Source organism: Dyella amyloliquefaciens (assembly GCF_004296575.1).
GTDB lineage: Bacteria > Pseudomonadota > Gammaproteobacteria > Xanthomonadales > Rhodanobacteraceae > Dyella > Dyella amyloliquefaciens.
On the sequence record NZ_SAYT01000006.1, the window covers coordinates 55,026 to 246,346 of the forward strand.

Annotated in this window: 144 protein-coding genes (1 of these 144 only partly in view); 44 read left to right on the top strand and 100 right to left on the bottom strand. The window is 64.8% G+C overall.

Annotated elements, in window-relative coordinates; genetic code table 11:
• The 11 genes from lpxB to pyrH form a co-directional block, all read right to left on the bottom strand.
• Positions 1-778 carry the 5' portion of a lipid-A-disaccharide synthase gene (gene lpxB, locus EPB08_RS15180; protein WP_130620094.1) on the bottom strand. Its footprint begins 431 nt before the window's first position, so the window shows 778 of its 1,209 coding nt (coding positions 1-778); the start codon lies at positions 776-778; its stop codon lies off the left edge, out of view.
• Between the two features lie 76 nt (positions 779-854).
• Complete coding sequence (lpxA, locus tag EPB08_RS15185; RefSeq protein WP_130619963.1) at positions 855-1,628, bottom strand: acyl-ACP--UDP-N-acetylglucosamine O-acyltransferase; 774 nt, start codon at positions 1,626-1,628, stop codon at positions 855-857.
• Positions 1,625-2,098, bottom strand: coding sequence for a 3-hydroxyacyl-ACP dehydratase FabZ (fabZ, locus tag EPB08_RS15190; RefSeq protein ID WP_130619964.1), 474 nt, complete (start codon positions 2,096-2,098; stop codon positions 1,625-1,627). Before fabZ ends, lpxA begins: the two co-directional genes overlap by 4 nt.
• Positions 2,091-3,119, bottom strand: a complete 1,029-nt coding sequence (gene lpxD / locus EPB08_RS15195; RefSeq protein WP_130619965.1) for a UDP-3-O-(3-hydroxymyristoyl)glucosamine N-acyltransferase — start codon at positions 3,117-3,119, stop codon at positions 2,091-2,093. The genes fabZ and lpxD overlap by 8 nt, the downstream gene beginning before the upstream one ends.
• Before the next feature lie 119 nt (positions 3,120-3,238).
• A complete protein-coding gene (gene bamA / locus EPB08_RS15200; RefSeq protein ID WP_130619966.1) occupies positions 3,239-5,683 on the bottom strand; it encodes an outer membrane protein assembly factor BamA in 2,445 nt (814 codons plus the stop codon).
• 205 nt (positions 5,684-5,888) lie between these two features.
• Complete coding sequence (rseP, locus tag EPB08_RS15205) at positions 5,889-7,235, bottom strand: RIP metalloprotease RseP (RefSeq protein WP_130619967.1); 1,347 nt, start codon at positions 7,233-7,235, stop codon at positions 5,889-5,891.
• A gap of 22 nt (positions 7,236-7,257) precedes the next feature.
• The gene (locus EPB08_RS15210; RefSeq protein ID WP_130619968.1) at positions 7,258-8,448 is read right to left on the bottom strand and encodes a 1-deoxy-D-xylulose-5-phosphate reductoisomerase; all 1,191 of its coding nucleotides are present in this window, start codon (positions 8,446-8,448) and stop codon (positions 7,258-7,260) included.
• Complete coding sequence (locus EPB08_RS15215) at positions 8,445-9,263, bottom strand: phosphatidate cytidylyltransferase (protein WP_130619969.1); 819 nt, start codon at positions 9,261-9,263, stop codon at positions 8,445-8,447. Before EPB08_RS15215 ends, EPB08_RS15210 begins: the two co-directional genes overlap by 4 nt.
• A gap of 12 nt (positions 9,264-9,275) precedes the next feature.
• A complete protein-coding gene (uppS, locus tag EPB08_RS15220; protein WP_130619970.1) occupies positions 9,276-10,019 on the bottom strand; it encodes a polyprenyl diphosphate synthase in 744 nt (247 codons plus the stop codon).
• A 22-nt stretch (positions 10,020-10,041) separates the two neighbouring features.
• Positions 10,042-10,599: a ribosome recycling factor gene (frr, locus tag EPB08_RS15225; RefSeq protein ID WP_130619971.1), complete on the bottom strand. Its 558-nt coding sequence runs from the start codon at positions 10,597-10,599 to the stop codon at positions 10,042-10,044.
• Between the two features lie 287 nt (positions 10,600-10,886).
• Entirely contained in the window at positions 10,887-11,609 is a 723-nt protein-coding gene (gene pyrH / locus EPB08_RS15230) for a UMP kinase (protein ID WP_130619972.1), read from the bottom strand.
• A 120-nt stretch (positions 11,610-11,729) separates the two neighbouring features.
• Between pyrH and EPB08_RS15235 the strand changes: the two genes are divergently transcribed.
• Positions 11,730-12,317 carry a hypothetical protein gene (locus tag EPB08_RS15235; protein ID WP_130619973.1) on the top strand — a complete coding sequence of 196 codons (588 nt, stop codon included), beginning with the start codon at positions 11,730-11,732 and terminating at the stop codon, positions 12,315-12,317.
• Between the two features lie 61 nt (positions 12,318-12,378).
• Here the strand turns inward: EPB08_RS15235 and tsf are convergent, their stop codons facing one another.
• Both tsf and rpsB read right to left on the bottom strand, forming a co-directional pair.
• Positions 12,379-13,257 carry a translation elongation factor Ts gene (tsf, locus tag EPB08_RS15240; RefSeq protein ID WP_130619974.1) on the bottom strand — a complete coding sequence of 293 codons (879 nt, stop codon included), beginning with the start codon at positions 13,255-13,257 and terminating at the stop codon, positions 12,379-12,381.
• A gap of 58 nt (positions 13,258-13,315) precedes the next feature.
• Positions 13,316-14,206 carry a 30S ribosomal protein S2 gene (rpsB, locus tag EPB08_RS15245; RefSeq protein ID WP_130619975.1) on the bottom strand — a complete coding sequence of 297 codons (891 nt, stop codon included), beginning with the start codon at positions 14,204-14,206 and terminating at the stop codon, positions 13,316-13,318.
• Between the two features lie 331 nt (positions 14,207-14,537).
• Here rpsB and map point away from each other — a divergent pair, with 331 nt between their 5' ends.
• The 8 genes from map (at position 14,538) to EPB08_RS15285 (ending at position 24,474) form a co-directional block, all read left to right on the top strand.
• A complete protein-coding gene (gene map, locus EPB08_RS15250) occupies positions 14,538-15,305 on the top strand; it encodes a type I methionyl aminopeptidase (RefSeq protein ID WP_130619976.1) in 768 nt (255 codons plus the stop codon).
• Positions 15,306-15,996: 691 nt separating this feature from the next.
• Positions 15,997-18,645 carry a [protein-PII] uridylyltransferase gene (glnD, locus tag EPB08_RS15255; protein ID WP_130620095.1) on the top strand — a complete coding sequence of 883 codons (2,649 nt, stop codon included), beginning with the start codon at positions 15,997-15,999 and terminating at the stop codon, positions 18,643-18,645.
• Positions 18,646-18,777: 132 nt separating this feature from the next.
• On the top strand, positions 18,778-19,605 hold the full coding sequence (gene dapD, locus EPB08_RS15260) for a 2,3,4,5-tetrahydropyridine-2,6-dicarboxylate N-succinyltransferase (RefSeq protein ID WP_130619977.1): 828 nt from the start codon (positions 18,778-18,780) through the stop codon (positions 19,603-19,605).
• Positions 19,602-19,958, top strand: coding sequence for a Spx/MgsR family RNA polymerase-binding regulatory protein (locus tag EPB08_RS15265; RefSeq protein ID WP_130619978.1), 357 nt, complete (start codon positions 19,602-19,604; stop codon positions 19,956-19,958). The genes dapD and EPB08_RS15265 overlap by 4 nt, the downstream gene beginning before the upstream one ends.
• A gap of 13 nt (positions 19,959-19,971) precedes the next feature.
• Complete coding sequence (locus EPB08_RS15270) at positions 19,972-20,469, top strand: DUF2165 family protein (RefSeq protein ID WP_130619979.1); 498 nt, start codon at positions 19,972-19,974, stop codon at positions 20,467-20,469.
• Positions 20,470-20,485: 16 nt separating this feature from the next.
• A complete protein-coding gene (locus EPB08_RS15275; protein ID WP_130619980.1) occupies positions 20,486-21,547 on the top strand; it encodes a VIT1/CCC1 transporter family protein in 1,062 nt (353 codons plus the stop codon).
• 59 nt (positions 21,548-21,606) lie between these two features.
• The gene (gene dapE / locus EPB08_RS15280; RefSeq protein WP_130619981.1) at positions 21,607-22,743 is read left to right on the top strand and encodes a succinyl-diaminopimelate desuccinylase; all 1,137 of its coding nucleotides are present in this window, start codon (positions 21,607-21,609) and stop codon (positions 22,741-22,743) included.
• 81 nt (positions 22,744-22,824) lie between these two features.
• A complete protein-coding gene (locus EPB08_RS15285) occupies positions 22,825-24,474 on the top strand; it encodes a M20/M25/M40 family metallo-hydrolase (protein WP_130619982.1) in 1,650 nt (549 codons plus the stop codon).
• Between the two features lie 119 nt (positions 24,475-24,593).
• On the opposite strand, the gene EPB08_RS15290 is transcribed toward EPB08_RS15285, so the two are convergent.
• The 3 genes from EPB08_RS15290 to EPB08_RS15300 all read right to left on the bottom strand — a co-directional run bounded on the left by EPB08_RS15290 (position 24,594) and on the right by EPB08_RS15300 (position 26,886).
• Positions 24,594-25,274: a zinc ribbon domain-containing protein gene (locus EPB08_RS15290; protein WP_130619983.1), complete on the bottom strand. Its 681-nt coding sequence runs from the start codon at positions 25,272-25,274 to the stop codon at positions 24,594-24,596.
• A 100-nt stretch (positions 25,275-25,374) separates the two neighbouring features.
• Entirely contained in the window at positions 25,375-25,848 is a 474-nt protein-coding gene (locus EPB08_RS15295) for a hypothetical protein (RefSeq protein ID WP_130619984.1), read from the bottom strand.
• A 54-nt stretch (positions 25,849-25,902) separates the two neighbouring features.
• Complete coding sequence (locus tag EPB08_RS15300; RefSeq protein ID WP_130619985.1) at positions 25,903-26,886, bottom strand: OmpA family protein; 984 nt, start codon at positions 26,884-26,886, stop codon at positions 25,903-25,905.
• A 509-nt stretch (positions 26,887-27,395) separates the two neighbouring features.
• On the opposite strand from EPB08_RS15300, the gene EPB08_RS15305 reads away from it, so the two are divergent.
• Complete coding sequence (locus tag EPB08_RS15305) at positions 27,396-28,274, top strand: hypothetical protein (RefSeq protein WP_130619986.1); 879 nt, start codon at positions 27,396-27,398, stop codon at positions 28,272-28,274.
• A gap of 559 nt (positions 28,275-28,833) precedes the next feature.
• Here the strand turns inward: EPB08_RS15305 and EPB08_RS15310 are convergent.
• The 3 genes from EPB08_RS15310 to EPB08_RS15320 form a co-directional block, all read right to left on the bottom strand.
• Positions 28,834-29,952: a hypothetical protein gene (locus EPB08_RS15310; protein WP_130619987.1), complete on the bottom strand. Its 1,119-nt coding sequence runs from the start codon at positions 29,950-29,952 to the stop codon at positions 28,834-28,836.
• Positions 29,953-30,090: 138 nt separating this feature from the next.
• Positions 30,091-32,508 (bottom strand): penicillin acylase family protein, encoded by a 2,418-nt coding sequence (locus EPB08_RS15315; RefSeq protein WP_130619988.1) that lies wholly within the window; start codon positions 32,506-32,508, stop codon positions 30,091-30,093.
• A 66-nt stretch (positions 32,509-32,574) separates the two neighbouring features.
• Complete coding sequence (locus tag EPB08_RS15320; RefSeq protein WP_229238374.1) at positions 32,575-33,342, bottom strand: phosphodiester glycosidase family protein; 768 nt, start codon at positions 33,340-33,342, stop codon at positions 32,575-32,577.
• 138 nt (positions 33,343-33,480) lie between these two features.
• On the opposite strand from EPB08_RS15320, the gene EPB08_RS15325 reads away from it, so the two are divergent.
• Both EPB08_RS15325 and EPB08_RS15330 read left to right on the top strand, forming a co-directional pair.
• Complete coding sequence (locus EPB08_RS15325; RefSeq protein ID WP_130619989.1) at positions 33,481-33,969, top strand: NUDIX hydrolase; 489 nt, start codon at positions 33,481-33,483, stop codon at positions 33,967-33,969.
• Positions 33,966-34,373, top strand: coding sequence for an NUDIX hydrolase (locus EPB08_RS15330; protein WP_130619990.1), 408 nt, complete (start codon positions 33,966-33,968; stop codon positions 34,371-34,373). Before EPB08_RS15325 ends, EPB08_RS15330 begins: the two co-directional genes overlap by 4 nt.
• Positions 34,374-34,934: 561 nt before the next feature.
• On the opposite strand, the gene EPB08_RS15335 is transcribed toward EPB08_RS15330, so the two are convergent.
• From EPB08_RS15335 to EPB08_RS15350, 4 genes are all read right to left on the bottom strand, one after another.
• Positions 34,935-37,019, bottom strand: a complete 2,085-nt coding sequence (locus tag EPB08_RS15335) for an FUSC family protein (RefSeq protein ID WP_130619991.1) — start codon at positions 37,017-37,019, stop codon at positions 34,935-34,937.
• A gap of 84 nt (positions 37,020-37,103) precedes the next feature.
• The gene (locus EPB08_RS15340) at positions 37,104-37,859 is read right to left on the bottom strand and encodes an N-acetylmuramoyl-L-alanine amidase (protein WP_130619992.1); all 756 of its coding nucleotides are present in this window, start codon (positions 37,857-37,859) and stop codon (positions 37,104-37,106) included.
• Between the two features lie 118 nt (positions 37,860-37,977).
• Positions 37,978-38,541, bottom strand: a complete 564-nt coding sequence (gene efpL, locus EPB08_RS15345; RefSeq protein WP_130619993.1) for an elongation factor P-like protein EfpL — start codon at positions 38,539-38,541, stop codon at positions 37,978-37,980.
• A 129-nt stretch (positions 38,542-38,670) separates the two neighbouring features.
• Positions 38,671-39,432, bottom strand: a complete 762-nt coding sequence (locus EPB08_RS15350) for an SDR family oxidoreductase (RefSeq protein ID WP_130619994.1) — start codon at positions 39,430-39,432, stop codon at positions 38,671-38,673.
• 706 nt (positions 39,433-40,138) lie between these two features.
• Here EPB08_RS15350 and EPB08_RS15355 point away from each other — a divergent pair.
• The 3 genes from EPB08_RS15355 to EPB08_RS15365 all read left to right on the top strand — a co-directional run bounded on the left by EPB08_RS15355 (position 40,139) and on the right by EPB08_RS15365 (position 61,587).
• The gene (locus tag EPB08_RS15355; protein WP_130619995.1) at positions 40,139-40,885 is read left to right on the top strand and encodes a SapC family protein; all 747 of its coding nucleotides are present in this window, start codon (positions 40,139-40,141) and stop codon (positions 40,883-40,885) included.
• A 69-nt stretch (positions 40,886-40,954) separates the two neighbouring features.
• Positions 40,955-59,920 carry a filamentous hemagglutinin N-terminal domain-containing protein gene (locus tag EPB08_RS15360; protein WP_130619996.1) on the top strand — a complete coding sequence of 6,322 codons (18,966 nt, stop codon included), beginning with the start codon at positions 40,955-40,957 and terminating at the stop codon, positions 59,918-59,920.
• Positions 59,921-59,928: 8 nt separating this feature from the next.
• Positions 59,929-61,587: a ShlB/FhaC/HecB family hemolysin secretion/activation protein gene (locus EPB08_RS15365; protein ID WP_165418517.1), complete on the top strand. Its 1,659-nt coding sequence runs from the start codon at positions 59,929-59,931 to the stop codon at positions 61,585-61,587.
• Positions 61,588-61,593: 6 nt separating this feature from the next.
• Here EPB08_RS15365 and EPB08_RS15370 read toward each other — a convergent pair whose 3' ends face one another.
• The 15 genes from EPB08_RS15370 to EPB08_RS15440 form a co-directional block, all read right to left on the bottom strand.
• Positions 61,594-62,169: a GNAT family N-acetyltransferase gene (locus EPB08_RS15370; protein WP_130619998.1), complete on the bottom strand. Its 576-nt coding sequence runs from the start codon at positions 62,167-62,169 to the stop codon at positions 61,594-61,596.
• Positions 62,166-62,633, bottom strand: coding sequence for a GNAT family N-acetyltransferase (locus EPB08_RS15375; RefSeq protein ID WP_130619999.1), 468 nt, complete (start codon positions 62,631-62,633; stop codon positions 62,166-62,168). The genes EPB08_RS15370 and EPB08_RS15375 overlap by 4 nt, the downstream gene beginning before the upstream one ends.
• The gene (locus EPB08_RS15380; protein ID WP_130620000.1) at positions 62,627-63,226 is read right to left on the bottom strand and encodes a YdeI/OmpD-associated family protein; all 600 of its coding nucleotides are present in this window, start codon (positions 63,224-63,226) and stop codon (positions 62,627-62,629) included. The genes EPB08_RS15375 and EPB08_RS15380 overlap by 7 nt, the downstream gene beginning before the upstream one ends.
• A 9-nt stretch (positions 63,227-63,235) precedes the next feature.
• Positions 63,236-63,721: a GNAT family N-acetyltransferase gene (locus EPB08_RS15385; RefSeq protein WP_130620001.1), complete on the bottom strand. Its 486-nt coding sequence runs from the start codon at positions 63,719-63,721 to the stop codon at positions 63,236-63,238.
• On the bottom strand, positions 63,718-64,986 hold the full coding sequence (locus tag EPB08_RS15390; RefSeq protein ID WP_425598265.1) for a metal-dependent hydrolase family protein: 1,269 nt from the start codon (positions 64,984-64,986) through the stop codon (positions 63,718-63,720). Before EPB08_RS15390 ends, EPB08_RS15385 begins: the two co-directional genes overlap by 4 nt.
• A gap of 115 nt (positions 64,987-65,101) precedes the next feature.
• Positions 65,102-65,482, bottom strand: a complete 381-nt coding sequence (locus EPB08_RS15395; RefSeq protein WP_130620003.1) for a hypothetical protein — start codon at positions 65,480-65,482, stop codon at positions 65,102-65,104.
• A gap of 42 nt (positions 65,483-65,524) precedes the next feature.
• Positions 65,525-66,286, bottom strand: coding sequence for a LytR/AlgR family response regulator transcription factor (locus EPB08_RS15400; RefSeq protein WP_130620004.1), 762 nt, complete (start codon positions 66,284-66,286; stop codon positions 65,525-65,527).
• On the bottom strand, positions 66,283-67,548 hold the full coding sequence (locus EPB08_RS15405) for a histidine kinase (RefSeq protein WP_130620005.1): 1,266 nt from the start codon (positions 67,546-67,548) through the stop codon (positions 66,283-66,285). Before EPB08_RS15405 ends, EPB08_RS15400 begins: the two co-directional genes overlap by 4 nt.
• A gap of 134 nt (positions 67,549-67,682) precedes the next feature.
• Positions 67,683-68,312, bottom strand: a complete 630-nt coding sequence (locus EPB08_RS15410) for a GIY-YIG nuclease family protein (RefSeq protein WP_130620006.1) — start codon at positions 68,310-68,312, stop codon at positions 67,683-67,685.
• An 82-nt stretch (positions 68,313-68,394) separates the two neighbouring features.
• Positions 68,395-69,294, bottom strand: a complete 900-nt coding sequence (locus tag EPB08_RS15415) for a hydroxymethylglutaryl-CoA lyase (protein ID WP_130620007.1) — start codon at positions 69,292-69,294, stop codon at positions 68,395-68,397.
• Between the two features lie 77 nt (positions 69,295-69,371).
• Complete coding sequence (locus tag EPB08_RS15420; protein ID WP_130620008.1) at positions 69,372-71,369, bottom strand: ATP-binding protein; 1,998 nt, start codon at positions 71,367-71,369, stop codon at positions 69,372-69,374.
• Positions 71,370-71,612: 243 nt separating this feature from the next.
• Positions 71,613-72,131: a cupin domain-containing protein gene (locus tag EPB08_RS15425; protein WP_130620009.1), complete on the bottom strand. Its 519-nt coding sequence runs from the start codon at positions 72,129-72,131 to the stop codon at positions 71,613-71,615.
• A 91-nt stretch (positions 72,132-72,222) separates the two neighbouring features.
• Entirely contained in the window at positions 72,223-72,615 is a 393-nt protein-coding gene (locus EPB08_RS15430) for a VOC family protein (RefSeq protein WP_130620010.1), read from the bottom strand.
• A 45-nt stretch (positions 72,616-72,660) separates the two neighbouring features.
• Positions 72,661-73,446 carry an enoyl-CoA hydratase/isomerase family protein gene (locus EPB08_RS15435; RefSeq protein ID WP_130620011.1) on the bottom strand — a complete coding sequence of 262 codons (786 nt, stop codon included), beginning with the start codon at positions 73,444-73,446 and terminating at the stop codon, positions 72,661-72,663.
• Positions 73,447-73,566: 120 nt separating this feature from the next.
• Positions 73,567-74,658, bottom strand: a complete 1,092-nt coding sequence (locus tag EPB08_RS15440) for an MBL fold metallo-hydrolase (protein WP_130620012.1) — start codon at positions 74,656-74,658, stop codon at positions 73,567-73,569.
• Positions 74,659-74,965: 307 nt separating this feature from the next.
• Between EPB08_RS15440 and EPB08_RS15445 the strand changes: the two genes are divergently transcribed.
• Genes EPB08_RS15445 through EPB08_RS15455 form a run of 3 tightly spaced genes read left to right on the top strand, consistent with a single transcriptional unit; the run spans position 74,966 to position 77,339 of the window.
• Positions 74,966-75,211: a FeoA family protein gene (locus tag EPB08_RS15445; protein ID WP_130620013.1), complete on the top strand. Its 246-nt coding sequence runs from the start codon at positions 74,966-74,968 to the stop codon at positions 75,209-75,211.
• Positions 75,208-77,043, top strand: a complete 1,836-nt coding sequence (gene feoB, locus EPB08_RS15450; protein ID WP_130620014.1) for a ferrous iron transporter B — start codon at positions 75,208-75,210, stop codon at positions 77,041-77,043. Before EPB08_RS15445 ends, feoB begins: the two co-directional genes overlap by 4 nt.
• On the top strand, positions 77,040-77,339 hold the full coding sequence (locus EPB08_RS15455; protein WP_130620015.1) for a DUF6587 family protein: 300 nt from the start codon (positions 77,040-77,042) through the stop codon (positions 77,337-77,339). Before feoB ends, EPB08_RS15455 begins: the two co-directional genes overlap by 4 nt.
• A gap of 44 nt (positions 77,340-77,383) precedes the next feature.
• Here EPB08_RS15455 and EPB08_RS21155 read toward each other — a convergent pair whose 3' ends face one another.
• Entirely contained in the window at positions 77,384-78,340 is a 957-nt protein-coding gene (locus EPB08_RS21155; protein ID WP_205746365.1) for an SRPBCC domain-containing protein, read from the bottom strand.
• A complete protein-coding gene (locus EPB08_RS15465; RefSeq protein WP_130620016.1) occupies positions 78,337-78,705 on the bottom strand; it encodes an ArsR/SmtB family transcription factor in 369 nt (122 codons plus the stop codon). Before EPB08_RS15465 ends, EPB08_RS21155 begins: the two co-directional genes overlap by 4 nt.
• Positions 78,706-78,804: 99 nt before the next feature.
• Here EPB08_RS15465 and EPB08_RS15470 point away from each other — a divergent pair, with 99 nt between their 5' ends.
• Complete coding sequence (locus EPB08_RS15470; protein ID WP_130620017.1) at positions 78,805-78,984, top strand: hypothetical protein; 180 nt, start codon at positions 78,805-78,807, stop codon at positions 78,982-78,984.
• A 27-nt stretch (positions 78,985-79,011) separates the two neighbouring features.
• On the opposite strand, the gene agaR is transcribed toward EPB08_RS15470, so the two are convergent.
• Genes agaR through EPB08_RS15485 form a run of 3 tightly spaced genes read right to left on the bottom strand, consistent with a single transcriptional unit; the run spans position 79,012 to position 82,009 of the window.
• Entirely contained in the window at positions 79,012-79,821 is an 810-nt protein-coding gene (agaR, locus tag EPB08_RS15475) for a transcriptional repressor AgaR (protein ID WP_130620018.1), read from the bottom strand.
• Complete coding sequence (locus EPB08_RS15480; RefSeq protein ID WP_229238363.1) at positions 79,818-81,077, bottom strand: amidohydrolase family protein; 1,260 nt, start codon at positions 81,075-81,077, stop codon at positions 79,818-79,820. The genes agaR and EPB08_RS15480 overlap by 4 nt, the downstream gene beginning before the upstream one ends.
• Positions 81,078-81,091: 14 nt before the next feature.
• Positions 81,092-82,009: a class I fructose-bisphosphate aldolase gene (locus EPB08_RS15485; RefSeq protein WP_130620019.1), complete on the bottom strand. Its 918-nt coding sequence runs from the start codon at positions 82,007-82,009 to the stop codon at positions 81,092-81,094.
• A gap of 94 nt (positions 82,010-82,103) precedes the next feature.
• On the opposite strand from EPB08_RS15485, the gene EPB08_RS15490 reads away from it, so the two are divergent.
• From EPB08_RS15490 to EPB08_RS15505, 4 genes are all read left to right on the top strand, one after another.
• Positions 82,104-83,273: an SIS domain-containing protein gene (locus tag EPB08_RS15490; RefSeq protein WP_229238364.1), complete on the top strand. Its 1,170-nt coding sequence runs from the start codon at positions 82,104-82,106 to the stop codon at positions 83,271-83,273.
• Positions 83,270-84,196 carry a carbohydrate kinase family protein gene (locus tag EPB08_RS15495; RefSeq protein ID WP_130620021.1) on the top strand — a complete coding sequence of 309 codons (927 nt, stop codon included), beginning with the start codon at positions 83,270-83,272 and terminating at the stop codon, positions 84,194-84,196. Before EPB08_RS15490 ends, EPB08_RS15495 begins: the two co-directional genes overlap by 4 nt.
• Complete coding sequence (locus EPB08_RS15500; protein ID WP_130620022.1) at positions 84,193-85,125, top strand: 1-phosphofructokinase family hexose kinase; 933 nt, start codon at positions 84,193-84,195, stop codon at positions 85,123-85,125. Before EPB08_RS15495 ends, EPB08_RS15500 begins: the two co-directional genes overlap by 4 nt.
• Before the next feature lie 212 nt (positions 85,126-85,337).
• Positions 85,338-87,278 (top strand): enterotoxin, encoded by a 1,941-nt coding sequence (locus EPB08_RS15505; RefSeq protein WP_229238365.1) that lies wholly within the window; start codon positions 85,338-85,340, stop codon positions 87,276-87,278.
• A 558-nt stretch (positions 87,279-87,836) separates the two neighbouring features.
• On the opposite strand, the gene EPB08_RS15510 is transcribed toward EPB08_RS15505, so the two are convergent.
• On the bottom strand, positions 87,837-90,845 hold the full coding sequence (locus tag EPB08_RS15510; protein WP_229238366.1) for a TonB-dependent receptor: 3,009 nt from the start codon (positions 90,843-90,845) through the stop codon (positions 87,837-87,839).
• Positions 90,846-91,748: 903 nt separating this feature from the next.
• Between EPB08_RS15510 and EPB08_RS15515 the strand changes: the two genes are divergently transcribed.
• On the top strand, positions 91,749-93,914 hold the full coding sequence (locus tag EPB08_RS15515; RefSeq protein WP_130620024.1) for an alpha-N-acetylglucosaminidase: 2,166 nt from the start codon (positions 91,749-91,751) through the stop codon (positions 93,912-93,914).
• Positions 93,915-93,975: 61 nt separating this feature from the next.
• Here EPB08_RS15515 and EPB08_RS15520 read toward each other — a convergent pair whose 3' ends face one another.
• A complete protein-coding gene (locus EPB08_RS15520) occupies positions 93,976-95,583 on the bottom strand; it encodes a carboxyl transferase domain-containing protein (RefSeq protein WP_130620025.1) in 1,608 nt (535 codons plus the stop codon).
• Between the two features lie 389 nt (positions 95,584-95,972).
• On the opposite strand from EPB08_RS15520, the gene EPB08_RS15525 reads away from it, so the two are divergent.
• On the top strand, positions 95,973-99,020 hold the full coding sequence (locus tag EPB08_RS15525) for a TonB-dependent receptor (protein ID WP_229238367.1): 3,048 nt from the start codon (positions 95,973-95,975) through the stop codon (positions 99,018-99,020).
• 143 nt (positions 99,021-99,163) lie between these two features.
• Here the strand turns inward: EPB08_RS15525 and EPB08_RS15530 are convergent, their stop codons facing one another.
• The gene (locus EPB08_RS15530; RefSeq protein WP_425598263.1) at positions 99,164-99,436 is read right to left on the bottom strand and encodes a hypothetical protein; all 273 of its coding nucleotides are present in this window, start codon (positions 99,434-99,436) and stop codon (positions 99,164-99,166) included.
• Between the two features lie 147 nt (positions 99,437-99,583).
• Positions 99,584-100,768: an acetyl-CoA C-acyltransferase gene (locus tag EPB08_RS15535; RefSeq protein WP_130620026.1), complete on the bottom strand. Its 1,185-nt coding sequence runs from the start codon at positions 100,766-100,768 to the stop codon at positions 99,584-99,586.
• Positions 100,769-100,973: 205 nt separating this feature from the next.
• Between EPB08_RS15535 and EPB08_RS15540 the strand changes: the two genes are divergently transcribed.
• On the top strand, positions 100,974-103,793 hold the full coding sequence (locus EPB08_RS15540) for an autotransporter serine protease (RefSeq protein ID WP_130620027.1): 2,820 nt from the start codon (positions 100,974-100,976) through the stop codon (positions 103,791-103,793).
• 636 nt (positions 103,794-104,429) lie between these two features.
• Here EPB08_RS15540 and EPB08_RS15545 read toward each other — a convergent pair.
• The 32 genes from EPB08_RS15545 to EPB08_RS15700 all read right to left on the bottom strand — a co-directional run bounded on the left by EPB08_RS15545 (position 104,430) and on the right by EPB08_RS15700 (position 138,417).
• Positions 104,430-105,587 carry an isovaleryl-CoA dehydrogenase gene (locus EPB08_RS15545; RefSeq protein ID WP_130620028.1) on the bottom strand — a complete coding sequence of 386 codons (1,158 nt, stop codon included), beginning with the start codon at positions 105,585-105,587 and terminating at the stop codon, positions 104,430-104,432.
• 119 nt (positions 105,588-105,706) lie between these two features.
• Positions 105,707-107,860: a YccS family putative transporter gene (gene yccS, locus EPB08_RS15550; RefSeq protein WP_130620029.1), complete on the bottom strand. Its 2,154-nt coding sequence runs from the start codon at positions 107,858-107,860 to the stop codon at positions 105,707-105,709.
• Positions 107,861-107,967: 107 nt separating this feature from the next.
• On the bottom strand, positions 107,968-108,411 hold the full coding sequence (locus EPB08_RS15555; protein WP_130620030.1) for an excinuclease: 444 nt from the start codon (positions 108,409-108,411) through the stop codon (positions 107,968-107,970).
• Positions 108,412-108,482: 71 nt separating this feature from the next.
• Positions 108,483-109,211, bottom strand: coding sequence for a 3-oxoacyl-ACP reductase FabG (gene fabG / locus EPB08_RS15560; protein ID WP_130620031.1), 729 nt, complete (start codon positions 109,209-109,211; stop codon positions 108,483-108,485).
• Between the two features lie 11 nt (positions 109,212-109,222).
• Positions 109,223-109,669 carry a hotdog family protein gene (locus EPB08_RS15565; protein WP_229238368.1) on the bottom strand — a complete coding sequence of 149 codons (447 nt, stop codon included), beginning with the start codon at positions 109,667-109,669 and terminating at the stop codon, positions 109,223-109,225.
• The gene (locus EPB08_RS15570) at positions 109,669-110,856 is read right to left on the bottom strand and encodes a beta-ketoacyl-[acyl-carrier-protein] synthase family protein (protein WP_130620033.1); all 1,188 of its coding nucleotides are present in this window, start codon (positions 110,854-110,856) and stop codon (positions 109,669-109,671) included. The genes EPB08_RS15565 and EPB08_RS15570 overlap by 1 nt, the downstream gene beginning before the upstream one ends.
• Positions 110,853-111,575 (bottom strand): class I SAM-dependent methyltransferase, encoded by a 723-nt coding sequence (locus tag EPB08_RS15575; RefSeq protein WP_130620034.1) that lies wholly within the window; start codon positions 111,573-111,575, stop codon positions 110,853-110,855. Before EPB08_RS15575 ends, EPB08_RS15570 begins: the two co-directional genes overlap by 4 nt.
• Positions 111,572-112,045, bottom strand: a complete 474-nt coding sequence (locus EPB08_RS15580) for an acyl-CoA thioesterase (RefSeq protein WP_130620035.1) — start codon at positions 112,043-112,045, stop codon at positions 111,572-111,574. The genes EPB08_RS15575 and EPB08_RS15580 overlap by 4 nt, the downstream gene beginning before the upstream one ends.
• Entirely contained in the window at positions 112,035-113,003 is a 969-nt protein-coding gene (locus EPB08_RS15585; protein ID WP_130620036.1) for a lysophospholipid acyltransferase family protein, read from the bottom strand. The genes EPB08_RS15580 and EPB08_RS15585 overlap by 11 nt, the downstream gene beginning before the upstream one ends.
• Entirely contained in the window at positions 112,996-113,595 is a 600-nt protein-coding gene (locus EPB08_RS21290) for an ApeI family dehydratase (protein WP_130620037.1), read from the bottom strand. The genes EPB08_RS15585 and EPB08_RS21290 overlap by 8 nt, the downstream gene beginning before the upstream one ends.
• 17 nt (positions 113,596-113,612) lie before the next feature.
• Positions 113,613-114,158 (bottom strand): COG4648 family protein, encoded by a 546-nt coding sequence (locus EPB08_RS15595; RefSeq protein WP_130620038.1) that lies wholly within the window; start codon positions 114,156-114,158, stop codon positions 113,613-113,615.
• On the bottom strand, positions 114,146-114,415 hold the full coding sequence (locus tag EPB08_RS21295) for a phosphopantetheine-binding protein (protein ID WP_130620039.1): 270 nt from the start codon (positions 114,413-114,415) through the stop codon (positions 114,146-114,148). Before EPB08_RS21295 ends, EPB08_RS15595 begins: the two co-directional genes overlap by 13 nt.
• Positions 114,412-115,206 carry a lysophospholipid acyltransferase family protein gene (locus tag EPB08_RS21165; protein ID WP_229238369.1) on the bottom strand — a complete coding sequence of 265 codons (795 nt, stop codon included), beginning with the start codon at positions 115,204-115,206 and terminating at the stop codon, positions 114,412-114,414. The genes EPB08_RS21295 and EPB08_RS21165 overlap by 4 nt, the downstream gene beginning before the upstream one ends.
• Entirely contained in the window at positions 115,182-115,922 is a 741-nt protein-coding gene (locus tag EPB08_RS15610; RefSeq protein WP_130620040.1) for a beta-ketoacyl synthase chain length factor, read from the bottom strand. Before EPB08_RS15610 ends, EPB08_RS21165 begins: the two co-directional genes overlap by 25 nt.
• Positions 115,919-117,175: a beta-ketoacyl-[acyl-carrier-protein] synthase family protein gene (locus EPB08_RS15615; protein WP_130620041.1), complete on the bottom strand. Its 1,257-nt coding sequence runs from the start codon at positions 117,173-117,175 to the stop codon at positions 115,919-115,921. Before EPB08_RS15615 ends, EPB08_RS15610 begins: the two co-directional genes overlap by 4 nt.
• Positions 117,172-118,398 (bottom strand): beta-ketoacyl-ACP synthase, encoded by a 1,227-nt coding sequence (locus EPB08_RS15620; RefSeq protein ID WP_130620042.1) that lies wholly within the window; start codon positions 118,396-118,398, stop codon positions 117,172-117,174. Before EPB08_RS15620 ends, EPB08_RS15615 begins: the two co-directional genes overlap by 4 nt.
• A gap of 31 nt (positions 118,399-118,429) precedes the next feature.
• Positions 118,430-120,727 (bottom strand): MMPL family transporter, encoded by a 2,298-nt coding sequence (locus EPB08_RS15625; RefSeq protein WP_229238370.1) that lies wholly within the window; start codon positions 120,725-120,727, stop codon positions 118,430-118,432.
• Between the two features lie 59 nt (positions 120,728-120,786).
• Positions 120,787-121,395 (bottom strand): LolA family protein, encoded by a 609-nt coding sequence (locus EPB08_RS15630; RefSeq protein ID WP_130620043.1) that lies wholly within the window; start codon positions 121,393-121,395, stop codon positions 120,787-120,789.
• A complete protein-coding gene (locus tag EPB08_RS15635; RefSeq protein WP_130620104.1) occupies positions 121,383-122,168 on the bottom strand; it encodes a glycosyltransferase family 2 protein in 786 nt (261 codons plus the stop codon). The genes EPB08_RS15630 and EPB08_RS15635 overlap by 13 nt, the downstream gene beginning before the upstream one ends.
• Positions 122,169-122,187: 19 nt before the next feature.
• Positions 122,188-122,457, bottom strand: coding sequence for an acyl carrier protein (locus EPB08_RS15640; RefSeq protein ID WP_205746366.1), 270 nt, complete (start codon positions 122,455-122,457; stop codon positions 122,188-122,190).
• A 388-nt stretch (positions 122,458-122,845) separates the two neighbouring features.
• Complete coding sequence (locus tag EPB08_RS15645) at positions 122,846-123,949, bottom strand: Glu/Leu/Phe/Val dehydrogenase dimerization domain-containing protein (RefSeq protein WP_130620044.1); 1,104 nt, start codon at positions 123,947-123,949, stop codon at positions 122,846-122,848.
• 332 nt (positions 123,950-124,281) lie between these two features.
• A complete protein-coding gene (locus tag EPB08_RS15650) occupies positions 124,282-126,243 on the bottom strand; it encodes a glycoside hydrolase family 127 protein (RefSeq protein ID WP_130620045.1) in 1,962 nt (653 codons plus the stop codon).
• Between the two features lie 163 nt (positions 126,244-126,406).
• A complete protein-coding gene (locus EPB08_RS15655) occupies positions 126,407-127,612 on the bottom strand; it encodes a glycoside hydrolase family 27 protein (protein ID WP_130620046.1) in 1,206 nt (401 codons plus the stop codon).
• Positions 127,613-127,647: 35 nt separating this feature from the next.
• Positions 127,648-129,057: an amino acid permease gene (locus tag EPB08_RS15660; RefSeq protein WP_130620047.1), complete on the bottom strand. Its 1,410-nt coding sequence runs from the start codon at positions 129,055-129,057 to the stop codon at positions 127,648-127,650.
• Positions 129,058-129,259: 202 nt separating this feature from the next.
• Positions 129,260-131,014 carry a DUF885 domain-containing protein gene (locus tag EPB08_RS15665; RefSeq protein ID WP_130620048.1) on the bottom strand — a complete coding sequence of 585 codons (1,755 nt, stop codon included), beginning with the start codon at positions 131,012-131,014 and terminating at the stop codon, positions 129,260-129,262.
• 121 nt (positions 131,015-131,135) lie between these two features.
• Positions 131,136-132,344, bottom strand: coding sequence for a M24 family metallopeptidase (locus EPB08_RS15670; RefSeq protein ID WP_130620049.1), 1,209 nt, complete (start codon positions 132,342-132,344; stop codon positions 131,136-131,138).
• Complete coding sequence (locus EPB08_RS15675) at positions 132,341-133,936, bottom strand: aldehyde dehydrogenase (NADP(+)) (protein WP_130620050.1); 1,596 nt, start codon at positions 133,934-133,936, stop codon at positions 132,341-132,343. Before EPB08_RS15675 ends, EPB08_RS15670 begins: the two co-directional genes overlap by 4 nt.
• A gap of 1 nt (position 133,937) precedes the next feature.
• Positions 133,938-134,843 carry a dihydrodipicolinate synthase family protein gene (locus EPB08_RS15680; protein ID WP_130620051.1) on the bottom strand — a complete coding sequence of 302 codons (906 nt, stop codon included), beginning with the start codon at positions 134,841-134,843 and terminating at the stop codon, positions 133,938-133,940.
• 2 nt (positions 134,844-134,845) lie between these two features.
• Positions 134,846-136,132, bottom strand: coding sequence for an NAD(P)/FAD-dependent oxidoreductase (locus tag EPB08_RS15685; protein ID WP_130620052.1), 1,287 nt, complete (start codon positions 136,130-136,132; stop codon positions 134,846-134,848).
• On the bottom strand, positions 136,125-136,370 hold the full coding sequence (locus tag EPB08_RS15690; RefSeq protein ID WP_130620053.1) for a 2Fe-2S iron-sulfur cluster-binding protein: 246 nt from the start codon (positions 136,368-136,370) through the stop codon (positions 136,125-136,127). Before EPB08_RS15690 ends, EPB08_RS15685 begins: the two co-directional genes overlap by 8 nt.
• On the bottom strand, positions 136,367-137,479 hold the full coding sequence (locus EPB08_RS15695) for an NAD(P)/FAD-dependent oxidoreductase (RefSeq protein WP_130620054.1): 1,113 nt from the start codon (positions 137,477-137,479) through the stop codon (positions 136,367-136,369). The genes EPB08_RS15690 and EPB08_RS15695 overlap by 4 nt, the downstream gene beginning before the upstream one ends.
• Positions 137,476-138,417 carry a 4-hydroxyproline epimerase gene (locus EPB08_RS15700; protein WP_130620055.1) on the bottom strand — a complete coding sequence of 314 codons (942 nt, stop codon included), beginning with the start codon at positions 138,415-138,417 and terminating at the stop codon, positions 137,476-137,478. Before EPB08_RS15700 ends, EPB08_RS15695 begins: the two co-directional genes overlap by 4 nt.
• A 141-nt stretch (positions 138,418-138,558) precedes the next feature.
• On the opposite strand from EPB08_RS15700, the gene EPB08_RS15705 reads away from it, so the two are divergent.
• Complete coding sequence (locus EPB08_RS15705; RefSeq protein WP_130620056.1) at positions 138,559-139,305, top strand: AraC family transcriptional regulator; 747 nt, start codon at positions 138,559-138,561, stop codon at positions 139,303-139,305.
• Between the two features lie 68 nt (positions 139,306-139,373).
• Here the strand turns inward: EPB08_RS15705 and EPB08_RS15710 are convergent, their stop codons facing one another.
• Complete coding sequence (locus tag EPB08_RS15710) at positions 139,374-139,730, bottom strand: YXWGXW repeat-containing protein (protein WP_130620057.1); 357 nt, start codon at positions 139,728-139,730, stop codon at positions 139,374-139,376.
• Between the two features lie 141 nt (positions 139,731-139,871).
• On the bottom strand, positions 139,872-140,195 hold the full coding sequence (locus EPB08_RS15715; protein ID WP_130620058.1) for a YXWGXW repeat-containing protein: 324 nt from the start codon (positions 140,193-140,195) through the stop codon (positions 139,872-139,874).
• Between the two features lie 174 nt (positions 140,196-140,369).
• Here EPB08_RS15715 and EPB08_RS15720 point away from each other — a divergent pair, with 174 nt between their 5' ends.
• The 6 genes from EPB08_RS15720 (at position 140,370) to EPB08_RS15745 (ending at position 149,439) form a co-directional block, all read left to right on the top strand.
• Positions 140,370-140,999, top strand: coding sequence for a TetR/AcrR family transcriptional regulator (locus EPB08_RS15720; protein ID WP_130620059.1), 630 nt, complete (start codon positions 140,370-140,372; stop codon positions 140,997-140,999).
• Complete coding sequence (locus EPB08_RS15725; protein WP_130620060.1) at positions 140,996-141,925, top strand: alpha/beta fold hydrolase; 930 nt, start codon at positions 140,996-140,998, stop codon at positions 141,923-141,925. The genes EPB08_RS15720 and EPB08_RS15725 overlap by 4 nt, the downstream gene beginning before the upstream one ends.
• A gap of 210 nt (positions 141,926-142,135) precedes the next feature.
• On the top strand, positions 142,136-145,603 hold the full coding sequence (locus tag EPB08_RS15730) for a methylmalonyl-CoA mutase family protein (RefSeq protein WP_130620061.1): 3,468 nt from the start codon (positions 142,136-142,138) through the stop codon (positions 145,601-145,603).
• Positions 145,604-146,445: 842 nt separating this feature from the next.
• Complete coding sequence (locus EPB08_RS15735) at positions 146,446-147,117, top strand: glutathione S-transferase family protein (RefSeq protein ID WP_130620062.1); 672 nt, start codon at positions 146,446-146,448, stop codon at positions 147,115-147,117.
• Between the two features lie 505 nt (positions 147,118-147,622).
• Positions 147,623-148,330 carry a polysaccharide deacetylase family protein gene (locus EPB08_RS15740; protein WP_130620063.1) on the top strand — a complete coding sequence of 236 codons (708 nt, stop codon included), beginning with the start codon at positions 147,623-147,625 and terminating at the stop codon, positions 148,328-148,330.
• A complete protein-coding gene (locus tag EPB08_RS15745) occupies positions 148,327-149,439 on the top strand; it encodes a glycosyltransferase family 4 protein (protein WP_130620064.1) in 1,113 nt (370 codons plus the stop codon). Before EPB08_RS15740 ends, EPB08_RS15745 begins: the two co-directional genes overlap by 4 nt.
• A 235-nt stretch (positions 149,440-149,674) precedes the next feature.
• Here the strand turns inward: EPB08_RS15745 and EPB08_RS15750 are convergent, their stop codons facing one another.
• Positions 149,675-150,142, bottom strand: coding sequence for a nuclear transport factor 2 family protein (locus EPB08_RS15750; protein WP_130620065.1), 468 nt, complete (start codon positions 150,140-150,142; stop codon positions 149,675-149,677).
• A 387-nt stretch (positions 150,143-150,529) separates the two neighbouring features.
• Here EPB08_RS15750 and EPB08_RS15755 point away from each other — a divergent pair, with 387 nt between their 5' ends.
• Positions 150,530-151,846: a Xaa-Pro dipeptidase gene (locus EPB08_RS15755; RefSeq protein ID WP_130620066.1), complete on the top strand. Its 1,317-nt coding sequence runs from the start codon at positions 150,530-150,532 to the stop codon at positions 151,844-151,846.
• A 76-nt stretch (positions 151,847-151,922) separates the two neighbouring features.
• Here EPB08_RS15755 and EPB08_RS15760 read toward each other — a convergent pair whose 3' ends face one another.
• The gene (locus EPB08_RS15760; RefSeq protein WP_130620067.1) at positions 151,923-152,138 is read right to left on the bottom strand and encodes a hypothetical protein; all 216 of its coding nucleotides are present in this window, start codon (positions 152,136-152,138) and stop codon (positions 151,923-151,925) included.
• A gap of 1 nt (position 152,139) precedes the next feature.
• Here EPB08_RS15760 and EPB08_RS15765 point away from each other — a divergent pair, with 1 nt between their 5' ends.
• From EPB08_RS15765 to EPB08_RS15780, 4 genes are all read left to right on the top strand, one after another.
• On the top strand, positions 152,140-152,409 hold the full coding sequence (locus EPB08_RS15765; protein ID WP_130620068.1) for a hypothetical protein: 270 nt from the start codon (positions 152,140-152,142) through the stop codon (positions 152,407-152,409).
• Positions 152,410-152,604: 195 nt separating this feature from the next.
• On the top strand, positions 152,605-154,473 hold the full coding sequence (locus EPB08_RS15770; RefSeq protein ID WP_130620069.1) for a glycoside hydrolase family 2 protein: 1,869 nt from the start codon (positions 152,605-152,607) through the stop codon (positions 154,471-154,473).
• Positions 154,474-154,688: 215 nt separating this feature from the next.
• Positions 154,689-154,913, top strand: coding sequence for a hypothetical protein (locus EPB08_RS15775; protein ID WP_130620070.1), 225 nt, complete (start codon positions 154,689-154,691; stop codon positions 154,911-154,913).
• Between the two features lie 56 nt (positions 154,914-154,969).
• The gene (locus EPB08_RS15780; protein WP_130620071.1) at positions 154,970-155,404 is read left to right on the top strand and encodes a hypothetical protein; all 435 of its coding nucleotides are present in this window, start codon (positions 154,970-154,972) and stop codon (positions 155,402-155,404) included.
• Positions 155,405-155,485: 81 nt separating this feature from the next.
• Here EPB08_RS15780 and EPB08_RS15785 read toward each other — a convergent pair whose 3' ends face one another.
• The 8 genes from EPB08_RS15785 to EPB08_RS15820 all read right to left on the bottom strand — a co-directional run bounded on the left by EPB08_RS15785 (position 155,486) and on the right by EPB08_RS15820 (position 168,969).
• Entirely contained in the window at positions 155,486-156,331 is an 846-nt protein-coding gene (locus tag EPB08_RS15785) for a sulfotransferase family protein (protein WP_130620072.1), read from the bottom strand.
• Positions 156,332-156,379: 48 nt separating this feature from the next.
• Positions 156,380-157,387, bottom strand: a complete 1,008-nt coding sequence (locus EPB08_RS15790; RefSeq protein ID WP_130620073.1) for a LacI family DNA-binding transcriptional regulator — start codon at positions 157,385-157,387, stop codon at positions 156,380-156,382.
• A 16-nt stretch (positions 157,388-157,403) separates the two neighbouring features.
• Positions 157,404-160,109 carry a glycosyl hydrolase 2 galactose-binding domain-containing protein gene (locus EPB08_RS15795; protein ID WP_229238371.1) on the bottom strand — a complete coding sequence of 902 codons (2,706 nt, stop codon included), beginning with the start codon at positions 160,107-160,109 and terminating at the stop codon, positions 157,404-157,406.
• A 4-nt stretch (positions 160,110-160,113) separates the two neighbouring features.
• Positions 160,114-161,502, bottom strand: a complete 1,389-nt coding sequence (locus EPB08_RS15800; protein ID WP_130620074.1) for an APC family permease — start codon at positions 161,500-161,502, stop codon at positions 160,114-160,116.
• 161 nt (positions 161,503-161,663) lie between these two features.
• A complete protein-coding gene (locus tag EPB08_RS15805) occupies positions 161,664-164,864 on the bottom strand; it encodes a TonB-dependent receptor (protein WP_130620075.1) in 3,201 nt (1,066 codons plus the stop codon).
• A gap of 189 nt (positions 164,865-165,053) precedes the next feature.
• Positions 165,054-167,390, bottom strand: coding sequence for a beta-N-acetylhexosaminidase (locus EPB08_RS15810; RefSeq protein ID WP_130620076.1), 2,337 nt, complete (start codon positions 167,388-167,390; stop codon positions 165,054-165,056).
• Positions 167,387-168,430 (bottom strand): glucokinase, encoded by a 1,044-nt coding sequence (locus EPB08_RS15815; protein WP_130620077.1) that lies wholly within the window; start codon positions 168,428-168,430, stop codon positions 167,387-167,389. Before EPB08_RS15815 ends, EPB08_RS15810 begins: the two co-directional genes overlap by 4 nt.
• A gap of 314 nt (positions 168,431-168,744) precedes the next feature.
• Entirely contained in the window at positions 168,745-168,969 is a 225-nt protein-coding gene (locus EPB08_RS15820) for a hypothetical protein (protein WP_130620078.1), read from the bottom strand.
• 642 nt (positions 168,970-169,611) lie between these two features.
• Between EPB08_RS15820 and EPB08_RS15825 the strand changes: the two genes are divergently transcribed.
• Complete coding sequence (locus EPB08_RS15825; protein WP_165418518.1) at positions 169,612-171,267, top strand: GH35 family beta-galactosidase; 1,656 nt, start codon at positions 169,612-169,614, stop codon at positions 171,265-171,267.
• Between the two features lie 238 nt (positions 171,268-171,505).
• On the opposite strand, the gene EPB08_RS15830 is transcribed toward EPB08_RS15825, so the two are convergent.
• From EPB08_RS15830 to EPB08_RS15850, 5 genes are read right to left on the bottom strand one after another with little or no spacing between them, the layout of a single operon-like run.
• Positions 171,506-172,363, bottom strand: a complete 858-nt coding sequence (locus EPB08_RS15830; RefSeq protein WP_165418519.1) for a MurR/RpiR family transcriptional regulator — start codon at positions 172,361-172,363, stop codon at positions 171,506-171,508.
• Between the two features lie 10 nt (positions 172,364-172,373).
• Positions 172,374-173,696 carry a peptide MFS transporter gene (locus tag EPB08_RS15835; RefSeq protein WP_130620081.1) on the bottom strand — a complete coding sequence of 441 codons (1,323 nt, stop codon included), beginning with the start codon at positions 173,694-173,696 and terminating at the stop codon, positions 172,374-172,376.
• A gap of 23 nt (positions 173,697-173,719) precedes the next feature.
• Positions 173,720-174,736 carry a dipeptide epimerase gene (locus tag EPB08_RS15840; protein ID WP_130620082.1) on the bottom strand — a complete coding sequence of 339 codons (1,017 nt, stop codon included), beginning with the start codon at positions 174,734-174,736 and terminating at the stop codon, positions 173,720-173,722.
• Between the two features lie 11 nt (positions 174,737-174,747).
• Positions 174,748-176,748, bottom strand: a complete 2,001-nt coding sequence (locus EPB08_RS15845; protein WP_130620083.1) for a serine hydrolase domain-containing protein — start codon at positions 176,746-176,748, stop codon at positions 174,748-174,750.
• 29 nt (positions 176,749-176,777) lie between these two features.
• Positions 176,778-179,093, bottom strand: coding sequence for a TonB-dependent receptor (locus tag EPB08_RS15850; RefSeq protein WP_130620084.1), 2,316 nt, complete (start codon positions 179,091-179,093; stop codon positions 176,778-176,780).
• A gap of 352 nt (positions 179,094-179,445) precedes the next feature.
• Between EPB08_RS15850 and EPB08_RS15855 the strand changes: the two genes are divergently transcribed.
• Positions 179,446-180,348, top strand: coding sequence for a patatin-like phospholipase family protein (locus EPB08_RS15855; protein ID WP_130620085.1), 903 nt, complete (start codon positions 179,446-179,448; stop codon positions 180,346-180,348).
• Positions 180,349-180,511: 163 nt separating this feature from the next.
• Here EPB08_RS15855 and EPB08_RS21090 read toward each other — a convergent pair whose 3' ends face one another.
• The 4 genes from EPB08_RS21090 to EPB08_RS15870 all read right to left on the bottom strand — a co-directional run bounded on the left by EPB08_RS21090 (position 180,512) and on the right by EPB08_RS15870 (position 185,833).
• Positions 180,512-180,670, bottom strand: coding sequence for a hypothetical protein (locus EPB08_RS21090; RefSeq protein ID WP_165418520.1), 159 nt, complete (start codon positions 180,668-180,670; stop codon positions 180,512-180,514).
• A gap of 257 nt (positions 180,671-180,927) precedes the next feature.
• Entirely contained in the window at positions 180,928-182,298 is a 1,371-nt protein-coding gene (locus EPB08_RS15860) for a phenylacetate--CoA ligase family protein (protein WP_165418521.1), read from the bottom strand.
• A 530-nt stretch (positions 182,299-182,828) separates the two neighbouring features.
• Positions 182,829-183,512: a Fe2+-dependent dioxygenase gene (locus tag EPB08_RS15865; RefSeq protein WP_130620086.1), complete on the bottom strand. Its 684-nt coding sequence runs from the start codon at positions 183,510-183,512 to the stop codon at positions 182,829-182,831.
• A gap of 11 nt (positions 183,513-183,523) precedes the next feature.
• Positions 183,524-185,833, bottom strand: coding sequence for a TonB-dependent receptor (locus EPB08_RS15870; RefSeq protein WP_165418522.1), 2,310 nt, complete (start codon positions 185,831-185,833; stop codon positions 183,524-183,526).
• 360 nt (positions 185,834-186,193) lie between these two features.
• On the opposite strand from EPB08_RS15870, the gene EPB08_RS15875 reads away from it, so the two are divergent.
• The 4 genes from EPB08_RS15875 to EPB08_RS15895 all read left to right on the top strand — a co-directional run bounded on the left by EPB08_RS15875 (position 186,194) and on the right by EPB08_RS15895 (position 191,072).
• Positions 186,194-186,880: a response regulator transcription factor gene (locus EPB08_RS15875; protein ID WP_130620107.1), complete on the top strand. Its 687-nt coding sequence runs from the start codon at positions 186,194-186,196 to the stop codon at positions 186,878-186,880.
• Positions 186,877-188,130 carry a sensor histidine kinase gene (locus tag EPB08_RS15880; protein ID WP_130620088.1) on the top strand — a complete coding sequence of 418 codons (1,254 nt, stop codon included), beginning with the start codon at positions 186,877-186,879 and terminating at the stop codon, positions 188,128-188,130. The genes EPB08_RS15875 and EPB08_RS15880 overlap by 4 nt, the downstream gene beginning before the upstream one ends.
• 357 nt (positions 188,131-188,487) lie before the next feature.
• Positions 188,488-189,207 (top strand): hypothetical protein, encoded by a 720-nt coding sequence (locus tag EPB08_RS15885; RefSeq protein ID WP_130620089.1) that lies wholly within the window; start codon positions 188,488-188,490, stop codon positions 189,205-189,207.
• An 836-nt stretch (positions 189,208-190,043) separates the two neighbouring features.
• A complete protein-coding gene (locus EPB08_RS15895) occupies positions 190,044-191,072 on the top strand; it encodes an OB-fold protein (RefSeq protein ID WP_205746367.1) in 1,029 nt (342 codons plus the stop codon).
• Positions 191,073-191,321: the final 249 nt, after the last annotated feature.

The window sequence follows — 191,321 nt, forward strand, 5'->3', positions numbered from 1 at the left end:
GCAGCCGTGGGGCGTCGTCGCCGTTGGCGTCGCCCATCAGGGTTTTCAGCGTGGCGTGCACGCGCTCGTTGGCGGCAGGCACGATGACACGCAGTCCCGGCATTGCGGCGGCCACCTTGCGTGCGGCATCGATGAAACTCTTGCCCAGTTGCTTGATCTCCGATGCACGACTGCCCGGGAGCACCGCCAGCACGGGCACGTTGTGCGGCAACTGCAGGAAATCACGTGCGCCGGCGCGATCGGACACCATGGCGAAGCGATCCGCCAGCGGGTGTCCGACGAAACGGGCATCGACGCCATGCCGCGCGTAAATCGGCGGCTCCATCGGGAACAGGCACAGCACGCGGTCAGCGCTGCGACCGATCTTCTCCGCGCGTTTCTCGCGCCACGCCCAGACCGACGGGCTGACGTAGTGCACGGTGCGCAGGCCTGCTTCACGCAGGCGCTTCTCCACGCCGAGGTTGAAATCCGGCGCATCGATACCGACCACCACTGCAGGCTTTGCCGCGATCAGGCGGGCGACCAGTTCCTTGCGCAGCCGCAGCAGGCGCGGCAGGTGTGAGATCACCTCGACAAAGCCGAACAGCGACAGCTCCTTGATGTCGTACCAGGACTCGAAGCCGGCCGCCTGCATGCGCGCGCCGCCGATGCCGATGAACCGTGCATCGGGATAACGGCGACGCAAGGCGACGATGAGATCGGCGCCGAGCTGGTCGCCGGAGTCTTCGCCGGCGATCAGGGCAAGGAGGGGAGCGTTGGCCGACTCAGCGGGAGGCATCATGAAAGCTCGGGATCAAAGGCAACCTCCGTCTCGATGAGCTGGCGGGGAACGAAGCCGCCGCCAGCCACCCGTGTCAGCGTGCCAGCGAGCGCTCGCTGCGGTCGAGGAACTCGAGCATGGCGCGGACGTCTTCACTGTCCGCTGCCTGCGACACCAGCTGTTCGCGCGCATCGGCCAGCGTGAGGCCTGCCATGTACAGCGTGCGGTAGGCGCGCTTGATGGCGGAGATGCGCGAGGCATCGAAGCCGCGGCGCTTGAGGCCTTCGCTGTTGATGCCACGCGGGCGTCCGCGCTGCTCGTTCGCCATCATCACGAACGGCGGCACGTCCGAGCCGAGCAGGCAGCCCATGCCGATGAAGGCGTGCGCGCCGACCTTGCAGAATTGGTGTGCGCCCGAGAAACCGGCCATCACCACCCAGTCACCCACTTCGACGTGCCCGGCGAGGGCGGAGTAGTTGGAGAACACCGTGTTGTTGCCGATCTGGCAGTCGTGCGCGACGTGCACGTAAGCGAGCAGCCAGTTGTCGTTGCCGATCCGCGTGACACCGCCGCCATCACCCGTGCCACGGTTGATCGTGACGAATTCGCGGATCTGGTTGCGATCGCCGATCACCAGCTCCGTGCGCTCGCCCTTGAACTTCTTGTCCTGCGGCGCGCCGCCGAGCGAGGCGAACTGGCTGATGTGATTGTCGTTGCCGATGCGCGTCGGGCCCTCGATCACCACGTGCGGTCCAATCACCGTGCCTTCGCCGATGTGCACGTCCGCACCGATCACGCTGAACGCGCCGATGCTGACGTTGTTGGCGATGACGGCAGACGGATCGATCTGCGCGGTGGGGTGGATCATTTCTCCGACCTCGCGGCGCACATCAGCTCACAGCTGGCCACTTCCTTGTCACCGACCATGGTGCGCGCTTCGAACAGACCCATGCTGCGCAGCAGGCGCTTGAGCGTCACTTCGAGGCGCAGCTGGTCGCCCGGTACTACCGGGGCATTGAAGCGCGCGTTGTCCACCTTGGCCAGGTAGAACAGCGGGCTGCCGGTGTTGCCCTTCAGGCGGCTGGAAATTTGAGTGAGCAGGCCGGCGGCCTGCGCCATCGCCTCCACGATCAGCACGCCCGGCATGACCGGGTGGCCGGGGAAGTGACCCTGGAAGAACGGCTCGTTGATGGTGACGTTCTTGAGGGCCACCACGCTCTTGTCCGGCACCAGCTCGATCACGCGATCGACCAGCAGGAACGGGTAGCGGTGCGGCAGCAGTTGCTGGATGTGTTCCACAGTCACCGGAAGATGGAAGGGCACGGTGAGGTCACTCATTGTTGTTGTCCTTCTCCAGCGCCGAGAGCCGGCGCACGTATTCGTCGAGATGCTTGAATCGGGCCGCATTGCGGCGCCACAGTCGGTTTTCCTGCAGCGGAACGCCCGAGGAATATTCACCGGCCTCGCGTATGGAGTGCGTGACCAGGCTCTTGGCGGTAATGGTAACCCGGTCGGCCACTTCCAGATGGCCCAGCACCCCGGCGTTGCCGCCAATCATGCAATAACGGCCGATCTTGGCGCTGCCGGCCACCGCGGCGCAGCCGGCCAGGGCGGTGTGCGCGCCGATAGTCACGTTGTGGGCGATCTGGATCTGGTTGTCCAGGCGGACGTCTTCTTCCAGCACCGTATCGTCCAGGGCGCCGCGGTCAATGGTGGTATTGGCGCCGATCTCGCAATCGTCGCCGATGCGCACGCCACCCAGCTGGGGCAGCTTGATCCAGTGGTCGCGATCAAAGGCAAGGCCGAAGCCGTCCGAGCCGATCACGGCGCCCGGGTGGACCAGTACGCGCTTGCCGAGGGTGACGCGGATCACCAGGGTGACGCGCGCGACCAGTCGCGACTGTGCGCCGACCGTGCAGTCCGTGCCGATGATGCAGTGGGGACCGAGGATCACCCCGTCCTCCACCACCGCGCCGTCTTCGATGACGCAACCGGGGCCGATGCTGGCGGTGGGCGCAACGCGCGCGGTTGGCGCCACCACGGCCGAGGGATGGATGCCCTGGGGCGAGGCCGGCAGCTGCTCGAACAGCGCGGCGATCTTGGCGTAGGCCACGTAGGGGTCGCGCGCCACCAGCGCGGCGGCGGGGCTATCGGCGACGTTTTCCTCGCGCATGACCACCACGCCGGCACGGGTGGCGGCGAGCTGCGAGGCGTACTTGCTGTTGGAAAGGAAGCTCAGCTGGCTGGGGCCTGCGCCGGCCAGCGTGCCCACGCCATCGATGACCCGATCGCCTTCACCATGGAAGGCGAGGCCGAAGCGCTCGGCCAGCTCGGACACCGTGGTTTTGAAAACGCTCATGCTTGGCTCCCTGCAATCGGGCCATTGTAGGGGGAGGCGTCACCCGACGCATAAAAAAAGAAAGCGCGGCAGGGCCGCGCCTTCTTTCCGAGGGCCATTCCAGGCCGACGGCTAGACCATTAGAACTGGCTGCCGAAGGTGAACTGGATGCGTTCCTCGTAGTGGCTGTCGTCAGCCTGCGTGCGCAGGGGCACGGCGAAGTTGATGATCAGCGGGCCGATCGGAGCCTGCCAGTGCAGCGAGACACCGGTGGAGACGCGCAGCGTCTTGGCGGTGAAGCTCTGGTAGTCCTGGTAGGCGTTGCCGACGTCGACGAACCACGACACGCGTGCCGTGTTGATGTCCTTGAGGAACGGCAGCGGCAGGTACAGCTCGGCCGTGCCCAGCACCTTGAACGCACCGCCGATCGGCTGCGCGTAGGAGTAGTAGCCGCCCGTACACGTACCGTCCTTGTTGGGCAGGATCGGCGAGCCGTCGGCGTTCGTGCCGGTACACACGCGGGGACCGAGCGTGTTGTCCTGGAAGCCGCGAACGTCGCGCACACCACCGGAGTAGTAGTTCTCCCAGAACGGGAAGGTGACCGGGTCGCCCGCCTTGAAGCTGGTGCCGCCGTCGTAGTCGAACGTCTGGCCATAGGCCTTGCCGTAACCGACCTGGCCGTCCAGGTACAGCACGAAGCCCTTGCCGATCGGCCAGTAGTGGTTCGCTTCACCGAAGATCTTGTAGTACTGCACGGTCGAGCCCGGCAGCGCGATGTCGGTCGACAGCGAGATCATGCCGCCGCGCGTGGGTGCCCAGTAACCGTTGCGGGTGTCATGGGTCCAGCCGATCGTGGCGTCCCAGGTATGGATGGTCTTGTGCCCCAACGCATTCTGGTAGTCGATCATGATCTGCGGCGAGTAGTTCACCGTCGTGACGGCACCCGTCGTGTCGATCACGTCGTACGCGAGATTGATCTTGTTGCTGCTGATGCCCAGGCCGGTACGGATGTTGTCCGTTTCCGAGATCGGGAAGCTCAGGAAGCTCGAGAACGACTTCATCGAACTTTCGTAGTTCACGAAGTCGCTGTTGGTGTTCGCGTAGTTGCTCTTGGTGTAGCCGGCGTTGTAACCGATACCCACGCCGCTGTCGGTGAGGTACGGGTTGAAGTAGCTCGCGTTGATCGAGGTGGAGTAGTCGCTGCGCGACGCGCCCACGGTGAAGCTGTCACCCGTGCCGAGGAAGTTGTTCTGCGACACCGACGCGGACAGGATGATGCCCGAGTACTGCGAGTAGCCCACGCCGAACATCAGGCTGCCGGCGGACTGCTCTTCCACCTTCGCGGTCAGGTCGACCTGGTCCTCGGTGCCGGGCACCAGGGCCTTGTCGATGGTGACGGTCTTGAAGTAGCCCAGGCGCTGCAGGCGGATCTTCGAACGGTCGATGGCAGGCTGCGAGAACCAGCTGCCTTCCAGCTGGCGCATTTCGCGGCGCATCACATCGTCTTCCGTGCGGGTATTGCCCTGGAAGATCACGCGGCGCACGTACACGCGCTTGCCCGGTTCGATGTAGAGCGTGAGGTCGACGGTGCGCTTGTCCTTGTCCAGCTTCGGCACCGGCGTCACCTTGGCGAACGCATAACCGATGCTGGCCAGGATGCTCTTGATCGAGTTGGTGCTGGCTTCGATCGCCTTGCGGTTGAAGGTGTCGCCCTTGTGCACGTACACCAGCTGGTGCAGCGATTCTTCCGGCAGGATCAGCTCGCCGAGCAGGTGCACGTCGGAGATGGTGTAGATGTCGCCTTCCTTCACGCTGGCGGCGATGTACATCGTGCGCTTGTCGGGGGCGATGGTGACCTGCGTGGAGTCCACGCCGAAGTCGGCGTAGCCGCGGTCCATGTAGTACGACTGCAGCTTCTCGAGGTCGCCGCTGAGCTTTTCGCGCGAGTACTGGTCGTCCTTGGAGTACCAGGACAGCCAGTTGGACGTATCCGACTCGAAGCCCGTGCGGATGTCCTTGTCGGTAAACGCCTTGTTGCCGACGATATTGATTTCCTTGATCTTCGCGACCTTGCCTTCGCGGATCTCGATATCGATGGCGACGCGGTTGCGATCGAGGTTGGTCACGTGCGGATCGACCGACACGTTGTACTTGCCTCGGTTGTAGTACTGGCGCACCAGTTCCTGCTGCACGCGATCCAGCGACAGGCGGTCGAAGGTTTCACCTTCCGACAGGCCGATCTCCTTCAGGCCCTTGCGCAGGTCCTCTTCCTTGATGTCCTTGTTGCCGCGGATGTTCAGCTTGGCGATCGAGGGGCGCTCGATCACCTTGATGACCATGATGTCGCCTTCGCGGTCGACTTCCACGTCGCTGAAGAACTTGGTCTGGTACAGGGCACGAATGGCGCGCTGCGCACCGTCGTTGGTCAGGCGGTCACCCTTGTTGATGGGCAGGTAGTTGAGCACCGTACCCTGGGAAATGCGGCTGAGGCCGTCGATACGGATATCGGAAACGACGAACGGCTCGAAAGCGAGTGCGTTGGCGGACAGTGAGGCAAGCAAGATCAGAGCGGCGATACGCTTCATCGTCGATTCCGTTGTTTATTATTCCGATCAGGCGGCCCGGAAGCCGCCCCGATCAATGCGTGAAGCCAGGACGAGCCCAGCCTTGAAAGGGTGCTTGCATCTTCCCCGGATGCAGCGGGTCAACCATCGCTCTGTGCCTGCGGCTTACACCGCAGGTACGTCTTGCCCCCGGACACAGCGCGACTCTCGACAAGGTCAGCGCGCGTCACGAGGGCAGGAAGCGATGGATGTCGTTGTAGAAAGCCAGTCCCATCAACGTAAACAGCAGGATCAGGCCGACATACTGACCGGCCATCATTGCGCGTTCGCTTAAGGGGCTGCCCTTGACCAACTCGATAAGGTAATACAGCAGGTGACCCCCGTCCAAGACGGGGATCGGCATGAGGTTGAGAACAGCCAGGCTGAGCGACACCAGCGCCAGGAACTCGATGAACCAGGTGGCGCCCATGCTGGCCGAGGCATTGGCCACCTGGGCGATGCCGATCACGCCGGAAAGGTTCTTGGTGGAGGCCTGCCCGCTGAGCATCTTGCCGATCATGTTGAAGATCGAGGCAGCGCGGTCCCAGGTGGTGCTGAGGGAGGCGCCGAAGGCCTTGACCGGCCCATAGCGCACCAACGCCTCTTCGGGCTGCGGCGGGCGGATGCCGATCAGCCACTGGGCGGGATGGCCCTCGTAGGATTTCTTGATGGCGGTGATCGTCAGCGTCTTGGGCTGGCCGGCGCGTTCGATGGCGACGGTCAGCGTGGGCGACTTGGCGGCTTCATCGCGCACCAGTTCGCCGAAGGCTTCGAAATCCGCCACCGGCTTGCCGTTGACGCTCAGCAGGCGATCGCCGCCCCGCATGCCAGCCGCCTGGGCCGGATCGCCCTCGGCGACGATGGCCGCGATGGCGGGCAGCGGCGCGGGCTTGAGGCCCAGCTTGTCCAGGTACTGGTCGATGCCCTGGCCAGCCGGCAGCTCCTGCAGCGGCAGTACCACGTGGCGCTCGGCGCCGTCGGTGCCACGCACGTCCATCGGCAGGGGTTCGCGACCCAGCATGGCGTTGGCCACGGCATCCAGCGAATCGCTCCACGTCGCCACCGGCTTGCCGTCGATACGCAGCACGCGATCACCCTGATGAATGCCGGCCTCGGCCGCCAGGCTTTGCGGCGTAGCGGTCACCAGCGGGGCGAAGTCCGGCTTGCCCAGCATGAACATGAGCCAGAAAGCGACGATGGTAAAAATCAGATTGAAGGCAGGGCCCGCCGCGACGATCGCGATGCGCTGCCATACCGGCTTGCCGGTGAATTCCTGGCCGGCGAGCGCAGGGTCGACGTCGCCTTCGCGGGCGTCGAGCATCTTCACGTAGCCGCCGAGCGGAATCACGGCCACCTGATATTCGGTGCCGTCCTTGCCGATGCGCTTCCAGATGGCTTTGCCGAAGCCCACCGAGAAACGGAGGACCTTGACGCCGCAGCGGCGGGCGACCCAGTAGTGGCCGAATTCGTGAAAGGTCACCAGCACGCCAAGCGTGACCAGCAACCAAAACACGGATCCAAGAAGAGTATTCATCGGTAAGAGCTTATCAGGCTTGTCAGCAGGCGTTGCGGAGAATGCGGCGTGCGGCTTCGCGGGCCGACCGGTCGCGTTCATTCAGAGTCTGGACATCGACCACAGCTTGCGACGGCAGTTCCGCAAGAACGCTCTCGACAAGATCGGCGATGCCGAGGAAGGGCAGGCCACCGGCCAGGAAAGCTTCCACCGCCACCTCGTTCGCGGCATTGAGGATCGCGGGAGCGTCCCCGCCGGCACGCAGCGCCTGGAAAGCGAGCGCCAGGCAGCGGAAGGTGCCCAGGTCCGGCTGCTCGAACGCCAGTGGCGCGGAGGAGGCGAGATCGAGCGGCGATACGCCGGCTGCCACGCGGTTGGGCCAGGCCAGCGCATGGGCGATGGCGGTGCGCATGTCGGGGTTGCCCAATTGCGCAAGCACCGAACCGTCGACGTACTCCACCAGCGAATGCACCAGGCTTTGCGGGTGCACCAGCACGTCGATGCTGTCCGGTGTCGCACCGAACAGATGATGTGCCTCGATCACCTCGAGGCCCTTGTTCATCAGCGTGGCCGAATCCACCGAAATCTTGCGACCCATCACCCAGTTCGGGTGCTTGCAGGCCTGTTCCGGCGTCACTCCGGCAAGTTCGGCGCGTGTACGGCCACGGAACGGGCCACCGGAAGCGGTGAGGATCAGGCGGCGTACGCCATGGCCCTTCAGGTCCGGCCGGCCGCCCGGCAGGCACTGGAAGATGGCATTGTGTTCGGAGTCGACCGGAATCAGCTCGCCGCCGCCGACCGCCAGGGCCTCCAGCAGCAGCGGCCCGGCCATCACGATGGATTCCTTGTTGGCGAGCAGCAGGCGCTTGCCCGTGCGGGCAGCGGCCAACGTGGAATCGAGGCCGGCCGCGCCGACGATGGCGGCAACCACCGTGTCGCACAGCGAGCCCGACACCGCGGCAGTGATCGCGTCGTGGCCGCTCGCGATATCGCAATTGACGCCTGCAGCCGCGAGACGACGGGCAAGCTCGCCCTCGAGCGCAGCGTCTGCGATGACCGCGAGATCCGGGCGATGCCGCACGCAAAGTTCAGCCAGTGCCGCGACATTGCTGTGCGCGGTCAACACGGTGGCGCGGAATCGCTCGGGGTGACGTGCGATCACATCGAGCGTGCTGCCGCCAATGGAGCCGGTGGCTCCCAGGACAGCTACCTTGCGAAGTGCGGTACTGCTCATAGGCCCAACAGCAACTTGCCTGCGGCGAAGACGGGCAGGGCGGCGAACACGCTGTCGAGGCGGTCAAGCAGGCCGCCATGGCCCGGGAACAGGTTGCCCGAATCCTTTACGGCGGCGTGGCGCTTCATCAGGCTTTCCAGCAGGTCGCCCACGATGGAGGCGATCACCGTCAGCACCGACAGCACAAGCAAACCGACCAGCTTGCCGCCTTCGACACCGAGCATCATTCCGCCGGCCACGGTGACCAGCGCGCCGGCCACGAAAGCACCATACACGCCGGCCCAGGTCTTGCCCGGGCTGATGGTGGGGGCGAGCTTGCGGCGGCCGAACATGCGGCCACTGAAGTAGGCGCCGATGTCGGCGGCCCAGACGATGAACAGGGCAAGCAGGGTCCACCAGTGGCCGTTCTCACCGGAGCCGTGGATGGACACCACCGCCACCCAGGCCGGCACGATCACCAGCAGGCCGGCGCCCAGTTTCATCAGGCAGTTTTCGCGCGTCGGTGCTGCGCCGAAGGCGAAGTGGCGCAACCACTGGCCGACCACGATCCACCAGGCGACGCCGATACCCATCACCGCAGCCCAGCCGATCGTGCCGAGGGCGTACCAGCACAGCGCAAACAGGATGGCCGTGAGCACCAGCAGGCTGATACGCGGCGCGACCTCCTTGAGGCCCGACAGTCGGGTCCACTCCCACATCGCCGCAAGGAAGGCGATGGCGACGATAGGGGCAAACAGCCAGATCGGCGTCAGCAGGATCAGTGCGATCACCAACGGAGCGAGCAGCAAGGCGGTGAGGGTGCGCTGAAGCAGCATGCGGTTCCTTGGTTAACCCTTTTTCTGGGCGACTTGTTCGCCGGTCTTGCCATAGCGGCGTTCGCGGCGGGCGTAATCGTCGATGGCGTTCGTGAGACACGCCTGATCGAAGTCAGGCCACAGGGTATCGGTGAAATGCAGTTCTGCGTAGGCCAGCTGCCACAAAAGGAAGTTGCTCACGCGGCATTCGCCGCCAGTGCGGATGAACAGATCCAGCGGCGGCAGCTCGGCGAGGCACATCCAGTGGCCCAGCAGCTTCTCGTCGATCTCGTCGGCACGCAGTTCGCCACGAGCTACGGATTCGGCAGCCTTGCGTGCCGCCTGCACGATATCCCAGCGGCCACCGTAGTTCACGGCGATGTTGAGGTGCAGTGCATCATTGCCGGCCGTGCGCGCCATCGCGCCCAGCATGCGCTGGCGCAGGCCGTTGTCGAAGGCGTTGAGGTCGCCCACGAAGCGGATGCGCACGCCGTTGCCATGCAGCTCGTCCACTTCCTTGTCGAGCGCGCGCACGAACAATTCCATCAGCGCGCCGACCTCGTCCTCCGGACGTTTCCAGTTCTCGCTGGAGAACGCGAAGAGGGTGAGTACCTTGACGCCCTGGCGCAGGCAACCTTCGACCACGTTGCGTACGGCCTTGCGGCCTGCGTTGTGGCCAAAGGTGCGCGGTCGGTGGCGAAGTTTTGCCCAGCGGCCGTTGCCATCCATCACGATGGCAATGTGGCGCGGTATCCGCGCGGAATCGGCGCTGGTCATGGTGAGAGGTCGATGACGCTCCTCAGAGCGCCATCAGCTCCTCTTCCTTCTGCTTGACGACGGCATCGACGTCCTTCACGAAGCGGTCGGTGAGCTTCTGGATCTCGTCCTCGGCCTTGCGCTCGTCGTCCTCGGTGATCAGCTTTTCCTTGAGCAGATCCTTCACCTGCTGCATGGCGTCGCGGCGCACGTTGCGGATGGCGATCTTCGCTTCCTCGCCTTCATGCGCCACGTGCTTGGCCAGCTCGCGGCGACGCTCTTCGGTGAGCGGCGGCATGTTGAGGCGGATGGTGGTGCCGGCGGTATTCGGCGTGATGCCGATATCCGAGGCCATGATGGCCTTCTCGATCGGCGCCACCAGGGTCTTCTCGAACGGGGTGATGATGATGGAGCGCGAATCACCCAGCGCGACCGTGGCCACCTGGTTCAGCGGCATGTCTGAACCGTAGTAGGGCACCTTGATGCCATCGACCAGGGCGGTGCTGGCGCGACCTGTGCGCAGGCGCACCAGGCTGTGCTTGAGCGAGTCGATGCTCTTGCCCATGCGGGTCTGGGCATCGTTCTTGATGTCGTTGAGCATGGGTACACCCCTTGAACCGTGCAAGCCCGCGAGTATAGCAGGGGGCTATGGGGCATTGGGGTTTGGCTCGTCCGCGTATCCCTGCCGGGGTCATGCAAGGCTGGTTCGTGCGGGGGAGGGAGGATGCGGGTGAACCGTCGGGGGCGATGGCGGTGAGGGTACCCGCGGTGGCGCTTTACCCCGGCTCGGCTCCGATGTTGCACTACGGCAAGAATGCCCCTCACCCCAGCCCTCTCTCCCACGGGGACTAGCTTCGCGTCGCCCAAGGGGGAGAGGGAGCAAGGGGCTCAGTTGTCGGAGACGATGGTGCCGATCGATTCGCCCTGCATGAGGCGCATGAGGTTGCCCCCCACCGTCATGTCATAGATGCGCAGCGGCATGTGATGGTCGCGGCACAGTGCGATGGCGGCGGTGTCCATCACGGCCAGCTTGCGCTCGATCACCTGGTCGTAGGTGAGGTGGTCGTAGCGGGTGGCGTCGGCGTGGCGGTGCGGGTCGGCGGTGTAGACGCCGTCGACCTTGGTGGCCTTGAGTAGCAGGTCCGCGCCCACTTCCACCGCACGCAGCGCGGCAGCCGAATCCGTGGTGAAGAACGGGTTGCCGGTGCCGGCGGCGAACAGCACGATGCGGCCCTTTTCGATATGGCGGATCGCGCGGCGACGGATGAAGTCCTCGGCGACGTCGTGGATCTGAATGGCGCTCATCACGCGGGCAAAACCGCCGCGACGTTCGATGGCGTCCTGCATGGCCAGCGCGTTCATCACGGTGGCGAGCATGCCCATGTGGTCGCCGGTGACGCGATCCATGCCCGCGGCCGCGAGGCCTGCGCCACGGAAGATGTTGCCGCCGCCGATGACTACGCCGATCTGGATGCCGGCCTTTTGTACTTCGATGATTTCGTCGGCCAGGCGGCCGATCACCTTGGGGTCGATGCCGTAGTCGGCCTCGCCCATCAGGGCTTCACCGGAGAGTTTGAGCAGGATGCGACGATATTTAAGCGGTGCGCTCATGGGGTCTCCGGATTGTGTGATGCAAACCGCCGCATTGTAGCGACAGCGACGCATGCCTGTAAGACTTGCGTGGCTTAGCGGTTAGCATCGAGTGCATTTCCAGGGGCAGGGAGGCTGGTCATGGGTTGGCGCACGCATTACTTCGGCAACGAGAACCCGACGCTGGGTCGCCGCGTCGTTCACCATTCGATGATTGCGGTGCTGGCGCTTGCGGCCTACGGATACTGGAACGATTTCATTCCGGACGACTGGTTGCCCTGGTGGGGCCTGGGTGTGTCGGCCGTACTTGCCGCCCTGTTGACGGGGTGGCTGGCGTGGCGGCTCCTCTGTAGCCCCCGGCCCGGGTACGCGGTTGGCCGGTCGGAGCTGGTGCTGCTGTTGCCGCTGACCTTCGCGGCCGCCGGTGGCTTCCTGTGGATGGCGCTGGTGCATGGGGCCGCAGGCGCCTACACCCGGCTGTTCGGCGTGACCCACGCGGAAGTGGTGACGCTGCGGCTGGAGCGCCAGTACGGACGGCAGTGCCATTACCAGGCCGAAGGTTGGCGCCTGGAGCAGGCCATGCCTGGCCATCTATGCGTCCGTTCGTCCTACTACGCATCTTTCCCGGGGCACCGGGTCGAGATGGAATTGCGCGGCCAGCGCAGCCTGTTCGGCTTCAACGTGTCGGGCACGCATCATCGCGCGGACCTGGATTCGGGCCTGCGTTGATCAGACAACAAAAAAGCCGCGGTTTCCCGCGGCTTTTTCGATGTTGCATGAAGCGAGGTACTTAGCCCTGCATCGCCTTGGCGACTTCGGCCAGGTAGTCTTCCTGCACCTTCTCGATGCCTTCGCCCACGGCCAGACGAACCACGGCCACGACGTCAGCGCCTTCCTTCTTCAGGACGTCGCCCACGGTGGTGTTGGTGTCAAGCACGTACGGCTGGCCGACGAGGGTCACTTCCGACACGATCTTGTTGATCTTGCCCGAGATGATCTTCTCGAGGATCTCGGCCGGCTTGGCCTTGTCCTTCTCGGTCATCTGGCTCAGCGCGATTTCCTTTTCCTTCGCGACGAACTCGGCCGGCACGTGCTCCGGCTTGATGTGCGGCGGGTTCATGGCGGCGACGTGCATGGCGATGCCCTTGGCCAGCTCTTCCGAGCCGCCCTTGAGTGCCACGATCACGCCGATCTTGCCGCCGTGCGAGTAGGTGGCCAGCGGGCCATCATTCGCGACGCGAGCCACGCGGCGCACTTCGATCTTCTCGCCGATGGTGGCGGTCTGGGCCTTGGCGGCGGACTCGACGTTGTCGGCGCCCGGGAAGGCGGCAGCCTTGGCGGCGTCGATGTCGGCAGCGCCCGAAGCCAGCACGGCAGCGGCGATGTCGTTGGTGAACTGGATGAAGTTCGGCGCCTTGGCGACGAAGTCCGTCTCGCTGTTCACTTCGACCAGCACGGCCTGGCCGTTGGCCTGGGCGGTGGCGATGCGGCCTTCGGCGGCGACGCGGTCAGCCTTCTTGTCGGCCTTGGCCAGGCCGGTCTTGCGCAGGTATTCCACAGCGGCGTCGATGTCGCCGTTGTTCTCGACCAGCGCCTTCTTGCAATCCATCATGCCGGCGCCGGAGCGCTCGCGCAGTTCGCTAACCAGTTTTGCGGTGATAGCAGTCATCTGGGTTCCTCAAAAGCTTTGATGCGCCCCGACCCTTGCGGGCCGGGGCAGGTAAGGCTTACTCGCCGTCCGACGACTCGTCGTTGCGGCCGCCGCGGCCACCGCGACCACCGTCACGACGCGGCGCGCCAGCGCCCTTCTTGGCCGGGCCGCGGTTGTTGCGGTCGTCACGGCGCGGGGCAGCCTTGCGCTCATCCTTGGCGATCGGGTTGCCTTCTTCGTCGAGTTCGACGAATTCGTTGGCGTCGCCCTGGGCGGCAGCCGGCGCAGCGGCCTTGCCTTCCAGGATGGCGTCAGCGGCAGCGCGGGCGTACAGCTGGATGGCGCGGATGGCGTCGTCGTTGCCCGGGATGGCGTAGTCGACCAGTTCCGGGTTGTAGTTGGTATCGACCACGGCGATGACCGGGATGCCGAGCTTCTTGGCTTCCTGCACGGCGATGTCTTCATGACCGATGTCGATGATGAAGAGGGCGTCCGGCAGACGGTTCATGTCCTTGATGCCGCCCAGCGAGTTCATCAGCTTGTCGCGCTCGCGACGACGGGCCAGCACTTCGTGCTTGACCAGGCGGTCGAACGAACCGTCGGTCTCGGCGGCTTCCAGTTCCTTCAGGCGGGCAACCGACTGCTTCACGGTGCGGAAGTTGGTCAGCATGCCACCGAGCCAGCGGGCGGTGACGAACGGCATGCCGGCGCGTGCGGCTTCTTCGGCCAACGGCTCACGGGCCGAACGCTTGGTGCCGACGAACAGCACGGTGCCGCGCTTCTGCGCGATCGCCGAGAGGAAGTTCATCGCATCGGTGAAGAGCGGCAGCGTCTTCTCGAGGTTGATGATGTGGATCTTGCCGCGGGCGCCAAAGATGAACGGGGCCATCTTCGGGTTCCAGTAACGGGTCTGGTGACCGAAATGCACGCCAGCTTCGAGCATCTGGCGCATGGTGACTTGTGCCATGGGTAAAACTCCGATTGTTGGGCCGGCTAGGCCCAGGGGTTGGGACCTCCACGCATCCCCGACTTCGACCCCGGCAACCCGTATGATGTGGAGGGTTGGCCAAGGCACCCCGAAGGCGGTGCCGATACGTGTGTGGCGATTTAAGTGTCCAATCAAGGACTTGTGGGGCTTGTGCCGCAACGCGGTTACAATCTCCCTCGCTTTGCGACTACCGCATTTGCCCGTTGAAACGGACAGGTCGGGTCAGCAAAACTTCGAAATTGTAGCCGGTGCGCCGGCAGCGCGGCAAGTTGCTGGATTTCCGGACAACTGCCGCCATATGAGCAGAGCTATGGCAGTTACCCTCAAAACCCCCGAAGACATCCAGTCCATGCGCGACGCCGGCAAGCTGGCCGCGGAAGTTCTGGCTATGCTCAAAGAGCACGTGAAGCCCGGTGTCACCACCGAGGACCTGGACCGGCTCGCCTATGAGCACATCACCAAGGTGCAGAAGGCCATTCCCGCCAACGTGGGCTACAACGGCTTTCCCAAGACCCTGTGCACCTCGGTCAACCACGTGATCTGCCACGGCATCCCGAGCCCGGCCAAGGTGCTGAAGGACGGCGACATCATCAATCTCGATGTCACCGTCATCAAGGACGGCTGGCACGGCGACACCAGCCGCATGTATTTCGTCGGCACCCCTTCGGTGCTGGCCAAGCGCCTGGTGGACACCACCTACGAGGCGATGATGCACGGCATCCAGGCGGTGCGCCCGGGCGCGACGCTGGGCGACATTGGCGCGGCGATCCAGAAGCACGCGGAGGCCGCAGGTTTCTCGGTGGTCCGTGAGTACTGCGGCCACGGCATCGGCAAGGTCTACCACGACGAGCCGCAGGTGCTGCATTACGGCCGCACGGGCACCGGCCTGGAGCTGAAGAAGGGCATGACCTTCACGGTCGAGCCGATGATCAACGCCGGCAAGCCGCAGACCAAGCAGCTGCCGGACGGCTGGACCGTTGTTACCAAGGACCATTCGTTGTCGGCGCAGTGGGAGCACACCATCGCGGTGACGGATGACGGGTTTGAGATTTTGACGCCTTGGCCGGATGCGGCGTGAGGTTAGGTTATGGGAAGGGTCGCTTCGGCGGCCCTTCTTTTTTTCGGATGTGCGTGGCGTTTTCGCCAACGCTGTGACCTTTGAAAGCTCACTCTGTGCACGACAGGCGCATCAGGCGCCTCTCTGGGTGCGAGCTGTGGCTCCCTCTCCCTGCGGGAGAGGGGTGGGGAGAGGGTGCGGGTCTCGCCTCCGCCTTCAACCAAGCTGGGAACCAAGGCTCGGCTTCTCCTTGATGCGCTACCGCTAGCTGGCCGCCTACGACCGAAGGAAGTCCCCGCGGGACGCGGCGGGCGTTTTGATCTCCTGCCGGCGACGCGCAGCTAGTCCCCGTGGGGAGCTCGAGTCACTTTTCTTTTGCTAGCCCAAAAGAAAAGTAACCCAAAGAAAATGGCCTGAAGAGCTGGCAGCGTTATGCAAGGAAGAGCTTTGAAGGATCCTGGGCCCGGATTGCGACCGCCTCCGCCGCCAACTCGTGGCTACTCCGCAACGCGCCATGGCGCTGAGGACTTAAGGCCGCTTTGAGCATCGCCCCGGTCCTTCACTTGCCCCTCGCCCTTTTGGGGAGAGGGTTGGGGGGGGGGGCGGGCTTCCGTCGACATCCAAAGCTTCTCCTCCAATTTCATCACCACATGACTGCTTCTAGCCGCTATGCATGGCAGACTTGCTGCACTGCCACACGCGTCCGCTGACCATGCCCGTCGCTCCGATCGTGCTGCCTCCGTTGCCTCGACTGCCTCTCGCCGTGCCGCGTTCGGGAGTGTCGAGCGATGCGCGTCGGGCCTTGCGTCAGTTGCTCGGGGACGTGAATCGCTCGCTGGCCACGGCATTCCGTGATGGCGCCGATGCCACCGCGTTGGCCCATCGACGCAGCGAGTCGGTGCAGCGCATCGTGGTGCATGTTTGGACGGCTTGCCTGGGTGACGTGAACGATGCGGCGCTGTTCGCCGTGGGCGGTTTTGGTCGCGGTCTGTTGTTTCCCCATTCCGATGTCGACCTGTTGGCGCTGGTCGGACCTTCCGAGCCGGCGCGATTGCGGGCGCTGGAGCAATGCTTCGCCACGTTGTGGGATATCGGGCTCAAGGTCGGGCACGCGGTGCGCGATCTCGCGCAATGCCGTTCGCTGGCAGCACAGGATGCAACCGTCTTCACCAGCCTGCTGGACGCGCGGCGACTGGTCGGTGATGCCGCGATGGAGGAGGGGCTCAAGGCGATCATCAATGATCCGGCGCTGTGGCCGCCCGCTGCCTATCTCAAGGTGCGACTGGCTGAGCGCGATGCACGCCACGCCCGCTACAACGACACCGCCTACAACCTGGAGCCAAACCTGAAGGATGGCCCGGGCGGTTTGCGCACGCTCGATTCGCTGCGCTGGCTCGGACGGCGCCTTGCGCACGCGGACGATTTCGACGACATGGTCGCCGAAGGGTTGCTTGATCCGGCGGAGAAGGATTCGCTGGAACAATCGGAAGCCACGCTGCGCCGTTATCGCTTTGCGCTGCATCTGGAAGCGGGGCGCGCCGAGGAGCGCCTGCTGTTCGACTACCAGCGCGCCTTGGCAGCCAGCCTCGGGTTCCGGGACGAGCACGAGAAAAACCTCGGCGTCGAGCAGTTCATGCAGGGCTATTACCGCGCTGCCAGCCAGGTGGAACGGCTGGGCGTGCAGATTGCCGAGCGCTTCGAGGAAATGCTGGAGCCGCCGACCGATCCCCGGCCCGTGGGCGAAGACTTCGTCCGCTACGGCAGGCGTATCGCGGTGCGCGACCCGGATATCTTCATGCGCCGGCCCGCTGCGTTGGTGGAAGCCTTCATCGCGCGGCTTGGCGAGCCGGGCATCACCGGCTTTACGGCCGAAACGATGCGTCGCATGCATCAGGCGTCGGCCGTGCTGGATGGTTCGCTGGCCGACGATCCGGAAGTACTGGCTGCATTTCATCGCCTGTTGCGCCTGGGAGCGCCGGCGGTGGAGGCGATGTGGCGCATGAATCGCCATGGATTGCTTGCCGCGATCCTGCCGGCCTTCGGCAAGGTATTCGGTCGCATGCAGTACGACCTGTTTCACGTCTACACGGTGGACGAGCACACGCTGCGCGTCCTGCGCAACATGGCGCGCTTCGCCGATCCGACGGCAGCTTCCGAGTTTCCCATCGCCTGCGGCATCTGGCCGAACCTGCCCAAGCCGGAACTGCTGCTGCTTGCGGGCCTGTTCCACGATATTGCCAAGGGGCGTGGCGGCGACCATTCCGTGCTGGGCGAAGAAGAGGCGCTGGCATTTGGTCGTCGGCTCGGGCTGCCGGAGGAAGACACGCAGCTGGTGGCATGGCTGGTGCGCTGGCACCTGTTGATGAGCACCACGGCGCAACGCCAGGACATCACCGACCCCGACGTGGTGCAGCGTTTCGCCGAGACCGTCGGCGACGCCGAGCGACTGGACTATCTCTACCTGCTGACCATCGCCGACATCATCGGTACCAGCCCCAAGCTATGGAACGGCTGGAAGGACCGCCTGCTCGCGGACCTCTATACGGCCACACGCTATGCGCTGCGCAGCGAAGACGAATTGCCGTCCGATGCCGCAGCGCGCGTGGCCGCCTGCCGTGAGCAGGCGTCGGCCATCCTGGCGAAGGAGGGGTACGACCTTGAGGCATGCACGCGCGCCTGGCGCGGCTTCCCGGAGCAGAGCTTCCTGCGCCATCACCCCGAGCAGATCGCCTGGCAGACGGCGGCGATACTCGGGGCCAAGGGGGCGACGCCGCTCGTGGCGGTACATCCCCAATCGGTGCGTGGCACGACGGAATTGTTCGTCTACACGCCCGACCGCGATGGCCTGTTCGCCGCAGTGGCGATCATGCTCGATCGCCTGCATTTTTCGGTGATGGAGGCGCGCATCCTGAGCTCCTCCACGCGCATGGCGCTGGATACCTTCCTTCTGCTGGAGGCCGATTCGCAGCAGCCGGCCTCGCCCGAGCGTGCCGAGGAACTGAAGCAGCGCCTGCATCGGGCCCTGTCGCAGCCCGGTCACGTGCACCAGCCTTCGCGACGCAGCATGTCGCGTCATCTCAAGCACTTCCAGGTGACGCCGAAAATCTCCTTCAGCACGGTGAGCGGTCGTACACGCCTGGCTCTGGTCTGCAGCGATCGTCCGGGCCTGCTTGCCGCCGTGGCGCAGGCCATGTTCGAGGCCGGCGTACGCGTGCACGATGCACGCATCGCCACCTTCGGCGAGCGCGTGGAAGACTTCTTCCTGATCACCGACCGCCACGATGCGCCACTGGGCGTCGTGCTGCAGGACCGCCTGCTGCATGCCTTGATGGATCGGCTGGGAACGAACAAGGCGGCCTGACGGCGCGTGGTCCAAGGTGGCGATGCGCTGGGGAAGGCTTGCCACGTGAGGCTCATTTCCCGGGTTTTCGACTGCTCTTTACGGCCCCCCATGTATTAGCATTCACGGGTATCCATAAGCCCGCGAATATCCATGCAAAGCATCGAGTCCCTCATCGATGACGCCTTCGAGCGTCGCAACGAACTTACCCAGGCTGAAGTCGAGACGCATCTGCGCCCGGCGGTCGAGCAGGTCATCAACCTGCTGGAATCCGGCGAGCGTCGCGTGGCCGAGCCTGACGGCCAGGGTGGCTGGACGGTGAACCAGTGGATCAAGAAGGCGGTGCTGTTGTATTTCCGCATCAACGGCAACCAGGTGGTCGACGGTGGTCCGGCGCTGGCGTTCGACAAGGTGCCGCTGCGCTTTGCGCATGGCAACGATGCCGAACTGCAGGGCCTCGGCGCCCGCGTGGTGCCGGGCGCGCTGGTGCGTCGCGGTGCGCACGTGGCCAAGGACGCCGTGCTGATGCCGAGCTACGTGAATATCGGCGCCTACGTGGGCGCGGGCACCATGGTCGACACCTGGGCCACGGTGGGCTCCTGCGCGCAGATCGGCGCGGGCGTGCATCTGTCCGGCGGCGTGGGCATCGGCGGTGTGCTGGAGCCGCTGCAGGCCAACCCGACCATCATCGAGGACAACTGCTTCATCGGTGCGCGTTCGGAAGTGGTCGAAGGCGTCATCGTGGAGAAGGGCAGCGTGATCGGCATGGGCGTGTTCCTGGGCCAGTCCACGCGCATCTACAACCGCGCCACCGGTGAAGTCAGCTACGGCCGCGTGCCGGCGGGCAGCGTGGTGGTGGCCGGCAGCCTGCCGTCCAAGGACGGTACGCACAGCCTGTATGCCGCGATCATCGTCAAGCAGGTGGACGAGAAGACGCGCAGCAAGACTGGCATCAACGAACTGCTGCGGAGCGCCGAATGAGCGTGACCCTGTACGGCCTGACCACCTGCGATACCTGCCGCAAGGCACGCAACTGGCTCGATCGCTTCGAGGTGCCGTACAGCTTCGTCGACTACCGGGCAAACCCGGTAGCGGCGACCACGTTGAAGACGTGGGCGCAGCAACTCGGTGGCTGGGAGAAGCTGGTGAACAAGTCCTCGACCACGTGGCGCAACCTGTTGCCCCAGCGCAAGAACCCGGGCAGCGACCCGGAGTGGACGCTGCTGCTCAAGGAGTACCCGGCCCTGGTGCGTCGTCCGGTCGTGCTGCAAGAGGACGGGTCGGTCAGCGTCGGCTTCACCGACAACGGCTTCAAGAAGCTGTTCGGACGCTGAGGGGAGGCGCTCCATGGTGGTGCGCCTTTCCAAGATCCTGCTGATGGCCGCCATCGCGCTGTGGCTGGCGCTGGTGGCCTTCGGCAATCTCACCGACTACGGCAGCAACTGGCCGTTCGTGCAGCACGTGCTGTCGATTGACACGATCTTTCCGGGCGCGGCCATTCACTATCGCGCGATCACTTCACCTTGGGCGCAGCGCATGGCCTACGCGCTGATCATCGCGGTGGAAACCGTGGCGGCGGTGCTGTGCTGCCTGGGTGCGTGGCGCCTGTGGCGAGCGCGCACGGCGGGCAGTGCGACCTTTCATCGAGCCAAGCGGCTTGGTGTGCTTGGCATCACCACCGGCATGTTGTTGTGGCTGGGTGGCTTCATCGCCGTAGGTGGCGAGTGGTTCGGCATGTGGATGTCCACGCAGTGGAACGGGCTCGAGGCGGCCTTCCGCTTCGTGGTCGTATTGTTGATCGCGCTGGTCCATCTGGGCCAACGCGAGGAAGAACTGGACGAATGAATCAAGGGGAAGCGGGATGACCACGCACCGTGCACGGCGTTTCCGCAGCAACCTGCGCATCGAGCGCGACAACGCCGTGCTCTACGGACGGCTGGCCAAGCTGGCGCGCAACGAGCGTCTCGCCAAGGCCTATCGCCGCATCGCGGATATCGAGCAGACCAATGCGGGTTTCTGGGAAGCGAGGCTGCAGGAACACGGCGAAGCCGTGCCGCCGGCCCGCACCGGTTTGCGCGTGCGGGTACTGAGCTGGCTCGCTGCGCGCTTCGGCACCGAATTCGTGATGCCCACGGTGGTGCGCATGGAGCATGCCGATCACCTGGCCACGCCGGTGGATCGTCAGGGTCAACGCAACCATTTCGCCGACGATGCACTGCCCATGCCGCACGGGCGGCATGCCACCCAGAGCGGCAATACGCTGCGCGCGGCGGTATTAGGTGCCAATGACGGGCTGGTCTCCAACACCAGTCTAGTGATGGGCATGGCCGGTGCTTCGACCGGCGACCACGCCGTGCTGCTGGCGGGCCTGGCCGGCCTGGTGGCCGGCGCCTGCTCGATGGCATTGGGTGAGTGGCTGTCGGTGAACAGTTCGCGCGAGTTCTACCAGGCACAGATCACCGAACGCGCGGAGCGCCTGGCCGTCGCGCCCGAGGATGGCATGCACTACCTCGCGCGCACCTATCGCGACAAGGGCCTGGATGCCAACGCCGCCGATGCGCTGGCCAAGCACCTGCTGGATACGCCGCGCGCTGCACTCGACACCATGGTGCGCGAGGATCTCGGCGTGGATCCGGGTGACCTCGGCGGCTCGGCGTGGAGTGCGTCGATCTCCTCGTTCTGTCTGTTCGCCTTCGGCGCGATCTTCCCGGTCGCACCGTACTTCGTGCTGCATGGCGCGCAGGCGTTGGAGGCGAGCATTGCCTCGACCTTCGTCGGGCTGGTGCTCATTGCGCTCGGCACGTCGCTGTTCACCGGTCGAAGCCTGATGTTCTCGATCGCGCGGCAGGTTGGCATCACGCTGTCAGCAAGCGTCATCACCTATCTCGTGGGGCACTTGCTGGGGGCGGCGATCACCGGCTAGCGAACCGTGCACCCGACGCTTGTTATGCTGTCGCAACCGCTTTCCCCGATCCGTACGCCATGACCGAAGTACTCGAACTTGCCTGTGACCTGATCCGCCGCCGTTCGGTCACGCCGGATGACGCCGGTTGCCAGACGCTGCTGGCGGAACGCCTGACGCGGGCGGGTTTCCATTGCCAGTCGCTGCGCTATGGCGAGGTCGACAACCTGTGGGCGACGCATGGCGAAGGCGAGCCGACCCTGATGTTCCTTGGACATACCGACGTAGTGCCGACGGGGCCGGTGGATGCCTGGGCGAGCGATCCGTTCGAGCCGGTGATCCGCGATGGACGTCTGTATGGCCGTGGCGCGGCGGACATGAAGGGCTCCGTGGCGGCCATGGTGGTGGCGCTCGGGGCGTTTGTCGCGGCGCATCCGCACCATCGCGGACGCGTCGGGCTGTTGCTCACCAGCGACGAAGAAGGCCCCGACAACCTCGATGGCGTGCGTCGCGTGGCAGAGCATTTTCGTGCCAGCGGTGAGCGCATCGACTGGTGCGTGGTGGGCGAACCGTCCTCGAAGGAGCGCCTGGGTGACCTGATACGCGTGGGACGGCGTGGCTCGCTTTCCGGCACGCTGACCGTGCGCGGCGTGCAGGGGCATGTCGCCTATCCGGAGAAGGCCAGGAATCCCATTCACGCCTTCGCACCGGCACTCACCGAACTCGCCGCCGAACGCTGGGATGAAGGCAACCAGGATTTTCCGCCCACCTCGTTCCAGGTCTCCAACCTCAACTCAGGCACGGGTGCGAACAACGTCATTCCTGGCGTGCTCACCGCAATGATCAATTTCCGCTACAGCACGGCGAGCCGTGCCGAAGACCTGCGCGTGCGCGCCGAGGCGATCCTCGAGAAGCACGGCCTCGACTGGCAGATCGAGTGGTCGCTTTCCGGCGAACCTTTCCTGACGCCGCCGGGTGGTGCCGTGCGGGATGCGGTCATCAAGGTGTGCAGGGAGCTGTGTGGCATCTCACCCGAGGAAAGCACCGGCGGTGGCACCTCCGATGGCCGATTCATTGCGCCGCTCGGAGTAGAGGTGGTGGAACTCGGACCGGTGAATGCGACCATCCACAAGGTGGATGAATGCGTGACCGTGGCTGACCTCGAGAAGCTGCCATCGCTCTACCTGGCCGTTTGCCAGATGCTGTTGGGCCGATAACCCACGGGTTTACCCGGGCACCTCGCCATGGCAACCTCGTGGCATCGTGGACTTCAAGAAGTCCGCTTCACGGGAACTCCCATGCCTCGCACGCTTCTCGTTGCCGCGCTTGCCGCGACGTTGTCAGTCACCGCTTTTGCCGCCACCCCCTCGAGCGAGCAGGCCGGTCTCACGCAGATCCGCGAAACCGATCTGCGCGCCGACATCGGCTTTCTCGCTTCGGATGCGCTGCAGGGCCGGCTCTCGTTGCAGCCTGGTGACGATGCTGCCGTGCAATGGATTGCTTCGGAGTTTGCCAAGGCTGGTTTGAAGCCCGTTGCCACCGATGCGCAAGGGCAACCCAGCTACCTGCAGGCCGTGCCGCTGATCGAGTATCGGCCGGATGCCAATGCCACGCGACTCACCCTGAAGCGAAACGGAAAGAGCGTGGAATGGAAGAATCCCGACGTGTCGGGTTCGTTCCCTGAAGATCGCGATGTCGATGCGCCGCTCGTATTCGCCGGTTACGGCATCACGGCGCCCGAACTGGGTTACGACGATTACGCGGGCCTGGATGTGAAGGGCAAGGTCGTGGTCGTGTTTGATCACGAACCCCAGGAGAAGATGGCCAGCTCCGTCTTCAATGGCACCGGCAATACGCGCTACGCCACCAGCTATGTGAAGATACTGAACGCCCAGGAGCACGGTGCGGTCGCGGTGTTGCTGGCTCCCGAACCTTCGCACAATCATCCTTCCGCCCAGGAAATCCGGGCGCGCATCGGCCACCATGCCGAACATGCAGCGAATCCGATTCCTGCACAGGCGCTGGTGGACAGCCCGCTGCACATTCCCAGCATGGTGATTTCCTCGGCGGTGTCCGAGCAATTGCTGGATATCGGCAGCCAGACGCCGATGTCGCTGCAGAGTGCGATCGACAAGGATCTCAAGTCGCGTTCCGAACCGTTGCAGGGCAGCACCATCAGCCTGCACCTGCACAACAGTTCGCGACGCGAGGCCACGACCTGGAACGTGGTCGGGTTGGTCGAGGGCAGCGATCCGAAGCTGGCACCGGAGACCATCATCATCAGTGCTCACCACGACCACGATGGCGAGAGTGACGGCAAGATCTGGCACGGTGCGGACGACAACGCCTCGGGCACGGTCGGCGTGGTGACGCTGGCGCGTGCTTTTGCGGCGAATCCCGCCAAGCCCAAGCGTTCGATCCTGTTTGCGGTGTTCGCTGCGGAAGAGCGCGGCTTGCTGGGTGCCTACTACATGGCCGCTCATCCGTTGCGCCCGCTCGACACGACGCGCGCGATGATCAACTTCGACATGATCGGGCGCGATGAGAAACCCAGCCAGCAGACCGATGGCCTGATCGACGTGCCGGCTGATACCAGCAACCGCCTAAACCTGATCGGTGCGGCCTACAGCCCGGACTACCAGCACACGGTAGCGAAGCAGAACGAACAGGTCGGGCTGGTGCTGGATGATCGCTTCGATCACGAGTACGCGCTGAACGTGTTCTTCCGCTCCGACCAGTTCCCGTTCGTGCTGCACAACGTACCGGCGTTCTGGTGGTTCACCGGCTTCCATCCGGACTACCACCACCCCAGCGATACCGCCGAAAAGATCGACTATCCGAAGATGGCGAAGATCCTGAAGCTCGCTTACCTCAGCGCCTGGCAGTTCGCCGACGAAGCGACGCCGCCGCGTTTCGTGTCGCATCCGGGTAACACGCCGAGCCATTGAAAGACCTGGGCGCCACCCCTCCGTAGCGCGGTGATGACGACAGTTTCATCGGGGTGAGTATTCCGCTAGTACGCATCGCGCATTTTAAAAATGCGCGATGCGTACAGCTGCTAGGCAGGTCACGCCTTTGCCAGGGGCGCGCCGGCTCGCTCGCCGCACTCGGGGCAGAAGCGGCTTCCTACGGGGAGCTTGGTGTGACAGCCGCCGCATTCGTCCTGCGCGGCGAGGTGGAATCCACAGCCCGGGCAGAACTTGCCGCCGCGCGCTTCGCAACCGCATTGCGGACACACCAGCTGCTTCGCAGTAACGACGTCGACCTGGCTGGCTTGTCCCTTGCCGTACTCGCGTGCATTTTCAGTGGCGGCTTCGAGTTGGCCCTGGTGACGTGCCGCCTGCACTTGCGTGGACAGGTCGGGGGCGCAGGTCTGGCATAGGCCGCTGTCCGTGCTCCAGCAGCGATCGCATACGTAGTTGTGGCAGCGCGCACAGCGATGGAAATGCCCCTGGGCCGCGCCGATCGCCTCCTTGAAGGCTTCGTCACGCGAACCACCCCAGCCAGCCTTGGCCAACCCCTCGACAGCGTTGTCCAGTCCATTGCCGAGCCCGCCCAGCAGGTTGCTGGCAAAGTTGCCGATCTCCCGCACCCAGCCGGATGCCTGGCCACTGCGGTAAGGAGCAAACGGCGAGCGCCATGTGTCGCTGCACGACTGGCAATAGAACTCGAACTGGAAACCCGATCCCGTGCCGGACTGCTGGCTGAGATCGCGGTAGTTGGTTGAGAAATGAAGATCGTCGCTCATCGGTCCCTCGTGGCGTGCCGGCCTGCGAACGCCGGAACGCGCATTTTTGGCCAGGCCGCTGCTTCGTGCAGAGTAGCCATGGCAACAGTGGCGCGTTGGTTCAGTTGTCGTCGACGCCGAGTTCGGCCATGTGCTTCTGGACGAACGTGATGTTGGCCGGATTCACCAGGGCGTCGCCGTCACTCTTTGATTTGGCGCTGCCGTACTTCACCGTCATCACTGCACCTAGCGTGGCGGCACTGGCCAGCACGTATTCGTGTGAAGTGAGCCCATGCGACTTCAGGATGTCGTGCGCCGCCGGCTGTGCATCCAGTGCCGCGGCCGACTCGTCCATAGAATGCGCGCCGGGCTTGAAAGGGCTCAGCTCGACCCCCTTGGCCTCGGCTTCCTTGCTTGCGGCGAGTATCTTGTCGACCACGGCATCGGTGATGACGTACTGCCGAACGGCCGTCTTATCGGAAGGGGTGAGCGCGTGGGACGAGATGCCTTGGCCAAAGGCATAACCGGCAGGGAGCAGCAACAGCGCCAGCGCAGTGCTCTTGAAGAAGGATTTCATCGTCTTGATGCAGTTCATGGGATTTGTCTCCAGGACTTGGCCTCAGTAGATGTGGGGAAATGGCTCGCGGCGCTACTGCGCCACCAGCTCGACACGACGATTCTGCGAGCGCCCCGCGTCGTCGCGATTGCTGGCCACCGGCGCATAGGACGCCACGCCCTTGGCAGCGACGCGCTGGCTGGCGATGCCATAACGTGTCGTCAGTGCCCTGGCGACTGCCTCGGCACGCTTCTGCGAGAGCGCGAGGTTATGGTTAAGTTCGCCCGTGTCGTCGGTATGGCCGACGATAAACACCTTGAGGGACGCCTCATCCTTGAGCAGCTGGGCCATCTGGCCGAGTGTGGCGTCCGAATCCGCGGTCAGGTCGGCGCTATCGGTCGCAAAATGAATGCCGTAGAGCGCGATATGTCCCTGCCGGCTCAGGCCCTGGCTCATGGCTTTTGCGTCGACGGAAACCTGGCCCGCAGCCATTGCCTGCGCCTCGACGACCTGTAGCAGGATGCCCGTGGGTTGGTGCTCGTCGGCCTGCGCGACCAGCAGCGAGACATCGACGCGGCCCTCAGGACGATCCAGTCGGGCAGTAAGCTGCCGCATATCGCCGTCCACGGCATACAGTACCCTGCTCATGGCGTTTCGCGCATGCATGGGATCGAGCAGTGGTTGTATCTCGCTGTCGGAGAAGTCCGCGCCGTTGCCGCAGGACTTTCCCGCACATTCGAAGCGCGTCTTGAAGCCCGCATTCGCCATGGCCTGCGCAAAATTGCGATAAACCTCGATGACTGACTTGCCTGCCGGCGCTTCGTACGCGATGCGCGTGATGCGCCCTTCGGCCACGTCGGATGCTGCGAACCGGCGGGACGTGCCTGGCTTGATGGGGCCGAGTGGCAGCAGCGCCTTGTCGTAGGAAACCTGCTGGTAGCCGATGATGCTGGAGCCTGCAAAGCGCGTCATCAATGGATGGTCGTGTGCATCGGGAATGTCGGAAGCCTTGGACTCGCCTGTTGAGCACACCGCCAGTGCGATGACGAAGGTCGTGCGACGAGCGATGAACATCATGTATCCCTGCTCCTCATGTCCATAGGTGCGTAACCATAGCGGAGTCGTGAGTTATTGAAAGATCGCATGGATGGATCGCATCGAATCGTTCATCGATGTGAATATCGTGCGCACGAGCAAACATTCCTACTTTCGTGTCAGAGAATTCCTACCCTGTTTTCGCAGATCAAATCACGCTTCTGGGCACTGCTGCTGCCTGTTCCAGGAAGCAAACATCTGGATTCGTTAGATTGCTCGCCGTTGAAAGAGGGTGCGTCGCTTTCAGCGCTTGCGTGGTCGGAAGGCCGATACAGGGGCGCTCGCCTCTTTGATCCTTAGTGGATCGGACTCGTCAAGGCGAGCATGGCCTACTCGCGGCGCGATCGCGGAAGTATCTTCAGTCCCTATGGGTAAGTGCGCCTGTTCGACGCGTCGCGTTCCGTGCGCTGGGAAGTGGTCGCGAGTTACGGCATGGCGGCGGCCTGTGCCAATTAACCGTACGAGCCCTGTTCATGCAATCGAGGAAATCCATGCAGCATCGTTCCCTGACTTCGTTGGCTTCCGCACTGCTCACGCTTCCCCTGGTGGCATGTTCGGCCAGTGGCAACCATGATGCTGGCGCCGGGGAGACGAAGGGAGTGGCGTCCGCGACCCCGCCGATCCATGTCACCCAGACCATGGTGGTGCTGCGTGATGGCCAGCCCGCCAGCGAGCAGAACTATCGCCAGGCGCTGGCCGACTGTCGCAAGGGGCCGTTCCGTACCCAGGCGCTCAGCGAAGATGTCGTGGGAAAGCTGGGGCGTACGTTCTACGACGTGTGGTACCAGGGCGCGCGCATCGCCGAGCATGCGGATCGCTGGGATTTTGAAACTTCGGGCACTTGCCAATTCAAACCCGTGCACGGATCGACGCTGGCCATCATCAAGCCTGGCGAAGCAGTGACGATCGATCTGATCAGCAAGACCGGCACACGTCAGCCTTCGGATGGCGTGGTGCGCGAAACGCGGGCCGGCGAAGCGGGCGGCAGCATCTCCAAGCCTGCCAATGGCGACGATGATGCAGCGCTTCGAGCCGCGGTGGCGGCGCAGTTGAGCAAGCAGGGGCAGGGTGACCTGATGGCTCGCCCGGCGGGTACCGATCATGCCGCGGGACAACCGTGCCAGCGCCTTGATCAGCCTGGCATCGGTGAATCATGCGTATGGAGCGGCGGCAGCCAATGGGGCTTCTCTGCCGATGCCGTTGACGATACCGAGGGCATGAACGGCCGAGTCGACAGCATCCTGCTTTGGCGTCAGCCGCCGCAGGGAACGGGCAAGCAATGGACCACGGAAACGATGACGGTAGGCGAAGCGATCGACGGCAAGGTGTTCGAGGTGCCCGCCGGCATGGCGGTATCCACCGCGAACTGAAGCCGGAATTTCCTGGGAGGGAATGATGGAAGCGAATCGTCGAATCATGCGACGCGAGTAATCAGGATCGAGGTATCGTAAAAGGACGGCGCCTGATCGAATTGGCGGCGGCCTTCATCGTGCTCGTGCCACTGGCGGCAGGCGTGATGCTGCTTGGCCAGTATCCATCGGTCGCGTGACGATGCTCGACCCGCAACGCCTCTGCTGGAATTTCGGGTTCCCGTGCCAGGCATTGGAATCCAGGACCATCGCCGGAAGGCAGGCTATGGGCTGGCGATACACCGCCCCGCTGAACGCGCTGGTCCCCATGGCACCGACCAGGGCGAGTTCTGGATCGACCCTGTAACAGGCGTGCTGCTCGCATTCGATGCCCGCGATCTTGCAGAACGCCATTACCGCATGCAGACCGTGATCTTCGAGCAGGTCACGCTAGATGACTGCGTGCTGCGATGTCCGGGAGCGTGACGTTGCCCACCGGACGCCGGAACACTCAGCTATCACGCCTGCGTTTGGCAGGCGTGACGGCTTTCTTGCTCGAGTCGAGCTCAACCGGGTCGCATCAGCTGCCGGTGAAGTATGGGCCGACCATCAACTTGTCGTTGCCCAGGATCGACATGACGTCGCCATTCGGCTGGAGATAGTCCAGGCGTTTGGGCGCTTCGTCGGATGCAGCGGATGCGGTATCGCCGGGCGGCATGTCTACATTGTCGTGACGCCCGCTGAAGGTCAGCGCGAGCATCTTGCCAAGCTCGATGCCGCCATCGTGCAAGGCCTGTTTGAGTGCGACGGCATCATGATCTCCCCAGGCCCTTGCATACTCATAGGCAAGCTGGCTCGCGTCCCACGCCGGGCTCTTGGCCGCGACGAGATTTTTCTTGTGTTGCTCAATTCTGTCCACCAAGGCGCGCCTGCGCTTGGCCACCGTGGCATCGAAGCGTGGCTGCTTGTTGAGGTCATCGATCTCCGCATCAATGGCTGGCTGGTTCCATTGGGCATTTTCCTCGGCGATCATCCGCTCCGTGTCGGCGGGCGTCTTGTCGGCGATGTGCAACGACTGGGATTGGAACACCAGGGTGTTGTGGAAGACGGGCTTGTGACGCCAGTCGCTGCTGCCACCAACCTGCTGATGGAACAGTTCTACTTCGGCCAATACGACCACATGCGAGAAGTCTGTGCTCAGCGCGAACCGCGGGTGAATGGTCACCCAGGAGGTGATGTCCTGGGAGGGTTCGGTTTTTTTCGCATCGGCGACGACTTGGGTCGTGCCCCCTTCGAGCCAGGCAATGTCGCGGGTCGATTCCAAGACGGCCTGCTGAAGCTGCTCCGGTAGGGCAGAGCCCTTGCTCACCTCACGCAGGCGGGCGATATGTTGTTCGGCGAACTTGTGGTTACCGGCCTTTTCTGCGGCGGAGACGAACGCCATACCCAGCGCTCCGCCCGCGACGTTGACACCGATGCCGCTCCAGCTCATCGGGTACGCCGGTGTGAGTGTTGGCGTGGCGTTACCGTTGATGCCGGCATAGAGCGCTTCGACGGCCGTCTGATCCATGACGAGGAGCATCGGCGTCTGCTGCAGACCGGTCACGTAACTTGCATTATTGACGTCGCCTGCGTGCGCGTTGTGCGGCAAGGCGACTGCGCCAGCGAGGCAAAGACTCGCCAGTAACTTTCGATGCATGTGGATTCCCCCTGAAATTCGGGGGATGAGAAATCGCCTGGCATCCAGGGATACCGGATCGGCGTTGGCAACACCCCCCGACATTGCCAACGCCGCGCGAAAACCATTCAGCGCGTGAGTACCTTCATGACCGGGCTTCTATCTCGTAGGCATCAGCGTCAGCGTGTGCTGGTCCGGGCCCGGTAGCAGCGGGGTGGGGCGTCCGTTCACCCAGTCTTCCTCGCCAGCGCCATGGTAGGGCGAGAGGGGATGACCGCTCTGTCCGCCCGGCATGTGCAGGATGCTTTGCGCTTCGTGGCCGGGCATTACGTCCAGGCGTTCGGAAGCGCCAAAGCCCGGGGATACGACACGCGGCATGTTGTGGTCGCCGGCCACCGGTTCATCGGGCATGTCGAGGAAATGCCCGATGAAGGAGGGCAGGGCGCGCGACAATGGGTTGCGAATCTGCGTGCGGTTGTACTCACCCCAGCTACGCGCGGCGAGGCCGCCCGGTTGCTTGCCCAGTTCGTCCACCACGTCGTGCGCGGCGGCGTTGAGCAGGGCGTTCCAGTTGGGGTACTTCGGATCGAGCAGGTTGGCGGGACGATCGCGCAGCATGGCCCACACCGCGGCTTCCGCGTCGATCATGCCGGGCCAGGCGAAGTCGTCGTACTTGGCTTTCACCTGTGCCACGAAGGGCGCGAGCACGGCTTCCTTCACTTTGTCGCGGAAGGCTCGCACCAGGCGGTAGTCCACGCTGTCGATGGCGGCGCGGCCGCTCCAGTTGGCGGTGAGCTGGCGCAGCTGTTCCAGGCCGGGGTCATGCGTGCCGGCCAGCGTGTCCTGCAGCAATCGCTGCCAGCGCGTGAGCAGCACCGCGCGATTGTCGAGCTGGATGTCGAGCAGGTTGCCCGGCGTGAAGCTGTTGCGGCCGCGCAGGTCGTCGCGGATCTGCTGCGCGCGCGCGCCGAGATCGTGGCCGCCATTGCCCAGCAGTTCCAGTTCCTCACCGTCGACCGTGCGGTTGTTTGCCGTCCACAGGCGGCCGTCGGAGGGATCTTCGATGCGCGGATACTGCGCTGCGTCGGCGCAGCCCATCCAGCCGGTGTCAGGCGTCGACCAGTCCGCGGGGCGCTGTGGGTCGAAACCCTTGCGCAGCGGAATGCAATTGCCGGTGATGGTCCAGCCGATGTGGCCGGCGGCATCGGCGGCCAGCAGGTTTTGCGGCGGCATGCCCATGGTGGAGGCGAGATCCAGCGCCGCGCGCATGTCGCCGGCGTGTTCGAGCTGCATCACGCTGACGTTGTAGCCGCGCGGACGATCACCGATCCAGGCCAGCGCCAGCGGCGTGCCGTCGGTGTCCTTGCCCATGATCGGTCCCCAGCGCGTCATTTCCACTTTCAGCGTGTGGCTGGGTGCGTCCTTGATGCGGATGAACTCGTCATGCGCCTCGATGCTGGCCCAGCCTTCGGGCACCTTGTAGCGGGTGGCATCGTTCGGATCGCGCTGCACGCGCACCCAGTCCAGCCAGTCGCCATAGCTGTTGGTGAAACCCCAGGCCACCTGGCCGTTGGAACCCACCACGAGCGCCGGTGTGCCGGGCAGGGTCACGCCATTGGCGTCGCGCTGGCCGCCGGGCGCCGTCGGATCGGGATAACGCAGGCGCGCGCGGAACCAGATGTTCGGCACGCGCAGGCTCAGGTGCATGTCGTCGGCGAGGATGGCCGCACCGTTCTCGGTGAGGTTGCCGGACACGGCGAAGTTGTTGCTGCCGGGACGCGGCTGGTCCAGTGCAGGCAGCAACGCGGCGGTGAGTGCGGTGTTGTCTGCGCGTGTGGTGGGCAGCGCATGGCGAAGGTCGAACACGTCGGCCCCGGGGACTACCGGCGGACGCGAGAGATCGCCCTTGAGCGGAGCCTCCCAGTCGGGGTCGGGCGACAGCAGGAAGTCCGCCACCGGCGCAGGCACGGCGGCGCGCAGCTCGGCCATGTGCAGCTCGCGATCGTTGCGGCCGTCACCGTTGAGGTCCAGGTACATCGCCGCAATCACCAGGAACGAATCCTCCGGACGCCAGGGTTGTGGCTTGGTGTTCAGCAGGAAGTATTCCCACGGCTTCACGTGCAGGTGGGTAAGGCCGGCGTTGACGCCCGCCGCATACAGGTCGAGCGTGTGCTTCTGCTCAGGCGGCAACGCGGCATACGCGGCCTCGGCCACGGCACGCAGACGGTGCCGACGATGGTTGATGTCGGTGTCCAGCGCCTTGGCGCCCACCAGTTCGGAAAGCTCGCCGGCGGGCAGGCGGCGCATCAGGTCCATCGCGAAGAAGCGCTCCTGGCCATGCACATAGCCCAGCGCGTAGCTGATGTCGTCGCGGCTCTTGCCCTGGAAGGTGGCGGTTCCCAACGCGTCGCGGGTGATCGCGACGGCGTCGCCGAGCTCGGCAACCCGGACTTCGCCATCGAGCCGTGCGCGGCTGCCAGCAAGCAGGAACCAGACCGCCGCAAGTGCGCCAACGATCAGTATCAGCAAAGTGCCAAGAAGGTAACGAAGCCAGCGGAAACGTCGTGGTTGGGTCATGGCGCGTGCTGCTCGATCCGGTGGTGGTGATGAAGGAATGATCCGGGCGGCGCAGGCGCGCCCGGATCAGGGTGTAGGTTGGGAGAACACGGCGAATATGCCTGCGTAGGGCTTCACCATGAAGGTGGGTGCGCCGGCATAGCCTTCGCCGTCCACGTAGAACTGCGAGATGGTGCCGTCCAGGTACAGCGCGTCGCGGCAGCCCAGTTCCTCCTTGAACAGCCGCGCAAAGGTATGGAAGTTCACCGGCGCCTCGCTCACCGCAAACACCACGTGATGCGGTGTCTTCGCGCACACGCCGCTGCGCCACTTGAGGCTGTTGGAGTCGTCGATGAACTGGTCGTTGAGCTTGCCGTCGATCACCAGCATCGGGCCCGACTGGCTGGCCCATTGCGCGGCCTTGGCGTCGGCCTTGAAGGCCTCGCTGGTACGCACGGCAGCGTGGCCATCGGGATAGACCGCAAACACGCCATTGGGCAGCAGCGAAAAGTTGCCCGATGCCGGGTTGCCATGGGCACGGTTGAGCGGCACCACGGTCTTGCCGTTCTCCACGTACAGGCCAAGCGGAGCGTTCTGGCGATCGTAGATGCCGGCATTGGCCGCGAACAGCATGCGGCGCCCGTGCGACATGCCCCACTGGCGCAGCGCGTTGATGGTGCCGTAGGGCTCGCCGTTCTCGGGGTCCTTCCAGTGCAGGCTGAGCGTTTCGCGGCGCAGGTCCACCCTTACCACGCGGAAGTTCTGGCCTTCGAAGACTTGTTCGCTGCTGTCCACGGCACGTGCCTGCCGGTCGCAGCCGGTCAGGCCGCCAAGCAGCATGAGCGGCACCAGCATGGGCCAGGGCAGGCGGCGAAGCAGCGGACGTCGGTTCGGTGACGTGGGCATACCGTGATGGTCGCCGGGCGAGTGCGATGGACGCAAGCCCGGGCGCAGCATGTTTTAAACTCTTGCTTTTCCCCGGTGTCCGCGCCCATGCCTTACACGCCTATCGTTGCCACGCTCGGTTACGTGCTGTCGCCCGATCGTCGGCAGGTACTCATGATCCATCGCAACTCGCGCCCGGACGATATGCACCTGGGCAAGTACAACGGCCTGGGCGGGAAGATGGAGCCGGGCGAGGACATCGCCGCCTGCATGCGCCGCGAGATCCTTGAGGAGGCGGGCATCACCTGTGAGTCGATGTCGCTGCGCGGCACGCTCAACTGGCCGGGCTTCGGCAAGCACGGCGAGGACTGGCTGGGTTTCATCTTCGTGATTGATCGCTACAGTGGCACGCCTCACGAGGGCAACCACGAAGGCACGCTGGAATGGGTGCCGCTGGACCGGCTGATGGAGCTGCCGATGTGGGAGGGTGACCGCCACTTCCTGCCGCTGGTGTTCGACGAGGACCCGCGTCCGTTCCACGGCGTGATGCCGTACAAGGATGGGCGCATGCAGTCCTGGGCGTATTCGCGGTTGTGAGTGAAGCCCGGCTGATCCGCATTGTTGCCGCTGTCATCCGCGACGCGGAAGGGTGCGTGCTGATGGTGCGCAAGCGTGGCGCTCAGGTTCTGCAGCAACCGGGTGGGAAGCGTGATCCCGATGACGTGGATGATCTGCATACGCTGGAGCGCGAGCTGCACGAGGAACTGGGCTGCCTGATGCGACGCGACAGTGCGCGCTGGCTGGGGCGCTTCAGTGCGCCAGCCGCCAATGAGCCGGGGCATGTGGTGGAGGCAGAGGTGTACGAGGTGCGCGCTGAGGGGCCGTTCGTGGCGCAGGCGGAGATCGAGGAGATTCGGTGGGTTGATCCGCGCGAGCCTGGTGATGTGCTGATCGCCAGATTGAGCAGGGAGGAGATCTTGCCGTTGCTGGTGGGGACGTAGATGTTTGGTGTTGCGTGAGCCATCGGTAGCCCTCGTATTTCCATCAAGCTCGCGCATTTGCCTCGCAGCGGTGCAAGCCAGGATGAACGAGTGGGGACGCTGTTGGCTGGCGAGTCATTTGGCAGGTCCGCGGTCGCGCACTGGGTGCGCTCCTACAAGTTGAGGCCGCGGCTACAGGTTTCGCCCGGCGATGAGCCGCGTAGCGGCTCGAGCCTGTATCGGGTCCCTTATGTCCCGAGCGGTCGGGAGGCGGATCAGCCCGAAGGGTGGCCGGCAGGGATGCCGGCCAGTGGATCGTCAGGGCAGGACGCCCTGTCGATCCACCCCGCCTCCCGGCCGCGCCCCCGTCAGGGGCGGGATATCAGGGTCGCCTTTCTCTTGGTTACTTCTCTTTGGCGAGACAAAGAGAAGTAACCCGCTCGCCGGCAGGCGAGTGGAAGCCCGCCGCAGGCGAGCACGCTGGCGGAATCGCCGGACAGGTGCCGAAGGGCTGCTCCAAGGGAGTTGTAGGCGGCGTTGACTGAATCGCGGTAGCGCTTCAACAAGATCGAGGCGGACGGATCACACCGTCGCCGCCGACCGATGCCGATTGCGCCCAGTGATATGCGCCAACGTATTCACGTTATCCACCAAGCGATCGCTGATACGCATGAGCAGCTCGGCGGCCTGCCGATCCTCGGCCATGTTGAGCAGGGCGGTATAGGTACGCTGCAGCGCGCGCAGATCCGGCAGGCGCTCGGGCGTGCGCTGCATGCGCAGGGCCGAGGCGATTTCGTGCAAGGCGGAGGAGGTGTGGTCGACGAAGGCGCACATTTCCACCGTCTCGGGCAGGTTGTCGTGATCGTCGATCAGGGCTTCCAGCGTCATGGCCGTGCGTGCGAGTCGATTGCCGTTGGCGAACAGTGCGCTCGCCAGTTCCAGCAGCGGCTGCGGCGTGCCGGGTTCCGAGCGCATGCGATCGAGTGACGCCTGCGCGTTGCTGCGCGCGGTACGCGCGGCCGTGCGCGCCTCGCGGCGGCCGTCGCGTCGCTCGGGGCGCGCAAGGGCGTGCAGGTAATCCGCGTACGCATCCAGCATGTCCGACAGCGCGGCGCGTGCGCGGCCGCGCTCCCAGGTGGGCCACAGCACGTAGGCGAGCAAGGCCATGCCGCTGCCGAGCGCGGTGTTGATGACGCGATCCATCACCGCGTCGCTGGAGTTGACGCCTTCCAGCGACAGCAGGATGACTACGGTGCCGGTCAGTGCCGACACCGCCACGCCGTAGTGCGCCGTGGCGAGATAGCGGAACGACATGCACAGCACCGCCATCAGCGCGATATGCGCCCAGATGTCGTGCGGCGTGATGTGCAGCAGCGCGGTGGTGAGCAACAGGCCTAGCACGGTGCCGACCACGCGCAGCAGGCCGAAGTTGAAGGTGGCGGCGAAGTCCGGGCGCAGCACGATGGCTGCCGTCATGGGCAGCCAGTAGCCGTGGGGCAGGGCAAGCTGGCGCGCGACGAACAGCGTGGCGGTCAGCGTGATGGCGCTGCGCACGGCATGGCGGAACGCCACCGAGTGCGGCGTGATATTGGCCCGCAAGGTGGCGCGGGTGGAGCTGCTGCGCAGCGCGGCGGGTAGCGGGGTCTCGTCCGCGGCGGCACGGAGTTCGCCCCGGCTGCCGGCCCAGTTCGCATTACGCACGGCGGCGGCCAACTGGCCGGACAGGGCGTGGATATGCGTGGCCAGTCCATCCGCGTTGCCGCCGTCGCCCAGCAGCGCATTCTCGCTGGCTTGCAGGGTTTGCAGCGCCCGCTCTGCCTGCGTGGGAGGCTCGCCGGCCTCCAGCGCGTCGGCGATGGCTGCGAGCACGCGCGCGGCATCGTTGCGGAACATCGCGTGGATGGAAGGGCTGGCGCGCAGCTCCGCCATCGCCGTGAGTTCCAGGCGGATGCGCTCAGCCAGTTCCAGCAGCACGCCGAACGCTTCCATGGCGCGACCACGCGCGTGGTGGCGGCCGAGCAGCGTGTGCTGCAGCGTGGTCATGGCATCGGTGAGGGCCGGTACGTCGGCGTCGTCATGAGCCTGTTGCCGTGCCAGCGACGACATGCCCCGGTACACGGCCGCCAGCGCATGGCGCTCCGGTCGGTAACGCTGCAGTGGCCATGCTGCGACAGAGAACACGGTGAGCAGCAAGCCGCCAGCGAAGATCAGGCTGGCCGCGCCGATGGCTTCGTGCAGGGGGCGCGGCGTGGCAGCGGTGACCACCAGCAGGATCATGCTGGTCATGCCCACGCGGGTCATGTCGGGGCCGAACACCACCAGCAATCCACCGAAGAATCCGAACGCCGCGGTGGCGATCAGCATCGGCACCAGCTGATCGCCGATCAGGAATCCGATCAGCGAGGCCAGTCCTGCCGCCAGCGAGGCGAGCAGCAGCCGGGCCATGCGTTGCCGGTAGGGGCCGGGCTGGTCCGAGAACATGGTGTCCAGCGCACCCGCCGCGATGCCCAGGCCGATGCCCGGATGCCCGCTGACGAGGCCGATGACGAGCGGCAGGATCACGGCGGCCGTATTGCGGATCACCACGCGCACGGGCACGTCGGGTCGCTTGGTCGTCAACAAGCTGTCGACCACCGTGGCACGCAGGGAATATCCGCTCGAGGACATGACGCTTCGTTCGCTCCTAAACGATGCCGCCATTCTGCCCCAGGGTGCCTGAAGCGAACGCGACGAATCCGGCAGCGGGCTTGCTCAATCGCCCCCGGCACCGAGTTGCCGCGACAGCGCGTAGAGCACGCGCAGATCCTGCGCATCCAGTTCGTTGCCTTCCATGCCACGGAAATGGTGGTGGAACGAATGCACCGTGGCGGCCCGGTCGTCCAGCGGATAGCCGATCAGCCCCAGCGCCATCCATGGATCGAAGCCCGGCGGCGGGTCGGCCAGCACGCCCCGTGGCCACAGGCCAAAGCCGGCGTCGGCGAGCTGCTGCCACGGGAAATGCGGACCGGGGTCGTCCTTGCGGCCGGGAGCGAGGTCCTCATGGCCGATGATCTGGGTGCGCGGAATGCGCAGGCGATCGGTGAGGTCGGCCAGCAGGCGCAGCAGGCTGTCGATCTGCGGTCGGGTGAAGGGCGAATGGCCGTCGTTGTCCAGCTCGATGCCGATGGACGCGGAATTGACGTCGGTGATGGTGCCCCAGTGTCCCGCACCGGCGTGCCAGGCGCGCTGGTCGTCGGCCACGAGCTGGTAGATGCGACCGTCGTTGCCGACCAGATAGTGCGAGCTCACCGGGCCGCCGCTGTTGGCGGTGCGCAGCGTCTGCAGGGCCTGCTCGGCCGAATGCTCGTCAGTGAAATGGATCACGATCAGCACCGGGCGGCGCTGGTCGAAGTTGGGCGAGGGCACCCAGCGGGCCATCGGGTTGCGCACCGGCGCAGGCGCGCAGGCGCTCAGCAAGGCGAGCATCAGGGTGGACAGCAGCGCAAGCCGGGCATGGGAGGGCAGCATGGCGGTCACGTCGCAGGGGAATAAAGCGAAGCTGCCGCACCCAGCGGGCGAGGTCAAGCCAAACGAAAACGGCGCCGGGAATGCCCGACGCCGTCGTCGCTGCGAACGATGGGATGGATCAGGCGCGGCCGGCGAATTCGCCCGTCAGCGTGTTCACCCACACCTTTTCTTCGTTGGTGATGTACTCGGGCACCTGGATCTCGATGCCGGTGTTGAGCTTGGCTGGCTTGGTGCGCTTGGTGGCGCTGGCGCCCTTCAGCTCCGGCGCGGTGTCCACCACGATCAGCGTCACGCTGGTCGGCACCTGCAGGCCTACCGGCGCGTCGTCGATTACCTGCACGTAGTAACCCTCGACGCCTTCCACGATGTAGCCGGCGTTGTCGCCCACCAGCTCGGGGCCGAGCGTGTACTGCGTGTAATCCTCGTTGTCCATGAACACGTAGGCGTCGCCGTCCATGTACGAGAAGTTCGCGGCGCGGCGCAGCAGGTCCATTTCCTTGAGATCGTCATCGGCGCGCAGGCTCAGGTCGAACTTGCGGCCTCCGGGGATCGAATACATGGTGAAGCGGAAGGTGACGTTGCCGCCACGTGCCGTCGGCGAGCTGCGCTCGATGTCGCGCACCTGGTAGACGGTGCCGTCGTGTTCGACCACGTTGCCTTTCTTGACGTCGGAAGCTTTCATGGATGTGAGACCAATGGATGGAAACGTTTCGTGTTCGTCATCCCCGCAAAAGCGGGGATCCAGTGACTTTGGCGCCTGAAAATGAAAGGCGCCGGATACCTGCTCTCGCAGGCATGACGGTTGGGAGCATTACTTCGGCTGCAAACGCACCGCGCCATCGAGGCGGATGGTTTCGCCGTTGATGTAACGGTTGCCGAGGATGAAGGCCACGGTGTTGGCGAACTCTTCCGGCTTGCCCAGGCGTGACGGGAACGGAATCGAGGCCGACAGCGACTCTTGCACCTGCGGCGGCATGCCGTCCACCATCGGCGTCCAGAAGATGCCCGGTGCGATGGTCGCGACGCGAATGCCGAAGCGGGACAGCTCGCGGGCCATCGGCAGCGTCATGCCGACCACACCGCCCTTGGAGGCGGAATACGCGGCCTGGCCGATCTGGCCTTCGAAGGCGGCTACCGAAGCGGTGTTGATGATCACGCCGCGCTCGCCGTCTTCACCCGCCTCGTTCGCCTGCATCAGGTTGGCAGCGGCCTTGGCCACGTTGAAGCTGCCCACCAGGTTCACCATCACGGTGGTGGCGAAGGTGTTCAGCGGCATCGGACCTTCCTTGCCGAGCATGCGGCCGGCGCCCAGGATGCCCGCGCAGTTCATCACGACGTTGAGGCCACCCATGGCCTGGTGGGCGGCGGCGACGTTGGCGCTCACGCCCTCTTCGGAGGTGACGTCGGTGCGGTAGAAGTGACCGCCCAATGCCTTGGCCGCTTCCTGGCCCTTTTCCTCATTCACGTCGAACAGGGCGACCGTGCCGCCGTTGGCGACCAGAAGCTGCGCCACCGCGTGGCCGAGACCGGACGCACCGCCGGTGATGATCGCCTTGACCTGATTGAGCTGCATGAGAAATCTCCGGGCGCTTTAGGGCAAAACGTTGATTGTACCGTTGGGCATCGAATGCCGGTACGAGAGCGGGCAAGCGCCGCCGCCGGCCCCGCTAATTCTTGCGCTAATCGCATGATCTTGTGGGAATTTTTTCGTTGGCAACGCGGGCGGGCAATGCCAGAATGCCTCCGGTCGAAATGTGGGCTGTTTGGCATTTCGTCCGTCGCACGCATCCGTCCACCGGATGGCGACAGGGGGCAAGACCGCAGTAACGCCACGGGCTGTATGTCCGCGTCCGGCCATGATCGGGCGTCGTGGCGTGTGTGCATCCACCGGCCGCAGCAGGTCCGGTAAGCCAGTCCAGCAAGACATGACCGGATGCTTCCCGGTGATGTGCATGACTCCAGGCAAGGGCGGCATGGCCGCCAACGGCAACACAGATCGGTGCAGCAAGGGGCTGTGCCAGGCAAAGGGCAGGACCGGGTCCATCCATGCGTGCAGGGGTACGCGGGACGGCGCCGGGGAACGTGCAGTAGCCGGTCGATCGCGGCCGGTGATGTTGCGGGATGTCGCGTTGCAATCGGGTCGTCGGCCATTGCCTGCCTCGTGCAGGCATCTACAGGGGAGTAGTGATGGAGCACAGGGGTTGCCTGCGTCCGGCGAACGGGACGCATCCCACGATTGACCATGGCTTGCCGGGCAGTCTCACGGTCCGGGGGCGCGCATGAAGCAGCTACTCATCTATGACCGGCCGATCGCGCTGAACCGCCACCAGCATCGGCACCTGCGCATCAAGCCGTCACTGTCGGACTACCAGTTCGCCAGCAAGCTCAATTCGGTACCGCTCACCGTCACCGAATTTGGCGACGCGCTGCGCGACTACCCCATCGTGTTTGCAGGCAGCCCGGACAACGCTTCCATGCCGGTGGCGCTGCTCGGCCTTACGCAGGCCGAAAACCTGTTCGTCCAAGACGATGGTCTTTGGGATGCCGGCACTTATGTGCCCGCCTTTTTGCGCCGTTATCCGTTCGTGGTGGCTGATCAGGATCAGGCCGACAACTTCGCGGTGTGCGTGGACGGATCCTTCCTCAGCGAGGAACCCGACGCCGTGGCGCTGTTCGACGAAAACGGCGCGGATACGCCGGCGCTCGCGCAGGCGGTGAAATTTCTCGCCGACTACCAGCAAGCGGTGGCACGCACGCGCGCCTTCATGGAGCAACTGCGCGAGCACAAGTTGCTGGTCGACAAGGCGATCCACGTCGATCGCAAAGGCGTTGCGCGGCAATCGCTCAACGGCTTTTGCATCGTCGACGAAGCGCGCCTCAACAAGCTCGGCGCACGTGCGCTGGAAAAACTTTCACGTACCGGCGCACTTGGACTTGCGTATCTGCAAGTGGCTTCGCTCGGCAATGTGAAGCGTTTGGCCAGCCGGCTCGACGCGCGTTCGCAAGTGCCTTCCCCGCTGCATTGATTGCGAGCCCGGGCACGCACCGCGTGCCCGCGCCCGTCCTCGCACGTTTACCGCCATACGGTCAGTGCCATGAGCCATCGCATCGTTTCGAAGAATCCGGCCAACCCACGTTTGCATGGCCTGGAGAAGATGTCATTGCGAACCCTGGCTACCGCCGTGTGCGGTGCGCTGGGCATGGGCTTGTCTTCGCAGGCATTGGCGGCGGGACCATCGACACTGGTCACGGTGGCCAACGGGCAGGGCCACACGCTCAATAATTTCACTGCGAGCAACATCCAGACCACCAAAAACGGCAACAGCAACACCATCAACATCGCGCCGGTCCAGCCCAACAACAGTACCGGCAGCGTCGCCTTTGGTTCGTATGGCGATTTCAATGTCGCCCAAGGCGATACGGTCAACTTCACTCTGCCGCAGAACGCCACCAGCGTGGTCAACCTGATCTGGGGCGAAAGCACCAGCAAGGCGGCGCAGATCGACGGCACGGTCAACAGCTACCTCTATGGGAAGAGCGGCACGAGCTATGGCGGCGCGGTGTATTTCGCCGACCCCAACGGCATCGTGATTGGCGCGTCGGGCGTATTGAACGTCGGCGCGTTGTCGTTGAGCGCGCCCACCGCATCGTTCATGCAGAACGTGCTGATCGACGCCAACAATATCGGCACCGCGGGCGCCACCAGGGCCAATCTCGATGCGCTGCTCGGGGGGCAGAACACGGTGACGACGCCGGCGACCACCACATCGCCTTTCACCGACTCCAAGAATCCGACCAATCTCAACGGCAACGCGCCGACCAGCACCACCACCTCCACGGATGCGAACGGCAACACCACCACCGACTACACCTACGTCAGTGGCAATGTCAGCACGCGAGTGGTGGTGTACGCGCCCAAGAGCGGCAGTACCACCTACACCATCTACACCACGACTGCCGAGACGGTGAATGACACCGCCGCGGCCAATGCCTGCGCGTCGGGCAACAGCGCGATGATCTGCGTGGATGGCGCCATCCATGCCAACAATGCGGTGCGCATCCACGCCACCACCATCGACGTAAGCGGCACGATCACCGTTTCGGGAGCCGGCAGCGATTTCCTCGCCACGGCGGTCAACCTCGACGGCAATGGCGCACCGACGCAAGTGGAGCAGGATGGCAACACCATCCGCCTGATCGCCGAGGACAGCAACGGCAGCTCCGGCGGCGGCGACGCGCAGGCCAACGCGGCGGTCAGCGTGAGCGGCACGCTCAGCACCGGCAACGGGACTTACCCGAAGTCGGCCACGCCCGCGCCGAGCCAGGACAGCTGGGGTGAAATCGCCCTGACTGCCAACGTCGCCAGCAACTCCGACTACGCCACCGGCAGCGAGATCAGCACGCTGGAAAGCGCCGGCAAGAACGTGGCGGATGGCGCCCTCCTGATGCTGGACCAGGGCACCTTCAACAGCAGCACGCCGAACCAGATTATCGACAACCTGGTGCCGTCGACGTCCCAGCTGGCATCCGATGCGATGGTCGCGGCCAATGTGGCGGCCGGCAAGCTGGGCGTGCAGGTGGCGTTTGCGCGCTCCTTCAGTACGGCCAATGTCGAGTTGTCGAAAGGCGCCAACATCAATGCCGGCGGCGACGTGCTGCTGCAATCGGGCAGCACCACCGAAACCAGTGCCAATGTCACCGCGGCGACGACCAGCGGTTCCAGCCCGCTTTCGGCTGCCGGCTTCTACGGCGCGGTTTACAGCAAGGCCAATGCCCTGGTGGATTCGGGCGCCATTGTGACCAGTGGCGGCAACGTCACGGTGAAGGCCACCACCGACAACTCGATGGCGGTCACGGCCAGCAGCACGGCCACCGGTAGCAACAGCGTGGTCGGCGCCACGGTGGCGTGGACCCAGGCGGCGGTGGATGCCAATGCGCAAGTCAACGGCACAGTCACGGCCAACGCGCTGAATATCGGCGCACACAACTCCAACGATTTCGACACCGAAGCGAGTGCTTCCACCAGCAATGCCAGCGGTTCCGGTTCCATTGGCCTGGCCGGTGCGGTCAGCCGGCAGACGATCGCGGCCGATGCTTACCTGGGCAGCGCGCCGACCATCAACATTGGCGCAGCCGGCAACATCACCATTGCGGCCGAAACCGACACCACCAAGAACAACACCAGCGCATCGACCGGCACCACGGCGCCGACGCCAGCGGAAAGTCCGTCGCCTAGCCAGAGCGAGCAAGGCGAAGGCGGCGATCTCACCAATACGATGGGCAATGTGACCCAGAACGCCGATGGCAGCGGTTCGGGCAAGGGCCTGGGCAGCGACTTGCCGTTCAAGATCGGCTCGGCCGTGGCGTGGACCGACAGCAGCAACACTGCCACCGCTTCGACTGCGCCGAACCTGGTCATCGCCACAGGCGGCAACCTCGCGATCCAGGCCATCGTGAGCAATGCCGGCATCCACAATGGGGCCGACAGCGAAACCTCCTCTGCCGAAGATGCCGGCAGCGAAGGCGCCAGCTCCACATCGGGTTCGAGCGGTGGCGGTTCCTCCTCCGTCAACGTCTCGGCCGCCGTCGCCTACGCCAACTACCAGAACAGCGCCGATGCCGAGATCGGCAGCGGCGACAAGATCACGGCGCAGAACATCGGCGTGAACGCGCAGGTCGTCGTGCCATTCGATTTCACCTTTGGCCTCGGTAGCCAGGTTTCGTCCGATCTTTCCGATCTGGAGAGCATGGGCAACAGCCTGGATGCTTTCGAGCAGGGCCTTTCCGATCTCAACACCCTCAAGAGCACGGTGAAGGGTTTGCCCTCCACCATCATGAACGGGGTCAGCGGTTTTGCCGGCGCGGCCGGTGATGGCAGTACCGTCACCGTGGGCGGTTCGGTCAACTACTTCGGCATGAGCAACAGCAGTCGCGCCTGGGTCGGCAGCGGCAGTTCGCTCACTTCCACTGCCGCGACGCCGGCCAGGGGCGGCAACGAAAGCTGGACCAGTTCGCTCGACTGGCTGACGGGGGCGGTCAACGATCAGAACATTGCCAACAGCACCACGCCCGCCGATCCGGGTGTTACCGGCACGGGTGCCGAAGGCAGCAGTACCTTTACCTGGAGCAATTCCGTCGATGTGCTGGCCGGCACCCACGTGGCGGCGTTCAACCTGGTGGGCGACCTCGCGCCGTGGGCCGACAAGGCTGCAAAGGCGGCCATCGGCGGCGCGTTCAACTACGGCGGCTATGCCGACAGCGCAACCGCCGGCGTGGATTCCCAGGTCGCGATCACCAGCAACAACATCGTGGCGGTCAATGCCACCAGCGCAGATACGTTATTCGTGCTGAGCCCCACTTCCGGCCAGGGTGGTTCGGCCGCGATCGAAGGCATGGTGGCGCTCACCGATGTAAGTGATGCCACGCACGCCACGCTGAGCGGCAGCGACACCGTGAATGCATCCGCGCTGGACGTGAATGCCACAAACCCGGTGATGGTGTGGTCGCTGGCCGGTGCGTTGTCGAAGGCTGGCAGCGGTGCGGTGGGCTTGAGCGTAGGGATCAACGACATCACCACCAGCACGGTGGCGAGCATTGGCGATAACAGTGGCGACGAAGTTCCCGCGCCCACGCTTCCGCCCGCGCCGACACCGGCGGAAACGGGCGGCACCATCACGGTCAACAGCCTGGCTGTGCAGGCCAACACCAGCGGCGAAGCGGGCGGGTTGAGCGTGGCCGGCTCGTACGTGAGTTCGCCTGCGCCTGCGCCAGCCCCTGCGCCGAGTCCGGCTCCCGCGCCGGCCCCTGCGCCAGGCAGTGGCCTGCTCAGCATGCTCAAGGGTGTGTCCTCGCTTGCCGACAAGTTGCGCGGCGGCGCGGAGACATTCCAGAGCGCGCTGGACAAGGTGGATGAAATCAGTGGCGAAGGCGCCACGATCGAGAGCGATCTGACCGGCTCCAGCTCCAGCTCGAGCTCCGGCAGTTCGCTGCTGGACGACGCCAGCAGCAAGCTCAGCACCATCTCCAGCGGCCTGAGCGCGGTGTCCAGCGCAAGCTCCGGTTTGCAGGGCATCGTCGGCAAGCTTGGTAGCCTGAACAAGAAATCGAGCGGTACGCCCAGTTCCAGCTCGGGTTCCAGCTCGAGCTCCAGTGCCACCTTCGGCATTGGCATATCCGGCGCGGCCAGCGTGGACATGGCCAGCCTCAGCACGCAATCGGGCGTGGATGGCGTCACCGTCACCGTGCCGGCCAGCACCACCGCCGGCAGCCCGCAGGTGGACGTCGTGTCGACCAACGACGCGCAGTTGTACAGCGCGGCCGGCAGCGCTGCGATCGTGCGCGCGCAGAGCGGCAACACCAATGCCGGCATCGCCGGCACGGTCGCGTACTCGAACGTGGCCGACACCACCACTGCCATCATCGGTGACCACGGCAGCAGCGATGCCACCCAGGTCAATGCCGGCAATGTCGCCGTGCAGGCGGTGGACAACAGCATGCAGGTGGATGCCGGCGTCGGTGTGGCGGCCGCACTGGGCGGCAGCGGCACGGACGTGACGCTGGCCGGCTCCGTATCGATCGGCGCCTCGCATAACCAGACCACGGCGTCGATCGATGACGCCACCTTGACCGATCCGAACGGAACCACCACCGCCGATGGCGTGCAAGTCACGGCCTACGATGCCTCGGAAATCGGCATCGGTGCCGGCGCCCTGAGCTTGAGTACGGGCAGCGGCACCAACGTCAATGGTGCGTTGAGCCTCACTTACGCGCAGATCAAGGACAACACCAACGCCAGCGTGGACGACGGCGCCAGCATCAGCAACTACGGCAACTTCTCGCTGAATGCGCTGGACAGCGCGCAGATCATAGCCGTGGCTGCCACCGGCAGCCTCGCCACCGGTGGAAAGGGCGTGAGCGTCACCGGCGCCGTGACCTACAGCGATGTGCAGAACGGCACCGTCGCCAGCGTCGACAACGGCGCGAGCGTGAATACCAACGGCAATATCGCCGTGCAGGCCGAAGCGGTCGATCCCACCAGCGCGTTGGTGAGTTCGCTCAACCTGCCCACGCCGCAGCCGGCAACCAGCTACTACGATTTCAGCGGCGGCGCTTTGCAGTCGAACATCGCCAGCGCGAACAGTGCGAGCCAGAACGCCGACAGCAACGCCAACGCGCAGGCCGGTCTCACCGCCTCGACCACCACGTCCGGGCCGAACAGCACGGGGCTTGGCAGCTCGATTATCGCTGTGGCCGGCGACGTCAGCGCCGCATCCAACGACGTGGGCATGTCGCTGGCCTACAGCAACATCGCCAATACCCATCAGGTGGTGATCAACGGCGCCAGCCTCACCGCCAACGGCGGCACGCTGAACCTCAACGCGCAGGACAACACGCGCGTCATCGATTTCGCCCTGGGCGTGGCGGGTTCTGCCGGGCCATTCGCTGGCCTGGGCAGCGCCACGGTCAGCACCATCGCCAACCACGACGAAGTGCTGCTCGGTCCCAACAGCGACGAAGCCAGCGGTCTCGGAACCGGCGCGACTTCGCTGAGCGCCAACATCATCAACGCCAGCGCGACGGACAAGTCGGCCATCTACAGCCTGGCCGGCAGCGTGGGCGTAAACACCCAGGGTGTCGCGGCCGGCGGCGCGGTCACCTACAACAACATCGGCAACACCATCGCTGCGGAAGCGACCAACGTCGCCTTCACCACCAACGGCGCCGACACCCAAGCCTCCGCCACCAACCCCGTCTACGACCTCGGCCTGCAGGCCAGCAACAACGCAAGCATCATGGCTGGTGCGGTGGCCGGTTCGTTCGGTTCGGAAGTCGCACTCAGCCTCTCCTTCGGTTGGAACCAGACCAGCAACACGGTCGATGCAAGCCTCGTCGGCGGCTCGCTCACCAATCTCGCGCAGGGCGGTGGCAGCGCTGGTGCGCAAGGCACACTCGGCATCACCGCGACCGACAACGCCACCATCCAGGCGCTGTCCGGCGCGGTGGCCTTTAGCGGCAGCGCGGGCGTAGGGGCCGCCGCCAGCGTGCAGGAAATCGGCGATAGCACGCAGGCCTGGCTGCAGAATGCCAGCCTGCAAACAAATGATGTCACCGTCAACGCCAGCACCACCGCGACCGAACAGTCCATCGCGCTCGGTGCAGCGATCGGTGGCGACGGCTCGGGTGCGGCGTCGGTGGCCTACAACTGCATCGGCAGCGGCGGTGTCAGTGATGGCAATTGCGCCGGCAGCAGCGCCGGCAATACCGGCACGCTGGCGGCCGTCAGCGGCATCACCGGGGCAGGCGGCGCGGGCGCCGCGGTGATCGGCAATACGCTGAACGTCAGTGCCGTCGACAACAGCAACATCAGCACGCTGGCAGTGGATGTGTCCGACGCCAGCGGTGTGGCGGTCGGCGCATCGGTCGCCGTCAGCGGCATCGGCACGACCACCTCGGCCAGCATCGGCACGGCGGCGCCGGCCAGTGGCAGCGACAGCACGCTTACCTTGCTGGACGTGGGTAATCAGACCAACGTCACAGCCACATCCAGTGCCAACATCGAATCGCTGGCGGTGGGTGCGTCCGGTTCAGGAGATGCGAGCGTGGCCGGATCGGCCTCCGCCAACAGCATCGACAACACCATTCGCGCCAGCATGACCAACGTGTCCACGGGCACGGCAGCCGATCCGCTGGTGGCGACCAGCGGCAACGTCACCACGATCCAGGCCACCAATAGTGCGCAGATCGGCTCGCTGGCCGGCGCGCTGGTCGATTCCGGCAGCGCGGCGGTTGGCGCGGCGGTGGCGGTGAACGACATCAATACCAACACCACCGCTGCATTCGATGGCGATGGTGGCACGCCCACCAGCACGATTGGCAACGTGGGCAACTGGTACCAGACCGGTTCGCTGCAGGTGGAGGCCACGGCGAGCATCCCGAGCAAGACCAGCGGCCTGTTCGGCGGTTCCAGCAGCCTGGCCAGCGACAACGCCAACATCCAGACCATCGCGGTGGCCGCGGGCCTGGCGGGCGGCGTGGGCGTGTCCGGATCGGTCGCGGTCAACCAGATCGGTGGCAATACCAGCGCCTACGTGGACCAGGACGCCAATGTCGTGGCCAACCAGAACGTGGGCGTGCTGGCGTCCAGCAACCAGGGCATCAACGTGTATGCCGGCGCGGCCGGGCTGGGCGATTCGGCCGGCGTGGGCGCGGGTGTGGTGGTCAACACACTCAACAGCGGCACCACCGCCTACATCGACAACAGTGACGTCAACGCTTATGCCAACGGCGCTGCGTTGAGCGTGGCCGGCGGCACGACCGCCAACACGATCACGCTGCCCGACAGCCTCACCGGCACGCTCAGCACCTCGACCGGCACCACCAGCAACATCAGCACGCCCGATCCGGATCTGGACAGCGCGACGACATCCGTCAAGGGCGTGGCCGTCTCTGCCAGCAACGAGCAGCATGCCTTCACCCTGAGCGTGGGCGTGGGTGCGGGCAGCGGTATCGCCGGTGCGGCCGAAGTGGGTGTCAACCAGATCGGCGGCACCACCAGCGCGTACATCGATGATGGTTCGCTCATCAATGCCCTGAAGGACACCGCCACCGAGTCGCAACAGTCGATCAACGCCGCGCAGCAGGTTTACGTCAACGCCTATAACGCGCAATACGCGGCCAATTATCTCGCCGCTGTAGCGGCCAGTGGCGGCATCGCCGTCAGCGCCGCCGCGCCGGTCAACACCTTCAACGGTGACACCAAGGCGTACATCAACGCCTCGACGGTCGATTCGCAGGCCAGCCAGCAAGGCACGGTGGTGCAGGCCGACAGCTACCAGTGGTCGCTGAACAACCTTGGTGCGGCGTCTGTAAGCATCGATGATTCCGCCAACCTCACCGGCGCCGTCTCCTTGTTCAGCGCCAGCACCGACGCGTATATCAATGGCGGCAGCATCAGCGCCAGCAACGTCAGCGTGCTCGCCAATTCGGCCATCCAGAGCTCGCAGATCGGCGGTGCGCTGGCAGTGTCCGTGGGTGAACTCAGTGCGGCAGGTTCCGGCATGGCGCTGGTCAACATCGACAACGCCGAGACCTCCGCCGAAATCACCAACGTGCAGAGCTTCGCCGACGGTGGCGCTGCCACGGTGCAGGCCACGTCCAGCAATACGGCCGACGCGCTTGGCGAGCAATTGGCCGGCGGCCTGTGGGCGGGCCTGGCGGGTACCGCGGGGGTGGACATCCTGGGCAACACCACCACCGCGCTGGTGCAGAACAGCACGCTCGCGGTGGGCGGTACGCTCAATGTCACCGCCAACGACACGCAGAACGTGGCCAACAACCTCGGTGGCATCGGCATCGGCGCGGCCGGAGTGGGCGGTGGTGTCGACGTGACGCTGTTGCAGACGCACGTGGATGCCAACATCGACGACAGCAGCGTCACCACGAATTACGGCAACGCCGCCAGCGGCGTGAATGTCTATGCCAACTCCGCGCTGAGCGTGAACAACCAGACCACCAATATCGCCGCTGGCGCGGCAGGCGTGGGCGTGTCGGTGGGCGTGCTGATCGCCGGGTCCGGCGATGCCATTGCCAACAACGGCAACCTGTCATGGCTCAATGGGGGCTCGGGTACGCCCAGCGCTTCCAGCAATGGCCAGAGCCAGCAGCAGGTTACGCTGGCCGACGTCGACCAATTCGGTAGCCAGGGTTCGCTCAGTGGTACCGACGCCAACGGCAATGCGGTTTCCTACAGCAGCCTGGGCGTGAACAACGCCAGCGCGGTCAACAGCAGCGGCAATTTCAGCAGCGCCTGGGCCACGGCGATGGGCAGTGCCAGCAATGGCATCACCGCGCGGATCACCGACGGCAGCCAGATCACCACCAGCGGCAACGTCAACGTCGCCGCCAACGTCACCGACAGCACCAGCAATACGGCCGGCGCGGGTGCCGGCGGCGCGGCGGCGATCGGTGTGTCGGTGGCCTATACCGAACTGGACAACCAGGTTGGCGCGCTGGTGGACAACACCAGCAAAATCTCTGGCGCCAGCACGGTGGCCGTGCAGGCGGGCATCGCCGATGGCGCGGGCGGCAGCGCGGCCTACACCGCGATCAGTACTGGCCAGAGCGCGGGCAATGTCACCGTGGGTGCGCTTGGCATCAACGTGGCGGTCGCCGATAGTGAGATCAACAACAACGTGCTCGCCGAAGATGCCGGCAACATCGCCGGCAGCGGCACGCTGGGTATCCTGGCCGGGGACAGCAGCACCGCCTCGGCGGGTAACAGCAACCCCACCGTCAACGTGGGCATCGGCGTCGCCGCCGGCACCATCCAGGACACCGCCGATCGCCACGACAACATCCTTGCGTCGCTGGACGCCGGCGCCACGGCGAGCGGCTTCGCCAGCCTGACGGTAGCCGCCACCGACAACGGCGGCGCCACCGCACAGGGCGTGGCCGGCACCGGAGGGATCATCTCCGGCGACGGCGCGGACATCACCGCCAGCGACACCAGCACCGTCAGTGGCAGCATCGGCGTCAACACGCTGGCCGGCAGTAGTTCGGCAAGTATCTTCCCGGGTTACAGCATCGGCTCGGGGCTGGTGACCACGCTGTCGGGCGTGGGTGCGACCAAAGTGAAGGCCGATGCTGCACCGACGTTGTCGGCCAGTGCGCAGACGACCACCATCGGCGTGGGCATTTCGATTGGCGTGAACAACGTCAAAGCCACGGCATCGCTCGACAGCAGCGCCGTGGTGGGGTCGTCAGGCTCCGACGTGCAGTTCACCAACGCGCCGGCGGGCAGCACGCTCAACGTCACGAGCGACTTCGCGCCGACCCTCTCCGCATCTTCCACCGGCAACAGCGGCGGCATCGTGGCCGTCGATGCCTCCGATGCCACAGCCAGCAGCAGCGGCAGCAATCGGGCCGAAATCGGCAGCGGGGTCATGCTGCCGCTGTTGGGCAGCGTGTCGATCGTGGCTGACAGCACGCCGGTAGCCTCCGCCCATGCCAACGGCGTGGTCGCCGGTGGTTTCATCGGCGGCGGCTTCAATGCCAATGCCAGTTCCGACGAAACCACCACGGCGTCGCTGGATGGCAGCCAGGCCAATGTGAGCGAGATCATCAGGAACGCCACCACCGGCGTTACCTATGCGGGTGCCACCGAGCTGACCAGCCTGGGCATCGTCGCCGACAGCACCGACACGAACGACGCCGCCGTCAAATCGGGCAGTGGCGAGCTGGTTGGCGGCGTGGCTTCCACGGCGACGACGGCCGCGCTGTCCAGCTCCAGCGCCACGCTGGGCGCAAACCAGTACCTGACGATGGGGGGCGAGTTCAACCTGGTCGCCAACACCCAGTACATCTACGGCGTCACCGCCGACTCGAGCAATGGTGCGGTGGTTGGCGGCAGCGGCGCCTATGCCAACAACCTCGCCGGCGCCTCGGGAACCACCGCGGCGGCGAGCATCGGCGGCAACACGGCGGTGGTGTCGGGCGGCGACCTCAACGTGATCGCCGACACCACGATGAGCGCCGATACCAGCAATGGCGGCGCTACCAGCGGTGCGGGCGGTTTGTTCGTAGGCACGGCCGCCAAGGTGGACAACACCTTCCTTGCCAACAACGCCGCGCTGATCGGCAACGGCGATTACCTCGCCACCTACGGTTACGAGACGAGCAGCACGTTGAGCAGCATCAACGTGATCGCCTTCAGCACCATCCAGAACGTAGACGACCAGGCCAGCATCACCATCGGTGGCGCGGTGCCGGTCGCCAATCCCACCACCAACTTCACGGGTACGGTGGGCAACACCATCGATATCGATGGCAACAGCGCGCTGAGCAGCTACGTCGTCAACGTCGGCACCTACGCGATGATGGGGGCGATGAACACGGCGATCGGCAACTCGTACGGCCTCGCCGGCGTTGCCTCGGCCAGTTCCACCACCAGCCTCACCGCGAGCCAGTCGGTCAACGTCGGTACCGACGGCAATGGCACCGTGTCCATTGCCAGCATGGACGACAGCTACGTGCTGGCTGGCGAAGATTTTGGCGACGGTAGCCTGGCCACCGAGCTGAATGCCCAGCCCGTGGCGCAGGCCTACGTGCGCGGGCTCATCGCCATTCCCTCGGCTTCGGCCACGGCCAATGTCCTGAGCAATGCCTCGCTGACACTGGGTGCGGGCAGTTCGGTCACCAGCGATGGCGACGTGAATATCGGCAGCATCAACGGCACGCTCACGGCCCACCCCGACAGTGAGGGCCATGGCTACGAGCTTGGCTTCATTCCGGTAACCAACAGCGACAACAGCACCAGCGTCGGCGGCAGCGCCAACACCGTCATCAACGGCAACGTGGTGGCCGGTACGGGTGGCGACCTGCTGATCAACATCGACGCCAGTGGCAATCTCACCAGCAATGCCATCGCCTATGCCGTGGATACCGGCAGCGGCTTCGCCACCGCCGGCGGCACGATCAGCGGCACGCCGAGCGCCGTCACGTTCGCCGCGCAATGGGTCAACGACTACAACGAAACAGCCCCGGGCTCGACGGGCAGCGTCACGGCGTGGGAACTCGGCGGTTCGGCCAGCGACGTCCTTGGCGTGCCGCTCAGCGTGCGCGGCGGCAATGTCTATCTGTTCGGCGGCAACGGCACCAGCGCCAACACGGGAGGCATCAGCGGCAGCGGATCGGTCATGGCCAACCCGGCGCCGTCCATCACCATCAACAATGCCAGCACCGACACCTTGGCGCTGTCTGGCATCGACGTCAGCTTCGGCCTCAGCGGCACGGTGTACGAGAACAACGCCAACACCAGCGGCACGACCAGCATCGGCGGCGTCAGCATCACACAAGCGCCCAGCGACGCGCAGCCCAATATCACCGTCAACAACACCTACAACGGCACGTTGTCGCCGAGTCAGAACACGCCGGACATCATGGTCAACGGGGTCATCCAGGATTTTGGTGGCAACGTCAGCCTGAGCACCAGTGAAGGTTCGATCACCACGAATGGCATCTATGCCAATGACGTGTCGATCTATGCGCCGCGTGGCGACGTGACCTTCAATGCCAACCCGGCGTTCACCGGCGGTGACCCGGCTGGCGCGCTGGACAGTTCGGCAAGCTGGCTCTTCACCAACATCCTCGGGCCGGATTTCTTCAACACCGGCAGTGCCGCGACCGGCTCCTGGGACGCGGACAAGGTGGCGGCGGCGATCATGGAGTCGGTGTACGCGCCCAACTCGACCAGTACGGCAACGCTCAATGCCGCGCTGATGACGTACGGTGGCGGCACCCCGGTACCGTTTTCGAACTATCAGGGAACGTTCCAGGCAACGCCGATCATCACGATCGGCAACTGTGCCGGGTTCTCGTACGGGGGCAGCACCTGCAACGGATCCGGCGATTCCGGCATCGGTTATGGCGTGATCGGCGAGGGCCCCGGCGGCGCCGGCTACACGCCGATCGTGCCGTGGATCGCGCTGGGCGTTTCGGGCACCAACGTGCAAGGTGTCTCCAGCAGCTGGGGTGCGGGCCAGAAGATGCCCTCGTCGCAGTCGCAGACACTGACGGTGAATGCGGGTGCCAATGGCTACATCGACTTCGATTCGTCCTACACGGTGGGTCAGTCCGGTGTATGGACGGTGCAGACGCAAACGGGCCTCAACGATTTCCTCGCTGCATATTCGAGCAACAAGGGCACTCCGCTGTATGCATACAACGCCGGTAGCAGCAGCTATGCGGCTTACCAGGAGTCGGTAAGCAATGGCACGCTGGCGCTGACCGATGGCACCGGCAATACGCTGTACTACTACAACAGCAGCAACAGCAGCTTTGAGCCCTTGCTGGGCCTGGTGCAGTCGGCCGGCTCCAGCCGGCTCATCGGCGCCAGCTACAACCTCAACCAGAAGCAGATCGACCTCGATAGCGTCGAGGCCACCGGCGGTGGCCAGGCCACGCTGATCGGCCATGTGGTGAGCACGGGCGGCGGCAGTATCACCGTCAACAGCGGCTATGGCGAAGTGCTGGTGGACAACACCACCGGCCTGCCATTGCAGGTGAACAACATCGACACCGGCAAGGCATCGCCGGGCATGGTCACCATCGAAGACTATTCGCAGCTGATCGGCAGTTCCAAAGTCCCCAGCACCACCTGGTACGTCAGCGTGGACGGCGGCGCCACGCAGACGTTCACCAACAACCCAAATGCCTACAACAGTGCGCAGAGTGGCGTGACATCGACGCTGGAAGCGGCGTCTAACGTGCCCAGCATCGTGGAAGCATCCAATGTCAGTGGCGATGCCATCTATGCGCTGACGGAGAATGGCGGGGCGTTGACCAGTTATGCCCCGGCCCAGGGCCAGTATTACAACTACGGCATGTCTGCCACCGTGTTCCGTCCAACCTCCGGATTGCCCTACGCATACACCGGGTCGAGCAGCAGCACGGACTGGTCGTTCTACAACGCACAGACCGGCAAGGCCGAGAACGGCGACCAGGCGTGGACGCCGTATTCCGGGTTCTCCACCTCGGCGAACGTGGCACTGAACAACGGTGCGCAGTGGGCCGTGGGTATTTCCGGCAGCACGAGCAATCCCGTGCAGTCGATCTACGCAGGCGGTTGGGCGGTCTTCCACGGATGCGGCGGGGGCCTGGGTTCAGGGTGCAACTACGGCACCACGGCCACCGTCTATGACGACGACACGACCTGGTACTCCTCCAAGAACCCCGGTGGTTACGGATCGGCCTGGAATTTCCTGTATCCCGACTACGGCCGTCTCAGCATCAACGTCACCCAATCCGCCTCGCTGCCGATTGCGGTGAATTTCGCCACCTCCACCACCAACCGCGTGGAGATCGACTCCAACGCCAATATCCTGCTCAACGGTGTCATCTCCAACACCAACAATCCGGTGCAGAACGGCAACACCGCGGCGGGCGTGTCGGCCCTGCCGGACACGCTGCTGGTCGCCACCAACGGCGGCAACATTCTCAATACCAATCCGCAGCAGCAACTGATCTGGACGCATGACCTGGCCATGATCACCGAAGGCGGCGGCAGCATCGGCACGTCGTCCAGGCCGATCAACGTGCAGATCACCGGTTACGGCAACACCGATACCGGCAATGGCGGTGTGGTCGATACCGGCAATGAGACCACGGTCGTGGCGGTGACCGACGGTTACACCAAGGCCAGCGCAAGCCCGGACGGTGGCAACGACGGCAGCATCCATCTCAACATCAATTCCGGCAGCAGCAACCAGCCGATCCTGGCCGTTGCCGGCGGCAAGGGCACGCAGGTCTACGGCGACGTCGACATCACCAGCACCGGTTCGCTGGTGAGCACCCGAGGCCCCGGCGTGATGATTCCGGGCATGGCTTACCTGGGCTGCCTGCCGGCCGACATGGCCAGCGGCGGCGCCTGCACCGCGGACGCCACGGTGCAGGGTGCGATCGGCGGACAGGAGGATATCGTCGGCGACGCGGTGAGTCTCACCAGTCAGTTGGGCAGCATCGTGGGCTCGCAGACCATCAACGGCAGCGTGACCAGCGACCGGCCACTGATGGTGCAGACCCACTTCTCGGCCGGCTCGGTTGATGCGCTCAATCTCACGGCCGCCGGCGACATCGATGTCGCCAACGATGCCGGCGACTACGAAGTGGGTAGCGTGGTCTCGCAGCATGGCAATGTGACCATGGATGCCGAGAAGGGCGGCATCTACGACGCCAGCTCGCTGTCTGCTTCGGCGACGCTCAACCCCACGCAGGAAGAAGCGCTCTGGCAGCGCTTCGGTCTGGTATCGGTGGATACCAACGGCAATGCCATCAACGGACCTACCGCAGTGGGCCAGGCGATCACCAGTCAGGTGAACGCAGCCTACAGCGAGTACGTCGGCCTCATGGCCGAAGGCAGCTACAGCAACGGCAACTACACCTTCAACAAGACGCCGACGATGGGTCTGTTGCAGTCGTACTGGGCCCTGGTGGTGCAAGCCAGCAACGGCACGATCAGCGCTTCGGCCACGCCGGACCAGATCGACGTACAGAACTATCTGGCCAGCCGCATCGCCGGCGATATCTCGCTGTTCGGCCAGTGGATCAGCACTTCCAGCGCGAGCTGGAATACGCAGGGTGAATTCACCAACCCCGGCGGCGGCTACGTGTTTGCGCTTACGTTGGCGCAGCAACAATCGCTGGCTTCGCAGTCGTGGAGCGAGAACGCCTTGCTGTACAGCCTGAGCAGCGCCGGCATGCTCGCCGCGCCCAGCACGGGTGGCGCGGGATCTGGCCTCACCACCACCACGGTCGGCACCAACTTCACGCCCAATATCAGTGGCGTGAACGTGACACTGCTGGCTAATGGCAAGAACAGCGGCCTCGGCCAGCTGGGCACGCCCATCACCATCGACGAAAGCGACCTGGCCACGCTCTACAGCACGGGTACGCTCGTCAACACGCTCGACAACGGCAACAATCCGGGCGTGTTGCAGGCATTGGCCAGCGCCAGCACGCCCGGCGACATCACGGTGTATGACACCAATCACAACGTGATCAGTGGCCAGCAGCTGGCGCAACTGGCGGCCAACGCCACCTTGTCCAGCGTGGGTGCCACGGCCGGCGGCACCACGATCGGCTCGATCGTGATCACGCAGATCGATCCGCTGTTCGTCGATGTGACCGGCGATCTGGCCGGCAAGGCGAATGGCGCGGTTTACATCCAGGCGCAGGGCAACCTGGCGCTGGCCACGCAGCAACAGGGCGACCAGAGCTTCCAGCTGACGGGCCTGAGCTCCGGCCTGGACATGAACCTCACCGCCACCGGCGGCATCCAGGCCGACCCGGGCACCGCATACTTGCCAAATGCCAAGGCGTTGCTCAGCGTCGGCGGCAACCTGACCATCGCGGCCAACAACAATGTCGGCTTCGACAGTTACGGTCTGGATGCGCTGCCGGTCTTCATCACGGGCACGCTCAACAAGGGCTCGGCCGGCGGCAACCTCGCGCTGGAACAGACCGCAGGCGACCTGCTGGTGAACCAGGCCGTAGCCAACGACGACGTGCTGCTGCAGTCGCGCAACGGCAGCATCTACTCGATCAACAACGTCACCAGCGTCGCGGGCAACCAGATCACGTTCGACGCGCTGGACAATGTCGCCTTCAACAGCACGCCGACCGCCGCTACGCCCACCCTGGGGGCGCTGTGGGTGCAGGAAACAGGCAGCAAGCCGCTGCTCTATGCCACCGCAACCAACGGCATCGTGGACATCGCCACGGACACCGGCGATCTCAACGTCGGCACGATCCAGAGCGCCGGCGAGATCACGTTGCTTTCCACGACGGGAAGCCTCGCCGCGCAGCAGCTGACTTCCAGCGATGCGGGCGTCGACGCTACCGGCTATCTGGATGCCAGGTTCTACAACGTGCAGGCAGCCGGTGGCGTGGTGCTCAATGCCACCACGGGTGCGCTGACCACCACCGGCACCATCGCCAGCAGTGGCACGCAAGCCCTCGGCGGCAGCAACCCGGGCGACGACGTGGACCTCAACGGTGCCACCGGCGTAACCATTGGCGGGGATGTTTCCACCGGCAACGGCAACATCAATGCGACGCTGACCAACCTCACGGATACCGGTACGCTGGAGACGGGGCAGGGTGCTGCGTTGAGCGCGACCGGCGGCAATGTCGCCCTGAGTGCCGCGCAGACCGGCGATACCGTGCAGATGGGCAGCGGCAGCAGCATCACCGCCACCGGTACCGCAACGATCACTTCCGGAGGCAATGTCGTACTTGGCCTGGTGCGCAGCACCGATGCCAGCGATACCCCATCCATCAGCATTGCGGCCGCTGGCAGCATCCAGGGCAATGGCGACACGCTGAATGTGGAAGAACTCGCAGGCGGAAGCGTGTCGTTGCAATCGGTCAACGACATCGGCAGCGCAACGAGTCCGCTGGTCGTGTACATGACCCCGGGTGCGCTCGATGCCACCAGCACGCAAGGCAGCATCTATATCAACGCGCTCGGCAACCTGAACGCACAGAGCATCAGCGCCAACCGCAACGTCGTTCTCGCGGTGGCCGATGCGCTGGACTTCACGCAGATCACCGCCGGTGGCAACGCCACGCTCACGGCCGCAACCATCGATGGCAGCAACCTGACCGCCGGCGGCGCCGTGCAGACGAACAGCACGGGCGCGACGACGCTGGGCACGGTGGCCAGCGGTGGAGATCTGACCGCGATTGCCGGGACCGATCTCACGGCGACCACGGTGAGCAGCGGTGGCAACACGGCCCTGACCGCCACCAGCGGCACGCTGCAAATCACCGGCTCGTTGACCAGCGGCGGCGACACTGCGCTCACCGCCGGTAGCGACATCGGCGTCAACGCGCTGACGGTGGGCGGCACGCTGGTGAGCAATAGCGGTGGCGACACGACGATCACGCAAGGGACGGTGACGGGCAGCAGCCAGTTCACCGCGGGCGGCGACCTCGCCCTGGGCGACTTCACCGGCGGCGACAACCTCACGGCACACGCGGCCGGTTCGATCGGCTTCGGCTCGCTGCTGTTGACCGGTGGTTCGTTGCAGGCCCAGGCCGGCGGCGATCTCGACGTAACGCAGCAGCTCAACGTGCAGCAGGGCGGTGCGACCTTGGGAGCGGGCGGCAACATGTCGCTCGCCGCGGTAACCGTGGCTGACAACCTGGTGGCCCATGCGGGCGGCACGCTCAATGCCGGCAGCCTGCAAGCCGGCGGCGAGGCCACTCTCACCGCGGGCGGCGCGATGAGCCTGTCCAATGTGCAGGCCGGCCAGGATCTGACGGCGCAGGCGGGCGGTTCGCTGCAGGCGGGCACGCTCAGCGCCGGCGGCAACGGCTCGCTGCAGTCCGGCACCAGCATGACGCTGGGTGGCGTCACCACCGGCGGCAATCTCGACATGCTGGCGGGTCAGCAACTCGCCTTCAACGCACTCGACGCCGGCGGTTCGGTGTCCGGCCGGTCGCAGCAGGCAGGCATCCAGGGCAACAGCGTGCAGGCGGGTGGCTCGATCCAGTTCGTAGCGCCGGGTGACATCCGCGTGGGTGCGCTCAACGCCGGGACGGACGTCAGCCTGCAGGCGGGTGGCATGGTGGTCACCCAGACCATGGCGGCTGGGAACAACGTGACGGTGCAGTCCGGTGGCGATGCCGACCTGTACTCGACCACGGCGGGTAATACGCTGGACGTGGACAGCGGCGCGGCGATCAACATGCACGATGGCACCGCCGGGCACAGCATCAGCCTGGCCGCGCAGCAGCTGGGCTTCACCTGGCTCACCGCGCCGGACAGCATCACCCTGCTGGCGCGCGACGGCAGCATCCTGGGTGCCACGCTGACCACGCGTGATGCGTTTGTCGCGGCCAACGGGGATATCCAGCTGGATGCTGCATTTATCGGCGACCGCATCAACCTGCAGGCGAACAACATCAGCGCCACCGTGACACAGACCACCAGCGGCCAGCCGCTGTATTCGGTGCTCACCGGCTACCAGGGCGGTGTGGCGGGCCGGATTGTGGTGACCGCGGATGCGCCGCAGGACTGGATGATCGATCGCCTGGCCGCCGTCAACGCGGCACTGGCCACCACCGCGCCGAACGTGGACATCAGCTCGGCGCACATCGAGCAGACCATGTCGGTCAAGACGCCCGACGCCTACGTGTGGATGAACGAGCACAGTGCGATCCTGGTGCCGGCCACGGTGCAGCTGATGCAGCCGACCTACGACTTCCAGCTGCACCAGGATGGCGTGGCCACGCTCACCGATGCCTTCATCGTCCGCTACAGCTTCGGCGACGACACCACCACGCCCAACTACGTGGCGCCGCACGACTGGCTCGCGCCGAACTATCTGGGCGAAAGCGCGCTGCGCTTCAACGGCCGCATGCTTACCGACCAGACCGATGACCGTGGTGGCGACCAGGTCGATCAGCACCCAACGCCCGTATGGACCCACACCGACCCCAGCCAGCTGGTGCGTCCGGTGGATGTCCAGGAGGCGGCAGTCAATATCAATGCTCCGGAATGAGGCGATACATGCAGGGATACAGGGGAACGGCGCCATGGCGCCGCGTGGTGATGAGCGCGGCGCTGGCAGCGGGATGCAGTAGTGGAATCCTCGGCGTAGCCCAGGCACAGACACAGTCGCAGGTGACGCCGAGCACGTTGCAGAACGATGCCCAGCGCCAGCAGCGCTATTACCAACAACAACAGACACCACCGCCGGTGCAGCAGACGGATCCGCTGCAGCAGCCGGCCGCGCCGGCGGTTGGCGCGGCCAACGCGCACACGACGGCGCGCTTCGTGCTCAAGCGCGTCGAGTTCACGCCCTCGGCCCTGCTAAAGCCGGCCGACCTGGCGGCGGCGGTCAAGCCGTATGAGGGCAGGGAGGTCGATGGCGCCAAACTCGCGCAGATGCTCGATGCAGTGAACAACCTGTATCGCGCGCGCAAGATCACCACGGCACGTGCATTGTTCAAGAACCAGCCGGTGGTCGATGGCGTGGTACACGTGGACCTGATTGAAGGACGCCTGGGCAAGGTGGCCATCAAGGGCAAGCGGCATGTCAGTGACCACTACCTGGCCAAGCGCCTCGACCTGAAGGAAGGCGAGGTGGTCGACGCCGAGCAGTTGCGCGACAAGCTGGTCACGCTCAACCGCACCACCGACCTGCAGGCACAGGCGGTGCTGGTGCCGGGCGCCTCGCGCGGGCTCACCGACGTCCAGCTGGACGTGCAGGAACCAAGCCGCTGGGCGCTGGATGCCTTTGTCGACAACGGCGGCGTGGACAGCACGGGGCGCAACCGCGTCGGCCTGCAGGGTCACCTGTACAGCCTGTTTGGCATCGACGATATGCTGGACGGCAACGTGGCGCACTCCAGCGGCGGCAACGACGGCTCGGTGTCCTACTCGGTGCCACTGTTCCCGAACAACGGGCGGCTGGGCGTCAGTTACTCGCACAGCCAGATCAACGTGATCAACCAGGCGTTCCGCAACATCGACATCCAGGGCACCTCGTCGGTCACCTCGCTCAACTACAACCAGCCGTTGATCGCGACCCTGGACTGGCTGTTCAGCGGCATCGGCTCCTATTCCATCACCGACTCCAACACACATATCAGCGGCCAGGACATCGCTGACACGCGTACCAATGCCTGGACCCTGGGCGCCAGTCTGGCGCACCAGTCGGACGGGCAACGCTGGGGCGCCACCCAGCTTTTCACGCGCATACGTTCCGACGAGCCCCTGCTGGGCAAATCGGACTTCACGATCGCCCCCGGCAGCGCTTATTTCATCCAGCGGCTGTGGCAGTCGCGCTGGGCCTTGCGCGCAGACCTGGGCTGGCAGTTCAGTGCCACCGGCAACCTGCCCTCGGCCAACTTGTTCCAGATCGGCGGTCCGGGCAGCGTGCGTGGCTACGAGCGTGGCGTGCTATCGGGTGCCCGTGGCTACTACGCGGATCTCGAGCTGCATCGCTCCGTGGGCGAACGGCTGGACCTGTTCGGCTTTGTCGACCATGGCCAGGTGTCCTCGTCCTTCCCTGGCAACCAGCAGATCAGTGGCGCGGGCGTGGGCGGCAGCTACTCCTACCGCTGGATTACCGCCTCGGCCGACGTGGCCAAGCCCTTTGTGACGGTGATTCCCGATCAGGACAGTGTGCGCTTCGACTTCCGCCTGACCGCGCACTTCGACTGAACCTGGTCAGCTGTTGATTTGCTGCAGAAGCGCGGTCCAGGCCGCGCTCTCGCGTAGCGTGGCGAATGGGATGACCGGCGTGGGGGGCGTGGTCGGCGGCTGCAGTTCCTTCTGCCACACGCCCACGTCCCACCATTGGCCCAGCTTGTAACCGCTGCTGCGCCATACGCCGGCGGGGGTGAAACCCATGGCGTCGTGCATCGTGACGCTGCTCTTGCCGGGCAGGGTGATCACGCCGACGGCCTGGTTGATGCCCTGCAATTGCATGGCATCGAGCAGGAAGCCGTAAAGACGGCGAGCGATGCCGCGGCGGCGTGCATCGACATGGACGTAGATGGACGTTTCGGCAATCCAGTCGTACGCAGCGCGTTCGCGGAAGCGGCTGGCGTAGGCGTAGGCCAGTACGCGGCCGGCGTCTTCCCAGACCAGCCAGGGATAGTGCTGCAGGCGGCTGACGATGCGCCCGCGCATCGCCTCCACACCGGGCAGGTCGTTCTCAAAGGTTTCCACGCCATGCAGTACCGAGGGCGTGTAGATATCGTGGATGGCCTCGGCGTCGTCGGGGCGGGCGATGCGGATCATGCGAGCGACTTCTCCATGCAGATGCTGCGGGGGTTGGCGCGATGATCGCCGAACGGCGGGCAGCGGCGGTAGCCGGCGCGTTCATAGAGTTCGAGCGCCTCGGTCTGCGCCGTGCCGGTTTCCAGGCGAATCATCGTGTTGCCAGTGCGCCGTACCTCGCGCTCCAGCGCCTCGAGCAGCTGCTTGCCCAGGCCGAGGCCGCGGCATGCGGGCAGCACGTACATGCGCTTCACTTCCACGTAGTCCGCGTGCCGTACACAGGCGCCACAGGCCACGGGCGTGCCATCGACACGCGCAGTGAGAAAGGTGACGTTGGGCGGCGTGAGCTCATCCACCGACACCGGATGGATATTGCTGGTCGGATACAGCTCGGTGAGATAGCCGTCCAGTTGCCTGATCAGGGGGCCGATGTCGGCGGCGGTCGGGTCGTCGACGTGGAACTGCAGAACGGGCGGTTTCAACATGACTCGTACTTCCAGTTGCGACGCTTGCCTTCGGCCAGCCATTCCAGGGTCGTCACCAGGCGCTTCTGGCGCGTGGCATCCGTCTTGGCCTCGTTGATCCAGTCGATGTATTCGCGCTGGGCGCCCGGTGGAAAACCTTCGAAAGTCTTGCGCGATGCGGCGTGCTTGCGTTGCACGAATGCGGCGGCCAGATCGTCGGGGACCACCGCCGGCGGTTTGGCCGATGGGTTGCGCTTCGGTTTCACGCCGCCATCGATCAGCGACATGGCCTTCTTCACGTGAGCGACCAGTGTCTTCTGCGTGGGCAGGTCTTTCAGCGTCCCGATCTTGCCGAACTGCCCCATGCCGTTATCGCCGGCCTCGCTCGCGACATCCTTGTGCAACCAGAAGCCGAAGCTGCAGTGCTGCTTGAAGGCGGCCATGTTGCACAGGAGCGATCCCTTGTAGCTGAAGAACGGCATGCTCCATTTCAGGCCTTCCTCCACCTCGGGGCAGGCCTCGTGGACGACATCGCGCAGGTGTTCCAGGATCGGCTGAGCGAATGGCGCGGCCTTGGCGATGTACACGTCGACGCGGGGATCACGGCTGGCCACGATGGCACCTCACAGCTCGCGGATGAAGAACTGGTCGCAACTGAAATGACCGGTGCCACCCATGGGAGCACACAAGGTGGTAAATCCGTGTCGGCGGTAGAGCGCCTGCGCCGCATCCATGCCGGTCAGCGTCTCCAGGTAGCAGCGACGGAAGCCTTGCGCGCGCGCCGCGTCGAGACAGCGCAGCATCATGGCGCTACCGGCGCCGATACCGCGCGCTTCAGGCAGGAAGTACATCTTGCGTAGTTCGCAGACATCCGCATCGCCGCCTTCCAGCGGCGCTACGCCGCCACCGCCGATGACGACGCCGTTCCGTTCCACCACGAAGTACGCGCTGCGTGGCCGCCCGTAGGCCTCGTGCATGGTGTCCACTTCCGCATCGTGGATGGCGAAGCCCGGGCCATCGGCGCCGAATTCCGGCATCACGGCACGGATGATGCGGGCCATGGCGGCGTTGTCGCGCGCCTCGATGGGACGGATCAGGTAATCGCTCATGGCGTGTTCTGCGGGGTGCGGTAGATGGTGCCGTCCTTCATCACGAAGGCGGTCTGCTTGAGATCATCGATATGCGTGGTGGGGTCACCGGTGAACGCGGCGAGATCCGCGCGCAGGCCAGGTGCGATGCGCCCGAACTTGTCCTGCTGGCGAAGAATGCGCGCGGCCACGTCGGTGGCGGCATGCAGGGCCTGCGGCGCGGTCATGCCGTCGCGCACCATGTTGGCCGGCTCGCGCCAGTTGTCGCCGTGGGTGAACACGCCCACGTCGCTTCCGTTGCCGATGGTGACGCCCAGCTTGAGCGCCGTGCGGAAGGCGCGCTCGGCTTCGCGCATGCGAGCGGTCGGCTCGCTCTGGCCGGGTACATAGTGTTCGAAATATTGCGCGGTGGCCTCCACGGCGGTAAGCGTGGGCTCGTATGCCACGCCGCGCTGCTTCATCAGTCGGAAGGTGGACTCGCTGGCGCCGTAGCCGTGCTCGATGCTGTCCACGCCGGCTTCCACCGCGAGATGCACGCCCTCGTCGCTGGAGGCATGCGCGGCCACCGGGCGTCCGGACAGGTGCGCGGTGTCGACGATGGCCTTCATCTCCGCCAGCGACAGGGTCGGCTGCGTGCTGCCATCGCTGCCGACGCGATAGTCGGCATACAGCTTGATCCAGTCGGCGCCGTGGCCGGCCTGTTCGCGGGTGGCGCGAATCGCCTCATCCACGCCGCTCACTTCCTGTGCGCCGCCGGGAAGATCGATATCAGGACGGAAGCCGCGTGGCCCCGGCCCGTAGCTTGCCGTCGCGACGATGGCGCGCGTGGCGATGAACAGGCGTGGCCCGGGAATCATGCCTTCGTCGATGGCGCGCTTGACCGATACGTCGGCAAACCCGGCACCCTCGGTGCCGAGATCGCGCAGGGTGGTGAAGCCGGCCATCAGCGTGGCGCGCGCGTGCGCGGCGGCCTCCAGCGTGCGGTAGTCCTGCGGCTCCTTCAGCACCTGATCGTTCCACAACGTTTCGTTGTAGGGATGCAGGAAGACGTGCGAGTGCAGGTCGATCAGGCCAGGCGTCAGCGTGGTGCCGGGCAGGGCGATGCGCTGGGCTTTGGCCGGTGCGTTGATGCTGTTGAGCGGGCCGGCGGCGGAAATGACCCCGTCATGCACCAGTACGGCCCAGCCCGCATGGGCAGCATCACCTTCGGCCGTCCAGACCCGATCGGGAACCAGCAGGACATCGCCCTTTGCTGATGCCGCCAAGGTTGCCGACGGGCCCGCCATCAACACGGCGGCCAGCACGCCACTCCACACTTTCCAACGATTCCACCGCATCACGGGTCCCCGTACGTCGAAGACCCGATTCTAGCGAGGTCCCGCGCGCCGGGGCGAGGTGACTTCAGGGGGAGGGCGTGGCGCTGGCGATGGCGGCGGCGAGTGGCGCGCAATCGCCGTCCGGTGCCGCCGTGGCGGCGACGCAGCTGCGGAAGCCCGGCGGCAGCGAGGTGAAGGTCATGGTGTCGCCTTGGCCCACGCTGAACTGCTTGGGCGGTGACGGGCAGGCGGCGCTGGCCGGGGCACAGTCGTCGGCGATCACGGTGTAGTGACACTGGCCACTCTCGCTGCGCAGGCAGCGGAAGGTAGCTAGCTGGCCGATGACGTGTACCTGGCTGTAGACCACGTCGTGGCCGTTGGCGATGGCATGCACGACGACCGTGCGTCCTCGTTCGCAGCCGGTAAGGCAAAGCAGCAGGCAGATCGAAGCAATGAACTTGTTCATGATCATCTCGTGCGCGATGGGGTGCGCGTCGTGGACGGGGGCTTACATGTTTCGGAACAAAGCCATGAACGGCTGGCTGACCACCAGCGTCTCGGGCCGCTGCTTGAGGCGCAGCGTGCCCTTGCCGGTGTCGTCGCGGACGATGGATGCCACGGCGCGCAGGTTGACGATGGTGGAGCGATGAATCTGCTTGAACGTGTTGGGGTCGAGCACGGCGGCCAGTTCACGGATGGGCGTGCGCAGCAGCGCTTCGCCCTCGGCAGTCATCGCCACCGTGTACTTGTTGTCCGCGCGGAAGTAGGCGACGTCGTCCACCATGATCAGGCGCGTTTCGCGGCCGTTGCTGGCGGTGAGCCAGGTGAGCGGCGATCGACCGGAGCCGCTGTTGACGCTCAGGTCGCGCAGCAGGGCGGCGAGTGCGGAAGCATCCGGCGCCTGCGTGGCGCGCATCTTGATGCGCTGCACGGTGGCGGCCAGGCGCTCGGTCGTGATGGGCTTGAGCAGGTAGTCGATGGCGCCGCGCTCGAACGCATCCACGGCGTACTGGTCATAGGCCGTGGTGAACACCACCTGGGTGTTGGGACTGGCTTCGCTGGCGGCGGCAGCCACTTCCAGGCCGCTCAGGCCCGGCATGCGGATGTCCAGGAAGGCGACGTCCGGGCGATGCTGGTCGATGGCTTCCAGCGCGCTGGCACCATCCTCGCATTCGGCAACGATCTCCAGCTCGGGCCAGGTCGTCGCGAGCAGTTCGCGCAGCGCCTTGAGCAGCAGCGCTTCGTCTTCGGCGATGAGGGCCGTGGTCATGATGAGACCTCCGCATTGTCCTTGGCCGTACGTACCGGAACGATGATGGTGCTGGCGACGCCCTCGGGCGCATTGGTCACGACCGACAGCGAGGCTTCGGGACCGTAGATCAGGCGCAGGCGTTCGCGCACGTTCTTCAGCCCGATACCCGTGCCGCCCGTCGCGCCGGTGAAGCCCAGTCCGTCGTCCGCCACGGTGATCGCCACCTTGCCGTCGTCGCGAAGTGCGCGGATCCATACCGTGCCACCGCCGGGTTTGCGCTCGAGGCCGTGCTTGATCGCATTCTCCACCAGGGTCTGCAGCATCATCGGCGGCAGCGAGATGGGGCGCAGCACATCGGGCACATCGATCTCCAGCGCCAGTCGCGGACCCATGCGCAGCTTCATGATCTCCAGGTAGGCCCGGGTGCGCTCCAGCTCGTCGCCCACGGTCGACAGCGCGTCTTCGGTCAACGGCAGCGAGTGGCGCAGGTAGTGGATCAGGTGACCCAGCATCTGGTCGGCCTGGGCAGGATCGGTGCGCGTGAGGTATTGCGCGCTGGCGAGCGTGTTGTAGAGGAAGTGCGGTTCCACCTGGGCATGCAGCAGGTTCAGGCGGGCGACGGTGCGTTCCTTCTCGCTTTCCGACTGCGCGGCGCGGGCTTTCTCGTGGCGGCGCTTCTCGGCGACGCGACGGGTGATGGCCCGGATAATCGCCTCGGCATTCTCCAGGTTGGTGCCATCGTCCACGCGGAACCAGTCGCTCCATGCACCGGCTTCGGGTTCGCAGATCAGTGTCACGCTGCTGATGCCGTCGCCCGGCGTCACCGTGGCGAAAATCTGGTTGCGCAGGTGTCCAAACCAGGTTCCGGGGTCCAGACGTCCAAATGGACGGTGGCCGTAGGTGATCGGCCGCTGCACCTTCGCACGAACCTGCAGGCTGTCGCGTGCGCTTTCCACTTCTTCGGTACGTGGAAGCTCGCGTATGGCGGCATCGAGCAGGTCGAACGACTCGTCCGCATCGAAGGGAATTTCCACGCGGCGGCGCTGGCGGTTGCCCAGCGTGTCGTCGTCGACGCGACCGGCCACAAGTCGCACCCGTCGCAGGTGCGATACCGCGCCGGTGACCACCATCAAGAGGGCGATGAAGATCAGCAGTACGACCGTGCCAGCCATGTCGTGATGGCGAAACGGCGGGCTGTCGGCGAGCACGAGCGCCACGAACAGCAGGACCAGGAACCAGGCCACGACCAGTCGAGCAACGAACAGCAGGCTCTTGAACACGACACTACCCTGTGAAATGGCTATGGACGGAGCATACCCAGCCCGGCTGCCGACGGAACCCGCTTCGCGATGAAACGGGCATCCCGGCGACGAAACCGGGAAACCATGGGACGAAAATCGACAGGGAGCGGGCGCTAGGAGCGGTAGAGCGCCCGGTGCGCGCCGTAGCGGTACCACTCGGCGACGGCATCGGGCAGCAGGTCGGCCAGTGGCAGGCCCATGGCCTCGCACATGGCCAGCGTGTCCAGCAGCGCCAATTCCAGGGGCCCCGGGCCCGACAAGGCCGCGTGTTCACGCTCAAGCCTGGCCTCGGCCAGCATCCGTTCGCTCCAGTCGTAAAGCGCGTCCGCTCGCTGCGAGAGCTGGTCCGCAAGCCAGGGGCGCAGAGGACGATGCAGCGTCAGCCCTTCATCCAGGGCAAGTTGGTAAGCCCGCGCGGTGACTTCTTCGCCGATGCCGCGATACCACTCGGTGTGCCCGGCGGCCGCAACCGGCACGACCAACGGAGCGGGTGCACGCTGCTCGATCCACGAGGTAAGAAACAGACGCTCGATGCGGCGCGCCTGCGCCACGCGGTCCACTTCGATCAACAAGCCACGCTCCAGATCGAAGAACTCGAAGAAGCGCCGGTGCAGCGTGCGAAAGCGCTCCAGCGGTTCGCGCGAGAAACCGATCTTCAGCAGGTCTTCGTCGCGACAGGGCAGCACGTACACGTAGGCGCGCCCGCGCGAAGCGAAGCGCGGTTCGGTGAATGCCTCATCCATCGCAAGAGGGCAACGTTTCGTGGCGGTGTGGAGGGGAGGGCATGATGTACCCAGTCCGTCTCACCGCGCCGGACGCGTCACGTCAGGCGGCAGTGCGTGCCCGCGTCACGCGGCTCGCCGTTTCCTTGTGCAACTGGCCCGCGAGCCAGGCACCGGTGGCGATCAGGATGTCCAGGTCGATGCCGGTGTGCATGCCCATGCCGTGCAGCATGTACACCACGTCCTCGCTGGCGACGTTGCCAGTGGCGCCCTTGGCATACGGGCAGCCGCCCGTGCCGGACACGGCGCTGTCCACCACGCGCACGCCTTCCTCGAGGCAGGCCAGGATATTCGCGAGCGCCTGGCCGTAGGTGTCATGGAAATGCACGGCCAGTGCGTCCATCGGCACTTCCTGTGCCACGGCATGCAGCATCGCGCGTGCCTTGGCCGGCGTGCCGACGCCAATGGTGTCGCCCAACGAAACCTCGTAGCAGCCCAGTTCGTGCAGGCGGCGCGCCACGCGCACCACGTCGCTTACCGGCACCTCGCCCTGGTAGGGACAGCCGAGCACGGTGGAGACATAGCCCCGTACCTTCACGCCATCGGCTTTCGCGCGGGCGAGCACCGGCATGAAGCGCTCGATCGACTCGTCGATCGATGCATTGATGTTCTTCTGGTTGAACGCTTCGGAGGCGGCGGTGAACACCGCAACCTCAGTGACGCCCACTGCGCGGGCGCGCTCATAGCCCTGTTCGTTCGGCACCAGCACGGGAAAGCTCACGCCCGGCACCTTGCGGATGCCCTGGTAGACCTCCGCCGCATCCGCCATCTGCGGCACCCACTTGGGGCTGACGAAGCTGGTCGCTTCGATCGACTGCAGGCCGGTGCTGGACAGGCGATCGATCAATGCGATCTTCACATCGGTCGGCAGCAGCGTCTTCTCGTTCTGCAGGCCGTCGCGTGCACCGACTTCGACGATGCGTACGTGGTTGTTCGTGTTCATGGTCAAAACCTGGCTCGCTGGAGGTACTGGCAGTGTGGAAAATGCGTGGACAGTGCTGCGTTTCGGCCGCCTGAGATTCAGTCGGCGAAGCGCACGAGCACCGCATCCGCTTCGACGAAATCGCCTTGTGCTGCTCCGATGCTGGCGATGGTGCCGGCGCGTGGCGCCTTCAGGGCCAGCTCCATCTTCATGGCTTCCATCACCAGCAGTTCCTGGCCTTCTTCCACCGCATCACCCGCACTGGCTTTCACCAGCACGATGCGGCCTGGCATGGGGGCCACGACCTGGTTGCCGCCACCGCTTTCCTTCGATTGCCAGGCGAAGGCGGGGGCGCGCTCGAAGGTGTGGCGATTGCCATCGGCATCATGCACGGTGATGCGCGAGGCATCGACGCGCACGGGAGCGCGCAACGACTCGCCATTGAAACGCGCGCTGAGCGTGGCGTTATCGCGGCGTGCGCCGCGGACCTCGGCGCTGTCCTCGCCATGATGCAGGCGATAGTCGCCAGCGTGGCCGTAGGCTTCGACTTCGTAGCGCTGACCATGCAGCGACAGCGCCACGATGCGCTTGCCGGCGTGGCCGACGCGCCACGCGTCTGCACGTGCCCAGGGTGAGTAGGGATCGGAACCTTGGGTGGATCCCGCAACGACGGCCTGTTCCTCGTCCATCAGAGCGGCGATGGCCGCGGCAAACAGCACACTGGCATCAGGTGCCGCATCGCCCGCCAGGAACTCCGGCAGATGACGATCGAGGTAGCCGGTATCGATGCGCCCCTCGACCACGACGGGGTGACGGGACAAGCGCTCGAGGAAGGCGATATTGGATTTCGGGCCGACGATCTCACTGGCCATCAAGGCGTCGCGCAGACGCTGCAGGGCCTGCGGACGATCCTGGTCCCACACGATCAGCTTGGCGATCATCGGGTCGTAGAAGATCGTCACGGTGTCGCCTTCGATCACGCCACCGTCGAGGCGCACATGGCGCGATGGCGTGGGAAGTTGCAGCTTCAACAATTTGCCGGAGCCTGGCAGGAAATTCTGGTCGGGATCCTCGGCGTACAGGCGCACTTCGATGGCGTGGCCGCGCGCGTGGATCTGGTCCTGCGTCAACGGAAGCGCCTCGCCCGCGGCAATACGCAGCTGCCATTCGACCAGGTCCAGGCCGAGCGTTTCTTCGGTGACCGGATGCTCCACCTGCAGGCGCGTATTCATCTCCATGAAGAAGAACTCGCCGTCCTGTCCCACGATGAATTCCACCGTGCCGGCACCGACATAGGCCACCGCCTGAGCGGCGGCCACGGCGGCGGCGCCCATCGCCGCGCGACGCGCGTCGTCGAGGAAGGGCGAGGGCGTTTCCTCCAGCACCTTCTGGTAGCGACGCTGCGCCGAGCACTCACGTTCGTTGAGGTGGATGACGTTGCCGTGGCTGTCGCCGAATACCTGGAATTCGATATGACGCGGGTGTTCGACATAGCGCTCGAGAATGACGCGCGTGTCGCCGAAGGCACTGGCCGCTTCACGCTGTGCCGAGGCCAGCGCATCGGCGAATTCACCTTCGCTGCGCACGATGCGCATGCCTTTGCCGCCGCCGCCGGAGGCCGCCTTGATCATCAGCGGGAAGCCGGTGCGACGCGCTTGTTCGGCGAGCACGTCGGTCGACTGGTCCTCGCCGTGATACCCCGGCACCAGCGGCACGTCGTGCTTTTCCATCAGCGCCTTGGCTGCGGCCTTGGAACCCATCGCATCGATGCTCTCCGGGCGCGGGCCGATGAAGGCGATGTCGGCATCGGTGCAGGCGCGTGCGAACGCGGTGTTTTCCGAAAGGAAGCCGTAACCCGGATGGATGGCCTGCGCGCCGCTCTTGCGCGCCACCTCCAGGATGGCATCGCCGCGCAGGTAGGACTCGGTGGGACGCGGGCCGCCGATGGGCCATGCTTCGTCCGCCAGGCGCACGTGCTGCGCATTGGCGTCGGCTTCCGAATACACCGCGATGGTGTGGATGCCCAGGCGCCGGCAGGTGCGGATCACGCGGCAGGCGATCTCGCCGCGGTTGGCAATGAGTACGCGCTGGAACATGCGGCTTCCGGGGTCGATGCGAAGCTGTCAAAACTAGCAGATTGCGGTGCCGGAGCCGATGCGCGGCGCAGCATGATCGGAGGGTGACGCTACGTGTAGGAGCGCACCCAGTGCGCGACCGCGGCGCCTCGTCGACGCCGCCGTGTGTGGTTTTTGCGACGGAGTTCAGGGGGGGCGCGTCACTGCTGCGTAGGCTTTTCGCGCACTGGGTGCGCTCCTACATTTGCGGGCGATGGCGGGGCGTCATTCGCCTTCCCAGTACCCCACCGTTAGCTCCGCCTTGCTCACGTGGCGGAAACCTTGCGGCTTGCCGTCGGCACCGGGCGGGTATTCGGCCATGATTCCGAACTTGCCGGTATCGGGGTACTCGCAGATTTCCGGCGATTGCTTGGTGCTGACGGCGAGATAGCGCAACTCGGTGTCGCCGGTGTTGATGATCTGGTGCGCCGCCTCCGGGCCGCCGGGCGGGCAGGCGATGACATCACCCGCGCGGATGGCGTGGCGCTCCTCGCCGATGCGCACTTCGCCGCTGCCTTCGAGGATGAAGAACATTTCCTCGTTCACGCGATGGCAATGCAGGGGGAACGCGCGCTTGCCCGGTGGCACGGCGGTGATGTTGTAGCCGAGTTTCTGTGCGCCGATCTGCGCCGAGAAGCGGCCCATGCGCGCTTCATAGCGTTCGGCGGTTTCGCCCGTCGGGCCCATGCCGGGGGGAAAGCCCTGCAGTTCAACGTCGGCGATGTTCATGATCGGGCGTGGCATGGCGGATGTCCTTGGGTCTGATCCCCCAAGTATCCCTCCAGCGCGCCGGCTTCGCGGGTGCGGGAAGGCATGGGCCTCCCGCAGTGATGGGTCATGCCGGTCGATGGCAGACCGCTTCGATGTTGTGGCCGTCGGGATCGAGCACGAAGGCGCCGTAGTAATGCTCGTGGTAGTGCGGGCGCAGGCCGGGCGCGCCATTGTCCTTGGCTCCCGCCGCAAGGGCGACACGATGGAACGCATCGACGGCGGCGCGGTCAGGGGCCGTGAAGGCGACATGCACGGGGCCCGCCGGGTGACCGTTGTGTGACGTGCCGATCCAGAAGCTTGGCTTGCCATCGGCGCCGAAGCCCGCGTGATCGCCATCGCCGGTCTGCTCGGACGTCACTTCCATCAGCAGGGTGGCGCCAAGAGGCTCGAGCACCTTGCGGTAGAACTCGCGACTGCGTTCGAAACCGGAAACATGCAGGCCGACGTGGTCGAGCATGGCGTCACTCCTTGTGGACGATCGAAGCGGGAAGCGGGATGCCTGTCAGCACCAGCGCGGCGCGCGCTTGCCAAGGAAGGCGCCGAGGCCTTCCTGACCTTCGTCGGACACGCGCAGTCGCGCGATCAGCGCGGCGTTGTCGCGGTCGATCCGTTCGGCGTCTTCCTCGGTGGCGCCTGCCATGCGCAGGGCCAGCTGCTTGGCTTCGGCCTGCGCGACCGGGCCGGCCTTGGCGAGCAGGGCGAGGGTGGCGTCAACCGCTTCATCCAGCTGTTCGGCAGGCACGCAGCGGTGCAGCAGGCCGATCTCCCATGCGGTGGCGGCATCGAACAGCTCGCCGGTGAGGAACAGGCGGCGCGCGTGGCGCAGGCCGATCGCATGGATCACATAGGGCGAGATGACGGCGGGAACCAAGCCCAGCTTGACCTCGGTAAGACCGAAGCGCGCGCTGTCCACGCCGATGGCGATATCGCAGCAGGCGATAAGGCCTACGCCGCCGCCATAGGCCGCGCCGTTGACGCGCGCAACGGTCGGCTTGGGCAGGTACTGCAGCGTGCGCATCAGGCTCGCCAAGCGCAGCGAGTCTTCGCGGTTTTCCGTTTCGCCGGCCGAGGCCATGCCGCGCATCCAGTTGAGGTCCGCGCCGGCCGAGAAGCTGGCGCCTTCGCCGGTGAGCACCACGGCGCGCACGGTGCCGTCCCTGCCTGCGTCGGCCAGCGCATCGGAGAGCTCCGCGATCAGGTTATCGTCGAACGCGTTGTGCACCTGCGGACGGTTCAGGGTGATACGGCGAACGCCGGCGTGGTCGGCGATAAGAATGTTGTCGGTCATGGGGCCTCCATCGGATGACGACATCTTAGGGCCGAAACACCTCGCGCGTGATCGGCGCGGCCGCCGGCGTGCGACGGCGCGTGATCCGGGCGCCGCAGACGCCGCCAGTGTTGCGCGAGTTCAGTCCTTCGCCGGCAGCACCAGGAATTCAGCCGCTTCCAGCGCCGATCCCTGCCAATGGCCGGGTGCCACATCACGCCACCATGGCTGCACGGCGTCGACACGCGCGGGTTCGATGGATTCGCCCAGGCGTGGCATCACCAGACCTTCGGGCGCTTTCGCCAGCAATACGTCCGCGGGCTCCGCCCAGGGATGCATGGCGAGGTTGAAGGTTCCCCAGTGCACCGGCAGCAGCTTGCCGCTGCCGAGCTGTCGCCACGCATCGATGGCATTGTCCGGCCCCAGGTGCACGCTGCCCCAGGAGGGATGGAACGCGCCCACTTCGATCATCACCAGGTCGAACGGACCCAGCCGCTGTCCGATCTCGGCGAAGTGGGGCGAGAGGCCGGTGTCGCCGCTGAAGAACACGGCATGCCGCTCACCACGAAGCGCGAAGGACGACCACAGCGTGGCATTGCGGTCACGCAGGCTACGGCCGGAGAAATGGTGCGAGGGTGCGGCGGTGATGGTCAGCCCGCGTGGCAGCGAAACCTGTTCCCACCAATCGAGTTCGGTGATGCGTTCCGCCGGTACGCCCCAGGCTTCCAGGTGGACGCCGACACCCAGCGACGTAATGAAAGGCACGCGCAGCTTCGCCAGCTCGCGGATGCTCGGGTAGTCCAGATGATCGTAGTGGTCGTGCGAGATCAGCACGGCATCGAGTGGTGGCAGCGCGCTGATATCCACCGGCACGGGCTGGAAGCGCTTGGGTCCGAGGAAGGAGAACGGCGACGCGCGTTCGCCCCACACGGGGTCGGTAAGGATGCGCACGCCATCGATTTCCAGCAGCACGGTGGAATGACCGAGCCAGGTGGCGCGCAGGCCGGTTTCCACCGGGCGCGTCCAGCCGTTGCGCGGGTCGAGCGCGGGCAGCGGTCGTGCCGGCGTGCGTCCCTCGCCACGAAAGACGAAGTCGACCAGCGACGGCTGTTCATCCGTCATGCGCGGGGTGCTGGCGGGGTAGGTGTTGACGAAGCCGCCATCGGAGTACTGCGCCGACGACTGCATGCGTTCGAGCCGCAGGCCCGTCGCGTGTCGGGAGAACCAAGCCATGGAAGACCTCTTCGGGTAGATGGGGAAGTTTTGCCACGGCTCGACCGAAAGAACGGCATCGGATCACGCCATTCGCTGGCGCTGCGGCATGGGGTAGTCCTGCTATCGGGGTGGATGGGGTCTTTCCCAAGGCGCTGCATGGGTCACCGTGCCGTTCGTTGGGTTGGGCGCCGGTGCGTCGATTTAGGCGCAAGAAGCTGCACGTTTGATGGAATTTTGGCTAGGGAAACCAGCGGCAACGAACCACGCTGCAGTCGGAGTGAGACTCAGATACAATGCGAACCATTCTTATTTGAATTGGTGACCAGTGCGCCTGTCCGACCTGCCGAAAGGGGCTACTGCCGTGGTGGACCGAGTGGACGATGCTCATGCTTCCGACCTGATCGCGCAGCGCTTGCGCGACCTGGGGTTCGTGGCAGGCGAGCCGGTGCGCCTGGTGGCTGTCGGACCCATGGGCGCCGACCCGCTGCTGATTCAGATCGGTTCGACTCGTTTCGCGCTGCGCCGTAACGAAGCGGCGCGCGTGATGGTGCGCATGGAGACGGCCGCATGAGCGCCGACAGCCTGCGCATCGCCTTGGTGGGCAACCCCAATTGCGGCAAGACGGCGCTGTTCAACCAGCTCACCGGCGGTCGCCAGAAGGTGGCGAACTACGCCGGCGTCACAGTCGAACGCAAGGAAGGTCGTTTCACCGCGCCTTCGGGCCGCGTGCTGCAGGTGCTGGATCTGCCGGGCACCTACAGCTTCGACGCCGCCAGCCCGGATGAGCAGATCACCCGCGACGTGCTGGAAGGCAATTACCCGGGCGAATCCGCGCCGGACCTGATCATCTGCGTGGCCGACGCCACCAACCTGCGCCTGCACCTGCGTTTCGTGCTCGAAGTGAAGCGACTGGGTCGACCCATCGTGCTGGCGCTGAACATGATGGATGCCGCGCGCCGTCGCGGTGTCGTCATCGATGTCCCCGAACTGTCGCGCCGCCTGGGCATGCCGGTGGTGGAAACGATCGCGGTGAAGCGCGATGGCGTGAAGGCGTTGATCGCGCGAGTGGATGGCGAGATTCCCGACGCCGCGCCGGCGCAGCCGGATGACCCGGCCAGCCGCGCCGACCTGCACGCGCAGGTGCGCGAGCTGCTCGCCGCCACGGTGACCATGCCGCGCGCCACTGCCGAGCTCGACGACGCGCTGGACCGCTGGGCGCTGCATCCGGTGTTTGGCCTGGCGATCCTGTCGGTGGTGATGTTCCTGGTGTTCCAGGCGGTGTACGCCGCCGGCAAGCCGATGACCGACCTGATCGGCGATGGCTTCGGTTGGCTGGGCGAGCACGCGACTGCGTGGATGCCGGCCGGCCCGCTGCAGAGCCTGATCGTCGATGGCGTGTTCGGTGGCCTCGGCACGGTGATCGGCTTCCTGCCGGAAATCCTGGTGCTGTTCTTCTTCATTCTCGTGCTGGAGGAGTCGGGCTACCTGCCGCGCGCCGCTTTCCTGCTCGATCGCCTGATGGTGTCGGTGGGTCTCACCGGGCGCTCGTTCATCCCGCTGTTGTCGAGTTTTGCCTGCGCCATTCCCGGCATCATGGGTACGCGCAGCATCACTGATCCGCGCGACCGGCTCGCCACCATCCTGGTTGCGCCGCTGATGACCTGTTCGGCGCGTCTGCCGGTCTATGCGCTCTTGATCGGCGCGTTCATTCCCACGCGCAAGGTGTTCGGCATCTTCAATATGCAGGGCCTGGTCCTGTTTGCGCTGTATGCCGCCGGCATCGTCGGCGCGATGGCGGTGGCCTGGGTGATGAAGAAGCTCCGCCGCGATCGGAGTGAGCACGCGCTGCTGATGGAGCTGCCGTCCTACCGCCTGCCCAAGGTGCGCGACGTGGCGATCGGCCTGTGGGAGCGCGGCATGATCTTCCTGAAGCGCCTCACCGGCATCATCCTGGGGCTGACCATCCTGATGTGGTTCCTCTCCACTTTCCCGGCGCCGCCTCAGGGAGCGACGGGTCCGGCCATCGACTACAGCGCGGCCGGCTACATCGGTCGCGGCCTGCAGTACATCTTTGCGCCGTTGGGCTTCAACTGGCAGATCTCCGTGTCGCTGATCCCGGCGTTCGCTGCCCGCGAAACCGCCGTCGCCGCACTGGCCACGGTGTACGCGGTAGGCGGCGAGGGTGCGGGCCTGCAGCAGGCGCTGGCCGCCAACTTCTCGTTGGCCAGCGCGCTGTCGCTGCTGGTGTGGTTCGCGTTTGCGCCGCAGTGCATGTCGACGCTCGCGGTGATCCGCCGCGAGACCAACAGCTGGCGCAACGTGGGTATCTCGTTCGGCTACATGTTCGTGGTGGCGTACGTGGCCTCGTTCCTCACCTACCAGATCACGAGCCTGCTGACATGAGCACCGGGCTGCTGGTCCAGTACGTGATCATCGGCATCGTCGTGCTGTGCGGCGCGCTGATCACCTTGCGCAAGCTGGCGCCGCAGGTCACCAACCGCTGGCTGGCGTCGCTGGCGCTGCATCTCGATCGCGCGGATCGCTCTGCATGGCAGCGATCGCTGGGCCGCCACCTGCAGCCGAAGCAGGCCACCGGCAATTGCAGCGACGGCTGCAGCACCTGCGGTGCCTGCGGCCCCAAGCCGCCGGCGGCCGCACACGGTGCACAGCCGCTGGAATTCCGCCCGCGCGCCAAATGATCCGCAGGCGCCACGCAGCGCCTGCGTTCCCCGGCAGCTAGAGATTAGGCGCTGGTCGCCTGCTCGTAGTGCGCCATATGGCGGCTGAAGATCGGCCAGAACGGTTGGGGCTCGCGGCCCGCCAGGCGATCGGCCAGCACGTCCAGGTGTGTATGCCAGCCACCGCTGGTGCCGGCGATATCCGTGGGCGGCAGGCGGCTATGGGTAACCACCAGGCGCACCTGGTCACCTTGTGGCGTCAGCTCAAAACGGACTTCGGAAGGCTGGGCAGGGTTGCCCCAGGTAAAGCCGAGTAGCCGAGGCGGATCGCAGGCGGTGACCTGGTGCTGCGAGGTCACGCCATCGGCGTGGTCCTTGAAGCGTTCCGGCGCGGGGACGGGACTGCGTGACAGCTCGATGTGGTGGAAATGCAGCTCGAAATGACTGCCTACACGCATCTCCATCGTGCCGCTGGACAGCCATTGGCCCCGCTTCTCCGATTCGGTGAGATATGCCCATACGCGCTCGATGGGGCCGGGAAGCAGGCGTTCGAAACGGATCGTGTCCGCTGCCAACTGCTGGCGAGGCGGATGGTTGTGCAGGTTCTCGTCAAGATGGCCAAGGATCATGCCCCAGCCCTGCTGCGTGGCGTCGGCCCAGTCCGGCAGCACGTCCTCATGCGTCAGCACGAGTTCGCAGCCCTTGCCGACCGGCGAGATGTCGAGGGTCACGCGGGTGACGGCGGGGTCGTATTTCGGTACGGCGAAAGTGAACACGAGGCGCCGTGGGCGATCGATTTCCAGATACTCGCCGACATGCTCCACATCCTCGCCGTCGCGACGGGTGAAGCTGAAACGTCCGCCCACCCGCGGGTCGATGTCCACGTTGATCATTTCGCCGCTGTCGGTGGCGAACAGCCAGCGTCCCGCCGTGGCGGGATCGAGCCAGGCGTCGAAGACGCGCTCGGCGCTGGCGTCGAAGCGTCGGGTGAGGCGTAGGGAACGGAGGGCTGTCGTGTTCATCGCGGCTTACCTTTGCTTGGGGTTGGGGCCTTGGCGAGATCCTCGGCCTTGAGCAGGGCATCCAGCGCATCGAGCTGGCGATTCCAGAACTGCTCGTAGAAACGCAGCCATTCGTCGGCAGCGGCCAGTGGTGCGGGATCCAGCCGGCAGACATGCGTCCGCCCCTGGATGACACGCCGCACCAGACCCGCCCGTTCCAGCACCTTCACGTGCTTGGAGGCGGCGGCCAGCGACATGTCGAAGGGCGCGGCCAGCTCCCCGATGTTGCGCTCGCCCTCGGCGAGCCGACGCAGCATGGCGCGACGCGTGGGGTCGGTGAGCGCCTGGAATACGGCGTCGAGCGGGAGGGCTTGAGATTCAACCATAAGGTTGAATATCTACTCGTGCCCGATGAAAGTCAACCATTCGGTTAAATGATGGTGTGGGCGCAGCCGCTAGAATCCACAGACTTTCAGGAGTACGCGATGCAGCACACGCCCTCGACCGATACCGTGGTGCCCGGCGACACCAGCGAGATCACCGTGCCGCCGACCGCCATGCGCCATCCGGCGCACAGCGTGGTGGACAACATCGATATCGCCGGTCACGACGAAGTGGATCACGAGTCCGCCTTGCGCGACTCGACCTTGCGCGTACCGCGTTGAGGGTTGGCGGGCCGGGCGGCCCGCGCGTTACACCAGCTGCGTCTTCACGCCCTTGGCTTCCAGCGCCTGCACGTATTCGGCAGGCGCGGCGGTATCACTGATCACCAGGTCCAGATCGCTGACCGGCGCGATCACCGACAGGCTGCGCTGGCCGAACTTGCTGGCGTCCAGCACCGCGACGGCCTGGCGCGAGACGCGGATCATCAGCGCGTTGAGTGAGGCCTCCAGCGGATCGGGCGTGGTCACGCCCACGTCCGGATCCAGCCCATCTACGCCGAGGAACAGGCGATCCGCGGAAAGGCGGGACAGCGCCTGCTCGGCGTCCGGTCCGGCCAGCGAATAGGACGTCTGGCGTAGCAGGCCGCCCAGCATCATCACGCGCACAGACGGCAGGCCCGACAGCTCCATCGCGATGTTCAGCGCGTTGGTGATCACCGTGAGCGAGGTCCATTTCTGCTGGCGCAGCTGCCGTGCGATCTCGACCGTGGTGGAGCCGGAATCCAGGATGATGGTCTCGCCGTCCTGCACCAGCTGCGCCGCAGCCTGGCCGATGCGCCGCTTCTGCGCGTGATGGCGGGTTTCCTTGATGTTGAGCGGCGTGTCCAGCGCCGTGGGCGCGGCGGGCAGGGCGCCGCCGTGCGAGCGGCTGATCGCGCCCGCGCGGTCCAGTGCCTCGAGGTCGGCGCGGATGGTGACGGCGGAGATGTCGAACAGCGCCACCAGCTCGTCGACGGTGACGCGGCCCTGCTGGTTCACCATCTCCACGATGCGGCGCCGGCGCTCTTCCACCAGCAACTTGGGCGGCGGAGGCAGGGCGACCTTGCGTCGTGGGGTCATGGATCCATTCCTAGGAGTCGGGCGGCGTTGTCGTGGTACAGCTTGCGCAGTATCTCGCGCGGCAGGCCAACGCCATAGATCGACCAGCGCCCCTGCGGCGGTACGGCGGCAGGAGCGTAATCGAAGTATTCGTCCTCTGTCTCCAGGAAACGGTAGTAGATCTCGTAGAGCTCATCGCCCAGCAGCTGCTGGGGGACATCGTTGCCATAGGGCGCGGGCACCGCGTCGGTGCCGAACAGGATGCGGTCCTGGTAGCGCTCGAAGAAGCGGCGCGCCATGCGCGGCTGGCGCCCCAGCTCGCTGATGCGCGCGCTGATGTCCACCTGCACGTTGGGATGGCGATCCATGCAACTTGCGATGGCGGCGAGGTCTTCGGCCTGGTTGCCGACGTGCATCAACACGAAGGTGGTATTGGGATGGCGAGCGATCACGCGGTCGCGAGCCCGGAGCAGGTCGCGATGGCTGGGATACTCCGGGCCGTAGAACGACCAGTCCGGATGCTTGGAAAGCTCCTCGTAGCGCTCGTTGGTGCTGTCGCCGGGCAGGAAGAACGCTTCCGGGTCGGAAGTGTGGATGAACACCGGCATCTTCAGCGCCGCGCAGGTTTCCCACATCGGATCGAAGCGCGCATCGTCCACGCCCACCAGCTCGCCCTGGTCGATGCCCTCGCGCAGATACAGCCCCAACGTCTTCAGCAGCTTCAGTCCGGCTGCGCCGATGCGATGGGCGTGCTCGATCGCCTCGGCCTGCAGGCGCGAGTAGTCGGTTTCGGCGAACAGCGCGAACGAAGGCTCCGTCATGGTGCGGAAGCGTCCCGGTGCCACGGCATCGAAGCGCGCGATGGTTTCCTCCAACCCGCGGCCGGTGCCACCGGTGAGGTTGACCATGGTGCGGATGCCCTTGCGATCCATCAACGGCAGCAGCTCGGCGGGATCGGCGAAGTAACTCATCGCCTCGCCCAGCGACACGCCGCTGCGCGTTTCACTCATCCAGCTCAGGTGCGTGTGCACGTCGATCACCGGAAAGGCCGGTTTCTCGATGCGTGTCACCGGCACGTGCAGCATGCTGCGCGGCTGGAACTCGCTGAGCTGAAGGTGCTCGCCTTGCGGTGCGGCCGCGGTTTGCAGCGGATTCTTGCTGCTGCCGCCGCCAAGCATCGGCGGCGCGCAGCAACCGCAGCCGGTGCGCGTGGCAGTGAGGGTGTGGCGGCGCTCGGGGTCGAAGCGCCGCCGGTCGCGTGGGGTCGCGCGCAGCATCGTCACGTCCTGCGTCAGCGCGGGTAGCGCGCCATGATGTCGTGCGCCTGGCGGGTCAGCGCGACCGCCTGGTCGAACGGACGCAGCCACATGTTGCGGCCGAACATCACGCCGCTGGCGCCGCTCTGCATATAGAACTCCACCTTGCGCAGCACGGCCTCGTCGTCGTCGTTCTTCTCACCGCCGGAGAACAGCACCATCGTGCGGCCGGCCGAACGCACCACGCGCGCGCAGCGGGCGCCAGCGTCTTCCTGCAGCTTGTCGTACGGCGCCGGCACGTTGGCCACGCTGTCGTTGGGCTCGTGCAGCTTCACGATGTCCGCGCCCAGCTCCAGTGCCACGCGTGCCGCGTAATCCTGCGCGAACAGCGTGTTGGTGCCGCCCTTGGCGTTGACTGCGCTGCCGCGTGGATACGACCACAGCACCAGCGGCATGCCGAAGCGCTCGCAATCCTGGCGCACCTTTTCGAACTGGCGGAACTCGTCGTGCTGGCGCGGCGAACCCACGTACATGGTGTAGCCCACCGCATCCGCACCCAGGCGCACCGCGTCTTCCACGGACGCAAACAGCGGCGAGGTGGCGTCCGCATCGCTGGGGATATTGGTCTTGCCATTGAGCTTGAGGATCAGCGGCACGCGGCCGCAGTACTCGGTCATGTACTTCTCGGCCAGGCCAATGCCCAGCGCGATGGCGGAAAAGCCGCCGGCCTCCGCGAGCTCGAACTGATAGCTCGGATCAACAGCCGGCGGATGGGGAAAGAAATCGGTCGGACCGTGTTCCAGGCCCTGGTCCAGCGGCAACACCAGCAACGAGCCGTTGCGCGGGCCGCTGCCGTACAGCAGGCGCCACAGGCGGGTGCGCTTGCCATGCGAGAGGGGCAACGAAGCCAGCTTGCTGGAGGAAAACGAAGGCGCTTGCAAGTTGTGTTTCATTTCGAATACCGTGGTATTGAGGTTTCGTTAGATTTCGTTTTACATCATATTTCATCAGATGACCATGCCTGTCAAACACGCCACGAACATTTCGATGCTGGAATCCCTGCAGACCGCCCCTGCTGCCGAACAGCAGCGACTGGGCTATGCGGACACGCTGCGCGAGATCCTCCAGCAGCCGGTTACCTGGCGTGACACGGCCGCGCGCCTTGCCGATGCGGGCACGCGCTCGATGCTGAAATCGCTGCTGGCCGCGCAACCCGCGCACATCGTGCTGACCGGCTCGGGCAGCTCGGTCTACGTGGGCGAGTGCGTGGCGCCGGTGCTGCAGGCGGCGCTGGGCATTCCTTGCATTGCGATTCCCGCGGGTACCTTGCTGACTTCGCGCCGCGGCGTATTGCCAGCGGGACGCGGCCTGCTTGTATCGATCGCACGTTCGGGCGACAGCCCGGAGAGCACAGGCGTGGTCGACCAGGTACTCGCTGCGGAACCCGGTTATGCGCATCTCGCCGTGACCTGCAATGCGCAGGGCAAGCTGGCGACGCGTTACCGCGACGAGCCGCGCATGCATGTGCTGCAGCTGGACGAGCGCACCAACGACCGCAGCCTGGTGATGACCAGCAGCTTCACCAACCTGCTGTTGGGTTGCAGTGGCCTCCGCCATGGCGCATCGAGCGAAGGCGACGCACGCCTGGCGGATGCGGCAGCGGCTGTCGCCGGCCAGGTATTCGCGCGCTACGGCGATGCACTGGCGAATGCCGCGGCGACCGACGTACCGGCTGCTGTTTATCTCGGCAGCGGCGCGGCGCTGGGTGCGGCACGCGAATCGGCCCTCAAGATGCTGGAAATGTCCGGCGGCGCCGTACGCGTGTTGCCCGAAACCTTCCTCGGCCTGCGCCATGGTCCGATGTCGTGGCTGGACGAGCACTGCCTGGTCGCCGCCTTCCTCTCGGGCGAGCCTGGTGTACGCGGTTACGAATACGACCTGCTGCGCGAACTCAATCGCAAGAACCTCGGCGGCACGCGCGTCGTGGTCGGCGAGTCCATTCCCGACGACGTGGTCGGGCCTCGGGGCATCGCCATCGACCTGCCGGGCCTGTACGCGCTGGAGGAAGCGCAGCAGCAGATGATCCACGTCGTCGTGGGCCAGTTGCTGGCGTTCTTCCGCTGCCTGGCGCTGCAACAGCGGCCTGATGCGCCCTCGCAGGGCGTGCTCACGCGTGTGGTGGAGTCGTTCGTGATCCACGCGGAGGGCGACGCATGAAACCCGTGCTGGTCGCCGGCGAGATCAATGCGGACCTGGTATTTACCGGATGCAACGAACTGCCGGCGTTCGGCCGTGAAGTGCTGGTGGATGGCTTCCGTCAGGGGCCAGGCAGCTCGTCAATGATCTGCGCGATGGGCATGGCGAAGCTGGGCGACGGCGTGCTGTTCGCCGGTGTCGCGGGGCAGGACAGCTGGGGCGATTACTGCGTCGATGCACTGCGCACCGCGGGCATCGATACTCGTGCCGTGCGTCGTGATGCAAGCTTGCGCACGGGCCTGACGGTGGCGTTGTCGGCGGCGCACGACCGCGCGCTGGTCACCTATCCCGGTGCCATTGCCGCGTTGCGTGAGGAAGACATCAACGATGACCTGCTGAAGCAGGCTGGTCATCTGCACGTTTCCTCCTACTACCTGCAGCAGGCGCTGCAACCCGGGTTGGGCGCCTTGCTTGTGCGTGCTCGCGTGTGCGGCGTCACCACGTCGCTCGATCCCGGCTTTGATCCGGCGCAGAAGTGGGGCAGCGAGTTGCGCGAGCTGCTGCCATTGCTCGATGTCTTCCTGCCGAATGCCTCGGAGGCCTGCGCGATCAGCGGCGCTTCCACGCCTCAACAGGCGCTGCGGGCGTTTGCGAACGGCGTGACCCGCACGGTGATCAAGTGCGGCGCCGACGGTGCCATCGCGCTGGACGGCGACGGCCAGGTGGTGTCGGTGCCGGCGATTCGCGTGGATGCAGTCGACAGCACCGGGGCGGGCGATTCGTTCGATGCCGGCTTCCTGCATGCGTGGCGACGCACCTTGCCGTTGCGTGAATGCCTGCGCTGGGGCGCCGCATGCGGTGGGCTTTCGACGCGCGGCGTCGGTGGTACGGCGACGCAGGCGGACGAAGCCGATGTACGGCGCCTGCTGGCGGAACCCGCATGATCACTGTCGCCGGGTTCAACACTGCGATCGATCATCTGTTCCTGCTCGATGCCTTGGTGCCAGGCACCGTACAGCGCGCCTCGCGCGCGGAGCTGTATCCCGGCGGCAAAGGCCTGCATGTGGCGCAGACCATTGCGGCGCTGGGCGAGCGCGTGCAGCTGGTGGGGCTCACCGACGCCGCGCATCGCAACCTGATCACGCGCCGCATGGCGGAGCGCGGCGTGCTGTTCCATGGCGTCGAGATCGATCAACCGCTGCGCACCTGCATTGCGGTGCGCGAGCGCGAGGGGCGCTTTACCGAGCTGCTCAGCCCGGGCCCGAACGTGCCTGCGGCCACCCGCGAGCAACTGCTGCGAACCTGGTCGCGTTGTGCGGAAGAGAGCGAACTGCTGGTGATGTCCGGCAGCCTGCCGCGCGGTTTCGATGCGGATACCTATGCACTGATGGTGCGGCAAGCCACAGCGGCTGGCATGCGCTGCCTGGTCGATGCCAGCGGCGAGGCCCTGCGACAGGCAGCGGATTCCCATGCATGGCTGCTCAAGCCCAATCGTGATGAAGCTTCCGATCTCGCTGGCTGCCCGGTGCGCACGCTGAGCGATGCGGCCGACGTGGTGCGCGCGCTGCATGCGCAGGGCATCGCGCAACCGGTGGTGACGCTGGGCGCGGAGGGCGCCGTGGGGTTCGATGGACGTACGGCCTGGCATGCCTCGGTCACCCTGGCGCACAGCACCAACACCGTGGGCTCGGGCGACTGCCTGCTGGCTGGCCTCACCGTTGCCCTCAAGCGCGGCGAACCGCTGGAAGCGGCGTTGCGCCTTGGCGTGGCTTGTGGCGCAGCGAATGCCATGGATGAAGAAACCGGCTACGTGCGGCGCGAGTGCGTTGACGCGCTGCTCGGCCAGGTGCGTGTACGAAGGTTGGACGGCTGACGCAGCCACAGAACAAACACGGCCGCGGGAAGCCGAGGCCTATGAAGTTTTCTCGTGCTGCGGGGAAGGCAGCAGGCAACGACACAAGCGAGGTGGATGGCATGAACGGAGTGGTTGGGGGAGGCCGCGACAGCGGCATTATGCAGGGCGGGTACGCTGCAAGGCGCGTACGGAATCTTTCGTCGCGTGCGCGGACGGGGCTCGGCATCGCCGTGGCGTCAGCGCTGCTGGTGGCGGCCGGTACGGTTTCGGCGGCACCGACCGGTACGAATTTTGGCAACGCATCGATCGACGTGCGCTGGAATCTTGCCGACGGCAAGCTGGCTGACATGGTGGTGAGCGACCGCATCAACACGCTCGACATCCCGGTCAGCCAACCGTTTGTGCTCACTTATCGCGATGGCCACAAGCTTGATGCCACCCAGCTGAAGCTGCTGTCGGCGCCCAAGGAAAGCAAGCTCAAGGCAGATCCCAAGGCTTCGCGCGCGGCGGAGCGTGTCCCCGGGCGCGCCATCACCGCGACCTTCGGCGATGCCGATGGCCGCCTGCGCATCGAATGGCAGTGGGTGCAACGCGAGGGTTCGGACTACCTGCGCGAGATCGTGACGGTCACCGCGCTCAAGCAGGACGAGGACATCGCGCGCGTCGACCTGCTGCAGGCCAAGGCCGATAGCACCGAAGTGGTTGGTTCGGTTTCCGGCTCGCCGGTGGTCGCTGGTCCCGACTATTTCGGCTTCGAGCATCCACTTTCATCCAGCGAGGCGTGGGGCAACCGCGTCAAGCTGTGGATCGAACGCGGCCTGCCGCTGCCCAAGGGGCAGTCGATGACCTACTCGGCGGTTGTGGGTGCCACGCACGGCAACCAGCTGCGCCGTGACTTCCTCACTTACGTGGAGCGCGAACGCGCGCACCCGTATCGCACCTTCCTTCACTACAACTCCTGGTACGACATCGGCTACTTCACGCCGTATACCGAGGCGCAGGCGCTGGAGCGTATCCATGCGTTCGGCGAGGAGCTGTCGGTCAAGCGCGGCGTGAAGCTCGATTCGTTCCTGTTCGATGATGGCTGGGACGACCGTAGCGGCGCCTGGAACTTCAGCAAGGACTTCCCGCACGGCTTCGCTCCGCTGCGAGAAGCGGCGGCAAAGTACGGCGCGGCGCCGGGCATGTGGCTGTCGCCATGGGGTGGCTATGGCGCGCCGAAGCAGGAGCGCGTGAAGAACGGCCAGGCAAACGGCTACGAGATCATCGATGGCGGCCTCGCGCTTTCCGGTCCCAAGTACTACCAGCGCTTCCACGACGTGACGCTGGACCTGGTGCGCAACGATGGCGTCAACCAGTTCAAGTTCGACGGCACCGGCAACGCGGACAAGGTGTTTCCCGGCAGTCGCTTCAGCAGTGATTTCGACGCGGCCATCGCGCTGATCGACGACCTGCGCAAGGCGCGTCCCGATCTCTACATCAACCTCACCACCGGTACCCTGGCCTCGCCGTTCTGGCTGCGTTACGCCGATTCGATCTGGCGCGATGGCGAGGACGACTGGCATGCCGGCGTGGGCACCGAACGCGAACGCTGGATCACCTACCGCGATCGCGAGACCTATCGCAACATCGTGGTGAAGGGGCCGCTGTTCCCGCTCAATTCGCTGATGCTCCACGGCATCATCTACGCGAAGGAGAACAAGCGCCTCAACACCGATCCGGGCCACGACTTTGCCAATGAAGTGCACTCGTACTTCGGCACCGGCACGCAGTTGCAGGAGCTGTACGTCACCCCGTCGCTGCTGAGCAGCTCGGACTGGGACATGTTGGCGGAGGCAGCGAAGTGGTCGCGCGCCAATGCGCAGGTGTTGAAGGACACGCATTGGGTCGGCGGCGACCCGGGGCGCCTGGACGTCTATGGCTGGGCCGCGTGGACACCCGCCAAGGCCATCCTCACGCTGCGAAATCCCAGCGACAAGCAGCAGCTTGCCGTCGTCGACCTGGCCAAGCAGCTTGAGTTGCCGCCGGGTGGGGCGCGCAAGTTCCAGGCGCGTAGCCCGTGGCAGGCCGATGCGGCGCAGACGTCGCGTGAACTGGATGCGGACCATGCCCAGACCATCGAGCTCGCGCCGTTCCAGGTGCTGACGCTTGAGCTGACGCCGAGCCACTGAGCTATAAGCCCGCCGGCGCGTGGCGCCGGCGGGCTGCCTCGCAGGTGTGCAAGGTCTGCCTCGATCCATCCGACGCGCGGACGGCGCTGGTGCCTTGTGATCGCAGCGGGCACTTCTTCGCCAAGCGCGATGCAAGTATCGCGGAGCTCGCACCCAGAACATTGCAGTCGCCGGGCGGCACCTTCGATCCCGCCTGACTGCCATCACGTCAGTGATTTAGTAGAGCCGCACAGGTTGCGGCTTTGTTCGCGCGTGAAAGAGGCGCCGATAGCCAACTACGTCTCATGACACAACTGGCCGGTAGCCAGGTCCACAGCCCGCATAGCGGCGAAACCCTTCAGCGCAATCCGGGGGGGGGCTTGGGCGCTTTGGCTTGGGAAGAAAAGGGCGCGGCTGCGGCCCCATTCGATCGATGATCATTGGGGCCGCAGTCTTCGGCTCCACCATTCGCTATTGGAACTACGTCGCCGGTCATTAAACCCGGCCAGCATGCAGGGCGTAAGTGGAGGCATGCCCGGCGATGGGCTGCTCGGGCATGCCTATGTCGTGCCTTGACGATCAGTAGTCGTAGGTGACGCCGAGTCGCACGTAACGCGGTTGCTGCAACACCATCGGCGTGCCATAGAGCGGGTTCGGCGTGCCACCACTGCTGCCGTTGAAGTCGGCTTGCAGGTTGAGCGGCGCCTGGCCATTGAACACGTTGAAGATGTCCACGCCCAGGGACAACTTGTGGTTGGCGAAAGCCGGGCGGTAGTGAACACCCAGGTCAAGCTGCTTCAGCCAAGGCAGGCGTCCGGTCGCACCAGGAGGAGAAGGCTCGCCGTTGCACCAGTGGTAGTTGGAGCCATAACCGTCGGGATCGGTCTGTTGCGGCCCGTAATAACCGAGGCAGTACTTCGGGCCACCTGAGGTCAGGTTGAGGTTGGCCGACACCAGCCACTCAGGCGTAATTGCGTAATAGCCGTAGGCCTTGATCACGTTGGTGTGATCGTTGCCTTGCGGACCGTTGGCGTAAACCATCAGCTCCGGGAAATCCCAGTCCTCGTTCTGCGTACCGCCGGTGGCGCGGATGTCGGACTGACCCTGTCCCTCGCTGTTGCCGTAGCTACGAGAGAAGGCGTAGCTGATCTTTCCGTACCATTTGCCGTCGAAAGGATGTTCCAGGAAAGTTTCCAGAGCGTAGTAACGACGCACGGCACGCGGGAAGTTGAAGTCGGCGTTGGTCATCGTCACGCTGTGGAAGGCCCCACTCGGGTCCTGCACCGCGAATGTGTTGGCTTCACCAGGGTTGATGTAGTAGCAGGTGTCGGTGTTGACGTCGGTGATGCCTTCCGAAGCCGACTTATTCACCAATGCCCCGACGTCGCACCAATCGTCGATCACGTGCCGCAGGATGCGGCGGGTGAGCTTGGCGCCATAGACCCAGTTTTGGCCTGCCGTCTTCTGGAAGCCGAGCATGAACTCGTCCTGGTCTTCGGCCTTGAGACTCGTTGCCGTCATCGTTCGCGGATCCGGCGTTTGACCGTAGGCGCCATTGGGCGACACCGGCTGCGACATCTGCGTCAGGCCTGTGGGTGTGCCGTCGGCTGCAATGCCACTGTAGGTGTAGTACTGCGAGGTGGCTACATAACCGTTGGCGGGATCGCCAGGGGCGATCGGCGAACCGAGGTAGTAACGTCCGGCATTACCGAACACCTTGAACGTGCTGTCGCCGAACACATCCCAACTGAAGCCCAGACGAGGTGCCCACTGCGGCTTGGTTTGCCGCATATAGGGCACTGCGCTGGCATTGGTATTGGTGAAATCATCATCACGCAGACCGATGGAGAGCAACAGCCGGTCGTTGACCTGCCAGTTGTCCTCGATGTACTCGGCGTGTTCGGTCGAGAACAGGTTCCCGCCCTGGTTGAAGATGTACTTATAGGCGTAGTAACCGCCCGCACCATTCGGATAGTTGGCGGTAGGGCCCACACCCAGCGAGGGAACCAGGGGCTGGGTAGGTGTATTGGTATAGCCGTAGATCCACTGGTAACCGCCTGGCCCCGAGGTCAGCTGATCCTGTTCCCTGGCAGCGGTGCGCAGATTGTCGATGCCCGCTGTGAGCGTGTGGTCGCCCAAGGTGTAGTTCAGCGCCACGCGCAAGTTGGTAGTTACGAAGTTCTGATCAGGATTGTTGATCGCGGTGACGGTCTGGTTGTTTGTGATCGGCGTGCCGCCATTCAATGCCGGATTCTGCCGCGTGTAGTCTCCGACGTAAGTCGTGTCCGGATCGTAGGCAGGGTTCTCGATGTAGCTGCGCGTCTTCATGCTGCCGTACATGGCCGTGAGAGTCAGCTTGTCCGTGATGTAGCTCGTAAACTTCGCCACCCACAGATCACCGCCGTGCTTGGTGTCGTTGGCGTAAGCTTTGAACCCGTTGTCACTGAGGTTGCTGTAGTCGTAGTTGTAGACCGTGCCGCTTGTGAAGCTCTTCTCGGATGCACCCGTCAGTTCCAGCAGGTTGCTGTCGGTGATATTCCAGTTCACCTTGGCGTACCACTTGGGGACTGTGTCCTTGTAATGTGAGTCGGTGCCGGACTCGACGCTGTTGACCGAGTTTCCATTCGTATGGGTCATTTCCGCCGAAGCGAAAAAAAACAGCTTGTCACGGATGATCGGGCCACCCACGTACAAGTCGTAGACAGACGACCAGTTGCTGTTCTGGTTCCGAGGATCGTACAGGCGGCCGGCTACGGGTGACGGTGGCAGGCCATTTGCGTAGTACGTGCTGTCCTGGCTGGCGACCATCGAAGATGGTTCGTAGAGGAACTGCCCGCCGAAGTGCCATTCGTTGGTGCCACTCTTGCCGATCATGTTGAGCACGCCACCGTCGCTACGCCCGTACTGTGCGCTGTAGCCGCCGGTGTACACCTCTTCCTGGTCGATCGATCCGTACGGCAGCGTGATGCCGCCTTGCGCAAGGTTCGGATCGGTAGTGTTGAAGCCGTTGAGGTAGTAGGCGTTCTCGGTAGACGACGAGCCGCCGAAGCTGATCAGCGACTCGCCCGTCGTACTGGTTGCACCACCGGCGCCGAGATTGGTTGCCGGTGCCAGCAGCGCCACTGCCTCAGCCGTGTGTTGCATCGGCAGCTTGGCCAGCTGATCCGCGGTGATTACCGTGCGCGAGTCCACCGAGGTCACGTCGATGGATGGTATTGCGTTCGCCGACACGCTCACACCAGAGAGTTGCTTCGCGTTCGTAATGCTGGCCGGAGCTGCCTCCTGCTCAGTAAAGGAAACGTCTGAACCAATGCCCACCTGCAGCAAGACATTCTTGCGCTGCTGGATGACCTGGCCGTTGAGCATCAGACTGACGGTGTACGTACCGATGGGCAGCTGGTTGGCTGCATAACGGCCCTGGCTGTCGACGCCGACGGTGCGGGTAAGGCCCGAGTCGTTGCTTACCGTGACGCTCTCTCCTGCCTGTACCGGTACGTGGCCGAGGATACTGCTAGTGGTGGACTGACCGTGGGCGGTGGTGGCAATCAGCGCGGTGCCGATGACAGTCGCCAGAAGCTTGTGCTTCAACAGATGTTTCTCTTGCATTGGACCCCTCCCCAGGGTTCAAGTCGATGGTAAACCTGAAGGTTTCGATTTCTTGCCTTTCCAGAGCGCATATCGCCGCCCTTGGGTCAGCGAAAACGTATCGAACGCGTCTTTTCTAGCTCATGGGCACGGAATGCGGCGATCCGGCGTGGCTAGGGTTGAATCGCATCATCTTGCGAAATATTTCGTTTCGGTACTTTCGTTTTATTACGTCTTGTCAAGTTTCGCAAGTAGACGAAATTTCAGGCGGACGGCAATCGGCTGCGCCGCGATGACAGGTATGGATTTGGAACCGTGACGATGTACCCGGGCTGCGCGCGCAGGATGAAGGTCGGCACGGTCGGCGATGCCGAAGCGTTTCCCCGCAAACCCCGGCTGATTTCATGAGTTGCACCGATTCGAAGCTGGTCTTTCAGTGCCAATCTCTTGCTCGGGCTGCCGACGATGGCAGTGGGGCCTGTGCAAGCCTTGCCCCAGATCGTGTTGACCGACACATCCCCGCTATACCGCGATATGGACCTCGCGTTTTGCAGCTACCACTGATAACCACGAAGGCCTGGCGCGCATTCAGGCATGGATGTGGGTGGGAAGCTCAACGGACACGGGTGGCCAACCAGGCGCAGTCCGACCTGTTCATACCAGGGCGCGACCATTGCCTCGAGGTCACAGCAATCCGCGCGATCGTGACAACGACTTTCCGGTCCTGGTGATGGGGTGGGCCAGGAGGCATCGGGGTGTGCGATATCCAGCCGACGGTCAAGGGAGTGGACCCTACGCGCGAGGTGGTTGATGCTTTCACTCTACGGCGCAAGCTGAGGCTCTTGGGTAGGTATCGTGAACTCCAATTTTGCGCATCGTCATCGCGTTGGGCGCCTGACCCTCTTTATGATCCTGTGCTTGGTCGCCTGCAGCGCACTTGCGGGATTCGACACGGCGCCGGCGCAGGCCGCCCTGCAGCGATTGCTGCCGCGACACCAGGCGCAGCTCACGCTGGTCGCGCTGGACGGGCAGGGTGGGGATCGATACGAGATCAGCGGTACGGCCGGGCATATCGTGGTGGCCGGAACCTCGCCGGCGACGCTGCTCGCGGGTGTGGAAACCTATCTTGAGCAAGTGACTCACACCAGCTTCGGCTGGCCCGGGGACAGCGTGGATCGTTTGCCGGCTACCTTGCCGGCACCAACGTCGTCGATCAGCCGCACGGCGAAGGTGCCGGACCGTTTTGCGCTCAACGATGTCGATGACGGCTATGCCGATGCTTATCTCGATTGGCATCGTTGGGAGCATAAGCTTGACCTGCTGGCCTTGCACGGCATCAACGAAGTCTTCATGCCCATCGGCACGGAAGAGGTGTACCGGCGCACCTTTCGCGAGTTCGGCTACGACGATGCGCAGATCCGCGCGTGGATTCCTGCTGCCGGGCATCAGCCATGGTGGTTGCTGCAGAACATGTCCGCGTTCGGTGGGCCGATGTCGCCGGCGCAGTTCGAACGCCGTACCGAACTTGCCAAGAAGATCGTGGCCCGCCTGCGCGAGTTGGGCATGACCGCGGTGATGCCCGGCTACTACGGTACCGTGCCTTCAGGTTTCAAGGAGCGCCATGCTGGCGTGAGCGTGGTGTCGCAAGGCGAGTGGGTGGGATTCAAGCGGCCAGACTGGCTCGATCCGCGCGACCCGATGTATGGCCGCGTCGCCGCGGCCTTCTATCGCCATCAGCGCGAGTTGTTCGGCGATAGCACGATGTACAAGATGGACCTGCTCCACGAAGGCGGCAGGGCTGGCGACGTGTCGGTGGGCGAGGCCGCGAGGCAGGTGATGCAGGCCTTGCAAGCGGCCCATCCGGATGCGCGATGGGTCATCCTCGGCTGGCAGCACAACCCACCCACGGCGGTGATTGATGCCGTGGATGCGCGGCGGCTATTGATCGTCGATGGTCTTTCCGACCGCTACGACGGGCTGGATCGGGAGCGTGACTGGCACGGTGTGCCGTATGCGTTCGGGGCGATCAGCAACTTCGGCGGGCATACGACGCTGGGTGCAAATGCCGGCATCTGGTTGTCGCGCTTCCCGGAGTGGCACGACAAGCAGGGCAGCGCGCTGCGCGGCATTGCCTACATGCCCGAAGGCAGTGGTACCGACCCGGCTGCCTTTGCGCTGTTCACCGCCCTGGCGTGGCAGGCGTTGCCGGCGGAGCCCGCGCCATGGTTTGTCGATTACGCCACCTATCGCTATGGCGGACCCGACGCGCATGCCTCGGCAGCCTGGCGCATGTTGGCGACGACGGCGTACGCGATGCCTTCCAACGATTGGTCGGAACCACAGGACAGCCTGTTCAATGCGCGTCCCGATCTTGCCGTGCGCACGGCGGCGAGCTGGTCGCCGGAAAGCATGCGTTACGACGCCGGGCGTTTCGGACACGCCGTCTGCGAGCTGCTGAAGGTCACACCCGCTTTGCGCCACACAAGCGCCTATCACTATGACCTGGTGGACGTGACTCGCCAGGCGCTCGCCAACCAGGCGCGCTTGCTGCTGCCTCGTATCGGCGAGGCCTATGCGTCCAAGGACGTCCCGCGTTTCCATGCGCTGGCCACGCAATGGATGGACGACATGGGCATGCTCGATCGCCTGCTCGCCAGCGAGCCGCATTTTTTGCTGGGCAACTGGCTGTCAAATGCTCGGCGTGCGGCTCGAAGCGACGCGGAAGCCGCCCAGCTGGAATACGACCAGCGCTCCATCATCACCAGCTGGGGCGATCGCTCCGGCGCCGATCGCGGTGGGCTGCACGACTATGCCAATCGCGAGCTGTCGGGCCTGGTGAGCGGGTTGTATGCACCACGCTGGCAGCGCTACTTCGACTCCCTGGCGCAAGCCATGGCCAGTGGAAGCCCACCCGCGCCGATCGACTGGTTCGCCATGGAGCAGGCCTGGGCCCATTCTCGGGACGTGCAGCGGACGACGCCGCAGGGCGATGCGTGGCAGCTTGCGAACGACGTGGCCGCGAAGCTCGAGCTTTGCCCGCGCAGCGGCCCGTCGGCAGCCGATTTACCCTGAGAACCGGATGAGGGGTGTGCCCCCCATCGATGCCCTTGCGTGAGCGCGCTGGCCCGTCGGATTACATGCGGAACACGCCGTAGCGCTGCGGTTCGATCGGCGCGTTGAGCGAGGCGGAAATCGCCAGCCCCAGCACGCGACGGGTATCGGCCGGATCGATGATGCCGTCGTCCCAAAGGCGCGCGCTCGCGTAATACGGGTGGCCCTGGCGCTCGTACTGCTCGCGGATCGGCGCCTTGAAGGCTTCCTCATCCTCGGTGGTCCAGGTTTTGCCGCTGGCTTCGATACCGTCGCGACGCACGGTGGCGAGCACTGATGAGGCCTGCTCGCCACCCATCACGCTGATGCGCGAGTTGGGCCACATCCACAGGAAGCGAGCGCCATAGGCGCGGCCGCACATGGCGTAATTACCCGCGCCGAAGCTGCCTCCGATCACCACGGTGAACTTCGGCACATGCGAGCACGCCACGGCGGTCACCATCTTGGCGCCATCCTTCGCGATACCGGCGTTCTCGTACTTCTTGCCGACCATGAAGCCGGTGATGTTCTGCAGGAACACCAGCGGCACATTGCGCTGGTTGCACAGCTCGATGAAGTGCGCGCCCTTGAGCGCGGACTCGGAGAACAGGATGCCGTTGTTGGCGATGATGCCCACGGGATAACCGTGGATATGCGCGAAGCCGCATACCAGCGTCTTGCCGTAGCGCGCCTTGAATTCGTGGAACTCCGAGCCGTCGACGATGCGCGCGATCACTTCGCGGATGTCGAACGGGCGACGCGTGTCCTGGGGAATCACGCCGTACAGCTCCTCGGCGGGGTACAGCGGCTCGCTCGGCGTCTTGAGCGCGAGCGGCATCGGCTTGTTGCGGTTGAGGCTGGCGACGATATCGCGCGCAATGGACAGCGCGTGCGCATCGTTCTCGGCGAAATGATCGGCTACGCCCGAGACGGACGTATGCACGTCTGCACCGCCCAGTGCCTCGGCGTTCACCACCTCGCCGGTGGCGGCCTTCACCAGTGGCGGACCACCCAGGAAGATGGTGCCCTGTTCGCGCACGATGATGGTCTCGTCGCTCATCGCCGGCACGTAGGCGCCGCCAGCCGTGCACGAACCCATCACCACAGCGATCTGCGGAATGCCCAGGCCCGACATGCGCGCCTGGTTGTAGAAGATGCGGCCGAAGTGCTCCTTGTCCGGGAACACTTCGTCCTGCAACGGCAGGAAGGCGCCGCCGGAATCGACCAGGTAGACGCACGGCAGCCGGTTCTCCAGCGCCACTTCCTGCGCACGCAGGTGCTTCTTCACCGTGATCGGGAAATAGGTCCCACCTTTGACCGTGGCGTCGTTGGCGACCACCACCACCTCGGTGCCGTTCACGCGGCCGATGCCGGTGATGATGCCGGCGGCGGGCGCCGCGTCGTCGTACATGCCATGGGCAGCCAGCGGCGACAGCTCGAGGAACGGCGAGCCGGGGTCGAGCAGGGCGCGGATGCGCTCTCGTGGCAGCAGCTTGCCGCGGGCAGTGTGCTTGTCGCGGGCCTTCTCGCCGCCGCCCTCGGCGCTGCGCGAGAGCTCGCGATGCAGGTCGTCCACCAGTCCGCGCAGTTGCGCGCTGCTGGCCTGAAAGTCCGGGGAGCGGGAGTCGATCTGCGAGACAAGGACACTCATGGGCTGACGCTGCCGTTCGAATGAAGCAGTTGATGATAACGGTACGGGCCGGTGGGCTAAATCGGCGGCGCAGCATCGACGGCGTGGCGGGACGTCTGGTCGTGCAACGCGACCGGCTGGGGTGCGATGTCTAGCGGATGTCTTGTCACTAGGCGAATGACTTGAAAGCGATAGGGCCATGTCTGGCGCTTATGTGTGTTTCCAAGCGGTTGCCATGCCAGCCCTGCACCTTTACGTGATGGCGGTCACACCATCATGATCTTTCGTTTTCTTTTGTTGACCGTAAGTTTTCATTTCTTTTAATTTCGAATGACACGCCTTTGGGGGTGGCGTGCCGTGTCGCGAAAGTCGCGGCGAAAAAATCCATTGAAGTAAAGGAGTTGAAGCATATGGCTTTACAACCTCCTCGACGTCGGCTGGCGTTGCGCCCGACGTCACTGGCCCTGGCCATCGGCATGGCCGCCAGCGGCCTCGTTCATGCCCAATCGACCACCGGCACCATCTTCGGCACGACTCCGACAGGGACCGGCGACGCCGTGCACGTGCAGAGCACCGGCTCTGGTCTGTCCCGCGATGCATCGATCGACGAGCGTGGCCGCTTCACCATTGGCGAACTGCCGATCGGCGCCTACACGGTCACCCTGTTGCGCAATGGCAAGGTCGTCGACACGCGTAGCAACGTGCAGCTTCGCGTGGGAACCAGCACCCAGGTCGTGTTCAACCCGTCGGCGACGGCCAGCACGCAGGAGGCCCAGAACCTCTCCGGAGTGAACGTCGTCGCCAGTTCGCTGCCGGCGATCGACGTGACCAGCGTCGACTCGCGCACCGTGGTCACAGCGACCCAGCTCGCCAAGCTGCCGGTGGAGCGCAGCGCCGAATCGATTGCCCTCCTTGCGCCTGGCACGGTGCAGGGCAACCCATCGTTCGGCGGCGTGGCTTTCAGTGGTTCGTCTGTGGCGGAGAACGCGTATTACATCAACGGATTCGACACGAGCAATCCGCTGACCAACCTGGGCGGCACCCAACTGCCCTATGGCGCGATCGACCAGCAGGAAATCATCGCCGGTGGCTACGGGCCGCAATACGGCCGATCCGATGGCGGCGTGATCAGCCAGGTCGGCAAACGCGGCACCAATGAATGGCATTTCGGCGCGCAAGTGCAGTGGATTCCACGCTCCACCAAGGCCGATCCGGCAGATATCTATTACGTCAACGGCAGGCGCAAGGGCCAGCTGTACGACTACAACAAGCAGGACAACAGCTGGGACGACGTGGTCAGCGGTTATTTCGGCGGCCCGCTGATCAAGGACAAGCTGTTCGTGTTTGCCGCTTATGAGTTCGAGCGCAAGCAGGGCAGCAGCGTGGGCAACGTCAGCAGCCCGTACGAGACGCAATACCGCTATGACTACCCGCGCTGGTACACCAAGCTCGACTGGAACATCACCGATAGCAACATCCTCGAGTTCACCGGTATCTCCAGCAAGACCTCCTATGCCGCCACCCAGTACGACTACGACTACTCCAGTTTCACTGCGGGTGGTTTCCACGCCGTTTCGTCGCCCACCAAGGACACCAGCGACATCGGCATCGTCAAGTACACCAGCTACATCACCGACGATCTCACGCTGAGCGCTTTGTACGGCAAGATGCACCAGATCAACCAGACCCTGTATCCGGACTACGACCCGGACCAGGTCTACATCTCGGGGATCACGGCGCAGAACCCGGCCATCGTCGGCGGGAGCCCGGTCAAGAGTCCGCAGCCATTCGGCTACATCAAGGCGGACGACGCCGGCAACCGTACCAGCAACCTGCGCCTCGACCTCACCTATCACCTCGGTGACCACACGCTCAGCGCGGGCATCGACAACCAGACCGCGCGGGCGAAGGACCAGGGTTCGCACGTGTCCGGGCCGGACGGCGGCTACTGGTGGATCTACCACGACAATTCGAACGACCCGAACGCGCCGCTCGATCCCTCCAACGGCGTGCCGTCGCCAGTGAATTACCCGGGAGGGGAAACGGGCTATTCGGTGAGCCGCTATGTGTACTCGGCGCTGGCCTCGGCGCGCACTGTGCAGCAGGCCCAGTACGTCGAGGACGCTTGGCAGGTGAGCGATCGCCTGCTGCTGAAACTCGGCGTGCGCAACGAGCAGTTCACCAATTACAACTCCGACGGCAAGGCCTACATCCGCCAGACCAAGGCGCAGTGGGCGCCCCGGCTAGGTTTCAGCTGGGACGTGAATGGCGACGCCAGTTTCAAGGTGTTCGGCAATGCAGGCCGCTACTACCTTGCACTGCCGAACCAGGTGGCGATCCGCGCTGCGGGCGGCAGCATCTATACCAACGAGTGGTACACCTACACCGGTATCGACCCGGCCACCGGCGTACCTACCGGTCTCACTGCGTTGCCTCCCTACCATCCGGTATCGCCGGACGGCGAACTGGGCACGGCACCGGACCCCGCCACGGTGACGGCCAGGAACATCAAGTCCGAGTACCAGGACGAGTTCATCCTGGGCTTCCAGAAGCAGCTCAACCCGCAGTGGTATTACGGCATGAAGGGCGTCGTGCGCCGAATGCGCAATGCCATCGACGACGTTTGCGATACGGACCCCATCCTTGCCGCCGCGCAGGCCCAGGGCATCAACCTGGATGATCTGCAGCCACTGAAGGGCTGCCGGCTGTTCAATCCCGGCCGCGCCAACGATTTCACCTTGCTCATGAACGACGGCGGTCGCAGGACGGTCACCGTGAGCAATGCCGACTTCGGCTTCCCCGCGCTCAAACGTGACTACGTCGGCCTCGAGTTCATCCTGGAGCACCCGTTCGACGGCAAGTGGTACGGGTCGTTCAATTACACCTACTCGCACAGCTACGGCAACACCGAAGGCCCGGTGCGTTCGGATGTGCGCCAGTCGGACATCTCGGCGACCACCTCGTGGGATAACCCGGCCCTGATGGTCTATTCCAATGGTAGCCAGGCCAACGATCAGCGCCATCACGTCAAGTTCAACGGCTACTACCAGCTCGCGGACGAATGGATGGTCGGCGCAACCGCTGACATCGCTTCCGGGTACCCCCGCAACTGCCTGGGCGCATACGGCGGTCCCGGGACGCCGGCCGACGAACGCGACCCGGCCGCCTACGGTGATTCCGCCTACTACTTCTGCAACAGCGTACCTGAGCCACCGGGCAGGGCAGGGCGCACGCCCTGGACATACCAGCTGTCCACCAACCTGGAATACCGGCCGACATGGGCCGACAAGAAGCTGGCCTTCAATGTCTACGTGTTCAACCTGCTCAACCAGCAGAAGCCCATCCAGTACGACTACGGATACGGCAGCACCAATGACCAGCCCACCGACAGTTATGGCCGTGTGGTCTATCGCCAGACACCTCGCTACGTGAGGCTGGCAGTGTCGTACGACTTCTGACTGCGGCACGCGATCGCGCCCGAATCGTCTCCCCCTTGCCGCAGCGGAACCGCTGCGGCTTTTTTTCTACGCGTGTCGCCGCGGTAGGCACAAAAAAAACCGGCCGCACGAGGCGGCCGGTTTTTCAGAAGTACACGAGGTACTTAGTGACCAGCGGTCGTGGCCGGAGCCGGAGCCGCAGCGGTCGAAGCCGGAGCCGGAGCCGGCTGTTCGGCCGGGGCAGCAGCCGTCGAAGCCGGGGCAGCAGCCGGAGCAGCAGCCGGAGCTTCGGCAGCAGCCTTCTGAGCCTGGTCAGCGGACTGCTGAGCCTGGTCAGCCGACTTCTGGGCGTCCTGCGCGGAATCCTGCGCGCCGTTGCTGCAAGCCGCCAGCAGCGCGACGAGCGCAGAGGCGAGAAGGGTACGCGTGAACTTCATGGTGAATCTCCTTTGCCGTGGAATGCCGTTTGGCGGGCGTATTAATAACGCTTTCGCGGAAAATGCGCCACATCTTTGTGTAAAGAAGGGAAAACAGGTTAACCCCGCTTTCATCGACGCCCGGAGGTCCGGGCGTCGTTATAGCCTTTAATCAAGCAGTTCCACGGCAATGGCCGTAGCCTCGCCGCCGCCGATGCAGAGCGATGCCACGCCGCGCTTGAGACCGCGGGTCTTCAGCGCATTGAGCAGGGTGACCACCAGGCGGGCGCCGCTTGCGCCGATGGGGTGGCCCAGGGCGCAGGCGCCGCCATTGACGTTGATCTTGTCGCGCGGGATCTCCAGCTCGCGCATGGCGGCCATGGCCACCACCGCGAAGGCTTCGTTGACCTCGAACAGGTCCACGTCAGCCACCTTCCAGCCGGCCTTGTCGAGCACCTTGTGCAGTGCACCGACCGGGGCCGTGGTGAACCACTCGGGCTCCTGCGAATGGGTGGCATGCGCCACGACGCGGGCCAACGGCTTGAGGCCGCGTGCCTTGGCATCGTCGGCGGACAGCAGCACGACGGCAGCGGCGCCATCGGAGATGCTCGAGGAGCTGGCCGCCGTGATGGTGCCGTTCTCCTTGCGGAAGGCCGGCTTGAGGGTCGGGATCTTGCTGACGTCGGAGCGGCCCGGCTGCTCGTCGGTGTCGATCTTCACTTCGCCCTTGCGGCTCGCCACGGTGACCGGGACGATTTCGTCGGCAAAGGCGCCAGCCTGCTGCGCGGCCTTGGCACGCTCCACCGACTCGATGGAGTAGGCGTCCTGCTCTTCGCGGGTGAAGTGGTACTTGTCGGCGCACTGCTCGCCGAACACGCCCATGGCCTTGCCGTCGTAGGGGCTGGTGAGGCCGTCCCACGCCATGTGATCGACCAGGGTGCCGTCGCCGTAGCGGATGCCGGTGCGGGCGTTGACCATGTGCGGTGCGTTGGTCATCGACTCCATGCCGCCGGCCACGACGATCGCCGCCGAACCGGCCTTGATCAGGTCATGGCCCAGCATGATGGCCTTCATGCCCGAGCCGCACACCTTGTTGATGGTCGTGCAACCTGCGGCAACCGGCAGGCCGGCGCCCAGCGATGCCTGGCGCGCGGGTGCCTGGCCGAGGTTGGCCGGCAGCACGCAGCCCATGATCACTTCGGTGACATCGGCTGGCGCCAGACCCGACTGTTCCAGCGCAGCACGGATGGCGGTGGCACCCAGCGTAGGGGTGGGAACGCCGGTGAACTGGCCGAGGAAGGAGCCGATGGCCGTGCGCTTGGCACCGACGATGACGACGCTGACATCCGACATGGAAATCTCCGCAAGTACTTGATGGGGCTGAAAGTGCCCAAGGGATAGCCGTGGAATTATCGCAGTCCGTGGCTGACCGGGGCAAACCGGGCCGGAATGCGGCAACCGTGGGATTCTTGCGCCAATTAGTTGCGTTTTCGTTGTGCCACCATTGCCTCCATCGTGCGTTGCATGGGGCAGGGGGCACGTGATGGGGTGGGCTGCCATGAAGACGGGCTTGCGAGAGCTGCCATATCGCCATACGGCGTTGTTGATGGGACTGACGCTGGCGCTGAGCGCCTGCGGCGGGGGCGGTGGAAACGGCAATACCAAGGCATCGCAGCCTGCTCCGTCGCCACCCGTCACGCCGCCGTCATCGTCATCGGTCGCGCAGCCGCCGATCGACGCCCAGCTCGCCCTCACCAATACCTATGCGGCCCACTCCGCGGGCTACAACGGTGCGGGCGTCACCATCGGAATCGTCGATACCGGCGTGATGGCGACGCATCCTGCGCTTGCCGGGCGCGTGGTCAAGGAGCTCGTCTACGTCGACCCCAGCACCAACAACGTCAATGTGGACGATGTGAATGGCCATGGCACCTACGTGGCCGAGATTGCTGCGGGTACGCCGTTCGGGCAGTTTGCCGGCGGCATTGCGCCAGGGTCGAACATCGTCTCCGCGCGCATCGTCGATGACAACGCGCCCGACGACAACGGCTCCACCGCACCGGCGCCGGTGACTTCGGCGGATGCGATCCCGCTGGGCCAGGTCAACGCCGACCTGATCAGCAACGGCGTGAAGGTGATGAACAATTCGTGGGGCGGCATCAGCTGGAGCTCCAGCGATACGGCCACCACGCAGAGCTTCCACGACGCCTATGCTCCTTTCATCAACACATGGGGCGGGCTGGTCGTCTTCGCGGCAGGCAACGATTCGCAGGCCAATCCCAGCACCATCGCCTCGCTGCCATCGCTGGCGCCCGACCTGGAGAAGGGTTGGCTTACCGTGGTGGCGGTGGACAGCAACAATCCTTCGCAGCTCGCGAGCTATTCCAACAAATGCGGTGTGGCCATGAACTACTGTCTGGCCGCACCAGGCAATGTGATCGTCAGTGGCAAGGGTGATACCAGCACGTCCAATGAGACCTACTGGATCGTCGATGGCACCTCATTGGCGGCGCCGCAGGTATCCGGCGCGGCGGCACTGGTTTGGCAGGCCTATCCCTATTTCACCAACGATCTGGTGCGGCAGACCTTGCTGGGCACGGCCGATCCCATGGGCGGCTCGCAGCCCAATACCACCTTCGGTTACGGCGAGCTGGACGTGGGAAGGGCGGTGAATGGCCCGGCGCAATTTAACTGGGGCGACGTCACCGTCAGTTTCAGCGGGAGCTCCAGCTGGAACAACGCCATTTCAGGCGCCGGCGGACTGATCAAGCAGGGCACCGGTACGCTCACGCTTACCCAGCCCTCCACCTACACGGGGCTGACCCAGGTGCAGGGCGGCATGCTGGTGGCCCAGTCGCTTGCCTCCAACGTGAGCATCGGCGCACTGGGTGTATTGAGCAGCACGCCGACGATTTCAGGCTCAGTCACCAATGCTGGCGTCCTGGCCGTTGGCAGCACGGATGTCGCCGTGGGCGGCAATTATGTGCAGCAAGGCAATGGCCGCCTGGCGATCGCGCTCGGTTCGGCGTTGCGGGTGACCGGCACGGCCAGCCTGACCGGCGGCGACGTTTACGTGACCGGTATGAAGCAGGGTTACCAGGTGAGTTCGCATACGGACGTGCTGACGGCGAACGCTGGACTCACGGGCACGTTCTCGGCGCTCGACGTGGCGACGGGCGTGCTGCTCACCGCCACGCTCAACTACGACCCCAACGATGCGTGGTTGAACGTGAGCCAGGTGCAGGCGACCAATGTGACCGGCATGACCTACACGCCAGCCTCGTATGGCGCGGCCCAGCGCGTGGATGCGGCCTTCAGCCAGATCAACACCCAGGTGGCGCAGGGCGGCGCGAGTGCCAGTCCTACCGCGACATCGTTTGCCCAGGGCGCGGCCAGCCTGCAGCAGACTGCAACGGCCGCCGCGTTGCAGAGCTCACTGTCCAGCCTGTCGGGGCAATTGCATGCCGCCAGCGCAGCGATGACGTTCGAGGCGATGGATGCGGGCACACGCGCCCTGTCGGACCGTTTCGATCAGCTCACCGATGTGACGCATGCGGGTGGATGGACACAGGCGCTGGACGGTTACGGCAGCCTCAGCCGCAGCGGTTACGACAGCGTGGGTTATGACCTCAGTGGCTGGGTCGTCGGTCAGGACCGCCGATTGGGAAGCAATGGTGTCTTCGGCTTTGCCGTGGAGCAAAGCCAGAACCTCGGTCGCCTGGATGAATTTGCCGATCAGGGCACCAGCCGGGCCGTCGAAGGCATGCTCTATGGCGGGCTGATGCAGAACCAGTGGTATGCGATGGGGCGGCTGGGCGTCGGCACTTATCGCGAGGATATGCGTCGGCATATCGAACTGGGCAGCGACGTGCAGAACGTCGCCAGCAACACCAACGGGAGTTACGACCTGGCCTACGGCGAGGGTGGCTACCGCTTCACGCTCGGCGCCCTGCATGTGACGCCTTACGTCGATCTCCAGTACGCCAACATCCGCACCGACGGCTTCAATGAAGTCGGTGGCGATGGCTTTGGCCTCAAGGCTGGTTCGCAGACCATCGAGCGCTGGCAGGGCGGCGCGGGGCTGCGCGCGGGACGCGACTGGTCGCTGGCCGGCGGTGGCCAGCTCAGCCTGCAGGCCCATCTGCTCTGGCAGAACGCCTTCAGCATGCGCGGTGCCATACCGGATGCCAGCTTCGCCGTGCTCAACCAGTGGGCGCCGGTGGGTGGCATCGGCCTCTCCCGCTATGGCGGCGATGCCGGCATGAGCCTGGATTGGCTGATGTCCCCACGCTCACGCCTGTCGCTAGGTTTCGACCAGTACGTGGCCCAGTACGACCGGGGGCGCATGGAGACGTTGAGCTACCGCTTGTCGTTCTGACGAACGAACCTGCTTTCCGGACAGGAATCCAGTGCTTTTGGCTCTCGGCTTCATGATTTGACGCTGCCGTCAGGGTGCGGCTTACGACTGCAGGAAGTCCCCGTGGGATGCATCGGGCGTTTCGCTTTCCTGCCGGCGACGCGAAGCTGGTCCCTGTGGGGAGCTCGAGTCACTTTTCCTTTGCTGGCCCCCGCACGCGCTCTTTGCGTGCGAACGGCGAGGCGTTCGCACGCGGGGAGGCGCCATGGATGGCGCCGGATTTGAAGAGCGAGGAAGGGCGAATGCCCGGAGTCAAAGTCCCCCGGGATTAGCTTCGCGTCAAAAGTAACCCAACGATGATGGCCTGAAGAGCCGGCAGGGTTCTGCAGGGAAAAGCTCTCAAGGTTTCGGAGCTCGGATTACGACTGCCTTCGCCTAAAGACAGCTGCTACACCGCAACGCGTCGATCTGCCGAGGACTTAAAACGGAGCCCGCTTCACTCCCTCTCCCCCTTGGGGAGAGGGCTAGGGTGAGGGGCGGCTGCTCGCGACAGCCTCGCCTACTTCTGTAGGAGCGCACCCAGTGCGCGAAAAGCCAACGGAGCGAAGACGCCGGAAGGCTACGATCGCGCACTGGGTGCGCTCCTACAGGGCTATATCAGGCCTTGCCGTGGAACAGCTCGCGCCCGATCAGCATGCGACGGATTTCGTTGGTGCCGGCACCGATCTCATAGAGCTTGGCGTCGCGCAGCAGGCGACCTGCCGGGAACTCGTTGATGTAGCCGTTGCCGCCCAGCGCCTGGATGGCTTCAAGCGCGACCTTCACCGCGTTCTGCGAGGCGTTGAGCAGGCAGGCCGCGGGATCGATGCGCGACTTCACGTTGCTGTCGAACTGCTGGGCCACCATGTACGCGAAACCGCGTGACGACTGCAGCGCGGTGTACATGTCGGCCACCTTGCCCTGCATCAGGCCGAAGGTGCCGATGGGTGCGTTGAACTGCTTGCGCTCGCGCACGTAGGGCAGGGTGATGTCCATCGCCGCCTGCATGATGCCGATCGGGCCACCCGACAGCACGAGGCGCTCGGTGTCCAGGCCGCTCATCAGCACGCGCACGCCTTCGTTCACTTCGCCGACGATGTTCTCGGCGGGAATCTCGCAATCTTCGAACACCAGCTCACAGGTGTTGGATCCACGCATGCCGAGCTTGTCGAGCTTCTGCGCAGTGCTGAAGCCCTTCATGCCCTTCTCGATGATGAAGGCGGTCATGCAGCGGCTGCCGGCGGCGCGCGGTGCGGTGCGCATGTAGACCAGCAGCACGTCGGCGTCGGGACCGTTGGTGATCCACATCTTCGAGCCGTTGGCGACCCACACGTCGCCCTTCTTCTCCGCCTTGCAGCTCATCGAGCCGACCACGTCGGAACCGGCGCCCGGCTCGCTCATCGCCAACGCGCCGACGAATTCGCCCGAGCACAGCTTGGGGATGTACTTGCGGCGCTGTGCTTCGTTGCCGTTGTGGAAGATGTTCTGCACGCACAGGTTCGAATGCGCGCCATAGGAAAGGCCGACCGAACCGGACGCGCGCGAGATTTCCTCCATCGCCACCATGTGGGCGAGGAAGCCCATGCCGGTGCCGCCGTATTCCTCGGGAATGGTGACGCCGAGCAGGCCCATCTCACCGAACTTGCGCCACAGGTCGGCGGGAAACTGGTTTTCCCGGTCGATGTGATCGGCGCGCGGCGCGATCTCCTTTTCGGCGAATGCATGAACGCTCTCGCGCAGCAGATCGACTTCTTCACCCAGCGGGAACGGACGCATGCCAACCAACTCCGGATCCAATCAAGAGGTAAATGGTAGCGCGCCGCCTGTGACAGGCCGTTGCGCGACGCACAACAACCCGTGGTTGCCGCGCCTGCGAAAACCAGGATTCTGGCCTTTCAATTCAATGAATTGGCGAGCCCGGCAAGGCGGTCGCGCTGGGTCATGATCTGGCTCAGCTGCCCGATTACCAGTCGCGCCGCTTCGTCGTCGCTACAGGAATCGAGGGCGTGGGCGGTGGCGACGTCATCGGTCGTGGCCGCCGTCTGCAGGCCACCCGCGAGCGCGTCGGCGAGCTGCTCGAGTGCACGGACGGCACGTGCGCCGTCCTGCGCGATGGCCTCGCGGGCGGGAGCCACCAGGATCGCCTGGCGATTGGCCCCCAGCGCGGAGAGCTGCCCCAGCATCGTGTGCGCGGCGGCCAGGAAGCGCAGCAGCGTCTCGCTGCCGCGCTGGTGTTGCCCGGGCTCACGCAGCATGTTCGCCAACAGGTTGCTCAGCGTCGCGTTCGCGTTGTGTGCATCGCGCCGTGCGATCCGGTAATCGAGATCGTCGCGGCGATCGCTCGCGTACTGCGAAAGGATATGGGTCAGGTAGCGCGCATCGGATCGCACCGTTTCAGCCAGCACGTCATGCAGGCGCCGGCCCTGCCAATCGGGTAGAACGAGTCGCATGGCGAGGGCGGCAATGGCGGTGCCGATCAGCGTGTCAAGCAGGCGCGGCCACATCACTTCGTAGCCGTTGCCGACCTGGTTGAAGCACAGCACCACGAACAAGGTGATGGCCGCGGTGGCCGTGGGATACCGGCGCAGGCGAGCCGCGAAGAACACCACGCCGGAAGCGACGATCAAGGGCATCTGCCAGAAGCCGAACGGCACCAGGCGCAGCGTGGCCCAGCCCAGCACCAGGCCAGCCACCGTGCCGATCACGCGCTGGACCAGGCGTCGCGCCGTGGCGCCGTAGCTCGGTTGGCACACCAGCAGGGTGGTGAGCAGGATCCAGTAGCCATGGCGCGGATGCACCAGGTGCAGCACCACGTAACCCACCAGCAGAGCCACAGACAGGCGCACCGCGTGGCGGAACCGGAACGACCGCGGTGTGAGCTGCAGGCGCACGCGCTCCCACGCCTCGCCCAGCGATTGCGGCCCCGGATTCTGCAGTAGCCCTTCCTGTTCCGTGGAGGGCATGCCCACCGGCGTCGCACCCTCGAGCTGGCGGTGGACCGTGGTGATGTTGTTCACCAGTGCCTGCAATGAACGCAGCAGGTGCGCGGCAGGCGGGTGCGTCTGCTTTTGCAGCGCATCGACGGCACCCTGCAGGTCTTCCAGCGCGGCCCGTGCGGCGATGTCCACGGGCGGCTTGCTCAGCAGGCGCAGCGTATCGGCTCGTTGTCGACAGAGATGGGCTTCCAGGCGCAGGGCGTGCTCGCAGCGGAACAGCACGTCACTGTGGAACAGTGCTTCCGCAAGCTCATCGTACGGATAGTGGGACGAGCTGACGCGTTCGTGGACATCCTGCGCCATGAAATACAGTCGCAGTCGCGCGGCGCTGCTGCCACGGGGACGTCGCGAGCCGATGCGATCGATCAGCATCAGGCGCGTGTCGTTGAGCGCCTCGACGACGCGCTCGTTGCGCATGGCCAGCGCGAGTTGCAAGGCTTCGCGATCCACGCCATGCACAGGTGTGAACAATGCGGCCCTGCCTTCCAGTACGTCGGCCATGGCGTCGAACACGCGCGCCAGCGTCAGTCTTACCGCCTGTTGCGGGGCCAGCACGCTCCACAGAAGCGAGAGCACGCCGTACCACGCGGCACCGGCGAGCAGCAGCAAGGGTTGGTGCCAGGGATGGAGCGAGGTGCTGCCCAACGCATCCGCACCGATCATGGTGTAGACGGCCAGCAACAAGGTCGAACCGGCGATGGTGGCGTAGCGCTCGCTGATCGCGCCCAGCATCACCAGCACGAAGGTGGAGACCAGCAGGCCCAGGGCGAATAGTGCCGGGTAGGCAAACAGCCATTGCACGGCGAAGGAGGACACGGCGAAGCAGGCCAGGGTAAGCACCAGGGTGCTCAGTCGGCTGCGCCAGTGGTCTTCGGTTTCGGCCAGTGCGCAGGCGATCACGCCGAGCAGCACGGACACCACCGCATCGATACGTCCGCTGCCGTAGCACCAGGCAACCGCGCCGCCCAGCGCGAGCAGTACCCGCAGGCATTCGGCAAATCGGTCGGAGCCGCGCAGGCGGCGCCACCGCAGGACGAGAGTCGAAGGCTTCACTGGACCAGCATACGATGATGCGGTGCATCATGCCCAGCAATGCATAGCAAAACGCCGGCGAGGGGGCCGGCGCTTCGGGGTGCCCGTCGAGCGGCAATGCCTGCGGTTTACTGCACCTTGGCCAGCTTGGCCTTCAGCTGCACGCCGGACATCAGGAAGCCGACGTGGCACTCGTAGTTGCCCGGATCGCTGTACACCACGTCGTTGTAGTTGCTGACGATGTCCACCACCGCGTTGGCGCCGGCGGCCTTGGCATCATCTTGCAGGGCGATCAGCGCCGATTGCAGCACCCAGTCGCAGGTGGTCTGGTCTTTCTTGCCGAAGGCATTGGTCTTGCGGTTGGTGGTGGCGTTGTCGTTCACCACGGTAACCGTGCCGTCCGGCGCGTTGCCTGCCAGGTAGAACTTGATGTTGGGATCGAGTCGACCAGCCTTCTGCGCCTCGGCCACCACCTGTGCGAACGGCAGATGGATGATCTTGTCGGCGGCCATGCTGATGGCGGGCGCGGCGAACAGGACCAGTGTGGTGAAGCTGAGCGAAATCACTTTCATCGTTTGATTCTCCTTGGATGGACGAGTGTCGTTGGATCGGTATCGGCCGCGATGTCGCGTTCCGAAGCAGCTCAGCACAGTCCGCCGTTCACCGACAGCACCTGGCGGGTGACGTAACCGGCTTCGGGACTCATCAGGTACTGCACAGCGGCGGCCACTTCATCGGGCGTGCCCATGCGCTGCATCGGGATCATGGCGAGGATCTCCTCCAGCGGCAGCTCGGCGTCGAGCATGTCAGTGTCAATCAGACCCGGTGCGACGCAATTGACGGTGATGCGACGCTTGGCCAGTTCGACGGCCAGCGCCTTGGCCGCACCGATCACACCTGCTTTCGAAGCGCTGTAATTGACCTGTCCACGGTTGCCGATCAGGCCGGAGACCGAGGTAATGCAGACGATGCGTCCTGGTGCACGGCGCCGGATCATCGGCATGATCAGCGGATGCAGCACGTTGTAGAAGCCATCGAGGTTGGTGCGCAGCACCTGGTCCCAATCCTCGTCGGTCAGTGCGGGGAAGGCGCCGTCGCGGGTCAGGCCGGCGTTGCACACGACGCCGTAATACGCGCCATGCGTGGCAACGTCGGCTTCCAGCGCCGCAAGGCAGGCAGCGCGGTCTGCGATATCAAACTGCAGGATGCGTGCCTGGCGTCCCAGCGACTGGATGGTTTCCCGTGCGGCCTGTGCCTCATCGAGTCGCGATCGGCAATGCAGCACGAGATCGTAGCCGGCGGCGGCCAGGCGCAACGCGATGGCGCGGCCGATGCCGCGACTGGAGCCAGTGACCAGGATGGTCTCGGACATGACGGGTATTCCTAAGCGAGTGACGCGAGAAAGTTAGCCGGATCCGAGGGGCTGAAGACAGTGAGCCGGGCCTCGGCCCGCACGGCCCCCGCGTCGATGCGGCAGCTGAATGCACCCATGCCATCCTCGTCGTGAAAGGTGCGCTTCGCCTCGATGCGCAGTTCGCTGCCGGAGCGGAACGCCTCGGCGTTGCAGTCATACATGCGCGAGCCGAGCAGGAAGCCCAGGCGTACAGGCTGCCCCATGTCGCGCGCGTGGCAGCCCGACCATGCGGCGATGGCCTGCGCCATCAGCTCGATGCCTGCCCACGAAGGCAAGTGTCCGTCAGCATCGGTGAATGGGTGGTTTGGCGCGATCCTCCGCAGGCACACGATGCTTTCGGCGTCATAGTGGTCGATGCGGTCGAGCAGAATCATGTCGCCGGCGTGGGGCAGCACTTCGGCGATCGGCCGGAGCATCACGTCGCGTCCCCCAGGATGAGGGTGGCGTTGTTGCCGCCAAAGGCAAATGAGTTGCTCATCAGGTGACGACCGCCCCTCGCCAATCGCGGCCCATGGGTCACCAGGTCGAGGGAGGGCAGCGTCGGATCGGGCTGGCCGTCCCACACATGGGGCGGCAGGCGTCGATGGCTGCCAGCATCGGCCAGGCTGAGCCAGCAAAAGGCCGCTTCGAGCGCACCGGCCGCACCGAGCGTGTGGCCGGTGAGTGATTTGGTCGAGGAGCAGGGCACGCCATGCGGAAACACCGCGTCGACGGCGAGGGCTTCCATCGCGTCGTTATGCTCGGTCGCGGTGCCGTGCAGGTTGAGGTAGTCGATCTGCGAAGCCTCGAGACCGGCGTCGGCCAGTGCGGCGCGCATGGCTGCCTGTGCGCCCAGCCCCCGCGGGTCGGGCGAGGACATATGGTGCGCGTCGGAGCTGGCGCCGCCGCCGAACAACTGCACGGGGCCGTGTTCGCGCGTCATCAGGAACAAGGCGGCCGCCTCGCCGATGTTGATGCCATCGCGGTGCTGCGAGAACGGGTTGCAGCGTGTGCCGTCCATTGCTTCCAGCGCATGGAAGCCGTTGATCGGCAGGCCACACAAGGTGTCGGCGCCGCCGCACAGCACGGCATCGCACACGCCCATCCGCAGCAGCCGTCGCGCGCTGAGCAAGGCGCGTGCGCTCGACGTGCAGGCGGTGGAGATGCCGTAGCAGGGGCCGGCCAGATCCAACCATTCGGCGAGGAAAGCGGCCGGTGCGCCCAGCTCCTGGTGAGCGTAGCGATAGTCCGCCGGCCATGCGCCATCACGCCGATAGTCGCCGATGCCCCGGGTGGCTTCATCGATGCCGGTGGTGCTGGTGCCGATGATCACGCCCACGCGTGCGTGGCCGAAGCGTGCTATCGCGGCGCGGATATCCGATTCGATTTCCAGCGCGGCTGCCAGCAGCAGGCGGTTGTTGCGATTGTCCCGCGTTGACGCCAGTGCAGCCGGCACCGGCGGCAGCGCGGCGCGTGCAGCACCCATCGGCGCCTCGCGACCCGGTATCCAGCCGGACACAGGCCGGATGCCCTCGTCCGATCCCCCGAACAAGGCTTCAGCGACGGCGGCTTTGCCTGCGCCGAGTGCGCACACCACGCCCAGTGCGTTGAGATAGCTGTTCATGTGGCGTCGAGCGGCTTCAGTGCTACCACGTTCACCAGGGTTTCCTCACGGATGCCGGGCGGTGGCGGCGCGCGCAGGCCCCAGCGTTCGAGCAGGCCGAAGTCGCTCGATCGACTCCACCACAGATAGGGTAGCGAGACCCGCTCCGCTTCAAAGCGGAAGCCGCGGTCGCGCAGCATCGCGACGTATTCGTCGGCGCTCTTTTGAACGTGCATAGGGTGACGGAAGAACCAGCGGATCACCCAGGTATCGATATAGGCCTTGGTGGACTCGGCGAACAGCAGCAGGCCACCGGGTTTCAACACGCGCCAGAATTCGTCGAGTGCACGTTCCTGTTCCACCAAGTGATGGAAGGTCTGGTGACAGAAAACCATGTCCACGCTGTGGTCCGGCAGCGCGATCCGCGCGCAGTCACCCGCGATCAGTTCGACCGGAATGTCTTCGCGTGCGGCTTCGGCGCGCGACAGCTCGATGCTGTGCGGATCAGCATCGAGGCCGATCAGCCGGGCCGGCTGGAAGGCATCGCGAAGCAGGCGGAATGACCGACCCTGGCCACAGCCCACGTCGAGCAGGCTGGCGACAGGAGCAGGTGGCTCGCCGATCATCCGCTTGAGGTCCTTGATGGCGACGCGCAGCACATGGTGCTGCCACGTGTGCGTGCGCAGGAAGCGAAAGCCAATGCGGGTTTCGGGAACGTAGGTGGCGCTCGCGTAGGTCATGCGTGATCAGCGGCAAGGTGAATGGGAAGGGAGGATGGTGCGTCCTGCGCTGGCAGGTGACGCTCGACCGCATCGATGAAGACCTGCGGAGACACCAGCTGCATTTCGCCCTGCAGATTGACGGCAACCTGGATCGTGCTGGCACGGGTAAGGCGCTCGCCGGTAGCCGCGTCGCAGATCAGGTAGTGAACCTTGAGCCGGTTGCGCCACTCGACCAGCTCGGCCCTGACCGTGATGCGCTGCCCGAAGCGCGCGGGGCCGGCGTAGCGCAGCTGCACGTCGATGATGGGCCAGACCCAGCCGGCGGCCTTCATCTGCGTGTAGTTGTGGCCGATGGCGTCGAGCAGGGCGCAGCGCGCCACCTCGAGATACTTCACGTAGTGGCCGTGCCAGACCACGTCCATGGAATCGACATCGAAGAACGGCACCAGGACCTCGGTGTCGACGCGCAGTACGCCTTTAGCGCGCATGTTCGGTCTCCGTCATTGGTGCCCGCCAGTAGGGGTAGAAGTTGAACCACTGCTGCGGCGCCTGCAGGCAACGCTGCGCAAGGCGGTCGGCATAGCCCTGGGCCCAGCGCTGGATGGTGGCGTCGCGCTGGCCTCGTGCCCAGGTCTGTTCATCGATATAGGGTTCCAGGTGAATGGTGTAGCGGCCGCTCACCTTGAGGCAGAAAATCAGGTTCACCGGGCAGCGCAGCAGACCGGCCATCAGCCATGGCCCTTGCGGCAGCGGCGCGGTATGGCCGAGGAAATCGACCTCGACGCAACGACCGCCATGCAGCGGTACGCGGTCGCCGGCAATGGCCAGCCATTCGCCGCGCTCGATGCGTTGTGAGAGGTCCATCATCAGTGCGGTATCGAGCTCGCTCACCTGGATCAGGCGCATGCGTTGCTCACCGGCCTCGCCCAGCAAGCGGTTGTAGTGACCCACGTGATGCGTGTGCACCAGCACGTTGAGCGGCACCTGATCGCCCAGTTCCGCCATCGCGCGGCAGACGTCGAGATTGCCCAGATGCGTGCACACCAGAATCTGGCCGCGACCGTTGCCGCGGCTTTGCAGCAGGCGCGAGCGCACGTCGGCCGGGTCGTCCAGGCTCACGTGATCGAGCTTGAGCTTGCCGTTCCACACATCGAGGCGGTCGAGCAGGCACTCGGCGAACGCCATGAACTGGCCGAACACGCTGCGATGCCGTGGTTGCAGCTCGGGGCGTCCACTCCAGCCGGAGAGGCGGGTCTGGTATTGCCGGATGCTGTAGCGCCCGCGTCGGTCCGATACGTAGAAATAGAACACGATCACGTAGAGCAACGGTGCCAGCACGCGGCGCCCGAGACGCCGTGCGATCAGCGCCGTGAACTTCATCAGGATGAAGCTGCCGCGCTCCTTGCGACCGGCCCAGTGGCGTTCGTTGGCGGCGGACTCACTCATCGGCGCGCGTCCACTGCAGCCGACCCGAGGAATACTCCACTTCGTTGCGAGCATAGTGAAAATGCATGCGCGCCTGGGCCGCGTCGCGGCGCAAGCTCAGCTGCACTTCGTCGCCGGGGCGCAGCGGTCGCTGGAACTTCAGCATTTCCACACGGCGACAGGTGGTCGGCGTACCGAAGCGCTCGGCGCTGCGGGCCAGCACCCAGGCGAGTTGCAAGACGCCGGGAACGATCGGCAGCTGGGGGAAGTGGGTGTCAAACTGCTGCAGGTCCACGGGAATGCGCAGCGACAGCGTCGCGCCATCGCCATCCACCTGTTCGCCGAGCAGCTCGGCTTCGGTGGGGCGGGGCTGTGCAAGAAGGGTGGCTGCCCAATCCGATTCGGACTGAAGAGGCCAGGCATCGACCAGCCGCCATGTCTCCGGTACGTTCAATCCGTGCGTCGGCAGCGTTTTGTCCACCGCCTGCAAGAAGGCACGGCGGCCCAGCCGGCGCAGCGCGGAAAGGCCCTCAGGAGTAGGCAGCAGGATTGCCCCTGCCAAAGCCCATCGCACCTGCGCGACCCATGGATGATCGGGCAGTACTTGCTTCATGGCGGCATCGGATCCGCTCACGCCGTCGCCCGCAGGCGCTGGCGGAGCAGCCATTCGCCGCCGAACAAGGTGCCCATGATGAAGTAGACGATGAGGCCGTTGTAGAGCGTCCACCAACTCAATGGCGCCCACAGCGTGAGCACGGCCGATGTGAACACGTTGAACACGAAGAAGCCGACCCACACCCAGGTCACCGTTCGTGTGTAGGGAATGGCGGCGTCCGGCAGATCGGGTTCGCGCAGGCGCGCGATACGTTCGACGATCGGTGGTCCGAAGTGCAGGCTGAAGGCGAACACGAACAGCAGCAACAGGCTGATCAGCGATGGATACCAGCGCAGCAGCATGGCCTCGCCACTGAAGGCGAGCATGACGCAATAAGCCAGTGCAGCGCCCACCATCCATCGGCCGCCCGGTTGCTTCAGCAGCCCCGGTGCGCGGATCAGCCACACCGCGCCGAGAATCAGCGCGAACACCGGCGTGTCGACATGTTCCATGCCGAAGTACACCAGGAAGGGGTACAGCAGCCCGACGACCGGCAGCAGGATGGATATCAGCTTGCGCATGCGGCCCGCTGTGCTTCGACAAACGAGGCCAGGCTCGCCACGTTGGCGAAATGCTGGCGCGCATCGCGCGAGTCGGAGGCAATCTGGATGTCGAAGCGCTTCTGCAGCGCCAGCGCGAGTTCCAGGGCGTCGATCGAATCCAGTCCCAGTCCTTCACCGAACAATGGCATGTTGGGCGTGATGTCGCTGACCTCGATGTCCTCAAGGCTGAGCGTGTCGATGATCAGTTGGGCGATATCTCTTTGAAGGTCGTTCACGGCGATGCGAGCTCTTTGAGGTAGAGGGTGTGCAGATGCTGGTTGAGCCGGCGCGATGCAATTGGCAGCGGCGTATCGGCGTTGAAGGCGGCCGGATCGATGTCCGTACCCACGCGCAGGCACACGTGGAAGCGGCGATGCGGAATGCTGTACCAGGGCTCCGCCTTGGTCAGCGTGGTCGGCTCGACCGAGATGAAGACCGGGGTGATCGTCTGTGCGCCGCGCAGCGCGATGGCCGCGGCACCCCGGTGAAACACGGGAGCCTGTCCCGGCGTCGTGCGCGTGCCTTCGGGGAACACGATCAGCGTCTGGCCTTCGCGCAAGACGTCGGCGGCATGCTCGAGGGTTTCCGTGCTGCCATCGTTGGCGATGTATTCGGCCCGGCTGATCGGACCGCGCATGCACGGATTTCGCCACAGGCTCTGCTTCACCACGCAGTTGGCATCGCGAATCTGCGAGACCAGGAACACCACATCGATCAACGAGGGATGGTTGGCGATGACCATCTGACCCGGCTGACCAAGGCGCTCGGCGCCGATCACTTCGAAGGTGAGTACGCCCGTGCGGTACATGAACTGCACGTGCAGGTGAAACGCCCGACTGATGGCAGCGCGCATGCGGCGACGACGTGTCAGGCGGGAGCCCGGCAGCAGCCACAGCAACGGGAACACCAGAATGTACAAGAGCACGCCGCCCACGCCGAACAGCGCAAAGCTCATGGCCGTGGCGAGCAGGCGCCACAGGTAGAAATGGTCGCGACGCAGGCTCAAGGGTTCCGCTGCCAGATCCATTGACGTGTCTTCCATGTGTGCATGAGGGAGGCGGCTGGCCTGTGCAACGCACGCACGAAGTCGAGCGCGAACGGCCAGTCGGTGTGGTCTGCTTGCGTGGTGCGGCCACTGAGTTGCAGTTGCCAGTGCGACGCGGCTCCGGCATCGGGGCGCGAGGCGCCCACGCGCAAAGCCACTGCGTAGGTGAACGGCACATCGTCGATCCAGTCGGCGTAGGCCTCGGGTGGGCGCTCTTCCGTCATCACCACGATCACGGCGGGTGCACCCTGGTCGATGAGCGTGGCCGCTTCGAGCATGGCGTGCTCGAAGGTGTCGGCCTCTCCGGCGATCGCGGTGGATTCGCCACGCTGGCCGCGCAGAATCGACCACTGCCCGGCGATCGCGTTATGCACTGAAAGTCCGAACTGCGTGGGTGACAACGGCTGGCGATCGGCAACGTCGCCAAGGATGGCGTACGTGCGCGTGGTCTCGCCGTGGCGTGAAGCGAATACCAGTGGCAGCTGTTCGTCGTCGCCGCACAGCGGCCATGCGACATGCAGCGCGATGCGTGCCATGCGGCTCAGGCGGCGACGTTGCATCGCGGGCAGGAAACTGCAGTCCGGTTGCTCGCCCTGCTCGGCGGGCGCCCACGGCGCATTGGCCCAGGCCTGCCATGCTTCGGCACTTTCCAGGCCCGGCGCCCAGGCGCGCCAGTCGGCGATGCGCAGGTCGATCATGCGTGGTCTCCCGTCATCCGACGAAACATCAGGGAGGCGCAGCTGCCGCCGAAGCCGAAGCTGTTGGACAGCGCGCAGTCGATCTGGCGTTTGGTCGTCGAGGTCAGCAGCGGCGTTGCCTCGAACATCGCATCGGGGCTGACGATGTCGGTGCCCGCCGCGAAGCCGTGCTGCATCATCAGCAGGCAGGCAATGGCGTCGAGTGCTCCCGCTGCTGCCGGTGCGTGTCCGATCAGTCCCTTGATCGATGAAAGCGCTGGTGCGTCGGTGCCGCGCTCGCGAAAGACCGTCTCGATCGCTTCCCACTCGGCCAGGTCGCCGAGCGGAGTGGAGCAGGCATGGGTGTTGATGTAGTCGGGCAGCGTGCCGCCTTCATCGAGCGCCTGGCGCATTGCATCGGCGATGCCGGCGGGACCTGGGCCCACCATGCTCGTCGCGTCGGTGCTGGCGCCGTAGCCGCACACTTCAGCAAGTATGGTCGCGCCACGTGCGCGGGCATGTTCGAGTGATTCGAGTACCAGCACGCCAGCGCCGGCGGCGAGCACGATGCCATCGCGTTCTGCGTCATACGGGCGCGATGCCCGTTCCGGTTGCGCATTGCTGTTGACCGACAGCGCGCCCATTGCGTCGAACCACAGCGCGGTCGTGTCGTGCAGTTCCTCGCTACCGCCGCAAATGACCTTCTGCAGCTTGCCTAGCTGGATCAGCTCCAGGGCCTGGCCGATCGCATGCGCGCCGCTGGTGCACGCGGAGGTGATCACCATGCTGCGACCGCCGACGCCGAAGGCATGAGCGAGGCCCGCCGATACCGAGCTGCTCATGCCACGCGTGACGATGTACGGTGACAGCCGCGCAATGCCACGCGAGGCGAAGCTCTCTAGCGCCGCCTGATGCTCACTCAGCGCCGCACCGCCGCCGATGACCAGGCCACAAGTGGGCGAAGCCAACTGGCCCGGCGTGAGTCCGGACTGGGCAATCGCCTCGCGCGCGGCCTGCCATGCATACCAGGCGGTTACGGGCAGGAAGCGGCGCAGCTTGCGTGGCGGCTCTTCCAGCAAACGCTGCTCGACGGCACCGCCGACCTGGCAACGCATGCCCAGCGCTTCCAGCTGCGGCAGGTGGCGTACACCACTGCGGCCGCTGCGAAGCGCACCGAGCAGGGGCTCGGTGCCGACCCCCACGCACGACACTGCACCCATGCCGGTCACGACGACCCGGGGCAGCGAAGCGCGAGGCGCGGCGACGGCGTTCATGCGTCAATGGCCTTGAAGATCAGCGAGGTATTGATGCCGCCGAAGGCGAAGTTGTTGTTCATCACGTAGCGCGCGTCGATGCGGCGGCCTTCGCCGACGATGTAGTCGAGCGGCGCGCACTCGGGATCGGGGTTCTCGAGGTTGAGCGTGGGGGCGAACCAGCCCTCTCGCATCATCTCGACCGTCCACCACGATTCCAGTGCGCCACAGGCTCCCAGCGTGTGGCCCACGTAACCCTTCATCGAGCTGATCGGCGTGGCGGTGCCCAGCACCGAAGCGGTGGCATGGCTTTCCGCCACGTCGCCGCGATCGGTGGCGGTGCCGTGTGCGCTGATGTAGTCGATCGCAGCGGGTTCGAGGCCGGCGTCGTCGAGTGCCATGCGCATCGCGACGGCCATCGTCTCGCGGGTGGGCTGGGTGATGTGGCTGCCGTCGGAGTTGCAGCCAAAGCCCACTACCTCGGCGTACATGCGTGCACCGCGTGCGCGGGCATGTTCGTATTCCTCCAGCACCAGCGTGGTCGCGCCTTCTCCGACCACCAGGCCGTCGCGTGCACGGTCGAACGGGCGCGGAGTCAGTGCCGGCTCATCGTTGCGCGTACTGGTGGCGAACAAGGTATCGAACACCGCGGCTCCCGGGCCGGAGAGCTCCTCCGCACCGCCGCACAGCATCAGGGCCTGCTTGCCCTGCTGGATCGCCTCGTAGCCGAAGCCAATCGCCTGGCTGCCAGATGTGCACGCACTGGACGTAGGGATGATGCGCCCCTTCAGGCCGAAGAACACGCCGACGTTCACCGCCGTGGTGTGCGCCATCATCTGGATGTAGCTGGTGGCGGTGACACCCTGCATCGAGCCGGTGTCGAGCATGTGGCCCATCACGCGGACAGGCTCCACGCTGCCGCCCGAGGAGCCGTAGGCGACGCCCATGCGTCCATCGCTCACCGATGCGTCACCAAGCAGGCCTGCATCGGCCAATGCACGCTCGCTGGCGGCCACGGCCAGTTGCGCCACGCGGCCCATCGAGCGCAAGTGGCGCCGAGGCCACGGCGGTGTCGCGAAGTCGTCGACGGGACAGCCAAGCCGTCCGTTCAGTGCATCGAAGTAGTCCCATTCGGGCATGCGTCGCACTGCGTTGCGGTATTGCCGCAGGCGCGCGGCGATGCTGGCCCAGTCGTGACCCAGCGGAGTGATGCCGCCGATGCCAGTGATGACGACGCGCTTCATCGGTGCGCGCCCTGCGAGAGGAAGGTGTCGTTCATGGTGATGGCTCGGAAGCGGGCAGACTGGCCGGCGCCAGCAGCGCGGTGATGCCAATGCCCAGCAACAGGGTGATACCGAAATGCTGCAGCGCTGGCATGGTGCTCAGGCCCAGCAGTCCGAAGGAAAGCAGCGCGGTAACGGCTGAAAGCAGCACGCTCGCATAGCTGGCACCTGGGAGGTGCCCGGTGTGCGGTTCGCCCTCCCGCATGAATACGGCGTAGTTGGCGCCCACGCCCAGCACCAGCATCAGCGCCATCCAGTGGAACAGCGTAAGCGGTTGGCCGGCATAGCCGAGGGCGGCCACGGCAAGTCCGATACCGAGCAGCGGCGGTGCAAGCACGCGTGGCGCGGCGCGTCCGTAGCGCCAGGTGAAGACCGCGCCGACGAGCGCGAGTGCAGCCAACAGCCACAGGCTGGCGTACTGGCGGTAGCGCCCGAACAACGCCGACACGCTGGCCGGTTTGTCGACGAGGCTTACGTCCTGCAAGCCGTCGGCGGCCGCGCGCAGCACGGCGACATCGTCCTGGCCTTGCGGCAGCACGAGCGAGGCATAGCTATGGTCGCCCTGATTCATCCATAGGTAACGAAAGGGAATGGATAAGGGCATCGACAGCCACGCGTCGATCTTGAGCACGTCGCCAGGCCATCCCGCAAGGTAGGCGTTAGCCACGGACGCCTTGATGCCCGCCTGCACCAGGGTTGCTTCCATCGATGCACCCGATGCGAACCAGGGGGCCAGGGCGGCCTGGTTGGCGCGTTGCCGTTGTGCCGACGGCACCATCCCGGCCACCCCCGTCCAACCACCGAGTTGTCGCTGGTCCACCAGCGACTGCAGTCGCTGCTCGAGTGCTTCCTCCCGCTGCAGGGTCAGCTCGGGGGTGGTGCCGGTGACCAGATAGAACTGGCTGCCGTTGCCGAGACCGGTGATCGCGCGGATACGTGCCTCCTGCTGCGCCAGCGCAGCGGGCGGAGCGATCAGCAGATGGATGTCATCGTCATGGCCCACGCGCCACCAGCCAGGAGCCGCTATGGCCAGCAGCAATGCCAGCACCGCCAGGCCAAGGCGTCCGTGCGCCAGCCGCATCACATGCTGTTGCCAGCCGCGTGCGAGCTTCACAAGCTGGGGCGACAGCGACCTGCGCGCGGGTGCTGCGGAGAGCACGGGCAACAGCCAGAAAACGCTGAGGCAGGACACCGTCATGCCCACCATGGCAAAGCAAGCCATCTGGCGCAGGGCTGGGAAGGGCACCAGGCCAAGCAGCGCATAGCCCAGCAGCGAAGTGCCCAGCGCCAGCAGCAGCGCCGGGCGAACCTGCTGCACGCCTCGCTGCGGTTGCCACGTCGCCCCCGCATTGGCGCGCGCACACAGGTACTGGATCGAATAGTCCACCGCTTCGCCAAGCAGGGCCGCGCCGAACACCAGGGTAAGCAGGTGGATCTGGCCGAACAGCAGCAGGGTTGCCACCAGCGCGCTGACGATACCCACCGCCGTGGACAGGAAAGCCACCAGCAATGGCCGTGGCGAGCGGAAGGTCCACAGCAGCAGCAGTGCGATGCCCAGCGTCGAGGTCAGGCCCACCACGTGCATGTCGCGCTCGGCGCCGGCACGCGCGGCGGCCGCGTAGAACACCGCGCCTGTCCGCAGCAGCTGCGAGCCGGGATGATCGCGACTTGCCTCGTGCCACGCGCGGTCGAGCGCACCGAGGGCGTCGCGTTGCACGCCATCGTCATACGAGGAGCCGCGCAGCGACGCGATCACCATCACATAGGTGAGACCGTCCTGGTGGGCGGTGAGCAGATCGTCCTCCGGCACCAGCGGTGAACGGCTCCACGGTTGCTGGTCCAGCCAGTGCTGCAGCCAGCCGAACGGATCGTCCTGCAAGCGGGTGCCGATGCCGGCGATGAACGGTTCGTTGAGGCGCCGGGCCAGTGCCTGGGCGGGATCATAGGCCGGCTGTGTCAGCGCGGTGCGGTCGGCGGCGCTGAGCAAGCTGAAGCGATAGGGCAGGTAAGGTGCAACGAACTGGTCGAGATCGAAGGGCGGCAGTTCCGCGGTTACCGCGTCGAACGCGTGCTCGCGGGATAATGCCTTGCCCAGTTCGCGAGCGGATGCCTTCGCCGCGTCGTCATCGGCGTTGGCGACCACCAGCACCATGCGATCGCCATTGGCGTGCGCCAGTCGGTCCACCGCGGCCTCGGCAAGCGGGTGGCGCTCGGTGGCGGGCAACATCGCGAGCAGGTCGGTCTGGATGGGCACGGAGTGGTTGCCGAACAGCAGCCAGAGTCCCAACACGACCGTACTCAGGGCAAAGACCCCGAACAGTCCTGCTCGAAGATGCAGGCCACGCATGCTCATGGCACGCCGAGGGCACGTGCTTCGAGTGCGCTCAAGGTGCCGGCATCGCGCGTACCGCTGAAACGGATCTGCGTGCGCTCGCCGCCTTGCATCTCTACGTCGATGCCTTGCAAGAACTCGTTGCCGCTCAGCTCGATGGCACTGAGCACGCGAGCCATGCGCTGCTGTCGCGGCGTGAAGCGCAGGCTCCACTGGGAGGTGCTGCCGCGCGCTTCCACATCGAACTGCCGCAGCGCCTCTTCCGGCTGGCCTGCCAGCATGGACTGCAGCATTTGCGATACCTGGGCCACCCCGCGATCACCGTTGCGAACTACCTGCAAATGCCCATGGTCGTCGATGCGGGCAGTGCGCGTGCCGGTCAGCGCCAGCGTCTCGCGATAGGGCTGGGTGACCTGCCACAACATGCCATTGCCACTGACGAACAGCAGCTGTCCCTGGCTCAGCTGCGGCTGGGCCAGCGCCGGATTCTCACGGCTCTGCGTGAAGTCCGCGCGCACGCGTGGATGGGCGGCCAGCTCGGCGAGCACCTGCCGGAGCAGGTCGGTCTCCTGCGCGTGCAGGCCGGAGGCAAGCACGGAGAGCACGGCGACGATCAGCCAGCGCATGCGACCTTCCTGCGGCGAAGTCGGCGCCACAGCAGGCGCGGCGCGCGCGGCAACATGCCGATCAGCAGGCGCGTGTGCATCGCCGAGATGCGCACGTTGTCGCCCCACATGCGGAAATGGGAGAGGCCATTCTCCGGATAGATCACTCGTGTGGGTAGATTGCGCACGGGCACGCCGCGCCACACCATCCGCACCGCGGCCTCGGTATCGAAGTCCATGCGCGCGGGAAACGGCTTGCGCGCCAGTTCGGCACAGGTCGGCGCCAGTGGGTACAGGCGAAAGCCACACATGGAGTCATGGATCTCCATCGACAGCGTCTCGATCCATACGAAGAAGTGAGTGATGTAGCGACCATAGAGGCGACCGCGTGGCACGCTGTCGTCATAGATCGGGCGACCGCAAACCATCGCGTGCGGATGGGTGGCAGCTTCGGCGAGGAAGCGCGGCACGTCGTTGATATCGTGCTGGCCGTCGGCGTCGATCTGCAGCGCATGGGTGTACCCAAGCTCTCGCGCCGCCAACATACCCGCGCTGAGCGCGCGGCCCTTGCCCTGGTTGTGTGGCAGGCGCAGCAGTTGTACCTGCGATTGTTCGTGCGCGATGGCATCGAGCACGGCGCGCGTCGCATCGTTGCTGCCATCATCCACGATCACCACCGGCAGGCCATGCGCGCGCAAGCCATCCACGGTGCGGGCGATCGTGTCCTTGTGGTTGTAGATCGGGATCAGCGCGCAAGGCGCGAAGACGCCGCTCTCCCTCGTGGCGCTCGGCATCATGCCGGTGGCCGCCGCGTCAGCGGAGGAGCAGCGTCTGTACGGTCGCGACCACGTCGCCTACCGTGCGCACGCTTTTGAAGTCTTCAGGCTTGATGCGCATCCCGGTCATGTCCTGCACCTGGATGGCGAGGTCGACGGCATCAATGCTGTCCAGTTCGAGGTCGGTGAACAGGTGCGCGTCGGGCTTGACCCGCGTCGGCTCGATCTCGAAGGTCTCGTGCAGCATGTCCTTCAGGCGGGAGAGGATGTCCTCGTCGCTGATGCCGCTGGCCAAGATGGTGCTCATAAATCCCTGATCCTGCTCGTTGCACAGGTCGTTGCGAATCGCATGTTCTTGCGATACAAGGACCTTGGAACTTACCGTGGCCAGTCCACTGTGCGTAAAGGCACAGGAACTCACGCCGGCTGCACGCCGCGAGGCCGTGGCTGGAGCGTTCCCTTGATTGTGATGCGCCGGCAAAGCCGGCCCCCTTGGTGCCACCAATTGCTTTTGTAGGCAATGCCTTACAGTGGGCAAAAGGTGAGGGTCGCAGTGTAACAGAAGCCCCCGTCGGCAACGAGCCGACTTTTCGGTACGTAGGGAGGCACCGTGGCTTATTGCGGAAAAAGCGAAGCCGCCAGCCAAGGCCAGCGGCTTCGTCGTACCCGATGGGCGGGGCGCCCGTGGGAAGCGCTTACTGGCCGCGCATGCGACCGGCGAAGCGCGGGCCGTTGTTGCCCATGGTCGGCAGCTTGATCTTGCCGATGGCCTCGATACGCTCCTCGGCCAGACGGTCGGCTGCCTTGTAGGTCGGCACGCCTTCGGTCTTGGAGATTTCGAAGATGCGGCCCAGGTTGTAGTAGATGGTGCGCATCATGCGCATCGCACGCTCGCGGTTGTAGCCGTCGATTTCCAGCGAGACGTTCATCACGCCGCCGGCGTTGACGGCATAGTCCGGGGCATACAGCACGCCGCGACGGGTCAGCTCGTCACCGATGGCGTCGGTGGCCAGCTGGTTGTTGGCGGCGCCGCAGATGATCTTCGCCTTGATGCGGTCGATGGTCTGCTCGTTGACCGTGCCACCCAGCGCGCACGGCGAGTACACGTCGGCGTCGACGTCGTAGATCTCGTCCAGGCCCACGGCTTCGCAGCCCAGCTCGTCGACGCAGCGCTGCACGGCATCCTTGTTGATGTCGGTGACGAACACCTTGGCGCCCTGCTCGCGCAGCAGCTTGATGAACTCGCTGCCCACGTGGCCGCAACCCTGCACGGCGTAGCTGTACTTGCCCACGTCTTCGTTGCCGTGCTTGAACTGCAGCGCGGCCATCAGGCCCTGCAGCGTGCCGAACGCGGTGAACGGCGACGGGTCGCCCGAACCACCATGCACCTGGTGCACGCCGGTCACGTATTCGGTTTCACGGAACACGTATTCCATGTCGTTGACGTCGATGCCGACGTCTTCAGCCGTGATGTAACGGCCGTTGAGCGAGTTGACGAAGCGGCCGAACGCGCGGAACAGCGCCTCGGACTTGTCCTTGCTCGGATCGCCAATGATCACCGCCTTGCCACCGCCCAGGTTCAGGCCGGCCACGGCGTTCTTGTAGGTCATGCCGCGCGACAGGCGAAGCACGTCGTTCACCGCGTCCTGCTCGCTCTTGTACGGCCACATGCGCAGGCCGCCGAGTGCCGGACCCAGCACCGTGTTGTGGATCGCGATGATGGCCTTCAGGCCGGCATCCTTGTTGTGGCAGAAGACGACTTCTTCGTGACCCGTCTTGGCGATGGTTTCGAAAATCATTGGAACGCAAACTCCACGATTGGCGGTGCCGGGGGATGGCGCCGCAGGAATGGAGGCGGGGTTCGATCCAGTGCGGCCCCGCCGGGGTACTAACAAAAGCCTTAAAGTCAAAACCCCGACCAGTGGTCGGGGCGATGAATTTAGTTCGCTAGTTTAGTACGTCCCCGGCGGAACGGTTGCTGCGACGCCGCAAGTCGCTGGCGTACGGGGAAAAATTCCCATCGGCACCGCCGGCCCGGCGATGCCGGGGGCGTTACCCCCGGTCGGGTATAGCGGTCAGCGGGGTCGCAGGTTGCTACGCCAACCTGGCTACGTGTCGGCGATTGGCCGACTCAGCTGCTGCCAGTCGGGTCGGATTCGTTCTGCCAGTAGACGGCGTAACGCTCCCCGTGCACCTGGTTGAGCGGCACGACCGCAAGCTTGCCGTCGTGCGTCTGCGCTTCGAAACGCAGTTCCTTCGCGGACTGCACGCGCAACCAGGACATCTCCTCCGGCTTGTCCATCACCACGCGCGGTGACGGCCAGGGCTTGGGCTCCGGCTTGGGGGCCGCGTCATAGCCGCAATACTGCATGTCGTGGGTCAGGCCCTTGTCGCCCAGTCGCGCGGCGAGCACCAGCGGACCGTACAGCGCGGCGTGCAGGCCATCGTCGCCGGGCAGGGCCTCGTGGGTGAGGCGCATGGGCAGGTCCATCTCGATGCGATCGCCATCGCGCCACTCGCGCTTGATCGTCAGGTAGCTGCCCGGCGAGGCAAATACATCCAACGCTGTACCGTTGAGGCGCACGCGTGCGCCCGGTGCTATCCAGGATGGCACGCGGAGATTCAGTGCGAACGTGGATGGCGCGGCCAGGGACAGCTGGAACCGCGTCAACGGCTCGCGGGGGAACGCGGTTTCCTGGCGGAAGCGCAGCTTCTGCTCGGGCCAGTTGAGTTCGGACGGGATGAACAGGTTGACGTAGAGATCGTTGCCTTCGCGGAAATAGATGCTGTCGTTGAAACGGGCAAACTCTTCCGCGCCGCTGCCCGTGCAGCACCAGAAGGAATCGGTAGGCGTGTTGTAGAACTTCGCCGCACCGGGCTGCAGCGGGTAGTAGTACAGCTTCATGCCGTCGCCGTCCTGGGTACCCAGGCGCGCGTTGTAGAGCGTGCGCTCGTAGTAGTCGAACGCGCGAGGGTCGCCATTCCACGCATATATGTGGCGCGTCAGCTTCATCAGGTTGTACGCCACGCAGCACTCGGCGCTGTACAGGCCCAGCTGGTCCTTGAGATCGCCGGGTGCGGTTTTCCAGAACTCGTCGTTACTCGAGCCGCCGGTGGCGTAGTTGCGGTTGCGAGTGACGGTTTCCCAGAAGAATTCGGCGATGTGCCGGTAGCGCGGCTCACCGGTAAGTTCGTAGCGCCGCGCCGCGCCGATCACCTTGGGGATCTGCGTGTTGCTGTGCAGGCCTTGCAGTTCATCGCGATGGGCGGCGAGCGGGTCGAACAGCGAAACCTGGTCGAAGCGGTGCGCGGCCCCCTGGTAGCGATCGTTGCCGGTGATCGCATACAGCTCGAGCATGGCGTCGTTCATCCCGCCGTACTCGGTCTTCAGAATGTGTGCCATCTCCGCGTCGGAAAAACCGTTGAGCCAGCGTACCGTCCAGTTGCCGATGCCGATGGCGACCTGCAGCGCCTGCTTGTTGCCGGTGTGCACGTACATGTCGAGCATGCCGGCAAGGATCTTGTGGATGGTGTAGAACGGCGCCCACACTTTCTGGCCGCTGCTCAGCCGGTCGAAGAAACTCTCCGGGAACGCACTCAGGTAACCATTCGGTTGCTGGCAGGCGGCGAGTGCCGCCACCAGTTCGTCGCCGCGCTGCTTGAGCGTGGTATCGCCCACCGTGGCGTAGGCCAGCGCAGCAGCGGAAAGATAGTGGCCGCCGCTGAAGTGCCCGCGCAGCTCGCAGTCGGGCTTCTCCCATCCACCCAGCGGTTTCGCGCTGGAATGGATTCCCGCCTGCACGCGAAAGCTATGCGCCAGTCGATCCACCGGCAGGCTGTGCAGGTAGTTCTGGTTGATGGCCGCCGCACGGGAGAAGTCGCTATCCAGGAGGCGGACCTGGCCAAGCCCAAAGGGCTGCATGCGATACACGGGCTGCTCGCGTATGGCGTTGGCCGCCGCCGCATCGGCCGGCGTGAGCGTATCGGCGACGTCGGGTGCCAGGCTGAATGCACGAGGCACCACCGCCAGTGATGCCAGCGCTGCGCCGGCCTGCTTGAGAAATCGCCTGCGATGTTCACGATCGTCTTGCATGACTTTCCCCGTGCCATGGCTGGTCATCGCGGATGGATGACTTTGTTGGAGCGTTGCTTGCGTACGATTCCATCGTGGCTTCAGGCGGCCACATCGTCTTGTGTCATTCGAAGGGACGATGTGCGGAAACCCGCATAGCCGCGCAAGTCCAGATGCTGAGACCTCAGTGCGGTGTATCCAGTCGGACCAGCAACACATCGTGGCGGGCCAACGCAATGGCCTGCTTATCCGAAAGCGAAATGGGCGTGCCACTCCACAGGTCCTTGCCTTGCTGGCTGCCATGCAGTCCGAGCTTCGCCAGGTTCAGGCGGAATGGATGGGTATCGGCGTAACGGGCGCTGCCCACGTTGAAAATGGCGATCGCCATCGCGCCGTTCTGGAGCGGGCGCGTCCACACCTCCACCTCACCCTCGGCATAGGCCCGGGTCGCCTGCTTGCCCAACGGGTCCTGGTCGATGGCGATGACGTCGCGATTGCCCAGGATGTTCTTGACCTCTACCGGCATGTGCGCAAGGTCATTGCCGGCGAGCAGCGGTGCCGCCAGCATGGCCCACCAGCTGAAGTGCGCCCGATTCTCGGCAGCGGTCAGCTTGCCGTTGCCGACCTCAAGCATGTCCGGGTCGTTCCAGTGGCCGGGGCCGGCATAGCTGGCCAACCCGGCCTGCTGCGAGGCGATCGCATAGATGCGATCCCATTCGGGCGTGATGTCGCCGGTGGTTCGCCAGAGGTTGCCGTCGACCTTGGCGCCGGGAGCCCACTCCCACACCGCATCCCAGCCGTACTGGCACAGGGAATAGACGATCGGCCGGCCCGTGGCCGCGAGGGCGGCGTGCATGCGTTCGTAGGCGTCGACCATCAGGCGCATCTGTTGCGCGGGATCGTTGGGCGCCTTGGCCTTCATCTGGTCTTCGATGAAGCTGCACAAGTCGTACTTGAGATAGTCCACGCCCCACTCGGCGTAGGTCTTTGCATCTTGCGCCTCGTGTCCCAGCGATCCGGCGAAGCCGGCACAGGTCTTGGGGCCCGGCGAGGTGTAGATGCCGAGTTTCAGGCCTTTCGAATGGACATAGTCGGCCAGCGCCTTCATGTCGGGGAAGCGCTCATTGGCGTGGATCACACCCTTGGCGTCCCGTTGGCCCTGCCAGCCATCGTCGATGTTGACGTACACATAGCCGGCGTCGCGCATGCCCGTGCTCACCAGGGCATCGGCCGCTGCACGTACATCGGCATCGGTGACTTTCTCGGCGAAGAAATTCCAGCTGTTCCAGCCCATGGGCGGCGTGGCCGCCACGGGAGCGGCGAGTGCGTTGCCGCACGCCGAACCCAGCACCATGGTCAACGCGAACAGAACACTACGGGACAATCGCATGGTTCACCTCGTTGTCAGGAGAGCGGTGCGTAACGTCAAGCCGCGTTTGCGGTTGCGCGACTATGGTGCCGGCCGTAGCTGAGATACAGCACGCAACCCAGCAGCAGCCAGATGGCAAAGCGCACATACGTGATGATGGGCAGGCCCCAGATCAGCCAGCACGAGAAGCCTACGCCGATGATCGGGACCAGTGGCACCAGCGGCGTGCGGAACGGGCGATGGAGCTCCGGCTGGCGCCAGCGCAACACGGCCACGGCCGTGCAGATCACGATGAAGGCGCCGAGCACGCCGATGTTCACCAGCTTGGCCAGCTCGTCCAGCGGAAACAGGCCGGCGGCGACGGTGGTCACGCCACCCAGCAGCAGGGTGGAACGATGCGGCGTGCGCCAGCGCGGATGCACGGCGGCAAACCACGACGGCAGCAGGCCATCGCGACCGAGGCTGAAGCCGATGCGCGCCCCGGCCATCAGGTTGGCGAAGATCACGCTGGTGATGCCACACACGGACGCCAGAGAGATCACCACCATCGTCCACGGCATGCCGATGCGGATGAAGGCATTCGCCACCGGCGCGGCGTTGTCGAGCGTGGTATAGGGCACGATGCCGGTGAGCACGAGGCAGATGGCGATGTAGAGCACCATCGCAATGCCCAGCGACAACAGCACGGCACGTGGCAGGTCGCGCTGCGGATTGCGCGATTCCTCTGCCGCGGTGGTGAGCATGTCGTAACCGAACACGGCGAAGAACACGACGGCTGCACCCGTGACCACGCCATGCATGCCGAACGGCATGAACGGATGCCAGCGTTCGGGCTTCACGTAGGCAGCGCCGGCGATCACGATCAGCGCGGCGCCGGCGATCTTGATCGACACGATCAGCGTGTTGAAGCGCGCCCCCCATTCCATGCGCACGGCGAGCAGGGCGGTGATGACCACGGAGATGGCGATGGCAGGCAGGTTCACCACGCAGCCCGGGGCACTGCCCCAGGCGCCTTGTGCCCATACCGGCAGGGGTATGCCGGCGGCATTGAGCAGTGCCTGCATGTACCCCGACCAGCCCACCGCGACGACGGCGGCAATCAGTGCGTACTCGAGCAGGAGATCCCAGCCGATGATCCAGCCGGCGAACTCGCCCAGCACGGCATAGCCGTAGGTGTACGCGCTGCCCGAGACGGGAATGAGTCCGGCGAACTCGGCGTAACACAGGGCCGCGGCGGCGCTGGCAATGCCAGCGATGATAAAGGACAACAGCACGGCCGGCCCGGCCTGCGTGGCCGCCACGGTGCCGGTGAGTACGAAGATGCCCACGCCGATGATGCCGCCAAGGCCGATCGCCGTCAGTTGCCACAGGCCCAGCACGCGACGCAGGCCGCTGCCGCCCCTCGCGGCCTCGCCCTGCAATGCCTCCACCGGCTTGCGCCGAAGCATGTCGTTGATCAGGCCCATCCGCTACTCCCCGTGTCGCGTGTTGTGTTTATTGTCTGAACTACGTCAGTCCCCTCCACGTTGTCATCCCGGCGGAAGCCGGGATCCAGTGACTTGGCCTCCGCGAGAGGCGCTGGATTCCGGCTTCCGCCGGAATGACGATGTGGTGCAAGGGTGGGTCAAGTCGTCCTTGGCGTATCGCTCCGTTGGTTAGGTATTGCCGTTACTTCGCGGCGTACGGCGACTTGCCGCCATCCGCGATGAACTTGTCCACTTGCTGCTGCAGCACCGGCAGCGGCACCGAGCCGAGCGAGAGTACGGTGTCGTGGAAGGCGCGCAGGTCGAAATGCTCGCCCAGTGCCTTCTCCGCCTTTGCGCGCGCATCGACGATAGCAAGCTCGCCCAGGTAGTACGACAGTGCCTGGCCCGGCCACGCAATGTAGCGGTCGACCTCCGTCTCAATCTCGTGCTCGCTCAGCGCGGTGTTGTCGCGCATGAACGCCTGCGCCTGCTCGCGCGTCCAGCCCTTGTGGTGGATGCCGGTGTCGACTACCAGACGGGCGGCGCGCCACATCTGGTAACTCAGGTAGCCGAAGCGGTCGTACGGCGTGTCGTACATGTCCATCTCCACGCCCAGGCGCTCGGAATACAGCGCCCAGCCTTCGCCATAGGCGGAGATGTAGGTGTAACGACGGAAGTCCGGCAGGCCTTCATGCTCGGCCGCCAGCGGCATCTGGAAGGCGTGGCCTGGTGCCGATTCGTGCAGCGTCAATGCGGTCAGCGAGTACAGCGGGCGCGAGGGCAGGTCATAGGTGTTGACCAGGTAGACGCCCGGGCCGCCGCGGCCACCGGTATAGAACGGCGCAAGGTCCGCGGGCACCGGCTCGATGGCGAAGCGCTGCCGCGGCAGGCGGCCGATGTAGTTGCCGACCTTGCCGTCCACGCGCTTGGCGATCCACGCGGCATCCTTCAACAGCTCGTCGGCGGTCTTGGGGTAGAACTTCGGATCGGTGCGCAGGTAGTGCAGGAATTCGGGGAAACTGCCCTTGAAGCCACTGTCCCGGATGGTTTCGTCCATCTCCTTGCGGATGCGCGCCACTTCCTTCAGACCCAGCTCGTGGATCGCGTCGGGCGTCATGTCGAGCGTGGTGTACTCGCGGATCTGCGACTGATAGAACGCCTTGCCGCCCGGCAGCGATTCGGCGGCGAGCGTGGTGCGCGCCTGCTTCATGTAGGTGTTGCGCATGAAGTCGAGCAGCTTGGCGTAGGCGGGAATCACCGATTGCTGGATCGCCTCGCGCCCCTGCACACGCAACTGCGCCTGCACGTCGGCGGGAATCGTGGCCGGCATCTTGCGGAACGGGGTGTAGAACAGGTTGTCGTCGCCCTTGGCGTTCACCACATCGGCGATCGACTGGTCGCGTCCGGTCAGCGTCACCCGCGGCACGCTGAAGCCCCGGGCCAGGCCGGCCTGCATGTTGGCCGTCTGCTCGCCGAAATAGCGCGGTAAGTCCTGCAGCTGGTGGATGTAGTGGCGGTAATCCTCGGCGGTGCGCAGCGTGCGGCGCGCGGTGAAGCCCAGGTTGGTCCAGAACGCGGTATCGCTGTTGAACGGCATCTCCCAGGTATGGAAATGCTGGTCGGCCAGCAGGGTCTCGATCTGGTTGCGATAAACCGCGTAATTGGCCGGGTCGTCGCCTTTCAGCTGGTTCGGCGAGATCGCGTCGAGCTGCTTGAGCACATCGGCCCAGTACTTCTCGCGCGTCGCCTGCGTGGCGGCGTCGACCTTCGGCAGGTGGTCGGCGAGCTTGCTGTCGTTGCTGTCCTCGTCATCCGCGCCCTTGAACTGTGCTTGGCGCCAGGCCCACTCCTTGGTGTAGATCTCATGGAAGCGGGCGGTGGCATCGTCGTCGGCACGCGTCGGCAACGAGGTGGCGAGGCAGAGCGTGCAGGCAAGGGCGAGGAGGAGAGGCTTCATGTCGCTGTCCTTCGTGGGGATTTCTGTAGGAGCGCACCCAGTGCGCGACCGCAACGTTTCGGCGTCTCCGCTTCGTCGGGTTTTCGCACACTGGGTGCGCTCCTACAGGGATAGGTAGGCATCACGCAAACGGCTGATCGATCGCGGGCGACGGCGGCGTGAACCAGGCGGCGCCGTCCTCGGTGACGTAGAAGTGGTCTTCCAGTCGTACGCCGAAACGGTCGGGCACCACGATCATCGGCTCGTTGCTGGCGCACATGCCGGGGTCGAGCAGCGTCTGGTTGCCGCGTACGAGGTAAGGCGTCTCGTGGATGTTCATGCCGCAGCCGTGACCGGTGCGATGAGGAATGCCAGGCAGCCGATAGTCGGGGCCGAGCCCGGCCTTCTCGACCACCTTGCGTGCCGCCGCATCCACCGCTTCGCAGGTCACGCCCGGACGCACGGCATCGAATGCAGCCTGCTGCGCGGCCTGCTCGAGTTCCCAGATGCGCGCCTGATCGGCGCTGGGCTGGCCGAAGATGTAGGTGCGCGTGATGTCGGAGTGGTACCCCTGCACGGTGCAGCCCGTATCGATCAGTACGAGCTCGCCGGGCTGCAGGTACTGCTCACCTGGCACGCCGTGCGGATACGCCGTGGCCTGTCCGAACTGCACGATGCAGAAAGTGGAGCCATTGTCTGCGCCCATCGCGCGATGGGCCTCATCGATGAAGCGCACGAGTTCGCCACGGCTGATGCCTTCGCGCATGAGACCGGCAGCGAGACGATGCACCTGCAGCGTCATCGCGGTGGCCTGCTTCATCAGCGCAAGTTCGGCGGACGACTTGCAGATACGGCAGCCGTCGATGATCGCGCTCGCTTCCTTCAGTGGCTTGCCACCGAGCACCGTGCGCAGACGTTCGGCGACCACATAGGGCGCCGCCGGATCGAGCGCGAGGCTCCCGGCGCCGCGTTCGCGCAGCGCATCAGCCACCAGCTGCTGTGGATCTTCGTGCTCCTCCCATAGGCGTACTTCGGCGGGAATCAGCAGTACGGCTTCCAGCGAGCCCATTTCGAATGCAGGGCAGACCACGATGGGAGCGCCGCGCTGCGTCACCAGCAAGCCGACCAGGCGTTCGCTCGCACCCCAGGCGACGCCGCTGAAATAGCGCAGCGAGGTGCCGGCGGTAACCAGCAGTGCATCCACGCCTTGTTCGCGCATCAGGCGACGCGCCTGGTCGAGGCGCTGCTGGTATTCGTCGGCACCGATGGCCGCTGCTGGTGCAGACCACGGGGCGAGCGAAGCGCGCGCCGTGACGATATCGAGGCCGCCAATCGGGCTGGCTGTGCTCATGCGCCGGCTCCGTGCCCGAGATCGTCTGCCGACCACACGCCGTCGATGCAGCGGGCGAGGCCTCCCGGATTGCGATCGCGCAATTCGGAGGGCAGCTGATGCTCGGGTACGTTGTCGTAGCAATGCAGGGCGGTGAAGCGAGTGATCGCGGCCGGCATGCCCACGGCCGTGAAGCCCGGATGGCCGGTGCTGGGATACGGGCCGCCGTGGTTCATGGCCGGGCTCACTGCCACGCCAGTCGGCATGCGATTGCCGATCAGGCGGCCAACACGCGGACGCAATGCATGAGCGACCTTTGCCCAGGTGTCGTCGTCGCTACCGTCGTTGGCGGTGTAGAGGGTGCCGGTGAGGTTGCCTTCGAACGCCGACGCGACCTGCGCCATCTGCTCGACATCCTTCACGCGCACCAGCAGGCTGACCGGGCCGAACGCCTCGGTCTGCAACGCCTTCGGCTCGCGCAGGAAGTGTTCCGCGTCGACGCTGAGCAGGGTGGGCGCGTAGCGATAGCCCGGCGAGCCGGCCTGGCCGCCGGCCAGCATTTCCGCACCCGCCTTGCGCAGCGTGGCGACGCTGCTCTGCAGGTGATCGAGCACGCCGCGCGAGAACAGCACGCCGGGTGCAGCTGCGGCGAAATGTTTGGTCGCCTCAGCCACGAAGGCGTCGCCGGCGGCATCGCGCTGCACGATCACCACGCCCGGGTTGGTACAGAACTGGCCGCTGCCCATGGTGCAGGACGCAAAGAACTCCTGCGCCAATGCCGTGCCACGCTCGGCCAGTGCGCCCGGCAGCAGGAACACCGGATTCACGCTGGAAAGCTCGACATAGGCTGGCACGCCAGCCGCGTCCGCCGCAGCCTTCAGCGCCAGGCCGCCAGCGCGGCTGCCGGTGAAGCCGATGGCGCCGAGGCGGGCATCGCCAGCGATCTGCGTGCCGATGGCGTTATCGAAGTGGTAGAGCATCTGCACGGTCGCGGGCGGGAGGCCCGCTTGCTGCAGTGCTGCGAAGGCCAGCCGCGCCAGACGCTCGCTGGTGGCCGGATGCGAGGGATGGGCCTTGGCGATCACCGGATTGCGCGCGGCGATGGCGGAGGCGAAATCGCTGCCCGCGATCGCGTTGAACGCGAACGGGAAGTTGTTGGGCCCAAACACCAGTACCGGCTTGTTCAACGGTGCGCGATGCGAACGCAGGTTCGCCGCGGTGTCGATCACCGGCTGGGTCCACGCGAGGCCGCGTACCGCCTTGGCCGCAAGGCGCAACTGGTTGGTGGTGCGTGGCAGCTCCACCGCGGAAAGACGCGGCTGCCTGGGCAGGGCGGTTTCCGCGTTGGCCAGTTCCACCAGCATCTCGGCGTCTGCTTCGATGCCGGCGGCATAGGCTTCGAGAAACGCCGCGATGCTTTCCGGCGGCGCGGCGGCGAGTTCGTCCGCCACCGCGCAAGCGGCACTCAGCGCCGCCTCGACATCGGCAGCGCCGCAGATCGGATAGCTCGGACCGATCGCTTCGCCCGTGGTGGGATTCTCCGCGCGGAACTCGCCAAGCAGCTGGCGTGCCGCACGCCATTCGCCATCGATCAACAGGGGTTGTACGGCCATGTCAGATCACCGGTGCGTGGGCGATGGCATGATCGATCACGCGAAGCGCGGCTTCGCGCTCGGCACCGTCCATCGCCAGACGCGGTGCACGTACGCGCTCACTGCCCATGCCCACCTTCTCCTGCACCAGCTTGATGAGCTGCACGAACTTGGGCACGGTATCCAGGCGCAGCAGCGGCAGGAACCAAGCGTACAACTCGGCGGCCGCATCGGCACCGCCATCGCGAGCCAGCTCGAACAGCTTCACCGATTCCTTCGGGTAGGCGTTTACCAGGCCGGCGATCCAGCCACGGGCGCCCATCGCCACGCCTTCGACGATGGCGTCGTCCATGCCGACCAGCAGTTCCAGGCGATTGCCCAGCAGCGAGCGCAGCGCCGCAAAGCGGCGCACATCGCCGGAGGATTCCTTCACGGCCTGCACGTTCGGGAATTCGTTGGCGAGCTCGGCGATCTGCTCGGGTGAGAAGTCGGTCTTGTAGGCAATCGGGTTGTTGTAAAGCATGCACGGCAGGTCGGTCGCCGCAATCACTGCGCGCAGGTGCGCGCCCATTTCGCGCCAGTCGGTGGAGTACACGTAGGGCGGCAGCACCATCAGGCCGGAGGCGCCGAGTGCCTTCGCTTCGCGTGCCAGGCGCACGGCTTCGTCGGTGGAGAGCGCAGCGATGCCCGGGATCACCGGCGCACGGCCTTCCAGTGCCTTGACCAGCGTGCGGATGATGGCGAGCTTCTCGTCGAAGGTGAGCGTAGCCGCTTCGCCCAGCGAGCCGAGCGGGACGATGCCCTTGCAGCCGTCGTCGATCATCGCGCGTGCGTGCTTGGCGAGGAAGTCGTGATCGACCTGGCCGTCGGCGGTGAACGGCGTGGTGATGGCGGGAATCACTCCGTGCCACATGGATGCGTTGCTCATGATCAGCTACCTCGGTATGCGTCGTCAGAAGGAAGGGTGGTGAGCCCGGCCAGCGTGGCCAGACGGGCGGGGAAAATGGGTGGGCGTGCGCCGCTGCGCGGGAAGCGTCCGAGTTCGGCTAGCGCCGTGCCGCAGATGCGGCCCTGGCACGCGCCCATGCCACAACGCGTGGCGAGCTTGGCTGCGCGCGCGTCGGTGAAACCGTTGAGGTCGCCCAGCGTGACGTCTTCGCAGCGGCACACCATCGTGCTGTCGTCGCCTAGCGCATGCAGGCGCGGATCGAGGGCGAAGTGCCGCGCCAGCAGCGCGCCGAAGCGCCGCTCGCGGTCGCGCTGTGGGGCCAGGGCGTGGGCCGCCACGCTGTGGCCGGTTGCGATATGAGCCGCCATGGCACCTTCGAGGCGCGCCACCGCAAGTCCACCGATGCCACCGGCTTCGCCCGCGGCATAAACGCCCCCCATGCTGGTACGCAGCAGCCGGTCTACGCCGACGTGGGGATGGGGGCCGAGATAGTCCATCGCGCAACCCAGCAACTGGGCGAGTTCGGTGTTCGGTACCAGGCCATAACCCACCGCGAGCAGATCGCATTCGACAGTCTGCGTCCCTGTCGGCGTATCGATATCGACGCGCTGCACGCTGTCGCTGCCCTGCGCTCTGCGCACGAACGAACCGAAGCGGTAAGGCACGCCAGCGAGTCGCACACGCAGCCCGATGGCTTGCAGGGCGCGCGCGGGCCAATGACGCAGCTGCCTTGCAAACGCATGCACACTGGCAGCCGGCGCCTGCTCATAGATGCCAAGCACCTGCGCACCATGCTTGCGCAGCGTATCCGCGGCGGCGAGCAGCAAGGGGCCGCTGCCAGCGATCACCACGCGCTTGCCGGCCACGGGCCAGCCTTGCTTGGTGAGTGCCTGCAGACCACCCGCGCCGGTGATGCCGGGCAGGGTCCAGCCGGGGAAGGGCAGCAGTAGCTCGCGCGCGCCGGTGGCAAGGATCAGCGAGCCGTAGGAGATCAGCCGACCGCCTTCCGCTGTTTCCACGCGCAGCGCCGAAGACTCGACGGCGACCACACTGTGGCTCGCCAGTACATCCACGCCTTGCAGTTTTGCGATGGCCTCGCGCGCGGCGCGCGGTGCCTGGTGGCGAACGTCGTGACGCCAGACCTGTCCACCGGGTCGCGGTTGCGCGTCGAGCAAGCCCACGCGCGCGCCATGTGCGGCTGCCGTCTGGGCCGCGGCGAGACCGGCCGGGCCGGCGCCCACCACGAGTACGTCGTAACGATCAGGCATCGGTGATCACCTGCATGCCTTCGCTTACCGGCGTCATGCATGCACGCACATGGGCTACCCCATCCACCTGCACACGGCATTCGAAGCACACGCCCATGCCACACAGCGGCGCGCGGTGCGTGCCGCTCACCGAGCGGCGGAACTGTGTGGTCAACTGCGCTATGGCCGCTGCCACGCTGGCGCCTGCGGGCACCTCCACCAGCGAGCCGTTCACGCTGAGCTTCACCTGCGCACTCATGCCGCCATCCTTTCGGGCGAATAAGGCGCCGGATCGATGGCAGGCTGGCGACCCTGGATCAGGTCGATCATCAGTTTCGCGCTGCCCAGTGCGGTGGTGACGCCGAGGCCTTCGTGACCGGCGGCTACCCACTGGTCCGATGCGCCGGGCACGGCGCCGAGATACGGACGTCCATCCGGCGTGGTCGGCCGAAAGCCGGTCCAGATGCGCACGGCTTGAAGCTCGCGCAGTTTGGGCACAAAGGCGAAGCTGCGCTCAAGCATGCGTTGCACCATCGCCGGCGACGCGGCTGCATCGGTAGCGCTGAATTCGCGCGAGGAGCCGATCAGGATCTGTCCGGTCGGTCGCGGCTGCACATTGAAAGCGACGCTGCTGTCAGCGTCGCCGTGGGCGCTGTCGGCATATCCGAGCTCCAGCAACTGGTGGCGCACGAGGCCCGGGTAACGGTCGGTGATGACGAGATGGCCCTTGCGCCCGCGCATCGGCAGCATCGGCAACAACGCGGGCAGCGCGCAGCCGGTCGCCACCAGCACGGGGCCCGAAAGGCGCGTGCCATCGTCGAGTTGCGCGCCGCCGCGCTGCAACGACAGAACACGTCGCCCGGCGTACAGCTGAGTGCCATGCGATTGGGCGCGCTTCACCTGGTGATTCGCCACACGCGGCGGATAGACCACGGCTTCGCGCGGCACCAGCAAGCCGCCAGCCAGTCCAGGCACCAGTGCCGGTTCGAGTTCGTACAAAGTCGTGGCATCGACCACGCGGGCTTCGACGCCCGCTGCATTCAAACGCGCCACACGCGTCGCAGCGGCCGCCAGTTCGTTGTCGTTGCGCGCCACCCACAGTGTGCCGCAGCGACTGAATTCGGCTTCGCGCAGATCGGCGAAGGCTTCCCAGTGGTGCAACGAATACTTCGCCAGCGCCAGTTCGGCCGGATCGTCATCCATCGCCACCAGATGACCCATGGCAGCCGCCGTGGCGCCGCCGCCGATCGGGCCGGGCTCCACGATGGCGACGCGCATGCCTCGCGCGCTTGCTTCGTCGGCACAGCTGGCACCGATGATGCCGGCGCCTATGACGATCAGGTCGAAGCTGGCGACGGTGCCGCTCATTCCGCTCCGCTGCCCCAGGTAAAGGCGTCGGCTTCGTCGAATAGCAGCGTGCTGCGCGCGACGACGAAGGCGGTGCCGGTGATCTGCGGGCGCACGCCCTGCGCGCCCGGTGTGTAGCGGCCTTCGAACACGCTGCCGAGGATGCTTTCCTGCTGCCAGATGTCGCCGGGTGCGAGTTTGCCGTCAGCGGCGAGGCAGGCCAGCTTGGCGCTGGTGCCGGTGCCGCACGGTGAACGGTCGTAGGCGAGACCGGGGCACAACACGAAGTTCCGGCCGTCCAGTCCAGCGACCGGAGACTTCGTGTTGACCTCGATGTGATCGACCTCGCCGCCGTTGGCACCGGTGATGCCGTTGGCTTCGAGTGCGCGGCGAACCGCTTCGGTATAGGTGGTGAGCTCGCGCTGGTGATGGATCTCCAGCGGCAGCGGCGTGTCGTTGGTGATGTAGAACCAGTTGCCACCCCAGGCGATGTCGCCGGTGACAGTGCCGTAGCCGGGCACGTCGACGCTGACATCCTTGGCGTGGCGGTAGCTCTCGACATTGTCGATGGTGACGCGCCCGTCCTCGTGCAGCGTCGCGCCCACGGTGCCCACCGGCGTCTCGATCTTGTGCGTGCCGGGGCCGATGCGGCCCATGTGCTGCAAGGTGCGCACGAGGCCGATGGTGCCGTGGCCGCACATGCCAAGGTAGGAGACGTTGTTGAAGAAGATCACGCCGGCACAGGCATCGGGGGACTGCGGTGGCAGCAGCAACGCGCCGACCACGGTGCTCGAGCCTCGCGGTTCGCAGGCGATGGCGCTGCGCCAGCGATCGAAGTCGCGACGGAAGCGTTCGCGTTGCTCCATCAGCGTGCCGCTGCCGAGGTCGGGGAAGCCGGCGATGACCACGCGAGTCGGTTCGCCGCCGGTGTGGGAGTCGATCACGTCTATGGTGTGCATGGAGCCTATCCTCGCGTCGCGCCCGTTCGGGCGTCTAGAAACGCTTGTCACCATGCGATGCGGAAATCGGCACAATGGAAAACCTCGCGACGGCGCTATGCTGCGGTCGCAGCAAAGGCTCGCGCGCAGCAAGGAGTTTCGATGGAGATGAAGATTTCGGCCGACGAACTCGAGGCGCTGTTCGATGCGCTGCCCGACGTGGTGTTCTTCGTGAAGGACGGCGGCGGACGTTACACGCACGCCAATCTCACCCTCGTCCGACGGCTCGGGCTCAAGCACCGCAGCGACATCATCGGGCGCGACGTGACTGAGCTGTTCCCACAGTCGCTGGGTGGTTCCTACGCCACGCAGGATCAGCGTGTGCTCGAAGGCGAGGTGATCGAGAACCAGCTCGAGGTGCACATGTTTCCCAACCGGGTGCCCGGGTGGTGCCTCACCTGCAAGCGGCCCTTGCGGCAGCGCGGCGAAGTGCGCGGCATCGTGGGCATCTCACGCGACCTGGGCAAACCCGATGGCCGGCATCCCACCTATGTGCGGTTGCGGCGCGTGCTGGCCTATCTGCAGGAGCATTACGCCGAGGGCGTGCGCGTGGCCAAGCTCGCGGAGCTGGCGGATCTTTCGGTAGCGCAGCTCGAGCGGCATTTCCGCAAGGTGTTCCAGCTGACGCCGCAACAGCTGCAGACCAAGTTGAGGATCGAGGAGGCCATGCGCCGTCTGCATGGCGAGGACAGCGTCGCCGCGATCGGACTGGCCTGTGGCTTTGCCGACCAGAGCGCGTTCGCGCGCCAGTTCAAGGCGACGGTGGGCATGACGCCGCGCGATTACCGGGCCATGGCAACGGCGCCGGCCAACGGCAGGCGTGCATCCGTGGCAGATCGCGGGTCGTGATTCATGCGGCAGAACCGATCGTCATCCCGGGAAGCCCGGGATGACGATCGAGGCAAAACCGGGATGGCTTAGCCGGCGACCCACACACCCACATTGAGGTGCCAGCCGTCGTTGTGGTGCTCATAGTGCGGATGCACGTAGTGGTAGCCCGGGCGCTCGGCTTCCCAGTGACCGTGCATCGCCACGTACTGGTGACCGTTCCAGTGCCAGTAGCCGCGGGCCCAGATATAGCCCTGACGAGGTGCCGGCTCGCGTTCCACGATTTCCACCGGCGGCGGCTGCGGGGCCACTACCTCGACGTACTCGCGCTGCACTACCGGCTCACGCTCGACAACGACCGGGCGCGGGTGGGGTGCGGGTTGCTCGACCACGCAGCCACTGGCCAGGAGGGTGAGGGCAGAAAGAGCGATCAGACGTATCGACATGGTTCAAGGCACCTCTGGGTTGGAAAAGTCGCGGGACGATGACGGTGTTGGCTGAGGCCTACCTTTCCTCAGGCGGGCCTCCTCATCGTTAGTTTTTGCTTTTCAGGCAAATACTTGCGGTGATGCCCTCGGGCGGTGCGATCAGCGGCCCCAGTAGCCGTCGCGGAAGCGCCAGCCGTCCCGGTCGTGCTGCCAATGGGCAGGGCGATAGACATAGCCCGGGCGCGCGCGAACCCAGTAACCGCCGACCCACACATGGCGCTGGCCTTCCCAGCGCCAGTAACCCGGCGCCCACACGTAGCCGACGCGCGGCGGCGGAACGACCTCGTAGCGCGGCGGCGGCGGAGCCACATTGATGCCGACCGCGACAGACACGCCAGCCGCAGCGGTCGGGGCATAGACGGCGCCCGCGCTGGCGATGCCGAGAACAGCAAGCAGGGCGAGTTTGCGGGTGATGTTCGACATAAGGGTCTCCTTGGCGTCAGCCGCACCGTGCGGCCTCAAGCGCGGAAAACGGGGCGCTCGAATGGCTGTTGACGGTTTCTCCACTGCTCGTTCAGGTTCGTAGAGGCTGGCGTGTGTCGTCCGTTCAGCAAATCTTGATGGAAAAAGAACGAACGATCGTGCTATTTTCTGGCCATGAGCACTACCGCACCCAGCACAGGCAAGCGCGCCGCAACCCGCGAACTGATCCTTGAGCACGCCTACGAGCTGGCGCGCCGTGAGGGATTGGAAGGTTTGTCCATCGGCGCGTTGGCGCAGGACGTGGGCATGTCCAAGAGTGGTGTGTTCGCCCACTTCGGCTCACGCGAGGACCTGCAGCTCGCTGTGCTGGAGGCCGGGCAGCTCCGTTTCCTGCAGCGCGTGAAGTGGCCCGCGCTGAAATTACCGCGTGGCCTGCCGCGCGTGCGCGCCATCGTGGCGAACTGGGTGGAGTGGGGTTACGAGTACCGGAGCGGCTGCGTGCTGCTTACGGCGGCCAGTGAATACGACGGCCGCGAAGGCGTATTGCACGACACGGTGACGCGCCAGCAAGCGGGATGGCGCGAGGAGATGTGCCGCGCCATCGGTCACGCCGTGGAAAACGGCGAGCTGGGCACCGACACCGATCCATCCCAGCTCGCCTTCGAGATCTACGCCCTGATGCTCGCGCTGCATCACGACGCGGGTCTCTTTGGTTTCGACGAAGCGCGTCGCCACACGCTGGTCGCCTTCGAACGCCTGATTGCCAGCTACAGCCCGGAACCGGGCCGGAGGACTGCGCCATGACCACCACCTCTACCGCCAAACGCCATCATGGTCCGGGCAAGTTCACGCTGGGTGCGGTACGCGCAGGCTTTGCGCTTGGCGGTCGGCTGGCGCCGGCGCGCACGGTCGAGCAGGCCCGTCGCCTGTTCGTGACGCCGTTTGCGAGCAGTCGTGCCCGTGCGGAACGCGCGCAGCCGGATGCGGATATGCGAGAGCAGGTCATCGAAGTGAACGGCCGACGCATTACCACCTATGTGTGGGGTGACCCGGCCACGCAGCCCTATGCCTTGCTGATCCACGGCTGGTCCAGCTTCGGCCTGCGTTATCTGCCCTGGGTGGCGCCGCTGCGTGCACTGGGCTATGCGCTGGTCGCATTCGACCAGCCGGGCCACGGCAAGAGCGAAGGGCGCTACTGCACCATGCCCGACTTCGTGGATACGGTGCGTGGCGTGGGGCGGCACTACGGCCATGCGGCGCTGGCGATTGCGCACTCCCTCGGTGGCGCGGCCGCTGCGCTGGCGCAGGGAGAGGCCTGGCATGCGGGCAAACTTATCCTGATCGCACCTGCTGCCGATCCGGTGGCCGCGACACAGCGATTCAGCCAGTTGGTGCACCTGGGCGAGCATCTGCGTGGCCGGCTGCACGCCAGCCTGGAAGCGATGACCGGCATCAGCATCCACGACCTGCAGGTGCATCGCCATCTGCCGACTCTGGGCCAGCCGGGGCTGATCGTGCATGACATGGACGATCACGATGTGCCCTGGTCAGAAGGCGAGCGCTACGCGCGCCATTGGCGGGGTGCGCGACTGCTGAGCACGCAAGGCCTGGGACATCACCGGGTGCTGGATGCGCCGGAAGTGATCGAGGCTTCGGTGGCTTTCCTGCGTGGCGAGGTGGTGGGCGAACGGGTGGTGTCGTCGCCGAATCTGCCGTTTGGCTACGCCTGAGGGTTAGTCGCGCACAGGGTGCGCTCCCACAAGAGGGCGGATCCGTTGTGGGAGCGCACCCTGTGCGCGACCGCAAACTCGACGATACCCGGGCGCACGGTTTTCGCGAAAACCGTTACAAATCAGCCTTCCTTCGCGCCGCAACATGTTCCAAACGTAACCATCCTCTAAAATCCCGGGATTAGCCGCACAGCCGTTGCCGGAGTCCCCATGAGTTCCCCCGCCCAGCACGTTACCGCCAGCACCGCCCAGGCGGAGACCCGCCCGTTGCGCTTCGTCACCGCCGCCAGCCTGTTCGACGGCCATGACGCAGCCATCAACATCATGCGTCGCATCATCCAGTCGCAGGGCGCGGAGGTGATCCATCTCGGCCACAACCGCTCGGTGGAAGACGTCGTGCGCGCCGCGTTGCAGGAAGACGCCGACGCCATCGCCCTGTCGTCCTACCAGGGTGGCCACGTCGAGTACTTCAAGTACATGGTCGACATGCTCAAGGAGCACAACGCCTCGCACATCCGCGTGTTCGGCGGCGGCGGAGGCACCATCACGCCGGAAGAAATCCGCGAGCTGCAGGCCTACGGCGTGGAGCGCATCTACCATCCGAACGACGGCATGAAGCTCGGCCTCATCGAGATGATCGAGGACGTGATGAATCGCGCGCGCACCGCGGCGGTGAAGCGTGCGAAAGAGGGTGCTTCGACGGCCGTGACGCCGCTGGTGGACATCGGCAACGAGATCGCCGTGGGCCACGTACTGTCGGCCCTCGAGGAAGGCGAACTTTCCGATACCGAGCTGGAACACCTGCGCAAGCAGTGGAAGATGGCCGGCAAGCAGACGCCGGTGCTCGGTGTGACCGGTACAGGTGGCGCGGGCAAGTCCTCGGTGGTGGATGAACTGCTGTTGCGTTTCCTGCACGCGTTCCCCGAAATGCGCATCGCCGTGCTCGCCGTCGACCCGACGCGTCGCCGCAGCGGTGGTGCCCTGTTGGGTGACCGCATCCGCATGAACTCCCTGCGCAGCCATCGCGTCTACATGCGCTCGATGGCTACGCGTCGCCAGCACGCCGCCACCAGTGCGGTGCTGCGCGACTGCATCGATTTCCTCAAGGCGCAACCGTACGACCTCGTCATCGTCGAGACCGCCGGCATCGGCCAGAGCGACTCGGAGATCGTCGACCTGGTGGATTTCCCCACCTACGTGATGACCAGCGATTACGGCGCGGCCAGCCAGCTCGAGAAGATCGACATGCTGGACTTCGCCGAGCTGGTGGTGCTCAACAAGTTCGACAAGCGCGGTGCGGAAGACGCGCTGCGCGACGTGCGCAAGCAGTGGAAGCGCAACCGTACCGCTTTCGCGCTCAGCGACGAGAAGGTGCCGGTGTTCCCCACGATCGCCAGCCAGTTCAACGATCCGGGCGTGACCTGGATGTTCTCCAACCTGTGCCGCCTGCTGCGCGACAAGCTCAGCCTGCCGGCCGAGAAGTGGACGCCGAACCTCGACACCACCTTGAAGGAGCCGCGCGCCACGGTGCTCATCCCCGGTGCTCGCGTGCGCTACCTGGCCGAGATCGCCGAGCAGGGACGCGGCATCAACAAGGAAATCGAGCGCGAGGCCGAGTTCGCCAGCAAGGCGCAGCATTATTACGAGTCGCTGAAGGAACTGGGCGACGAGCACCTGCCGCGCGAGCTGGCTCGCTACGAATCCGAAGCGCTGCACGAAGAAGGTGCGGATCGCAGCTTGCTGACCCTGCGCCAGCGTTACAACGCGGCGATCAAGGAACTCAGTCACGAGGCCATCCACCTGTTGCACGACTGGCCCAAGCGCTACAAGTCGGTGACCGACGAGGTCAACGAATACAAGGTGCGCGACAAGGTGATCCGCGTGGAGAACTACCGCGAGTCGCTGAGCCACCAGAAGATCCCCAAGGTTGCGCCGCCCAAGACCAAGGACTGGGGCGACCAGCTGCGCTTCCTGATGCGCGAAAACCTGCCCGGCTACTACCCGTACACCGGTGGCGTCTATCCGTACCGCCGCACCGGCGAGGACCCGACCCGCATGTTCGCGGGCGAGGGCACGCCCGAGCGCACCAACCGTCGCTTCCACTACCTGAGCCAGGGTGGTGCGGCCACGCGCCTGTCCACCGCGTTCGACTCGGTCACGCTGTACGGCGAAGACCCGGCACCGCGTCCGGACATCTACGGCAAGATCGGCAACTCCGGCGTCAACATCGCCACGCTGGACGACATGAAGAAGCTGTATTCGGGCTTCGACCTCAGTGCGCCGTCCAGCTCGGTGTCGATGACCATCAACGGTCCGGCGCCGATCATCCTCGCGATGTTCATGAACACCGCGATCGACCAGAACATCGAGAAGTACCTGAAGGAAGATCCGGGGCGCTGGGCCGCTGCCGAGAAGAAGATCGCCACGCTGTTCCCGAACGGTCGTCCGCAGTATTCGGGTGAGCTGCCCAAGGGCAACGAGGGCCTCGGCCTCGGCCTGCTGGGCATCACTGGCGACCAGCTGGTGGATGCGGAGACCTACGCGCGCATCAAGGAAGAAACCCTGCAGACCGTGCGTGGCACGGTGCAGGCGGACATCCTCAAGGAAGACCAGGCGCAGAACACCTGCATCTTCTCCACCGAGTTCGCGCTGCGCATGATGGGCGACATCCAGCAGTACTTCGTCGACCACAAGGTGCGCAACTTCTACTCGGTGTCGATCTCCGGCTATCACATCGCCGAGGCCGGGGCGAACCCGATCAGCCAGCTCGCCTTCACGCTCAGCAACGGCTTCACCATCGTGGAGTACTACCTGGCCCGCGGCATGAAGATCGACGACTTCGCGCCTAACCTGTCGTTCTTCTTCTCCAACGGCATGGATCCGGAATACACCGTGATCGGCCGCGTGGCACGCCGCATCTGGGCGCGCGCGATGCGCGAGCGCTACGGCGCCAGCGCACGCAGCCAGATGATGAAGTACCACATCCAGACCTCCGGCCGCTCGCTGCACGCGCAGGAGATCCAGTTCAACGACATCCGCACCACGCTGCAGGCGTTGTACGCACTGTTCGACAACTGCAACAGCCTGCACACCAATGCGTACGACGAGGCGATCACCACGCCGACCGAGGAGAGCGTGCGTCGCGCGGTGGCGATCCAGATGATCATCAACAAGGAACTGGGCCTCAACTTCAACGAGAACCCGTGGCAGGGCAGCCACGTCGTCGACGCATTGACCGACATCGTGGAAGAGGCTGTGTACAAGGAATTCGAGGCGATCAGCGAGCGCGGTGGCGTGCTCGGCGCGATGGACACCATGTACCAGCGCGGCAAGATCCAGGAAGAGTCGATGTACTACGAGCACAAGAAGCACGACGGCAGCCTGCCGCTGATCGGCGTGAACACCTTCCTGCCCAAGGATCACGGCGGCGAGATCGCCACCGAGATCGAACTCATCCGTTCCACCGAATCGGAGAAGGGTCAGCAGATCGATAACGTGCAGGCCTTCGGCAAGGCACGCAACGGGATGGCGCCGGATAGCCTGTCGACGCTGCAGAGCACCGCGCGTGACCGCAGGAATGTCTTCGAGCAGTTGATGGAAGCGGTGAAGTACAACTCGCTGGGTCAGATCAGCCACGCGTTGTATGACGTGGGTGGCGAGTACCGTCGAAACATGTGACGCATTGGGGCGAGGGGCGAGCGTTCGCCCTTCTGCTCATTGCCTACGTCCGCAGGAGTCCATCCTGCGTACGATAGGTCCATCCGAGACTCCGTTCTCGCTTTAGTCCCGGTCAATCCAAATGGGAGCGGATGTCGAACTCGCTCCATGACCCGAGCCGTCGCTCCCTCTCCCTCTGGCGACCCGAAGGTAGTCCCTGTGGGAGAGAGGGGTGGGGAGAGGGTGCGGCTCTTGCCTCAGACACGTCATTCCGTTGCAGTCGGGGTCTGGTGTCGTACTCCGCACTTGATGCGCCACTGCCAGCGTGCCGCCTACGACCGCAGGAAGTCCCCGTGGGACGCAGCGGGCGCTTCGATCTCCTGCCGGCGGCGCGAAGCTAGTCCCCGTGGGAAGCGCGAGTCACTTTTCTTTTGCTGGCCCAGGCACGCGCTCTTTGCGTGCGAACGGCGAAGCCGGCCCGAAAGGCGAAGGGCGGAACGCCCGGAGTAAAAGTCCCACGGGATTAGCTTCGCGTCAAAAGTAACCCAAAGAAAATGGCCTGCAGAGCTCGCAGCAGCCTGCCGGGAAAAGCTCTGTGGGCTCTTGAGCCCGGATTGCGACCGCCTCCGCCGCCAACGAACGGCTACCCCGTAACGCGCTGAGGCCCTGAGGACTTAAAGCGGTGCCCGCTTCGTTTCCTCCCCCTCCGGGGGCGGGGTGAGTGGCGCTCTTGCGTCAGCGTTCCTCTCCGTTATTTCTGCTCGCCGGCATCTGGATGCCGAACGCACAGTGAGCACCACCGCAAATTCTCCTGAAAGAGCACCGTGCTAGCCTGAAGTATCACCTTCATGCCGAGGTGCCTCATGCTGACCGTCCATCACCTCAACAACTCGCGCTCCCAGCGCGTGCTCTGGCTGCTGGAAGAGCTTGGCGTGCCCTACGGGATTCGACGCTACCAGCGCGATCCCAAGACCCTGCTGGCGCCTGCGGAACTGCGCGCTGTTCACCCTTTGGGCAAATCTCCGGTCATCGAGGACGATGGGCATGTGATGGCAGAGTCGGGTGCCATCATCGAGTATCTGGTCGACCGCTATGACACGGGCAGGCTGGCCCCGCTGCGAGGTTTGCCGGAGCGTTGGCGCTTCACCTATTGGCTGCACTATGCGGAAGGCTCGGCCATGCCGCCTTTGCTGCTGAAGTTGGTGGCTTCGCGCATTGCAACGGCGCCGATGCCGTTCTTCGCCAAGCCTTTCGCACGCAAGATCGCAGACAAGTTGCAGTCGAGTTTCGTCGATCCGCAGCTCGCGCTGCACCTTTCCTATGTCGACAACGCGCTGGCTGCCACGGGATGGTTCGTGGGCGATGCATTCAGCGCGGCGGACATCCAGATGAGCTTTCCGCTGGAGGCGGCCATGGCACGCAGCGGCATGAACGATCGATTGCCGCATATCGCTGCCTTCGTCGAGCGTGTCCGGCAGCGTCCGGCTTATCGTCGTGCACTCGAGCGCGGTGGTCCGTACACGCTGCTTGGTTGAGTGATCTTCTTGGCGTCCGCGATCAGAGATTTAAAAAAAGGGTGTCGCCTCGACGCATCGCCTGTTCGATTGGGTGACGATGTTGTCCATTGGGCATGGATCGACTTTGCGGCATCGCTGCGGCCTTGTGTCACCTTCTCAGAGCGGCTTTGCCGCAAATAAGGTGATCTTGCATTCGCCTGTCTATCTCTTGTTTGGGCGGCTATACGGCTCGACCGGCAGCTTCGTCAGCGGAGCGCGGATGGGCACGTCGTAAGTCTTCTGAAAGGTTGTGGCGACGCCACTAAGGTCGAGCCTTGAAGCCCGAACATTACGCGAAACTAAAGACTTTCCTTGCGTCGACAGTCTTTTGAAAGCTTCGGCGAAAGTATTTTCGAAAGAGGTGAATGGCGGGAAAATTTGCCTGAAATTACGGCGTTTTCGTCTTGCCATGCGAGTCGGTAGCGTAGGAAGGTTTCACCATATGTCTTGTCAATTGGGACGCTTGGTGAGAATTCCGATCCTCATGTACCACAACATCGCGCGTGCTCCCCGGGACGTGCGCGTGTATCGAAGTCTGTATGTTTCGCCTGCGTCGTTCGCGCGACAGATGGGTATGTTGAAGATGTTCGGCTATCGCGGCGTTTCGATGTCCGATGCGATGCCATACCTGCGCGGCGAGAAGGAAGGCCGGGTCGCGGTCATTACGCTCGATGATGGCTATCTCGACAACCTCGAGTCGGCGATGCCCGTGCTGCAACGCTACGAATTCACGGCGACCTGCTATGTCGTAAGCAGTCTCGTCGGCCAGTACAACACGTGGGACTCCGATCGTCTCGGTGTTCGCAAGCCCATGATGACGATCGAGCAGCTGCGTTCCTGGCAGGCAGGCGGGATGGAAGTGGGTGCGCACACGCGCACGCACGCGCGCCTGAGCAAGTGCAACCTGCAGCAACAGCGTGACGAAGTCCAAGGCAGCAAGGCCGAGCTGGAAGACCGGCTGGGTAGCCGCATTGGCCAGTTCTGTTATCCCTATGGCGATCACGACGATCGCGCGGTGGATGCCGTACGCGAGGCTGGCTTCGACGCCGCCACGACGACGCATCGCGGTCGCGTCGAGGTAAAGCCGGCCATGGACTTCATGCGTCTGCCGCGTATCCAGGTGGCTCGACATCACGTGCTTCCCCAGGTGGCGGCCAAGGTGATGAGTGGCTACGAGGACAAGCGCGCATGAAGCTGCTCTTCGTTGGCACCAATCCCGAAAACACCGGCGCTGCGACGCATTTCGTCACGCTGGCCAAGGCCATGGCCGAAGCAGGCCACCAGGTCGAAGGCATCGTCTCGCGCAAGGGGCTGATCGGGGAGGGGCTGGCGGCGGCCGGCGTGCCGACCTTCTATAGTTCGTTCCGCAACGTCTATGACCTGCGCGGATACTCCGCGGTCATGCATCGCATCGCGAAGTTCTCTCCCGACTGGCTGGTCGGTAATTTCGGCAAGGAGTACTGGCCGTTGATCGCCAGCGGTCGACTGACGAATACGCCGGTCGCCTTGTTCCGGCATCGCAATCCACGCATGAGCAAGCTTTCGGAGTTCGGCGTGCCACGCCTGGCCAATCGGTTCATCGCGGTGTCGGAGTTCGCGCGCAACGCCTACCTGCGTTGGGGTGTTCCGGCGGACCGCGTCTGGATCTCCTACAACCCGGTGGACGTCAACGAGTTCCAGCCCGACCTGCAGCGTCGCTCACAGGTGCGGCGGGAGTTCGGCATCGATGACGATGCCATCGTCATGGGTTTCGTCGGTCGCATGCACGGCGGCAAGGGCGTTGCCCAGCTGATGCAGGCCGCCAGTGAGGCGATGCGTATCAACCCGCGCCTGCATGCTCTTTGGGTGGGCAATGGTCCGGAAGAGTCGGCGCTGCATCGCATGGCTGACGAGAGCGGTCTTTCCACGCGGCATCACTTCACGGGCTGGACGGCGGATACGGCCCGCTATCACCGGGCGTTCTCGTTCCTGGCGTTTCCTTCCGTGGAGCTTGAAACCTTCGGTCGCGTGTCCATCGAGGCACAGGCTTGCGGCGTACCGGTGCTCGGTAGCCATATTGGCGGCGTGCCTGAGACCATGATCGATGGCGTGACGGGTTTCCTGGTCGAACCGGGCAACATCACCGCGTGGCGTGACCGCATCCTGGCATTGTGTGACGAGTCGCTGTGCGCCGGGATGGGCGCGGCTGCCCGCATCCACGTGGTGGAGCACTTCAGCAATGCCGCTGTGGCGCGCGACTTCGAACTGCTGCTTCGCCACGGCGAAGAGGCGCTGCACCACTACGAGCACGCGCCGACGTAATGACTCCATGAGCCGGGTCGGCACGGATTTTTTTCGTGCCGACCCGCGTCTTGGCGGAAGTGCGGGCGTCAGCATGCCAGTGCAGAGTCGTGGCTTGGGCCTCGCGCGCTTGTATGGTCCGATGGGTGCCGCAAGCCGGTAGCCACGCTTCCGGCTCCTTCAAGATGTCGCCCGACTTCGGTGCCTCCATTCAACCGGGTCGCAGCACGGCAAAAGTGGCGTAGCGCAGTGCACCTCAGAACCCGAGTTCACTCAGTCCGGGGTGATCGTCGGGTCGCCGCCCCAAGGGCCAATGGTATTTGCGCTCCGACTCGGCGATGGGCAGGTCATTGATGCTGGCGTAACGATGGACCATCAGGCCGGCCTCGTTGAACTCCCAGTTCTCGTTGCCATAGCTGCGGTACCACTGTCCTGAGTCGTCGTGACACTCATAGGCAAAGCGCACCGCGATGCGATTGCCGCCGAAGGCCCACAGTTCCTTGATCAGGCGATAGTCGAGTTCGCGGTTCCATTTGCGACGAAGAAAAGCCTTCACGGCATCGCGACCGTCGAGAAACTCCGACCGGTTACGCCAGTGTGTGTCCACGGTATAGACCAGGGAAACGCGTTCGGGATCACGGGTGTTCCACGCATCCTCGGCCATGCGGACTTTCTGCGTGGCGGTTTCTTCGGTGAAGGGAGGAACGGGCTGTCTGATCTCCATGGAACACCTCGGCAGTCAGTGTCGGGACGAATGGTGGCTGGTCGATTCGCTTGAAGCCGCTTCCGGCCCGCAGTAGTTTGTTCCGGAATCGCCGTCGCAAGGCTTCTGCAGTCTTCAGGCCCCATGCGGCGAGCGAGCAGCATTGATGGCACGGATGATGATTATCGTCCCCGGAGATTGCCGCTTCCATCGGATGCCATGGTCCGTTGCAGTGCGCTGCAGCAAACGGACACCTGCGGCTGTTTCGTGACTGACGACGTGTGTCGCGCACCAGCCCATTCACGGTAAGGTTGGCGGAGGGGAGATCGCATGACCGTGGCCGGAGGGCGCACTGTTCGGGCCGTCTGCCCGCAACATATCAGCCCTTTCCCACGGAGTAGTTCGTCCATGCGTCTATTGCCCTTGTTTGCCGCCATCTCGCTGACTCTCGTGGCCACGGCTACCCTTGCCGATGATGCGCCCGCTACACCGGCGAAGGTAGTCGTCCGCGCCGCTCATCTGGTCGATACGCAGGCAGGCACCGTGCGCGACAACCCGGTGGTGGTGATCGAGGGCGACAAGGTCACCGAGGTGCGCTACGACGGCCAGGTGCCGGCTGGCGCCAATGTCATCGACCTGGGCAACGCGACCTTGCTGCCCGGCCTGATCGATTGCCACGTGCACCTCACCGGCGACCCGAACGAAGTGAAGGGCGACTACTACGAGGCCATCCTCAAGCGCAGTGCGATCGACTCTGCGATCGTCGCTCCGATCTACGCCAAGCGTACGCTGGACGCCGGTTTCACCACCGTGCGCAACCTCGGCGCGGATGATTACGTCGACATTGCCCTGCGCAACGCGATCAATCGTGGCGATATTCCCGGTCCGCGCATGCTGGTGTCCGGCCCGCCGCTCGGCGCCACCGGCGGTCACGCCGATGGGACGACGGGATTCTCGCCGTGGATCGAGTTCCACGGTATCGATGGCGTGGCCGATGGCGTCGATGCCATTCGCCATCGCATCCGCGAGAACGTGAAGAATGGCGTCGACGTCATCAAGTTCATGGCCAGCGCAGGCGTGCTCAGCGCCGAGGGATCGGTAGGCGCGCCGCAGTACTCGCAGGAAGAAATGAATGTGCTGGTCGATGAGGCGCATCGCTGGGGCAAGAAGGTGGCCGCACACGCGCATGGCACGGAAGCCATCAAGATGGCCATCCGCGCCGGCGTCGACTCCGTCGAGCACAGCAGCATGATCGACGAAGAAGGCCTCAAGCTCGCCAAGCAGAAGGGCACCTACCTCGACTTCGACGTCTACAACGACGACTACATCCTGAGCGAATACGCCAAGAAGGGTTTCCCGGCGAGTACCGTCGAAAAGGAAAAGCTGGTGGGCCGCCTGCAGCGCGAAAACTTCCAGCGCGCCGTGAAGGCCGGTGAAAAGATGACGTTCGGTACCGATGCCGGCGTCTATCCGCACGGCTGGAACGCCAAGCAGTTCGCCGTCATGACCAAGTGGGGCATGACACCGATGCAGTCGATCCAGGCTGCCACGGTGAACGCCGCCGACCTGCTCGACATGAAGGGCAAGGTGGGCGCCGTCGCGCCGGGCTACTTCGCCGATCTCATTGCCGTCAGTGGCGACCCCCTCAAGGACGTCTCACAGCTGGAACACGTGGGGTTCGTGATGAAGGGTGGGGCAGTCGACAAGAACGAACTCAAGCGCTGAGCGATCGCCCGGCAAGAGATGGGGCCAGCCAACGTGCTCATACGATACGGCTGGTCTGGTCCCGAGGTACCCGGATTCATCCGAGCCGGGTCTTGGCCAGGATGAATGCATCGGCGTGATGCTGGCGCTTCGGCGATAGCGAGGCGCGTTGGATATCCACTTTCAGTAACAGCCAAACAGGGGCACGCATGAAAGCAATGTCGTGGGGTTGTTCGCTTCTTCTGGGCTTGACCGCATCGCTATGTCCCATCGCTGCCCAGTCATCCACGGCGGCGCCAAAGATGAAGTGCACCGTGGGTCCCGTCGCGAAGCAGTACGGAAAGACGCCATGGCTGGTGTACAGCTGTGACGACGGCAAGTCGGTCCTCATCGTATCGGCACCCGCCAACAAGGCCGTCCGCTTTCGCTTTACCTTTGTCGCAGACGACGATGGCTACGCACTTCATGGCGAAGGCCAGGGCGACAAGCATGTTACCGATGCGGCGTATCAAGACCTCAATGCATTGGTTGAGGCGGATATTGCCGCGCTAGTCACTGAGACCCGCAAGAGCCAAGGCGGCTGAGTCAGCGTCGATGGGCTAAAGGCGCATCGGAAACGATGCGCCTGCTGCGTGCCTCGCAGCGTCTTTGGTGATCCAAGTCCCAGTTCCCACCCTTGAGCGTAGCCTTCGGGCTTGGACATTTGTCCGACAATCGTACACCCTACCGGGACGGCGGTGCCGGGCACTGCCCCAACGATTCCGATGAGGGAAGGGTGGATGAACTGCAACTTCAAGGGTCGGCGCGCGCGCGCCTGGGTGGGCATGGCCGTGGCCATGGGCTTTGTTTCGATGGCCATGGCGGCGCCGGATAAGGCGACGGTATGGAACGGCAAGGTGGCGCCCTTGGCGACGCCGTGGACGGCTGAGGTCTCGCCTGGCAACGCCTTGCCCGAGTATCCGCGCCCACAGTTGGCGCGTCCTTCGCTAGAGCATCCGCAATGGATGAGCTTGAACGGGTTGTGGCAGTACGCGCCGGCTGATGGAAAGGGCGCGCCACCGTTCGGCCTGACGCTGAAGGACCAGGTGCTGGTGCCATTCCCGATCGAGTCGGTGCTCTCGGGCGTGCAGAAGCATGCGGATTTCATGTTCTATCGCCGCCTGGTGGACGTGCCGGCCGCCTTCACGGCGCATGGCCAGCACGTGCGACTGAACTTTGGCGCCGTGGCCCAGGACGCCACGGTGTACGTCAACGGCACCCAGGTAGCGAGCCATGTGGGCGGCTATACGTCTTTCAGCGCAGATATCACGAAGGTGCTTCACGCGAGCGGCCAGCAGGAGATCGTCGTCGCCGTGCATGCGCCGGTGGATGGCGCCAACGTGATGGTGGGCAAGCAGCGACTGAAGCCCGAAGGCATCTTCTACACCGCGGCCTCGGGTATCTGGCAGTCGGTGTGGCTGGAGCCAGTGCCGGCCACCAGCCTGGCGCAACTGACGTTTACGCCGGCCCGCAGCCTCGACGCCTTCACCGTCACCGCCAAGCTGGATGGCAGCCACGACAACGCCACGCTGCATGTCACGGCGTATGCCGACGGCAAGGCGGTGGGCGAGGCGAGTGGACCGGCCGATCAGCCGATGCACCTGGCCATTGCACATCCGCGCCTGTGGAGCCCGCAGGATCCCTTCCTGTACACCTTCAAGGCCGTGCTTGCGCAAGGTGACCAGCATGACGAAGTGACGAGCTACGCAGGCCTGCGCACCGTTGCCATCGAGAAGGTGGATGGCCGCAACCGCATCGTGCTGAATGGCAAGCCGACCTTCCTGCTGGCCACGCTGGATCAGGGTTACTGGCCGGACGGCATCTACACCGCCCCCACGGACGCCGCACTCAAGTTCGACATCCAGAAAACCAAGGACCTGGGCTTCAACACCATCCGCAAGCACATCAAGGTGGAGCCGGCGCGCTGGTTCTATTGGGCCGACCACATCGGCCTGATGGTGTGGCAGGACATGCCGGCGTTGCCGAATGGCCGCAATGACCAGCTCAGTGATGCCGACAAGGCGGGTTTCCGCGCCGACGTCTCGGCCATCGTCGATCAGCTGAAGGGCGAAACCTCGATCATCGGCTGGATCCCGTTCAACGAGGGCTGGGGCCAGTGGAGTATTCCGGCCGCCGCCGAACTGGCCGCGCAGATCAAGCAACTCGATCCTTCGCGACTGGTCGATGCGCGCAGCGGTGCCAACTGCTGCGACACCAAGGGTGACCCGCATGCAGGCGATGTCTACGACGTGCATGACTACCAGGGCCCCGGCCTGCCCAGCCCGGATGCAGAGCGCGCCGCCATCGACGGCGAGCACGGTGGACTGACCCTGGGCGTTCCCGGTCATGTCTGGCCGAATACGCCGATCAATCCGTACGGTGCCGTCAAGGATCGCGATGCACTGAACGCCGGCTACGTCGCCAATACCGCCGTGCTGCGCGACAAGGGTGTGGCCAAGGGGATGTCCGGCAGCGTCTACACCCAGATCACCGATGTCGAGGGTGAGCACAACGGCCTGTTTACCTACGACCGCAAGGTCGAAAAGGTGGATGAAGCGCAGGTGCGTGCCATCAACGAGGCGACGATCAGCGCGGGTGCGCAACACTGAAACCTGCACGTCGCGGAGCGACGAGGCTACCGATTATTGGATAGCCCGCGCGCTGTGAACGAAGGGTCTCCATGGGGCCATCGCTGCACTGGCTGCAGCGGTGGTCCCATTTTGTTGATCGGTTGTCCTTGGCGTGCCGGTATCGGACGGGCTTCCGATCCGGTGCTAGGCTAAGCCCGTTTCCGGACAGACTGGCGAACGCGAGGGAGGGCGCGATGGGAACGGCTTTCTGGGTAAAGCGTTTCTTTGTGGTGATGTTGGGCGCAGCTGCCATCATCAGCCTGGTGCAATGGCTCAAGGGGCATGGCCTCGAGTACGCCTTGGTGCAGGGCGTCCTATGGGGAGCGATCTCAGCGACCATCTTTGTATCGGCAAGGATCTATCAGTCGCGACGGGGTATGCATTGCAGTATCTGCAAGGACACCCCCGAAATGCGCTGAGGGATGCAGGGCAGGGAACCCATCAGGAGTCGGTGGGACGCATAGGGAGAGTGCAGATGAACATCTTGCCGTTTGTCGCGATCGCGCTGGGCCTGGCCGTTGAAAATGTCGTGGCATACCTGTTCGGGTTGAATCTGCGGATGACCAACGGCTTTTTTGCAGCAGGGGCCATTTTCTTCGTGCTTTCGCAGTCGCCGCGCACGATGGTTGGTTTTGCGGTTACGCCGCGCGAGTGGGGCGACCGATGGCGCCACTGGTTGGGCCCGGGCGAGCGTTTCGCGCCGAGCCGCAGCGAAAGCCGGTGGGCGGCACATCGTTCCATCGCCATCCTGAGCCTGTTCGTGCTCGTCGGCTTTTCGATGATCTGGATCCGCCCGCAGGAAAGCGCAGGCAGCATGCAGACGGATACGGCTTGCCTGACCGGCATGGGCCTGGGCTTTTGGGCAGGCTACCTCGCCGTTATGGCGCGACGGGCACCGTCATCCCCCTGAGCGGGCTGGCGGCGCTGGCCTGATGCAGATACGACAAGGGCCGCTGGTGCGGCCCTTGATCGTTGCGCCAGGGACAGACGCCTAGACGATGGGCACCTGATGGATGTTGTTCTTGGGGTCCATCCAGAACGCTTCGTTCGCGAAGCGCCCGAAAACCTCGCGCGGCAGGATCGGCTGGCGTTCGACCGCTTCCACCTTGGGTCGCACGGAGTGCAGGCCGGGCATGCCGACGCGTGCATCGAACTCGTCCGCGTTGTATTCGATGTGATTGAAGTCGTGCTCGAACCAGGGCTCGCCGAGGAACTGGTAGACCGCGCGCATGGCCGTGGCCGGGTCGCTGACCAGGCTTTCGTAGGTCAGCATCAGCAGGTGGTCCTTTGCGTGCGGGCCGTAGAAGGCCTCCTTGGTGGCCTGGTAGGCGAACCCCACCATGCCACGTGGATCGGTCATCGCTTCAACGCGCGAATACACCGTGGTGTTGGTGTCGAAGCGAAACACCTTGCTGACGCTGACTGGTGACCTGCGCACCAGTCGTTCCATGCTGTCCAGCACCCAGGCCAGCTGGCGCACGCAGGCGATCACCTTCACCCCCGGGAACAGCGTGTCGAGCAACTGCATCCGGCTGCACCACAGCCGGCTGGTGTCGAATACCACGCCGGCGTCCGTCTGCACCGAGTAGAAGTTCTCGACCAAGCCGCGCAACACGGCGATGCGTTGCTCGTCGGAAACATCGAACGAGAAATCGTTCTTGCTGCTGGCTTCGGCGATCACCACGCCCATGATGTCGGCGAGCGGGCTGGTCATGCCCGCGCGGAAGCGCGGATTCTGGTTGAGGATGGCAGCCAGCAGGGTGGTGCCGGCGCGCGGCAGCCCGGAGATGAAGTGGAACTTCCGAGGCGGGTTGCTGGCGTCTGGCGTAGCTGGCATGAAGTGGCTCCTGTCGATCGATGACGTGGACTGCAAGATGATGCCTGATCAGGGCGCGGGCGCGGTCGATGCACGCATGCGCATTTCATAGCCGACTTCGACCATGCGTGCTTCTCCCTTGCCCAGCACGCGCAGCAGCAACTCCTCGGTGGCGCGCCGTCCCATTTCGCGCACGGGCTGATGCACGGTGGTCAACGGCGGCCACACCTGGGTCGCAATGGTGGTGTCGTCGAACCCGCAGATGGAGATCTCGCCGGGTACCGACGCGCCGGCCTCCGCAGCTGCCCAGATCGCGCCGACGGCCATGTCGTCGTCCGCCGCAAAAATCGCAGTCGGTCGTTGCTTCAGTGCGAGCAGTCGGCGTGCTGCAGCCACGCCCGATTCAAAGGAGAACTGGCCCTGCACCATGTAGGCGGGGTCTTCCTTCAACCCCGCACGCTTCAGGCCATCGCGGTAACCGGCAAGGCGCCAGATGCCCGCACCGTGCTTGGGGTCGCCAATGATGTGGGCGATCCGGCGATGTCCCAATGACGCGAGGTGATCCACCATCGCCGCAGCGGCTTCGCGCTCGCGCAGCGTCGCACCGATGCAGCCCTTGGGCTGGCGCGGTGCGATCGAGGCAAACGGGAGGTCGTTCTTGCGCAGGTGCTCGAGCAGCCTGGGATGGTCGGTGATGGGCGGCGTGAGGATCAACCCATCGGGCTGGTGTCGCGACAGAATGCCTTCGACGCGCTCCACGAAGTCCGGCGCCGTCGAGACCAACGGTTGCACCATCATGCTGTATTGCTTGGCCTCGCAGGCCTCCAGCACGCCCGCCTGGACTTCCATGATGTAGCTGGGCGACAAGTTGTCGTAGAGCAGCCCGATCGAGAAGGAACGATTCGTCGCCAGGCTGCGCGCCGAGGTGAGTGGGCGGTAGTTGAGCTTGGCGACGGCTGCGAGCACGCGGTCCCGCACTTCATCGCGCACGTTCGGCTCATTGTTCAGAACGCGCGATACGGTCTTCTTCGAGGTGTCCGAGGCACGGGCGACATCGTTGATGGTCACGCGTGACATGGAAGCCTCTGCGTCTTCAATGATCGGTCCCCTGCGCGGTGGTCGCTGGATAGCTTTGGGGTGGAACGTTCCATCCACTCACTTCGACGACAGGCACGGATTCTTGCGATGCGTATCGCGCAGTCAGGGTGATGGATTCCCCGGGCCAGAGCGTCACGTCATTGTCATTCCACAAAATCGGCAGCGCAAGGTCGCCATGTGCACCATGGCGGATCGATACATGCTGGAACAACGCCACGGTTCTGGACGACGCTGGCACGGAAAGCGTCACCGTGGTGACGTCCTCTTTCCCTTCATGGCGTGTCGTCGCGTGGACCTCATTCGTTGCTGCCGGCAGGGATTGCAGCGCGGTCAGGTCGGCATACTGCGTCAGCGGGGTGAGATACCAGGTCGACTTCGCCCAGTCGAGTACGTCCTGGCGCGTGGAAAGCCAGTAGACGTTGCGGCTCACCGGCTTGCCGTCGGCGGCGGCGAGGTCGAGTTCGATGAAGTAGGCGGGGGACAGGTCGGCGACGGTTGGCAACGTCGCGATCTGCTTCGTGTGGTTCCCGGTCAGGTCGATGCCCTGCAGGTGCTTCTCGTAATGCACGCTGCCGTCCAGGTTGCGCACGCGAAGAGTGGCCTGCAATCCATGGACATCGTCAAGCGAGTGGTTGACCAGCACGACGCCTTTTGTGTCGTACGCGTACTGGATATGTACCAGTTCGTTGGCCTTCTTGGCGCCGAAATAGGCGCCGGCGGGATTCATGAAGTAGTCGTACAGATGCCAGTGCAGCGAAGGCCATGCGTTGTTGAGCATCCAGTAGATGACGCCGGTCGCAGGCTTGGCGGCATCCATCCGCGCATTGAACGCCTCGAACTGCGCTCGCACGTTGTCGTAGTTGTCAAGCTGCGCCTTGGCGACGTAGTCGGCAAGATCCCTGGGCGTGCCATAGCGCCGAGCCAGCGCGTTATCGAAGGGCGTCAGCACGGCGAAGGTCGACCAGTCGGCGGAGGCGTGGTATTGCCTCGCCTCCGGGTACTTCCACAACGCTTCCTGCTCCTGCGGCGACAGCATGCGCTTCAGGTCTTCGAGTCGCGGAATGTCGGCGCCCGCGCTGACTTCGGAGTCGAAGCCAAACGCGCCGCCCAGCTTGTCTGCGTACCAGTAGGAGGGCGGTATCCAGTCGTACGGTCCGGCCATCTTCATGCCGGAAGGGCCGGCGTCGGCGGTCGCCTGATCGACGGCTGCGGAAATGATCGGCAACGACCAGTCCGCAGCGAGCAGCGTGTCGACATACATCTTCGCGATGGGCGGAGGAGGTGCGTTGTCGCTGCCGATGAAGAAGCCGATCACGGAGGGGTGATTGCGCAGCAGGCGCGCTTCGCTGGCCATGGAGTCTTCCGCCACCTTCCTGTCCGCGTCGTTCCAGGGCTCGCCGCCGGTCATGGCGGCCGACTCCCATTTGTCGCAGCATTCCCAGCCCGCCAGGATCATGATGCCGTTGCGGTCGGCAAGATCGTAGAAGCGCTGGTTTTCCAGCTTGCCCTCGCTGCGGATGGTGTTGAGGCCGAGGTTGGCGACATAGCTGAACTCGGCCTCCATGCGGGCGGGATCGTCGCGCAGGAACATGTCCGGCGCCCAACCTCCGCCGCGGATCAGCACCGGCTTCCCGTTGATGAAGAACTGGCGATAACCCTGTTTGGTGAGGGTCGAACTGACGCTGCGGATGCCGAACGTCGCGGCGGCGTGGTCGGACGTTGCGCCATCCACTGCCGCCGTCATCTCGAGGTCGTACAGCGGGTGATCGCCCATGCCGATAGGCCACCAGATCTTCGGGTGATCGAGGGCCAGGCCCGGCGTGTTCTGGGTTGAGAATGAAACGACTTGCGTCTGCCCCGGCGCGAGGTGGATGGTCTGTTGCAGCGGGACACCGGCTGCCGTGCCCGCGATCGTCGCGTCATGCGCCACGGTGTCGAGGTTCCTTGCGGTCACCTTCACCGCCAGCGTGGCGCGGGAGAGATCGGGCGTAAGCGTCGACTGCGCGTGGGGAAAGCTTAGCTCCACCGGCCCGGTCTCCATGACGTCCACGCCGCGCCATGGACCCATGTTGTTGTCCGGCGGCGTGGGGTTCCAGTCCACCCAGCCGATCGACAAGCTCATGCGCGGATCGCCAGGATGCACCCGCATGGCGAGCACGTTGGCACCCGCGTGTACCCAGCGGGTCACGTCGAACTCGTGCACGGGATAGGCTCCCGCGAGGTCGGCATGGTCGGCGACCTGATGCCCATTGACCCACACGTCGGCGCTCGCGACCAGGCCATTGGTACGCAACAGCGTTCGCCGTCCGGACTGAACCTTGGGCAGGGTGAATTCGCTGCGGTACCACCAGGGCGTCACGAACAGGTTGCCGCTCGCTTCCGGCACCTGCACGGCGCGCAGGTTGTCGCTGTAGAACACGTCGCTCTTGAACGCGCCGTTTTCCAGCAGGCCGGCCATGACGGTCGCGCGACCACTTACCGGGAACCATTCCTTGGTGGCAAAGCCGGACGATGAGATCTCGGCACCGCCTTGCTGCGCCTTTGCGCTGTCCTGCATCTGCCAGTGTGCGATGGCGGTGACGGTGCCGGCATCGGTTGGTATCGAGGTCGGGGCGTAGGTCGTCTGCGCGTATACGGGCGGCATGGCCGACAGGACCACGGCGGCCATCATCCGGAATGCGTGCTTGGCTCGAGTTTGCATGGCGTCACTGCTTCGCAAGATAGGTTTCGTGCACTTCCACCGGTGCGAACGGCCAGGATCGGTTGAGCCTGGCCCAGATCGAAAACACCAGGAGCCCCGCGACGATCCAGATACCGGACAGGATCAGCGACAGCGTGGAGGCGGAGACGTAAACATAGACCCAGCCCAGCAGTGCAACGATGCACGGCACGGGGTAAAGCCATTGCTTGTAGGGTCGATCAAGGTTCGGCTGGCGCTTGCGCAGCACGACCAGCGCTGCGATCTGCGCAATGGACTGCACGATGATCGTCGCGGCCAGCAGCATGTTGATGACTTCGGTGAGGTCGAAGAACGTGCCGATCGCCGTCACCACGCCCATCGTGAGCAACGCCACATGCGGGAAGCCGTATCTGGCATGGAGTCGCCCGAACGTCGACAGGAATACCTTGTCCTGTGCCGCCTGGAAGGGCACGCGGGAACCGCCCAGCAGCCCGGTGAACACCGAAGCGAATGCCGTCACGATGATGAGGATGGTCATGATGGCGGCGGCCGTATGCCCCCAGCTGTGTTCCACGACCAGTGATGCCACTGACTTGGACCGGGCGATTTCCTGCCACGGCGCGACACCCAGCACGCTGATGTTGAGCAGGAGATAGACGACCATCATCGCGATCACCGAAACGATGATGGAGCCGGGCATCGTCCGGCCGGGGTTGCGCAATTCATCACCGATATACGCAGTGGTGTTGTAGCCGAGATAGTCGTAGATGCCGATGATCAACCCCGCGCCCAGCCCCATGAAGAAGTGGCTGCCAAAAGCGTCCGCCGGATAGCTGAAGGCGAAAGCCGGGTTGAAACGCGAAAAGCCCGCCGCCGCGACGCCGATGACGGAGATCAGCATGATGATCCACAGCGCGATGGTGATCGCGCGTACCGATTCGATGCGCCGATACAGCATCCATGTGACCAAAGCGGTTGCCGCCAGACTGATGAGATGCACCGACCACCAGCCCAGGTTGGGAAAGAAGAACCCCAGGTACTCCACCATGCCGATGATGCCAGTGGACATCAGCAGGGGAATCGCCAGCAGCATGGTCCAGATGAACAGGAATGGCATCAGCTTGCCGGTGCGGTACTGGAAGGCTTCACGCAGGTACACATAGGTGCCACCGGAGCCCGGCATGGCCGCGCCCAGCTCCGCCCAGACCAGGCCGTCGGCCATCGCAAGGATGGCGCCGGCGATCCAGCCGATCACCGCCTGCGGGCCACCCATGGCCGCGACCATGATGGGGATGGTGATGAACGGACCGATGCCGCACATCTGCGTCATGTTGATCGCGGTGCCCGAGAACAGGCCGATGGACCGGTGGAAGGCGTTGTCGCGAACGGGCTGGGGCGTGCTGGAGTCCTGCATGCTGGCCTTGTCGTGAGGTGGTGCGAACGGGGTGTCGATGACACGGCTCCAAAGTACGTTCGTGCAGCGCTTGGCTCAGCCTGCGCCGAGGTGGCCGTATTTCCGCGATTGCAGAAATACGGCAGTCACCGGACCGGGCCCGACGAAGGAGGTCGCTACTGCTACCACTGGCCACGCACGCCGAGCATGACCATGCGCTCAGAGAACGTCGAGTGCCCCGGCTGGTCGGGCCACACCAGGTAGTACTTCTGGTACTCGTTGGTGAGGTTGGTGCCGTCCAGGAACACTTCGGCGTACTTGCTGAACTTGTACGAGATCGACGCATCGAGGTACTTCTGCGGCGCTTCGTACATCTCCATGCCGGTGATGCCGCCCACGCTGTCCATCACGGCGCGACGCGAGCGGTAGTTGTACGCGACGCGGGCCTGGAAGTGATCGTCCTGATACCAGAGGATGAAGTTGCCGGACGTGGTGGAGTTGTCCTGGAAGGGAATCTCCCTGCCGGACAGATCCTTCTCGCCCGAGTTGCTCGGCGCATACGTGGCATTGATTTCCATGCCCGTCTTGGACAGGAAGCTGGGCAGGAACGTGAAGCCCTGGCGGTAGTCGAATTCCGCACCATGGATGCTGTTGCCGGTGCCCTGCACGGGCTGCGTGATCACGATGCAGTGATCGCGAACCACGCCATCCTCGTCCGGCAGCGTACAGTTGGTCACGCTGCCGTTCTTGATGAAGCTGTCCACGTTGATGCGGAACAGCGCCAGGCTGAGCATGCTGGTGGGGTTGATGTAGTACTCCAGCGATGCACCGTAGTTGGTGGAACGCCACGGGTTGAGGTCCGGATTGCCGGTCGACGTACCGTTGGAGACGCGGAAGATCGGTCCCTGCGGCGTTTCCGCCAACGAGTAGTTCAGCTGCAGGCCGCCGGCCCAGGTGCTGAGGTCCAGCGGCATCATGTTCTTCGAATAGGCCAGTCGGAACTTCAGGCTGTCGGTGATATCCAGCGAGAAGTTGAGCGACGGCAGCACATCCTGGTACGTGCGCTTGGTGAGGGAGGTACCGGCGTCGACCGGTTCGTCGCCGTACGAACCCGGGTCGCCCGTCAGGTGCTGGGTGACGTCCAGGTTGGTATGGATCAGGCGCACGCCAAGGTTGCCGCTGTACGGCATGTCCCATAGGGTGCCGTTGAGATCGGCCTGCAGGTAACCCGTCAGCTCCTTCAGTCGCACGGCCCAGGTCGTGCCCGGCTCCGCCACCTGGACGGTATCGGGATAGAGCGACTTCCAGTACGACACGGGATCTTTCAGGGCGGATGGATCAATCGCCCAGAAATTGATGCCCGAGCCGAGCAGGTTGGAGTACTGCTTGAAGTTGTTCGCCAGCGGCGCCGCGGTGTTGGGCATCGAGACGGCCGACAGCGGACCGGCGCGGAAGTAGCCCACATCGTTGCCCGCAGTGCAGGCGCCGCTGTCGAGGACCACGTCGGCACCGACATAGCGCACCAGACAGCCGTTGGGATCGGTTGCGCCCATGCCCCCATAGACCGGTGTTTCCAGTGTCCAGCCGTTGTTGTCCGCGCTGCGGATGCTGTTGCGCAGGCCGAACTCGAGCTTGAACCCGTCCTGGAAATCGTATTTGCCATCGAAGCGCAGGGCGTTCAACGCCACCTTGCGGTCGTAGTCGCCGGAGGACTCCAGCGTTTTCATCGTCCAGTCGCTGGGATTGGCGAAATTCGCCGCCAGCGAGGAAGGCAGGCTGACGGTGATGTAGCGGCCATTGAAGTTGGCGACGATCGGCACCGTGTTCTGGGGAATGCCGTTCGCGTTGAATACGCGATTGCCGCCCAGCTGTGCCGGATAGACCATGGTGCCCGGTGGCACCGAGTTCGGATCGACGCCGTCCATCAGCACGTTGGGCCACAAGGCGCCATCGGAATCGGAGATGTTGACGTCGGTTTCCTGGTACGACTGGGAAGCCGTGTCATGGATGCCGCGCACGCTGGCCGTGAACGGGCCGCCGTTGTCGTAGTCCAGCTGGAGATTGAAGTTCTTCGCGATCGAGTCCTTCTGGATCATCGACGAGTACGACTCCACGTCGCCCGGCCACTTCTCGTACACCTGGGTGGTGTAGATCTGCGAACCTTCCCAGCCCGGCTCGGGCGTTCCGTAGGAGCCGAGGGCAGGGCTGCCGGTGTTGCGCGACTGCAGCGGCACGTAGGTGGCGCCCTGCCAGTTGGTGGAGTTGAACTGCAGGCCGAAATTGCTGTTGTACTCGTGCTGCTGCGAGTAGAAGAAGTCGCTGGTTGCCGTGAAGCCGCTGCCTAGATCCATCTGGAACGAGGCGTTCGCGGACTTGCGCTTGCGCTGGGTGATGATGTCGTTGAGGCCGATGTCCTGGCTGCCCATGAAGACGCCGTTGGACTTGCCATCGCCATTGACGTCCACGCTGCCGTCGGCGTTCTGCACGATCTTCGACGGAATGGGGGCGCCGTTCCACGGCGTCAGGAAGCCGTTGTAACCGCCGGCGCTGGCCGCGTTCTCGCCATTGAGCACGACACCGTACTGGTCGAGACCCTCGGTGGCGTTCATGCGCCGGGTGTCGGAATAGTCGGCGGATATCAGCAAGCCCCAATGACCATTGTCGTTGTAGGAAATGAGGCCGTTTGCCTCGGGTCCCCAGTGATCGGTGGTGCTGCCGCGCTCACCGTTGGCGGAGTAGCTGTAGGTGAATCCGCTGGGAAGATCCCAGGGGCGGTAGGTATGCAGGTCGATGGCGCCGCTGATGCCGCCGTCGGTCGTGCTGGCGGTGGGCGACTTGAGCACGTCCACGCCGTGGAACAGCGTGGAGGGCAGCATGGTGAAATCCGGCTGCTGCGAGTCGATCTGGTCTGCCGTGATGAACACTTCACCGTTCAACATGGTGCCTACCTGGGGCAGGCCGCGCACGTCCACCGAGGTACCTACACCGGCATCGCGATTGATCTGCACGCCAGTGACGCGCTGCAGGGAGTCGGTGATGGTGGTGTCGGGCAGGGCGCCGATGTTTTCCGCCGTGATGCTGTCCTGGATGTTGGGAGCATCGCGTTTCAGGTCGATCGCGCGCATCTGCGATGCACGGACGCCGGAGACGTTCACGGTCGCCAACGTTTCGGCGTTCTTCTGGGCGTCGGTTTTCTTGGCATCAGGCGATGCCGGCGCCGGAGCGGCTTGCGCGGGCGTGGTTTGCGCCGTGCTCGTCTGCGGCGCGGGGCCGTCCGGTTGCATATCGGCAAAGGTCGACGCCGAGGCCGAGGCCGATACGGCGGCGAACAACGACACGGTGATGGCGAATGACAAAGGATGCTTGCGAAGTACGGTGGACATGGGCTTTGACCTCGTTGGTGTTGCCTGTCTAACCTCAACTGCTCCGTTGGTAATCCAAAAACGCCTGCCGACCGGCCGTGCCCGTTAGCACGCCGTCGTGATGCAATGTCTCGATCTCCCCAACCCAGGCTTCGTGAGCCAGGGCTGCTCTCCCGGTACTACGTCGCGGAGCGATTGCCCCGCGTACTGCTATTTCGAAAACGCGATGCTCGCCAAAGCCCACTGGCCATGGCGCGGATCACCGGTTGCGAAGATGCACAGGTCGCGAACGCCGGCCCCCGCCGGCGTGGCAACCCTTGCATCCAGATGAAGCTGTCCCCTTGCATCCATCGCGCTGTCCAGCGGCACGCTGGCAAGCAGCGGTCCCGTGCAGGAATCAGCGTGAATCTCGAACTCGCCGGCCGTGCTGGCGGCGTGGCGCACCACGGCGTCCTTGGCTTCATCGCCAAAGCGCCAGGTGATGCGCTCGACGCTCAACGCGACATGCGTGATGCCCGCCATCGGCGCCTTCGGCCACAGCCAGCACATATTGCCGATATCCACGGAGTAAACCGGCCTTGGGCCCTGCACTGGCTTGATGCCATCGAGGCGTGAGGGCGGCTGGTTGGAGCATGTCGCAAGCGCGTTGCCGTCACGGCCCAGCAAGGTAGCGGCATCGAGCAGCTGCGTGCGCGAAGCGGCAAGTTCAAAGCCATCCGGTGCGAACGTTCCAGCACGCAAGGTCACATCGCCTGTCAGCGTGAGTGGCCGTGCGTACGCCGTGGATTTAGGGTTCGGATCGGAGCCGTCCGTCGTGTAACGAATCGTTCCGAAATTGACCTGGTTGGACAGCTCGACCCGGTGCGCACCGTTAGCCGATGCAGTCACATGGAACACGGGCGCGAAAGCGGTATCGGCGTAGCCGATGCCCAGCGCGCGATAGCGCGCCAGTTCGGCCGGCATGCGCTGGAGGAAATTGTTCCAGTTGCGCGTAGCGTCAGGCGACCAGCCAAGCTCCGACAGCGCGGCGATACGCGGGAACACCGCATGCTGATCGTGTGCGAAGGTGAGCATCTGCTCGGCCCACAGGCCTCCCTGCACGCCGACGACGTGCTTCGCCTCGCTGGCGTTGGCGCCGTGGGGAATGACCATCGTGTCATACGCCTGGCGCAGCGTGGCCGCGGGAGGCGGCCCCGCCCATTCGTCGGGGAGATCGGACTGCACGTGGTCGAAGTACAGCGACTCCTGCGGCGTCATGACCACATCGTGGCCTTGCTGGATGGCGGTGAGCGCCACGCGTTCGTCGTGATCACCGTGCCACGACATCACCAGCTGTGAGGTCGGCAGCGCCACGCCGGCCGCCAGTTCATCGTCCCAGCCCACCGGCGTGCGGCCATGCTTGAGGAGATGCGCGGCGACCTGGTTGATGAACCAGCCCTGCAACTGGTCCATGTTCGCCAGGCCCAGCTTGTGCATCTGCGCTCGCACGTCGGGCGATGCGTTCCACTGCTGCTTGTCGGCTTCGTCGCCGCCTATCGAGATGTAGCGCGACGGGAAGATCCTCATCAGCTCGTCGAGTACGTCGTCGACGAACTGCAGGGTCTTTTCATCGGGCTTGAGCAGCCACGGACTGACGCCCCAGTCGGTCCACACGGAAGGACGCTGGCCGGTAACGCCCAGCCATGGATAAGTGGCGACGGCCGCCTGCGAATGCCCGGGAATGTCGAACTCCGGAACCACGTCCACGTAGCGCTCGGCGGCATAACGCACGATCTCGCGCGCCTCGGCTTCGGTATAGAACCCGCAATAGGGCTCGTCGGCGGAGCCGGTCAGTTCGCTGTCGAGGCCCACGGCCTTGCGACACGCGCCGATCTTCGTGAGCTCGGGATACTTGGGGATGGCGATGCGCCAGCCCTGGTCTTCGGTCAGATGCCACAGCAACACGTTCAACTTGTTGAGCGACATCCAGTCGATCAGCTTCTTGATGTCCGCCACGCTCTGGAAGTGCCGCCCGGAGTCGAGCAGCAGTGCGCGCCATGCGAAACGCGGGTGATCGTCGATGACGCCATGCGCCACCCTCACCGGCGCACCATGCGTCCAGCCCGGCGGTGTCAGCAGTTGCCACAGGGTGACGCTGCCGTAGAACGCGCCGCGTGGCGTGCGCGCCGTGACTCGAATGCCGGCGTCATTCACCGTGATGCGGTAGCCGGCCTCGTCCTGGATATCGGCCGCGGGGTCCACCGCGAGGGTGATTGCCGGATGCGCGGTGTCGTCTGTCGCCACCCGCAGGTGCAGCCCATTGGTATCGGCCACGCGCTGTACGAAACGTTCGGCAATGGACTGCACCACCTGGCGATCCGCAGCGCGCACCGCGACCACGGCGCCATCCCCGATGTCTGTGGCGCCTGATCCCGCAGGACTGAGCTTGGCCGGCTGTGGCAGCAGCGACCACGCCGGAACGGCCGGTGCGGCATCGGCCATCCCCACGGTCGCGAGCAAGGCAGCGGCCAGGCAGGAGAGGATGATCGATGTCGCGATGCGGCTCACGTGCGGCCCCCCGCTGTCATGGGGAGCTGCGAAGCTGCTGCGGCCAGCGCGCCGCGCCTGAGGTACCACTGGGCGGCCCCATGCACGCCGTGATGCCCGTGCTCCGTGACCCAGACGGGTACTTGCGTCAGCAGCGTGCGTGCGCTGCGACCGTGCAGGAAGCGCTCTTCGAAGGCGCTGCGCCTGAGCGATGCGAACAAGGAGGACAGGAAGCCGCCCGCCAGGTACACGCCGCCCGTCGACATGAAGGTCATCGCGAGGTTGCCGGCAAAGCTCCCCAGTGAGGCGCAGAAGATTTCCACGGCTTCCACGGCTTGCGCATCGCTGCGCGCCATCGCGGCCGAGGTGACGCCCTCCGGAGTGGTAAGCGTGGCTGCTTCTCCCAGCAGCGTGCACAGGGTCGCGTAGATGGTCAGCAGGCCAGGTCCGGAGACCAGGTGTTCAAACGGCACGTAGCCGCCATTCGGCGCCAGGAACGCAAGTATTTCGCGCTCGCGCACCGAATGCGGCGCGTAATCCATCTGGCCGGATTCCGTCGTCAGCACGACGCCACCGTCCGGGCCGGGAATATGTACCGCCGCGCCAAGCCCGGTCCCCGGGCCGATCACCAGGGTCGGTCCGGTGGACGGCGTCTCCGGTCCGCACAGGAGGCGACCATCGCCGGCGAGCGGCCCGTCGAGCGCGTAGGCCAGAGCCTCGAAGTCATTGAGCACGGCGACGTCATCCAGGCCCAGTGCATCGCGCAACGGTGTCAGGTGGATGGGCCAGGGCAGGTTGTCGTTCACCACCTCGTCGCCCACCACCTGGCCTGCGCAGGCGAGCACACAGTGCTTCACCGGGATTTGGACGTCGGCGTCGATGAAGGCTTGCAGCAGGTCCGACAGCGCCGGGAACTGGGCGCACGCAAACACCTGGTAGGCGAGCGTTTCGACCCCGTACTGCGTGGCGCGCATTAGCGCGACACGGCCGTGCGTGCCGCCGATGTCGGCTGCCAGAAACGGCAACGCTGGTATCCCCGCCAGTCGATCCGAATGGTCCATTGACACGTCCCGCGCGCCCCCGCATTGGAACTGTCATCAGGTTGGAACGTAATTGACACCGGTGTCAAGCCGTACCGCACCATGGGGGAAAATGGCCCCTGGGGCCTTACCCGGCGGGGCGCCGGCTTGGCTGTGAACGGCCTGGAGCGTGGCTTCGCCGGCGATCAGCGTCCCCGGGGCGGGTCGCCCGCTGCGTCAGGCGAGGGCTCTCCGCCCGGGCTAGCGCAGGCCGAGGTGCGGGTGCTGGGTGTGAAGGAGAAGAGGGGCGGCGAGGCGGGGCGCGTACCGGGCCCGAATGTGCCGCCAGGTGACGGCTACGACCTGGAAGTCCTGGTCTTCGAGAAGGCGACGACCAGAAAAACAATGGTCAGTACGACCATCGTGCCTGCGCGTACGTTGGCGTCGTCGTGCAGGAATCGCGGCATGGCGATCATCAGCACGCCGTAGGCGGCGACCAAGGCCCAGCCCTGCCAGCTCGATGGGCTGTAACCGAAACCGAAGCGCTTCGGGGCAAACCAGTAGGTACGATCGGATTTCATGGACGCCGCCCGGTGGAACGTGGCGCGGAGTCTACTCGCTTGCCGGCTGGAACATTGCGAGGCGCGCCTTCGGTAAGAACTTGCTGCCTGGTTGTCCCGTTGCGCGATCCAGCTCGTGCGACGCAAGGAGTTTTTGCCGGATTTGCATATACACCGTGTGCCGAATTGGGTAGCGTCGATGGGGGATGGGAGTAGTAGTCGGGGGCAAGAGGAGCAACCGGCACGCAGCTTGTGAGGGCCGATGCGTCCACGCTCGGGGGAGGGTCGGGCGCAGCCGGGAGAGTGCATGGGCCGAGGGAAGAGGCCGCACGCCATGCATCCACTTCACGAAGCTGTTTGCGTGCACGTCTAGCTATCCATGTCGACGCTGCGGGAATGAAGCGAATCGATATGGCCGTCTGCTTGGCCTGGGCCGCCGGTGAAGAGTGCCGGCGCATGCCCGCGCGCCCATACCGACGGCCGGCATGGTGGAAAGCGGCTTGTCCTGGTCAAACCTCCACCACGTTTGAAAGGCGCTATCGCAAGGCTGGGCAATCGCGCTCACGTGAGTCTTCGACTCCACGCGGGCTGTGCGAGCGGGCCTTGCTGCGACAGTCCCTGCCTTCACAACACACAACTCGTACCGGATATGGAAAGGCTCCCATGATCAACCACCTGCGCTCACCGAGCGTTTCCTCGCGACTGCCCAGGGCGACGGCTATTGCGTCGACCCTGCTTGCGCTGTTTGCACTGACTACAGCCTGCGTCGCCAAGTCGGGCACCTCATCCATCCCGACCCTCGAGAAGAACGGTGCGCAGGCGCATCTCATGGTCGACGGTGCGCCCTATCTGATCCTCGGCGGCCAGGTTCACAACTCCGATACGTCCAACCCCGAGGTTCTCAACAAGGCCATGGACGTATTGGCCAGCTGGCAGGCGAATACGGTCGAGGTGCCGATCTACTGGGAAGCCATTGAGCCCTCGCCGGGGCACTACGATTTCAGCTCCGTCGACCTGGCGGTCAATGCCGCGCGCAAGCATGGCCTGCGCGTGGTGCTGCTGTGGTTCGGCACCTGGAAGAACGGCGAGAGCCAGTACGTGCCCGACTGGATGAAGGAAGACCAGGCGATCTACCCGCATGCCAAGGGGCCGCGAGGCGAGGTCACCACCACCATCTCGCCGTTGAGCACGGCGGCCATGGAGGCGGATGCGCGTACGTTCGCGGCATTGATGCGGCACATCAAGAGCATCGATGAGACCCAGCGCACCGTGCTGATGATGCAGGTGGAGAACGAGCCTGGCATCGTCAACACCGATCGCGACTATTCCGATGCCGCCAACAAGCAGTTCGACGCCGCCGTACCCGGCGCATTGCTGACCTACCTGGATGGCCATCGCCAGCAGCTCTCCGCGCCGATGGCGGCAACGCTGAGCCATGCACCGAAGTCGGGCAACTGGACGCAGGTGTTCGGCGAAAAGGCGCCGGAGGCTTTCAGTGCCTGGACTATCTCGCAGTACGTCAACACGGTGGCCGAAGCCGGCAAGCGCGAATATGCGTTGCCCATGTACGTCAACGTCTGGTTGATCGAGGGTGTGGAACGTCCGGGCCGTTGGCCGAGCGGCGGTGCCACCGTGAACGTGCTCGATGTATGGAAGGCAGGTGCACCGGTCATCGACATGCTGGCGCCCGACATCTACTACCCGAAGTTCTATGACGTGGCTTCGCAGTACACCCGTCCGGACAACCCGCTGTATGTGCCGGAAGCGAACTTCAATCCGTACTTCGCGGCGTTTGCCTTCACGACCTTCGGCAACTTCAACGGTATCGGCTTCAACCCGTTCGGCATCGACGATGTGGTCACCAAGGGCGACATCGGTGCGGCCATCGGCATGCGCTTTCAGGATACCTACAACGTCCTGCGTCCCCTGTTGCCGCTGATCGCCAGCAAGCAGTACACCGGCAAGCTGCATCCGGTGCTGCAGGGCCTCGCCAATGGCGAGGACTGGAAGCAGTCCGTTCGCCTTACCGACCGGCTCGCGGCCAATGTCGACTTCACCGCGCAGTTCGACCCGGTCAAGGGCCGTGCGGCCGGCATGATCATCGAGCTGGCGCCGGATGATTTCGTGGTCGTGGGAACGGGCTTCGACGTGACCTTCCGCGAAATGCAGGGACCGCTGCGCGACGCCGAACTGATCTCGATCGAGGAAGGCACGTTCCAGGGTGACCAGTGGGTGCGCACCCAGCGACTCAACGGCGACGAGCGCCACGTGTCGCTGCCGGACCATTCCACCATCCTGCGCGTACGCGTCGCGAAGTAAGCCAGCGTTCCGCTTCGATCCGTCGGAGACGGGTGTCGGGAGGCCAGGGTGGGGCGGATACAGAGGATCGCCCCACCACTTGTGGTCGCCACGAGACGCATCAAGCCACACGTAGGCGCCGGTAACGCGCCGGCGTCCAGTGGCGATCAGGCGATAGCAGTGGCTGGCATGCCGCACGGTGCGCACCTGCCTCAGAGAAACCCCAGGATCCGCCGGGCTTCGTCGCTACAGCATCCGGTTAGCGCGACTTGGGCGGCCTTCCGGGGCCGGCGCCGAGATAACCCACGAGGTCCTGGCGCAGTTCGTTGATCTCGCTGAGGCGGTCCATGACATCGCCGCTTTCCTTGCTCACGTCCGCGACGATGAGGCTGAACAAGCTGGAGACAGCGCTGAAGCTGTGCCATACCTCGCTGGCTTCGACCATCAGCACGTGTGGCGTGACTTCGGGTGCCCAGTAGCAATCGGTGTCGGTGATCAGGACCAGCGGAATCTTTCGTTCGACCACGCGTTCGGCGATGGTGCGGAACTGCTTGAAGTAGCGGCGCATGTCGATGAGCACGACACAGCTGTTCTTCGTCGAGTCGAGCAGCAGATCCGGGTACGCCGCATCGGAGCCGTCACTGAAGGCCACGCGCGGACGCACCTGTTGCAACAGTTTTGCCAGGCCGAGGCCGAGGAAGGTGCTGTGCTGGAAGCTGGCGACGGATACCTGGTCGGCGGAGACCAGCAGCTTGATGATGTTCTTCCATGCCTTGGTGCGTGCCAGTGCGTGTGCACTCGCGAGGCCACGCGTTTCCGCCTGCAGGTGCGCATCGACCTCGTCGGCGTCCTTGACCTGTTCCTGCGGCTTGTAGAAATGGCGCCACGTGTTGTCGCCGCGAATCTCTTCCTTGAGGTCACCCAGGCTGGCATAGCCCAGCGCACGCATGAAGCGACCGACCGTCATCGGGCTGACACCGACGCGCTTGCCCACCGACGTTGCCGTTTCGAAGGGAAGCTCGCGGATGTTGTGCATCAGGTACGTCGCAATCTTGCGCTCGGAGGCCGTGAAGTTCTCCCAGTTTTCCTTGAGCTTTTGCTTGAAGTCCTTGGACATGCGGTTCAGCTCACGGCGACACCATGGCGGCGACGCTTCGATTATCACGTATTTGCCCGCGTCCGACGCGCCGGCCCACGACGAAAAGCAGCGCCGCAGAAAAGCCGGCCACGCCGCCCATGGCCACGAAGAACACGCCATGCGGCCATCTGCTCCACAACGTGCCCAGCGCGCCGGCGAGCAGGTTCCCGAAGAAGCCGGCGAAGAACCACAGGGCGATACAGGTGGCACGCCAGCCTTCCGGTGCGGTGTGACCGAACAGGCCGAGTCCGACCGGAAGGATGTACAGCTCGCCCAGCGTCATCAGCACGAACCAGCCGACCAACCATGCCCAGTGTGCGTGCACGCCACGCGCCTGCGACCAGCCAGCCACGGCAGCGAGCGCCAGGTACGACACGCCGACCACGGCGGCGCCGAAGGCCATCTTGTAGAGCGATGGTGTGTCCACGCCGCGCTTGGCGAGGCGCGACCATCGCGCGACGAGCAAGGGCGTGGCGGCGAAAACGACGAGCGGATCGAGCGCCTGGAACCAGGCCATCGGAATGCTCCAGCCCGCCGTGACCTGTCGGTCCACGCCCACGTCCGCCCACAGCGCGATGGTGTTGCCTACCTGTTCGTAGGCGCCGCGGAACACCACGACGATGGCCGCCACGCCCATGAGAAAAAACAGCTGTCGCCGCGCGGTGCGGTCCATCGGGGAGCGGGTTCCCCTCACCTGGGCCACGCGCGCCGGCTCTGGCGGCAAATGCCGCAGACCCGCCACGTAAACCACCAGCGAAACGAGCATGCCGACGCCAGCTGCGGCGAATCCCCAGTGCCAACCGTAGGCTTCGCCCAAAAAACCGCATACCAGCGGTGCGAGGAAGGCACCGAGGTTCACGCCCACGTAGTAGATGTTGTACGCACTCTTGCTGCGTACATCGCCTTCCCGGTAAAGCCCTTCAATCTGGCTCGCCAGGCAGGGAAGGAACAGGCCATTGCCCAGCGCGATGGTCACGAGCGCCGGATAGAACAGCGGCTCGGACGCCATCATGAAATGGCCCATCGCCATGGTGGCGCCACCGATCAATACCGCTCGGCGCTTGCCGAGCCAGCGGTCCGCGATGAGTCCGCCGAAGATCGGGGTGAAATAGACCAGCGCCGCATAGAAGCCATAAATGAGCGAGGCGTATTCCTGCCCGATATCCAGCCGCTTGGTCATGTAGTAGACCAGCAGCGCACGCATGCCGAAGAAGGAAAACATCTCCCACATTTCGGTGAGAAACAGCACGGTCAGGCCGATGGGATGCCCAAGAAACTGGCGCTCGCGACCGTTCGGTACTGCCTCGGACATGCTTGATCTCACTTCAGTGAGTGTTACGCCGCGGCGCTGCGCGGGCCACCCCAGACTTCATCCGGGCACCACACGCGGCCGTTCTGGTAGCTGATGGCGGGGTCGCGGTCGGCCCGTATGAACATCGGGCCGTCCAGGTCGACCACCGAACACAGCGAACCTAGCACGAAGGCCGGGCCCATCGACCACGACGTACCGCCCATGTTGCCCACCATCAGCTGAAAGCCGAGCTTCCTCGCTTCCTGCGCGAGCGCAAGACCCGCCGTGAGTCCGCCGCACTTGTCGAGCTTGATATTGATGATCTGTACGCGGCCCTTAAGCCTGGCGAGGTCGTTGCGGTCCTGCACGCTCTCGTCGGCGGCGAAGGGAATGGGACACTCGAACCCGTCGAACAGGTCTTCCTGGCCAATGGGGAACGGCTGTTCGATCACCGACACGCCCGATTCGATGAAGGTGGGCACCACCTCGCGCAGCGTTTCGCGCGTGAAGCCCTGGTTGGCATCCACCATCAGCCATGCATCGGGGCAGGCACGGCGGGCTGCCTTCACGCGCTCGGCGTTGAGCGGATCGTTGGTGAGCTTGAGCTTTATCGCCCTCGCACCATGGAACTCGCGCGCGGCAGCTTCCACCTGCTCAGGCGCGTCGGCGCTCAGCGTGTAGGTGGTCAGCAGGGGCCGTGGTTCGGCAACTCCGGCCAGCTGCCACACCGGAACGCCCCGGCGCTTTGCCTCCAGATCCCACAATGCGCAGTCCAGCGCATTGCGTGCGCCGCCGGGCGGCAGCAGGTCCAGCACCTGCTCGCGCGTCACGCCGCTTTCGATCAGCTCGCGCAGGGCTTCAACCTGCTCGATCATCGAGGTCGGCGTGTCATGCCGGTAGTAGACGCCCAGGCCTTCGCCGCGGCCGATGAATTCGCCGTCACGCAGCGTGACCACCAGCGCATCGCACGCCGTGAAGGTGTAGCCGGTGATGTGGAACGGCTGCTTGAGCGGCAGCTTCTCGATATGTGTTTCCAAAACCACGGACGACGGCCCGGTCATGATCGCTTCCCCTAGAAATGCGTGTTGAAGCTGACCAGCCCGAACGCCAGGATGAACCAGCCTAGATAGAGCGCCGCCAGTGCAAGCACGACTTCGCCGAACTTCACCCAGCGGCTACGCTGCGCCTGGGTCAGCGTGCGGACGGCATGCGCGGCGATGGCGATCACGCCGATCAGCGCCATCACGCCGAGCACGTACAGCAGCATCATCCAGGGAGCGGCCGTGCCATGAAGCAGCAGCTTCTCGTTGGCGCCGATGGCAGCACCCAGCGCGAACCAGCCCGCGACAGAGAGGAACAGCACGAGCACGCCGAGGCGGGAGAGGCGGGAGAGGCGTCGGGAGCGGCGCGCTGCCATCGTGAGTTCAAGCGTCGCGCGGTAGTGGCGCCGCACCAGCGGGGCGATTGCCCATGCCAGCAACGTCACCAGCACGACGAGCATGGATACGCCCAGCAGCGGCATGACATTGCCTGAGCCGTGCGACGCCGATACGCGCTCGAACACGGTGATGGCGGGGATGTAGTCGGTCGTCCAGTAGTCGATGCTGCCATCGGCGCGAGGCACGAAGTCGAGGCGGTCGCTACCGTTGACCTGGAGATAGTGCAGCGGCGCCACTTCACGCCAGTGCAGCGGCTTTCCGGCGTCGTCGCTCAGCATGGGCGACACCGTGATGGTGCCGTCCGGCTCGGCCGCGACGTGGAACTGCGACAGCAGCGAGAACAGGCGCAGCGCGCTGTCGTTGCGTCGGGTCATCTGATACCAGCCGACCACCCTGGATGCATCGCCGGCCGCGCTCGCAAGTGTCTGTTGCGTAGGCAGCGGGGCGGGGAAGTAGCGGTCGAGGAAATCGTGGAAGATGGCCGCGCGCACCATGCGTACGCCGCCCGCATCGGGGCTACCTGCGCTGTTGAACGACATGAAGATGCCCACGCCCTTGTCCAGCAACAGGTGCAGGTCGCTGTGGAACACCACGGTGTCGCCACCGTGGCCGGCGATGCGCAGGCCGTTGCGGTCCTCGCGATAGAAACCGAGGCCGTAACCAGGCATGCCTGGCGCCGGCGTGTAGTGCTGCTCGTGCATCGCACTGATGGTTTCGGGCTTGAGGATGCTTGCGTCGCCGTATCGACCGCCCTGCAGCTGGGCGATCAGGAAGCGTGCCATGTCGGTCGCGGTGGAGCTCATGGCGCCAGCCGGCGCGGGATCCACCGCCTCGAAGGGCTGCGGCTTGCCGTCCGAGGCGGTCCGATAGCCCTTCGCCATCAGCGGTGCCAGCGATGCCGGCAGCGGCTGCGCAAAGGTTGAGTGCGCCATGCCCAGCGGCTGGAAGATGTGGTGGGCGATGTAGTCATCGAAACGTTCGCCCGATACGCGCTGCACGATATAGCCGGCCAAACCGCAGCCGTAGTTCGAGTAGGCCACGCGATCGCCCGCCGGGAAGATGCGCGCCGGCACATGATCCTTGAGGTAGCGTTCCAGGTTCACGTCATCGACGGATGCCGGGAGCAGGTCGCGGGCGGAATCCTCGAAACCCGCGGTGTGCGTCAGCAGATCCTGCAACGTGATGGGGCGGCCATCGCGCGGTGGGATCTTGAAGTCGAGGTAGTCGTTGATGTCGCGGTCGAGTCTCAGCGAACCCTTCTCGACCAGCTGCATCACCGCCGTCCAGGTGAACAGCTTGGACGTCGAACCGGGGCGGAACAGCGTGCTGTCAGGCGAGACCGGCGCCCGCGTGGCGAGGTCGGCGTAGCCGTAACCCTTGGCGAACAGTACTTGTCCGTCCTTCACCACCACGACCACGCCGCCGGCGATATCGCTGCGGCGTAGTGCAAAAGGCAGCATGCCGTCGAAGAAGGCGCCGACGTCCGTCTCCGTCATCGCGGGCGCCACGTCGGCCCCTGCGGGTGCGACCGCAGGGGCATTCGATGCCGGCGCAGGGATGGCCTGCGCCATCGCTGCACCCATGCTCAGGCTCAGGCACGCGACGAACGCCGCGGCACGCTTCAGTGGTCTCATCCTGGCTTTCCCGTGGATCGATGGAGGCTTCAGAAATCGACGGTGGCCGATACACCGATCGTGCGCGGCGTCTGCACCGTGGCGTTGAACGGGCTGGTGATCGAACTCTGCGTTTCCGGCCACACGGACGTGATGCCGTGCTTGTTCGCCAGGTTCTTGGCGTAGACCTTGAACGTCCAGTTGCCCACGTTGGTGCCGGCGTAAACGTCGATGTTGTTGTAGCCGGGCAGGAAGTAGCGCGGTGCCGGTTGGGTGTTGAACTCGGCGGCGCGACGGCCGACGAAACTGAAGTTGCCACCCACGAAGCCGGACCATGTCCCCATCGGGAAGTTGTAGTCCACGCCGAGATTCGCGTTCCACTTCGGCACGTAAGGCAGCGGATCGCCCTTCAGGCCGTACACGCTGCCTGGCGGGTTGTCTTCCGCGAGCTTGGCATCGGTATACGTGGCATTCGCCCACAAGGTGAGTCCGCGCGCCGCGTTGTAGCGCCAGTTCGCTTCGAAACCCTCGCTGGTGGCCTTGCCGCCATTACCCAGGAAGCTGAAGCCGCCGGCGGTGGAGGTGAGCTGCACCTTGGACCAGTCGATGTAGAACGCGTTGAGCTCGACGCTCATGCTGTGGTCGAGCATCAGCGCCTTCAGGCCGACTTCGTAGTTGGTGAGCCTGTCGGGGTCGAAGGTGAGCGGTGCGCCGAGGCCCGGCGGCACGCCCACGTTGGCGCCGCCCGGGCGGAAGCCGGAGGCGATGCGCACGTAGCCCATGATGTCTTCGCTGAACTTGTAGCTCGGGTTGAACAGGTACGTGACCGGGTGATCGCTGCCTCGCGTGGTGAAGCTCGAGTCACCCGTGAGAATGCCGGTGTTGGTCTGCGTGTAGGTGGTCTGGTCGCTGCTGTAGCGCGCGCCGACCAGGACGCTGAGGCGGTCGCTGGCGTGCCAGGTCAGGTCGCCGTAACCCGCCCATTCCTTGAAGATGGCAGGGCCGACGGACACAATGCCCAGTGTCGGCAGGGCAATCGGCGCGCCCGTGGTGTAGTCGAAGCTGGTGATCTCCTGTCCATCGACCGTGTGCTCACGGGTGAAGAACATACCGGTGCGCCATTCCCAAGTCTGGTCGGCCGGCGACTGCAGGCGCAGTTCCTGCGTCACCTTGTTGAGGGAGATGGGCTGCACTTCCGCGTAGCCGCCGTTGGGCACACCGAAGATCGAGTTGAGCATGGGCCCGAACAGGGCGGTGAGGTCCTGGCTCTGGTTGAGCCGCAGCGTGCCGTAGCTGGTGGTGGAGTACAGCGTGGCCCAGCCCATGTCGTCGCTGATGGACAGGTCGTACAGGCGATACTTCACCTTGAACATGCCGGTATTGGCGGCGCGGTTCTGCTTGTCCCAGCCGTATACAGGTTGCATGGTGTTCGGGTCGAGGTCGATGCCGCCGTTCGCCAGGCCGTCGCTGCTCAGGTTCTGCGCGAGGGCGGAGAAGCGCACCGACACCTTCTCGCTCGGCGTCCACAACAGTTGTGCGCGACCGCCGCGCACCTTGGCCTCGTTCACTTCGGTCTTGCCGGTATTCACGTTGTCGATATAGCCCGGATCCGTGCGGCCATAGGCGTTGACGCGCAGGCCCAGGGTGTCCTGGATCAGGGGAATATTGGCCATCGCGTGCGCGCCGAAGCCGTTGCCGCCGCTGTCCACGCTGTTGGCGTCGACGCCGATGCGTCCGCTCGCCTGGCTGGTGTCCGGCGGGGTGGTGACGAACTTGACGAGGCCGCCGAGCGTGTTCGACCCGTACAGCGTGCCCTGCGGTCCGCGCAGTACTTCGATGCGCTGGATGTCGTTGGGATCGATGTCTGGCGTCAGCATGCTGCCGGCGGCGTAGATCGTGCTCGAGCCGTACGGCGTGTCGTCGATGTAGGTGCCGACGGTGGCATTGGGCTGATGGCTGCCCGAGGTGATGCCGCGCAGCACCAGCTGCGTCCAGCCTTGTCCACTCGAGATGGTATTGAGGCCCGGGACCTGGGTGGCGTAGTCGGCGAAGCTGTTCGCGCTCTGGCGATCCAGCTGCGTTTCGTCGAGCACCGATACCGCCATGGGCACGTCCTGCAGCCGCTCGTCGCGCTTGTTGGCCGTCACGATGACGGTGCCCAGCTGCTTGGTATCGGCAGGCGCCTGCTTGGGCGATGCGCTGGCGGCTTGTACGCCGTCAGGAGTTGCCTGACTTGCGGCATCGCTCGACGAAGCGGCTCCGTTGCCAGCGGTGGTCTCTGCGTGCGAGCACAGAGGAGCCGCCAGTCCCAGCGCGATGGCGAGGCACAGACGACGGCGATCAAACGGCGAACAGAACTTATCCACGACACGTCCCCCACGTGAAACGGCTATCCCGTTGCCAATGGTGATATCACTCTAACAATTGCCTGTCAATGTTCGATAGCAAACATTTTTTTGTTCGGACGTCCGGGGCGGGAACGGGCTTTCGGGACGTCGAGGGGCTTTTGGGGCGGTTCCGTTGACGCCACCCGGCTAGCCTCATGGAAATGCGCGTTTCCGGCCTTTCGCCTGCGGACGCGCAGTCTTCATGGGCATTGGAGGAAGTTGGCGCAGCGGCGTACAACAGGCATCAGCCACGCACGGCCTCCCTTGAAGTCGCCCCGCGGATACCCAGTTCGTTTCAAGTACCGCAACAGCCATGGACAGCGCGATGCGCATGCCGCTTCCTGATAGGCCGATCGCTGTCGACACCACCCAGCTGGGGCGGTTTCATCGCGTGGTATTTGCCGGTGGAGGGAATCGCTGCTGGTGGCAGGCCGGGCTCATGCATTGCCTGATGGATCGGGGGATGGCCCTGCCGCCGATGATGGTGGGCACCAGTGCGGGAGCTGCCATTGCGGCGTCATGCCTGACCGGCGGCACTCCAGCGGCGCTTGCGTCATGCAAGACATTCTTCAGTGCGACGACGAGCGTGTGGGATCACCGCCATGTCTGGCGCGGGCGCCTCGACTTTGCCCATGAGCGGATCTATCCCGCCTGGATTGGATCGTTCGTGCACGAAGGAAACTTTGGCCATCTGGCCTCGTCCACGACGCGCCTGATGGTCGCGTTCACCCGCCCGTCGCGCGCGCTGGGGCTGGCGGGGTCGCTCTTTGCCGGCACGCTGGCCCATGTGCTCGACAAACATCTCTGGCACCGCATTCATCCCGAGCTGCCCAGGCGTTTTGGTTTGCGCCAGGACTATGCCGTGCTCAACACCTGTGCCGATCCGGCAGAGGCGCAGAACATCCTGGTGGCAGCCGCGGCCGCGCCGCCGTTGATTCGTACGCGTACCGTCGATGCGTTGCCCGCCCTGGACGGAGGCTATGTCGACAGTGCGCCGGTACCGGAGACCCCCGAGTCGAACAGCCGGGACCATGCCACCCTGATCCTGCTGACCCGGCACTATCCCGCGCTTCCGCAGATCTTCGACTGCATGGGGCGGCGCTACTGGCAGCCGTCGCGGCCCGTGCCGGTATCCACCTGGGATTGCACGCGCGCCGCCACCGTGTCCGATGCGTTTTCGCTGGGCTTTGACGATGCGTGCGAGGCGATGAAGAAGGGCCGCATGGTGTTGTGATGGGGCAGCGCGAGCATGTCGCCCGCGCGGTCGTTCCCACGCAAGGCTATGGGTTGATACAGCCAGTGCTCCACGACCTGGCGGTGGCATCGGGCACAGGCCCCGATGCGGGTCGCCCAAACCCGGGAGGGTGGGGTGCCTCACCGGGTGGGATGCAGCCTCGTCACTGGTCCGCAGTCACGCCCTGCACCACGCCGGGGGCTTTGCCGATCTGGGAGGCCAGTCCGATCGCGATCGCGCCGTAGATCGCGACGCAGAGCATGGAAAGAAGGATCACGACGACAGTCGTTCCGGCGGGCTTTTTCAGCTTGAGCTTTTGCATGGAGATAAGGCGCCTGTTGAGACCGGCGCTGAGGCATAAGGGTAGGGCCTTGGAGTCTGACAGGACGCCGGATCAGTCTTGCGCGGCAAGTGGGCGCATGCGGCAAAGTGCCCGGCGTTGGCCGTCCCGGATCGGGGCACCCGCCATCCGCCTGCAAGCACCGCAACCGGCGGCAGTTTCGCCGCCGGGAGGATGCTCAGCGTAGCCGCCGCAAGGGTTCGGCGTTGGCTGAAGTGCAAGGTCGGCTTGCGCCTTTGTCAATGGACGGGCTGGTCCTGCAGCTCGGAAATCGTCAGCCGGGTCTTGCCGCTGCTGGTGAGCGGAATGTCATCCACGAAATGACAGTGCAGCTGAACACTGTCTCCGAGCACTTTGTGGATCTCGTGGCGGATGAAGGCGAGCGAGTCGTCGTCAAACGCCGGGCCGCGCACGATGGATATGTCCAGGCGGTCCCGTTGCCGCTGCATCACCTGGTAGCGCGCCACGCCTTTCGTCTCCTTGAACAGGAAGGGGAAGAACATGCCCGGCAGGATGCGGCCGTCCGGTGTATGGATGGCATCGAGCACGCGGCCCTCCACGCGCTTGAGCAAAGGCAGTCCGCGGCCGCAACTGCATTCGTGATGCGCCGGCGTGGCCAGATCGGTCGTGGCATAGCGTATGAATGGCATGCCGAAATTGGAGAGGTCCGTAACCACGACTTCACCGGTTTCGCCCTCCACCGGCGCGTCGGCTGTTTTCGGCAGCTCCACGACAAGATGATCGCTGCTGACGTGCAGGCCTTCGTGCCGTTCGCATTCCGCCGCCACCAACATGAATTCACGGCAGCCGTAGGTATTGAACGCAGGGCAGCCGAACGCCTTCTCGACGATATCCCGCTGGAATTCGTGCATCGCCTCGCCACAGGAAATGAACGAGCGCGGGGTATGCACGCGTCGACCGGTATCGAGCAGCCACTGCGCCAGGCGGATCAGCGGCCCCGTGTAGCCGAGCAATACCTTGGGTCGGAATGCGTCGATGGCATCGGCGTATTCGGACATGTTCGCTTCGCTCATGGGGAAGCTGTTGACGACCCGGCGCGAGAACGCTGCGTGATACATGCGCTCCCTGATGCGTTGCTTCCATGGAAGGTTGCCTACACCTGCACCCCATAACATCAGGCTGCGCGTGCCCAGCGGTGCGTCGGCCCAAGCATAGCCACGCCACATCACGGCATGCCGGCGCTCATTGCTTTCGCGCGTGTACCCAAAGCGCATCGGTTCGCCGGTGGATCCGCCCGTGGCCTTGTAGAGCAGCTTGTCGCGCAAGGATCCTGCTTTGAGATCCTCGAAGTTCGCCCGTATGTCCGCCTTGGTGAGCAAAGGCAGCCTGGCGAAGTCGTCCATGCTCCGGATGTCATCGGGAACGAGGCCCAGCGCTTGCCACTGCTTCTGGTAGTAGGGCACCTCGCGGTAGCAGTGTTCCAGCAACTGCTTGAGCCGCACCCATTGCAGCTGCGCTACCTGCTCGGACGACATCCACTGGTCGTGTTCGTAGCGGTCCAGCCACGACAGCGTGCCGCGATGGCGAAGCCCGGATTCGTAGGCGGGAAACAACACCCGCCGGAAGGCTGTTTCATATAACTGACCCATGCCGTTCCCCTATGATTTGGCCGTCCGCTTATGCGCACAGCAATACCTTGCGATATCGCACAAAATTACGAATAGGCAATCGCCTGCGTGGTTTTCCCCGGCCCCTGTTAGACGCCCGCAAGCTTACGTCCATCTTTCGAAAGGATCGGAAGAAAGGCCTATGCAGTTCTGCAGGGCTATGCCAATGGCGAGGACCGGAAGGGAATCCCGATGAGTGATGCCGACGGCCTTCCATGTCGGTGCGCACCCGCTGAACGAGCAAATCTGTGCCGGGCTATGTGTGCTTCGACGCCGGTGCCTCTATGGGAAGTCACCGCACTCTGTGGCGCGCCGGTGTGCAGAAGCTGACGGATCGACGCTACGGGGTGGCGGCCAATGATGGCTCGGTGTGGCCGGGGATGCCGCGCACGCATTCTCGCTCGATGCAGTTCGATATCTGATGCACGCGCCGGCCCATCGCGTAGTCGCTCAAGAAGGCAGGGGCAGCGTGCGCGCACGCCGCCCCTGGAACGCCTGCAAGGCTGGGCCGATCAGACGTCTGCCCAGTACCGGATGAGGTTGTGGTAGATGTTGGTCAGCTGGCGGACTTCCGGATCATTGCGCCCCAGCCGGCCCACGAGCTTCTGGATCGCGTCGTCCATATCGAACGTCATGCGCCGCGCATGGGTGTCCTTGATCATGCTCTGCACCCAGAAAAACGAGCACACGCGCGCGCCTCGGGTCACGGGGGTGACCATGTGCAGGCTGGTGGACGGGTAAAGCACGACGTGCCCGGCCGGCAGCTTGACCTTGTGTGAGCCGTAGTAGTCCTCGACGACCAGCTCGCCGCCGTCGTACTCGTCGGGCTCGGAAAGAAACAGCGTGACGGAAAGGTCCGTGCGTATCCGCAACCGCGTGAGCCGGTCGCCGCGGATGCAGTTGTCCACGTGCTCGCCGAAGAACTGGCCCGGCCGATAACGGTTGAACAGCGGCGGGAAGATCTCCAGTGGCACGGCCGCGGAAATGAACAGGAGATTGTTGGTGAGCGCACTGATGATGCGCTCGCCCAGCTTGCGCGCCACTGCGCTGTCCGGCGGAAGCTGCTCGTTCTGCTTCACCTCCGCCGACTGCGCTCCGGCCGTGGAGCGGCCGTCCTCCCACTCGTGCGCATCCATGATGCGGCGGAACTCCGCCACCTCGTCCTTGCTCAGCACATCGGGTATGCAAATCAACATGCGTGGTTGCCCTAGAACTTGACGTTGGCGCTCAGCATCAGGCTCCTGCCGGGAGCCACCACGATGAATGGCTGGGCGCTCTGGTACAGCGAATCGTAGTACGTCTTGTTGAAGATGTTCTGCGCATAGAGCTTCAGGGTGACATGGGTGCTTACCCTTGCCTCGGCGAAGGCGTCAAAGCGCCAGTACGACGGCAGCAGGGTCGGGCTGGGCGGTTTCGGGTAGGCGACGCCGCCATTCGCGGCGAGCAGCGAGCCGCCCTTGATCTGTGATGCATAGACCGCCTGGCCGCCAAGCTCCAGCCAGCGATTGACCTGGTACTTGCTCAGGAGGTTGAAGGACTGGTGGGCAATATTGGCCAGCTGCAGGCCAACGTTGGTCGGAACAATCGACTTGGTGATCTTCGATTGCATCAGCACCAGGCCGCCCATGACGCTCCACTGGTCGGTGATCTTGCCGGCGACTTCAAAGTCCAGGCCGCGCACGCGATAGGCCGCGCCGGAAACGATCTGGCCGCTGGTATAGCCCGGCAGGTTCGCAGGTGCCGTCTCGCGTGCATTGGTCACCCGGGTCTCGAATGCCGCGGCCGTGGCCAGCAGGTGGCGATCGAGGAATTCCCACTTGGTACCCACTTCACCGGCCTTGCTCTTCTGCGGTCCGTAGATCTGGGTCGCGTTCTGGGTCGGGGACAGACCGCCGTACGAACTCGACGTGGCATCCAGTTCATCGCCGACGGGGTCGGCTGCCGTGGCGTAGGCGGCGTAGATGCTTCCGTTGGCGGCCGGCTTGTAGACGATGCCCGCGTTGTAGCTGGTGATGCCCGAATCGTCCTTTCGCGAGCTCGTATTGTTCGCTGCGGTGATCTGGTAGTCGTCGTAACGCACGCCGCCATTGACGATGAGGACATCGTTGTAACTCGCCGTATCCATCAGGTAGCCCGCGCTGGTGTCCACCTTGTACCTCAATGGATTGCCCGTGAGCGTGGGCGTATGCGAGCTATAGATGTAGTTGATCGGGTCGTAGACGCTGACGATCGGTGCGCCAGACGATGTGATCGCGACCGGGCCCGTGGTGAGCTCCGAGGTCAACCCCGTGTAGCTGTCGATGCTGATCTTTTCGCTGGAAAACTCGCCGCCGACGACGGCCGTGTGCTGGAGCGGTCCCGTATCGAACCGGAAGATGGCCTGCGGCGAGTCGGCCACGACGGTCACCGGCTCATAGCGACTCTGGGCGTTGAGCTGCACATAGCCGGAGAAGTGGGTGGGCGATGATGAATAGGGTGCGGTGACCGGATTGGTCGCGCTCGGATTCTCGGCGATGGTGCCGACGTAATTGAGCAGCGAATGACTGGCGCGCGCATTGTTCTCCAGCGTCACCGCATCGTTGACCTTCCACTCCATGTCGAGCGTGCCGAGGCTCTGGGTGGACTTGGTGAAGTCGCGGTTGACTGCACCGTAGTACGTATCGCGCGAGACGTCGCCTTCCGTAACCGGCTGGCGGGTGGCCTGGTTATACGGCACGCCGAAGTCGGGAAGACCCCACAGGTGGGTATACGAATAGCCAGCCTTTACCGTGAAGTCCGACGTGGGTTTGAACGTCACGGCGGTGGCGATGCCGGTGCGATTGTCGGTGGCAAAGGCGCGACCCGGTACGTCCGCGTTCTGCGCCATGCCGTTGAAGCGCACGTCGAGCTCAGGGCTCAACGAGCGATTGATGTCGAACGTGCCGCGCTTCATCGAAGCCGTGCCCACTTCACCCTCCAGGTCGGTGAAGTCGACATCGCTCGCCTCCTTGGTGACGATGTTGAGCGCGCCACCTGTCGTTCCGCGACCCGCAAAGGAAGACGCGGGGCCACGCAGAATTTCGATCTGCTCGGTATTGAAGTTCTCGCGGATGCTCACGCCGGGGTCGCGGACACCGTCGACGAAGACATCGTTGCGGGCGTCAAAGCCGCGAATGAAGAAGCGGTCACCAAAGGCATTGCCGCCTTCGCCCGAACCCAGGGTGACGCCCGCGGTCGAGCGCAGCACGTCTCGCAGCGACGTGGCGTCCTTGTCTTCCAGGGCTTCCTTGGGAATCACCGTCACCGTGCGTGGCGTATCGAGTACCGGCTGGGTGAATTTGCTCGAGGACAGCCGATCAATCTTGTACGGAGCCATCGGGTCCGCGTAGGGGTTGGCATCAAGCACCGTCCCCTCGACCACGATCTTGGGGAGAACCGAAGGGTGACTGGCGTCCGCCGCCTGCGGATTCGCGTTGTTGCTGTCTTGCGCCATCGCGGGTGCCGTAGCCGCGCAGGCGAGCGCAATGCAGGAGCTCATCAGGGACACCTTGAATGAGGTGGTGCCGAGCTGCCTGAGGGGTGCGGTATGGGGGTCAATCATCGGTGAACGTCCTGATTGTTTTTATGCTTCTGGTGTGAGCGCGCATGGCACGGGCATGGGGTGGCCGTGACCCTTGAACATGTCGTCGTTGTTTGTGGATTCGCGCGGCGCTCTTGGGGCGTATACGTGCGGCAGCCATACGGGGTGATCGCAACTTCATGCGAAGCGATGGCTCCCATGCGCGCACTCGCATGCCGTATATCAAATACGAACGATTCCCATTAATGTATTCGCCGAATGTCAAATCAATGTCGGACGGTCGTGCTTGCGACCGACGACAGGGGAACGGTCGCGCTGATGGGCAGGAACGTGCTGGTGATCGAGGACAGCCCAGGCCAGGTAGCCAACTTGTATGGCTACCTGGAGCCGCGCGGCTTTGTCCTGGACGTGGCGCTCGACGGCAGGGCAGGACTGGAACTCGCGCTGCGCGAGCCTTATGACGCCATCGTGCTGGACTGGATGCTCCCGGGAATGGATGGTCCCGCACTGGTGCGGCAGCTGCGCGACGCGGGATCGACCGTCCCCGTGCTCATGCTTACCGCACGCTACGAGCTCGACGACAAGATCGCGGGCTTCCGTTCTGGCGTCGATGACTACCTCACCAAGCCGTTCGCCCTGGCCGAGCTCGAGGTGCGGCTGGAATCGCTGATGGCCCGGGCCCAAGGGCGTCGACAAACGCTGCAGGTCGGCGACCTCCAATTCAATGTCGCTACGCGCGAAGCACACCGCGGCGAGACCCGCTTGCAGCTCTACACGGCCATCACCAACTTGTTGGAGGCCCTGCTCAAGGCCAGCCCAGGCGTGGTGCATCGTGGCGTGCTGGAGACCACCGTGTGGGGTGATAGCGTCCCTGATCGCGATCTGCTGCGCGCCCACATGTACGAGCTTCGCAAGCGGGTCGACGGACCTTTTCCCGTCAAACTCATCCGAACGGTCACCAAGCTCGGTTACCGCATCGCTACGCCAGAAGAACTCGGCACATGAGGAGTCATGCGAGCCTTCGCCGGCGTCTCGTCATAGGCGTGGTGTGCTTCACGGCAACCATAACCACGGCCACGACGCTCATGGGGCTGAGGTTCGACGAGCAGGCCGAACGGCATGTCTGGGAAGCCATGTTCAGAAGCGCAGAGGCACATCCTTCGGTCGGGACGCCAGAAGGCGCGCAAGGGGTCAGGTCTCCCTTCCTTGCCTTCGGCGCAACGTCGGGAAAGCCCGTACCGGCGGAATTTTCAGGGCTGGCACCCGGCATCCACGAAGACATACGCATCGGTGCCCGCACCTACATCATCGATGTGCAAGGAAGCCTGCAGGCCCCGGTGGTGACTGCATTGGACATCACCGACATGGAGCGGCGCGAGGAGCGCCTTGACCTTGACCTGCTCGCATCAGGCGCCGTGGCCGTGCTGCTTCTGATTGCGTCGACGTACATGGCAGCCCGGTGGCTGGTCAGGCCGCTGGCGAAACTGAGCACGATCATTGGCGATCTCCAGACGGGGGCGAGGGGCCAGCGGATCGAGGTGCAGTCCTCCGATCCGTCCGAAGTGGTCGTGATTGCCGATGCCGTGAATGCCTATCTGCGCGACATCGATGGCTACGTGGAGCGGGAACACAGGTTTCTCAATATGGCGAGCCATGAGATACGCACGCCGCTCGCGGTCATTGCCGGCGCGGCGGAGGTAGCGTACGAACAACAGAGCATGGAGTCGGCCCGCCTGCATATTTCGCGCATCGTCGCTGCAACCCATGACATGCGCGACCTCGTAGAGCTGTTGCTTGCGCTGGCCCGTGATCCAAGGCGCCTGCAGTCGAACGGGGCAACTGCAAGTCTCGCCGAAGTCATTCCGAAGATCGTTGCGTATCACGAGCACTTGCTGGAAGGAAAAGATCTGAAAGTCGTCGTCGACAACATGCCCGCGTGCGACGTTTCGTTGCCTCAGGCCATTGCCGTGTCGGTCATCGGAAATCTGTTGCGCAACGCGATAGAGAACGCGGGCCAGGGCGTCATAACGATGTCCATCGAAGACAACGAAACCCTGGTCATCGCCGGCCCTGGTTCCACCCTGTCGCCAGAGGCGCGAAGCCAACTGCAATCCCGCCTGGCACGTGCGGGTATCGGTCGAGGAGATGGCATCGGCCTGGAACTGGTGGAACGCCTTTGTCGCCATGTCGGCTGGGCGTTGGAACTGGGCGTCAGTACAACCGGCAGTACGACCGCACGTCTGGGGCTTCACTAACCACGCACAAGTTGAAATGAGAGGCGCCATGCCTGCAGACGCCGGCGTCTGCTACGGCGATCGGGCTGTGCTTTTCCTTCCCTGATGCGGGCCTTCGACTCGAAGCAGGCCCTTGGCGACAGGCACTGAACACCTGACACCCTATCGGCTCGGCTAGGCCGATCGGGAGTCTTGCGGACGTCGCGACTGGCCGGCACGCTAAGTGGGTCTGCTTTCGACCCGGCATGGGCGCCTTTGGGGGAGCCACGGTGCGGCGACAGAGGGAGCTGGCCCCTCTTGATGGGCCAGCGAGCAGACTGCATCGCGGGGGCCAGCCGAACGCTGGCGGCATATCGGCTTGGGGGAGCTGAGGAACGGATGGCAAACGAACAGGAGCTGGACAGCCGGGACCAGAAGCTGCTGGGCAAGATGCACGCTCACTATGAACAGCTGAGCGACGAACAACTGGCTGCGATTGTCGCCAAGCGCGAGGATCTGACAGCCGTAGCCCAAGTGGCGCTCTCCAACGTGCTGGCTCGACGCGATGCCGAACGCATTGCACAGTGGTCCGACAGCATTCGGCGCGAGCATCAGTCATCGGCTCCGCCCGAAGTGGTGGAAGTGCATGAAGAGGTCGAATGGTCGCATCGCCCTGGCGCTACCAGCGCCTACGCGAAAACCGTGCACATCGCCCGCTGGTTCGCATTCATCCCCGCCGCCTTCTGGGCCGCGGGCTTCCAACGCCTGATCCTGCGTTGGACAGGCTTCTCCTTCGATCCTTCGCTTCGCTTCGATGGCGACCAGAACGTGGCGAGCTTCGCCATCGCCGGCGTACTCACCGCCATCATCGCGCTGGGCATCGGTCTATGGGTCTGCCCGGCGAAAAAGAAGCGCATGCCCGCGCTGATCCTAGGCGCCATCTACTTCGCGAACTTGGCATACGGATTGGCGACGGTATCAGGGCCCCACAGCACGTCCCAGCTGCAGAAGCTGCTTGCGCTTGACTACATCCTGGGCATGGCGACATGCGTGATGATCGTCGGGGTGATCTGGCTGAGGCCTCGGCGGCAATCGCGCGTGGAAGTGGCGGCGGGTTGAGGTGGGGAGGTAGACCCTGACGGGAGTTCATGGCGTCGAGCCGGCTATGGTCGCCAGTTTGGAAGTGTCCGCTTCCGACTGCGGATTCAGCCGGTCGTTGCAACACTCCTGCTGCTCGCGCAGTCTTCAGTGCGTTGCAACGACCGGCTGAATCCGTAACCCATAGAGGACGTTTCGCCAGGAGGAGGTTTGGACCACCAGCCGGGGGCGGATCCGATACGTGCTTATCGTGGATGTCTTCGGCGAGCAGAACCGCTGAAAGCTAGGGTCTGTGATTGAACCATGGAAAAACAGGGTCGGGTTCACTTCGTCGACGAAGGAAGTGGACGGATGGAAGTGAATCTGACCCCGTTACTGGAGCTCGGGCACGCAGGTCTCGCGTCGTGATGCACACCACGAGGTGACGCATGAGCACACATCGGGATGAGGATTTCACAGCCTTTGTTGGGCTGGACTGGGCGGACGCGAAGCATGATTTCTGTTTGCGGCCGAGCGGCAGCGATGCCCGAGAATTCGGCACGTTGCTTCGTCACATAGTTGACGGAAGGCCTCAGGGCGTGAAGCGGACGCTTCTTCTCGCGGGCGGGGCAGGCCCGACACGAGGGCTCATTCGCCTGCCGATGTAGGGCGCTCTTCCGAGGCACGTTCAAGATATTCTGCGCGTGGGCGAGCAGCGCATACATGGATTCCAAAACAGGGGTGGGAACATGGCTTTAATCAAGTGTCCAGATTGCGGCTCCGATGTGAGCAGCGCTGCGCCTTCATGTCCGAAGTGCGGCCGGCCAATCGCCGCGTCGAAAGCGGCTGCCCCCAAGAGGAAGACGAGCGGGTGCCTCGTGGTCATTCTCGTGCTGCTCGCGTTGGGTGTCGTGGGCGCGATCGTTGGAGATCGCGACAAACCAGCTTCAACAACGGAAACACATTCGTCTCCAAGCCCCGCCCCTCCTGAGGAGCCGATTCCTCGACAGGTCACTAAGGTCACGGCCAATCAGCTGTTCAATGCGTACAACGCGAACGAAGTGGCGACTGACGAGGGCATGAAAGGCACTGATGTAGAGGTGACTGGCCAGGTGCAAGAAGTGGCCAAGGATTTCACTGATTCCGTGGTAATCAGCCTTGCGACCAGCAATGAATTCATGCCGGCCCGGATGAGCATGGAGGAAAGCGAACGTGCTCAGGCTGCCACGCTCAAGCCTGGTATGACAGTTGCGATCGTCTGCCCGCGAATGCGCCGCATCATGGGTAGCCCCGCCGGAAGCAAGTGTCGATTTTCGGACCAGGCTATGACACCGCCGCCAGCTCCATCTGCATCGGTGAAGGCGAAGAAGGATCAGGCCGCGCCTCAGGATGTCGCGGCTCTGCTGGCCGTGGAAGATGATCTGGATGACAAGTGCCGGGGTTCTGGGGTCGACTTCGCTTGCGCACAACGAGCGTTCGTCCGCAACAAGATCATGGCAAAAGGCTGGTGCTGGGGGCCTGATGATGCGCCGGACGAGGCGCACAAGCGCTGGCTTCCCTGTGTTGCGGGTCAAGCCGATTTAGATCCGATCCTCTCGAGCGTGAAGGCAGCTTCCTTTGATTGCTCGAAGGCTGACAGGCCGGACGAAATCGTCATTTGTGGCAATCAAGATCTCAGCTTGATGGATGGCGCCATCGGTCGCTATTACCAGCAGATGAAATCCCTGTTTCCCGCTTCTTCCGACAAGGCTACTGAACTCCTGGACACCCAGCGCCAGTTTCTCACTGTACGGCGCCAATGTGAGGCCGATAAGGCTTGCGTTGAGAAAGTGGTGGCACGGCGCTTCAACGCCCTTATGGGGTGCTCTGCGACGTATTGCGACCTGCAGATCGAGTTTCGGAATTGACCGTCACACTCAAGTGCCTAAGTGGCAGTATCTGCGGAGATGCTGCGGTTTGGGATTGCTTGCGTTCGTTTGTGGCGACAAACCGAGCCGAGTTCGAACCAATGTAGTCTGGATCGAGTGTCCGTATATGGACTCCTCCCCATTGCAAGCCTCCCGTGCTCTGGCGTCCGTGTCGACTGCACACGTATATCCGGCCTCTGACAACCACACCGCATAGCGGTGCTGGGCCATGATGGGCTAGTCGCGCGC

Excerpts from the sequence above, each read along its gene's own strand:
- lpxA (WP_130619963.1), bottom strand. The coding sequence starts at position 1,628 with ATGATCCACCCCACCGCGCAGATCGATCCGTCTGCCGTCATCGCCAAC.
- fabZ (WP_130619964.1), bottom strand. The coding sequence starts at position 2,098 with ATGAGTGACCTCACCGTGCCCTTCCATCTTCCGGTGACTGTGGAACAC.
- lpxD (WP_130619965.1), bottom strand. The coding sequence starts at position 3,119 with ATGAGCGTTTTCAAAACCACGGTGTCCGAGCTGGCCGAGCGCTTCGGC.
- bamA (WP_130619966.1), bottom strand. The coding sequence starts at position 5,683 with ATGAAGCGTATCGCCGCTCTGATCTTGCTTGCCTCACTGTCCGCCAAC.
- rseP (WP_130619967.1), bottom strand. The coding sequence starts at position 7,235 with ATGAATACTCTTCTTGGATCCGTGTTTTGGTTGCTGGTCACGCTTGGC.
- EPB08_RS15210 (WP_130619968.1), bottom strand. The coding sequence starts at position 8,448 with ATGAGCAGTACCGCACTTCGCAAGGTAGCTGTCCTGGGAGCCACCGGC.
- EPB08_RS15215 (WP_130619969.1), bottom strand. The coding sequence starts at position 9,263 with ATGCTGCTTCAGCGCACCCTCACCGCCTTGCTGCTCGCTCCGTTGGTG.
- uppS (WP_130619970.1), bottom strand. The coding sequence starts at position 10,019 with ATGACCAGCGCCGATTCCGCGCGGATACCGCGCCACATTGCCATCGTG.
- frr (WP_130619971.1), bottom strand. The coding sequence starts at position 10,599 with ATGCTCAACGACATCAAGAACGATGCCCAGACCCGCATGGGCAAGAGC.
- pyrH (WP_130619972.1), bottom strand. The coding sequence starts at position 11,609 with ATGAGCGCACCGCTTAAATATCGTCGCATCCTGCTCAAACTCTCCGGT.
- EPB08_RS15235 (WP_130619973.1), top strand. The coding sequence starts at position 11,730 with ATGGGTTGGCGCACGCATTACTTCGGCAACGAGAACCCGACGCTGGGT.
- tsf (WP_130619974.1), bottom strand. The coding sequence starts at position 13,257 with ATGACTGCTATCACCGCAAAACTGGTTAGCGAACTGCGCGAGCGCTCC.
- rpsB (WP_130619975.1), bottom strand. The coding sequence starts at position 14,206 with ATGGCACAAGTCACCATGCGCCAGATGCTCGAAGCTGGCGTGCATTTC.
- map (WP_130619976.1), top strand. The coding sequence starts at position 14,538 with ATGGCAGTTACCCTCAAAACCCCCGAAGACATCCAGTCCATGCGCGAC.
- glnD (WP_130620095.1), top strand. The coding sequence starts at position 15,997 with ATGCCCGTCGCTCCGATCGTGCTGCCTCCGTTGCCTCGACTGCCTCTC.
- dapD (WP_130619977.1), top strand. The coding sequence starts at position 18,778 with ATGCAAAGCATCGAGTCCCTCATCGATGACGCCTTCGAGCGTCGCAAC.
- EPB08_RS15265 (WP_130619978.1), top strand. The coding sequence starts at position 19,602 with ATGAGCGTGACCCTGTACGGCCTGACCACCTGCGATACCTGCCGCAAG.
- EPB08_RS15270 (WP_130619979.1), top strand. The coding sequence starts at position 19,972 with ATGGTGGTGCGCCTTTCCAAGATCCTGCTGATGGCCGCCATCGCGCTG.
- EPB08_RS15275 (WP_130619980.1), top strand. The coding sequence starts at position 20,486 with ATGACCACGCACCGTGCACGGCGTTTCCGCAGCAACCTGCGCATCGAG.
- dapE (WP_130619981.1), top strand. The coding sequence starts at position 21,607 with ATGACCGAAGTACTCGAACTTGCCTGTGACCTGATCCGCCGCCGTTCG.
- EPB08_RS15285 (WP_130619982.1), top strand. The coding sequence starts at position 22,825 with ATGCCTCGCACGCTTCTCGTTGCCGCGCTTGCCGCGACGTTGTCAGTC.
- EPB08_RS15290 (WP_130619983.1), bottom strand. The coding sequence starts at position 25,274 with ATGAGCGACGATCTTCATTTCTCAACCAACTACCGCGATCTCAGCCAG.
- EPB08_RS15295 (WP_130619984.1), bottom strand. The coding sequence starts at position 25,848 with ATGAACTGCATCAAGACGATGAAATCCTTCTTCAAGAGCACTGCGCTG.
- EPB08_RS15300 (WP_130619985.1), bottom strand. The coding sequence starts at position 26,886 with ATGATGTTCATCGCTCGTCGCACGACCTTCGTCATCGCACTGGCGGTG.
- EPB08_RS15305 (WP_130619986.1), top strand. The coding sequence starts at position 27,396 with ATGCAGCATCGTTCCCTGACTTCGTTGGCTTCCGCACTGCTCACGCTT.
- EPB08_RS15310 (WP_130619987.1), bottom strand. The coding sequence starts at position 29,952 with ATGCATCGAAAGTTACTGGCGAGTCTTTGCCTCGCTGGCGCAGTCGCC.
- EPB08_RS15315 (WP_130619988.1), bottom strand. The coding sequence starts at position 32,508 with ATGACCCAACCACGACGTTTCCGCTGGCTTCGTTACCTTCTTGGCACT.
- EPB08_RS15320 (WP_229238374.1), bottom strand. The coding sequence starts at position 33,342 with ATGCTGGTGCCGCTCATGCTGCTTGGCGGCCTGACCGGCTGCGACCGG.
- EPB08_RS15325 (WP_130619989.1), top strand. The coding sequence starts at position 33,481 with ATGCCTTACACGCCTATCGTTGCCACGCTCGGTTACGTGCTGTCGCCC.
- EPB08_RS15335 (WP_130619991.1), bottom strand. The coding sequence starts at position 37,019 with ATGTCCTCGAGCGGATATTCCCTGCGTGCCACGGTGGTCGACAGCTTG.
- EPB08_RS15340 (WP_130619992.1), bottom strand. The coding sequence starts at position 37,859 with ATGCTGCCCTCCCATGCCCGGCTTGCGCTGCTGTCCACCCTGATGCTC.
- efpL (WP_130619993.1), bottom strand. The coding sequence starts at position 38,541 with ATGAAAGCTTCCGACGTCAAGAAAGGCAACGTGGTCGAACACGACGGC.
- EPB08_RS15350 (WP_130619994.1), bottom strand. The coding sequence starts at position 39,432 with ATGCAGCTCAATCAGGTCAAGGCGATCATCACCGGCGGTGCGTCCGGT.
- EPB08_RS15355 (WP_130619995.1), top strand. The coding sequence starts at position 40,139 with ATGAAGCAGCTACTCATCTATGACCGGCCGATCGCGCTGAACCGCCAC.
- EPB08_RS15360 (WP_130619996.1), top strand. The coding sequence starts at position 40,955 with ATGAGCCATCGCATCGTTTCGAAGAATCCGGCCAACCCACGTTTGCAT.
- EPB08_RS15365 (WP_165418517.1), top strand. The coding sequence starts at position 59,929 with ATGCAGGGATACAGGGGAACGGCGCCATGGCGCCGCGTGGTGATGAGC.
- EPB08_RS15370 (WP_130619998.1), bottom strand. The coding sequence starts at position 62,169 with ATGATCCGCATCGCCCGCCCCGACGACGCCGAGGCCATCCACGATATC.
- EPB08_RS15375 (WP_130619999.1), bottom strand. The coding sequence starts at position 62,633 with ATGTTGAAACCGCCCGTTCTGCAGTTCCACGTCGACGACCCGACCGCC.
- EPB08_RS15385 (WP_130620001.1), bottom strand. The coding sequence starts at position 63,721 with ATGAGCGATTACCTGATCCGTCCCATCGAGGCGCGCGACAACGCCGCC.
- EPB08_RS15390 (WP_425598265.1), bottom strand. The coding sequence starts at position 64,986 with ATGGCGGGCCCGTCGGCAACCTTGGCGGCATCAGCAAAGGGCGATGTC.
- EPB08_RS15395 (WP_130620003.1), bottom strand. The coding sequence starts at position 65,482 with ATGAACAAGTTCATTGCTTCGATCTGCCTGCTGCTTTGCCTTACCGGC.
- EPB08_RS15400 (WP_130620004.1), bottom strand. The coding sequence starts at position 66,286 with ATGACCACGGCCCTCATCGCCGAAGACGAAGCGCTGCTGCTCAAGGCG.
- EPB08_RS15410 (WP_130620006.1), bottom strand. The coding sequence starts at position 68,312 with ATGGATGAGGCATTCACCGAACCGCGCTTCGCTTCGCGCGGGCGCGCC.
- EPB08_RS15415 (WP_130620007.1), bottom strand. The coding sequence starts at position 69,294 with ATGAACACGAACAACCACGTACGCATCGTCGAAGTCGGTGCACGCGAC.
- EPB08_RS15420 (WP_130620008.1), bottom strand. The coding sequence starts at position 71,369 with ATGTTCCAGCGCGTACTCATTGCCAACCGCGGCGAGATCGCCTGCCGC.
- EPB08_RS15425 (WP_130620009.1), bottom strand. The coding sequence starts at position 72,131 with ATGCCACGCCCGATCATGAACATCGCCGACGTTGAACTGCAGGGCTTT.
- EPB08_RS15430 (WP_130620010.1), bottom strand. The coding sequence starts at position 72,615 with ATGCTCGACCACGTCGGCCTGCATGTTTCCGGTTTCGAACGCAGTCGC.
- EPB08_RS15435 (WP_130620011.1), bottom strand. The coding sequence starts at position 73,446 with ATGACCGACAACATTCTTATCGCCGACCACGCCGGCGTTCGCCGTATC.
- EPB08_RS15440 (WP_130620012.1), bottom strand. The coding sequence starts at position 74,658 with ATGGCTTGGTTCTCCCGACACGCGACGGGCCTGCGGCTCGAACGCATG.
- feoB (WP_130620014.1), top strand. The coding sequence starts at position 75,208 with ATGAGCGCCGACAGCCTGCGCATCGCCTTGGTGGGCAACCCCAATTGC.
- EPB08_RS15455 (WP_130620015.1), top strand. The coding sequence starts at position 77,040 with ATGAGCACCGGGCTGCTGGTCCAGTACGTGATCATCGGCATCGTCGTG.
- EPB08_RS21155 (WP_205746365.1), bottom strand. The coding sequence starts at position 78,340 with ATGAACACGACAGCCCTCCGTTCCCTACGCCTCACCCGACGCTTCGAC.
- EPB08_RS15465 (WP_130620016.1), bottom strand. The coding sequence starts at position 78,705 with ATGGTTGAATCTCAAGCCCTCCCGCTCGACGCCGTATTCCAGGCGCTC.
- EPB08_RS15470 (WP_130620017.1), top strand. The coding sequence starts at position 78,805 with ATGCAGCACACGCCCTCGACCGATACCGTGGTGCCCGGCGACACCAGC.
- agaR (WP_130620018.1), bottom strand. The coding sequence starts at position 79,821 with ATGACCCCACGACGCAAGGTCGCCCTGCCTCCGCCGCCCAAGTTGCTG.
- EPB08_RS15480 (WP_229238363.1), bottom strand. The coding sequence starts at position 81,077 with ATGCTGCGCGCGACCCCACGCGACCGGCGGCGCTTCGACCCCGAGCGC.
- EPB08_RS15485 (WP_130620019.1), bottom strand. The coding sequence starts at position 82,009 with ATGAAACACAACTTGCAAGCGCCTTCGTTTTCCTCCAGCAAGCTGGCT.
- EPB08_RS15490 (WP_229238364.1), top strand. The coding sequence starts at position 82,104 with ATGCTGGAATCCCTGCAGACCGCCCCTGCTGCCGAACAGCAGCGACTG.
- EPB08_RS15495 (WP_130620021.1), top strand. The coding sequence starts at position 83,270 with ATGAAACCCGTGCTGGTCGCCGGCGAGATCAATGCGGACCTGGTATTT.
- EPB08_RS15500 (WP_130620022.1), top strand. The coding sequence starts at position 84,193 with ATGATCACTGTCGCCGGGTTCAACACTGCGATCGATCATCTGTTCCTG.
- EPB08_RS15515 (WP_130620024.1), top strand. The coding sequence starts at position 91,749 with ATGATCCTGTGCTTGGTCGCCTGCAGCGCACTTGCGGGATTCGACACG.
- EPB08_RS15520 (WP_130620025.1), bottom strand. The coding sequence starts at position 95,583 with ATGAGTGTCCTTGTCTCGCAGATCGACTCCCGCTCCCCGGACTTTCAG.
- EPB08_RS15525 (WP_229238367.1), top strand. The coding sequence starts at position 95,973 with ATGGCTTTACAACCTCCTCGACGTCGGCTGGCGTTGCGCCCGACGTCA.
- EPB08_RS15530 (WP_425598263.1), bottom strand. The coding sequence starts at position 99,436 with ATGAAGTTCACGCGTACCCTTCTCGCCTCTGCGCTCGTCGCGCTGCTG.
- EPB08_RS15535 (WP_130620026.1), bottom strand. The coding sequence starts at position 100,768 with ATGTCGGATGTCAGCGTCGTCATCGTCGGTGCCAAGCGCACGGCCATC.
- EPB08_RS15540 (WP_130620027.1), top strand. The coding sequence starts at position 100,974 with ATGAAGACGGGCTTGCGAGAGCTGCCATATCGCCATACGGCGTTGTTG.
- EPB08_RS15545 (WP_130620028.1), bottom strand. The coding sequence starts at position 105,587 with ATGCGTCCGTTCCCGCTGGGTGAAGAAGTCGATCTGCTGCGCGAGAGC.
- EPB08_RS15555 (WP_130620030.1), bottom strand. The coding sequence starts at position 108,411 with ATGAAAGTGATTTCGCTCAGCTTCACCACACTGGTCCTGTTCGCCGCG.
- fabG (WP_130620031.1), bottom strand. The coding sequence starts at position 109,211 with ATGTCCGAGACCATCCTGGTCACTGGCTCCAGTCGCGGCATCGGCCGC.
- EPB08_RS15565 (WP_229238368.1), bottom strand. The coding sequence starts at position 109,669 with ATGCTCCGGCCGATCGCCGAAGTGCTGCCCCACGCCGGCGACATGATT.
- EPB08_RS15570 (WP_130620033.1), bottom strand. The coding sequence starts at position 110,856 with ATGAACAGCTATCTCAACGCACTGGGCGTGGTGTGCGCACTCGGCGCA.
- EPB08_RS15575 (WP_130620034.1), bottom strand. The coding sequence starts at position 111,575 with ATGACCTACGCGAGCGCCACCTACGTTCCCGAAACCCGCATTGGCTTT.
- EPB08_RS15580 (WP_130620035.1), bottom strand. The coding sequence starts at position 112,045 with ATGCGCGCTAAAGGCGTACTGCGCGTCGACACCGAGGTCCTGGTGCCG.
- EPB08_RS15585 (WP_130620036.1), bottom strand. The coding sequence starts at position 113,003 with ATGAGTGAGTCCGCCGCCAACGAACGCCACTGGGCCGGTCGCAAGGAG.
- EPB08_RS21290 (WP_130620037.1), bottom strand. The coding sequence starts at position 113,595 with ATGAAGCAAGTACTGCCCGATCATCCATGGGTCGCGCAGGTGCGATGG.
- EPB08_RS15595 (WP_130620038.1), bottom strand. The coding sequence starts at position 114,158 with ATGCGCAAGCTGATATCCATCCTGCTGCCGGTCGTCGGGCTGCTGTAC.
- EPB08_RS21165 (WP_229238369.1), bottom strand. The coding sequence starts at position 115,206 with ATGGATCTGGCAGCGGAACCCTTGAGCCTGCGTCGCGACCATTTCTAC.
- EPB08_RS15610 (WP_130620040.1), bottom strand. The coding sequence starts at position 115,922 with ATGATCGACCTGCGCATCGCCGACTGGCGCGCCTGGGCGCCGGGCCTG.
- EPB08_RS15615 (WP_130620041.1), bottom strand. The coding sequence starts at position 117,175 with ATGAACGCCGTCGCCGCGCCTCGCGCTTCGCTGCCCCGGGTCGTCGTG.
- EPB08_RS15620 (WP_130620042.1), bottom strand. The coding sequence starts at position 118,398 with ATGAAGCGCGTCGTCATCACTGGCATCGGCGGCATCACTCCGCTGGGT.
- EPB08_RS15630 (WP_130620043.1), bottom strand. The coding sequence starts at position 121,395 with ATGCGCTGGCTGATCGTCGCCGTGCTCTCCGTGCTTGCCTCCGGCCTG.
- EPB08_RS15635 (WP_130620104.1), bottom strand. The coding sequence starts at position 122,168 with ATGCCGAGCGCCACGAGGGAGAGCGGCGTCTTCGCGCCTTGCGCGCTG.
- EPB08_RS15640 (WP_205746366.1), bottom strand. The coding sequence starts at position 122,457 with ATGAGCACCATCTTGGCCAGCGGCATCAGCGACGAGGACATCCTCTCC.
- EPB08_RS15645 (WP_130620044.1), bottom strand. The coding sequence starts at position 123,949 with ATGATTTTCGAAACCATCGCCAAGACGGGTCACGAAGAAGTCGTCTTC.
- EPB08_RS15650 (WP_130620045.1), bottom strand. The coding sequence starts at position 126,243 with ATGCAAGACGATCGTGAACATCGCAGGCGATTTCTCAAGCAGGCCGGC.
- EPB08_RS15655 (WP_130620046.1), bottom strand. The coding sequence starts at position 127,612 with ATGCGATTGTCCCGTAGTGTTCTGTTCGCGTTGACCATGGTGCTGGGT.
- EPB08_RS15660 (WP_130620047.1), bottom strand. The coding sequence starts at position 129,057 with ATGGGCCTGATCAACGACATGCTTCGGCGCAAGCCGGTGGAGGCATTG.
- EPB08_RS15665 (WP_130620048.1), bottom strand. The coding sequence starts at position 131,014 with ATGAAGCCTCTCCTCCTCGCCCTTGCCTGCACGCTCTGCCTCGCCACC.
- EPB08_RS15670 (WP_130620049.1), bottom strand. The coding sequence starts at position 132,344 with ATGAGCACAGCCAGCCCGATTGGCGGCCTCGATATCGTCACGGCGCGC.
- EPB08_RS15675 (WP_130620050.1), bottom strand. The coding sequence starts at position 133,936 with ATGGCCGTACAACCCCTGTTGATCGATGGCGAATGGCGTGCGGCACGC.
- EPB08_RS15680 (WP_130620051.1), bottom strand. The coding sequence starts at position 134,843 with ATGAGCAACGCATCCATGTGGCACGGAGTGATTCCCGCCATCACCACG.
- EPB08_RS15685 (WP_130620052.1), bottom strand. The coding sequence starts at position 136,132 with ATGCCTGATCGTTACGACGTACTCGTGGTGGGCGCCGGCCCGGCCGGT.
- EPB08_RS15690 (WP_130620053.1), bottom strand. The coding sequence starts at position 136,370 with ATGAGTGCGCAGGTGAAGCTCAGCGTGAACGGCTCGCTGGTGGAGGTG.
- EPB08_RS15695 (WP_130620054.1), bottom strand. The coding sequence starts at position 137,479 with ATGAGCGGCACCGTCGCCAGCTTCGACCTGATCGTCATAGGCGCCGGC.
- EPB08_RS15700 (WP_130620055.1), bottom strand. The coding sequence starts at position 138,417 with ATGCACACCATAGACGTGATCGACTCCCACACCGGCGGCGAACCGACT.
- EPB08_RS15705 (WP_130620056.1), top strand. The coding sequence starts at position 138,559 with ATGGAGATGAAGATTTCGGCCGACGAACTCGAGGCGCTGTTCGATGCG.
- EPB08_RS15710 (WP_130620057.1), bottom strand. The coding sequence starts at position 139,730 with ATGTCGATACGTCTGATCGCTCTTTCTGCCCTCACCCTCCTGGCCAGT.
- EPB08_RS15715 (WP_130620058.1), bottom strand. The coding sequence starts at position 140,195 with ATGTCGAACATCACCCGCAAACTCGCCCTGCTTGCTGTTCTCGGCATC.
- EPB08_RS15720 (WP_130620059.1), top strand. The coding sequence starts at position 140,370 with ATGAGCACTACCGCACCCAGCACAGGCAAGCGCGCCGCAACCCGCGAA.
- EPB08_RS15725 (WP_130620060.1), top strand. The coding sequence starts at position 140,996 with ATGACCACCACCTCTACCGCCAAACGCCATCATGGTCCGGGCAAGTTC.
- EPB08_RS15730 (WP_130620061.1), top strand. The coding sequence starts at position 142,136 with ATGAGTTCCCCCGCCCAGCACGTTACCGCCAGCACCGCCCAGGCGGAG.
- EPB08_RS15735 (WP_130620062.1), top strand. The coding sequence starts at position 146,446 with ATGCTGACCGTCCATCACCTCAACAACTCGCGCTCCCAGCGCGTGCTC.
- EPB08_RS15740 (WP_130620063.1), top strand. The coding sequence starts at position 147,623 with ATGTACCACAACATCGCGCGTGCTCCCCGGGACGTGCGCGTGTATCGA.
- EPB08_RS15745 (WP_130620064.1), top strand. The coding sequence starts at position 148,327 with ATGAAGCTGCTCTTCGTTGGCACCAATCCCGAAAACACCGGCGCTGCG.
- EPB08_RS15750 (WP_130620065.1), bottom strand. The coding sequence starts at position 150,142 with ATGGAGATCAGACAGCCCGTTCCTCCCTTCACCGAAGAAACCGCCACG.
- EPB08_RS15755 (WP_130620066.1), top strand. The coding sequence starts at position 150,530 with ATGCGTCTATTGCCCTTGTTTGCCGCCATCTCGCTGACTCTCGTGGCC.
- EPB08_RS15770 (WP_130620069.1), top strand. The coding sequence starts at position 152,605 with ATGAACTGCAACTTCAAGGGTCGGCGCGCGCGCGCCTGGGTGGGCATG.
- EPB08_RS15775 (WP_130620070.1), top strand. The coding sequence starts at position 154,689 with ATGGGAACGGCTTTCTGGGTAAAGCGTTTCTTTGTGGTGATGTTGGGC.
- EPB08_RS15780 (WP_130620071.1), top strand. The coding sequence starts at position 154,970 with ATGAACATCTTGCCGTTTGTCGCGATCGCGCTGGGCCTGGCCGTTGAA.
- EPB08_RS15785 (WP_130620072.1), bottom strand. The coding sequence starts at position 156,331 with ATGCCAGCTACGCCAGACGCCAGCAACCCGCCTCGGAAGTTCCACTTC.
- EPB08_RS15790 (WP_130620073.1), bottom strand. The coding sequence starts at position 157,387 with ATGTCACGCGTGACCATCAACGATGTCGCCCGTGCCTCGGACACCTCG.
- EPB08_RS15795 (WP_229238371.1), bottom strand. The coding sequence starts at position 160,109 with ATGCAAACTCGAGCCAAGCACGCATTCCGGATGATGGCCGCCGTGGTC.
- EPB08_RS15800 (WP_130620074.1), bottom strand. The coding sequence starts at position 161,502 with ATGCAGGACTCCAGCACGCCCCAGCCCGTTCGCGACAACGCCTTCCAC.
- EPB08_RS15805 (WP_130620075.1), bottom strand. The coding sequence starts at position 164,864 with ATGTCCACCGTACTTCGCAAGCATCCTTTGTCATTCGCCATCACCGTG.
- EPB08_RS15815 (WP_130620077.1), bottom strand. The coding sequence starts at position 168,430 with ATGGACCATTCGGATCGACTGGCGGGGATACCAGCGTTGCCGTTTCTG.
- EPB08_RS15820 (WP_130620078.1), bottom strand. The coding sequence starts at position 168,969 with ATGAAATCCGATCGTACCTACTGGTTTGCCCCGAAGCGCTTCGGTTTC.
- EPB08_RS15825 (WP_165418518.1), top strand. The coding sequence starts at position 169,612 with ATGATCAACCACCTGCGCTCACCGAGCGTTTCCTCGCGACTGCCCAGG.
- EPB08_RS15830 (WP_165418519.1), bottom strand. The coding sequence starts at position 172,363 with ATGTCCAAGGACTTCAAGCAAAAGCTCAAGGAAAACTGGGAGAACTTC.
- EPB08_RS15835 (WP_130620081.1), bottom strand. The coding sequence starts at position 173,696 with ATGTCCGAGGCAGTACCGAACGGTCGCGAGCGCCAGTTTCTTGGGCAT.
- EPB08_RS15840 (WP_130620082.1), bottom strand. The coding sequence starts at position 174,736 with ATGACCGGGCCGTCGTCCGTGGTTTTGGAAACACATATCGAGAAGCTG.
- EPB08_RS15845 (WP_130620083.1), bottom strand. The coding sequence starts at position 176,748 with ATGAGACCACTGAAGCGTGCCGCGGCGTTCGTCGCGTGCCTGAGCCTG.
- EPB08_RS15855 (WP_130620085.1), top strand. The coding sequence starts at position 179,446 with ATGCCGCTTCCTGATAGGCCGATCGCTGTCGACACCACCCAGCTGGGG.
- EPB08_RS21090 (WP_165418520.1), bottom strand. The coding sequence starts at position 180,670 with ATGCAAAAGCTCAAGCTGAAAAAGCCCGCCGGAACGACTGTCGTCGTG.
- EPB08_RS15860 (WP_165418521.1), bottom strand. The coding sequence starts at position 182,298 with ATGGGTCAGTTATATGAAACAGCCTTCCGGCGGGTGTTGTTTCCCGCC.
- EPB08_RS15865 (WP_130620086.1), bottom strand. The coding sequence starts at position 183,512 with ATGTTGATTTGCATACCCGATGTGCTGAGCAAGGACGAGGTGGCGGAG.
- EPB08_RS15870 (WP_165418522.1), bottom strand. The coding sequence starts at position 185,833 with ATGAGCTCCTGCATTGCGCTCGCCTGCGCGGCTACGGCACCCGCGATG.
- EPB08_RS15875 (WP_130620107.1), top strand. The coding sequence starts at position 186,194 with ATGGGCAGGAACGTGCTGGTGATCGAGGACAGCCCAGGCCAGGTAGCC.
- EPB08_RS15880 (WP_130620088.1), top strand. The coding sequence starts at position 186,877 with ATGAGGAGTCATGCGAGCCTTCGCCGGCGTCTCGTCATAGGCGTGGTG.
- EPB08_RS15885 (WP_130620089.1), top strand. The coding sequence starts at position 188,488 with ATGGCAAACGAACAGGAGCTGGACAGCCGGGACCAGAAGCTGCTGGGC.